At 48.4% G+C, this 230,686-nt stretch carries 181 protein-coding genes (2 of these 181 cut by a window edge); 92 read left to right on the top strand and 89 right to left on the bottom strand.

From position 1 onward, the window contains the following. Window positions 1–207: the 3' end of an alpha/beta fold hydrolase gene (locus G459_RS0100535; protein WP_026965874.1), read on the top strand. The gene continues 624 nt to the left of window position 1, outside the view; 207 of the gene's 831 nt are visible here — the last part of the coding sequence; the start codon falls outside the window, past its left edge; its stop codon occupies window positions 205–207. Window positions 208–319: 112 nt separating this feature from the next. Here G459_RS0100535 and G459_RS0100540 read toward each other — a convergent pair whose 3' ends face one another. Further along, window positions 320–1,555, bottom strand: coding sequence for a multidrug effflux MFS transporter (locus G459_RS0100540; protein WP_026965875.1), 1,236 nt, complete (start codon window positions 1,553–1,555; stop codon window positions 320–322). 407 nt (window positions 1,556–1,962) lie between these two features. On the opposite strand from G459_RS0100540, the gene G459_RS0100550 reads away from it, so the two are divergent. Together G459_RS0100550 and G459_RS0100555 are read left to right on the top strand one after the other, a co-directional pair. Further along, complete coding sequence (locus G459_RS0100550; protein WP_026965877.1) at window positions 1,963–4,467, top strand: phosphocholine-specific phospholipase C; 2,505 nt, start codon at window positions 1,963–1,965, stop codon at window positions 4,465–4,467. A 120-nt stretch (window positions 4,468–4,587) separates the two neighbouring features. After that, window positions 4,588–5,166: a hypothetical protein gene (locus G459_RS0100555; protein ID WP_026965878.1), complete on the top strand. Its 579-nt coding sequence runs from the start codon at window positions 4,588–4,590 to the stop codon at window positions 5,164–5,166. Window positions 5,167–5,250: 84 nt separating this feature from the next. Here G459_RS0100555 and G459_RS0100560 read toward each other — a convergent pair whose 3' ends face one another. Further along, window positions 5,251–6,840 carry a PKD domain-containing protein gene (locus G459_RS0100560; protein ID WP_157373243.1) on the bottom strand — a complete coding sequence of 530 codons (1,590 nt, stop codon included), beginning with the start codon at window positions 6,838–6,840 and terminating at the stop codon, window positions 5,251–5,253. 223 nt (window positions 6,841–7,063) lie between these two features. Beyond that, window positions 7,064–8,944 carry a CocE/NonD family hydrolase gene (locus G459_RS0100565; protein WP_026965880.1) on the bottom strand — a complete coding sequence of 627 codons (1,881 nt, stop codon included), beginning with the start codon at window positions 8,942–8,944 and terminating at the stop codon, window positions 7,064–7,066. 178 nt (window positions 8,945–9,122) lie between these two features. Here G459_RS0100565 and fahA point away from each other — a divergent pair, with 178 nt between their 5' ends. From fahA to G459_RS0100590, 4 genes are all read left to right on the top strand, one after another. Next, on the top strand, window positions 9,123–10,397 hold the full coding sequence (gene fahA / locus G459_RS0100570) for a fumarylacetoacetase (RefSeq protein WP_026965881.1): 1,275 nt from the start codon (window positions 9,123–9,125) through the stop codon (window positions 10,395–10,397). Between the two features lie 213 nt (window positions 10,398–10,610). Continuing rightward, entirely contained in the window at window positions 10,611–11,333 is a 723-nt protein-coding gene (locus G459_RS0100575; protein ID WP_026965882.1) for a Dph6-related ATP pyrophosphatase, read from the top strand. Between the two features lie 270 nt (window positions 11,334–11,603). Continuing rightward, on the top strand, window positions 11,604–13,112 hold the full coding sequence (locus G459_RS0100585; RefSeq protein WP_026965883.1) for a hypothetical protein: 1,509 nt from the start codon (window positions 11,604–11,606) through the stop codon (window positions 13,110–13,112). 16 nt (window positions 13,113–13,128) lie between these two features. Next, on the top strand, window positions 13,129–13,404 hold the full coding sequence (locus G459_RS0100590) for a ferredoxin reductase domain-containing protein (RefSeq protein ID WP_026965884.1): 276 nt from the start codon (window positions 13,129–13,131) through the stop codon (window positions 13,402–13,404). 71 nt (window positions 13,405–13,475) lie between these two features. Here G459_RS0100590 and G459_RS0100595 read toward each other — a convergent pair whose 3' ends face one another. From G459_RS0100595 to G459_RS0100610, 4 genes are all read right to left on the bottom strand, one after another. Continuing rightward, window positions 13,476–14,996 (bottom strand): arylsulfatase, encoded by a 1,521-nt coding sequence (locus G459_RS0100595; protein ID WP_026965885.1) that lies wholly within the window; start codon window positions 14,994–14,996, stop codon window positions 13,476–13,478. 206 nt (window positions 14,997–15,202) lie between these two features. Beyond that, complete coding sequence (locus G459_RS0100600; protein ID WP_026965886.1) at window positions 15,203–16,108, bottom strand: sugar phosphate isomerase/epimerase family protein; 906 nt, start codon at window positions 16,106–16,108, stop codon at window positions 15,203–15,205. Between the two features lie 268 nt (window positions 16,109–16,376). Further along, window positions 16,377–17,156, bottom strand: coding sequence for a glycerophosphodiester phosphodiesterase family protein (locus tag G459_RS0100605; RefSeq protein ID WP_026965887.1), 780 nt, complete (start codon window positions 17,154–17,156; stop codon window positions 16,377–16,379). A 113-nt stretch (window positions 17,157–17,269) separates the two neighbouring features. Beyond that, a complete protein-coding gene (locus G459_RS0100610) occupies window positions 17,270–19,891 on the bottom strand; it encodes a DUF4838 domain-containing protein (protein ID WP_026965888.1) in 2,622 nt (873 codons plus the stop codon). A gap of 126 nt (window positions 19,892–20,017) precedes the next feature. Between G459_RS0100610 and G459_RS0100615 the strand changes: the two genes are divergently transcribed. The 4 genes from G459_RS0100615 to G459_RS0100630 all read left to right on the top strand — a co-directional run bounded on the left by G459_RS0100615 (window position 20,018) and on the right by G459_RS0100630 (window position 26,138). After that, window positions 20,018–22,345 carry a hypothetical protein gene (locus G459_RS0100615; protein ID WP_026965889.1) on the top strand — a complete coding sequence of 776 codons (2,328 nt, stop codon included), beginning with the start codon at window positions 20,018–20,020 and terminating at the stop codon, window positions 22,343–22,345. Between the two features lie 70 nt (window positions 22,346–22,415). Then, window positions 22,416–24,686: a ligand-binding sensor domain-containing protein gene (locus G459_RS0100620; RefSeq protein WP_026965890.1), complete on the top strand. Its 2,271-nt coding sequence runs from the start codon at window positions 22,416–22,418 to the stop codon at window positions 24,684–24,686. 142 nt (window positions 24,687–24,828) lie between these two features. After that, on the top strand, window positions 24,829–25,566 hold the full coding sequence (locus tag G459_RS0100625) for a hypothetical protein (RefSeq protein ID WP_157373244.1): 738 nt from the start codon (window positions 24,829–24,831) through the stop codon (window positions 25,564–25,566). A 137-nt stretch (window positions 25,567–25,703) separates the two neighbouring features. Continuing rightward, a complete protein-coding gene (locus G459_RS0100630) occupies window positions 25,704–26,138 on the top strand; it encodes a hypothetical protein (RefSeq protein WP_157373245.1) in 435 nt (144 codons plus the stop codon). A 206-nt stretch (window positions 26,139–26,344) separates the two neighbouring features. On the opposite strand, the gene G459_RS28735 is transcribed toward G459_RS0100630, so the two are convergent. The 7 genes from G459_RS28735 to G459_RS0100665 form a co-directional block, all read right to left on the bottom strand. Then, window positions 26,345–27,112, bottom strand: a complete 768-nt coding sequence (locus G459_RS28735) for a TIR domain-containing protein (protein WP_051315003.1) — start codon at window positions 27,110–27,112, stop codon at window positions 26,345–26,347. A gap of 324 nt (window positions 27,113–27,436) precedes the next feature. Continuing rightward, entirely contained in the window at window positions 27,437–28,678 is a 1,242-nt protein-coding gene (locus tag G459_RS0100640) for a DUF4153 domain-containing protein (protein ID WP_026965893.1), read from the bottom strand. Window positions 28,679–28,740: 62 nt separating this feature from the next. Continuing rightward, window positions 28,741–29,466 carry a hypothetical protein gene (locus tag G459_RS0100645; RefSeq protein ID WP_035454806.1) on the bottom strand — a complete coding sequence of 242 codons (726 nt, stop codon included), beginning with the start codon at window positions 29,464–29,466 and terminating at the stop codon, window positions 28,741–28,743. A 58-nt stretch (window positions 29,467–29,524) separates the two neighbouring features. Further along, window positions 29,525–29,851, bottom strand: a complete 327-nt coding sequence (locus G459_RS28740) for a hypothetical protein (RefSeq protein WP_051315004.1) — start codon at window positions 29,849–29,851, stop codon at window positions 29,525–29,527. Between the two features lie 51 nt (window positions 29,852–29,902). Further along, entirely contained in the window at window positions 29,903–31,234 is a 1,332-nt protein-coding gene (gene creD / locus G459_RS0100655) for a cell envelope integrity protein CreD (RefSeq protein ID WP_035454809.1), read from the bottom strand. Between the two features lie 49 nt (window positions 31,235–31,283). Continuing rightward, window positions 31,284–31,577, bottom strand: a complete 294-nt coding sequence (locus G459_RS0100660) for a winged helix-turn-helix domain-containing protein (protein ID WP_026965896.1) — start codon at window positions 31,575–31,577, stop codon at window positions 31,284–31,286. 1 nt (window position 31,578) lies between these two features. Next, entirely contained in the window at window positions 31,579–32,193 is a 615-nt protein-coding gene (locus tag G459_RS0100665) for an LPXTG cell wall anchor domain-containing protein (RefSeq protein ID WP_026965897.1), read from the bottom strand. Between the two features lie 237 nt (window positions 32,194–32,430). Here G459_RS0100665 and G459_RS0100670 point away from each other — a divergent pair, with 237 nt between their 5' ends. Further along, window positions 32,431–33,786: an ATP-binding protein gene (locus G459_RS0100670; RefSeq protein WP_035454812.1), complete on the top strand. Its 1,356-nt coding sequence runs from the start codon at window positions 32,431–32,433 to the stop codon at window positions 33,784–33,786. A 13-nt stretch (window positions 33,787–33,799) separates the two neighbouring features. Here the strand turns inward: G459_RS0100670 and G459_RS0100675 are convergent, their stop codons facing one another. Then, entirely contained in the window at window positions 33,800–34,141 is a 342-nt protein-coding gene (locus G459_RS0100675; protein ID WP_157373246.1) for a hypothetical protein, read from the bottom strand. 161 nt (window positions 34,142–34,302) lie between these two features. Between G459_RS0100675 and G459_RS0100680 the strand changes: the two genes are divergently transcribed. From G459_RS0100680 to G459_RS0100760, 17 genes are all read left to right on the top strand, one after another. Then, on the top strand, window positions 34,303–34,878 hold the full coding sequence (locus tag G459_RS0100680; protein WP_026965900.1) for a Pvc16 family protein: 576 nt from the start codon (window positions 34,303–34,305) through the stop codon (window positions 34,876–34,878). A gap of 1 nt (window position 34,879) precedes the next feature. Beyond that, window positions 34,880–35,872, top strand: coding sequence for a hypothetical protein (locus G459_RS0100685; protein WP_026965901.1), 993 nt, complete (start codon window positions 34,880–34,882; stop codon window positions 35,870–35,872). Between the two features lie 30 nt (window positions 35,873–35,902). Next, complete coding sequence (locus G459_RS0100690) at window positions 35,903–37,492, top strand: phage tail sheath family protein (protein WP_026965902.1); 1,590 nt, start codon at window positions 35,903–35,905, stop codon at window positions 37,490–37,492. Window positions 37,493–37,543: 51 nt separating this feature from the next. Then, a complete protein-coding gene (locus G459_RS0100695) occupies window positions 37,544–37,996 on the top strand; it encodes a phage tail protein (RefSeq protein ID WP_026965903.1) in 453 nt (150 codons plus the stop codon). A 5-nt stretch (window positions 37,997–38,001) separates the two neighbouring features. Next, window positions 38,002–38,460, top strand: a complete 459-nt coding sequence (locus G459_RS0100700) for a phage tail protein (protein WP_026965904.1) — start codon at window positions 38,002–38,004, stop codon at window positions 38,458–38,460. Window position 38,461: 1 nt separating this feature from the next. Further along, window positions 38,462–38,647: a DUF5908 family protein gene (locus G459_RS0100705; protein WP_026965905.1), complete on the top strand. Its 186-nt coding sequence runs from the start codon at window positions 38,462–38,464 to the stop codon at window positions 38,645–38,647. Between the two features lie 3 nt (window positions 38,648–38,650). Next, complete coding sequence (locus G459_RS0100710) at window positions 38,651–39,313, top strand: CIS tube protein (RefSeq protein WP_026965906.1); 663 nt, start codon at window positions 38,651–38,653, stop codon at window positions 39,311–39,313. A gap of 7 nt (window positions 39,314–39,320) precedes the next feature. After that, complete coding sequence (locus tag G459_RS0100715) at window positions 39,321–41,120, top strand: phage baseplate assembly protein V (protein WP_026965907.1); 1,800 nt, start codon at window positions 39,321–39,323, stop codon at window positions 41,118–41,120. A gap of 7 nt (window positions 41,121–41,127) precedes the next feature. Further along, on the top strand, window positions 41,128–41,427 hold the full coding sequence (locus G459_RS0100720) for a PAAR domain-containing protein (protein WP_026965908.1): 300 nt from the start codon (window positions 41,128–41,130) through the stop codon (window positions 41,425–41,427). Window position 41,428: 1 nt separating this feature from the next. Further along, window positions 41,429–41,842, top strand: coding sequence for a GPW/gp25 family protein (locus G459_RS0100725; protein ID WP_026965909.1), 414 nt, complete (start codon window positions 41,429–41,431; stop codon window positions 41,840–41,842). Window positions 41,843–41,938: 96 nt separating this feature from the next. Next, complete coding sequence (locus G459_RS0100730; protein ID WP_026965910.1) at window positions 41,939–45,556, top strand: hypothetical protein; 3,618 nt, start codon at window positions 41,939–41,941, stop codon at window positions 45,554–45,556. 18 nt (window positions 45,557–45,574) lie between these two features. Further along, window positions 45,575–46,333, top strand: coding sequence for a hypothetical protein (locus G459_RS0100735; RefSeq protein WP_051315005.1), 759 nt, complete (start codon window positions 45,575–45,577; stop codon window positions 46,331–46,333). A 5-nt stretch (window positions 46,334–46,338) separates the two neighbouring features. Beyond that, window positions 46,339–49,197, top strand: a complete 2,859-nt coding sequence (locus G459_RS0100740; RefSeq protein WP_026965912.1) for a hypothetical protein — start codon at window positions 46,339–46,341, stop codon at window positions 49,195–49,197. Then, window positions 49,190–53,716, top strand: coding sequence for a contractile injection system tape measure protein (locus G459_RS28745; RefSeq protein WP_051315006.1), 4,527 nt, complete (start codon window positions 49,190–49,192; stop codon window positions 53,714–53,716). Before G459_RS0100740 ends, G459_RS28745 begins: the two co-directional genes overlap by 8 nt. Before the next feature lie 2 nt (window positions 53,717–53,718). After that, on the top strand, window positions 53,719–56,055 hold the full coding sequence (locus G459_RS0100750; protein ID WP_035454815.1) for a glycoside hydrolase family 18 protein: 2,337 nt from the start codon (window positions 53,719–53,721) through the stop codon (window positions 56,053–56,055). A gap of 108 nt (window positions 56,056–56,163) precedes the next feature. Next, window positions 56,164–58,308: an eCIS core domain-containing protein gene (locus G459_RS29335; protein ID WP_084454311.1), complete on the top strand. Its 2,145-nt coding sequence runs from the start codon at window positions 56,164–56,166 to the stop codon at window positions 58,306–58,308. A 151-nt stretch (window positions 58,309–58,459) separates the two neighbouring features. Further along, a complete protein-coding gene (locus tag G459_RS0100760) occupies window positions 58,460–60,994 on the top strand; it encodes a phosphoenolpyruvate carboxylase (RefSeq protein WP_026965914.1) in 2,535 nt (844 codons plus the stop codon). Between the two features lie 168 nt (window positions 60,995–61,162). Here the strand turns inward: G459_RS0100760 and G459_RS0100765 are convergent, their stop codons facing one another. The 14 genes from G459_RS0100765 to G459_RS0100840 form a co-directional block, all read right to left on the bottom strand. Beyond that, window positions 61,163–61,822, bottom strand: a complete 660-nt coding sequence (locus G459_RS0100765) for a hypothetical protein (protein WP_026965915.1) — start codon at window positions 61,820–61,822, stop codon at window positions 61,163–61,165. 8 nt (window positions 61,823–61,830) lie between these two features. After that, window positions 61,831–62,382 (bottom strand): DUF4136 domain-containing protein, encoded by a 552-nt coding sequence (locus tag G459_RS26555; protein ID WP_051315007.1) that lies wholly within the window; start codon window positions 62,380–62,382, stop codon window positions 61,831–61,833. A 77-nt stretch (window positions 62,383–62,459) separates the two neighbouring features. Further along, the gene (locus G459_RS28750) at window positions 62,460–63,053 is read right to left on the bottom strand and encodes an outer membrane beta-barrel protein (protein WP_026965916.1); all 594 of its coding nucleotides are present in this window, start codon (window positions 63,051–63,053) and stop codon (window positions 62,460–62,462) included. After that, a complete protein-coding gene (locus tag G459_RS0100780) occupies window positions 63,053–63,691 on the bottom strand; it encodes a DUF4136 domain-containing protein (protein WP_051315008.1) in 639 nt (212 codons plus the stop codon). Before G459_RS0100780 ends, G459_RS28750 begins: the two co-directional genes overlap by 1 nt. 19 nt (window positions 63,692–63,710) lie before the next feature. Further along, on the bottom strand, window positions 63,711–64,181 hold the full coding sequence (locus tag G459_RS0100785; RefSeq protein WP_026965918.1) for a hypothetical protein: 471 nt from the start codon (window positions 64,179–64,181) through the stop codon (window positions 63,711–63,713). Between the two features lie 121 nt (window positions 64,182–64,302). Further along, window positions 64,303–65,502, bottom strand: a complete 1,200-nt coding sequence (locus tag G459_RS0100790) for a BamA/TamA family outer membrane protein (RefSeq protein WP_026965919.1) — start codon at window positions 65,500–65,502, stop codon at window positions 64,303–64,305. Window positions 65,503–65,652: 150 nt separating this feature from the next. Then, complete coding sequence (locus tag G459_RS0100795; RefSeq protein ID WP_026965920.1) at window positions 65,653–66,309, bottom strand: hypothetical protein; 657 nt, start codon at window positions 66,307–66,309, stop codon at window positions 65,653–65,655. 314 nt (window positions 66,310–66,623) lie between these two features. Continuing rightward, window positions 66,624–68,963, bottom strand: a complete 2,340-nt coding sequence (locus G459_RS0100800) for a TonB-dependent receptor (protein WP_026965921.1) — start codon at window positions 68,961–68,963, stop codon at window positions 66,624–66,626. Window positions 68,964–69,025: 62 nt separating this feature from the next. Then, the gene (locus tag G459_RS0100805) at window positions 69,026–70,294 is read right to left on the bottom strand and encodes a sensor histidine kinase (protein WP_026965922.1); all 1,269 of its coding nucleotides are present in this window, start codon (window positions 70,292–70,294) and stop codon (window positions 69,026–69,028) included. After that, window positions 70,291–70,974 (bottom strand): response regulator transcription factor, encoded by a 684-nt coding sequence (locus tag G459_RS0100810; RefSeq protein ID WP_026965923.1) that lies wholly within the window; start codon window positions 70,972–70,974, stop codon window positions 70,291–70,293. The genes G459_RS0100805 and G459_RS0100810 overlap by 4 nt, the downstream gene beginning before the upstream one ends. A gap of 591 nt (window positions 70,975–71,565) precedes the next feature. Beyond that, complete coding sequence (locus G459_RS0100820; protein WP_026965925.1) at window positions 71,566–73,095, bottom strand: arylsulfatase; 1,530 nt, start codon at window positions 73,093–73,095, stop codon at window positions 71,566–71,568. A 564-nt stretch (window positions 73,096–73,659) separates the two neighbouring features. Beyond that, window positions 73,660–73,983: a DUF2834 domain-containing protein gene (locus G459_RS30120; RefSeq protein WP_035454818.1), complete on the bottom strand. Its 324-nt coding sequence runs from the start codon at window positions 73,981–73,983 to the stop codon at window positions 73,660–73,662. Between the two features lie 507 nt (window positions 73,984–74,490). After that, entirely contained in the window at window positions 74,491–75,057 is a 567-nt protein-coding gene (locus G459_RS0100830) for a hypothetical protein (RefSeq protein ID WP_026965927.1), read from the bottom strand. 362 nt (window positions 75,058–75,419) lie between these two features. After that, window positions 75,420–76,013, bottom strand: a complete 594-nt coding sequence (locus G459_RS0100840) for an AbiU2 domain-containing protein (protein ID WP_026965928.1) — start codon at window positions 76,011–76,013, stop codon at window positions 75,420–75,422. Window positions 76,014–76,380: 367 nt separating this feature from the next. Here G459_RS0100840 and G459_RS0100855 point away from each other — a divergent pair, with 367 nt between their 5' ends. Continuing rightward, the gene (locus G459_RS0100855) at window positions 76,381–77,874 is read left to right on the top strand and encodes a sugar porter family MFS transporter (RefSeq protein ID WP_245588103.1); all 1,494 of its coding nucleotides are present in this window, start codon (window positions 76,381–76,383) and stop codon (window positions 77,872–77,874) included. 160 nt (window positions 77,875–78,034) lie between these two features. Next, entirely contained in the window at window positions 78,035–80,497 is a 2,463-nt protein-coding gene (locus G459_RS0100860) for a TonB-dependent receptor (RefSeq protein WP_026965931.1), read from the top strand. A gap of 197 nt (window positions 80,498–80,694) precedes the next feature. Here the strand turns inward: G459_RS0100860 and G459_RS0100865 are convergent, their stop codons facing one another. The 6 genes from G459_RS0100865 to tamL (G459_RS0100890) are packed head-to-tail and all read right to left on the bottom strand — an operon-like array spanning window position 80,695 to window position 86,729. Next, window positions 80,695–80,901 carry a hypothetical protein gene (locus G459_RS0100865; RefSeq protein WP_035454820.1) on the bottom strand — a complete coding sequence of 69 codons (207 nt, stop codon included), beginning with the start codon at window positions 80,899–80,901 and terminating at the stop codon, window positions 80,695–80,697. 12 nt (window positions 80,902–80,913) lie between these two features. Next, complete coding sequence (locus tag G459_RS0100870) at window positions 80,914–82,173, bottom strand: MFS transporter (RefSeq protein ID WP_026965933.1); 1,260 nt, start codon at window positions 82,171–82,173, stop codon at window positions 80,914–80,916. A 52-nt stretch (window positions 82,174–82,225) separates the two neighbouring features. Further along, complete coding sequence (locus tag G459_RS0100875; protein WP_035454822.1) at window positions 82,226–82,810, bottom strand: Crp/Fnr family transcriptional regulator; 585 nt, start codon at window positions 82,808–82,810, stop codon at window positions 82,226–82,228. Between the two features lie 10 nt (window positions 82,811–82,820). Continuing rightward, entirely contained in the window at window positions 82,821–83,396 is a 576-nt protein-coding gene (locus tag G459_RS0100880) for a phosphatase PAP2 family protein (RefSeq protein WP_026965935.1), read from the bottom strand. After that, entirely contained in the window at window positions 83,396–84,304 is a 909-nt protein-coding gene (gene hemF / locus G459_RS0100885) for an oxygen-dependent coproporphyrinogen oxidase (RefSeq protein ID WP_026965936.1), read from the bottom strand. Before hemF ends, G459_RS0100880 begins: the two co-directional genes overlap by 1 nt. Before the next feature lie 7 nt (window positions 84,305–84,311). After that, window positions 84,312–86,729: a translocation and assembly module lipoprotein TamL gene (gene tamL, locus G459_RS0100890; protein WP_026965937.1), complete on the bottom strand. Its 2,418-nt coding sequence runs from the start codon at window positions 86,727–86,729 to the stop codon at window positions 84,312–84,314. 19 nt (window positions 86,730–86,748) lie between these two features. Here tamL (G459_RS0100890) and G459_RS0100895 point away from each other — a divergent pair, with 19 nt between their 5' ends. From G459_RS0100895 to G459_RS28755, 3 genes are all read left to right on the top strand, one after another. After that, on the top strand, window positions 86,749–87,498 hold the full coding sequence (locus G459_RS0100895; protein ID WP_026965938.1) for a TrmH family RNA methyltransferase: 750 nt from the start codon (window positions 86,749–86,751) through the stop codon (window positions 87,496–87,498). Next, window positions 87,495–88,484, top strand: coding sequence for a bile acid:sodium symporter family protein (locus G459_RS0100900; RefSeq protein WP_026965939.1), 990 nt, complete (start codon window positions 87,495–87,497; stop codon window positions 88,482–88,484). The genes G459_RS0100895 and G459_RS0100900 overlap by 4 nt, the downstream gene beginning before the upstream one ends. A gap of 69 nt (window positions 88,485–88,553) precedes the next feature. Further along, window positions 88,554–89,192, top strand: coding sequence for a hypothetical protein (locus G459_RS28755; RefSeq protein ID WP_051315009.1), 639 nt, complete (start codon window positions 88,554–88,556; stop codon window positions 89,190–89,192). On the opposite strand, the gene G459_RS0100910 is transcribed toward G459_RS28755, so the two are convergent. Further along, entirely contained in the window at window positions 89,171–91,747 is a 2,577-nt protein-coding gene (locus G459_RS0100910; protein WP_026965940.1) for a mechanosensitive ion channel family protein, read from the bottom strand. The genes G459_RS28755 and G459_RS0100910 overlap by 22 nt on opposite strands. A gap of 348 nt (window positions 91,748–92,095) precedes the next feature. On the opposite strand from G459_RS0100910, the gene G459_RS0100915 reads away from it, so the two are divergent. Further along, the gene (locus G459_RS0100915) at window positions 92,096–92,956 is read left to right on the top strand and encodes a hypothetical protein (protein WP_026965941.1); all 861 of its coding nucleotides are present in this window, start codon (window positions 92,096–92,098) and stop codon (window positions 92,954–92,956) included. Between the two features lie 38 nt (window positions 92,957–92,994). Here G459_RS0100915 and G459_RS0100920 read toward each other — a convergent pair whose 3' ends face one another. From G459_RS0100920 to G459_RS0100970, 10 genes are all read right to left on the bottom strand, one after another. Continuing rightward, window positions 92,995–93,255, bottom strand: coding sequence for an acyl-CoA-binding protein (locus tag G459_RS0100920; RefSeq protein WP_026965942.1), 261 nt, complete (start codon window positions 93,253–93,255; stop codon window positions 92,995–92,997). A 123-nt stretch (window positions 93,256–93,378) separates the two neighbouring features. Further along, on the bottom strand, window positions 93,379–94,665 hold the full coding sequence (locus G459_RS0100925; RefSeq protein WP_026965943.1) for a citrate synthase: 1,287 nt from the start codon (window positions 94,663–94,665) through the stop codon (window positions 93,379–93,381). 244 nt (window positions 94,666–94,909) lie between these two features. Next, window positions 94,910–95,332 (bottom strand): BrxA/BrxB family bacilliredoxin, encoded by a 423-nt coding sequence (locus G459_RS0100935; RefSeq protein WP_026965945.1) that lies wholly within the window; start codon window positions 95,330–95,332, stop codon window positions 94,910–94,912. A gap of 27 nt (window positions 95,333–95,359) precedes the next feature. Next, entirely contained in the window at window positions 95,360–95,698 is a 339-nt protein-coding gene (locus G459_RS0100940; protein ID WP_051315010.1) for a DUF59 domain-containing protein, read from the bottom strand. Window positions 95,699–95,700: 2 nt separating this feature from the next. Continuing rightward, a complete protein-coding gene (locus G459_RS0100945) occupies window positions 95,701–96,132 on the bottom strand; it encodes a SufE family protein (RefSeq protein WP_026965947.1) in 432 nt (143 codons plus the stop codon). Beyond that, entirely contained in the window at window positions 96,129–97,352 is a 1,224-nt protein-coding gene (locus G459_RS0100950) for a cysteine desulfurase (RefSeq protein WP_026965948.1), read from the bottom strand. Before G459_RS0100950 ends, G459_RS0100945 begins: the two co-directional genes overlap by 4 nt. 8 nt (window positions 97,353–97,360) lie before the next feature. Continuing rightward, complete coding sequence (gene sufD / locus G459_RS0100955; protein WP_026965949.1) at window positions 97,361–98,629, bottom strand: Fe-S cluster assembly protein SufD; 1,269 nt, start codon at window positions 98,627–98,629, stop codon at window positions 97,361–97,363. Between the two features lie 17 nt (window positions 98,630–98,646). Further along, complete coding sequence (sufC, locus tag G459_RS0100960) at window positions 98,647–99,411, bottom strand: Fe-S cluster assembly ATPase SufC (RefSeq protein WP_026965950.1); 765 nt, start codon at window positions 99,409–99,411, stop codon at window positions 98,647–98,649. Window positions 99,412–99,459: 48 nt separating this feature from the next. Then, the gene (gene sufB, locus G459_RS0100965) at window positions 99,460–100,905 is read right to left on the bottom strand and encodes a Fe-S cluster assembly protein SufB (RefSeq protein WP_026965951.1); all 1,446 of its coding nucleotides are present in this window, start codon (window positions 100,903–100,905) and stop codon (window positions 99,460–99,462) included. Window positions 100,906–101,147: 242 nt separating this feature from the next. Next, window positions 101,148–101,621, bottom strand: a complete 474-nt coding sequence (locus tag G459_RS0100970) for an Lrp/AsnC ligand binding domain-containing protein (protein WP_026965952.1) — start codon at window positions 101,619–101,621, stop codon at window positions 101,148–101,150. A gap of 380 nt (window positions 101,622–102,001) precedes the next feature. Here G459_RS0100970 and G459_RS28760 point away from each other — a divergent pair, with 380 nt between their 5' ends. From G459_RS28760 to G459_RS0100990, 3 genes are all read left to right on the top strand, one after another. Further along, complete coding sequence (locus G459_RS28760; protein WP_051315011.1) at window positions 102,002–102,538, top strand: hypothetical protein; 537 nt, start codon at window positions 102,002–102,004, stop codon at window positions 102,536–102,538. An 88-nt stretch (window positions 102,539–102,626) separates the two neighbouring features. Further along, entirely contained in the window at window positions 102,627–104,546 is a 1,920-nt protein-coding gene (locus G459_RS0100985) for a M14 family metallopeptidase (RefSeq protein ID WP_026965953.1), read from the top strand. 10 nt (window positions 104,547–104,556) lie between these two features. Next, window positions 104,557–107,364, top strand: coding sequence for an alpha/beta hydrolase family protein (locus G459_RS0100990; RefSeq protein ID WP_026965954.1), 2,808 nt, complete (start codon window positions 104,557–104,559; stop codon window positions 107,362–107,364). A gap of 135 nt (window positions 107,365–107,499) precedes the next feature. Here G459_RS0100990 and G459_RS0100995 read toward each other — a convergent pair whose 3' ends face one another. The 9 genes from G459_RS0100995 to mtaB all read right to left on the bottom strand — a co-directional run bounded on the left by G459_RS0100995 (window position 107,500) and on the right by mtaB (window position 115,512). Continuing rightward, window positions 107,500–107,874 (bottom strand): nuclear transport factor 2 family protein, encoded by a 375-nt coding sequence (locus G459_RS0100995; protein ID WP_035454826.1) that lies wholly within the window; start codon window positions 107,872–107,874, stop codon window positions 107,500–107,502. 105 nt (window positions 107,875–107,979) lie between these two features. Continuing rightward, entirely contained in the window at window positions 107,980–108,525 is a 546-nt protein-coding gene (locus tag G459_RS0101000; RefSeq protein WP_026965956.1) for a VanZ family protein, read from the bottom strand. A 120-nt stretch (window positions 108,526–108,645) separates the two neighbouring features. Continuing rightward, a complete protein-coding gene (locus tag G459_RS0101005) occupies window positions 108,646–109,275 on the bottom strand; it encodes a hypothetical protein (RefSeq protein ID WP_026965957.1) in 630 nt (209 codons plus the stop codon). Window positions 109,276–110,089: 814 nt separating this feature from the next. Continuing rightward, window positions 110,090–110,461, bottom strand: coding sequence for a hypothetical protein (locus G459_RS0101010; protein ID WP_026965958.1), 372 nt, complete (start codon window positions 110,459–110,461; stop codon window positions 110,090–110,092). Window positions 110,462–110,489: 28 nt separating this feature from the next. Then, a complete protein-coding gene (locus tag G459_RS28765) occupies window positions 110,490–111,371 on the bottom strand; it encodes a hypothetical protein (RefSeq protein WP_051315013.1) in 882 nt (293 codons plus the stop codon). A 65-nt stretch (window positions 111,372–111,436) separates the two neighbouring features. Then, window positions 111,437–113,437, bottom strand: coding sequence for an alpha amylase C-terminal domain-containing protein (locus tag G459_RS0101020; RefSeq protein WP_026965959.1), 2,001 nt, complete (start codon window positions 113,435–113,437; stop codon window positions 111,437–111,439). A gap of 71 nt (window positions 113,438–113,508) precedes the next feature. Further along, complete coding sequence (locus G459_RS0101025; protein ID WP_026965960.1) at window positions 113,509–113,916, bottom strand: putative toxin-antitoxin system toxin component, PIN family; 408 nt, start codon at window positions 113,914–113,916, stop codon at window positions 113,509–113,511. Beyond that, on the bottom strand, window positions 113,913–114,140 hold the full coding sequence (locus tag G459_RS0101030) for a hypothetical protein (RefSeq protein ID WP_026965961.1): 228 nt from the start codon (window positions 114,138–114,140) through the stop codon (window positions 113,913–113,915). The genes G459_RS0101025 and G459_RS0101030 overlap by 4 nt, the downstream gene beginning before the upstream one ends. Before the next feature lie 52 nt (window positions 114,141–114,192). Further along, entirely contained in the window at window positions 114,193–115,512 is a 1,320-nt protein-coding gene (gene mtaB, locus G459_RS0101035) for a tRNA (N(6)-L-threonylcarbamoyladenosine(37)-C(2))-methylthiotransferase MtaB (RefSeq protein ID WP_026965962.1), read from the bottom strand. Between the two features lie 233 nt (window positions 115,513–115,745). Between mtaB and G459_RS0101045 the strand changes: the two genes are divergently transcribed. From G459_RS0101045 to G459_RS0101070, 5 genes are all read left to right on the top strand, one after another. Next, window positions 115,746–117,908 (top strand): glutamine synthetase III family protein, encoded by a 2,163-nt coding sequence (locus tag G459_RS0101045; RefSeq protein WP_026965963.1) that lies wholly within the window; start codon window positions 115,746–115,748, stop codon window positions 117,906–117,908. Window positions 117,909–118,190: 282 nt separating this feature from the next. Further along, window positions 118,191–118,553, top strand: a complete 363-nt coding sequence (locus tag G459_RS30125; protein ID WP_026965964.1) for a helix-turn-helix domain-containing protein — start codon at window positions 118,191–118,193, stop codon at window positions 118,551–118,553. A 212-nt stretch (window positions 118,554–118,765) separates the two neighbouring features. Next, window positions 118,766–120,406, top strand: a complete 1,641-nt coding sequence (locus G459_RS0101060; protein ID WP_026965965.1) for a tetratricopeptide repeat protein — start codon at window positions 118,766–118,768, stop codon at window positions 120,404–120,406. Between the two features lie 3 nt (window positions 120,407–120,409). After that, entirely contained in the window at window positions 120,410–121,702 is a 1,293-nt protein-coding gene (gene hemL, locus G459_RS0101065; RefSeq protein ID WP_026965966.1) for a glutamate-1-semialdehyde 2,1-aminomutase, read from the top strand. A gap of 85 nt (window positions 121,703–121,787) precedes the next feature. Beyond that, a complete protein-coding gene (locus G459_RS0101070; protein WP_035454829.1) occupies window positions 121,788–122,138 on the top strand; it encodes a Spx/MgsR family RNA polymerase-binding regulatory protein in 351 nt (116 codons plus the stop codon). Here G459_RS0101070 and G459_RS0101075 read toward each other — a convergent pair. From G459_RS0101075 to G459_RS0101095, 5 genes are all read right to left on the bottom strand, one after another. Next, entirely contained in the window at window positions 122,135–123,511 is a 1,377-nt protein-coding gene (locus G459_RS0101075; RefSeq protein WP_026965968.1) for a c-type cytochrome domain-containing protein, read from the bottom strand. The two genes, G459_RS0101070 and G459_RS0101075, sit on opposite strands and share 4 nt — an antisense overlap. Then, the gene (locus G459_RS0101080; protein WP_026965969.1) at window positions 123,511–124,377 is read right to left on the bottom strand and encodes a sugar phosphate isomerase/epimerase family protein; all 867 of its coding nucleotides are present in this window, start codon (window positions 124,375–124,377) and stop codon (window positions 123,511–123,513) included. Before G459_RS0101080 ends, G459_RS0101075 begins: the two co-directional genes overlap by 1 nt. Before the next feature lies 1 nt (window position 124,378). Beyond that, window positions 124,379–125,887: a DUF1501 domain-containing protein gene (locus G459_RS0101085; protein WP_026965970.1), complete on the bottom strand. Its 1,509-nt coding sequence runs from the start codon at window positions 125,885–125,887 to the stop codon at window positions 124,379–124,381. Then, window positions 125,887–128,613: a DUF1553 domain-containing protein gene (locus G459_RS0101090; RefSeq protein WP_026965971.1), complete on the bottom strand. Its 2,727-nt coding sequence runs from the start codon at window positions 128,611–128,613 to the stop codon at window positions 125,887–125,889. Before G459_RS0101090 ends, G459_RS0101085 begins: the two co-directional genes overlap by 1 nt. A 114-nt stretch (window positions 128,614–128,727) precedes the next feature. Continuing rightward, on the bottom strand, window positions 128,728–129,684 hold the full coding sequence (locus tag G459_RS0101095; RefSeq protein ID WP_026965972.1) for an NAD-dependent epimerase/dehydratase family protein: 957 nt from the start codon (window positions 129,682–129,684) through the stop codon (window positions 128,728–128,730). Between the two features lie 152 nt (window positions 129,685–129,836). Here G459_RS0101095 and kbl point away from each other — a divergent pair, with 152 nt between their 5' ends. Continuing rightward, entirely contained in the window at window positions 129,837–131,033 is a 1,197-nt protein-coding gene (gene kbl, locus G459_RS0101100; RefSeq protein ID WP_026965973.1) for a glycine C-acetyltransferase, read from the top strand. 89 nt (window positions 131,034–131,122) lie between these two features. Here the strand turns inward: kbl and cdaA are convergent, their stop codons facing one another. Continuing rightward, complete coding sequence (cdaA, locus tag G459_RS0101105) at window positions 131,123–131,998, bottom strand: diadenylate cyclase CdaA (protein WP_026965974.1); 876 nt, start codon at window positions 131,996–131,998, stop codon at window positions 131,123–131,125. Then, complete coding sequence (folP, locus tag G459_RS0101110) at window positions 131,995–132,771, bottom strand: dihydropteroate synthase (protein ID WP_342664313.1); 777 nt, start codon at window positions 132,769–132,771, stop codon at window positions 131,995–131,997. Before folP ends, cdaA begins: the two co-directional genes overlap by 4 nt. Before the next feature lie 122 nt (window positions 132,772–132,893). Here folP and G459_RS0101115 point away from each other — a divergent pair, with 122 nt between their 5' ends. Genes G459_RS0101115 through G459_RS0101125 form a run of 3 tightly spaced genes read left to right on the top strand, consistent with a single transcriptional unit; the run spans window position 132,894 to window position 135,148 of the window. Beyond that, window positions 132,894–133,472, top strand: a complete 579-nt coding sequence (locus tag G459_RS0101115; RefSeq protein ID WP_026965976.1) for a DUF1599 domain-containing protein — start codon at window positions 132,894–132,896, stop codon at window positions 133,470–133,472. 51 nt (window positions 133,473–133,523) lie between these two features. Then, window positions 133,524–134,621, top strand: a complete 1,098-nt coding sequence (locus tag G459_RS0101120) for a BT_3928 family protein (protein ID WP_026965977.1) — start codon at window positions 133,524–133,526, stop codon at window positions 134,619–134,621. Beyond that, window positions 134,618–135,148, top strand: coding sequence for a shikimate kinase (locus G459_RS0101125; RefSeq protein ID WP_026965978.1), 531 nt, complete (start codon window positions 134,618–134,620; stop codon window positions 135,146–135,148). Before G459_RS0101120 ends, G459_RS0101125 begins: the two co-directional genes overlap by 4 nt. On the opposite strand, the gene G459_RS0101130 is transcribed toward G459_RS0101125, so the two are convergent. Further along, on the bottom strand, window positions 135,138–136,652 hold the full coding sequence (locus G459_RS0101130) for an OmpP1/FadL family transporter (RefSeq protein WP_026965979.1): 1,515 nt from the start codon (window positions 136,650–136,652) through the stop codon (window positions 135,138–135,140). The genes G459_RS0101125 and G459_RS0101130 overlap by 11 nt on opposite strands. Before the next feature lie 78 nt (window positions 136,653–136,730). Further along, complete coding sequence (locus G459_RS0101135) at window positions 136,731–138,089, bottom strand: hypothetical protein (protein ID WP_026965980.1); 1,359 nt, start codon at window positions 138,087–138,089, stop codon at window positions 136,731–136,733. Window positions 138,090–138,210: 121 nt separating this feature from the next. On the opposite strand from G459_RS0101135, the gene proS reads away from it, so the two are divergent. From proS to floA, 3 genes are all read left to right on the top strand, one after another. After that, complete coding sequence (gene proS / locus G459_RS0101140; protein ID WP_026965981.1) at window positions 138,211–139,692, top strand: proline--tRNA ligase; 1,482 nt, start codon at window positions 138,211–138,213, stop codon at window positions 139,690–139,692. Window positions 139,693–139,793: 101 nt separating this feature from the next. Then, window positions 139,794–140,252 (top strand): NfeD family protein, encoded by a 459-nt coding sequence (locus G459_RS0101145; RefSeq protein ID WP_026965982.1) that lies wholly within the window; start codon window positions 139,794–139,796, stop codon window positions 140,250–140,252. A gap of 6 nt (window positions 140,253–140,258) precedes the next feature. Then, a complete protein-coding gene (floA, locus tag G459_RS0101150) occupies window positions 140,259–141,269 on the top strand; it encodes a flotillin-like protein FloA (protein ID WP_026965983.1) in 1,011 nt (336 codons plus the stop codon). Between the two features lie 11 nt (window positions 141,270–141,280). Here floA and G459_RS0101155 read toward each other — a convergent pair whose 3' ends face one another. Both G459_RS0101155 and hemA read right to left on the bottom strand, forming a co-directional pair. Next, entirely contained in the window at window positions 141,281–142,849 is a 1,569-nt protein-coding gene (locus G459_RS0101155) for a WG repeat-containing protein (protein WP_051315017.1), read from the bottom strand. Between the two features lie 85 nt (window positions 142,850–142,934). Next, a complete protein-coding gene (gene hemA, locus G459_RS0101160) occupies window positions 142,935–144,203 on the bottom strand; it encodes a glutamyl-tRNA reductase (RefSeq protein WP_026965985.1) in 1,269 nt (422 codons plus the stop codon). Between the two features lie 180 nt (window positions 144,204–144,383). On the opposite strand from hemA, the gene G459_RS0101165 reads away from it, so the two are divergent. The 18 genes from G459_RS0101165 (at window position 144,384) to G459_RS0101250 (ending at window position 160,804) form a co-directional block, all read left to right on the top strand. Then, a complete protein-coding gene (locus G459_RS0101165) occupies window positions 144,384–145,067 on the top strand; it encodes a ComEA family DNA-binding protein (protein WP_026965986.1) in 684 nt (227 codons plus the stop codon). A 146-nt stretch (window positions 145,068–145,213) separates the two neighbouring features. Then, window positions 145,214–145,690 carry a type I restriction enzyme HsdR N-terminal domain-containing protein gene (locus G459_RS26580; RefSeq protein WP_035454833.1) on the top strand — a complete coding sequence of 159 codons (477 nt, stop codon included), beginning with the start codon at window positions 145,214–145,216 and terminating at the stop codon, window positions 145,688–145,690. 67 nt (window positions 145,691–145,757) lie between these two features. Then, window positions 145,758–146,471, top strand: a complete 714-nt coding sequence (locus tag G459_RS0101175) for a Crp/Fnr family transcriptional regulator (protein ID WP_026965987.1) — start codon at window positions 145,758–145,760, stop codon at window positions 146,469–146,471. 36 nt (window positions 146,472–146,507) lie between these two features. Beyond that, window positions 146,508–147,026 carry a rhodanese-like domain-containing protein gene (locus G459_RS0101180; RefSeq protein ID WP_084454297.1) on the top strand — a complete coding sequence of 173 codons (519 nt, stop codon included), beginning with the start codon at window positions 146,508–146,510 and terminating at the stop codon, window positions 147,024–147,026. An 88-nt stretch (window positions 147,027–147,114) separates the two neighbouring features. After that, complete coding sequence (locus G459_RS0101185) at window positions 147,115–147,879, top strand: DUF547 domain-containing protein (RefSeq protein WP_035454961.1); 765 nt, start codon at window positions 147,115–147,117, stop codon at window positions 147,877–147,879. A 37-nt stretch (window positions 147,880–147,916) separates the two neighbouring features. Next, window positions 147,917–148,558 (top strand): hypothetical protein, encoded by a 642-nt coding sequence (locus G459_RS0101190; RefSeq protein ID WP_026965990.1) that lies wholly within the window; start codon window positions 147,917–147,919, stop codon window positions 148,556–148,558. Between the two features lie 19 nt (window positions 148,559–148,577). Then, window positions 148,578–149,933 carry an NAD(P)/FAD-dependent oxidoreductase gene (locus G459_RS0101195; RefSeq protein ID WP_026965991.1) on the top strand — a complete coding sequence of 452 codons (1,356 nt, stop codon included), beginning with the start codon at window positions 148,578–148,580 and terminating at the stop codon, window positions 149,931–149,933. Further along, window positions 149,930–151,474, top strand: coding sequence for a 4Fe-4S binding protein (locus G459_RS0101200; RefSeq protein WP_026965992.1), 1,545 nt, complete (start codon window positions 149,930–149,932; stop codon window positions 151,472–151,474). The genes G459_RS0101195 and G459_RS0101200 overlap by 4 nt, the downstream gene beginning before the upstream one ends. Next, the gene (locus G459_RS0101205) at window positions 151,475–152,944 is read left to right on the top strand and encodes a cellulose synthase family protein (protein ID WP_026965993.1); all 1,470 of its coding nucleotides are present in this window, start codon (window positions 151,475–151,477) and stop codon (window positions 152,942–152,944) included. A gap of 9 nt (window positions 152,945–152,953) precedes the next feature. Continuing rightward, window positions 152,954–153,646: a glycosyltransferase family 2 protein gene (locus G459_RS0101210; protein ID WP_026965994.1), complete on the top strand. Its 693-nt coding sequence runs from the start codon at window positions 152,954–152,956 to the stop codon at window positions 153,644–153,646. A gap of 27 nt (window positions 153,647–153,673) precedes the next feature. Then, window positions 153,674–153,976: a nucleotidyltransferase family protein gene (locus tag G459_RS0101215; protein ID WP_026965995.1), complete on the top strand. Its 303-nt coding sequence runs from the start codon at window positions 153,674–153,676 to the stop codon at window positions 153,974–153,976. Beyond that, window positions 153,966–154,322: a HepT-like ribonuclease domain-containing protein gene (locus G459_RS0101220; protein ID WP_026965996.1), complete on the top strand. Its 357-nt coding sequence runs from the start codon at window positions 153,966–153,968 to the stop codon at window positions 154,320–154,322. The genes G459_RS0101215 and G459_RS0101220 overlap by 11 nt, the downstream gene beginning before the upstream one ends. Continuing rightward, window positions 154,273–155,199, top strand: a complete 927-nt coding sequence (locus tag G459_RS0101225; RefSeq protein WP_157373247.1) for a hypothetical protein — start codon at window positions 154,273–154,275, stop codon at window positions 155,197–155,199. Before G459_RS0101220 ends, G459_RS0101225 begins: the two co-directional genes overlap by 50 nt. Window positions 155,200–155,207: 8 nt before the next feature. Next, window positions 155,208–156,533: an MptA/MptB family glycosyltransferase gene (locus G459_RS26585; protein ID WP_051315019.1), complete on the top strand. Its 1,326-nt coding sequence runs from the start codon at window positions 155,208–155,210 to the stop codon at window positions 156,531–156,533. An 83-nt stretch (window positions 156,534–156,616) separates the two neighbouring features. Next, a complete protein-coding gene (locus G459_RS0101235) occupies window positions 156,617–157,345 on the top strand; it encodes a hypothetical protein (protein ID WP_026965998.1) in 729 nt (242 codons plus the stop codon). 112 nt (window positions 157,346–157,457) lie between these two features. Then, the gene (locus tag G459_RS26590) at window positions 157,458–158,207 is read left to right on the top strand and encodes a DUF6503 family protein (RefSeq protein ID WP_035454836.1); all 750 of its coding nucleotides are present in this window, start codon (window positions 157,458–157,460) and stop codon (window positions 158,205–158,207) included. Window positions 158,208–158,228: 21 nt separating this feature from the next. Further along, the gene (locus G459_RS0101245; RefSeq protein ID WP_245588104.1) at window positions 158,229–159,266 is read left to right on the top strand and encodes a glycoside hydrolase family 113; all 1,038 of its coding nucleotides are present in this window, start codon (window positions 158,229–158,231) and stop codon (window positions 159,264–159,266) included. Window positions 159,267–159,400: 134 nt separating this feature from the next. After that, the gene (locus G459_RS0101250; protein WP_026966000.1) at window positions 159,401–160,804 is read left to right on the top strand and encodes a Gfo/Idh/MocA family protein; all 1,404 of its coding nucleotides are present in this window, start codon (window positions 159,401–159,403) and stop codon (window positions 160,802–160,804) included. 125 nt (window positions 160,805–160,929) lie between these two features. Here the strand turns inward: G459_RS0101250 and G459_RS0101255 are convergent, their stop codons facing one another. The 6 genes from G459_RS0101255 to G459_RS0101280 all read right to left on the bottom strand — a co-directional run bounded on the left by G459_RS0101255 (window position 160,930) and on the right by G459_RS0101280 (window position 173,376). Then, window positions 160,930–161,385 carry an SRPBCC family protein gene (locus G459_RS0101255; RefSeq protein WP_026966001.1) on the bottom strand — a complete coding sequence of 152 codons (456 nt, stop codon included), beginning with the start codon at window positions 161,383–161,385 and terminating at the stop codon, window positions 160,930–160,932. Window positions 161,386–161,404: 19 nt separating this feature from the next. Continuing rightward, complete coding sequence (locus G459_RS0101260) at window positions 161,405–162,184, bottom strand: hypothetical protein (RefSeq protein WP_026966002.1); 780 nt, start codon at window positions 162,182–162,184, stop codon at window positions 161,405–161,407. Between the two features lie 133 nt (window positions 162,185–162,317). Next, on the bottom strand, window positions 162,318–163,505 hold the full coding sequence (locus G459_RS0101265) for a hypothetical protein (protein WP_026966003.1): 1,188 nt from the start codon (window positions 163,503–163,505) through the stop codon (window positions 162,318–162,320). Window positions 163,506–163,689: 184 nt separating this feature from the next. After that, window positions 163,690–165,981, bottom strand: coding sequence for a translocation and assembly module lipoprotein TamL (gene tamL / locus G459_RS0101270; protein WP_026966004.1), 2,292 nt, complete (start codon window positions 165,979–165,981; stop codon window positions 163,690–163,692). Continuing rightward, window positions 165,962–170,953, bottom strand: coding sequence for a translocation/assembly module TamB domain-containing protein (locus G459_RS0101275; protein ID WP_245588105.1), 4,992 nt, complete (start codon window positions 170,951–170,953; stop codon window positions 165,962–165,964). Before G459_RS0101275 ends, tamL (G459_RS0101270) begins: the two co-directional genes overlap by 20 nt. 263 nt (window positions 170,954–171,216) lie before the next feature. Then, a complete protein-coding gene (locus tag G459_RS0101280; protein ID WP_026966006.1) occupies window positions 171,217–173,376 on the bottom strand; it encodes an alpha-glucuronidase family glycosyl hydrolase in 2,160 nt (719 codons plus the stop codon). Window positions 173,377–173,551: 175 nt separating this feature from the next. Between G459_RS0101280 and G459_RS0101285 the strand changes: the two genes are divergently transcribed. After that, the gene (locus G459_RS0101285; protein ID WP_026966007.1) at window positions 173,552–176,797 is read left to right on the top strand and encodes a UvrD-helicase domain-containing protein; all 3,246 of its coding nucleotides are present in this window, start codon (window positions 173,552–173,554) and stop codon (window positions 176,795–176,797) included. Further along, window positions 176,794–179,634, top strand: coding sequence for a PD-(D/E)XK nuclease family protein (locus tag G459_RS0101290; RefSeq protein ID WP_026966008.1), 2,841 nt, complete (start codon window positions 176,794–176,796; stop codon window positions 179,632–179,634). The genes G459_RS0101285 and G459_RS0101290 overlap by 4 nt, the downstream gene beginning before the upstream one ends. Before the next feature lie 62 nt (window positions 179,635–179,696). On the opposite strand, the gene G459_RS0101295 is transcribed toward G459_RS0101290, so the two are convergent. Together G459_RS0101295 and G459_RS0101300 are read right to left on the bottom strand one after the other, a co-directional pair. Then, complete coding sequence (locus tag G459_RS0101295) at window positions 179,697–180,149, bottom strand: YciI family protein (RefSeq protein ID WP_026966009.1); 453 nt, start codon at window positions 180,147–180,149, stop codon at window positions 179,697–179,699. 102 nt (window positions 180,150–180,251) lie between these two features. Further along, a complete protein-coding gene (locus G459_RS0101300) occupies window positions 180,252–181,625 on the bottom strand; it encodes a TIGR00341 family protein (protein ID WP_084454299.1) in 1,374 nt (457 codons plus the stop codon). 383 nt (window positions 181,626–182,008) lie between these two features. Between G459_RS0101300 and G459_RS0101305 the strand changes: the two genes are divergently transcribed. The 4 genes from G459_RS0101305 (at window position 182,009) to G459_RS0101320 (ending at window position 185,196) form a co-directional block, all read left to right on the top strand. Continuing rightward, complete coding sequence (locus G459_RS0101305; protein ID WP_026966011.1) at window positions 182,009–182,365, top strand: response regulator; 357 nt, start codon at window positions 182,009–182,011, stop codon at window positions 182,363–182,365. A 291-nt stretch (window positions 182,366–182,656) separates the two neighbouring features. Further along, window positions 182,657–183,454, top strand: a complete 798-nt coding sequence (locus G459_RS0101310; RefSeq protein WP_026966012.1) for an MlaE family ABC transporter permease — start codon at window positions 182,657–182,659, stop codon at window positions 183,452–183,454. Window positions 183,455–183,457: 3 nt separating this feature from the next. Further along, a complete protein-coding gene (locus G459_RS0101315; RefSeq protein ID WP_026966013.1) occupies window positions 183,458–184,216 on the top strand; it encodes an ABC transporter ATP-binding protein in 759 nt (252 codons plus the stop codon). Next, the gene (locus tag G459_RS0101320; protein ID WP_026966014.1) at window positions 184,213–185,196 is read left to right on the top strand and encodes an MlaD family protein; all 984 of its coding nucleotides are present in this window, start codon (window positions 184,213–184,215) and stop codon (window positions 185,194–185,196) included. Before G459_RS0101315 ends, G459_RS0101320 begins: the two co-directional genes overlap by 4 nt. Window positions 185,197–185,224: 28 nt before the next feature. Here the strand turns inward: G459_RS0101320 and G459_RS0101325 are convergent, their stop codons facing one another. Next, window positions 185,225–186,283, bottom strand: a complete 1,059-nt coding sequence (locus G459_RS0101325; RefSeq protein ID WP_035454843.1) for an endonuclease/exonuclease/phosphatase family protein — start codon at window positions 186,281–186,283, stop codon at window positions 185,225–185,227. Between the two features lie 191 nt (window positions 186,284–186,474). Beyond that, the gene (locus G459_RS0101330) at window positions 186,475–186,942 is read right to left on the bottom strand and encodes a hypothetical protein (RefSeq protein WP_157373248.1); all 468 of its coding nucleotides are present in this window, start codon (window positions 186,940–186,942) and stop codon (window positions 186,475–186,477) included. A gap of 187 nt (window positions 186,943–187,129) precedes the next feature. Here G459_RS0101330 and pgi point away from each other — a divergent pair, with 187 nt between their 5' ends. Then, window positions 187,130–188,779: a glucose-6-phosphate isomerase gene (gene pgi / locus G459_RS0101335; protein ID WP_026966017.1), complete on the top strand. Its 1,650-nt coding sequence runs from the start codon at window positions 187,130–187,132 to the stop codon at window positions 188,777–188,779. Here the strand turns inward: pgi and G459_RS0101340 are convergent. Next, window positions 188,776–190,323, bottom strand: coding sequence for a hypothetical protein (locus G459_RS0101340; protein WP_026966018.1), 1,548 nt, complete (start codon window positions 190,321–190,323; stop codon window positions 188,776–188,778). The two genes, pgi and G459_RS0101340, sit on opposite strands and share 4 nt — an antisense overlap. 31 nt (window positions 190,324–190,354) lie before the next feature. Then, entirely contained in the window at window positions 190,355–191,596 is a 1,242-nt protein-coding gene (locus G459_RS0101345; RefSeq protein ID WP_035454847.1) for an S-adenosylmethionine:tRNA ribosyltransferase-isomerase, read from the bottom strand. Between the two features lie 30 nt (window positions 191,597–191,626). Between G459_RS0101345 and G459_RS26595 the strand changes: the two genes are divergently transcribed. Next, the gene (locus G459_RS26595; RefSeq protein ID WP_035454850.1) at window positions 191,627–192,709 is read left to right on the top strand and encodes an o-succinylbenzoate synthase; all 1,083 of its coding nucleotides are present in this window, start codon (window positions 191,627–191,629) and stop codon (window positions 192,707–192,709) included. Here the strand turns inward: G459_RS26595 and G459_RS0101355 are convergent. After that, the gene (locus tag G459_RS0101355) at window positions 192,706–193,854 is read right to left on the bottom strand and encodes a lactonase family protein (RefSeq protein WP_026966020.1); all 1,149 of its coding nucleotides are present in this window, start codon (window positions 193,852–193,854) and stop codon (window positions 192,706–192,708) included. The genes G459_RS26595 and G459_RS0101355 overlap by 4 nt on opposite strands. A gap of 353 nt (window positions 193,855–194,207) precedes the next feature. Here G459_RS0101355 and G459_RS0101365 point away from each other — a divergent pair, with 353 nt between their 5' ends. From G459_RS0101365 to G459_RS0101400, 8 genes are all read left to right on the top strand, one after another. After that, window positions 194,208–194,813 carry an RNA polymerase sigma factor gene (locus tag G459_RS0101365; protein WP_035454853.1) on the top strand — a complete coding sequence of 202 codons (606 nt, stop codon included), beginning with the start codon at window positions 194,208–194,210 and terminating at the stop codon, window positions 194,811–194,813. A 400-nt stretch (window positions 194,814–195,213) separates the two neighbouring features. After that, the gene (locus G459_RS0101370) at window positions 195,214–196,203 is read left to right on the top strand and encodes a FecR family protein (protein WP_157373249.1); all 990 of its coding nucleotides are present in this window, start codon (window positions 195,214–195,216) and stop codon (window positions 196,201–196,203) included. Window positions 196,204–196,405: 202 nt separating this feature from the next. Further along, complete coding sequence (locus G459_RS0101375; protein WP_245588106.1) at window positions 196,406–199,831, top strand: SusC/RagA family TonB-linked outer membrane protein; 3,426 nt, start codon at window positions 196,406–196,408, stop codon at window positions 199,829–199,831. Between the two features lie 82 nt (window positions 199,832–199,913). Further along, window positions 199,914–201,416, top strand: coding sequence for a RagB/SusD family nutrient uptake outer membrane protein (locus G459_RS0101380; protein WP_245588113.1), 1,503 nt, complete (start codon window positions 199,914–199,916; stop codon window positions 201,414–201,416). A gap of 112 nt (window positions 201,417–201,528) precedes the next feature. Further along, window positions 201,529–202,890, top strand: a complete 1,362-nt coding sequence (locus G459_RS0101385) for a Gfo/Idh/MocA family protein (protein ID WP_026966025.1) — start codon at window positions 201,529–201,531, stop codon at window positions 202,888–202,890. An 81-nt stretch (window positions 202,891–202,971) separates the two neighbouring features. Continuing rightward, on the top strand, window positions 202,972–204,714 hold the full coding sequence (locus G459_RS0101390) for a GMC family oxidoreductase (protein ID WP_026966026.1): 1,743 nt from the start codon (window positions 202,972–202,974) through the stop codon (window positions 204,712–204,714). Window positions 204,715–204,725: 11 nt separating this feature from the next. Then, the gene (locus G459_RS0101395; RefSeq protein ID WP_026966027.1) at window positions 204,726–205,430 is read left to right on the top strand and encodes a gluconate 2-dehydrogenase subunit 3 family protein; all 705 of its coding nucleotides are present in this window, start codon (window positions 204,726–204,728) and stop codon (window positions 205,428–205,430) included. Window positions 205,431–205,634: 204 nt separating this feature from the next. Then, window positions 205,635–207,995 (top strand): GAF domain-containing protein, encoded by a 2,361-nt coding sequence (locus G459_RS0101400; RefSeq protein ID WP_026966028.1) that lies wholly within the window; start codon window positions 205,635–205,637, stop codon window positions 207,993–207,995. On the opposite strand, the gene G459_RS0101405 is transcribed toward G459_RS0101400, so the two are convergent. Both G459_RS0101405 and G459_RS0101410 read right to left on the bottom strand, forming a co-directional pair. After that, complete coding sequence (locus tag G459_RS0101405; protein ID WP_026966029.1) at window positions 207,963–211,604, bottom strand: BamA/TamA family outer membrane protein; 3,642 nt, start codon at window positions 211,602–211,604, stop codon at window positions 207,963–207,965. The genes G459_RS0101400 and G459_RS0101405 overlap by 33 nt on opposite strands. Further along, the gene (locus G459_RS0101410) at window positions 211,601–212,449 is read right to left on the bottom strand and encodes a hypothetical protein (protein WP_157373250.1); all 849 of its coding nucleotides are present in this window, start codon (window positions 212,447–212,449) and stop codon (window positions 211,601–211,603) included. The genes G459_RS0101405 and G459_RS0101410 overlap by 4 nt, the downstream gene beginning before the upstream one ends. A gap of 58 nt (window positions 212,450–212,507) precedes the next feature. Between G459_RS0101410 and G459_RS0101415 the strand changes: the two genes are divergently transcribed. From G459_RS0101415 to G459_RS0101440, 6 genes are all read left to right on the top strand, one after another. Then, complete coding sequence (locus G459_RS0101415; protein ID WP_026966031.1) at window positions 212,508–213,704, top strand: Pycsar system effector family protein; 1,197 nt, start codon at window positions 212,508–212,510, stop codon at window positions 213,702–213,704. 241 nt (window positions 213,705–213,945) lie between these two features. Further along, on the top strand, window positions 213,946–214,449 hold the full coding sequence (locus tag G459_RS0101420) for a hypothetical protein (protein ID WP_026966032.1): 504 nt from the start codon (window positions 213,946–213,948) through the stop codon (window positions 214,447–214,449). Window positions 214,450–214,567: 118 nt separating this feature from the next. Next, on the top strand, window positions 214,568–215,095 hold the full coding sequence (locus tag G459_RS0101425; RefSeq protein WP_281171881.1) for an RNA polymerase sigma factor: 528 nt from the start codon (window positions 214,568–214,570) through the stop codon (window positions 215,093–215,095). Then, window positions 215,082–216,482, top strand: coding sequence for a hypothetical protein (locus tag G459_RS0101430; RefSeq protein WP_026966034.1), 1,401 nt, complete (start codon window positions 215,082–215,084; stop codon window positions 216,480–216,482). The genes G459_RS0101425 and G459_RS0101430 overlap by 14 nt, the downstream gene beginning before the upstream one ends. 265 nt (window positions 216,483–216,747) lie before the next feature. After that, window positions 216,748–218,382: a mechanosensitive ion channel family protein gene (locus tag G459_RS26600; RefSeq protein WP_051315021.1), complete on the top strand. Its 1,635-nt coding sequence runs from the start codon at window positions 216,748–216,750 to the stop codon at window positions 218,380–218,382. A gap of 210 nt (window positions 218,383–218,592) precedes the next feature. Then, complete coding sequence (locus G459_RS0101440) at window positions 218,593–220,173, top strand: NAD(P)/FAD-dependent oxidoreductase (protein WP_026966035.1); 1,581 nt, start codon at window positions 218,593–218,595, stop codon at window positions 220,171–220,173. Between the two features lie 101 nt (window positions 220,174–220,274). Here the strand turns inward: G459_RS0101440 and G459_RS0101445 are convergent, their stop codons facing one another. After that, on the bottom strand, window positions 220,275–221,480 hold the full coding sequence (locus G459_RS0101445) for a Gfo/Idh/MocA family protein (RefSeq protein WP_026966036.1): 1,206 nt from the start codon (window positions 221,478–221,480) through the stop codon (window positions 220,275–220,277). Window positions 221,481–221,701: 221 nt separating this feature from the next. Here G459_RS0101445 and G459_RS0101450 point away from each other — a divergent pair, with 221 nt between their 5' ends. Then, on the top strand, window positions 221,702–223,060 hold the full coding sequence (locus G459_RS0101450) for an exonuclease domain-containing protein (protein WP_026966037.1): 1,359 nt from the start codon (window positions 221,702–221,704) through the stop codon (window positions 223,058–223,060). A 22-nt stretch (window positions 223,061–223,082) separates the two neighbouring features. On the opposite strand, the gene G459_RS0101455 is transcribed toward G459_RS0101450, so the two are convergent. Continuing rightward, complete coding sequence (locus G459_RS0101455; RefSeq protein ID WP_026966038.1) at window positions 223,083–223,643, bottom strand: GNAT family N-acetyltransferase; 561 nt, start codon at window positions 223,641–223,643, stop codon at window positions 223,083–223,085. Beyond that, complete coding sequence (locus G459_RS0101460; protein ID WP_026966039.1) at window positions 223,643–224,767, bottom strand: pyridoxal phosphate-dependent aminotransferase; 1,125 nt, start codon at window positions 224,765–224,767, stop codon at window positions 223,643–223,645. Before G459_RS0101460 ends, G459_RS0101455 begins: the two co-directional genes overlap by 1 nt. Before the next feature lie 290 nt (window positions 224,768–225,057). Between G459_RS0101460 and G459_RS0101465 the strand changes: the two genes are divergently transcribed. Continuing rightward, entirely contained in the window at window positions 225,058–225,849 is a 792-nt protein-coding gene (locus G459_RS0101465) for a hypothetical protein (protein ID WP_026966040.1), read from the top strand. A gap of 125 nt (window positions 225,850–225,974) precedes the next feature. Here G459_RS0101465 and mgrA read toward each other — a convergent pair whose 3' ends face one another. The 5 genes from mgrA to pfkA all read right to left on the bottom strand — a co-directional run. Beyond that, the gene (gene mgrA, locus G459_RS0101470) at window positions 225,975–226,994 is read right to left on the bottom strand and encodes an L-glyceraldehyde 3-phosphate reductase (RefSeq protein ID WP_026966041.1); all 1,020 of its coding nucleotides are present in this window, start codon (window positions 226,992–226,994) and stop codon (window positions 225,975–225,977) included. Between the two features lie 16 nt (window positions 226,995–227,010). Beyond that, window positions 227,011–228,345 carry a YfcC family protein gene (locus G459_RS0101475; protein WP_026966042.1) on the bottom strand — a complete coding sequence of 445 codons (1,335 nt, stop codon included), beginning with the start codon at window positions 228,343–228,345 and terminating at the stop codon, window positions 227,011–227,013. A 7-nt stretch (window positions 228,346–228,352) separates the two neighbouring features. After that, window positions 228,353–229,456, bottom strand: a complete 1,104-nt coding sequence (locus G459_RS0101480) for a serine hydrolase domain-containing protein (protein ID WP_026966043.1) — start codon at window positions 229,454–229,456, stop codon at window positions 228,353–228,355. A gap of 244 nt (window positions 229,457–229,700) precedes the next feature. Then, window positions 229,701–230,396 (bottom strand): SIR2 family NAD-dependent protein deacylase, encoded by a 696-nt coding sequence (locus G459_RS0101485; RefSeq protein ID WP_026966044.1) that lies wholly within the window; start codon window positions 230,394–230,396, stop codon window positions 229,701–229,703. A gap of 190 nt (window positions 230,397–230,586) precedes the next feature. Next, a protein-coding gene (gene pfkA, locus G459_RS0101490) for a 6-phosphofructokinase (protein WP_026966045.1) crosses the window boundary here: on the bottom strand, window positions 230,587–230,686 show its end. It continues 887 nt past the right edge of the window; only the last 100 of its 987 coding nucleotides appear in the window; the start codon falls outside the window, past its right edge; the stop codon is at window positions 230,587–230,589.

The following is a 230,686-nucleotide window of genomic DNA, read 5'->3' on the forward strand; positions in this document are numbered from 1 at the left end:
AGAAAAGAGCTGAAAAATGTAACCGTGCCAACCCTGATCGTGCATGGAGATTCAGACAATATCGTCCCATTTCAAACCTCGGCGAAACAGGCTGCCGAGGGCATCGCCGATAACGAATATCACTTGATCAAAGACGCTCCACACGGATTGAACTTGACCCACGGAGATAAGCTGAATAGGTTGTTGCTGGATTTTCTGAAAGAATAAAGGGCAGTTCGTACTAGACTAAAAAGCTGGATATCCCTATAGGTTTCCAGCTTTTTAGTTTCGTGATAATCTTAAGCAAGGTGATTTCCAGCACCACACCGGGTGCATCGCATCAGCCTCCCAAAGCAGAACTTTTCCAGCTTTTACTGATCGTGCCCGGAATTTGCTGATCTGCTTTCAGGATGATAAATCCTGCCATGGCACAGGCAGCCATTCCCATGACCATCGGAAGAGCTGTTCCATCGTGGAAAAAGCTGATGATAGCTGACACCACGCCGCCCATTGCCATTCGCATGCTGCCCAACAGCGCGGCGGCGCTACCTGCATTTCTCGAAAAAGGAGCCAGTGAAAGCGCAGCCGTATTTGGGCTGTTTAGCCCGTGAGCCGTCAGAAAGAGAAACATCAGGCCGACCAACGTATACACATTCAGCAATTGGGCATATATCCCGATAATCAGCAGAATGCCCGTAAACACCTGATAGTGCATCGAGAAATGGATAATCTGCTGGCTCTTGTATTTTTTCAACAAAATATGGTTCAGCTGCGTGGAGCCGATCATGGCGAAGGCCAGGATTCCGAAGATCCAACCGTACGTTTGTTCGCTGACCTGATAGATATTCATGAACACATCTGCCGAGCTGGCGATGTAAGCAAAGGGGGCGGCGCCAGCCAAACCGCCAACAAGCATATAGACGAGGAACTGACGGTTCTGAAGTACAACTCCATAATTTTTCCAGACTTTACTTGGCTTCAGGGAGATCTCTGGGTCGGGTTCGGCACCATTTGGCAGCACGATCGCAGCTCCAAACCAGATCAGAAGGGTGAGACCAGCCAGGATGATAAATACCCAGTGCCAGTTGTAGAATGTTGTCACAAATCCGCCCACGGTCGGTGCGATCATCGGCGATACGGCGATCACGAGTGTCAAAAGCGATAGAACTTGGGCGGTTTTTCCCACAGGAAAAATATCCCGCACAATCGCCTGCGCTGAGACCATTCCCGCGCAGCCGCCGACAGCCTGAAGGAATCGCATCAGGATCAGGTTTTCGACCGACTGCGAAAGTGCACATCCGATAGAGGCCAAGACATAGATGCCCAAGCCGATGTAGAGTGGTTTTTTTCTGCCGTATTTATCCAAGAGCGGGCCGTAAAACAGCTGCCCGATCGCAATTCCGACAAGATATCCGGTCAGGGAAAGCTGAATATTGGAGATGGAGGTGTTGAGGTCGCGGGACATCTCGGGAAAACCCGGTAGGTACATGTCGATGGAAAAGGGGCTGATGGTACACAGCGCTCCCAAGACCAAGACAATCTTAAAATATTCCCACTTGTTATATTGACTTTCCAAAACAAAAAAAGGTTTTCTACTGAATGATATAGCTAGTGAACAGGGTCAATTGTTGTAAAGTTCGCAATTCAAGATCAATATCTTTGCCATATTGAAAATGCTGGTTTTCAGGGTTTGGCAAGTTTGAAAAGAGAGATTGAGATTGTTTTGAAACTGCCGGATTTGGGAGTGGGAATGCGGGAGCGGATCGGGCTGGGGCAAAGAAGATTTTGTTTTCTCGGGAAAAAAGATTGCCGACAGATTTCCGGGGAAAAAAAACGCAGATGGATACAGACTTTCGTTTTTGTGCTGATCTATGGGGAAGAGAAGAGAGAATCAATTTTTAAATAGCCCTTTCCGGTTTGTTCACGGTAATTTAACCTGAGGAGGTAGGGAGATTTATCCTTCTCCTTCTATTTTTGAACACTATGACGGATTCCAGAAGAGAGTTTTTAAAGAAGGCTGCTTTACTTGGCGGTGCTGCCGGTATGTGGCAGATTTTACCAGGATCTATTGAGCGGGCAATGGCCATCAGTCCTGATCCGGGCACCACTTTTCATGATGCAGAGCACGTGGTGATGCTCATGCAGGAAAACCGCTCCTTTGACCACTGCTTTGGCACACTTCGCGGAGTCCGTGGATTTGGCGATCCGAGGGCGATCTCTATCCCGGAAAAGTTTCCCGTATGGATGCAGCCAGACAAGGAAGGGACGCGATTTCCTCCCTTTCGCCTGGATATGAACAAGACCAAAGCCACCTGGATGGGCGGAGTTCCACACTCCTGGACTGATCAGGTGGATGCGCGCAACGAGGGGAAATATGACGGCTGGATCGAAGCGAAACGACCGGGGAATAAGGCCTATCGCGAGACACCGTTCACAATGGGATATTACACCCGGGAGGATATCCCGTTTTATTACGCGATGGCGGATGCCTTCACGGTATTTGACCAGCACTTTTGCGCTGCGCTGACTGGCACTACGACCAACCGGAGCTATTTCTGGACGGGGAAAACCCACGGTCCAAAAGACGAAAAGGCCAGAGTCCGCAACGGAGAACTGACCTATAGCAAAGAAGGAAGTTGGACGACTTTCCCAGAGCGACTGGAGGAACTCGGGATCGCTTGGAAGGTCTATCAAAACGAGATCAGCCTGGATACACTGGTCGAGGACGATTCGCTTTTGTCTAATTTCACAGACAATAACCTGGAGTGGTTTACCCAATTCCACGTCCGGTTTAGCCCCGCGTTTTACGAGTTTTTGACCCATCGAAAGAAGCAACTTGAGGAAGAGTTTGCAGGGATCGAAAAGAATGGTTTGCCGGCAGACGCGGACGACAAATTCAAAGAGGAACTTGAGGAACGAAGGGCCGAACTGCCTCAGGTGCTGGAGTACTTGGAAAAATACGATCCCAAAAACTTTGACAAACTGCCTGAAGTCGAAAAGAAACTTCACCAAAAGGCTTTCACCACCAATACGGGAGATCCCGATTACCATCGCATCGAGACATTTCGGTACACCCAAGATGGCCAAGAGCGAGAAGTTTCGGTGCCAAAGGGGGATATCTTTCACCAATTCAGATCCGATGTAAATTCTGGAAAGCTGCCAACGGTATCGTGGATGGTCGCTCCTCAGAAGTTCTCCGATCACCCAAGTGCCCCTTGGTATGGGGCTTGGTATGTGTCAGAGATTTTGGATATTCTGACGCAAAATCCGGAGGTTTGGAAGAAGACCATCTTCATCCTCAACTACGATGAAAATGACGGCTATTTTGACCATTTTCCACCCTTTGTCGTCCCCAATCCAGCAAGCAAGGAGGAAGGAATAGTGTCCAAAGGGATGGATGCAACCGGAGAATATGTGACGAAAGCCGAGGAGCTGAAGGGCGGGTTTGAAGAGAAAAATGCGCGCCAGAGTCCCGTCGGCTTGGGCTATCGGGTGCCTTTGATCGTGGCTTCCCCTTGGACTCGCGGCGGTTGGGTCAATTCTCAGGTGACCGACATCACGTCGACGATTCAGTTTTTGGAGACTTTTCTAAGCAAAAAGGCAGGAAAAAAGGTCTCCGAACCAAACATCAGTGCTTGGAGAAGGAACATCTCCGGCGACTTGAGCTCGGCGTTTAGACCGTACTTGGGAGAGTCGTTGGAGCGCTTGGAGCCCATCAAGCGAAACGCGTTTATGGAGCAAATCCACAAGGCGCAGTTTAAGGGGTTGCCGGAGAATTTTGTCGCGATTCCAGCGAATCAAGCCGGGGAATGGACGGAAAGTAGATTGAGAAAAGAAGGCGTTCTGCCGCTTCAGGAAGCCGGAACCCGGCCTTCGAATGCGCTCAATTACGATCTTCGAGTCTCTGGGAAACTGGAGAAACGCGTCTTTACCATCCGTATGGAGGCTTCGGACGAGCTCTTGGGCAAAGACGCCTGGGCTGCGCCGTTTCAGGTGTATGCTCCGGGGAAGTATCGAAATGCTGAGACAGGAGTCTGGGAATCCGCCAGATCCTGGAACTTTGCCGTGAAGCCCGGCGACGCGCTGGAATATGCTTGGCCGTTGGAGAGTTTTGAAGATGAGGAATATCAACTTCGCGTGTACGGCCCTAACGGGTTCTATCGGGAGTACTCTGGGAATGTACAAAGCAGCGGATTGGAGCTGACGCTTACTCCAGGCTTTAAACTCAGGGAAAAACGAGTCGGACTTTTGGAAGCTGGATCTAAGCAAGCTGGCCCGGTTAACCTGAAAGAAAATGCCTATCGCAATCAGGAGAAATCACTTCAGCTTGGCGCTGTGAAGAAAGTTTCTGAGCCGCTGGATTTCGAGTCTTCGCAGGGCTGGTATGACTTTACGGTGTCGGGGACAGACTTTTCTTGGTCTTTTGCGGGAAGGCTGGAAAATGGATTGGAAAGTATCTCGGATCCGTTGTTGGACGGCCGGGGTTGATCACCAAGCGGAATAATCGAGAAAAAGGGAACTGCGGCTCCCTTTTTTTATGAATCAGTTTTTCAATCACCCACCTTTCCTTTTCTTTAAGCCTCATTCCAACCGGAGCAAAATCCTTCCATGAATTCAACCCCCCAAGAAGCTGCGATTACGCATTTTTCGCACTATTCCAAACTGAAGTCCATTTGCTATCATGAATCCGATCCGGGCTATCATCAGCATTTTGAGAAATACCAGTACGACCAGTCTTTGGATGAGGTTTGGGAAACCTATGTGACAATTGATCCGGGCAAAGCCTGGGCTGGCAAGATGATCCATTTCAATCAGCTGTATTCCAGAGCTTCGGGTGAGGAAGTCTTTCCCGGTCAGGAATATCTCGGTGGGATGGGTGTGGGGCAGGTGATCATCCTCAACCTGCACGTCTTTGGCGGCGCTGTAAAACTCACAGTAGGTCATGAGGTGATGGAAGTGGACAAGGCGAAAGGGTTGATCAGGATCTGTTATCTGGAAAATTCCAAGTCTCAAGGCAGCCAGTTTCTCCGTTTCAAGACCTTGAAAAACGGGCAGACTGAAGTTTCTCACCATACTTTTTACCGCAGCGGCTCCTGGTTTCGGGACAAAGTCATCTATCCCTATTTCCATACCAAAGCCATCAACGAGTTTCACGGAAACGTAAGGAGGGCGATTTTGGAAAAGTAAATTCAGTCTACTTCGAGGATAAATACAGCTTCAGGATCACTGCGCTCGAGCGATGATCAGGACATTTCTTAGATGGCTAAATGATCAGTTTCGATTGATTAGTTGGATCGTTTCTATTCCGGTTTCGGATTGAATTCTTATCAAGATCAGACCCTTTGGAAGGTTTGGTAGAAGGCTTTTTAGATCAATTCTTTCTGAACTGAAACTAGGGATTCTAAAACTGCCCAAGAATGTCCCGGTATTGTAAATGTCGATTTGCAGTGGGCCAGAGTTGTGCTCTCCCAAATACTTTAAATACACATTATCTCCATGGGCGGGATTTGGATAAAGGATCCAGGAGTTTTTTCGCTCTGAATTTCCCTTTGACTGGATCATTTTCACAGGGCTTATTGAAGATTGCTCTCCTGATCGTCTGACAATTCGGTAGTAGAAAGAATCTTCAAATCGTGGAAAGGAGGAGTCTGAATACTCATAGACTGTTGAAGTACCCTGTCCAACTTCACCGGGGACTAAGCCAACGGGTACAAAATTACTCGCGTCGCCGTGGCTTCTTTCAATTTCATAATAGCAGTCTTCTGTCTCTGAAGGGACTGTCCATCGGATTGTTGTCTGGTCAAAGTCGTTGAACAATTCGATTGACTCCCATGTAAAACTAAGGACAGATGCAATGTCCAATTCGTAGGACACCGTCTGGTTACAACCGTTTGTATCCGTGACTGTGAGCGTATAAACCCCGTCGCTAAGATTGAAAATATCCCGGGAAGAGCTCGTGAATCCATTTGGACCGACCCATGAAAAGGTATAAGGGGGCGTGCCTCCGGTTACACTTTGAACATAAATAATACCGGAATCCTCATTGATTTTCGTCGGGAAGATGTCGACTTGGATTCCAAAGTTTGGGTCAATAAAGATGTCTTTGTAGATCGTGGTAATGGTAGTCCCGTCGTTGGCGGTCAGACCGATTGTGTAGGTGCCTGAGCTTGGGAAATTGAACAGCGGATTGGTACCAATTGCAGTGCCCAAGCCCGCAAAATCCCACGCAAAGGTATAATTGAAGGGAGGAGTTCCGCCGATGGTCTGACTGGAAAACTGAATTGTCGTATTACAAATCCCATTGCTCAGGAAATTAAACTTTGGGAACAAGGGCACGGCGGCTGTATAGCCGTTTAGATTGCCATAGCATTGGGAGTTAATGTTGTTTTTGTCAGAGACGATACATGAGGTCCCTGGTTGCGCCGATCCGGTGTCCCAGTGGATGAAGATGTCTTTGATATCCACCACGTCACCCCATTTCCAGCTGAAATCCCGCACTGGCCACCACACGTTTTGCTGAGCCTGCCGGCCGGGGAAAAGACAATTGTATTGGTCCTCTTGAGTTTTAGTTCCGTTGATATAGACGTCAAAAAAGAACCGCATGTTGTACCCGTTGGTAGAGGATCCTCCAAGCATTACCCACAATTCTCCGTTTACTTGGTCACCAAGTTTGTAATCATCTGTGACCGAAAAGGGGTTTCCATTTTGATCTCTGAGTTGAAAACCCGTTACTGTGAAGTTATTCTGTGGACAATCCGCGAAAAGTATATAAGGATCTGTAATTGCAATAGCTGTTATTGCAATTAATATAAATCTCCTAATATGTTTTATCAGAGACATGTCCAGATTTGAATTGTCCATCTTTATCTTAGATGGGTTTCAAATCTATAACATATTTAATGAGTTATATCACTATAGTTATTTTTTGTAAATGAATTGTACTATTTTTTAATATAACCCATTTTATATAAGCTGAAATACATAAATAGTACTGTCTATTTATTTCAATCGCTAACTGAAAGTAAGTAATGAAGAAGTGGGTTCCAAGTCACCAATTATGCATCTCTTTTGACCTTCAACTTCTTCATTTTGCGACAATCGGCAGTACAATCCTGCTTAGGCTCTTTCCGCCGTGGTGGATGGAATTCGTCGCTACTACACCTTCGGTTTCGTCATAGGTATTTCCGCCGGTATTCATATTTCGGTCGAAGCGGGGGAAGTTGGAGCTGCTGACTTCGATGCGGATCTTGTGGCCCTTGGCGAAGTAGTTGGACGTGCTCATGGGCGTCATCTTGACCTCGTAGACTTTTCCGTCTTCCATCCAGACTTCCTTGTCATAGCCCTCTCTGTACCGCACACGCTGGATTGTTTCGTCCAGATTGTAGGCCTTTCCGTCGGGATAGACATCGATAAGTTTGATGGTCACGTCGGTGTCCTTCGCATCAGACGAGAGATAGAGATACGCATCGATAAAGCCCGAAACCTCTATTCCTTCTTCCAGCACTTCGGAGGTATAGACCAGGATGTCGTCCCGGAGTTCCATCTCGCTTTGATCAAAAGAACCGCCGGTCACGGCATTTCCGGTACAGCAGACGTTGCCGCCGTGGGAGATCACCGGGTCCATCGGATCGTATTGAAATGTGTCAGACAGGTCCTTCTTAGGCTTTTTGGCGGTAAGCTTGCCGTCGCCGTTCAGCGTGTTTGCATTACCCTCTGAGCTTAGATACATGTCTGTCATGACGGCGTTGGCTGGGGGCCAGACATCGGAAGTCTGCCATTTGTTTGATCCCATGGTGTAGTACTGAACCCTCGGCATTTTTTCCATCACTTCGGACTTTTCGCCTTTCAGCCACAGGTCAAACCAAGCTGTGATGATCTCATCGTAGTTCAATCGCGCATCGCCAACACTCAGGTCGCCGATCATCGTGTTTTCCGTAGCGCGCGTATAGGAGCAGTGCATCACCGGAGCGATGACCAGATACTGGTTGTCTTTTGCCAGTTGCGAAGTTGCATTTTGACGGGCATGGTTGAAGAGCGCGATGTTTGGTCCGGCAGACACGTCAAACCAGCTGACGAACCAAAAGCTTGGCTTGTCAAATGGCATCTCGTCGTGATAAAGACCTCCGTTAAACCATTTTGGATCGTTGGGTTTGCGGGTGATCATCTCTTCGTAGATCCCAATCGGGCCGTTTTGGTTTTTGATGATGTCTTGAATCGGCAAGTGGCTGAGTGCGGCTTTGGAGTCGATCTTTGGATATTCCGGCGACATGTCGTAGAAACGCTGCAATCTCAGCAGGTCTTTCTGTTCAATTCCTTTCGGCAGTCTGGGCGCCATCGGATCGTGTTGCACGCCATAGAGCCAGTTGGTAAAGAGCATCTGTCCCGCACCGCCGCGATACCAGTTGCCCTGCTCCCAAAAGTCGCCGACCTTGCCCACCCCAGCGCCATAGCCCTGAGGCACCAAGGCTCCCAAAGCCGGATGATCCAGCGATGCGACAGCCATCTGCCACTCTGCAGTGGAGGAGCAGCCGAGCAATCCGACCTTTCCATTGCTCCAAGGTTGCTTGGCCATCCAGTCAAAGGCATCATTGCCGTCGGTCAGCGGCACACCGAGGATGTCCCAGTCTCCTTCAGAGAAGTACCTGCCCCGCTCGTTTTGAACGACAAAAGCATATCCCTTTTTCACCCAATCAAGCGCTGACTGCATCGTGCGGGTGTTTATCTCGCCATTTCCCCAGGTGTTGAAGTTATAGGGAGTCCGGGAAAAGACGATCGGATATTTCCCCTCGCCCTTGGGCCGGTAGATGTCCGTGGCCAGGCGTACGCCGTCACGCATTGGCATCATAACCTTCTGATCGACGATGGCAATTTCTTCCAGCTGAACCAGGATGGGTTTTTCTTCCTGAGCATAGGCCAGATTTGCACAGGCCAAAAAGAGGAAAAAAGTGAGGATTTTGAATTTCATCTGCATAGAGGATCGTGGTTTGGAAAGGGAAGTTAAGTTACAGAATTTAATTTGGGAGCTTATTTCTTTCGACGGTTTAACTTCTGCCGTAAAGGGCCAGAACGCGGGGATGGCTAGACGGCCCCGGTTTTCTAATCCGAGGGAATCGACTAACTTTGGGCAGTAACAATTTTTGATCATGCCTGACCACCCCCTGCCTGCCCTGAATACTTGGGTGGAAGTACCAAAGAATTCCGATTTCTCGATTTATAACCTTCCTTTTGGTGTTTTTAAAAACAAAAAACTAAGTCCTCGCATCGGAATAGCGATCGGTGACAAGATCGTCGATTTGAGCATTCTGGATCAGGAGGGATTTTTTGCGACACTGTTTCTCCCTGAGGGAATTTTCCTCAGAGATTCTCTTAACGACATGATTGCCTTGGGTAAAACCCAAACCAAAAAGATCCGTGAGCGGGTGCAAACCCTGCTTTTGGAAGGAAACGCAGAACTTCGGGACCACTCGGCGAGGGGTAAAGTCATGGTGACCCGCAAGGAGGCCGAGATGCTTTTGCCGGTGAAGATCGGCGACTACACGGACTTTTACAGTAGCAGCGAGCACGCAACCAATTTAGGCAAGATGTTTCGCGATCCTGAAAATGCACTTTTGCCTAACTGGAAGCACTTGCCTGTTGGATATCACGGAAGGGCATCATCCATCGTAGTGTCTGGCACACCAATCCACCGCCCGAAAGGGCAATTCAAGAGCCCTGACAGTGCGGCGCCGATGTTTGGGCCAAGCCAAAAACTCGACTTCGAGTTGGAAGTGGCTTTCATCACAGGCAAGCAGACACGACTCGGAGATTCTGTCTCTACCGTGGATGCCGAGGATTTTATCTTTGGATTTGTACTCTTCAACGACTGGTCGGCTCGCGATATCCAGGCTTGGGAGTATGTGCCTTTGGGGCCATTTTTGGGAAAAAACTTCGGTTCATCGATCTCGCCTTGGGTGGTGACCTTGGAGGCTTTGGAGCCGTTTCGGGTAGCCGGACCGACGCAGGAGCCGGAAGTCCTCCCTTACCTGAAATGCGAGAATACTCACAGTTTTGATATCAATCTGGAGGTATTCATCCAGCCCGAAGAGAAGAAGCCCGCAAAGATCAGTACGGCCAATTTCAGCGCCATGTATTGGAACGTAGCCCAACAGCTGGCGCATCACACCGTCAACGGATGCAACATCAATGTCGGTGATATGATGGCGTCCGGCACTATCTCCGGCTCTGCGGAGGACTCCTTCGGATCCATGATCGAATTGAGCTGGAACGGAAGCCGCATGGTGAAACTGGGAGAAGGGGACGAGCGGACTTTTATCGAAGACGGTGATACGGTCATCATGAAAGGCTTTGCTGAGAAAGACGGTGTCCGCGTAGGTTTTGGCGAGGTGAGCGGACAGGTATTGCCAGCCAAGCCGCTTTAATAGTTTTAAGAATCGGTCGTATACCGACAAACTCCTGACGGCTTTCCTTCGCGATAGCGGCCACTTTGGTTTAGAATTTCCCGCAGATTTCCACAGAAAAGGGCACAGATCTTTACGGATTTCTGTTTTGACTATGTGATTCAATTCAGGAGACTGAGATCATTCCGGGACTTTTTTCCGGGATAGTTTTCCTCTATTATCTATTTTCGCCACATGAATCCTGAGCAAAGAATCCCGATTTCCCTGAGCTGGTCAGGAGGCAAAGACAGCGCTTTTGCACTCTATCACCTCCAGCGGGATCCATGCTTCGAAGTGAAAAGGCTGCACACGACGTTCGGAGAATCCACCCGGCGGGTTGGTATGCACGGGATCTCTGAAGAGTTGATCGAGATGCAGGCGACTGCGCTTGGACTTCCGCTCGACAAGATCTACTATCCCGCCAGTGGCGACAACCGGGCCTATGAAAAGGCCATCAATTCCTACCTGGATGAACTGACTGAGATGGGGATTAAGCACTTGGGATATGGGGATATTTTTCTGGAAGACCTGCGGAAATACCGGGAAGACAACCTTGCGTCAAGGGCTTTTACCGCTGTCTTTCCGCTTTGGAAGAAGCCGACGGACGAGCTGGCAAAAGCTTTTATTAAAACCGGATTTAAAACCGTCATCTGCGCAGCCGATGCCGATCTTATTGACAGGGATCGAGTAGGTAGGGATTTTGATCAGGAGTTTCTGGACAGCTTGCCTGCTTCCGTCGATCCCTGCGGGGAAAACGGCGAGTTTCACAGCTTCTGCTACGATGGGCCGATCTTCAAGCTGTCCGTTGCAATTCAAACTGAGCAGGTGATTAGCCAGTCTTATGATATCGTGCTCGCAGGTGGAGAAGCCGGTAAAAAACATTTTTGGTTTGCGGAAATCACTTCCGCTACCCCCTAAAAACCGTTGTCAAAATAGTTAAAATAAACCTTTAATAAGTAACAACTAGAAGAAATTGTTATCCCATTATTGTGTTTTTTGTTTTTTAAACCTTAATTTAATTGACTGGTTAATAGACGGTTTGTATTGAAACTGTTTTGATTTACCACTTAAGGTTCCCGATAAGTCTTCCTCAGACTTCCTATTGGGATTGTTGTTCCAAGTGTCAGCTCCGGATTTTTATAGCCGAGCAATTTTTCTTCTTTTCTAACTTTTCTAAATCCAAAAACCATGGCCAAAGTTGTCAAAAGCTTATCCATTACCACGCCCATTCTGTTCGCGCTCCCATTTAAGAGCGAATGGGCCCAAACACCGATTGATCTTCATGCGCCGCTGAATTCAGGCGGATGGGATGATGCAGGAACGCTGAAGTTTACCCGAGGGGTAGTACTGGCGAAAAACGATGCAAAGTTTCTGTACCTCGCGCTCGATCTTACGTCAGATCTGGGCAATGATACGGGGACGAATGACTATTTCTGGCTCAGTTTTGACAAAAATAGAGACCGGGCAATCACTGCTAATCAGGATGTGAACTACGGCCTCTATCCGGGGCAGCCAAACAAGCTCGGCCGACAGCTTTACCTTGGGCCGGGAACCTGGACGACGCTGCTGCCAGACCCCTCACTCAGCGAAGTGAGGCAGGAGTTTGGATCCAGCGACAATTCTTCCTCTCCGCATCGAATCTGGAAATTTAAGATTGACCTGAAGGAGATCAACGTCTCACTTGCCTGGCCCTTGAGCACGCCGTTTACCTATTTTGGGTTTCGGGTGAAGTCTTCCAGTCCGGCATTCACGACGGATTTCCCGGGTGGTTTTTACACCGATTTTACCAAGCTTCGCCAGCTGGTTTTCTCCAGAAAGCCGGTCGTTCCTTCTGCGGATCTGGGACCCTTGGTGGGTAGCGTGGGGTTGATTCCCACGACAAAGATCAATGCCTCCGGCCGGGCAACTACGGACGCCGGCTATTTCGTCTTCGTGCAAAATGCCGCTTTTGGAGGTACGCTCAACCTGATCGGAAACCGGACTAAGATCCAACAGCTTTGGGACTCCGATGTGAAGAAATACAAAGTGGAAATCACACCGCCGGGAGGCTCAGCCCAGAAGCTGATCAGCAACTGGTCGAACTACCGCTGGAACGGAAGTACCTATGTGTTGGAGTCTTTTGCGCCCTCTGCGCTCGGCTTCTATGAGTTGGCAAATCCGGGAAATGATTATTCCATTGACGACCTGCTGATTCAGTTTCCAACCTCTGCCCTGCTTCCGGGGCTCTATCAGATCAAGGTTACTTTCTACAAAAGAGTACTGAATATCGACGTCCCCAATGCCACTCAGACGCTTGGCCTGTACATCGACAACCATCTGCCGTCGATCAACATCGACAGTCTGAAACACGGAGCGAACGAGGTCTCAGCCTGCGCCATCGAGACAATCGGTGCTGCACCAGATGGGATAAAGTTCAAAATCACCGGTCATGATCCAGAGGGAAATCTTCTCCAGGTCAGCTTCTCGGCAACCTATGGAGCAGGGCTTTCAACGGGAATCTACTCAGAAGCCTATGATCCATCGAAGGGCAACTGGGCTGGATTCACCGCAAAATCGATCCCCGAGGCAGGGAACTGGAGGCCGCCCCAGTCCTGCGCGTATAGCTTTATCATCACAGCCTGGGCACGGACGACCAACGGCTACGGCTACATCGGGCACAATTCGACACATCGCAACTTAACGCTTTTGCTGAGTTGATATCACCTGATTTTTAGTGTTAAAGGCCATTCCGGATGATCGGGATGGCTTTTTTGCTGCCAGTGGTCGTGCTACAGAGGAAAGTGGACATCCGGCCCAAAATTTCAAGTTCACTGACAAGCCAGAGAAGGTGCATGTATTTTGGATGATCAACAAAGACTTTCTTAAAAAGCGCATCCGGGATTTTTCCGGACAATTCTACATCTGCGGGCCGGACAAGATGGTAAAAGCGATCAACGAAACGCAGGAGCAGCTAGGAGCAAAGCCTGAGGAAATTAGGTTTGAGAAATAAAACGTGTTTTTTGCTTCAAGATGGACTTTTACGAAAAATGAAAGCTCAGCGGAAGTATACAAAACCCACCGCTAAGAGCTCACTTTTTTCTTCCATTCATAGAAAAGGCCCTCCAAATTCTTGGCTATATCCGGATGTAGGGAGATGATGTTTTGAATTTCGGATGGGTCGTCTTCCAAGTTGTACAATTCCCAAGGGGCGTCTTTTCCATGTGCGACAAGCTTCCAGTTTCCTTTCCGGACGGCTCTTCCCACAGACCATTCCCAGAAGAGCGGTTTTTCCCTAAACGAGATTTCCTCCCGGATGGCAGGTAAAAGACTTTCCCCTTCAGCGGGGAGAACCGGGCTTCCCTTGAATTCAAGCGGGTAGTCCGCTCCCGCGAGTTCCGCAAGCGTCGGGAGAATGTCGATTAAATGGGCAGGGAAAGAGTTGATTTCGTTTTGATGGCCAAGTCCCTTCGGCCAGGAGATGATCAGCGGTGTTTTGATCCCCCCTTCGAAGGAGTAGTTTTTGTAAAACCGAAGCGGCGTGTTGCCTACATTCGCCCAATCCTGGCCCAAAGAAGTCCATTGGCCGACGGTTCCGATCTTGCCGTCGCCTGGGATATTAACTACTTCGGCGGAGGCTCCATTATCCGATAGGAAGATGAATACGGTGTTATCCAGCCTGCCCTGGGTCCGCAATTTCTGGATGATTTCACCGATTTTTTGATCCATGCGGTCAATCATGGCTGCATAGACTCCCATCTTCTGCTCTTCTACATTTCGCAGTGAATCAGAAAGTGACGACCAGGGAATATGCGTGGCTTCGCTGAGAACATAGTTTTCATCGACGATCCCCAGCTGCTTTTGCTTTTCAAAGCGGCGCTGCCGGATCACCTCATAGCCCTCTGAATATTTGCCTTTGTATTTCTTGATGTCCTCGGGCCAAGCCATCAGGGGATCGTGGGGAGCGGTGTAGGAGAGGTACAGGAAAAAGGGTTTGTCTGGATTCGGATACTCATCCAACCATTGCAGGGCATGTTTGGTGAAGTAGTCCGTGGAGTAATAATCTGCGGGAGGCGTGTAGGGTTGGAAGAGTTTTCGATCCTCATAGAAAGGCCGATCTGGCCTTTTTTGGGCTGGTTGAGGTTCATTTTCTCTTCGTGGCCCTGGATTGAAATGGTTGGAAGCGCCTTCTTTCAATCCATAATATCGGTCGAAACCCCGATCCATCGGGTGGTCAAACCCATGATGCTTGCCTGCCCAAAGAGTTCGGTATCCCGCAGATTGCAGTAGCTCACCCAAGGTAATCCCGTTTTTCAGAGGCTGAAGGTACGAGGCTTCATAGCCTACCTGCTGGGCATACAGGCCGGTGAGCAAAGCTGCTCTGGAGGGGTTGCACTTGGAGGTATTGTACATCTGGGTAAATCGGACGCCATTGGCTGCCAACCAGTCCAAATTTGGTGTTTCGACTTCACTTCCGTAAGCCCCGATATCCGACCAACCCAGGTCATCCGCCAAGATGAGGACGATGTTGGGCTTTTCTGATTTCTCTTCTGACTGAATCGACGGAAAAAGCCAAAGCAGCATAATAAAAACCGGGTAGTGCATGACCTGAGGGAATTGGTGAGTTCGGTCAAGATAATTAAAAGGCCCGATTAGTCTTGGGCAGTGTTTTTAAACCAGAAGGAGAAGATTTTTAACCATCGACGACGCAACAGCAAGGAGGAAATTGGCTCAGTCCTTCACGCAAAAAAGCCAGAAACCAAAAAAGCCAACCCGAAGGCTGGCTTTTGATGGTAAGACGGAGAGTTCGCTTACTTAAATCCGATTTTTTCCAGACCTGCGTGGCTTATCTTGATCGCTTCCAGCGGATCCAATCCGAAGGTGTTGTCTTGCTCCACGAGATAGAACTCCATTCCTGATTTCTTTTTGGCATCCAGAATTCGTTTGAAATCAATTGTGCCGGTGCCAACAGGAGCAAAAACTCCTTCAGTACTCATGTCTTTGACATGCCAAGCCTTAAATCTGCCTGGATATTTTTCGAAGTAAGTCAATGGATCTACCTCAGCTTTGGTCACCCAGAACAGATCCATCTGGAAGTTGACGTATTCAGGATTGCACTTTTCCAAAAGGACGTCCTCGATCACAGTGCCATCAGCCAAAGGCTTAAACTCAAAGTCATGATTGTGGTACAGCAGCTTGATTCCGGCTTTGTGACATTTTTCTCCCAAGGTATCCATGATCTTGACGAGGTCATCTGCGGTGCCTTTCATCGCCATCGACTTGGTGGCTTGATCAAAGGTAAACATGCCCATCGGAGGCACAGGAATCACGAAATATTCAATACCGGCAGCTTTCACGTCGGCGATCAACTGGTCCGCATTTTCCATGTTGACCATGCCCATGTGGGCGCTTTTGGCGGTTAGGCCGAGGCTGTTCAGATAGGATTTGAATTCGGCTGGGGTCATTCCGTAGAATTTGCCATCCGCGTAGTTGGCGGATTCGACATAGGCGTAGCCGGCGTCAGCCACCGCTTTGAGCGTTCCTTTGGGATCTTTGCCCATGGCGTCACGCACGGTGTAGAGTGCCAATCCGCCAAATTGCTTTGGTTTTGCGGCTGTGATTTCGGTTGATTTGGGTTGCTCTGCGGTGTTGGTTTTCGGGCCGAAAGCCATGAATCCAATTGCAATAGCAAACAATAAGCTAATGGGTCGTTTCATTGTTTTTTTAGGTTTTAAGGGCTGTAAGATACCCAAAACGCTTAAGACTCAACCTCGGCCCTTCGGTTATTTTGTAGGGAAAAGTGTTGAAATAAGTATCAAGGGCTACGAGCCAAGAAACTAGAAATAAGAGCCGAGAAACAAGAGGCAAGAAGCAATAGTCAAGAAACAAGAGCCGAGAAGCAAGAGTCAAGAATTCCTGTCATGCTGAGCGGAGTCGAAGCAAAATTAAGATGAGAAACCCGGGAGTGACTCTGGAACCCAAAGTCTATCTCTTACCGATCGTCTCAAAAAGCAGTTCTGGTTCGTCAGTGGTGATGAAGTCCACTTTTTGGTCGAGGAGCCACTGCATGTCTTCTACCTTGTTGACCGTCCAGACGTTGACCGTAAGGCCGAGATCTTGCGCTTCTTTGATCCACTGAGGTTTTTCCTTCACGACGCGGATATTGTAATCAAAGCCGAAGAAACCGGCTTCCTTTAGCTCGGCTGGGGATTTTTCACCGTTTAGATAGGCGACATTGGCCTTTGGGTCAAGTTCGATGACCTTGATCCCTGCATCGTAGCTGAACGTGATGTAGTCCACCCACTTTTCGGCTTTCAATTCCTTGACCTGATCGACACATTTTGCAGCGAGTTCCTTGCTTCTCTCGACACTGATCTTGGAAGGCTTAATCTCCAGTATCAGCTTGGTGCCGGTCTGCTTCATTCCCTTTTTTAGGTACTCTTTCACCGTCGGGATTTTCTCTCCATTGGGAAGTTTTTTGCTTCGCAATTCCTTGAAGGTGGAGGTCTCAATGGGCATTTCCAGATATTCGGCGTCATGATTTACGACCAGGATGCCATCTGCAGTCATCCACACGTCAAACTCCGAACCCTCACACTTCAACCTCACGGCCTCATCCAGTGAGGCGAGGGAATTTTGGGGAAGTCCCTGAGCCTTCCACGCTCCACGGTGGGCAATCACGGAATTTTTATGAAACATTTCCTGAGAAAAAGATGAGGTGAAAGACACAGTCAGAGCCAGTAAGCAGAGTAGAAATCGTGACATTTTGGTTGTTTTTGAAAAAGAGAAGAAAGTCCTAAAGTATAAATTCCGACCGATTTGGCTGCCCTCGTCACGTAATTTTACATAAACTTCATACGGAAGGGGAGGCCAAACTCCTAGTTTCGGATCAGCCAGGCCTCGGACACCAAGGTTCCCCAACCTCCTGAATTCCGCCATTGCTCGACGCTCACACGGTCTCCATTGGCTACATCCGCAGCTTTGCGAAAGCGGATCACCAGTTCGCCATCCTGCGTCAACTTGACGGGAATGTCGAACGTAAAGTGGTCGCTCATCTGAAGAGGAAGTTCCACATTGTCAGCCAAAATTTGATCGTCGGCCAGGATTGTTTCGGATTTTTGATTCATCCGACTGGCATACCGGTCCTGATACCAAGGACGGACCAGCGTAAAGCGGATCTTGTACTTAGCATTGGGATCGAGATCACGGTAATGGAGCGTCACTCCCTGAGCTTCATCCTGGGTGAAATGCATGGAGCGCTGGCTTGGACGATTTCCCTCGGAAAGCATCTGCTGGATGTAGGGTTGGCCATGATCGTAAGGATAGCCGAATACAACGTTCGGTGCAGGATTGGCTGTTCCCAGGTTGTCATACTGACCTCCTTCACCCGGGTTTTCGTAGTCGGTGATCATCTCCAGGAGTTCTTTTCGATGTTCTCCTTTAGCTGTCAGAGCACGGTTAAGTTGACGCTCCAGCCATCCCAAGCCGATAAAATCATGCTCAAGATTAAAGAATCCTTCATTTCTTGAACCAAACAGCGCGTTGCTTTCCTCTCCAAGCTTCTCGGTTTCCGCTTTGAGTGTGGCCATTTCAGGAGTTTCTGAGTTCGCCGATTTCAGTTTTTCCAGCGCGGATTCGAGAGTTTGATTGGAAACATCTTTGCTTGATTCGGTTTTGACTAGCACTTCAATTTCATTTTGAACTTGCAATTGACCGCTGACAGCCAGTTGTGTGTAGCGATCCAAAGCCCCTTTTTGCAAATACATTCTCCAGAGCCAGTTGTTTTTCTTCCAGTTTTCGGGCATTGCATTTCCAGCCTCTTTCACTAGCTCATAATAAGTAAGGATTCCTTCCTTTTGAGGAAGCGGCTTTCCGGGGATTTCTTCCAGATTTTCTTCCAACTGGAAAATCGCTTTTGCCATCAGCGGCGCAGCTTCCGGTCCAAACCATGTTTTGGCATATTCGTCCACCACGTCCTCCACCGAAGTTCGGGGAGCCCAAAGCAGCCGCTGCCACATCCATTGATTGAAGTGGTCGTGATTGCCTGAGGAGTGGGTGATATCTCCGATACCATACGGCATTAGATCGTTGAAGACGCGGTGATATTGCTTTGGCCAGGCGAAGAAGGTAAGTCGATTATAGACCTGCGTCAAGTATTGATCCGGTCGGCGCTCGTAGATGTCCTGTCCCCAATGTGGAGGCAGATCGCCGTTCTTGTCCGCTCTTGGATACATCTGGACATAGGCATGCTGGGCGTATTTCCAGTGGGTGATTTCGTTGTAATACAAGAGCTTGTGTCTGGCGGGCATCTGTCTGGTTATTTCCAGAGGATACAATCCATAAGGCCCAAAACCCGGATATCTGAACAGGTCCATTCGGTGAGTCTGGCGGTGTCCGGGCTGCCAGCTGGTCGCGTCCGAACCCGGACCATAACCCCATGCCCAAAGCCAATCCCTCGGTTTTTCCTGCAGGTATTCAAAAATCGCCTCATCATCCGCATTGTCAAACTTCTGATTGGTGAAGTAAATCCTTGCGTGAGGATGATACTTGTGCATGATGTTAGCCATGTCCTCCACCAGCTGGATAAAGGTTAGTCCATAAGGATCGCAACGATCGCATTCACAGCCGCCTCCGTCTCCTCCCTGGAACTTGAGCAGATCATAGGAAGGGCTGGTTTTGGCAAAGTCTTCAAACTTCTCCAGCATATAGGCTCTAGCTGCTGGGACAGAAGGACAGACATAACCTCCCCGACCGATGGATTCAGAGGCCATCCAAAGCGGGTCTTTAACTTCAGCAGCCGTATTTGCCCCAAATCCTCCCTGGGTCATCAGGCCAAAAGATTTGATGAAATCATACATCGGCCCTTCGTCAACAGTGAACGTGTTGGCTCCGGCAAGTGCATAATCAAGAATCACCCGCTGGGTTTCTTCGTCGGTCCAATCCCGAACTTTTGCGAGGTTCTTTGCCACGCCACTTTGCCCAAATTGCGTTCCTCGGATCTCAAAAGCCGGGGCAGTTCGGATGTTTAGATTTGGAGGTAGGGAAATTTCATTCTCCTCAAAAGTCATTTGTCGGAGCAGCTCGCCTACTACGTAGAGGCTTCCCCGGTCATCGATTCCGGCTGCCAAAATCAAGTTTTGATCCACCTGACGGAGTAGAAAACCCTCAGGTCCCGGAGCAAGGGTAGATAACGGAGCAATCCGGTTTTTGGTGAATTGCTCCTGAATCCCGGAATGGTGCTCCGGTCTGCCCAACAAAATCAACAGCCCTTCTGATTCGCTTCCATCACTGACGGTGGATATCTTGATCTGAATCGCCGACTTTTCGAGAATCCGTTCTTTTAGCAATTCAGCCACTTTCATTTCGACACTTCCGGCCTCTTTTCCCAAGATAATAGTGACCTGAGCATACTCTTCGAAAGTTGGTTTTTCTGCCCTCGCCTGGCTTAGGAAGAGGAACAAAAAGACGGGGACGAGTAGAGTTTTGAGCCTATTTTCCATGGTTGAAATACCTACTTACCATAAAAACAGGCTATCCAATAGCCCAAAATCAAAAATGGAAAGTATTGTCTGTGAGATTTCCGACATCACCTCTCGGCGGTATACCATTCAATTTCTGTTTTGCCCATGCGATTACAAATTACCTTTCTTCTCTGTTGCTTGATTCTGGTATTGAATGTCACGTACGCTACGCCAGTAAATCTGGACAAACTCAGCGTGCTCATCTCGGCGGACATCAAGCCTCAGGTCAGGCAATCTGCCTTGGAGATCCTGCAGGAAGAGATCGGCAAGCGCAGCAAGATCAGCGTCAGCCCAATACAGCAATGGAAGGAAGCAGGGAAATTTACCGTTGCTTTGGCACTTTCCTCAACGGCCGTTTTGGATGGGAAAAACCCTCCCAAAAATGCAGATGCCAATTCCCCGGAATTTCAACCGGAAGGTTTTCGAATCGTCTTTCATGACAATATTCTGTGGATCATCGGAGCAGACTCCCGGGCATTGATCTTTGGAATCGGCGAATTGTTGAGAACAAGCTCTTTTGCCAAAGGACAGTTTCTCATCGACGATCAGCTTGACTTTGCTTCTTCTCCAAAATATTCCCTTCGCGGTCACCAGATCGGCTATAGAAATACCGCCAATTCTTACGATGCCTGGTCGGTGGAGCAATACGACCAGTACATCCGGGAACTTGCCCTCTTTGGTACCAATGCCATCGAAAACATTCCACCCGACGGAGGAAATGACAACAGTCCGCATTTTAAGATTTCCCGCGAGGAGATGAATGTGAAGATGAGTGAGATTTGCGAAAAGTATGACATCGAATACTGGATTTGGACTCCAGCCACGGTGGATCTGACCGATCCGGCCATCCGTGCAAAGGAACTGGATATCCACGAGGCCAATTACCCAAAAGTCCCCCGTCTGGACAATATCTTTTTTCCGGGCGGAGACCCAGGGCACAACCATCCCAAAGATGTTTTACCGTTCCTGAAAGACCTCCATGCCCGATTGATCAAGTACCATCCGAATGCAGGGATCTGGATTTCCCTCCAGGGATTCAGCCAGGAGCAGGTCGATTATTTCTACCAGTATCTGGAAGAAAACAAGCCGACTTGGTTGCGCGGAGTGGTGTCTGGACCCAGCAGTCCACCGATCTCCGAGACCCGTTTTCGCCTTCCCAGCCAATACAAACACCGAAGCTATCCCGATGTGACGCACAATGTGCGATGCGACTATCCGGTTCCGAATTTTGACCAGGCTTTTGCACTGACGATCGGCCGTGAGGGGATCAATCCCATGCCGGTATTCTATGCCGATGTGCACAACAAATACGCGCCTTTCACCGACGGATTTGTTTCGTATTCTGACGGCTGCCATGACGATGTGAACAAGGTCGTCTGGAGCCAAAGAGGTTGGAATCCTGACAAGAATGTTCGGGATATCCTGATGGAGTATTCCAACTTTTTCTTCGACAGCAAGGTGGGGGAGAAAGCAGCGGAAGGCATTCTTGCCCTCGAGAGCAACTGGGACGGATCGATCATAGACAACGGAGGCATTGAGCCAACCCTCGCCTATTGGAAAAATCTGGAAGCAACCAATCCACAGCTTTCCGGCAACTGGAGATGGCAGATGATGGTCATCCGGGCCTATTACGACTCCTATGTCCGTCATCGAAAAATCTATGAGACCGGATTGGAAAAGCAGGCCGATCAAGTGCTATTGCAATACCCGACACTCGGCATGGATGCAACAATGAATCAGGCCTTGGACTTAGTCAATCTGGCAGATTCTCAGCCTATCGAAAGAGAATCCAGAAAGAAGATTGAAGACTATGCCCAAGCACTGTTTACCTCTATCGGGCTCCAGACCTCAGTGGAAAAATTCAAGGCGAGCAACTCCCAGCGCGGATGTATCCTCGATTTTGTGGACTATCCACTCAACAACCGCTGGTGGTTGGCAGATCAGTTTGATTCCATCCGTGGAATGGGTTCGGAAGAACAAAAGCAAGAGTACCTCAATCTGATCGCCAACTGGGAAAATCCGGGTGAAGGCGGCTATTACGACGACGTGTCCAATATCGCCAAAAGCCCGCACGTGACTACGACGGTGTACGATGCGGTGGATTTTGGTTGGTGGGCCAGTGGATACAGCCGTTGGAGACTTTCCTCGCAGGTCTATCAGGTGAATCCGGAATTGGAGTATGAAGATTTGGATCCCAATGCCCGCTACCTGATCCGGGTGACCGGGTATGGAGAAGCCCTGATCCGCATTGACGGAAAGCGACTGGAACCCTTGGTGTATGAAAAGGAACTGGGCGGATTCAAAGAATTCATTGTGCCAAGAGATGTGGTTGGAGACGGAAAGATGACGGTCAGTTTTGACCGGCCTGAGGAATCCCACCTGGCATGGAGACATTATTCCAGGATCTCGGATGTGTGGTTGATAAAAAGATAATTCCAAGCTTCAATTCAAAACCATAGTTGCTTGAAAGGCCAAAAGTCAGAAGTCCCCGAAGAAAATTGTAATGAAGAAATTAGCATACGTACTCCCGATAATCGCACTTCAGCTTTACTCCTGTCAAAAGCCTGACAAGATCTCCAAAGGGGAGCAGCCAGTCTATCAGGATGTGGCCTATATGCAGGATTATGCGGTGAAGTATTATTCGGAGGAAGAAAATATAGAGTTCAAAAAGGTCTATAGCGACCGAAACGAAGTCATCCAGATCTTGACTTCTCAGGGCCTGATGAATCCGGACAACGGTCATTTTCAATATCCCGGCACTTTGCGGAGGGACGTCAGGTACATGCCGATGGCGGACAAAAAAGTATCAGATTTGATCCTGTATCAAAACCAGTTTGTTTATCTGGACGATGAGGCGGTCTTCAGCAATGCCTTTGCCGGAAAGTTGTTTTCCAGACATCAGAGCCCACAAGCCGATGTTGTGGCTGGAGGGAAGGAGTTTTCCTTTATGATTGCCTCCGGCAATGCTTATTCCCTGATTCAGGACTCCAAAACGGTTTTCAGCGGTACTTTGGATGCCCCGGTTTTGGACAGTAAGTACGATGCTAAAAACGGCGTTTTCTATGCGCTGACCGGTTCTGCTGTTTTTCAGATTATAGAAAATGGAGGGGAGAAAAAGCAGATTTACTCAGGTTCGGGATTGACTTCATTTGATTTACTCGCTTCCGGTGAAATTGCGGTGGGTACAAAAGAAGGATTTTTCGTCATTGATTCCTCCGGAAAAGTTACCAAGCCAGTCAACGCCAAATTGCCCTCGACCGAAGTAACTGCCGTCAAAGAGATTGATGGTAAGCTTTGGTTCGGTTCGACCAAAGGAGCTTTTATGCTTAAGGACGATGGAAAGTTTAACTACTACCATGGAGAGAAATGGCTTCCGGGAAATCAGGTCGTCCATATCGCTGAAGGCCCCGAACAGTCCGTTTTGATCCTCACCGACAAAGGCTTGGGCCAGATTGTTTTCGAAAAAATGACGCTGGAGGACAAGGCGATGGTCTTCGAAAAGCAGATGAGACAGCGCCATATCCGCTACGGCATCAACAGCAATGTGACCCGTCTGGCAGATCATGACCTGGCTACCGCGCAAAACGGCATCGCCGACAGCGACAATCTCTGGACTGGGATGTACATGGGCAGTCAGCTTTTCCGCTACCTGGTCACCAAGTCCGAGGACGCCAAGCAAAATTGCATCGAGTCCTTTGAAGCGATGGAAAGACTTCATCAGATCACTCCGATAAAGGGGCTTTTTGGCAGAACTTACGAACGCAGTGGCTACTACGAATTCAAAAAAGAGTACCGCGATTACGTCGAAAACTACTGGTACGAAGGATATAACAACAACGTCAGCTGGAACCATTCGGCAGATCCCGAGTGGGACTGGAGAGCCTCAGCCAGCAGCGATCAGACCGTGGGACAGTTTTTCGCCTTGGTTCTCATGGCCGAATACATGGATGACCCGGGCTTGAAGCAGCGGGCGGTCAAGTTGATCGACGACATGGTTGGCTACATGGTGGCCAACAACTACACCCTGGTGGACGTGGACGGCAAACCCTCGCTGTGGGGCCGATGGAATCCCGAATTTATCAACCGGTTTCCGACTATGGTGGGGGACAGAAAAGTCTATTCCTCCAATCTGATTGCCTTTTTGCAGGCGGCATACAAGTTTACGGGAAAGGAAATCTATCGGGAAAAAGCGCTGGATCTGATGAAAAACCACGGCTATCTGGAAAACCTCGCCCGACCGTTCAGTGAGATCGGGAACGCTCCGGCAGATGCAGACGAGTGGACGAAGATGCTTTCCCAAGAGTGGAATCACAGCGATGATGAGATGTACTTTTTGGCGTATTGGGGTTTGTATCCGTATGCGCTCAACGATTCACTCAAGGGAGTTTACAAAGAGGCAATCAAAGATCACTGGGAATTTGAGCGGCCGGAGAAGAATTCACTGTGGAACTTCACCTATGCGATGACCGGTGCGCAAGACTTTGACTTGGAGGAATCGGTCTGGCATCTGAAAGAATTCCCGCTGGATATGATCGAATTCAAGACCGAAAACAGCCACCGCAAGGATATTGAGCTAATCGAGCCGGGATTTTGGGGACAGACGACGGCGGAAGTTCTTCCTCCCGACGAGCGCCCTGAGTTGAAGCACAACCGCAGTCTCTTCAATCTGGATGCGGGAGATCGAAATGCAGAACTAAGCGCGGGAGATACCTATCTGCTTCCCTATTGGATGGGGAGGTATCTGGGAGTGATCAGCGCACCGATACACGAGTAAAAGTAAACATAGTTAATGGGTAGTTTATTTGGTTAAATCCTTCCTCCTTGGGGAAGGATTTTTTTTAAGCTACAATACCTGTTATTTTTATATGTGCCTGACTTTAAGGGAATTTCTCCCGAAAGTCAGAGATCCTGGGAAAGTGGCAAAATTTAAACTTTTAGAGATGTTGACCTATTCGATCTTTTTAGCTTCCTCCAATGAATTATTGTTTGAGCGGGAAAAGTTTGAAATTTTCATCGCTAGGAGAAATGAAATTTACAAGACGAGAAATGTTCGCCTGGAGCTGAAAATATGGGAGACTGTTTCAGAAGAATTAGGTGCCGGAAGAAAGCAAAATGAGTATAATTCCATCTTGAAAACGGCCGATGTGGTGATTGTCCTATTCTGGACCAAAGTCGGGATGTACACGGAAGAGGAATACCGAAATGCAATAGTGCTTCGCGAGAAAAAAGATCGGCCAAAAGTTTATGTCTACGAGAAAACAGAAAAACCTGCCCATCCAATTTCAATTGAAGATGAAACAACCAAATTGAGATTTATTGAAGCTTTAAAAGCAGACGGTAAGTTCCATGCGCGTTTCAAAGATTCTATTGAATTGGAGAGAAAATTTTTGGAGGAGCTTGATCAGCTCTTTAATGAGGGATATTTTAAAAGTGGGGAAAGCGAAAGTCTTCTTGGATCGGTATTCAAATTTGCGAAAAGAATATTGGGAATCTCTTTTGTATTAGCTTCTATAGTTATGTTTTATTTTAGAAGAGATGTAATATCTAGATGGACATCCGGAGACCCTAATTCGCCGATTCACGAATTGATTGCTCCGTTATTTCTATTAATAATCGGTATCCTAATTTTCATCTTTAGATTTAAGAAGAAATGAAAACCTCCATAAAATCACACTATTCCTTCAAAATTTTGATTGTATTGTTACTCTGCATCTTTCAATCCAATACTTTCAAAATGGGAGGGTTTCAACTGCTTATGACTTCGGAGCAACAGAAGAAGATCCAACGAATCATGGCCTACCTGGAAACCGATCATAGCTTGTTGCATGAAGAGGTTAACGGTATACTTTACCTTAATGGAGAGAGGAGGAGAAATGTCGTCTTAACTGATGCTCAAAAAAGTAATGTTGCTTCACTCTCTAAAAAACTCGCAGTAGACTTCGATGAATTAAACACTTCATTTCGATCTGTTTATTTTGTTTATGGTAAGGATGATAGTTACAAAAAATATTTTGATCCTTTGATTGAGTTTAGGAGAAGCTTGAATAACTCGGCAAATGACATCGATAAAAACTATTTAAACAATCTCTATGCACAGAGTGAAAAAGCTGAAGAGAGGATGGACTTAATAAAGGGTTATGTTGCTAAGGCCGCTCTTGAGAATCAGGAGAAGATCGATGCCAGAATCAAGGAAATGTCTATTTGGCAGTGGTTGTTTGGGTATTGAGAATCCAAAAATGCGGGCGGTCAAGTTATTTGAATTAGGGAAAGCGAATTGCAAATTCGTTGGGATAGAAGAGCGTAGTTGCAAACTACGCTCAGGCCAGCGTCCAGATGACCACTAATCGAGAAAAAGAAGACTACACCTAGCTGGGGAATTAGCATAAAATTGCGTTATCCACTTTGGCTTTCTTTTATACAGGATAAGAAAGATCATTTTATCATTCCTGATTTTTTGAGTTTTCTTTGCAGCTCATAAAAACATTGTTCCACATTGTCGCCTGTGAAAGGAATATATTGAAGTCCGGCAATATTCGAGAAATCTTCTGTTTCTGACTGTTTTAAGATGACCACTTTATCAAAGCCTAAACGACCTTGGAAGAGACAAGCTTCATGAATTACATTTTGTCTTGCTCTGCTTTTTCCTTCAGCTGTTTCATCCTCAGCTGTCATCATCAATATGGCAAATGATGATTTCTCTAGAAATCCTTCGAGTATATTGACAATGCTTTCACTTGTATGAGATTCACTTTCAAAAGTTAGCGTCTCAAGTTTAAAATCATCTTGTAGAAATAACTGCACCCTAGCCCACAATCTACTTCGTCCATGACCGATAAAAATATCTCCTCCACCTTTTGATGGTTTTTTAGTTTTTGGTTTTAGTTTGGAGATTTCACTTTGGATTTCCTCTGATGAGAGATTTTTAATTTGCTGAGATATTTGAAATATTCGTTTTACAATAGTTTGATTTTTGGAAGTTTCAGGTGGCGGAATATAGAATATTCCAGGAGTGGACCTGTATCTTTGAAAGAATTCTTCAATTTTTTCTGCAAAGACAACGGCATCTTTAATCTCGTTTTCATCAGTGAAATCAAGTTCTGCGAGTTTTTTTGCAAACGCTTGAATGGGTGCAAAGAACTTTAAGTCACTTTTTACACTTTCCCATAAAGCCTCAGCTAAAAGTTGTAATTCTTTTATCATAGTTTTATTCTCTCCAATCTTTTGTTTTTAACAAACTTCCCAAGTCCCCAATTTCTTTTCATGTCATTTGCCCGAAGAGTTCTCTCCCGGTACCGACTCCAAATTAACAATTTCGTCCAAGCTCCCCATGGTCCTCTGACTTATTTTGTTATAGATGCCCATAAAAAAGTGTGGCGGCCGAAATCAGCCGCCAATCTTGATGAATAATCAACCAAATTAACCTTACGATTTTTTAGCTTTCCGGGACTTTCCAAAGAGTCAAAAGCTTCAAGTCTATACCGAACGGCTGTCGACTGTCGACCGTCGTCCGTTGACTACTCCTTCCTATTCAAACCCGAACATCAGTGGAAATAAAAACAACACCACGGCTGTCCAGAACATGTAGATCGGCAGGTACACCACAATAGTTTTTCCCACTTCTTCCAGTGCCGCTTTCTTCGTGGCAGTTTGGTAGAGCTTCCATGTGATCATCAAGAGATGGATCAAAATCAGGATATTTCCTCCCAGCACTGCCATTCGGTTTGGGGTGATTCCCCACTCAGAAATCCGGAAAATGATCGCTGAAAGAGCGACTCCGTTGACCACCACAGTCACGACGGAAAGGAGCATTAAAATCCAGATACCGGAGTAGTCCTCTTTTTTGGTGGAACTCTCGGCGACGGAAAAGAAGATCAAAGCAATCACTCCGATCAAGACCACATTGAAAAGCATCAGGAATTCCCGGTCGTTGTATGGATCTTTGCCGGTCGCAGCAATAGCAACCAGATAGACTACCAATATCACCAACACCAGCGGACTGAAGATCTTGGCAATCACCGGAGATACCTTGTTGACCAACTGGGGATTGGTGTAGGTGAGGTAAACGCCCAGGATCGGAATCGCCGGCAGACCAAAAGCCGCTACATAATCACCCCAAAACTCTTCGATGTGGACGTCGATCAAAAGAAACAAGTTGATGGTGATGGCGCTGAGCAGCCCCGCTCCAATGCCGATCAGGACGGACATGACCGCAGCTTCTCCATTAAATCTCAGGTAGCTCAGGCGGTTTTTCCAGTTCAGGAGATCCGGTCCGGAGTATGCCGCACCCAGCAGTCCCCAAAGAATCAGCGGCAGGTGGATGCAGGCCAGGATCAGCGTGTCGGTATCTTTCCCCGGCAGGGAATTGATGTAAACCAATGAGATGCCCGTAATTCCTGTAAGAATGGAAATAGCATTTAATGACAGCTTGTTTTTCCAGGCAAAGAAGGCTGTGATCACGGGAAGGACGATGAAACTGATATTTCTGGAATAGAAAAACTCTTCATCAACGGAGAAGATCTCTGGGATTTTGGCCAAGATTCCGGCAACCAAGATTCCAAGAACTATCCAGAGCAGTTCTTTTTTGGAGCCCCAAGAGATGGCTTCTGATTCTTCTTTCAGGCGTTCGTGCCAAAATTGCGCAACTTTATTTCCTTTGAGATCTGGATATACTTGGCCAAACGATTCTTTGAAGCCGGATTTATTTCTTCTGTAAAGATTTTCCAGATATGCTGGATCATCGATGTGAATTATGATTTCTTCATGCATGATTTTATGAGTTAAAGATTGTGTCAACGATTTTTTATAGAGAGTTAGTTTGATCATGTACGTTACATTCTACTTGATTCGAGATTTTCCAAGCATTTGTCCAGGGGATTTCCAACGGTATGGATGCACTCGCAAAATTCAAATCCGGCTTCCTCGTTTTCTGTGTCTATAAATTGGGATTTGCAGTCTGAAAGGGAATTTTGTGGCATCACCTCATGTCCAAAAAGAGAGAACCAAATGAAGAAAGCCATGGTGGAAATCACTCCGGCAAAGAACAGGAATGGGAATTTTTTCTCGTATTTCACAGGCTTTGCCAGGCTTACTTCTTTCGAATAGCGGTGGAATGGCAAGATGTATTTGAGTTTATCGTAATGCCAGGCTAGGAGATACAGGTTTGCCAAAACCATCAAAGGCGAAGTCATGTAAGAGCCTACAAAGCGAACCGCATAAGAAAGCACCCAGATGTTAACAATGATGGGAAGGTATAGCAATGCGCCTACTAAAACTGTGCGGGGAATTAGGAGTAAGAGGGCGGCTAATATTTGGGCATAGCCGATGAAGGTGTAGTAATACCCCGTGTGATGTAATGCTTCCAGGTAAGAACCCATGGGGTGTATCACGGATAGGCCGCTGGCAAACCGTTCTCCCAGGATTTTCACCATACCGGCTACGATAAATGCATAGGCGAGCAGGATTCTGCATACGAGTTGGAATATCCAGTGCCATCTGTTTTTCTTGATCTGGAAATAGTAGGATTCCAGCGCATTGGGTTGTTCTGAATCGGCCATCGTGTTTTTCCGCTTCTTTAAGTTCAGTTGAATAAATTCACAAAGTTTTTTGGGCGCCTCAATCAAAGCGTCCTGACAGGCTGAAGGCGAGCACGGCGGCCATCCAGAGCGCGACGAAATAGAATATCGTGCTGAAGATGATGGCGATCAGTTTTTGCTTTCCGTAGGGAAACCAGACAAAGCCCATCAGGTAGAAGATCACACCGCCGAAAGCCCCACCCAAAGGGATGAGCGTGAGCGGAGCCAGCATCCAGGATTCGAAAACATCCTCTTTGGTAAGGATGATAAATAGGAGCAGAGCCAAGGGAGCAAATGCTCCGAGTAGCGCGGGAAGAGCCAATGCCTTTAGCTCGATTCCGAATGGAGTTTGATTTCGGGGATTCATAAGTTTGTTTTTTGATGGTTTGAATGCGTGGGATTTATATACTATCTCTGATTAGTTTTTATACCAGTCGATCTTTCTGGAGATAAACATGGTTGTGGCCAGTGCAATGAAGAGACCTATACTGCCGATCAAGAGGGCATATTCTTGCTGCCTCACGATCACGAAGATGAAGGTGTAGAAGACGATAAGAATCCCTGAAAACAGTGCTGTGGTCTTGAGTTTGTCAAATAGGCTTTTGGCGTAGAGAGCCAAGAGTCCCACCGTTGCGGTGCTTGCCAGGAGGTATGCTAATTTGAACCCCAACTGTTCTGAGAGGGCAATCAAAAGCGTGTAATACAAGACCAGCGAAAAACCGACTAAGGTGTACTGAAGCGGATGGATTCGTTTTTTTGTGAAAATCTCCATGAGAAAAAGCGACAGAAAACTCAGGATGATGATCAAAACAGCATACTTGGAAGTCCGGACACTTTGCTGGTATTGATCCGCTGGGAGCTTCAGCGAAAGACCAAAAGAACTGTTTTCTACAGCGGGAATCTTTCCCCGGAACTCCTGTCCAAAAGGACGGTTGAAGTGCAGGATTTTCCACTGGCTGGTAAAACTTGAGTCTGTCAATTCTCTGGATTCCGGTAGGAACTCGCCCTGAAAACTTGGGCTCGGCCAGTTTCCCTTGAGTTCTAATTGGGTGGTTTTGCCGACAGGCGACACCTGAAACTCGCGGCTGCCTTTCACTTTCAATTTGCCTGAGAACCGAAGGTCGACATTTGTCGAATCCAAGTCCAGTGGGATTTGGAGGCCTTTTAGCTGTGTTTTTTCATCAGAAAATGGTTCAGCGGTGTAGTCGATCCCATTAAGTTGAAGCTTGGGATTTTCTCCGATTCCTCTGAGGTCCGAAAGTCCGATGAAGAGCGAGGCCTGATCCCATAGAATTTGGTCGGATTGAAGATCGAGCTTTTCCAGTTTCAGAGGTAGAAAATGGGCTTTCAAATCCAAATCTCCGGAATAGACCGCCACGTCGAATATCCCGCGGTGTAACAACTGAACATCCAAATCCCCCAGAATGTCGAGGGTTTCAGGAAAGAAGTAAGCCGTGTTGAGCTCCCGGATAGTTTTCTTCTCACCCGAGGATTCCACCTCCTTTATTTGATAATAGGGGACGCCAAGGAACGGGCCGATCAGTGTCTGGGACCTGGACCATTTGGCACTGATTTCTTCTTCGGCTTCTTGCAATCGGGTTTGACGTTCATCTATCAAGTCAAGTGTCATGGATTGAGGGATGAGGAGAATAAGCACGATGAAGCCAATGACCAACAGCTTGAGACTGATCGATCTATTGATCCAGAGCTGGGTTTTTTCTAAAATTGATGGGCCAGTTTGATTTTCCATAGGAGTTTTTAAAAGTACTTTGATTTTCAAAGTGAGTGAATAAATTTTTTTAGGTTTTGTTGGCTTTAATCAAATTTTCAAGGAATTCGAGGTGGGACTGAAAGGCCGCTTTGCCTTCTTCAGTCGCCGAATAATTGGTCAATGGCTTCCGTCCTGCAAAGGATTTTTCCACCCGGATGTACGCGGCATTTTCAAGGTTCCGAAGATGCGAGGCGAGATTGCCGTCAGTCACCTCCAGGAGTTCCTTGAAGGAATTGAAATCAAACTGCTCGTTGACCATCAGGATGGACATCACACGCAGTCGGATCACATTTTCAAAAGCCTTGTCGTAAGTCCCCTTCACGTTATCGGTCGTATTTGTAATACATCATGGAACCGTAGATCACATGCAGGATCCCAAATCCCAGAGCCCAGCAGATCAGTCCGTATTCGTGGTGGAAAGCGGCAATCAAGCCCAGAATCAATTGGCCCAGTCCAAGATTTTTGATTTCGCTCAGGGTAAAATGCGATGCGTTGATCAATCCAAGTCCGTAGAATACCAAGGTCGTAGCCGCTATGAGATGAAAGTAACCTTCGTGGATCAGGGCAAATGAAAAAAGTCCGCCGCTAATCACCGGGATAAATAAGGCAAGCATGAATCGCTTACTCGCTGACGACCAGAACTTGTGGGAGTTTTTTTGACTTTTCTTTCGGCTGAGCAGAAAAGCCGAGCCCAACGCCAGTAGCAAGATCACCCCTGCAAGAAGCAGCATATTGTTCATCAGTTCGCTTCCGTGCATCTCGGTGGCGCCCTGACTATAGGAGGTCTCGAGGAAATAAATCCAGTACCACACGATCCCCGCGCCGACTAGGGCGTAGATCCCTGCCAGTACTCCCGCCAGTCCATTGAGCGAAAGGAAACGGGTACTCCGCTCCATCATAGACTTGATGTCTGCTAATTCTTGTTCCGGTTTTCTCATATCGAAAAGTACTTTGTAATGCAAAGTAAATGAAGTTTTCTGAATTTGATTCCAGGCGTGAAAAAAAATCTGAAAGTGGGAGGAGCCGAAGTTTTTCACTTCTGATTACCTCTCATCCAAAAAGGCAGTTGAACGGCGAATCATTCCCTTGCTTAAATTGGATTTGCTGAGAAGAATTGCGTTCTTTTTAGCCTCTTTTAGAAGTCTTATTTTCAAAGCAACAAACTCTCTTTTTTGATGGAAAAAAATAAGCTGTCCAATGCCGATTGCCTGGATTTGGAACTGGTCTGGTTTCAGGAGCTGCTATTGCTTCGGGGAAAGATCACCTTTGAGCAAAGCGCCGAAGAGTCCCAAATCGAAGAGCTCAGCCTGCCGGATTTTGGCGATTCGGATTCGAACTATGCCCACCTGGTCAATGAACACGGGATGGGAATGGAGGAAAGGCTGGTGTTGCTGCTTTCCCTTTTGCCCCATATCAAGCCGCATCTGCTCGATATTCTCCACATCAAAAACCAGACGTATGATACCCCATTCACGGAGTTTGGGGGCATAAAGGGCGAGAAGCATCGGGGGTTTCTTCCGACTGGTGAGACAGCGGTCTTCCTGTTAGCGGGTTCCGATCTCAAAAAGAGATTTCAGCTTTTGAGACTATTTGAGCGGTCTCATTTTTTCGCAAAGCATAAGATCCTCTCACTGGAAGGCACCTCTCGGGACGAACCTTATCTCAGCGGCGTTTTGAAAATCTCCAAAGAATATCTGAGCCTTTTGACCACGGGAGAGGCATTTAAACCGGACTTTGACGTTGATTTTCCTGCCAAAAGGATTTCTACGGATCAGGAGTGGTCAGACTTGGTCATCGGCGAAGAGGTACTTCAGGGCGTGAAGGAAATCCAAAACTGGCTGGTTCATGGGCATCGGCTGAAAAACGACTTCAAGTTTGGTCGGAGAATCAAGCCCGGGTTTCGTGCACTTTTCACCGGCCCTCCGGGTACGGGGAAGACGCTGACCGCGACGCTGCTTGGGAAGGCCTGTCAGCTGGACGTGTACCGGATTGACCTGTCTATGGTCGTGTCCAAGTACATCGGAGAGACGGAGAAAAATCTCTCTAGAGTCTTTGACCTTGCCGAAAACAAAAACTGGATTTTGTTTTTTGACGAGGCCGACGCGCTCTTTGGAAAAAGGAGCCAAACCTCCGACTCACACGACCGCTACGCCAATCAGGAAGTGTCTTATTTGTTACAGCGGATTGAGGATTTTGACGGGCTTGTCATCCTGTGTTCCAACTACAAAAATAACATCGACGAGGCCTTTTTCAGAAGGTTTCAACTGGTGGTCGACTTTGACCTTCCGGACTATTATCAACGGCTGAAAATCTGGGAGTCCGCACTCTTGGGTGAGTTTGAATACGAAGCCGAAGTCAGTCTACATCTACTCGCAGAAAAGTATGAATTGACCGCCGCGGCGATCGTCAATATATTACATTTCTGCCTGCTGAAAACATTAAAAAGAGGCGAGGTGAAAATAAGGCAACGGGATATATTACAGGCGATCCGACTGGAGCGGGTGAAGGAGGGAAAGAGTATTGTCCACTAACGCTCGGTATTCGCTATTGTTTGAATACATATTCTACGACGATGTCTTCGTTTTTGGAGCTTTGTTTTTTCTGAAGTCCTTCGAGGAGATTTCTAAGAGCGAGATTTTCCCGGTCCTCCCGGTCGACCTTCTCACTCAATTCAAGATTGATCTTTCGGATTTCGAGTAGCTCTTTCTCAAGCTGATAAACGATCTCATCCCTGCTCGCCAATTCCCTTTGGAGAGCGATTTTCTCGAGATTTAACTGGTCAACGGAATTCTGTAAAAAAATTTCTTTTCCACGGTAATTTTTTTTCAAAAAGATAAATCCGGCCAAGAGGAAAATTGATAGGATAAATGGCAAAAATGAATACATAACCTGTTATTTGTTTGCTTTTGTTAATTAATTGAATGTTATTGAAGCCACGAACTAATTTGCTTTTATAGGCTTATTTTTCTAATATAAACACTCTTTAGATATTATTATCAGGGTTACTCCTGCTTTCTTTTTTCTGTTAGACTTTTATTTAAATTAGAATGGTCGATGTACTTTTGATCCATATCAGGGATCTGCTGAACCAATATTTTAAGAATCAGTATGGCTTCGCTGAGAACAAGGTAGTAGTTTCCAATTTATTGGACAATTCCGGTTCGTCACCCGTAGAGCTGGAAGACCGGATCGTTTGCTTTTTGTTGTCACTGAATGAAGAACCCGCCCTAAAAAATAAAACCTCGAGATCGTCGGGAAATGGGTCCGTTTTTCTGGACAAATCTACCCCGTTGTACCTCCATCTTCAGCTTGCTTTTTGTGCCAATTTCAAGAGCAAAAATTACCTGGAAGGTCTCAATTACCTCTCGCAGACGATTAATTTTTTCCATCAAAACCGATCGCTTAATCCAGCTAACATCCAGGGCTTGTCCAGACGAGTGGAGAAGATCTCGTTCGAACTCTGTACGCTATCCTATGACAGCCTGAGCCATGTCTGGTCGGCCATTGGGTCGAAGATCATGCCTGCTGCTTTCTACAAAGTCGGCCTTGTCATATTTGACGATACTCCTATTAAAGGAGTTATCCCGGCGATTTCTGCCACCGGCACCAAAAATGTCAACTAGCATGAATCAGAATTTTTTCCATATAGCCAGCATTAACTTTCACCATGACTACAGCGGGAAAGACCTATTCGAGGGGTTTTCGGTGTCGTGGGCTCCAGAGAATAGCAGGAGGCTAGCCAATCTACAGCTACTGATCAAGCCTTTTGCAGGCGGCATCCACCTCCTAGGTTCTGATCCAGAGCTTTTGCGAGGAGAAACCGAGCCGTTACTGCTTCGCCTGCATCCGACCGATCCGCTCTTTTTCAATTTCACGGACTTCGGCCAGGAGGTCAAACCCAATTCGAAAGTTTTTCTCTTTTCAAATTCAGCCAAAAGTAAATCAGCTGATTATCTCCATTCCGGTGATTTTGTAACGATTGAGGATAGCCTGGATTCTGCCAACCAGAGAACCATCGATGAACTACTGACGCAGCTTTCCAGCGGGAAGGCTTCGCTTCGGGATGCGCGGGGTGAGGAGCTGGTGCCGGGGGATTACGCCAGATATTTTTTGGAAAAAGGAGAATCCGTCTTTTATGTAAGCAACGGCTCCGGCACGACTAGATTCTACCGGCGGAGCTCCGGGATGGAAAGAACGCCTTTTGGGATTATTTCCCTTGATCTCGATCAGCTGTCCCTGGCGTATCGCGAAGTAGGTGAGACGCTAAATCTTCAGATCCGGTTCAGAAGCCGTCGGACTTTTTGGAAATACATCCTGTCTGATCGGGTCTTTGACAAGTTTTCCAGGCTGTCGGTGATCGATGCCCAAAACAATGAGATTGTCTTCAAAGAGGAAGAATTTGAGATCCAGCCAGCCTGGAAAGTCAGAAGCTTTCTGTCCGACGTGGAAATACCTTTTAACGCCGACTTTAATCCCCGTTTTCAATTGATCGAACGATCCAAAGAAGAAAATCAAGCGGGGAAAGTAGTCTACAAACAACTGCCAAAAGCGAGTCCAGAGCAGCTTTTTCAGCGCTCATCCAACACCGAAATTTCTTACTCCCATATTTTTATTTAACCAATTTCTCACTTTAACAAACGTACAATTATGGCACAAAACCTCATGACACCGGGTGTTTACATTGAAGAAAAAAATGCATTCCCCGGCTCCGTAGTTGAAGTCGCTACCGCTATTCCCGCATTCATCGGGTATACGGAGCGGGCTTCGAGGAATGGGAAGTCCCTGGTCAACACTCCTACCAGGATTACCTCTTTTGCAGATTACATGGAGCTTTTTGGTGGAGCTTTCAGTCCCAAGTTCACACTGGCAGATGCCCAAAACGGGGATAAAAACCTCGTAACCATCGGCGGTGTTGAAAAATCCATCCAGTACAAGGACAACAACCTGGTGTATCTTTTCAACAGTATCCGGCTGTTTTTCACCAACGGAGGCGGGACTTGCTACATCGTATCGGTAGGTACTTATGCCGGTAAAGATGCCATCGAAATCAAGAAGGATGACCTCCTGGGCACTGGCAAGGACGCGAACGACAAGCCAATAGAGGGCGGACTGGCTAAGCTTGTGAAGGAGCTCGAACCGACTATGGTCGTGATCCCCGATGCAGTGGGTCTGGGTGCCGACGCCTATGAAGTCTACAAGCAGATGCTGGCTCACTGTGCCAAGATGCAGAACAGAGTTGCCATTCTCGACGTGTTTGACGGATTCAACAGCCGCGAAGACGGAGACGCGGATAACATCACCGTGTTCCGGGAAAAAATCGGTACCGAATACCTGAGCTACGCTGCTGCCTACTATCCTTGGCTGGAGACTAACGTGGTTCAAAAAGGTGAAATCACCTTCAAGAATTTCGACGACTCAGTCTCTCTGGAAGCGATCCTTCCCGAGGCGCGGGCGGTTGGCTTGGCTCAGGCTTTCCCGAAGACCTCGGATGATTTTAAGACGATGTTGAAGACTGATAGACCGGAACTTTCGGATGAAGACGTGGAGTCTCTTCTACCGGGCTACATCAAAAACAAAGAAAGCAACTTCCACTTAGGACTTTTGGCGACGAGCCCTACCTATTCCGCCTTGCTCGATGAAATCCGTGCGGTCATGAACCTGCTTCCTGCAGCTCCCGCCATGGCTGGCATCTACACCATGGTGGATAACAGCCGCGGCGTCTGGAAAGCTCCGGCAAACGTGGGATTGAATTCGGTGGTCAAGCCAGCGGTCAACATCACACACGACCAGCAGGAAGACCTCAACGTGAATGCGCTTTCCGGCAAATCAATCAACGCGATCCGAACTTTTCCGGGTGTGGGAACCCTGGTCTGGGGTGGCCGAACGCTCGACGGCAACAGTCTGGATTGGAGATACATCAACGTGCGCCGTACGATGATCATGCTGGAGCAATCCATCAAGCTGGCGTTGAGAGCGTATGTCTTTGAACCAAACGATGCGAATACCTGGGTGACAGTGAAGAGCATGGTTTCAAACTTCCTGGTGGAAAAGTGGAAGCAGGGCGCACTGGCGGGATCATCTCCTGAGGACGCGTTTGACGTGCAGATCGGCCTGGGCGCTACGATGACTGCCCTGGACATCCTTGAAGGCAAGATGCTGATCACCGTAAAACTGGCAATCGTGAGACCCGCCGAATTCATCGTGGTCACTTTCGAGCAGCAAATGCAAAAATCTTAATCGAGTCTATTCTTAACAATATATATCTAGCAACTAAAAATTTTAGAAATTATGGCAGGCGAAGCACAAGACAGCAATTGGCCATTACCCAAGTTTTATTTTTCAGTAGACTGGGGTAGTACTACAAACATTCCTTTTCAAGAAGTAAGCGGTCTGGAGATCGAGGCACAGCCGATCGAATACAGACACGGTAACAGTCCAGTTTTTTCCACCATCAACATGCCGGGAATCATCAAAAACAGTCACGTGACGATGAAGAAGGGCGTTTTTGTCAATGACAATGCATTCTGGGATTGGTATAACAAAATCAAGATGAACACCATCGAGCGACAAAATGTCGTCATCAAACTTCTTGATGAGTCTGGCTCACCAACCATGACTTGGACGCTCAACAACGCTTGGCCGTCCAAGATCAGCTCTACCGATCTGAAGTCAGATGCTAATGAAGTCGCCGTAGAGACGATCGAAATCTCCCACGAAGGGTTGACGATCGCTAACGGCTAAGGTAAATGGGGAACACGAGTTTCTTTCAGGAAGGATACACCCCGCCTAGTGCATTCTATTTCCAAGTGAAGTTTCCAAATTTCCCGGAGATGGATTGCAGTTTTCAGGACGTGTCCGGCCTAAAGGTCACAGTGAAGGTCACCGAAAAAGTGGAGGGGGGAGATAACAATTACATGCATTATCTCCCTTCACCTCCCAAATACGCTGACCTGGTACTGAAGCGATGCCTGCTCCAAAGCTCGAGCTTGGACACCTGGTGCCGCAACGCGCTGGAAAATTTCAAATTCGAGCCTTTGGACCTACAGATCATTCTTTTGGGAACCAATGCGGAGCCGATGGCTTCGTGGACGGTCTTCCGCGTCATTCCCCTTTCCTGGGAATTGTCTGCGCTGGGAAGTACCAAAAATGAACTGGCCATCGAAACCCTTACCCTCAAGTACAAGCACTTTAAGAAGGATAGCTGACATGACGTTGATTATTAAGCAACTGGTGATCAGGGGCGAGGTGGTGGAGGATTCTGCCAAATCGGACCGTGAGGAAAGCCTGAATTATGAGCTGGTCAAGCAGCTCATTGAAACGGCGAAAAAAGAAATCGAAAAGGGGTGCCAGGAGATGATCTCCGAGATGGTTGAAAACAACGCAGCGCGTTAAGGAATGGATTCCGGACAGTTGACCAAGATGAAATTGGTCGCCTATAAGAAGCCAGACTTCTCTGACAAGATCGGTGAATACGATGTCTTGGTCAACCCAAGCAAGTACAACGACAAGTCGGAACTGAAGTATTCGACCAATTCGTCTCCATTGGGAGTCTCTGCCGAAACGGTGAAGTTTCGCGGAGCGGGATCCAAGGTATTCAATATGGAATTCTTTTTTGACAGCACGGGAGTCATCACTTCTCAGCCTGTGGATCAGCAGATCGATTATCTGAGGAGCTTGGTCTATACCTACAACGGGGATATCCATGAGCCCAACTATGTGAAAATCATCTGGGGGACGCAATCCCTGTTTGAAGGAAGGCTGAAGGAGTGGGACATCCTCTATTCGATGATGGATCTCGACGGTACACCGCTGCGGGCGGAGATCAAGGCGGTATTTATCGGGACCGTCTCTGTCCAGAAGAAAGCAGCCGAGGAACGGCGAAACTCCTCCGATCTCACCCATATCCGGGTAGTGAAAGCAGGAGATACGCTGCCCGGCATGTGTTTTAAAATCTATGGCGAAAGCAAATACCACATCCAGGTGGCCGAATACAATTCTCTGGACAACATCCGGTCGGTGTCGCCCGGAGATCAGCTTATTTTCCCACCCTTAGTTTGAATCTAGAATGCCTGAATTGCTGACAGAAAATGATCTGCCGATTTCCTATGAAATCACCATCAACGGAACCGTTCTCTCCGGAGAAGTAGAGGTGATTTCTATTGGGATGACACTGGAGGTCAATCGGATCGCATCGGCAACTCTCAAGATCTCGGACGGTGGTGTCTTTGGACTGGAGAATGACCCATTTTCCAACAGCGCTTCGGGCGATTTTATTCCGGGAAATGACATCGAGATCAGTTTGGGGTATGGGGGAGAGAACGCGCTCGCATTCGTAGGAGTGGTGACCGGTCAGCGGATGGTCGTCCGCAGCAACACCTCGTACCTGCTGGTAACCTGCAAAGACAAGGCCTTCAAACTCACCAAATCACGATCCAATACGGTACTAGCCGATTCCAAAGATGACGACCTGTTCAGCACGTTGGTTTCCGGTGCGGGATTGACCGCAAGCGTAGAGTCTGCTTCGCAATTCACCTATCCGTTGTTTCAGTTCAATTCATCGGACTGGGACTACTTGGTGATCCGAGCAGAAGCCAATAACTTCTTTGTAACCACGCTGCAAAACAAGGTCACTGTGAAAAGTTTTGACTTTTCTGCTTCTCCAAGTTGTGCCATAGATGCCGCGCAGTCTGCCATTGAGGTAGACTTGGAGCTGAACGGGGAAAACACCTTTTCGGAGTTTAACTTCACCTCCTGGGATCCAAAAAATCAAGCCATCACCTCCGTCAGCGGAAGTATGGCCGATCCTGCGAGTTTTGGGAATCTGACCGCACAGACGATCGCCGAAGGTCTGTCTGTCCCCAAGTTGAATAAGTTCACCTCCGCATCGGTATCGACTGAGGAATTGACAGCCTACTCCAAGAGCTGGATTAATAAGTCCGCTTTGTCAAAAATCCAGGGGAAGATCACCATTCCGGGTACAACCCAGCTTTTGCCGGGGGATCTGGTGGAGCTGAAAAACTTTGGAGACCGATTTGACGGTGATGCCTTTGTCTCGAAGATCGAGCAGAGCTGTCTGGAAGGCAGCTGGACTACCGTCGTATTTGTAGGGATGCAATCCCGCTGGCACTCTTCCTTGCCTGACGTACAGGAAGAGGATGGACTGGGACTGTTGCCGGGCATACGGGGAACCCAGCTCGCGGTGGTCAAACAAATCGACCAGGACCCGGACGGAGAATACCGTGTTTTGATAGAATTGGTGACTTTTCAGGGCTCCTCAGGGATGAATGAAATCTGGGCGAGAATGTCGTTTAACTACGCTTCCAACCAAGCCGGATTTTTCTTTTTTCCTGAGATAGGTGACGAGGTTTTGGTAAATTTCATGAACGGAGATCCCAGATTCCCGGTGATTACCGGCAGTCTCTATAGCTCCAAGCTGAAACCGAAACTTGAACCGGATGCGGAGAATTCGACCAAAGCAATTCACTCCAAATCCGGCATAGCGATCATTTTTAACGAGAAAGACAAGATCCTGACCGTAGAGACTCCCGGAGGCAATACGCTGATCTTGGATGACAAAGAAGGGCAGATTACGATGACGGACAGCAACTCCAACAAAGCTGTCCTGAGCAAAGACGGAATCAGTCTGTCCAGCCCCAAGGACATCGTCCTCGATGCCAAGGGAAGTATTAACCTCAAAGCAGTCTCGGGCGTCAGCCTGGAAGCTTCGGGGGGAGATCTCACAGGAAAGGGCCTGAATGTGTCACTCGAAGCCCAAGTTTCCATGAAAGCTGCAGGAAATGCCTCAGCCGAATTTTCAGCCTCTGGCCAGACCGCTCTCAAGGGCGCCTTGGTCATGATAAATTGATTGAAATATGCCATTAGCTGCAAGATTAACAGACATGCATACTTGTCCCATGCAGACTCCGGGGGTCCCTCCAATTCCCCACGTCGGAGGGCCGGTCATCGGTCCTGGTGCGCCGACTGTCCTGATCGGGGGCATGCCCGCCGCCGTCTTGGGAGATTCCTGCGTCTGCGTAGGTCCTCCCGATTCGATCGTGATGGGCTCCGCTACCGTGATGATCGGAGGAAAACCCGCCGCAAGAATGGGGGATACCACTGCCCACGGGGGCTCGATTGTCTTGGGTTGTCCCACTGTCATGATCGGCGGCTGAGATGGGAGATTCGTCCAACGCATTTTTGGGGATGGGATGGGCGTTTCCGCCTGCATTTGAGATAGACTCCAAATGGGTGGAAATGGTATCCGCCGAAAAAGACATTCAGCAGAGTATACGCATCATCTTGGGGACCATTCCGACCGAGAGAGTCATGGACCCAAAGTTTGGCTGTGATATCCTGTCGTATGTGTTCGAAGCCAACGACCCGACCTACCTGACGCTGCTCAGAGATACCATCAAAAACTCCCTGCTGTACTATGAGCCAAGGATCAAAGTCCTCGACATCAGATTTGGCAAAGAGAAACTCCTCGAGGGCATTCTCCACATTCACATCGAGTACTCAGTGATCATCACCAACACAAGAACCAACATGGTTTATCCCTTCTATTTCAAAGAAGGAACAAACCTCTAACCCGGCTCGACGACTGATCTATTATGAAATCGGGCATGCCTCCCAGAGTCACACATTGGACAAGTGATGTGACTATTAAAAAACAAGTATAAACACATGAAAAACGGAATCAATCAATCCGAAAGACTACTCCCTTCGCTGGACCCCTCGTATGTGGTTCCGGATGAGCGTACTGTCTTGGATTTGGTTCAATTCACGCTGGATTACTCGGACGCCGTTTCCTATTTCAGTTTTCAAAATAAGCGATTAGACACGTGGAGGCCGTTTTTGTTGAACGATCCGGTGTTTATCGTCGGGATGATAGCCGCCACCTCGCTGGATGGTTACAAGCTCCGGCAGGACGATCTGCTGGCTAAGGCCGAAAACAGGAGGAACACCAAAAAAGAGATCCAGGAAGCCATGGCGACCAATCTCCTGGCGATGAGCAAGAATCTCCTGGTATGGGAGGAGCTTTTCAAAGATTGCAACTATTCGGGATTGATGGCCAAGGAGATCATCAACAGCAAAAGGTTTCTGGAGACCATGATCGGCCATGCTTTTCCCTTTCAAAGCCGCTATCGCGCGTCTGATTTTGCAGGCATTCCGATGTCGGCCAAGATGGACAGCCGCGAGGTGAACTTCACGGAATATTTTAAGGCAGCATATAAGAATCTGGCCTTTATCGTAGAATTGGCCGGGAGGCGATTTGAGGATCTTATCAACGAAAACACGGGCAATCACCAGCCGCATATTGGGTTGCTGCTAGCCGCGCTGAAACTCTTCAAGGAGGTGCAGGCAGATATGAATGCGATGACCCGCCGGCATCTCGACTTCTATTACCAGCGGGTGCTTCAGCAGGTATCGCCTCCTGCGAGTCCACTACAGCTTTTGATCGGTGTGGTCCCCAAGCCGGGTGCGCTGCTGCTGCCGGAAAACTCCAGCTTCAGTCTGCTTTTTCCCACAAAGAAGACCATCGCATTTCAAAACCAATTCCAGACCGAGCTGAGCCAGGCTAGGATTGTTGAGTTGAGAACCTTATACAAAAGCAACTATTTCCCTTTTTCTTCAGGCTTCAAAAGCGAAAAGATTGCTCTGAATGGCGTGTACGACGCGATTTTGTATCAGGGCGAGGGGAAAAATGAGGTTTCGTTCAGAGGAGACTCCCAGCACGATTTTCCGATAGTCATGGGGGAAGACCAAAGCCAAAAAGGGCTTAACCAACGGACAATGAGCGCTAGCTTACTGGGGCTTTTGGTAAGTTCACCGGTTTTTTTGGTAGAGAACGGCAGGAGCTTTTTTCAACTGACTTTTACACTCAGTCCTGCTTCCTGTGAGGAATTTAGGACCGTTCTCTCGGAGTTGCTGCACGAGAAGGAGGCAGCCATGGGTGTGGTTCATGACCATTCCGACCACGAGTTAAAGAGCTTTATCCAGGCATTTTTGAATGAGGCATTTACCGTGGCGCTCACCACCGCCAAGGGTTGGAAAACCCTGGATTTTCTGCACGTCAGATACCTTGATGGCGAGTGTAAGCTGGTGATCAAGTTGGAGCCGGAGGGCTTGGAGGAGTTTCCAACGTCGTATGATGCGGCACTCCACGGTGGCGTCTCGGGCACGACATGGCCTTGTGTCCGGTTTCTGTTGAATAACTCTGCACATTATCCGCCCTACCGGCCACTCGAGGCGTTGGAGATTTTGGAGGTGGAAATATCCACACTGACCAAGGGCGTAACTTCGGGATTTGACTGCAGCAATCAGCTCGGCAAGCTTGATCCCAGCAGCCCGTTTCTTCCTTTCGGATCATTGCCGACCAGAGACTCTTGCCTCAGAGTCTACGATCCGCTGATTTTCAACAAATACCTCTCGCGGCTTTCCGTGAAGTTGACCTGGATGGGACTGCCAGAGGAGCGGACAGGGTTCATCGGATACTATCAAGCCTATCCCGAGGCCGTGGACAATCAGAGTTTTCGGGGAATTGTATCGCTCAAATCATCGATCAGTGACGATGAAGAAGGTTTTCAGGCGCCGAAGCAGAAGGTTTTTCTTTTTGAGACTGTCGAAAAGTCTGACGGCGAACATCTCCTGAAAAATAAACAAATCGATCTCAATCTGGATCTAATTGACCGGACGATCCTGAAAGAACCGGTGGTCAAAACCCCGGGGCAGGACAATCCGGTTTCCTTTGGGATTCAACTGACTGATCCCAGTTTATTTGCTTTTGGGCACGAGTCTTACCCCCGGGTCTTTTCTGACATTTCATTCCAAAACAGCAGGCATCCCAGACGACAAAAAGAACTGCCACGGCCACCGTACACTCCCCAGCTGGAGAAATTGGAGTTTACCTATAGCAACCACACCAAAGAGAATCTGTCGAGGAGAGGAGAGGAAAACAGGGGAAGTGTCAAGATCTTCCATTTGTATCCGTTTGGACACAGTCAGGTATTTCCTGCGGCAGGAGCTGGGTCTTCTTACCTGATTCCGCAGCTGAGTGGGAAGGGGAATTTGCTGATTGGCCTGACAGGCCTTGCCGAAAATCAGCTGCTGAACTTGGGCTTTAAGCTGCATCCCGCTTTTTTCATCCACACGATCACGCAGCCACCCAAGGTGACCTGGGAATACCTGGAGAAAAACAGTTGGGTTCCGTTGGGCAATTTGCTGATGGAGGATTCCACTCACGGGATGCTGCAGTCGGGGATAGTGAAACTCAAGCTTCCGAGCCGCTTGGACTTTAACAATACCCGCCTGGCTCCTGGCAAATTCTGGCTCAGAGTCTCCAATTCGGGAAATTCCGACATCAACAGCCGACTGATCGACATGTTTACCAATTCCGCCTGGATCACGCAGGTGGAGGAAAAAGACCCGCCCGAGTTTCGCCCCGTGGAGTTGCGGGAAAATCTGACGGTCATATCGAACGGCAACATGCATTTAAGCCCGGCGGTCGGCCTCTATCATATCAAAATCGAGACATTCAAGCGATCTCCTGAGCAAGACCGGGCCAGAGTGAGCGAACTCGTGCGGCATCGAAACAGGGGCATTACCACTTGGGACCTGGAGCGCCTGGTACTGCAGCGTTTTCCCCAGATCGGCCGGGCGATGGTCTATGGGAGGACTGATTTTCCGCTTCACTTGGTCAAAAACAGCAACATTCAGGTGGTCGTTATTCCCCTTTCCCCGCTCAATTCCCAGATGAAACTGGAGGGTTTTCGAGCGCCTTTTGAGTTGCTGCAGGAAATCCGCAGTTACCTCCAAGGGTTTATTTCTCCCTTTTCGAGGCTGGAGGTGTGCAATCCGGTATTCGAGAAACTGAAGATCCGTGGGGCGGTCAAATTTCGCCAAATCCAGCAGTCCGGATACTATCGCGATATGCTGGAGCGGGAGCTGATCGAGTTTCTTTCTCCAAATCCCAAGGATTTTCATGAAGAAAAGGGATTCATCAACTCGATCTACAAGGCTGAGATTCAGAATTTCATCGAATCCAGACCCTACGTCGAATTCGTCACCGGGCTGTCGGTCCTACAGATCGTGGATGTGCAGGGCAGCTACAAGATCATCGATACCGCTGAGACGACCTACAGGGTGGAACTGCTGCGGACGATCAGTCCCTATGCGGTCCTGACTTCCTCCGAATCCCATCAGCTGGAGATCATCCAGGACCATACACTCTTGGATCCGGAGATCGCCAGTATCGGAGACCTGTCGATTGACTCGGACTTTATTATCAAACCCAAACAATAACCTGGCTTCATACCATTCATGGCAGATATCACAGAAAATAGTATTGTAATCAACGACCGCGAACAGCTCAAGAAGTATTTCAGAAGTGGAATGCTTCCCTCTGAAGTTCATTTTGCAATCCTCATCGATTCCATGTTCAACAAAGTGGATGACGGGATCAATAAAAATGACGAAGACGGGCTGATGATTTTTCCCGCCGGCGATGAGGAGGTTTTACTCAGTTTCTATGATTCGTTGAAAGACAAAAAGGCCAGCTGGGTCTTAGTCAACGGCCAGGGCGAGACCCAGGGCATGATTTTAAGGCAAAAAGGCGAGAAACATCCGACGATTTTTTTTCAGAAGAAGAGCGGAAACGTCGGAATCGGTACGGACCGACCCTCCCAAAAACTGGAGGTGGCTGGACTGATCGCCTCGACGGGCAGAGTGGGAGTTTTTAAGAAGGGACAAGTCCCTGCAGACGGTGATTGGCATGACGTTCTCACCAACCTCACGGGATGTCAGGGCTTTGAAATCATGGCACATGCGGGGCGCAAACAGAAAGGAAAATACGCGCTTTTGCACGCCACGGCTTTGAGTACGTTTGGGAATTCCAAACCTACAGTCAACAAGACCAGCGCGCATTTCGGGTTCTGGTGGAATAGGATTAATTGCCGCTGGGTAGGGGATACGTTCAACTATCGCCTTCAGATCCGGACAGGAAGCAACTACGGGGGCGACGCCAAGATTACTTTCCAGATCGGGAAGTTGTGGGACGATGATTTTTTGGCTGAATTCTGATCGATATGGCAAAAACCGGCTCCATTCGAAAGGATAAGAAACTTCAGGCCTCGCAGGACTTCAAGATTCTGATGGATAAAGGATTGGAATATGTCCAGGGCCTCAGCGGTGACATCTGGACGGATTACAATTCCCATGACCCCGGGGTGACGATTCTCGAGCAGTTTTGCTACGGACTGACCGAGCTCGGCTATAGGGCTTCCTTCCCCATAGAGGATCTCCTGGTCGAGCAATCCGACGGAAGGATTAATTGGGAAAAGAATTCCTTTTACTCACCCGCGCTGGTGTTTAGTTCACATCCCTTTGCAGTGGCTGACTTCAGAAAACTGCTCATCGATTCCTTTCCGGAGATCCAAAACTGCTGGCTGGAAACCGTGTATCCAGCCGCGACAGAGGACGGGATCAACGGAGTCTATCAGTTGGAAGTCTTACCGACTTTGGCTTTTCAGAAGCAATTGAGGAAAAAGCAAGACTTGGCCAAGTCCTTTTTGACGAAACTTCATCACTTTCTAACGACAAACCGAAACCTCGGGGAAGATTTTGACAGGCCTCGGCTGCTCACTCCCCATTTCATTTTTTTGCAGGCAAGTGTCGAGATTTCCGAGGAGGCAGACCCCGATCTGGTGATGGCCGAGATCCTGTTTGCGCTGGAAGTGTACCTCTATCATCCGGTGGCCTATACCAATCTGGAAGAGCTTCAAAATGAAGGCTTGAGACCGGAGACGATCTTCTCAGGACCGAGGTTGACCCGCGGATTTATCCCAGACTCAGAGCTTAAGGAGCGAAGCAAGACCCTGTATACAGAGAAGTTTTTGCTGCTGATCTCCAACGTGCCCGGTGTCAAAAAATGCTGGAACCTCGCCATTGACAAGGATGGAAGATCCAAATCATTCGGTCTGCCCAACCACAGCTATGCATCCATCAATACCGACCCGAAAGATCCCGATAGTATCTATTCGACGCTCGGGATATTTGTAAAAGGGAACCCCCAGCGCCTAAACAAGCCGCGGGTAGAGGACATGCTCTTGGATCTCTGGTCCAAAAACTACCGGGTCTATCAGGAGGATTTGTTCCGCGAAAATTTTGAAAAAGAGAGTCTAAAAGGCCGCTTTAGGAATCCCGGTAAGTACGTGTCGATACAGCATCATTTTCCGGGCATCTATGGGCTGAGACCTGAGGGGATTTCTTCCCACGAACCTATCGAAAGGCAGGCTAAAGTCCGACAGTTGAAAGGCTATCTTCTGCTGATGGAAAAGCACCTGGCGAACTTTTTGGCGCAGCTGGCCCATCTTCCTGACTTCTTTGATCAGGACGTGTCGCGGGAGACGGGCACTTACTTTTCACAGGATCTGGAATCCAGGATCGGTGCCGACGACCTGGAAATCCGGGCGAAATTGCCTTCGGGATTTGGTCAGTCTGGAGTCAATTCCCAAACGGGAGAGTCCAGGATGTCCTGGCTGAGGCGAAAAAACAGGATCTTGGACCACCTGTTGGCCCGATTCGGTGAGAGTGTGCAGGAGTTGCCGTTTCAGCTGGCATTGAAGATGAACCTGCTTGGAAATGAGGAGGAGATGCTGGCCTCGCTTCTCCTCTATAAATCGCGCTTTCTAAGGCTCGTTCCAGAGTTGAATTATGGAAAGCACCGGGCACATTTTTCCATGGAAGAGGAGGGAGAATCCATCTCCACACTGGAAAAGACGCTTTGTCTCCTGATTGGAATAGAGAGAAATCCAGCGTCCGTGATTCCCAAATTTTTACCCAAAAATGTATCGGGGCAACAGGTCGAATCGAGCGCTAGTTTCCTAAAATCACAAACGACTTATGCGGAATTAACCGAAAAATTCAGACCGCTGACCAAGCGAGAACGGAGCTTTCCCCAGATCGCCAATGTCTCGAGACCGGAGTCTTCTTTTGGGAAAATAGGCATTCGGGATCTCTATGCCCGAGCCGTAGATCCGGATTCCTATTGGATCTCGCTTGAGCCGTCCCGTGTAGGGACGCTCGAAGTGCTTTTTCAAAAATCCGAATCCAACTGGGTGAGCATTTGGGATGGGACACATGAAGAGGATGCGCTGAGCGCGATCGCAAAAAACATCCAATATTTCAGAGCGATGAATACCTCGTCGGAAGGGATGATTTTGGTAGATCATATCCTGATGAGACCGATGTTGGAAGGGTCGGAATATGGATTTGTCCTGCTGGATGAGTGGGGAAATCCCACCTTTAAGTCTCCCTGGAAAGCGGCTGAATCCGAGCGAAAGGCACTTTTGACGAAGTTCTACAGGGCCGCGTCAGATGGCCGGGCGTACCGGAAGGGCGGAAAAGCCCTGAGCTTGCACGGCCCGGAGGGAGAGGTGCTCGGGACTTTTGCAGACTGTGATCATCTGGATCTTGACGTTGTCATCGAGTCCACCGCCAGCCTTGCCCGGCTAATGGCGGGAGACCGTGAGCTTTCCGGTCTTCTTGCGCTGTATGAGTTGGAGGGGCTCCGGTTGATGGGCTCGCTTCATGAGCGTGGAGTTTTTCGCCAGCGTTCGGTCGTTTTTCTTCGAAGACTGGAAGACAGGCGGGAGGTCAGAGAAGATTTCTTCGATCTTAAGGCATCCCTGATTTTGCCGGATTGGCCTGCACGGTTTCAGGAGAGCCATTTTCGGTATTTCCTGACCAACGAAGTACGGGATCGGGTGCCTGCCCACATGCAAGTGGGAGTGCATTGGCTGGATCTGCGCAAGTGCGAATCGTTTGAGTCTCTCCATCGGGATTGGCTGGACCATCGTGGCCACGCATCCCAAAAACAGCTGTCGGACAGCACCTACCGCCTCTACGAGTTTTTGAATAACCTGACCGGCGAAGAAAATGGATAATCGGCACTCACATCAAGTGGATGATCTGGTATTTTCATTTGCCTACTCCACACGCCCGCAGGCCTCTCGCTGCAACACCAAGCTTCAGCAACTGATGGCGCATGACGTCCTGCCCGAGCTGGAGAAATCGTTTGCTGAAGTAGCATTCGGCGGGCTAAGCTTGGAATTTGACAGGCTGGAGATAGACTTGGGGAGTTTGTCTGAGGAAGATATTTCGGAGGATTTGGGGGAGAAAATCAGACCGCTGTTGGTGGAGGCTTTGAAGCGGGAGATCCGCGAGCGAATCCTCGGCGAGCCGGGATATGTTCTCAGCACCGGCGTTTCTCAGCGGCAAGACTTCAGTCTGTTAGCTTTGAAAGCATTTTTTCTGCAAGGGTACTTTCCGGCATGGGCCGACTCAACGCTGAATTTGTATTCCCTTCTGGATTTTCTGATTGCCTCCCGCTCCACTGGAATCGGAGAGCTGGTCAGAGAAGTGTCATTGAAAAGTGAATCTGCCCGAAAGCGTATTGCGTTTCTGAAGGCCCCTTACTTTGATCAGTTGATCGAAGTATTGGTGCCGGGGGATGCGGAGTGGATCATGGGATATCGGGAGTCCTACCTTGATCTTCACCGGCGGGAAAGACAACTGACGGATTCAGCAGAAAACATGCAGCATGCCCTCAACCTGTTTATCCTGACTTTTGTAATCCATAATGTCGGCCCGAAATTCAACCGGCTAAGTTTTTCTGACAGTCTGCTCAAGTCAATCGCGGCGCATTACAACCTGGACTTTTTGGAATTTCTGAGACAAATCACAGAGATTCTTCATCAAAACACGATTGAAAATCAACTGTTTCGGGATTTTAAGGAAGCTATTATTTGGGTTGGGGAGAAAAACAACATCGAGGTTCAGGACGAGTATTCGGACTTCGCAACCTCTGCCCGGGATGTCATTGGATGGCTGAATCATCCGACCGAAGATGATGCCATCACCCGCTATATCCAAGAGTGGGCGAACACCGGAATGTTGTTTTGTGAGTTGTCCAGCCGCTTTCCTGGATTTTGGAAATCGCTGTCCAAGCAGGGGCTGACTCAACTGATCAGTCTAATGGGCGGTGATGCAAAGAGAGAATGGCTGGAGCTTACTTACACCTATCTGGCGTGGCACTCGCGACGCGCCAAATCCGGCGTGACGGATCAGGAGGCGACGGTGAAGGATTTGTTTGATTTGGCACAGCAGGGATCATCTAAGGGCGAATACCTTCTTTTTGACTTGGAGAGTTGGTTTTCCACCGTCGCCCGCCACGGATTTGCCCACTTTGGATCTACGACTGAGATCACCAGGGAGCTTCTCGCGATGGGACTGGGTGCCGGAGTCTTCCAGGCTTCGTTGACTCTGATCCGTGCCAAGAAATACCTGAATGTGAAGGTAAAGGGCGAGTCGGCTGGATTCTCTGACCAAAAGTACAGGGATGTCATTTCTGTAACTGCTAACCCTTCAAGTCCCATAAACGACGATTCCATCGCTGGCGAGGACTGGCCAAAAGGTTTCTCGAATGAAATGGCGAGTTTATCCGAGTGGGCTCTGGCGGCCTATCTCAGTTCAGGATCTCTGCCGAGTTCATTTAGAGAGCTCAGTAAGTCCGACCTACAGGGCACAATTGCCCGATTGATCAAATCCCAAAATCCCGTGTTGCTGAATTTGATCCGAAATAGCTCGCGGCTGGGTGATTTTGACCTTCAGAAGCGCTGGGAAGGCTTGTTTGATCAGGTGAGTGAAGGGGAAATGCGGGATTACGTCCAGAAGTTTGCCGGGCCGATGACGCTTCGACTACTTGCTTGGAATGAGTATTTGAAGAAAGTCTTGGGCTCAGATCTTGCAACTAGCGGGTATTTGGATCGAGAGATCTGGAAGCGGTTTTTGGAGGAAGTTTCTCACGAAAACCGCTCAGGAAAGGCGGAAAAGTCATTGATTCTTATTCACGCTGTGGAAAGGTATCTGGCTGCCGTCATGCGCATGTCCAGTGTGTCGCCCAAAGCCAGCAACCGCATCCGTGAACTTCAAAAACTCCTCAATTCGGAGAAATCTGTCTTGATCGAGCTGGTCGCAACGAATGCTGCAGGTCGTTTCAGCGCTTCAGTTATTGCTCGGATCGCCGGGGCAAAGACGGCTTTTCTTCAGCAGATTGGTCTGCTGAGACTTCCCAGTAGAAAATTAACCGCTGTTCTCAAAAGCCTTAATCCGCAGTATATGTCACGACTACGTCCGGCAGCGTTTGGAGTAGCATTCGATCAGATGGTGCGGTTGCTTGGGCAGGATTCTTTGCTCAAAAAGCTGCAAACAGGGTTAGTGAAACTGACCGAAAAAGAGGTCTCGCAGGGCATGAATCTGGATAATTTGGCTGAGCTGCAAAAGATGTTGCAGACAAGCACTTCTGAGCTTGAGTCTAAAGCTGAGGAGGTCATCCGTCAGGATCTCGCAAGACTGGCGAAAGCCGTGTTTTCAGACACTTCCCGGACGTCCCGCAAAACGGAATTGCAGGAAAGTATCCGTCGGATTCTTGTCTTTTCACGGTCCAAGCCCGAGCTGCTTCTTCAGTTTTTGAGAAGAAATAGGCATCAACTGCCGACGATCTTGGTTCAAGTTTACCAACATACAACGCCGGGCAACTGGAGGATTTTTACGACTTGGTTGCGGCATAAAAAGCCCACTGAATTCAAAATGCCGGAATGCGTGGTCTATCCAACCACAGAGGGGACGAAGGATATCTTTGACTTTGTTGAGGAGATTTCGCGAGGGAAAAGCATTCCATCGAGGCGATGGATTGACGTTCGTCTGCTGAGCGACTCTTCGAAGTTGGACAAGGGTCATGCGAAGGAGACTTTGCAGAAAATCGTGCCGGTAACAGATGCCCTTTCAGGCGAAATCACCGTCTTGCTGACGCTTCCTTCAGGTTTTTTTGCAAAAAAATCTGTGCTTCAACTGTGGAGAAAAACAGTCCTGATCAGCGCATACCAGTACCAACTGGCGGGGAATTTTGGACAGAGCGGATCGGCAGGTTCTTTTTGGGCGATCTTCCTAAAAGCGCTAAAAAGTAACCGGTCTGCATTTCGCCCAGAAATGATGGATTGGCAAACGCTCATCCAGTCCAGCCGCCTTGAGAGCAGCACGAGACAGATGCTTCGCCGATTCGTTCAAACCAGTTACCTCCGTGAGCCACGCCGATATTCGTATTCGGTCAACACCGAGCGACTTTCGTCCGTGGTTGGGTATTGGAAAGAAGAGGGTTTTCTGCCATGGTGGACGCCCATCAAGTCCAAGATCAAACTACTCTCCGTCCTGCTTTTCTCCATCGAGCATGTAGAAAAGAGTGAGGCATTCTTGTTGGTTTCAGCCCTGACTGACGGAAATGCGGCGAAACTGATCCAGGATTTTGATGCGAAGCAATTGAAAAAACTGCTCCGGCGCTTGTCGTCCAGTAAGTATAAGAGGCATTTTGCCTCCCTGATCCTGGAAGGTCGACGTAATCTAGCCGAACTGGAAAACCGGGGTCAAATCGAAACAAGGCTCGCGGACGACCAGGAGTTTTTTGATTCGATATATTCCCTCGATCCACAGACGCTGTCAGGCTCTAAATTGGAGCGTTGGATTAAAAAGCAGATCAACTCCTCCGTCGAAGGTGAGGTGGTTAGGAGCTGGTTTGGATACGATCCACGCATTCAGGGGCAATTGGAAGCGCTGCTGTCCTGGAGCCGATTCCTGCATTTTGGGAATCTCAGTCCGGGCAAGTGGAAGCTTTGGGTGTTGAGATTTGCCTTAGACTTTTATGTCAGCAAACGAAACAGCTTTTCTGAAGCTTTTCTGGGACATTTTCTCAGGCATCTTTCCCGATCCCAAGCCGGTGTGAACTGGAAAGTTGTTTTTCATCGGTTGCTTGGCAACAAAGAGTTTGCGAAGCAATGTGAGCCACAGGTCAGGGATGAAATCAAACAGCTCTTTCCCGAGCGGTCTAAAAAGGAAATCTTGGAACCCACCACGGGTGATCTGGTCAAGATCGGAAATGCGGGACTGGTTCTATGCTGGCCTTTTCTGTCGGTGCTGTTTTCGAGACTCAAGCTTAGCCAGGGGGGCGTGATTCCGGTCGAGTCACAGTCCAAGGCTGTAATGCTATTACAATACTTGGTCTTTGGTCACACCGATTTTCCCGAGTATGAGCTGGTCTTAAACAAGGTGCTGATCGGGATGAAGACCAGCCAGCATCTGGAGGCGGGGGAATTGAGCCAGGAGGAAAAAGACATGGTGGTGAGTCTTCTGCATGGGATGAAGGGCAATTGGGAAAAGATGAAAAATGCTTCCGTGGATGCGATCAGGGAGACCTTTCTCCAGCGACAGGGCACCCTTGAGTTTGGCGCAGCGAGTAACATCCTGAGAGTGCCAAAGACAGGTGTGGACGTCTTGTTGGACTCCATATCCTGGAACATCTCAGTGGTCAAGCTGCCCTGGATGGAAAAATCACTAGAAGTCAAATGGCGATAGATATGAATCGAACTTTAAATTTTTCGGCGAGAAAAGCCAAAATAATCCTGCGCCAAACGGCCCGGGTGATCTTGGTTTTCGGGCTCGCCCTTTTGACTTCGCTTGCGTCCTACGCTCAAGTGGGCAAGGTGCCGCCATCTCAGATCGTAGTGAAGGATACGATCAACTTCGGTGACAGCGCCAGAAATGGCCTGATCAATAAGATCATCCAGCCGATACGCTTTCACGAGAACAAGATCAAACGCGAGCGAGAGCGGATGGTCACACTGATAAGAAAGCTGGCGAAGGAAGGGGACATGAGCATCGATTCTGCAACCGTCGACGCCATCGTCAATGACTTGATCAGCCTGACAGCAAGTCTGGCCGCGACTCAGGATACGACCGTCCGCCTCCAGGATGAGATCGATCAGGCGATCTTGGATCTGAACACCAAAGCACCCAGGCTGCTGGTGGACTCCATTCAGGTCCAGCTTGGGAATGTTCTTCAGGGATTGCTGGACGACTCCAAGGCAGAGAATGTCGCCGCCCGAAAGGAGCTGGTCGCGAAGCTGACAGCCTTGCGGCAAATCCAGTTTTCCTGTGGATCGGAGGAAGTTCCTGTCTTTCAGGCGACTCTTGGCGACACCCTGCAAGTAGACTACCAGAAATGTCTGAGTGCCCAAACGCGGATTTTCGGATGGCATCTGGCGTCTGCCAAAGACCGATATCAAAACTACAACCTCAACTACCTCACTGATCTGGTGCTGTACGGGTTTGAGCTGGCCGCCAGCGGGAAAGAAAACAATCCAAAGACTCTGGCGGGATTGCTTGACGGCGGGATTTTGGAGAAAAACCAGGGCTATGGCAAGACAGTTTCCCTTTCGGTCTACAGTAACTCGACCGCGGTGGTCAGTACTTTTTTGAATCAAGATGCTGCACAGGAGCAATTTCTCTCACGGATCAAGGAGCTGATCTCATCCTATAAATTGCAGGGAATCAACATTTACTTTGGAGATATTCAAGCCAAAGACTCCAAGAAATTCTCCGCATTTGTCAAACGGCTAAAAACCGAGTTGACAGATGATGGGCAGAGCCTTGTGCTGACGATCAGCATTCCATCGATTGCCAACAGAAGATCTTTGGCGCAAGCCAATGTCTATGAGTTTGCGGTTTTGAATTCGTTGGTTGACTTCTATCTGGTTCAAACCCAAAATCTGAACATCACCGAGACCCGGATTCCCTTTGTCCAGAGTCCCCTGTACCCGGATCAGCTCAATTCCCGCGGATCGATAGAGGGGACGATGGCCTTTTACTCCAACGGCAAGGTACCTGTCGGAAAACTCGTCATGACGGTCGGTTATCAGGGGATTTCCTGGCCGATGCCGGACTTCGTGCCGGGCAGCAGAGCGACGGGTTTTGGGACGGTACTGGATTATAAGACGATTCAGCAGACGCTGGTGTCGACCATCGGACTACCCGATGGGGCGGTGCTGGGCTACGACCCCGAGCAGGTGGCGGCGTATCTCAATTACGGGACTTTGGCCAATCTTAGACAGGTGTGGTATGACGACGCCAAAAGTCTGGTGGAAAAATATAAATGGGGGCTGGATAACTCGACCGGAGGGGTTGCTATTTGGGGCTTGGGTGATGACGATGGCTATACTGAGCTTTGGGATGCGCTGGGCGCCACATTGATCAGGGAAGATTCGGTTGTAGTCAGCTCCAAAAAACTGGTGGCTGACAGTTCCCAGAGGCTGACACTGAAGGAATACCTCTGGACCTATATGCAGGATATCCAGTGGGCCGGGCTGAACGACATCTACATCGGAGATCCCAACAAGAAGCCGGAAGCTGACTATTGCTACTTCGACACCTATCCTGACCGTGACAGCCTGTATCGCCTGGCAAAAGCCTATGATGTCGCCAGTTTTTGGCAGAATCGCAGTGACTTTGTCAGATACGACACCACAGAATATTATTCGATCGATTCTTATCAGGATTGTGTGTGTATGGTCGGCCGCTGGAATCGGTACGCGGAAGTCAACGGGATAGCGACACTCGTCCTGCTCGGCTTGACCGTTTTGGGTTTTGTGATCCTGCTTCTGGGGATCAGGAAGCATGGGGATGATTGGTCCTTGCGCGGGGTATTCACAGGAATTTGCATTGGATTGGGCCTTTTGGCTCTGGTTGCGCTGTTTTTCTCCCTGTTTTTTAATACGCAGGTCGGATTCATCGGCGCGGGTAGCAGTGAAGTGACGATCTGGGTGCTGATCCTGATTTTCGCATTGGGTATCGCAGCTGGACTGGCGATCAATAGACTAAGAATGGCGAAGAAATTCGCCCATCGGGATTTGCCTTAAAACACTTAAATACTTTTCACTATGGGAAATTTTTCAAAATCAAACTTGCCCGAAACTTCCAAAAAGCAAGAAACGGGCTCAGGAAAGGGGCAAAATTCATCGGTTCAAATGAAGGATACCAGGACGGAGAATGTTGCTCAGCGTCAGTTTGCTGCCTTGGCTAATTCCAAACAGGGAAACGAAGCGGTCCAACGCACGGTGTCCGAAGAGGAACTTCAGATGAAAGGGATGGAGGAGGAGGAAGTCCAGATGAAAGCTGTGGACAAGGAGGAATTGCAGCTAAAATCCGTAGAGTCTCCAGTGACGACGTCATTCGTCCAGAATCCGTTTGCCGCCCCCTTCCAGCGAGTCGAAAACAACACCGGCCTGCCTGACCAGCTCAAATCCGGCGTCGAAAACCTGTCAGGGTACAGTCTGGATGATGTCAATGTCCACTACAATTCAAGCAAACCGTCCCAACTTCAAGCCCATGCCTATGCCCAAGGGACAGACATACACGTCGCGCCGGGCCAGGAACAACACCTTCCCCATGAAGCATGGCACGTAGTCCAGCAGAAGCAGGGGCGGGTCAAGGCTACCCGGCAGCTGAAGGGAACACTCAATATCAACGACGATGCGGGATTGGAAAATGAAGCGGATGTGATGGGGGCTAAGGCGTTGCAAATGAAGGGAACCGGAGGGAGCGTCCAGAAAATGAACGTGAGATCAAGAATAGTGCAGCGGGAGCCTGAAGAAGAAGCCGAGAACAACCGGATGACCGACAGCAGGATGGACGCGCTGGTAAAACGCGTCTTGGCGATATTGGGCGTTTTGACCGCGCAGGGGGAAGATTACGAAAAGACCTATGGTGAGAAAGGCAAGGATCTGGGAAAGCAAGGGGTGGAGAAAGCAAAAGGCGCACTGTTGGGCAGCGGAGAGAAGGAGGGACCATCACTCAAAGAGAAAGTCGTCAAGGAAGGATTGAAGAGATGGTGGGCGACACTGGAGCCTGAAGAAAAAGTGGATATGCTTAAAGAGAGTGGAAGCTTCTTTTCTGGCCTTTTCGGCGGAGGCTCAGGCGAGCAGGAAAAGGAAAAAGTAAAGCATGAAGAACCAGAAAAACCAAAGGGCAAAGGAGCGAAATTTGAATCCGATATTACCTCCCAAGATCTGGAGACACTCTATGAAACCTACAAAGGGTACGGTAAAATCAAGAAAAAAATCGAAGAGTTTGGATCGGGCGTAAGAGATTTAGCGGAGGAGCTGGGGGCAGACGTGGGTGTTAAAGTCGGCGAATTCAAAAACGAACGGGAGTTTTTATCCAAGTTTGAAGAACAGCAGGTTCCCTACAAAGTTGCCAGGTTGGAGTTTGCTTTTTTGAAGGAGACCATCGGGAAAACCAAGAACGAAAGTAGATATCAGGAAGAATTGGAAGCCCTTTCCGACGCGTTGGACGTGAGACTACAGGGGCCAAGCGGCATGATCAACAATCCGGGCCGGTTTACCGGAGACAAAGAACAGATGGCTAAGGCCGTTGACACCTGTTCGATTGCCTATCAAAATCTAAAAGTAGCCAATGTGGTCCGTAACGGCACGACATCCTTGTTGTCCAATCTCGGGATAGGAATCGATAAATTGGTGAAGGGAGGCGTAGAGTTCGTTGAGGGTCTTTTGGGGATTTCCAAGCAGGTCGATCCTAAAATCGGACAAAAACAAGCCGAGCTGGTCACGGCGCTCTTGGCTGTTTGTAACCGGTCTTGGTACACGCATACCAGCGGCATATTTGCATTCAAGCCGGATGGTGTCACAGAAGTGGGGAAAAAGCTTGTTGGAAGTAAAACTGCCAGCCAGAAACTGACTGCGATCAAATCGCAATTGACTAAACCGGAAGAAGATCTGGTCAAGACCGAGAGCGAGATCACTTCAAACGACAGCAAGATAGGCAGACTGACCGGATCCTTGCAACAAGACGTAACTGTCGACAAGGCGCTGTCCAAAACCCGAACCCAGAAAGGAACCGAAGAATACGGCGGAAAGCAGATAGACAATTCCTCCAAACTTGCAGAACTGGGCGTCGAAAAGGCGAGGCTTGCGCTCGAAAAGCGGAACCTGAAGAAGAAGATCAAAGGGGACGGCAGGAGGCCGCTCACCCAGGTCTTCTACAATGCCATCAAAGATCTCCAGCCGGACGATTTGACCAGCTTGGGCAAAACCATTACCATTATGGAACAGATTGGAGAAGAGCTGGAAACCACGAAGCATACTGCAAGTTAATTAACAAGAGTGGTTTTCCTTTTTCACCAAAAAGTGGAATAAAATCTGTCAAATTGTAAAAAAGTCAGACAATTGCTTGTAGTATTTTGAATTTTCGGTTGATAAAATGGAAAATTTACTAATTTGCCTGACCTATTAAATTTGACCCGGAATGCACCCTATCTACGACACGCAAGTCGCCAAGCGATTCACCATCTACAACAGCCTTTTTTTAGACCTGCCGTTTGACGACATCTACGTCACAGGGACGCTGTTGCCCTTTTTGGGCAAGGCCTGCGAGCGCGGCTATGCCTCAGGCAAATCTCCGCGTGAGATCATTGATGGGTTTTTTGAGGAAATGATGCCCGGGGAAAGTGAAAAGAAACGCTTCGATTTTCTTTTCGAAATGATCCAATACGTGGAGCGTCAGGTCGTGCTGTTTGACTCGATCGAAGACGCCGCATTTGAGAAGATCAACGACATATCAGGGAAGGGATCCATCAAAGCATTGATCAACAGAGTTGAAAATGACCGGAAAAAAGAAGCGCTGATTGAGAAGTTAAAAACCTTTTCGGTTCGTCTGACTCTCACGGCACACCCGACTCAGTTCTATCCAGGCAGTGTCCTGGGTATCATCACCGACTTAGAAAATGCCATCCGGACGGATGATCTGGAAAGTATCAATCTTTTGCTTCAGCAGCTTGGCAAGACCGGCTTTATCAACCGGGAAAAACCAACTCCTTTTGACGAGGCCATCAGCCTAATCTGGTACCTGGAAAATGTGTTCTACCATAGCATCCCCGATATAATTATTAGGCTCCTCAACGGGCTGGGTCAGCCCCTGCATACTTGGGAAAATCCTTCGATCCTGAGAGTTGGCTTCTGGCCGGGAGGTGACCGTGACGGCAATCCCTTTGTCACTCACGAGACGACCATCCAGGTGGCAGATCGACTGAAGAAGTGGCTAATGCGCTGCTATTACAGAGATTTAAAAAAGCTCAGAAAGCGACTAACCTTCAAGCATGTGGAGGAGCACATCGCCAAGGCTGAGCGGGGAATTTATTACACGCTGTTTGAAAATAAACAAATCTATGCGTCCAAGGATGACTTGCTTGCCATCCTTCTCGATGCCCGCGAGGCGCTGGTCACCTATCACGATGGCCTGTTTCTCGACTTGCTCGACCGATTTATACTGAAAGTCCGGATTTTCGGATTCCACTTTGCACACATGGACCTGCGTCAGGACAGCCGCAAGCACGATGGGTTGTGGGAGGAGGTATTCAGCATTCAAGGCAAGGAGTATACTGGGACTGAATCGGAGTTGATTGACAAGGTCATGAAAACCAAGGCGCTTCCGTCATTGGAGCATTTTGAGGAGCCTTTTCACAAAGAAATCCTCCAGTCTATGGCGACCGTCAAGTCGGTGCAGCGAACTAATGGCGAAGAGGGACTGCATCGCTACATCATCTCCAACTGCCAGTCGGTATTGCATCTCCTCGAAGTGTACCAGATGGCCAAACTGACGATGGGGGTGAAGGCAGGTGAGCTGCCGCTGGACATCGTTCCGTTGTTTGAGACCATCGATGACTTGCAGATGGCTCCACAGATCATGACCCAACTTTATCAGATGCCCGAGTACAAAACGCATCTAAATAGCCGAGGCAAAAAGCAAAGCATCATGCTGGGCTTTTCTGACGGCACCAAAGACGGCGGATACTTAAAGGCTAACTGGTCGATTTTGGTTGCAAAAGAAGAACTGACCCGTGTTTCAAGAGAAAATGACATTCAGGTAGTATTCTTCGACGGAAGAGGTGGCCCCGTCGCTCGCGGCGGAGGGAATCTGCATAATTTCTATGCATCCTTGGGCCAAAAAGTCGAAAATTCGGAAATCCAGGTAACGATCCAAGGTCAGACAATCTCTTCCAACTACGGAAAGCAGGCATCCTGTACCTACAATTTTGAACAGTTGCTGAGCGCTGGGGTCGAAAATCATCTCTATCCGGACTCGGAGAAAAATCTTAACGAGGTACAAAGAGCCTTGATTCAGGAGCTCGCCGACAGTGGCTATGAGACCTACAAGGACTTGAAAAGCCACCCAAAGTTTGTCCCTTACCTGGAGCACGTCGCACCGCTTAAGTTTTTTGGAATGACGAATATCGGTTCGAGACCTTTGAAAAGAGGAGGCGATTCAGGCTTGAAATTCGAAGACTTGAGAGCAATCCCTTTCGTGGGATCATGGGCGCAGATGAAGCAAAACATTCCGGGATTTTACGGAGTGGGATCGGCTATTGCGGCGCTGGAAAAAGAAGGAAAGTTGGACGATCTAAAGCAATTGTACCAGGACAGCCTATTCTTCCGGACCTTGCTGGGCAATTCGATGCAATCGTTGAATAAGTGTTTTTACCCGGCAACGGCCTATTTGAAAGACAATCCCGAATACAGTGAGTTTTGGAAGCTGCTCTTCAGGGAGTATGAGTGCTCGGTGAAGATGCTGAAAAAAATCTCCGGCATGGAGGAATTGCTGGAAGATAATCCGGTTTCCAAATCGTCCATCGAAATCCGTGAGCGGATCGTCTTGCCGCTGATCACGATCCAACAGTACGCTATACAGATTGGGCTGGACAAAGGAGCCTCTACAGAGCTCTTGGACAGACTGATCCTTCGAACCATGTTTGGCATCATCAACGCTACCAGAAATGCAGCTTGACGTCTTATTGAATTGAGGAGCTGATAAGGCTTCAGAAAAACAAAAACTCTCCAGGGAAACTTGGAGAGTTTTTGTTTGTGTGTTGCGGAAAGAAAACGGGGGTTTGTCGGCGTAAAAAAGGCCAGCCGGTTTTTCCGGCTGGCCTTTGATTCATTGGGCTGAAGCTTATTACTTCTTCGCAGGCTTTGGAGCAACAGCGATGATGCCGTCTTTGACCATACGGTCTACGACCACCCCAGCAAAGGTGTGTGAGAACGCCTCCAGATTGCTTGGGTTGGTAGTCTCTGACTGAGAAGACCATACCAGCGCTTCAGTCTTGGCATCGTACAAGTTTACTTCGATGTAGTAAAGCTTGTCCGTGGTATAGTATCCCGGATCATACGTCATGGCGCCATAGTAGCCATAGTATCCGCCAAATCTTCCGTAGTATCCACCATAGCCCATTGGAGCGTAGGCGGTACTGCCCTGCACGTAGCGGGTTTCAGAAGTTTGATCCAGCAGAGCGACGGTCAAGATGCCGTCATAGCCCGAATCCTGAACAGTCTTGATGGCTTTGGCCATTCCTTCTTTGTCAGCTGCAGATCCAAGTGGGATGAGGGTCAAACTGCTGGAAGCTTCGACGCCGTCTTCTTGGAGAGTAGCGACAAGCTCTTCTTCAAAAGCCTGTCGGTTTACCAGATTGCTGGTCAATCCGGCTGTGAGGATTTTTTTATAAGGACTTGCCGGCTTGTCCGGGCTTGACCAAGAGCCGCTTATCTTGGTGCTTGGAGCGCAGGATGCCAAGGCTAAAACGAGCGCTAAGCCCGCGAGAAAAGATGTTTTTTTCATAAAGAGTTTTATTTGTTGTTGATATCAAGGTATTTAAAAATCTGTTCAACTGCAGTTCTGACTGCTTCGTTTTTGTTTTCCTGTTTTTTGGGTACTACCTCCGAAATCGTCCCGGCCCAAGCCAGCACATTTCCGGATTTCTCGACAAAATGGACCGTTAGACTTCCCTCGCGGTAGGTGTTTACGGGAATGTCTCTGACTTCCCAGTTGTAGCTCCGCTGTCCGGAATAGGTGAATGGGTCGGTAGTGACGCTGGTTTCCCGCGTCTGTACTTTGTCTTCGACGACCAAGCCCAAGTTGATCCGCAGGTCTGGGTTCAGCGTATCCTGTGTCAGTCCCCGAGATTCCAGTGCATTTGCCATTTCTTCCTTCAGCATCGTCACGATTTCTGAATAGGAGACAAGGCTGTCATTTGGGATGTCAATCTGAGCAAAATCAAAGGTAGAATGAGCACTCAATTTGAAGTCTGCAAACTTGCCTTCTTCGACTACAACCCGGGTAGGCGCACAGGAGCAAAGTAAAATCATTGCGAGAACGGGAGAAAACAGATTCTTTTTCATGAGAATTTGAGTTGTTCTAGGTTTGATTTCTTTTCCTTGACCGAGAGCAAGACCGGGTTTTCTAATCGACCACCGTGTTAATTGTTTAAGATAACCAAACCGATGTTAAAACTCAAGTTTGACTGGCCTTCCAATCCACCGCCCTCCAGGGTTCCGAAATATTTTGCCCCGACACGGAACGCGACATTATCGGCCGGCTGGATCAGGACACCCAGTTCGGGTCGGAAGCCAAACTGCCAATGCGTGTCCTCTGACTTGTACATGCCCATTTCGATCGTCCGCTTGTTGGCGATGGTACCGATGCCGAAAGACGCGTAGGGACGTATCAAGTCGGTGAACGAATGATAATAGGCCGCTGTGGCCATGATTGGATAGGCATACTGGTACCGATACTGGATACCGGAGAGCGATGCCGTCTCCCGGGTATATACTTCGTTTTCAGTCCGCTCAAAGATCGTAGAATGTCCAAATTCTCCACCGATGGCCACATGGTCATTGATGAATTTTTGGAATTCCAGGGCAAAACCTCTACCCGAAACCACGTCAATAAAATCCGCGGTATTTCCGGTAGGAAGTGTCACTGTATAGTTAACGCTATATAAAGAACGCTGTGCTTTCGCAGATATTCCCAAGCCTACCAGCAGGGAAAATAAGATCAGATACTTTTTCATTATTTCTGTAGGTAGGGTGATTGGGAAAATGCCTGATCGAGGGTTCTGTCAATTCGATTGGCGGCGTCACCTGGTTCTCCTTCAAGAAGTCCATTGACAATGGCTATCCAGTTAACCGCGATATTGTTGTTACTATCGACATCCTTTGGACTGGTCATCTGAACGAAAATGCTACCCGATCTCACCGACGTCACCGTAGGAGGGTAATAGCCCGGATAGTACCAGCCTGCTCCGCCGCCTGGATAATACCAGCTCCAATACCACCAATCGTAGTAATAATACACTTCAGTCGTCTGCAGGGCAGCAGGCAGTAGCACCAAGTCAGGGTTTGCAGATTCGGCCACTTCCCGATATCCCAGAGCATTCATGTTGCTCCTCAGGGTGGCCAGGATAGGGTTTGCAAGCTGTGGAGGCAGGAAGTCGGGTTGGTCAGTATCTCCGGCTAAGCCGCCGTTGGAGATGCTGATGACTTCGTCTGGCAGCGCGTAGGTGCTTTTGGAAGAGAAGTTGAAATCCTTGTTGTAGTTAGTATAGACTACGTCTTGTTCTTCAACGAAAGTGGCTCCTTCCGGAGAGCAGGCTATCAAACCTGAAACCAGAAGGAGCCCGAAGCTGGATCGCTTAATAAAATCAACCATAAAAGGTAATTGGGGTAATTTAGATGTCTCCGACGAATGGCAATTCCTGCTGGATTACGTTTCGGATGGTGTTGGTAATGTAAAATTCAATCTGGATGAACTTCGCTGCGTCGATCGCCGAAGTTGCTTTTTTGACTTTGGAATAGTAAGAAGAATAGAGTTTGTTCAGAGCAGCATCGTTCTTCAATGAGCGCATTGCCAACGCATCAGCTTCTTCGTCGCCGATGTGGGTGAATTTCTCAATGTAGTCGTTGATGATCATGATTCGCTCTTTGCCGATTTCTTTTCGGGCGATCTCAAACTCATCATAGACTGGCCAAAACGCAGCTGCTTTCTCCGGCGAAAGTCCCATGTAAGACTCGATCAGTGTTTTTTTGTCTTTGCCAAAAGCTTCCTGAACTAGCTTGATTTCTTCATCGACAGTTTGGGCAAATGAGCCAGCGATACCAGCTGAAAACAGCATAACGGCAACGAGTAGTAGTTTTTTCATGATTTTAGATAATTGTATTTGGAAAAAGATGAGTAAAGATTCGTTAGTAAAGCTGGCGTATTGTTAAAAATTAATTCATGATTAAAATCAGCTTTGAACTTTATTTTATCGCTAAATACTGTTAAAAGCTTTCGTTTACATTCAGGTAAAAGCCGGAATTTCCCTTTTGTCCAAAGCCATAATCTGCCGAAATAGTCGTCCGGTTTTGCTTGTTGATCATCACCCGCAGTCCCAGTCCGTACCCTGGGTTGAATTGGTTGAAGAGTTTTTCCTGGGTGGTCTTGCTGCTGAAGCTTGCCGCGTTGACGAAGACCGTTCCTCCGAAGGTTTCCTTGTTTTGTTGAAGCGGAAACCTCCATTCTGCTTCGGTATAAACCATGCTTTCCCCACGGAATCTCCCCTGGGCGTACGCACGGCCGGAGCGGCCAAACATATCCCAGCCGATCCCTGGCAGGTTCATGTAGGGCACCTTTCCCGATACCACAAAGTTGCCAAATCCCCACAGCGCGATCAGGTTTCTTTTCCGTTTTTCACTCAGGTTGATGTAGTGCCGGTAGTCCAGTAGTAGCAGGCTGGAACTTTGGTCAGAGCCTAAAAAACCGGGATTGATCTTGTACTGGATCCATCCGAAGTTCTTTTCATATGGCGACACCGAGTTGTCCCGGTTTTCCATTACCATGTTGAGACTGACGCCGGATACCGTGTACTTATCCGTGTCAAAGCCCATTTCAGTGTTATACCTATCGTGGGAAAACTCCAATTCCCCGACGATTTCTTCCTCTTGGAATGTTTCGATCTTTGAATGAATGTCCAGATGATAGCCCGCTCCCAAGTAGAACTTGGAATCACCTATGCGCTTGAGGATCGCTTCGTAAAATCGGATCAGGCGAAAGTCCATCTGCTGCTCACCCCACCAGACTCCGGGCTGGCTGGGGTTTTCGGCTGGTTCATTTGGCGTACTGCTACCGAGCCCGTAGGTGGGCTGGGAGGTGATAAAATACCGCCAGTCACCGATGAGGATGGTCTTATTTTCATTGAGAAAAATATTGCTGCGTGAGCTGAAGATCCACTGTTTCTTGGTTGTATAGAGGAAGTTGCCCACGAAGTTGGACATCTTGGTCGTCTGCGGATCACCCATGTACCAGGTCGCTGAGGGCGCCAAACCAAAGAGCCAACCATTGGCTGGGTTCGAGCCGATTGCCGGTAGGGGAACCAGTTTGAAGTGGTGGATTTTATTGGGTTGATAGCTGATCGAGTCTGACTGCGCCGAAAGCTGCAGGGTGACAAGAAGAAAGAGTCCGAGGAGGAGACCTGATTTCATTGAGCTGGATTGGGTTGGCTAGTGGCTATTTTCAATCCAATCTAAGGGTTAGAGCGCGATTCAAAGAAGTAATTGCTGCCAATCCGAAAAAAATAATTGGGGAATAAGGAGAAGGACGGGGGAAAGACCGGCTTTCCCCCGGAATGTTATTTATTGAGGGAATCGGAAGACGAGGCCGCCGTCAAATCCAAACTGATACATAGTAGAGTAGGTAGAAACCCCCGCGCCAGCACCGCCAGTACCGAAATAAAGTCCTCCGCCAGCACCCTGTACGGCTGACATGAGCGAAGCCTGAACTTTTAAGCCGACTTTCTCAGAGAACCAAAAGTTAGAACCGCCACGAAGTGCCCATGCAAATTTTGTGGCGCCGTTTTCATTTTTGTTGTCCGGATTGTAGGTGTCAAAGATGGCCATTCCGATGCCGAAGCCAAAGTAGGGCTCTGCCACTTCACTTACCGGGAAATAGTTGGTGCCGTTCAGCATGATCCAGTTGGTAGACAGGTCGAAAGTGGTATTCTTAACGTCATTACCAAATCCATCATAATCGAGATAGGTCACGGGAGCGGTCGTGTCTTGTCTCAAGTACTGAAGTTCAAAGGCTTTGGTGGTGTTGGGTAGCTGGTATTCGATACCTGCACCCCATCTGAAGCCTCCCAGGATTTTACCGTCGTAATACGAAGTAGCGGAGTAGTAGCTTTCCACCTTGTCGTCAAACACGTAGCCAGCATAGGTATTGACACGAAGTTCTTGGGAAAAAGCTGTTCCGGCTGCCAGGGCCAAAACAAATAGCATGGTAATTTTTTTCATAATAGGGGTCTTTGCTTGTTAGTCTTCAAAATATAAAGGAGTCGATTTTTAAAATCAAGGGGCATCCCTAAACAAATATGAGACAGTCTTTTCCTTCAATTCATGATAAAAATCATCTACAGGTATGCGGTTTGGTGATTTTCAACAAGATTCCAGAAGATAGCCCTGAAAAGTTTCGGCTTGGCAGTCTATCCGTTTTGTGCGATCTAGAAAAAATTCGGTTCTACTGGTTTCATCGACGACGATTCACTGTCGCTTTTTTGATAAGCACCTTCGCAGCAGCCTCAGCTTGCTTCGGATCAAGCCCGGCTTTTTCAAAAGTTGAACCTTGCCGACATCAACAAGATGCGGGTCTCGCGTTTCGCGTAAAATTCCTGAGAAAACGAATTGGTGACTGCATTTCCAGCAAATCGGCGGGTGTCAAACACGTCTCTGAGACTGAGTGATAGATTTGCTTTGTCCTCAAAAAATGACTTCTGCAAGCTCGCGTCCAAGTAATATTGGGCAAGGTCTCTTCCCTGTGCCTCAACCTCGGGTGAATCATAATTGGCCGCCAGTTGAAGATTGATGCCATACGGCAGCTTAAAATCCTGGGTCAATTTGGCATTCCATGAGAACCCCGAATTGGTAAATTCCTCGCTGATATTGGACCCATCCACCTCGATCCGGAACACCGTCACCCCACCGTTGAGCGAGTACCAGTCGTTGACCTCGCCGACGCCGATGAACTCGACTCCGTAGGAGCTGGAGGAAAGCAGGTTTTCCGGCTGAGAATAGGAGATTCCGTCTTCCACGATCGTGATGAAATCCAGTTGCCCGTTGACCTTTCGGTAAAAGAGGTTCGTGGTGAAGCTTGACTTGTCAAAATTCGCCAAGTGACCAAACTCGAAGGAGTTGATCATCTCGGGCTGCAGGTCTGGGTTTCCCCGACGGATGTTTAGAGAATCCGTGATGTCCGGGAACGGGTTCAGTCTCCAAGCTGTCGGACGGTCGATTCTTCGGCTGTAGGTGAATTTCAGGGAATGGTGATCATTGAGATTGTACATCGTCTGCAGACTGGGAAACAGATTGAAATAGTTCTGCTGATTGTCTTCGTCGGTGTTTTCCAGATAGGTGTCCACGCGGGTCAATTCACCCCGGAGACCCAATGCATACTCAAACTTGGGTCGGGTAGAGGAGAAGACTGCATACCCGGCGTGAATCTGGTCTTGATACAAAAACCGGTTGCTGACAGCCGGATCTTCGACAAACTCCTGGCTGGTCTCATCAAATCTCAGGTATTGGTAGTCGTTGTCAAACTTCCGGATGTTCGACTTCAAGCCCGTTTCAAACTTTCCATTTTCCAGGGGCTTGATGTAGTCAAACTGGAAGACGGAGATGTTTCTGACCTCATCGGTATAGGCTCTTTCCTGGCCAGTTAGGTTGTCAGGAGCTGGGTCCAAGGTGTTTCCAAAGATCTCGATCCGCTGGGTTTTGAATTGGTTACGATAGGAATGGCTGGCAGTGAATCGCAGCAAATGCCCTTTGTCTTTGAAGTTATGCTCAAAGATCAGGGCGTTGTCCAGTCCTTCGTCAATTTCGTCTTCCGTATTTCTCCTGACATAGTCAAAGGATTCATCTTCTCCTGTTTCGCCCATCCGATCCAGCTCCGCATAGAGCGTATTCGTCTGAAAATTCTGCCCGTACTGATAGACCCCTTCGTAGCTCAGTACATTGTTTCCAAAGTAGTAGTCCGCTCCATAGTTCATATTGTGACCTTTTTCGCGGCTCGTGTTGTCGGTGTTTTGCGTCAGAGTTTCCTGATCTTCCGCGATGATTCGGGTGGATTCTCTGGTGCCGACATCTTTCCAATCCCGATAGTTGTATCCTCCAAAGACATTAAAATTGGATGTCCGGTGATTGATTCTGCCTCCGACATTTGTCCGGTTTCTGGTGCCGTAGGTCGCTTCCAAGCCCCCGTGAGTTCCAAGATCCTGGCCTTTCTTTAGAATGATATCGATCACCCCGCCTTCGGCTTCGGCGTCAAATCTTGCGTTCGGGTTATTGATCACCCGGACCTCTTCGACAGCACTTGCGGGAAGCTGATCCAGATTTTGGGTGAGGGAGGAGTTTCTCCCGTTGATGAGGATATTGGTGCCGGTACTTCCTCTCAGTGCGATGGTGCCGTCTTCTGCCACAGAGATGGAAGGCGTATTTCGGAGGATGTCCAGCAGCGTGCCGCCGGCGTTGGCAATGTTGTTTTCCGGGGTGATCGTGATGCCCTCCAGACTGGTTCGGACCGGCATCTTGGAGGTTTGGACGACGACTTCTTCCAGGTTTTCTGCCTCATTTTGCATCATCACATCCCCCAAGTCCACATTCCCGGAGACTTTTACATCGGGGATGATTTGATCCTTGAATCCCAGGAAAAAAGCCTTGAAGGTGTAGGTGCCCCGCGCCACTTCCAGCGTGAAGTCTCCGTTTTCATCCGAATCCGAAAAGGCAACCGGCTCAGTTGCCTCACCATCCTGGAATACCGCAACCTGCACAAAACCCAATGGCTCCTTCCGATCCCCATCCTTCAGGGTCCCAGAGATCTGGAAAGTCTGCGCCCAAACCAGCGTGGGCAGTGCAAAGTAAACAAATGCAAAAAGGAAAAATCTGGAGGTTCTCATCGGGCAGCTTGTTGGTTTTGATACAAGTCTAAGGCTAGAATTTGTATCAATCTTGAAGTTGACTACCTGAACAGAATCCGAATCACGTGCATATTGTTTTCATAATAATAAAATATCCGGAATCCGTAATTGACGCAGATCTGCTTGACTATAGCCAGGCCCAGGCCGATGGAATCAGGAAGTTCGCTTCCTTTTTTAAACCTTTCCAGGAATTCCTCCGGGTCGTTTTTAGGTGCTTTGCCGGAGTTCTCAATCCGGAGGTGGTCTGGATTGAGCTCGATGTGGATTGAGCCATGATCGATATTATGCTTGATGGAATTTCCGATCAGGTTGGTGAGCAGGACTTCTGCCACGAAGGGATGGATCTCCAGCCAGACCATTGGATCAATCTCGGTGCTGAGTTGGATCGATCTCATCTCGATCAGCTCATCCAGGCCGTCCAGTGTTTTCTGGATGTAGGAACTCAGATTCAGTGTCTGCGGAGCTTCAAATTCCTCATTCTCCAGCTTGGCGAGCATTCCGAGAGATCTCACGATCCGGTTGATCCGCTCGTTGTTTTGGTAGGCAGAGTGGATCAGATCCGCTTGTTCGCCGGTGATTTCACCGTTCATGAGGTGCTCCAGCTTGCCCCGTATCACAGCTGAGGGTGTCTGGATTTCATGGGAAAGGTTTTCTGAAAATTCCTTGATCTGGCGGTAGTCCGTCAGGAGTTTTTTGGACATCCGCTCGAGGAACTCGTTGAGTTTTTCAAACTCAGAGATTCCGTTTTTGGTGAATTGCAGAGGCTCGTTTTTCTGAAAGCTAAATCCCTGAACCGCATCCAGACTCTTGTGAAACGGGCTGAGGATTTTCTTTGAGATAAATCGGAAGAAGATGCCGATAAAGACCAGCTGGATCGCAAAGACAGACAGCATGGTCACCACGACAGTTTCGGTGATGTCGTCGGCCTCGACGACCAGGTTGTAGTAGGAGATCCGATAGTGCTTTCCGTCGATCTTGTACGATTTGCTGGCCTTCAGCTGGATCTCATTTCGATTCATGGGATCGTGGTAGGCAAGGGTGTCACGCAGATGCAGCTCCTCGATCGGGAGGTCAAAAGGAATTTCGGTTATCTCCAGCTTGTCGTATAGAAGCCTGTTGGGAGGGGCACCTTTTTCGATGCGTTCTGCATAGGCGTCGATCTCCCGGGTGAGCTCCATGCCGAGCTCAAAGTCGATCTCTGACCCCAGCTTGTTGTAGATGAAAAAGCCCCCCACCAGCAGCGCCGCCAAGGTAATTCCCAAGTACCAAAGGGTGATGATATTGATCAGTTGCATGCGGTTATTTTTCATGACACAAGCGGGTCAAATTTGTATCCGATGCCATACACGGTGCTGATGTAGTCCTTGCCACCGGCTCCGGTGATCTTCTTTCGCAGGTTTTTGACATGCTGGTAGACAAAGTCAAAGTTGGCCAAGTCGTCCGTGTAGTCGCCCCAAAGGTGCTGGGCGATGGCCTGCTTGCCAAGGACGCGGTTTTTGTTGGTGATAAAAAAGAGCAAAAGGTCAAATTCCTTCTTGGTCAGGTCCAGCGGCTGATTGTTTACTTTTGCCAAAAGCTGATGGATTTCGATCGTGATTTCATTGAACACAATCTCATCAAATCCGCCCGTCTTTGACCTCCGAAAGATCGCCTTCAACCTCGCCAGCAGCTCCGAAAGGTGAAAAGGCTTTGGCAGGTAATCGTCGGCTCCCTCGTCCAAACCCCTGAGTCGGTCATCCAGGGCATCCTTGGCGGAGATGATCAGGACGCTGGTTTCGATCTTTTGGGACTTGATGATCTCGAGCAGCTCGAGCCCGTTGCCATCGGGCAGCATGAGATCCAGCAGGACACAGTCGTAGTCGAAGGATAGAATTTTATCCTGAGCCTCATACAGGTTTTGGGCAGTCTCACAGATAATCCCCTCCCCGGACAGGTAATTGACCACATTTTGGGTGAGTTCGGGATTGTCTTCTACGAGCAGTATTTTCATTGACAGGTGATTTTTAGGCCGGTCTTGCTGGATTAAGATAAGGGTGAAAGACCAAACTGCCGAAAATCTACTGCATTGCTTTGAAGGAATTCTGAAGTTGGAAAGATTGATTGCGGTACCGCTCGACCTAAGTTCCCCTCCCAATTTGGAAATAGCCTTGGAAGGAAAAAGTTCGACACCCTTCGGGGTCGGGGAAATCGTCGTCTTGTCGTTTTCCACGGGTTTCACCCGCGGCTATTGAGAAGTTTGACCCCTGTCGGGGTCGGGATTTTGGCAATCTGGAAGTGATCGAATTGGGTGATTTTAACGATCCTCACAGGATCGAACTTCTGAATAGCCCTAGGTGAAACCTAGGGAATGACGATTAACAAGGTTGACGACAACCCCGAATGGGGTTGAACTTGCGAGGTAGGAATTACAAATTCCGAAGGATATTAGGGTTGAGGTAGATTGCAGGGAGAGCAAATTACACCCAGCGCTCAGTGAACCTCGAAGCTGAAAGGCAATAGACTACGCCGAGGTGAGGGTCTAAAAAAAAACCGGAACAATCATATTGATTGCCCCGGCTTCTGCCTGTAGTAGTCAGATTATTTATTTGTTGACTCCAGACCCTTGAGTCACTGATTCCATGACTCTGTCCAAGTTAAAACTTCCAGGCTTTTGTCTTGGAGGAAACTCTCTGAAGCTTTGCAGCCATTGACCTACATACCCCGCTGCAGGAGCGAACGTAAACATATGCTCAACAAACCATTTTCCGTAATCCATTCCTATTTCATGCGCCAGTTCGAAAGGATCCATTCTAAGATTAGTCAGCATTGGAGCTCTAAGTTCGGTGAAAGGTTCCTGCCAAACTTTCAATCCATGAGCGTCCTGGCGTAAGAATGTAACCTTCCAGTTGTTGAATCTAAGTGCTGCAACACTTCCGTCATCGGTCCAATAGATAAACTCCTGGCGAGGCCACGCGGATTCTCCTTTCAACGCGGGAATCAAATTATATCCATCCAAATGAACCTTATAAGTTGTTCCACCGATATTTTTTCCGGAAAGCAATTCTTGTTTTACATCAGGAGCACCGGCAGCAGCAGCGAAGGAAGTCAGCATGTCTTCGTGCGCCCCGATTTCATTCACGATTGTACCTGGCTTTATTACACCTGGCCATTTGATTAGAGTAGGTACCCGATATCCGCCTTCCCATTGGGTGTTTTTCTCACCTCTAAACATGGTTGTTCCGCCGTCAGGCCATGAGAATGATTCGGAACCATTGTCAGAAGAATACATGATGATGGTATTTTCTTCCAAACCAAGTTCTTTAAGTTTATCTAAAATAACTCCTACTTGCCTGTCATGCTCGACCATGCCGTCCGCATAGATTCCCAATCCGGTTTTGTTGTTCAAGCTGTCAACCAGGTGCGTGAAGATGTGCATCTTGGTACTGTTCCACCAGATGAAAAATGGCTTATCAGCTTCTGCAGCCCTCTCCATGAAATCCATTGCTCTTGTATTGACTTCTTCGTCAATGGTTTCCATTCTTTTCTTGGTCAATGGTCCTGTATCTTTTATCCTTCCATCAGAGTAACTTTCAATCACGCCTCTGGGTCCGAATTTCTTTTTGAATTCAGGGTTTTTTGGATAGTCCGGATTTTCAGGTTCCTCTTCGGCATTGAGGTGGTAGAGGTTACCATAGAATTCATCAAAACCGTGATTGGTAGGAAGCATTTCATCCAGATCTCCCAAGTGATTCTTACCAAATTGACCAGTCATATAGCCTTGAGCTTTTAGCACAGTGGCAATCGTCGGATCCAATTTCGTCATCCCCTCCGGCGCCCCAGGCAGACCCACTTTGGTAAGACCTGTTCGGATTGGTGATTGACCGGTGATGAAAGCTGCCCGACCGGCTGTGCAGCTTTGCTGACCATACCAATCAGTAAAAATTGCTCCTTCTCTTCCGATTCGGTCAATGTTTGGAGTCTTGTATCCCATCATCCCCATATTGTAGGCACTGATGTTAAACTGTCCGATGTCATCTCCCCAGATGACCAGAATGTTGGGTTTCTTTTCCTGGGAAAAACTTAGGGTCGCAAAGACCAAAGCAATCCCAAGGGTAAGTAGGATTTTTTTCATAGAATGAATTGAATAGTTGATGAAGAGGGATGACACTTGTGAGAAAAAAGGTCACAATTCTTTTAGGGAAAGGTAGTTTAATCGGTTTCAATATTTTGGGTCTGAGAAACTGATATTAATCATGAAGATGTCAATAATGAGCCAACCTTTAGAAAAATCAGAAGCATTTGAATTTCAGCATTGAATACGATAGCCCAATCTTAGCCAAAAGCCCCGGAAGAAAGTCGAAATACCATTTTGGAATGGGGGGAATGCCTCATTCCAATTCAATAAGCTGAATTATAAACTCAGGCTTGTAGGTAAATACTCAGGCTGAAAGCCTGATTTATAGCAGCCCGGACACATGCAAAGGGGAAGAGGTCTGAGGACCGATTTGGTTGAGGATTTTTGAGTTAGGAAGTCGGCCCTGGTGGAGATTGGTTGGATTGAAAAACCCAGCCCAATCGGACTGGGTTGGGATAAATCGGCCTTTCAGGCCTGACTGATTTCAGTCGAATCTGAGGTGCGGAGCAAGAGGGAAAATGGACGGTAGAATGAATTTTCTCTCAATGACTTGGAATATTATTATCCATTTACTGTTTTGTTCTCTCTTAGATATAAGTAAAGCGGCAAGGACGAGCTTAAACCAACGGCAAAAGTCAGCACGATCAGGAAAATGTTTCTATTTGATTTTTTTCCTTTTGAATCAGCGAACATAAATACAAAAAACACCAAGCAACTTATAAAAACCTGCGAACTGAAATCAGCCGCTGGGTTTGATGCAAAAATAGCCTTCCCGAATGCATTTGGGTCTAAACTGTTTTCATTCAGAAATTGAACAAAAAAATAGGTCGGGATGATTGAGCCTATTACGAAAAGCACGAGATAAACCAGTTTTAATTTTTTCATTTCGTTGAAGGATATTTTTTGTAGAAAGGATATGCAAATGAAATTAATTAAGTGATGGTCTTTATAAAAATCAGATTTCGCGGAAAAATGGATGACTGAATTTCGGGAATTTGGATGGGTTTGGCAATTGAAATTGAGATAAGTTCGACACCCTTCCGGGAAATACCCAGGCTGAAAGCCTGACTTATAGCAGCCCGGAGCGGTTGAGCTCCGGGAAAAGGCAGGACACATGCAAAGCGGAAGAGGTCTGAAGGACCGATTTGGTTGAGGATTTTGAGTTAGGAAGTCGGCCCTTCAGGCCTAGTGGAGATCGGTTGGATTGAAAAACCCAGCCCTAGCGGACTGGGTTGGGATAAATCGGCCTTTCAGGCCTGACTCCCGATAGGAATCATGGCAAACACCCAGCGCCAAACGGATCTCGAAAGCGAAAGGCAATAGACTAAGCTGATGTGGGCGACATCTTATTAAAGACTTTCAGTCAATTTTTGAAAAACTAATTCGTCCAAATTATTTTACCTTCAGCGAAATTTCATCAAAATAAATCCTGCCATAAGTCAAGGATGGATAAGATAAATCGACGATTATAAAATCTGCATCGGCAGGAAAATTATCTAAGGTGGTCCTAATAAGCGTCCAATCGAAATCACCTTGTAAATCTAAAATCACTGCGGAAGAGCCATTACGATCACTTGCAGGATATACCCGAAACTTGACTCCTACTCTGCCCTCGGTCAAATTCTTGACATCGACCCCCTTAATGAATGCTGTCAGCTCCACACTACTTCCTGGGGCAGGCATAGGGCCAGAATAAGTTTGAGTCCAAGTTGCGGAGCCAGAGTTCAAACTATCAAGATTTTCGATGAACAAGGATCGATTTCCAGTCATAAATACCTCTTTGCTCACGCCTACTTCAGTATTTCCAGATTGGTAGGATGTCCAAGGAATGACCGAATCAGGATAATAAGATAGATTGGCATTCGTCAATAGTTCTGTCCCTACCGGAAGGATATCTTCACCCGTACAAGCCAACAACAGAAGGAATAAGATGGATTTTAAAGCAACTTTTTTAAGCATAATGCCTGAGCAGTTTCACCGACTGTAATTACTAAAATGATAAATATTATTTAAAAATCAATGAATTAAGGGGAAGTACCCGGTTGGAAAGAAATATCACCCAGGCTGAAAGCTTGATTTATAGCAGCCCGGAGCGGTTGAGCTCCGGGAAAGGTGGGGCACACGCAAAGGACAAAGGTCTGAAGGCCCGATTTGGTGGATGGTTTTTGAGTTTGGAAATCGGCCTTTCAGGCCTGGCTGATTTCAGTCGAATCTGAGGTGCGGAGCAAGAGGGAAAATGGAATTACTCCCGACAACTGTAGGGGATCCAAAAAATAGAAAGATGTAGATGCTCCCGATAATATCGCGGACTACACCCAGCGTCAATGGAACCTCAAAGTAGAAAGGCAGTAGGCTACGCCGAGGTGGGGGTAATTACAAATTCCACCCCGCGTCCACGGAACCTCGAAGCTGAAAGGCAATAGACTACGCTGAGGTAGGTGTAAATCACCTACAATTTCTAGTTTTAGCAAGTCTCTCAATATCCATTTTGGACTCCAAGGCTCCAACATTTCAAGATATAGAGTTGTGAATGTCAATTTCTCATTTAAAGTATTATAAACATCGACTGCTAAAATGCTTAAATCATAAACTTCTTGCCATGAAATATATTTATCTTTTGAAGAAGGATCAGTATGGGCATAAATTTTATCCCTTACATCTTTTAATTTTTGTATCAATTCCAGTTTGCTATCAATTTTTTCCCTAGTTAATATAACCAAAGAAGGAATGTTATCTTTAATATCCTTCATATTTTCATAAAAATATTTTTCCTTAAGTGATTTAAAATTTCCAGATTTATTTTCTTTTATTCTGAAATCTGCCTCAAGTCTTCTTAAAAATCTTGGAAAATTTAATTTTTGGCTATCATTATCGATTAATAACTTACATAATTGAATTGAACAAACAAATTTCATTTGTGAAATATAGTTTGTAAAAAAAACCATGCTTACTAGCCCATTTTTCATCCTCCTTCTCAAGTGTTCCTAAATATTTGGAAACAATTTTTAAATCTATTAAAATTGGCTCAACATCATTAAGATACTTTTCTATCTCCTTATAACTTCTCATGGTGCATTAAAAGTAAATTGTATTTTCCCTCTCCACTATCCTAATTTCCTCCTCCGTCAACCCATACCCCAATGTATCGACTTCACGGTCGAGACGGTTGATGCTGAAAAATATTCCCAGAGGCTTTTCCATTTTGGGTTCTTTTATCTAAAGATATTAGTTTCCCTGAAAACGAAAAGCGATTTGCTGGCGAGGAGACGGGAAATGTCAGCCTTGAAAGACCACACAATCCTCCCCAGCAGGATTGTATCTCTCAGATTTTCCGGTATTTTTTGGGGCGGATTTACCCTTTCTCCCAAATCATCGATGGCCCAAACCTATCCCTACAACCAAACCTATATCTGGCTGATCAGCCTGACCGCCGCCTTGGGCGGATTCTTGTTCGGGTACGACTGGGTGGTGATCGGTGGGGCCAAGCCCTTTTACGAACCGTATTTCAACATCACCTCAGCCGCCGATCAGGGTTGGGCGACCAGCTCCGCATTGATCGGCTGCATGGTGGGGGCGATCCTCTGCATCTTTCTGAGTGACCGGTTCGGGCGGAAGCGCCTGCTGATCTTTGCCGGGATGCTGTTTACGGTTTCGGCCATCGGGACGGCCTTGGCAGAGACCTTTTGGGGTTTCAACTTTTACCGAATCGTCGGCGGAGTAGGGATGGGCATTGCGCTGAATCTGTCCCCGCTGTACATCTCCGAACTGGCGCCTCCGGAGAAGCGTGGCCGCCTGGTGACGATCAACCAGTTTCTGGTCATGCTGGGGGTGCTCTTGGCCCAGGTCGCCAACTGGCAGATTTCGCTGTTGGATACGGACTTGGCGGAAAATGCGGATTTTGCGGCAATTGCCACCAGCTGGAGCGGGCAGGAGGGATGGCGATGGATGTTTGGTGCGGAGACCGTTCCGGCGGTATTGTTCTTTGTGCTGATGTTTTTCGTGCCGGAGAGCACCCGCTGGCTGATCAAAAACAACCAGCAAGAGAAGGCCTATCGGGTTCTGACCAAGATCGGGGGAGCCGACTATGCCAGAGATTCCGTGGCGGAGACGCTTTCTACCCTGAGCGAAGGGGATCTTGGCGAAGTCCACTTGGGAGAGCTCCTCAAAAAAAATGTGCTCAAACTCCTGGCTCTGGGGATATTCCTGGCCTTCCTCCAGCAGTGGAGCGGGATCAATGTGGTGATCTACTACGCAGCCGATATTTTTACTGCTGCAGGCTTCACGCTCAAGCAGATGATGCTCAATATCGTGGTGATCGGCGGGGTGATGGTGGCCTCGATCTTTGTGACCTTTGCCACGGTCGATAAATACGGGCGAAAGTCCATTCTGATGGTTTGTCTGGCGGCGATGACGCTGCTGTACGCAGGCTTGGGCTATTCGTTTTATGCGGATCTGGGCGGCAATTCGGTCGTGATCTTGGTGCTCTTGAATGTGATGTTTTACTCGATCTCACTGGCGCCTTTGCTGTGGGTGGTGCTTTCGGAGATCTTCCCGACGCGGGTGCGGGGAGCGGCTATTTCCATCGGTGCTTTGGCCCATTGGATTGGGAATTTTACGCTGACGTATTCCTTTCCGGCGATCAAAGAGAACCTTGGCTGGGCCAATAATTTTTGGCTGTATGGCGTGATCTGCGCGGTGGGTTTTCTGGTGATCTGGTGGATCTTGCCGGAGACGAAGGGGAAGACGCTGGAGCAGCTGGAGAAGGAGTTGCAGTGATCGGTGGTCTCAGCCCCGATTTTGCCCTTTCAAATCGGAACAGAACTGGGCGGGTTTTGGAAGTCGCACTACATAAAAATAACTTGGCCAACCTATTTATTCATGGAAATCCGATTCGTGAAAAGCGTTCAAGGGATTACCTTACCGGAAATTTGAACACATGCGATTTGTTCTGATCTTCTGCCTCGGATTTGCCAGCGTCTTTTGCTCCTATGGCCAAAGCCAGATACGGGGGAAAGTGCTCGACGAACTGACCCGAAGCCCGATTGAGTTTGCCAGCGCGGCCCTCTATCAGAGTGGGGACAGCACCCTCGTCGAGGGCGGCATCACGGATGTGAACGGTGATTTCTTAATTGAAAACGTCGGACCCGGCAGCTACTATTTGAAGGTGAGCTTCATCGGTTTTCGCACGCTCGGAAGTCCGGTTTTCGATTTGGGTAAGAATGAAAAACGTGATTTGGGAGTCTTGGGACTAAGCCCGGATCTGCAGCAGCTGGAAGGGGTCGACGTGCAGGGACAAAAGATTACTTCGGATTTTCAGCTCGACAAGCAGAGCTATTCAGCTGAAAATTTTGAAGCGGCCCAAGGCGGAAGCGCGACGGATATCCTCAAAAATCTGCCCGGGATCAGCATCAACGGAGAAGGTCAGCTTTCCATCCGGGGAGCGACAGGATTTGTGGTGATGCTCAACGGTAAGCCGGTCCAAGGAGATCCGATGATGATACTTAGCCAGCTACCTGCAAATGGGATCGAAAAGGTCGAATGGATTTCGTCGCCGTCTGCCCGGTATGATTCCGAAGGGAAAGCAGGAATGATCAACATCACGACCAAAAAAGGAACTACCGACGGGCTGTACCTGCAATTCAACTCCAGGCTGGGATTCCCACCCGTCGAAAATTATGACAATGCGTCAAATCCACAGCGGTACGGGGGTGATTTCAATCTCAATTACCTGAAGGGGAAATGGGATTTCTCTTTAGGAGCCAGTTACCAACGAAATGATCTGGCGGGTCGTAGGATTGGCGAAGTCTACACGATCAGCGGAGATACGACTACCTATTTCCCTTCCGCAGGTGAGCGGAGTACCGATGAGGTAAATTATTCCGGCAGATTTACCGTCGGGTTTAATCCAAATCAGAACGATGCCTTCAGCCTGGGATTCTTTGCCGGAGTGCGGGACAAGGTCCGGACAGCTGACATCCTGTATTACGACAACCATGCAGAAGTCAATGGCCAGGATCTCTACACCATGCAGTATTTCAATGCCAACGAGCAAAACCGGCGCGGTGATTTTGTCCTTGGTAGCTTGGATTATGCGCATACGTTTGAGAATTCTTCAAAGCTGAGCACCTCCTTCCTTTACGAATACACCATGCTCGGAGGCCCCACGATCAACCGAAATCTCGGATATCCCGACATGACACAAGTCTATCAGGACGAATACAACACCAATGACAATCCGCTGAATGGTTGGCGAGTCAATCTCGACTATACGTTCAAACCTCTCACTATCGGTCAGCTGCAGGTCGGATACCAATACCGCAATCTGGACCACAAGGGCGACTTCGTCTACGAGCGGAAAAACAATGAAAGCGGCGAGTTTGAACTCGTGCCTGAGTTTTCCAGCAATGTTGACCTCCAGCATTTGATCCATTCCGCCTATTTCCAACTGGATAAGAAATTGAACAAGTTCAGCTATGGAGCCGGCCTTCGGGTGGAAATGATGGACCGTGACTTCTGGCTGAAGGACAAAGCGGGCACCTTGGACACGCTGTATGTCTATGACTATCTGCGTCCCTTTGCGAGCGCAAATCTGGGATATCAAGTCAATGAGGAGTTGCAGCTGAAAGCCAATTTCAGCCAACGTGTGGAGCGGACTACAACCTTCAAGATGAATCCATTTCCTGAGCGCGAACACAGCGAGACGCTGGAGCAAGGTGATCCCGAGCTCCTTCCGGAGTTTATCAACCTCCTGGAGGTCGGCATGGTGAAAAACTGGAAGGACAATAGCTTCTATGCTACAGCCTATCATTCTCGGGTCAAGAACCTGGTCAACCGTGTAAACACGGTGTACAATGACACGATCTTAAACCGAATCTACTCCAATGTCGGCACCGGAAAATCCACCGGAATCGACCTTGGAGCAGAGCTTTATCCAGCCGATTGGTGGAAATTCTTTGCAGGATTCAACGGCTATTACTACTCGATCAAAGGCGAATTTGATGACCGACCAGTTGATACTTCGTCATGGGTTTACTCGTTCAATCTGACTTCGAGTTTTGAGATCTTCCCGACCGTATCCCTTCAGGCTTCTTTCAGCTACCTGTCCAAGCGGGTCACTGCCCAGGGGGAAGACGGTCGCTTCTACAATCCCAATTTGTCCATCAAAAAATCCTGGCTGGACAACCGACTCACCGCCAATCTGCTGTGGCAAAACATCGACTTAGGCGCGCTGAAGAGCAATGAACAAAGAATCACGACGTACCGAGAAGGGGAGTTTTTCACCACGACCAACTACATCTATGAGGTGGACGTGATTGTGCTCAACTTGTCCTATACGCTCAATTCTTCCAAGAACAGGGCGAAATTTGTGAAGAGTGAGTTTGGGGAGAAGGAGTTTTGAGAGGAGACTTGGGACTGATGGGATGCTCTTGACTTCGGGGGATTTTCCGGACTTTTAGGAACGGAGCAAGGCCTGTCCTTGCTGAAACTGTAAAATGATTTTAAGTGAAAATCAGATTCCTGGCAAAAAAACAAGGGCTGCAATTACGCAGCCCTGTACAGATTGTGTTAAGTAATCAATCCGCTTGTAGTCACATCCTAGTTGGTAGGATTTGCAGTAGTGTCAGTGGGGTAGGTGGTCGTATCGACTTCAGCCGGTTGCTCCAGCTCTGCCGGTTCTTCCATTTCCATTTGCTCCATGCTGTCCTCGTCTTCCGCCTTTTTCTCCCCGCAGGAGGTAAAGGCTACCGAAGCAAAGAAGCCGAACGCCAGAGTCAGTGTCAGAATTGATCTTAATTTTCTCATCTTGATAATGGTTTAGGGGTCTGTGGTAGAAAGATTTTTTCGATAGTTTCTTGAGTTGTGCCTGTCTGGGATCCTGAGTTTTATAACCAAAGAGGATCCGACAGTGAGCAGGCCTATGAGAATTATCGCATATTTGATACCAAACAGGTCTGCCGTAAAGCCAGAAAGTATCGCTCCGAACGCATATCCCATGTCCCGCCACAGCCTAAAAGTCCCGATACTTTCGGCCCGCTGTATAGGGTGTGTTTCTTCAGCAATTGCCGCCAAAAACGTCGGGTAAACGATTGCGGTGCCCAATCCTAAAGCCACTGAGATGACCACGAAAAGGATATATCCCTGCGCAAAAGGCAAGCAGAGGATCGCTAATCCCTGCAGCAACATTCCCCAGAATAACAGCTTTTTCTTAGGAAGAATGTCGGCCATCTTCCCGGTGAAAAGTTGACTTATTCCCCAGACTGTGGGATAAATTGCCACAATAAGCCCCACTTGATCCAGCGGGAAATTCAGTGAAATCAGCAGAACCGGCAGCAATCCCCAGATCATGCCATCGTTCAGATTATTGACCAGCCCGGCTTGGGTGATGGCGCTCAGAGTCTTGTTCCGGAAAGTCGTCTCCCAAAAGATGCCCCTCAAATTTGCTTTCGAATACCTCGCAGACTCCGCCAGGACATGTCTTCCGGTGTCTTTTACAAACAATATTGTCAGGAGCAGACCCGTCAGCGCGACCAACTCGCCCAAGAGAAAGGGATAAGGCCGAATCCCATACCGCTGGGCCATGTAAGCACTGACAAAAGCGAAGACTCCGACGGCGAGATACCCGGCAAATTCATTCAGCCCCATCGCTAATCCCCGGTCTTTTTCACCCACGAGGTCAATCTTCATGACGACCGTGCTGCTCCAGGTCAGCCCCTGACTGATGCCGAGCAGGATGTTGGAGACGATCACCCAGTGCCAATGGCTGGTGAAGGCGAGCATCAGCGGGACGGGCAACGCGATCACCCAGCCGATGAGCAAGAGGTTTTTTCGCCCGACACTGTTGGCAAGCCTTCCCGAAAAGTAGTTGGCGGCAGCCTTGCTCAAGCCGAATGCGGTGATGAAGGACAGGATGGCAAGATTGGATTCGAGTCCAAAGACCTCCGCAGCGAATTGCGGAAAGATCGAGCGCTCCAGACCGATCATGGCTCCGACAAAAGCATTGATCAGGACCAGCAGCGAAAACTGCCGCCAGTTTTGACGCAAACCCAGGGCAACCGCTGAACCTTCTTGTTTCATGGGACAAAAGTCCCAACAGGCGATTCCCCGTCCTTTTACAAATGTTAAATAATCAGCGGACTGCAGCCCGGATACGGCTGAGACTGACCTGAGTGATCCCCAGGTAGGAGGCGATGTGCTTCAGCGAAATGCGCTTGATGAAATCAGGTTTTTCATCCAAAAGTTGCGCGTACCGTTCCTCTGCCGAATGAAACTGGATGGTTTCCATGCGGTGAACCGTGGCGACATAAGCCTGCTCGATGACCTTCCGAAACAAGCGCTCAATCTCCGGGGACTGATCAAAAAGTGAAAAGAGTGGCTCCGCAGGAATCCCGATAAAGACGGTATTTTCCAAAGCCTGGATAGCTTTCTTGCTCGGTTTGCCGGTGAAAAGACTTTCCGCGCGGATGATCAGGTCATTTTCAAAGGCAAAATATTCCGTGACCTCAACGCCGTCTTTCAGGTAAAAAATCCTCGCCAATCCTTCCTTCACGAAGTAAATCGTCTTGCATCGCCGACCGATTTCCTGGAGGTTTTGATTTTTGCGGATCGGAATAAGTGAGCAAAGTGAAAGCACCGCATCCACCGCCTCGGTGGAAAGGGGCTGGATTTGGTAAAGGACATCCAAGAAACCCGCCAGTTGGCCTTTGTCGGTCATAAGTTCGGCGCTATTTCAGGGCTCGTTTGATCAGCTCCCGCTTGATAAAGACGATCAAAAACCACACGAGCCAGGCGAAAGCAGCACCTATCAATGCGCCTACCAGGATGTCGAATGGATAATGGACTCCCAGATAAACCCTGGAAAAACTGACCACCACCGCATAGAGATACAGCCAGCCGAGGTTTTTGACTTTTCCCTTCAGCTTCAGATTGAGAAAGACCGCAACTCCAAAGGTGTTGGCGGCGTGGGAAGAAGCGAAACCATACAGCCCGCCACACCGCTCGTAATTGTACATGAGGTCCTCCCATCGCGGGTCGTGACATGGTCTAAGTCGCTCGACAAAGGGCTTCAGAAAGCCCGAAGTCAGCTGATCGGCAGCCAGGATAGTCAGAGCGACGCCGCCCAAAACCCACCAGGCATTTACCCGGTCCTGCCTGAAGATCCGCCAGATCAGATAAACATACAGCGGAACCCAAGTGATCGTCTCGGAGATCTGAAACATGATCGGATCCAGCCAGTCCACGTGGTGTGAATTGAGCCAGAGGAAAAACTCCTCATCCCATTTTTTCAGCGTTTCGATCATTACTCAAAAGATAACCAATCGATGCCCTTTTTCAGGTGGTTCAGGGTGAATTCTTCCGGGCTGCCCGGCTTGGGTTGATGCATATAGGTCCATTCCGCCTGTGGCGGCATACTCATCAGGATGCTCTCGGTCCGGCCATTGGTGTCGAGTCCAAACTTGGTTCCAGCATCCCAGACTAGGTTAAACTCCACATAGCGGCCTCTGCGGAGATTTTGCCAGGCTTTCTCTTCCTGTCCGTAGGGGATCTTGGAGTTTTTCTGCATGAAATGAGAGTAGACTCTCGGGAAAAGCCGGCCGAGTTCCAGGCTGAAGTCGAGGATTTGCTGGAAGTGATCATCCGAGGTCGCACTGAGCCGATCGTAGAATATTCCCCCGATCCCGCGGGTTTCGTTTCGATGCTTTACGAAAAAGTAATCGTCCGCCCAGGCTTTGAATTTGGGATAATATTCAGCGTCAAACTGATCGCAGGCCGCTTTCACTTCTTGATGAAAATACCTGGCGTCTGCGGCGTCGACGTAATGTGGAGTCAGGTCAATCCCGCCTCCAAACCAATGCACGCCATTGTCCATCTCAAAATACCGGATATTCATGTGGATGATCGGCACCATGGGGCTATAGGGGTGCAACACGATCGATACGCCGGTCGCAAAGAATTCAGCTTCTTTCAAGCCGAGTTTCCTGAGGATTTTTTCCGGAGTTGGTCCATGAACTTCCGAAAATGCCACGCCGCCCTTTTCGATGATCGCCCCGCCTTGGAATGTCCGTGTGCGCCCGCCGCCGCCATCTTCCCTCGTCCATCGGTCTTCCACAAACTTGCCCTGCCCATCTCCCTGCTCCAGTCCGGCGCAGATGTGATCCTGTATTTGACGGTAGATCTCGGCGATTTCGGTTTTTGTTTTTCTACTCATGTTGCGTTTAGAAAGGATAGCCAATCCCAAAATTAAGCACTGTTTGGCCTTTGACCCCAAAGGGTCGCTGGAAAGAAATGTTGTCCAGCACCCATCGCTCACCGATGGGCCTTGCTGGATCGACCATCTTGGTGGCTAAGTCGAGTCGGACGACCAGAAAATCAAAGTCCATCCGTAAGCCGATGCCGGTGCCGACAGCAAGTTCTCTGTAGAAACGGTCCCATCGGAAGTCTGCTCCAGGCCGGGCGGCATCGTATCCGACCACCCAGCTGTTGCCCAAGTCCAGAAACACGGCCATGTCAAAGTAGCCGACGAGCTTTCTCCGGTATTCCAGCATGCTCTCCAGGATCATCTCCGCCGGCTGCTCGTTGGTGTAGTCGTATTCTCCTTCTTCCCCTGTGATCGGCACATAGCTGCCGGGGCCCAACCTTCTGGCTTGCCAAGCCCGGATACTCGTACCACCTCCCGCAAAGAAGTATTTTTCGTAAGGGAGGATTCCTGCACTGACGCCATAAGGCATTGCCCAGCCGAAGTTGAGCCGATACGCAAGTTTTTGTTTTTCATCCAGCGGATAATAGCGCCTGAAATCGATCTGGGTTTTGACCCACTGAAAGTTGGCGTATTCGATATCCGGTTCACTGTTGCTTCTGACGTCAAAAAAGTTGAGCGTGGTACCGCCGCTTTCTGCAAAGAGCCGAAGCAAAGAGGCTTTTTTTGAGTTGAAATCCCCGTATTTGTTGAAATTGATAATCGATTGTCCCGAGATGCTGCTGATGAAAGAGGGTAGAAAAGACCAGATCAGGTTGTTGCCCTCATTCTGAAGGTCTTCCAGGATTTGGAGGAATTCATCTTGGATTTTTGGGGTGCGGATGTAGCTCAGATCGGCAGCATTCAGCGTGTACAGTACCCGGTTGTTGGCGGTAGCCCAGGTATAGGAAAACTGTCCGTTCACGGAGTTTCTGGTGTATTCAGGGCGCTTGGTGTAGATGTAGCTTAGCCTCGTCCGAGTATTGGGATTGTAGCGCCCGTACTTTTCCAGCGTGCCTGGGGCAAAAGGGATCAAGAATCGGGGGAAGATCACTGTCACGCCCGTGCTGATCTCGGAACTTTGGTAGACACCCTGATCGGTCGCCGAGGCAACTCCCTCCAGGCCCGCGCGAAAGTTGAATTCCAGGATTTCACCGGCTCGAAAGAAGTTTCTGTTCCGCAGAGAAGTACTGAAAAAAGGCCCCGGCAACTGCTCAGTGATGGTCATCCCGAGTTGGTTGGTCAGCTGGTATTTTTGGTTGGGCTGGGTGAAGATATTGGCAGTCAGCGAAGTGCCGAGCGTATCAAAGGTGATGTTGACAAAGCGAAACAAGTCCAGATTGCTCAGTTGGCGCTGGGTCTCTATCGCGGAGGTTCTGCTGTAAGGCTGGCCGGTCTGGAGGAAGATTCTCGAGGCGAGGACCTTGGCAGAGTAGTGGTTGTGGTAGAAAGAAAAGTTGATGTCCCGGTATTTCTCCAGGACCCGTCGATCTACAAATTCGTTGCTGGGAGGATTGATTCGGAAAGCGATCGAGTCGATCGTGTACACTTCGTGTTTGTCTGTAAACGTCGGTTTTTGGATCAGTTGCTCCAGTTTGATCGTCTTGGTAGCCGTGTCCTGATAGGCGATGTAGTTGATGTACGACTTCGAAAACATGTAGAAACCGTTGTTTTTCAACAGTTCTTCGATCCGATTGCGCTCACCGGCGATATTGTCCTGATTGTAGTATTCTCCCTCCTTCAGCAGAGAAGACTTGGATGTCTGATTGAGTAATTTGATGATCTCGGGATTGTCTGTCCGGGTGTACGCCGAGTCGAGGACATAGGGCTGTCCCTCGGTGACTTGATAGGTGACAAAAGCTTTTTTCTTCTTTGTTTCTACCTCATACGCCACGTCTGAATCAAAATAGCCATGATTGACCAGGTAGCCTTTGAGGTTGTCGACGGTCGTTTCGGTCTCTGCGCTATCCAGTACTACGAGTGGATTACCCGTACGCATGACGGCATTGCCAAACTCCAGTTTTTTCTCCAGGCCATCTATCTGTGAGCTGAGCTTTTCAGATTTCTTCCGGAGTTTTTTGTCGTCAGGCAGGGTGTCTCTGGCGAGCTCGATCGCGGACAATTTTTCATTTGCGAGTGACAGCTTCGCGGCTACTTTGGTACTGTCATAGAAATTTTCGCCGATCCGATAGATCGTGACCCCGAGAGATCCGCCGAGAAACCGTGTGTTGGGTTCCTGTTCGATCAAGCCGTAGAGGTCTTCCTTTTCGGATTTTTCGATACCGGTGATCTCGTTTTCATAGACGGCATATCGGCCTTCCGGTAGGTCTTTGGTAAGTGAACAGCCGATGCAAAGCCCCAGAAGAGTGATAAAAAGTATATATTTGGAGGATTTCAAATCGGAATAAGCTGAAGGGATGCTGAGCAAAAATACAGTTAAGTTTATTAAATCCTTACATCAAAAAAAATACCGAAGCGAGAGCGGAAAGTTCTTTGTAGAGGGCGAGAAAAGTGTTTTGGAGGTGTTGCAGTCTGATTTTTTGGTGGAAATGCTGGTGGTGACGGAGGCGTTTGAAAGCCGGCATCCTGAGATTCTAAGGGCCTTTCGCGGCCAACTTCTTACCGCCACTCAAGGTCAACTCGAAGATTTGGGCCAATTTCAGTCAAATGATGCTGCGCTTGCAGTGGTGGAGATGAAAAACAATGCGCCGTTCGATCCTGAGGGAGAATCCCTGATCTTGGCTTTGGACGATGTGCGGGATCCCGGTAATCTTGGCACAATCGTACGCATCGCGGACTGGTACGGGATCACCAAGTTGGTGTTTTCTCCACAGACTGCTGAGTTTTACAATCCCAAGGTGATCCAGTCTACCATGGGCTCGTTTACCAGAGTACAGTTTTTCTACGAAGACTTGACCACGGTATTTGACCGATGGAAGCTTCCGGTGTATGGGGCTTTTTTGGGAGGTGAAAATATCCACCAGCTGCAAAACCCGACTTCCGGAGTTCTGCTGATGGGAAATGAGTCCAAGGGTATTTCACCTGTGTTGGAAGAGAAGGTGACCCAAAAAGTCACGATCCCCGGATTTGGAAAAGCAGAATCCTTGAACGTAGCGATCGCTACGGCCATACTTTGCGATAATTTTAAAAGGCTGATGGGCTCATGATCAACAGACTGGCTCAGACACTTCAGCGGGTTGGAATCAATGGGTTTTTGCTGGGTCTGTTTGCGGCGATTGGTCTGGCGGCGATCTTTCCGGAGGTAGGCTCGGCTGAATCGGGGATTCCCTGGAAGCCGATGATCAACCTGGGAATCGCTTTTGTATTCTTCTTCTATGGAGTAAAACTGAACCCCGTACAACTCCGCGCCGGACTCTCCAACTGGAGACTCCATCTGTTGATCCAGCTTTCTACATTTTTGATTTTTCCTGTGATCGTATTGTTGCTGATGCAGGTCATGCCTTGGATTGATCCTGATTTCCGTTTGGGGATCAGCTATCTGTCGGCGCTGCCTTCTACGGTCAGCGCGTCTGTCGTGATGGTGTCGATCGCCGGAGGGAATCTGCCCGGGGCAATCTTCAATGCCAGTATTTCGAGTCTTTTGGGTGTCATCCTGACTCCGGCATGGATGGGATTTTTAGACGGCGGAGCAGCGGGTGAGATTGATTTTTGGTCTACGCTCGGCGAGCTCACGCTGAAGGTGATCCTGCCTGTGACTCTTGGGATACTAGCCCATGGATGGCTTTTCCCCAAGCTAAAAACCATCCTGCCTAAACTTAAATACGTGGATCAGACGGTGATCATGATGATCGTCTTCACCTCATTTGCAGAGTCATTTTCTCAAAGAATCTTTTCGGCTTACAGTATTTCAACGCTGCTGACGGTCAGTGTCACGGTGCTCGGCATCTTTATCTTAATCTGGCTTATCCTGGAGCTGATCAGTCGGTCTCTCGGGTTTAGTATTGAAGACAGGATCACGACGCTTTTTTGCGGATCCAAAAAATCCCTGGTTCACGCAGTAGTCATCGGAAAAGTGATTTTCCCGGATGCAGCCGTACTTGGTCTCGTTCTTCTGCCAGTGATGCTTTACCACATCCAGCAGCTGATCTTGGGAAGTATAATCGCCGGATATTTTGGAAGGCGAAACGTCTGATTTTGAGGAGTCTTGCTTGTTGTCGTCTATTTTGGTTTCTTTAATACTGCTTTTTAAAAGATTCTTCACATGGGAAAAATTGGATTGATTTCATTGAGCGTGCTTTTACTATTGGTGTCCTGCGGAAAAGGCCCGGATGCCAAAAATCCTGAAGGTGAAACTTCGGATCAAGCCCCCGTCGTCGCAGTTGCCCCTGGAATTCCCGATCCGGATACTACCGACCAAATCCCCGGAGATCAATACCTGATTGATGCCATATCTCAAGAAACTGCTGCTAAGGTTCGGGCAAGATTGGAATCACTTTTGGCTGAAGATCTGAAGGTTGGGATTGTGGATTCACTCAGCAGGAGATTCATTTTCCTGGAATATGATCTCGACGGAGACGCTGCCAAGGAGATTTTCGTCGGGCTGACCGGACCCTATTTTTGTGGCAGTGGCGGTTGTACCCAGTATATTTTAAAAGACAACGGAGAAGTTCTGACAAAATTTACCGTGTCAGATTACCCTGTCGTAATAGCTCCGGACAAGACAAACGGGTGGAACGATCTGTATATCCAAAGTGGAGGCGACTACCGGGTGGTAAAATTTGATGGGAAAACTTACCCCGCAAACCCATCCATCCTTCCCAAATTGGGAATGATTCCCGGTGACGGACTACCCAGAGCTTTGGATTTCATGAATGATAATTACCCCTGGTTTTCATTCTGAGCGTCGTTTTCTGGAGTAGTTGGATTCAAATTCTCTGGAACGGTTTTGAGGTAAAGGTCCCGCTGAGGGAATGGAATTCGAACGCCGTTGGCCTTAAAGGTCAGATCTATCTTGGAGATCACTTCCCCTTTGACAAACGGATAATCCATGTAGTTTGCAAGCCAAAAGGTGATTTCAATCTCAATGCTGCTTTCTGAAAACTCCAGAGGAACAACCCGCGGGACGGGAACTTGTCTGATCCGGAGATCATTGGCGATGACGTCTTTCAGCAGGCGGACAGCCAATTCCAGATCTGTGCCATAAGCGACTCCAACCACCAAAGAGAGTTTTCTTCCCTTTCCGGTGGTCCAGTTGATCATCTGCTTGCTGATTAGATCGCCATTTGGGATCACGGCTGTGGAGCCCTCAAACATGTTGACGACACTGCTGCGGAAGCCGATGGACTTCATGATGCCTGGCTTTCCTTCGACCTCGATCAGATCGCCGACTTTTACTGTGTTTTCGAAAGCAATGATCAATCCGCTGACGAGGTTGTTGACCAGCCCCTGGAGACCGAGTCCAATGCCCACTGACAATGCACCCAGAATGATTGTGATCTTATCCAGCGGGATTCCTGACGCGGCAAATGCCAAAAATAAACCCAAAGAAATGACGAAGATCTGAACCAACAGCAGCCAGCTCCCGAAGCTGACCCGTTTCCGCTGCTCTGGAGAATTGATGGCTTCCGGCTCTGCAGAAAAGATTGACAACAGTCTGGAAATCAATACTGCGACAAATAGGATAATGAGAAAGACAAAGAGCCCGTTGATCGTGAACTGATAGGATCCGATCATCCGATCGGCTGTCAGGAACGCGGTGATAGACTCAGAGATTTGCGTAAACCGGTAGAAATTTTTGCCTACCAATGCTCCCCAACCTACGATCAGGAAGGTGTAAAAGATGCCTGGAGCTCTGTTTCCCAATTTGTTGAAATTTATAAAAAACAGCTCCCGCTCCTGGTTATGGTAGATCTTGGTGGCTATAGACAGGCCTTGGTTGACCAGTCGGACGGTCCACAGAAGCAAGATTCCGACGACGATGCCGATGTATCCGGCCAGTAGGAATGACTTGGCTAAATTGAACCTTCCCGTGATGTTCATCATCAGGGAGATAAACTCAAAAAGTCCCATCAAGTAGATAAAGTAGATGATCCTTTTCTCCTTCAGTTGCCTGTTTTGTTTTTTCAGAACAGTAAATACCAAAAATAAAATACCGAAAAGCGACAAGCCCATGATCAGGTAGCGCTCTGTAACGGTGGGCAGCAGAAGCATGTTGGTGATGCCGGCGATGAGGAAAACCAACACGGTGCAGATCCAGAAGAACATCCAGAACCGGTTGAGATATCCGATGAAAATGATGGTCAGCGAAATGGAAGCAAGCAACCAGATCAGCCAATAAAAGATAAAGGGAGGATTGATGAAAAAGAACTGATAGAATCCCAATACAATGACCATTGCAGATAGAAACGGTAATTTCAAAACCACTTTTCCATCATCGTGCTCGTCAATTTCATGCAGGTTCACCGTCCTCTTCTTGAGATTTGCCAGAAAAATCCAGGACGCCAGCACTAAAAAGACTAAAACAACCAACCTGCTTTCCCGAAGTTTTAAGTAAAAGGCCAGGGCGTATTTTTCCTTGGTATAAGAAAAGCTAAAAGCATCCGAAAGACTTTTGGTAAAGAATGGGTGGGTGAGGTCTTTTGGGATTTCATCTTCAAAGCTGGCTTCATTGAGATTTTTCCTGAGTAGTTCTAAGTTTTCGAGATGGTTGTTCAGTTCAAAAACCAAGGCATTGATGGACGTTTGGAGGCTATCCAGTTTGCTGCTGAAGGTCTTGACCGAATCTTCGACGGGCTTGATTTCATTGTTAAGCTCACTCAATAAGAAGGCGTATTGCCTGGTCTGAAGCGAATCGGGGGGGAAGAGGTAGAGGTCCTTTTCAGCGTAGATGGAGTCGATCCGATACAGGGAATGCCTAAATGTGCTTGCAAACAGATCAACGCGTGTTTTTTCTTCGACTAGTTCGTCCAGCATTTCTCTGAAAATCGAAGCCGATACGGTCACATTTCTGTCTGTTTGGAAGTCAGAGGCATCAGGGAAGATTCGTTCGAGGACCACAGGTACGAGCTGCTGAAATTCGATCAGCTTCCTCCGGATTCTTTGCTGATCCACCCCTTTGTTCAATAAGCCTTTTAATTTGAAATTCTCACTTTTCAACTCTCCGATGAGTTGGTGTTGCTTGAGATAGACTTTTCTACCCTCAAATTTGTCCTGACTTCTCAGATATTCATCATGACCGATCTGCTGGACCTGTCGGATGAATTCAGACTTGGTGCTATCCGGTTTTGGAGCGCCCTCCTCCGCCTGTGCGCCTGATGAAACCTGCAAGGTGTCGGACTGCTGACAGAACACTGGCACAGCAGTAAGGAGGAGAAAGAATAGCGAGAAAAAGACCGTCAAAAATCCTGACCGGTGGGCTTTGTAGATCCCCTGAAATGAGCGTGCGCTTTCGTTCATTCTAAAATTATGTGGCATTGATTCCAAGCTAGGTAAAACAGGATAAACAAACAATAATGGCTGGTTTCGCTCACGGTTAGGATGAGTTAGACTCCGTCGGGATATCTCCTTTTTTCAGCACCGAATTTTCTGTAAACAATTCAGTGACAAAAAAGTTGAGTCGTCATTTCCGGTTTTGAGCGGCAGAGGTGATCGTATTTGAATCATATTTCTTTCGATTCAACTGCGGAGATTGGTAACATGGCCGAAAAAATGCGATCAAAAAAGTAATTCAAATTGGGACAATATTTATAAATTTGGATGTATTCTTTAGTATTCAATAAATTTTTACTTAAAATTTTACAAAATATGAAATCAATTGGATTGATCTTAATGGCGCTTTTTTTGGCCACTTCACTTGTTTTTGCGCAGGCCAAACCGGATGTGTTGACGCTTAATTCCGGAGAGCGTAAGGAAGGAAAGGTCACAGGTGTAACCGAAACCACCGTCAAATTCAGATACAACGGTGAAGATTTTGACTATGAGATCGCCAAGAAAGATCTCAGTCAGATCGAATTTTCGAGTGGGAGAGTAGAGAAGTTTTCAACTGGGCAGTCTATGACCGGCACCTCAGCCACTTCGAATCCCGGCAGCTCACCGGATAGACACAACAAAGTGGCAGTTTTGCCATTTGATTTCATCTCAAATGACCCGGGAATGCAGTCTGCGTCTATGAAAACGTTAACTCAGAACAGTACCGCTAATTTTGTGAAAGGCGAATACGGGACCCTTACCCTGCAGGATCCGATGACCACCAACGCCCTGCTGGCAAAAAACAATGTTACCGGTGACAATCTTGCTGCCTTTACCCCTGTCGAGCTTGCCCAGCTTTTGGGTGTTGAATATATCATCTACGGGACTGTCAATATTACCAACAAAGGCACTTCCACTTATGGATCGGCGGGTACGACCTATAATCAAAAGGAGACTTCCACCTACGACCAGAACAAAAGCACTGATAAGACTAAGGGAGGGGCATATACAGCCAGCAGCTCCACAACTACTGTAAACTATGACACCTCTGTAGATCTGAGGATGTTCAATGACCGGGGGGATAATCTTTACAGTCAATCCAGACACGTCTTCGGGACCGAGGCGGATGCATACAAGTCAGGGGTGGAATATATGCTCAAGCGAACTCCTTTTGGTTCAAAATACGGCAAAAAATAAGAAAGCCCGGGTTTACCGGGCTCCTTTTATTGGAAGTTCTACAGGTATTTTTCGGATAATTTCTCGACCAATTCGATGTAGAGCTCAGCCGCTTCGGCTTTACTTTTGCCCTTGAAGGCAAGCCAGCTGCTATACTTGGCTGCCGCTTTAAAATCAAATCCTCCAGGCCGTTCGGTTTCGTTGTCTCCTTCGGTAGCTTGTTTGTATAGACCATACAGTCTCAGCAACTCGTCATTGCCTGGTCTGGTGGTGAATTTTTGGGTGAGAGCGGCGGCTTCCTCCAAGGTTGATGGTTTCATAGATAATTTGGTTAGTGCCCTCAAATTGCCAAAAATGGCACTAATATCAAATACATCAACGCTAGGGAAATGAAAAAGCCATCCCTTTTCAGGAATGGCTTTGGTCTTTATCAAGTATGGCGATTATCTTTTGTTGATGAAAACGTATTCGCGCTCGGTAGCGCCAACATAAACCTGACGTGGTCTGCCGATTGGCTCCTTGTTTTCACGCATCTCTTTCCACTGAGCAATCCAGCCGGGAAGTCTGCCCAATGCAAACATCACGGTGAACATGTCGGTTGGAATACCCAAGGCGCGGTAGATGATGCCTGAGTAGAAATCCACGTTAGGATAGAGTTTTCTGTCGATGAAATATTGATCATTCAGCGCAGCATACTCCAGTTCTTTGGCGATTTCAAGTACAGGATCTGTCACTCCCAATCTGCTCAAAACCTCATCCGCAGCTTGCTTGATGATCTTAGCCCGAGGATCAAAGTTTTTGTAAACACGGTGGCCAAAGCCCATCAGACGAAACGGATCGTTTTTGTCTTTTGCTTTGTCCAGGTATTTTTTGGCATCGCCGCCATCCGCTTTGATTGCTTCCAGCATTTCGATCACGGACTGGTTGGCTCCACCGTGCAGTGGGCCCCAAAGCGCGTTGATGCCTGCGGAAATAGCTGCGTAGATGGATGCTTGGGAAGAACCGACCATTCTTACGGTAGATGTAGAGCAGTTTTGCTCGTGATCAGCGTGAAGGATCAGTAGCTTGTCCAAAGCCGTAGCGACGACGGGATCGGATTCATATTGCTCTGCCGGCAAGGCAAACATCATCTTAAGGAAGTTGGCGCAATAGTCCAGATTATTGTCTGGATAGTTTACCGGATGTCCGATTTTGTTCTTGAAAGCCCAAGCTGCAAAAGTTGGCATCTTGGCCAGCAAGCGAATGATGCTCAGATTGATTTCTTCGTCTGTTTGGTTTGGATTCAGTGAATCAGGATAGAATGCAGAAAGAGAACAAATCAGCGAAGAGAGAACCCCCATCGGGTGTGCATTGGAAGGAAATCCTGCCAAAATCTTCTTGATGTCTTCATGAACAAGTGTGTGCTGGGTGATTTCTTTGCTGAAAGCATCATACTCAGCTTGGGTAGGCAGCTCACCGTAGATCAGCAGGTAGGCTACTTCAAGGAAGGTTGATTTTTTAGAAAGCTCGTCAATCTTATAGCCACGATACCTTAATATTCCTTCCTCGCCGTCAAGAAATGTGATTGCACTTTTGGTCGCTCCGGTATTTTTATAGCCAGGATCCAGGGTAATCAATCCTGAGACATCTCGTAGCTTACCGATTTCAATTGCACTTTCATTTTCAGTACCTGTGATTACAGGAAATTCATATTCTTGCCCCTTATAGGACAGCTTGGCGGAATCAGACATATATCGTTTTTTGGATTACTTGTATTTCGTGAAAAACATCAAAAGACGCCCTTAAGTTAATAAACTCGAATGTTTTTTGGAATTTTATTATAAGGAGGGGCAGTTTATTATTTCGGAAGCGATTTCGTAAACGTTTTTTTGAAAATCTCAATTCTTGGATATCCCTCTTTTTCATGGCGTTGTTCTCCAAGAGCTTCCGGGTGGACCGGGATTAAAAAAAGCCCAGGAGGGCTTTTCATTTTATTTAATCACAGAAATGCTCAAAGACTTCCACCAAGTGATCGCCGATCATCTTGGCATTTCTACCTTCGATGTGGTGACGCTCAATGAAGTGAACGAGTTCTCCGTCCTTGAACAAGGCCATCGCTGGGGAGGATGGAGGATAAGGCAATACTAGTTCTCTCAGCTTTTCCACCGCGTCGCGGTCATTTCCTGCAAATACGGTCGCCAGCGTAGTCGGTTTCTTGGGAGAATTCTCCACCGCATAGCGGATGCCCGGTCTGGCGGCGCCTGCGGCACAGCCACAAACCGAGTTGACAACCACTAGTGTGGTGCCTTTATGATTTGGGCCAAGGTGTTCCGCAACCTGCGCTGCAGTGCGGAATTCTTCGAATCCAACGTTGGAAAGTTCGGCTCTCATAGGAGCGATCAGCTCTTCAGGATACATAGTATTGTGTTTTTAATTGTTCGTTTTTTAGAGAAAGCCAAGCTCAAGTTTGGCAGCTTCGGACATCATGTCCTGAGAATACGGAGGGTCAAAGGTGACTTCGACTTCCACGTTGTTGACTCCCTGGATCTGCTGGATTTTGTCTTTTACTTCCGAGGGGATAAATTCCGCAGAGGGACAATTGGGCGAGGTCAGGGTCATCTGCACGTAAACATTGTTGACAGGATAGACGGTGATCTCATAGATCAAACCCAGATCATACACATCCACGGGGATCTCGGGATCATAGACCTGCTTGATAGCCATCACTACCTTATCTCTCAGGTTTGTTACCTGTCCGTTTTCCAAATTGCTCTCAGCTTCCATTTTCAGGCGTTTTGCTTGGCTTGAAATGCCAGCGCGTACAGCTTCATCTGCTTAATCATCGATGCCAGGCCATTTGACCGTTGGCTCCCGATGATACTACCCATTCCGATCCGTTCGATGAAATTCAGATCAGCCTTCAGGATCTCTTCAGGGCTTCGGTCATTCAAGACCCGGATCAAAAGAGAAATCAAACCTTTGGTGATGTCCGTGTTGGAATCTGCCTGATAGTGGACTTTGCCATCTACTGTATCGGCGATCAGCCAAACCTTGGACTGACATCCCTTGATAATATTCTCCTCTTTTCGTTCCTCTTCAGGAAAAGTCTCCAGATTACCGCCGAGCTCCATGATATAGAAAATCGTCGATTCTTTGTCGTCGCCGAGGATTTCAAACTCGGAAACAATCTCTTCCTGTATTTCTTTGATACTGCTCATTTATTCTTAAATCTAGCGATTTGGGCGATACCCTCCGCCAGTTTTTCGATCTCTGATCTGGTATTGTAAACCGAGAAAGAGGCCCTCACAGTTCCTTCGATCCCAAATCTTTTCATCAGTGGTTGCGTGCAATGGTGGCCGGTGCGGACGGCAATTCCTTTGGCATCCAACATCTGTCCCACATCGAATGGATGCATTCCGTTGATATTGAAAGACAAAACGGAAACTTTCTCTTTGGCAGTCCCTATTGGAACAAATCCTTTGATATCACTCAACAATTCGTTAGCATGGATCAAAAGCCCATCTTCATGCGCTTTGATCGCCGGCTTCCCCAAAGAATTGACAAAATCCAACGCAGCTTTGAATGCAATCACGTCCGCAATGTTGGGAGTACCCGCCTCAAATTTGAAAGGAATGTCGTTATAAGTTGTCTTTTCAAACGTGACTTCTTTGATCATTTCACCGCCGCCGAGGAATGGTGGCATGGCTTCGAGCACGTCCCTTTTTCCATATAAAACCCCAAGGCCGGTGGGACCATAGATCTTGTGAGCGGAAAAAGCCAGAAAGTCGCAATCCAAGTCCTGGACGTCGATCTCTAAGTGTGAGGTGGACTGCGCTCCGTCCAAGAGGACTTTTGCCCCGACAGCATGTGCCGCGGCGATCACCTTTTTAACAGGATTGATCGTGCCCAGCGCATTGGATGCGTGGACGACGCTGACCAGTTTTGTCGTGGGGGAAAGGAGCTTTTCAAATTCCCCGAAGAGGATTTCTCCTGCGTCGTTAATCGGGATGATTTTTAGAATGGCTCCGGTTTCTTCGCAGAGCATCTGCCAAGGCACGATATTGGAGTGGTGCTCAAGCGTAGAGATGATGATTTCGTCACCTTTTCCGATGAACTTTCTTCCAAAAGTCTTCGCTACCAAGTTGATACTTTCGGTCGTCCCTTTGGTGAAAATGATCTCCGCAAACTCTTTAGCTCCGATAAATTCCCGAACGGCCTCACGCGTTTCTTCATAGTATCTGGTAGCTCTATCCGCCAAAACATGTGCGCCGCGGTGAATATTGGAGTTGTCCAGCTCATAGTAGTTGGACAGAGCATCGATCACAGACTTTGGCTTCTGCGTCGTGGCCGCATTATCAAAATAGATCAGGGGCTTGCCGTGCACTTCTTGGTGAAGCACAGGAAACAAGCCCCTGATCTGTTCGATGTTTAAACTCATGATGAGATTTAGAATTTACTTCCCAATCGCTCCTGAATGAGCGAATCGCAATACTCGCGGAAGCTTTCCGTCTTGATTTTTTCCAATACCTCCCCAGCGAAAGCATGAAGCAACAAGCCCTTGGCTTGGAGCTTGTCGATTCCTCTGGCTTGAAGGTAGAAAAGCGCTTCCTCGTCCAGCTGACCTACGGTACAGCCGTGAGAGCACTTCACGTCGTCCGCCCAAATTTCCAATTGAGGCTTGGTGTTGACAGTCGCATCTTCGGAAAGAAGGATGTTGTTATTTTGCTGAAAGGCATTGGTCTTTTGCGCGTCCTGACGGACAAAGATCTTCCCGTTGAAAACGCCTCTGCTTTGGTCAGCAAGGATGCCTTTGTACAGTTCGTTGGATTCGGCGTGAGGAATGGTGTGGTCCACGTTGGTGTGGTTATCCACGTGGGTTTTGCCATTCAAAAGGTAAATCCCGTACATGTTTCCTTCGGAATTGCTTCCGACTAGATTCAGGTTCAGGTTGTTTCTCACCATATCCCCGGAAAGCGAAATGTTCACGGAGTTGAAGGTCGAATCTTTTTGAATGTCAGCTTCTATCGTGCTGACTTCGATGACGTTTTTGCCCTCGTTTTGAATCCGGTAGTAGTGGACGTGAGAACTCACTCCGCCTTTCACTTCCACGACCTCGTTGACGAAATAGCTCGATTCCCCGAGGCTGATGCTTTGATCAATGAACGTGACTTCTGAGAGATCTCCCACTTCGATCCAAACCCGTGGCTGGATCAACTGACCGCCGTTTGCCTGATCAAAGGATAACAAGAGGATCGGCTTTTCAACTTGCGCTTTCTTCGGAACTGAGATGAAAATCCCGTCCTGGAAAGTGGCTTGATTCAAAGCTGCAAAAGCATCTTTTCCCGGCTTGGCGATGGAGCCAAGGGCCAATTCAGACTTTTCGGAGAGCAAGGATACTTCGATTCCTTCGATTTTGGCAGAAAGTTCTGGAAGGAAATTTCCGTTGGCAAACACCAATATATCTCCGTCAAAACCTTCGTAAACGGCAGATTTCACATGCTCTGCGGTCACTGCAAAAGGCAGGGCAGGAGAGAAGTCGGTGATCTTTTGCTCCAGTTTCTTGCTGATGTTGGTAAACTTATATTCCTCAGCTTTTACAGCGGGAAGCCCCTGGGCCAGATAGGAAACTTTTGCAAGCGTCCGGACTGACTCAAAGTTTTTTGGAGCGGCTTCGATCAGGCTGCTGAATGAATCTTGTTTGGTCAAGGTACTCATGATTGTGGTGTTAGAAATCAGACAGTGGCTTGGGAATCAACTTCTTCTTTGATCCAGTCGTAGCCTTTCTCCTCCAGTTCCATTGCCAGTTCTTTGGTGCCTGACTTTACGATTCGGCCTTTGTAGAGTACGTGGACGAAGTCCGGAACGATGTAGTCCAGCAACCGCTGGTAGTGGGTCACCACGATGGTTGCCGTTTTTTCTGATTTCAATTGGTTGACGCCGTTAGACACGATTCTCAGTGCGTCGATGTCCAGTCCAGAGTCGGTTTCATCCAAGATGGACAAGGTCGGCTCCAGCATAGCCATCTGGAAGATCTCGTTTCTTTTCTTTTCTCCTCCGGAAAAACCTTCGTTTAGAGATCTGCTGAGCAACTTTTGGTCGATCTCGACGAGTTTCATCTTCTCCTTCATCAGGGTCAAAAACTTCACTGCGTCCAAAGGCTCCAAGCCTCTGTACTCACGTACTTGATTGACCGCAGTTCTGAGAAAATTCGTAGAGGAAACTCCAGGAATCTCCACAGGATATTGGAAAGCCAAGAAAACGCCTTCTCTTGCACGGTCCTCAGGAGCGAGGTCTAGCAGATCTTTTCCTTTAAAGGTTACTTCCCCTTCGGTTACTTCATATTCTTCACGGCCTGCCAATACTGAAGCCAAGGTGGATTTTCCGGAACCGTTTGGTCCCATGATGGCGTGTATCTCGCCGGCCTTTACTTCAAGATTGATTCCTCTTAGGATTTCATTTCCTTCGATTGATGCGTGAAGGTTTTTTATTGATAGCATGATTCTATTTTTTCAATTTTTAAATGTTCCAATTTTTCAATTGGAGAATTAACCAACGGACCCCTCTAAAGTCAGCGCCAGCAACTTCTGCGCTTCCACTGCAAACTCCATCGGAAGCTGGTTCAGCACTTCTTTGGCGTAGCCGTTCACGATCAAGGCAACTGCATCTTCAGTGGCGATTCCACGTTGGTTGCAATAGAAGATCTGATCTTCGCCGATCTTGGAAGTGGTCGCTTCGTGCTCGACTTTCGCACTCGGATTATTGATGTCGATGTAGGGGAAGGTATGTGCTCCGCACCGGTCACCCATCAGCAGCGAGTCACATTGAGAGAAGTTTCGTGCATTGTCTGCGCGCTTCATCACCTGCACCTGACCTCTGTAGGAGTTTTGGGATTTGCCTGCGGAGATACCCTTAGACACGATTCGAGACTTGGTGTTTTTCCCGATGTGGATCATCTTGGTGCCCGTATCTGCCTGCTGATAATTGTTGGTCACAGCGACAGAATAGAATTCACCGATGGAGTAATCGCCTTTCAAGATGCAGGAAGGATATTTCCAAGTCACCGCAGATCCTGTTTCCACCTGAGTCCAAGAAATCTTGGAATGGTCGCCAGCGCAGATTCCACGCTTGGTTACAAAATTGTAAATACCGCCTTTGCCTTCTTTATCACCTGGATACCAGTTTTGAACGGTGGAGTATTTCACCTGAGCGTGCGTACCGGCATAGATTTCCACGACGGCGGCATGCAATTGGTTTTCGTCACGGGATGGAGCAGTGCAGCCTTCCAAATAGCTAACATAGGATTCATCATCGGCCACGATCAGCGTTCTTTCGAATTGACCTGTGTTTGCGGCATTGATTCGGAAGTAGGTAGAAAGCTCCATCGGGCAGCGGACGCCCTTTGGAATGTAGCAGAATGATCCGTCGGAGAATACCGCGGAATTCAGGGCTGCATAATAATTGTCAGTCATCGGTACGACCGACCCGAGATATTTTTGGATCAATTCAGGATATTCTTTGACAGCTTCGCTGAAAGAGCAAAATACGATTCCCAGCTTGGAAAGTGTGCCTCTGAATGTCGTAGCAACGGAAACGGAGTCCAACACTGCATCGACAGCAATGCCTTGCAATCTCTTTTGCTCATTCAAAGAAATTCCCAATCGCTCGTAGATAGCAATCAGTTCCGGATCGACTTCGTCCAGGTTTTTTGATTTTTTGATCTGCTTGGGAGCGGAATAGTAGCGAAGCGCCTGAAGGTCTATTTTTGGATAGTGTACATTAGCCCATTCGGGTTCGGTCATGGTCAACCAAGTCCGGAAAGCCTTCAATCTCCACTCGAGAAGCCATTGAGGCTCTTCTTTTTTAGCAGAAATCCATCGAATGATGTCTTCATTCAGCCCAATCGGAGCCTCATCGGCTTCGTAATTGACTGACCAGCCATGTTCGTATTCTTTGGAGGTTAGTTCTTCTAAAATCGAGTTGTCTTTGCTCATGTGCTGAGTTATTTAGACTAATTATATTTTAACTGCAAAGGTACAACATATAATTAAAATAATATGTTCGCCGTCATTCGAATTATCTATGAATGATGCCAAAAACAGATCGAAAAAGGCCCGAAGCTTCCAGATTTTCAACAAAGTGGGCTAAAAAAAATGAATTCCGACGTGGGTCGGAATTCATCGCCATCGCATGAAAGCGATCTGAAATTATTTATTTGATTTTAATCTAAATAGAGTTACTTCTCTTTGTCAAAAAACTGAATCGGTCGATTGATGCTTTCCTCCAAGACAATCAATGTTTCTGTTCTGTCGATTCCATCCACTTTTTGGATCTTGTCCAAAACCAATCGCAGGTGGTTTGTGTCGCGACAGATGATCTTTGCGAAAATGGAATAATTCCCAGTCGTGTAATAGGCGCTCACTACTTCAGCGATTTCCTTCAGCCGCTCGATGACCGTGTCGTAGAGTGAACTCTTCTCAAGATAAATTCCGAGGAAGGCCGAGATGTCATAGCCCAGCTTTGAGAAGTCAATATTGAGGGTCGCACTCTTCACTATTCCCATATCCTCCAATTTTTTCATCCTCACGTGGACAGTTCCGGAGGACACAAAAACCTTTTTGGCAATCTCAGTATAAGGGGTCTTTGCATCTTCGTTGAGCAACGAGATGATCTTGAGGTCTATGTTGTCGATATCTAAAATTTTGTCCATTTTCCTATAGAGGATTTAGATGATTGTTAATGAAGGATGCGGTAAATTAGAGATTGTTCAAAATATTGCAAAATTTTTTTTTCAATTTGTAATTAATGACAAAATCCATTTACTTTGGGCTTATCAAATAATGGCAATTGAAAATTTGGTTTTAGGGAGGTTGGGTGCCAGATAAATTTGACGACATCCGAAAAACCAAACAATTGGTATTCAACGCGAAAACTTTTAATCTCTAAAGTTATATTTGGGTTTATATTCTGAAAAGGGTCTTGCTACTGGCAAGACTTTTTTGTTTCCCGGGTAAGCAGATTTATTTTTTAAAATACAAAAAATTGCATTTGAAGTTTTTAAAAGTGTATTTTTAACTATACTTTTGAACTATGCAAAATTTATCTCTGCTCCGAAGGTTTTTTGTCTTGTCCTGCTTGGGACTTTTTCTCACACTTCCGCTCGAAAACGGTGGTGCTGTAGCTCAGCAAAGCTCAGAATTAGTTGAATTCAACGCCATGGAGGTGGATTATCACAAGTTGAGTCTTCTCAAGATTCGCGCAATCTCGGATGCTGGGGATTTCACAAAAGCGGAGGAATTGAAGGTTTCTCCCCTGACTACCGTGGAGGAAAACATGGCCAGGAACCTGAATTCGCATTGGGCATGGCGGGAGAATACCCTAGAAATGATCGACAGCTATTCGACCTTTCTATTCAGGACCAAAAAGAGCCAAGAGTTGGATGAAGTTAAAGTCGTCTTGCTGGTCAACTCCAAGGGGCGAGTAGCGGGCTTCGAGTTGTTGGGTTCTACCGACAAAGGCCTCAAAGAGCGTCTGGATCATTTGATTAGAAAATTGCCGGATTGCAAACCGGTACCCGGCTATATGAGCTATAGTCCTGAGAAATTCGAGATGACAATCAGAAAATAACAAGGCCGGATTATCCGGTCTTTTTTTTGAGCGGTGGGGTACGCGTTGGGGGGCTTTCCTATTTTTAGTCAACCAACCTTAAGCCCCCATGAGAAAAATTACCCTTTTGACAGTTGCATGCCTGGCCTCGGGCATTGCTGCTGCTCAGGTCCGATCTTTTGAGCCTGATAAACTTTTCCCTGAGAAAAATGAGAAATTGAAGTTTCACACGGTCTCCGGGGAAAGGCATGGCCCGTCCTTCTTTAAGAAATATCAGTTTCCAGAAGTGGAGTATGCGCCGGGAGAAAAACTGGCTTTTGATAAATACCACACCGTAGATGTCATGTACGCCTGGTATGAGAAATGGGCGGCTACGTATCCGGAAATTGTAGACTTATACGTAATCGGTCATTCTTTTGAGGGGCGACCAATCTATCAGATGACGCTGACGAACAAAAAGACCGGCAAAGACACCGACAAGCCGGCAGCTTATTTTGAAGGAGGTCGCCATTCTGGAGAGATTACTTCCAGCGAATCCATTCTTTGGTTGACACAGCATTTGCTCGAAAACTACGGCAAAGACCCTGAAATCACCGCTCTGATAGATAGCAAGGCGATTTACCTTCGTCCACAAAACAACCCCGACGGATCTAATCTTTACCTCCATACTGAGCAAAGAAACCGGAGCACGGTCAGATCAACTGACAACGATCGGGATGGATTGCTGGACGAAGATCCTGAGGAAGATCTGGACGGTGATGGCATCATCTATCAATTAAGAAAAAAGGTCGTAACTCCAGAAGAAAAGGAAAAAGCCAATTTCATCATCGATCCCAAGGATCCCAAAGGGAGATTGATGAAGCGGACTTTCCCAGGCAAAGGGGACTACCTCGTTTATACAGAAGGCATCGACAATGACGGCGATAGTTCCTTCAATGAAGATGGAGTAGGGGGATTGGACCTTCACCGTAATTATCCGGAAAACTGGCGGCCCAACTCAGGCGGTGATCTGACTGGGCGTGGCTACACCCAAGGTGGAGCAGGCGAGTATCCACTCAGCGAAGCAGAAACCCGCACCACCGTACTTTGGATCTTGAGCCATCCGAATATTTCGGTTGTGAATTCCATGGATACCAGTGTTCCGATGCACTTGAGGCCACCGTCCACTTCCAAATCCACAGATCGGATGTATCCTCAGGATTTGGAGATCTATAAAGAAATGGATCAGCTGGGCCTTTCGTTTACTGCGTACCCGTGGGCAGGAGATGTCTATGAAACCTATTCCACCCGCTACAAAGTCAATACTATGACAGGCGATCCGCTGAAACCCGAACCGCTTTTCGGCCACGGACCTGATTTTGGCTATTTCTACTTTGGCAGTATCTGGTACGGAGATGAGCTTTGGAACAACGGCGCGATGAAGGATTATGACGGAGATGGGATTTATGACCAATACGACGGCCTGATGTGGGACGACGAAGCCAATGGCAGCAAAGGTTTCAGGCCATGGGCGCCGATGACTCACCCACAACTCGGCGAAGTCGAGATTGGCGGTTTTCATCCAAAATTCTTCGGACAAAACGGTCCCCCTTGGCAGTTGGAGAGCTGGGCTAAAAAGCAGGCACTCTTCAACCTGGCCATGGCCAAGAAACTACCCCAGCTCACGATCTCTGATATGAAAGTGACGAAACTTCCCGACGGCGAATTTGAAATCACGCTCGAGTGGAGCAACACCGGAGAACTTCCCGTGGCTTTGGAACAAGCCAAACTCGTGAAGATCGTGCAGGAAGATCGGGTCACGCTGGACTTTGACAAGGAGCTGACCAAAGGATACGAGGAAGCGAAAGTCAAGATCACCGCGCCGACTTTGTATGACAAGACGGTCTATTCGGGGTACACCGGAGTTGGGGAGAAAAAGACAGCGACGTTCAAAGTCAAAGTGGAAGGAAGCGAAGCCGTCAAAGGAAAAATCAAGCTTTCCTCTACGAGAGGTGGATATTTTGAAAGAGAATTTACATTAAACCAATAAAAGAGTAACGATGAATTTGAAGAGAATAAGCCTGGGTTTGTGGATGATTTTTGCAATGCAACTCACCTTTGCGCAGCAGAAAAGATCCCTGACTCATGCCGACTACGATGGATGGGAAAGTTTGAGCTCCCCGCTGATCACAAAGAATGGACAGTATGTCGGATACCAGATTGCGCCGCAGGATGGAGACGGAAGGTTTGAGGTTTTCCCATATAAAAGCCCTACGCAAAAAACCGTGATACCCAGAGCATCTGCGGTGAGCTTCTCAGCGGATGATGCCTATCTGGTGGGGAAGATCGCTCCGCAGAAGGACTCCGTGAAGGTGCTGAAGCTCAAAAAGAAGAAGGCGGACGACTTGCCAAAGGACAGCCTTTTCATCTTAAACCTTGCTTCAGGAAACTTGGAGAAGATGCCGAGAGTGAAGTCTTTTGCCATTCCATCAGAGAAAGGCAGCTGGCTGGCGGTCCATTTTGAGAAGGATCTACCGAAGAAGAAAGACCCCGCCGACTCTACCAAAAAGGAAGAAAAGCCGAAAAAGGCAGACGGAACCAAGCTGCTGGTTCGCTCGCTGGATGGAGTGAAGTCTTGGGAATTAGAGCGGGTGAAAAGCTTTGGGTTTGCCCAAAATGGCGACTATCTCCACTACACCCTCGCCGAGGAAGATACCCTCGACAACAGTGCGGTCTATCTGCTCAATCTCTCGACGGGCGAAAGCAAACTCGTCCTGGAGAAGATGACCACTTACTCGGATCTGACTTTTTCTCCCCAGTCTGCACAGTTAGCCTTTGTGGCAACGGATGATTCTCTGAAAGCTAAAAAGCCAATCCATACCTTATATGTATACGATGTGGCCAAAGGAGAAATGGGTCGGAAGATCGAGAAATCAGCGGTCAAGCTCCCAGGCGGACGAATCAGTGGCGACGGCAACATCCGTTTTTCGGAAGATGAGAGTCGGATGTTTTTCGGCGTGGCGGAGGACTACGAGGATTTTGCCTACGAAGATGACACCACCATCCTCGATGACGAACGGGTGAGTTTGGATATCTGGGGATGGCAAGACGCCGAGATCCAGCCCATGCAGCTGAAGAATCGATCGGAGGAAGAAAAGAAAACGTATTGGTCGATCTTGGAGCTGGGGTCTGGAAATATCGTGCAGCTCGCCACACCAGAAGTGGAGAACTTAACGCTTGAAAACAAGATCACACATGACAAGGCTTTGGCCTATTCGGACGATGCTTATCGAAGAAACTATAGCTGGGACATCCAGACAGGAAGGGATCTTTATTGGGTCGATTTCAAATCAGGAGAAAAAACGCTGATCGAGAAAGATGCTTCAGGTTTTGCCAGGCTTTCTCCCGATGCCAACTACGCATACTGGTATGATGGCAGGGATAGCGCTTGGGTAGCGTATGATTTGAAAGCCAAATCCAAAATCAATCTGACCAAATCACTTCCGGTGCCATTCTACGAGGAATTGCACGATTCCCCATCACTTCCAGGAAGCTACGGTTCGGTTGGTTGGTTGGCTGGTGACGCTGCGATCCTAGTCAATGATCGCTATGACATCTGGAAGATCGATCCAAAAAACCCGTCTGCCGCGGTCAATTTGACTTTGGGAGAAGGGAGAAAAAACAGCATTTCTTTGCGTCGGGAGCGGCTGGACTTTGAGGAGACTTCCATCGATCCAAAAGCGCCTTTGATCCTTTCGGCATTCAACGAAGTGACGAAAGACAACGGCTTCTACGTCGGATCTTTGGATGGAAAAACAGCGCCCAAGTCGCTCCTGATGTCCGCTCACAACTATCAAGGCCTGATGAAGGCCAAGGAATCTTCGCAGGCATTGGTCAGACGAAGTACGTATCAGGACAACGCTGATCTGTACCTCACTGATCTGAATTTCAAAACACTCACCAAAGCCTCAAACCTCAACCCGCAGCAAGCAGGTATCAAGTGGGGAAGCGTGGAGATGGTGTCGTACTTGACTTTGAATGGTGATTCACTTCAGGGATTGCTGTTCAAGCCTGAGGGGTTTGATCCCGCCAAGAAGTATCCGATGATGGTCTATTTCTACGAAAGAAACAGCGACACGTATCACAGCTACCGGGCTCCCGCGCCAAGCCGTTCGACGATTAACATTCCCTATTTTGTCAGCAATGACTACCTGGTTTTTGTGCCGGATATCAAGTACGAACTGGGGCTGCCTGGTCAAAGTGCCCTGAATTGCATCATTCCCGGCGTCCAAGCGGTGATCGCCAAAGGTGGCGTCGATACCGAGAATATGGCTATCCAAGGTCAAAGCTGGGGAGGCTATCAGGTCGCTTACCTGATCACCCAGACGAATATGTTCAAGGCTGCCGGAGCTGGAGCACCGGTCGTCAATATGACTTCGGCCTACGGCGGGATCCGCTGGGGCACCGGCATGAGCCGCATGTTCCAATACGAGCAGACGCAAAGCCGAATCGGCGGAACACTCTGGGAAAAGCCCATGTATTACCTGGAAAACTCCCCGCTCTTCATGATGGATCGCGTGGAGACTCCGGTGCTGATCATGCACAACGACGCCGATGGATCAGTGCCTTGGTATCAGGGCATCGAGATGTTTATGGCGCTGAAGCGATTGGACAAGCCGGCATGGCTGCTGCAATACAACGGCGAGGATCACAACCTCACGCAGCGTAAAAACTCAAAAGATCTATCCGTCCGCCTGAGCCAGTTCTTTGACCATTATCTAAAAGGAGCCCCCGCGCCACTTTGGATGACCGAAGGTCTCCCGGCTGTCGAGAAAGGAAGGACACTGAAGTATGAGCTGAGTAAGTAAACTAGAGTTTTGCTAAAGACAGAACCCCATTTGGAAAGATCCAGATGGGGTTTTACTTTTTATCCGCCATCGTGCCGCTCAGGTGTAAGTGATAAAGATTATTTGATTCCTCAACAGGAATCGCAGACAGATCACTCAAACCGAGATCACATAGGAAACAATCGCTTTGACTTTGTTTGAACCGGCACTTTTGAATTCATAGAAATCAGCAAAACTGTAGACTTTTCCGTCCTCCATCCCCATCTCGCCATGGACGGCAGCCTCTTTGCCGTGGGTCAGGATTTGGCGGATGGTGAGTTTGGAGGTTTTGGTACCACTCATCTCTCGGAGCACTGCGGCAAAGTGTTCTTTTCCCTCGATCGGCTGATCTCCGACCAGCGTCCACTTGACATCTTCGGCGAGGTATTCGGTTACTTTTTCGATCTGATAGGAAGCGAAAAGGATCGTGAGCTCTTGGATCAGCTTCATCTTGGGCGAGTTGCCGCAGTCGGGGTGGGTCAGGATTTCCATAGTGTATGGGATTGATCTGAAGAATTGAAAGACTACTCCAAGCTACAAAAAACAGAGCATCGGCGAATCAAAAAGGAGCTTTTGGCGCGACGTCAGATCCCAGAATTATCCCTTCATCAGCTGCATCCGGAAGATCCAGAGGTTGTTTAGCTTCAGAAAAATGAGGAAGGAAAAGATCAGGACCGTACCCACCACGCAGACGATGTTGATTAGTTTTTGGGCTTTGGTTCTGCTTTGAAATGCCCTTTCGAGCGCCGCAAAGATTAAAAGGCCGAGAACCCCGCCTGCCGTATTATTGATCAAATCGGTGATGTCAAATGCCCCGACTTTCAGGATATACTGGGATATTTCCATCAAGAAACTGGCAGAGAAAAACAAAGCCACCTTCCGCCCAAAACTCCATTGCTCCCACAAAATCCCCGCATAGAATCCAAAAGGGACGAAGATGAAAATGTTCAGCAGGGTTTCGTTCCAGTCCACCGGAGATTGAAAAAGCACCGCCTCCCGAAACGGAATCAGGTTGATGACCCGCTCCACGCGGTCATGGTAAGCCGTGATGTTAAACTTCAGCACGATGATCCAATAGAGCGCAATCAGGTAAACCGAAAACAAAACAAAGGTAATCTGAGTGGATCTGGAGTGAAGTTTCATGCTGGGAGTGGCTTTTTGGGGGATAAGTTCCTTCACAAGAGGAGTGCCGAAAGAGCGCGGGAGTTTGGAACCAGGGTTGAAACCTTCTTTGAACTGAAGTTTGCCTTACAATTATCCAGTCTAATAAATCCAGGTAAACAGCCAAATCAAGAAAAACCAAATAAATCCCATCCAACTGATAGGATGCAGTTTTTTGAGCGCATTCCAGTCGTAAATCAGGAGAGAAATAAACAGGCCATGCCAAATGATCGTCTCGAAAAGAAAAAAGCTAAGATCACTACTTCCGCCCAGCTTATCCGCCACACGGTCTATGACAGGTCCCAGGATATACAGCGTTCCTACAAAAAGGTAGCGCTTGTGGGCAGCGGGAGTTTTCCTATTCACATAAGCCAATAGAATATAAATGGCGAAAGTCAGGGTGAGAATCCGGTTGGCTTTCACAAATCCTTCCATCTCAGACCAACCTTCATATACCTCATAGAAGACGTAAAAGGTGCTTAAAATCACGCCCAAGGCAATCCCCATCCCCCACATGCCCCATTTTCGATGCGCGAGAAGGTCGCCTTTTCGGATAAAATTGGACTGAATCACCAGTATGACAAACCAAGCTAGGAAGAAGAGCCCATGAATGATAAACTTGGGATCGCTGTTGCTTTCCTGTCCGATATCGTAAAACAAATTGTCTGAAAATGCTACCAGCGAAAGAACCAGCAGGAAGATACTGGCCCAGGAAAAATAGTTTTTTGGCATTGGAAAAGGAATTGGGGTCTAGAATCAAAGGTCGGTTTGGACTACAATTGCTTGGTCAATCAAATAAAAATACACCTTTTAGCCATCTGTGCTACACTTCCCGAGCTGGACAGGGGACTTCTGACCTTCCTGCGTTTACCTATTTACCCTACACTTGGAGCTCGGAGGTGAAACGTCGGACCTTTTGCTCAACCATTGGACTTCCGAACTCGGCGTTTGGAGTTCTGAGCTCGAAGTTTAGACTTTAGAACTCGAAGATTGGACTTCAGGACTCGACGCTTGGACTTCAGAGCTCGGCACTTGGACTTCAGAACTCGAAAGTTGGACTTTTGAAGTGGGAGGGGGTACTTCTGAAGTACCCCCCTCCACTTCGGAACTCAACTAACTGAGTTCCGAACCGAACTGGTTTGATTAAAAGGCGAACTCGCTGACCTCTGAAGGCAACTCGTTCAGTGAAAAGCTGAACTGGTTAACCTCGGAGGATAACTTTTTCGGCAAAAAGGTGAACTGGATAACCTCTGAAGCTAACTAGTTTAGCAAAAAGATGAATTAATTAACCTCGGAGGATAACTTTTTGAGTAAAAAGGTAAACTCACTGACATCAAAGCCGAACTGGTTCATTAAAAAGGTAAACTGATTCACTGCCGAACTTACCCGGATAGGTTATGAAGTGAGGAGGTGGGCATTTGGATTGGGAGATGGGTCGAATTGCAAATTCGGAAGAATAGGAGGGTGGAGTTACAAATCCCACCAAGCGGCAAACTGAACTTCCGGGCTTAAAAGACTATGTCAGTTGGGACATAATATTATAAAGCTATTTTTTATTTAGAAGTTTTGGGATGAGAGCAATGACGAAGGCTATGATGATTAAAATAAGTAAAGCAATGGCACCATTGTTTTTCTCAAATACCGCAAAATAAATAATTGATATCACGATTAGGAATAAGGTTCCAAAAGGTATGATTTTTCCGCCCACAAATCGCATAACTTTATTTTCCGAAAATCTTCCGAAATATATGAGGTGTGCTATTCCTCCCAATGAAAAAGAAGTAACAATTAGGAATAAGTAAATTTGGTAATCTTTTTCTTTTAAAATAAAAGATCCATAAAATAAATTTAAAAAGTATAATATTATCAATATGATAAAAAAGTACTTGATTGTTTTTGTAAGTAAATCGACTTTCATTTTTAAAAATAAGATAGGTTACAGCGAATTAAATTTCTTTGTCCTTTAGCCACTTTTCCAAAACTAGCGGAAGTGTTTTTTCCGGATACTGAAAATCATATTCGTGATATAGTTTTCCTACTAAGTCAGTTTGTAGTGAATTTAATGTAGTGTCTTTTAGTAGTAGTACGTTCTTTTCCATGGCCATCATATATCCTATTTCTAATGATACATTAGGGTTGAAATATTCTGTTTTTACCCTATCAAAGATTGCTACTCCAAAATCACATCCATGCATATAGGTTCTAATATTAGAAAGTAAGTCATCCGCATACCATTTGTCATCAGCACGTAATAAGTTTATTCCACTTGACTTGAAGAAATCTCTTATCGTGCTTATTAATTTTAATTGAATCGGGGTATCTTCAAATTTCATCATCAAGAATGCGCATTTTGAATTTATTGGAAAATCTTTTCTGAACAATCTTAGTGATTTATTTAGTTCTTCTGGTATTACGTTGGAATTATGTGAGGTGAACAATTGTATGTCTTCTTGATATATTGAGAACTTGATTATGGTTTCTTCGGAAACTGGTTGGTCGTTATATTCATCAAATTTATTATTCTGTATATATTCTGGTTCTATTGTTAATTTCCCTTTTAATTGAATAGAATCCTTAAAACAAATAAATTGATGCTTTAACTCTTGGAGATCGACTACCCATTCTGAAGTTAAGTCTTTTAATGGCCTTAAATATGTTATGTTATAACTCGATAAGACTCTTTTAAATCTTCTAAGGATTTCATGCTTGCTTAATTCCTCTTCCTCTCGGTAGAAAATATAAATGGGAGATTCAGGTGGAATTCCTCTATGATTGGGCTCCTGTATGTCTAGGGTTCCTAAGAAGTTTTTAAAATGAAATGTGAACATTTTGTCTATTTATTTCAATGATTTTCCTTTTGAGTATTTATTAGCGTTAATTTTTAAAGGCACAATCATCTCTCCATCACCATCACCACCCGATTTGGAATATACAGATTAACGACTTGGTCCGAGTCGGTGGCATAGACGATGGCCTTGTCCAGTCGATCGAAGCCGCTGTATTCTTTTTCATCCGAATGCAGGGTAATGCGATAGTTGCCCTGCGCGGGCATGCGGATCGGAAATCCGAAGAAGGACTCGGTCGGGTGAAAGGAAAAGACGAAAACCAGATTTCCCCGCTCATACGCGATGATTTTCTTATCCGGATCCAGGTAAAGCTGGACTGCGGGAGGGGTGGACAGGAGTTGGTGATCCTTGGCTAGCTGGATCATGGCTTTGTCCCAAAGATCGAGCTGCTTATACCGGAGGAGTGGATCGTCTACCAGCGACCATTGGCGACGAGCGTGTTGGTAGCTCCAGTCGTTGCCCAGTCGCGGGAAGTCCACCCACTCGGGATGCCCAAACTCGTTGCCGATAAAGTTGAGATAGCCTTCGCCGCCTAAACTCAGTGTGATCATGCGGATCAATTTGTGCAGGGCGATGCCGCGGTCGACGACTAGGTTTTGCTCCAGCACGGTCATGGAGAAGTACATCTCCTTGTCCATCAGCCAGAAGGCGATGCTTTTGTCCCCGACCAGTGCCTGATCGTGACTCTCTGCGTAGGCGATGGACTTTTCCTTCTTGGGCCGGTTGGTCAGCTCATGCCAAAGCTCGAACAGGTCCCACTGCTCGTCCTGCTTGTGTTTGAGCGTCTTGATCCAAAAGTCCGGCACGCCCATCGCAAGGCGATAGTCGAAGCCGATTCCTCCGTCTTTGACTGTCCGACAAAGGCCCGGCATCCCGCTGACCTCCTCTGCGATAGAGATCGCCTGGCCGTTAAATTGGTGGATGAGCGTATTTGCAAGCTGAAAATACAGCAGGGCATCGTCATCTACACCGGCATCAAAGTATTTCTCCGCGGAGTCAAAGCCCGCGTGCCCGTGATGGTGATAAAGCATCGACGTCGCCCCATCAAAGCGGAATCCATCGAAGTGAAACTCCTCCATCCAATAGCGGATATTGGAGAGGAGAAACTGTTTTACTTCCCATTTCCCGTAGTCGAAAAGCTTCGAATCCCAGCCCTCATGATAGCCCCGGTCTCCGGGATGGAAGTATTGATGGTCGCTGCCGTCAAACTCATTGAGGCCCTCGTTGACATTCTTGACCGCATGCGAATGGACAATGTCCATGATCACCGCGATGCCCAGGTTGTGGGCCGTGTTGATCAGGGACTTGAGCTCCTCCGGTGTCCCAAAGCGGGAAGTTGGCGCAAAGTAGTTAGAGACGTGATAGCCGAAGGAGCCGTAGTACGGATGCTCCATCACCGCCATGAGCTGGATGGCGTTGTAGCCTCCGGCTTTGATACGGGGTAGGATCAGTTCCTCAAATTCGCGGTAGGTACCGACCTTTTGCTCCTCCAAAGCCATCCCGACATGCGCTTCATAGATCAGTGGCATGGCGGCAGCTTCGTTCAAAGAAAAGGCGTGGTCAGTCCAGGAGAAGGATTCAAACCAGAGTTGTCCTGCAAAGTCGTGCGTCGATTCATCCTGGACGACTCTTCGGATATAGGCCGGGATGCGGTCGAGTGAGACGTCATTGGCGCCGACAACCCGAACCTTAATCTTGCTCCCGTGGACAAAGGTTTGCTTGTATTCTTCGAACGGCAGGAAAATCTCCCAGTCGCCCCGGTGGTTTCGGCGCAGCGGGTGGGATTCCCGGTCCCACCAGTTGAAGTCTCCCGTGAGAAACAGCTGCTTGGCGGCAGGTGCCCACTCCCGATAAACCCATCCATTTCGCATCTTTTCGAAATGAACGCCATAGTACTCATGGATTCTGGAGAATTCTAAGATGCTGCCCGAAAAATCGATGATAGCGCGGAGTTCGGATTGGAACCGCTCATTCCGCTGAGTGATCACGGAAGCAAAAGGCTCCAACCAAGGTTCGTCGGTGACAAGGGCTAAGGGTTTTTGGCTCACAAAAAGTCAGGTTAGGTAGCGATGAAATTAGGAAAAAATGGGAGGAATGGAAGGGGAAATCTAAAATTGGATTAAACCCCCATCAAGGATTTAAATTCCTCTATATTTTTTGTGGAGACTTTGGGGAATTTTATGCGCTTCAGTTCCAACATGTGTCTGTCTTCGGTCAGAATGAAGTCTGCATTTGAGGCAATGGCACAATCGACAAATTTGTTGTCGTCAGGGTCAGTTGAAATGAGGTTAAACCTAAATACAGGAGACACCTGTGTGAGGTTTTCCAGATTTTCAATCACTGCCATTACGCTGTCCGCGGCGGCATTCCCTATGTGTCTCTGAATAATTTCAGCGTACTCTGCTAAAATTTCAGTGGAAACAACTAAATCAAAGTGCTTTCTTATGATCCCCTGAAAAATCCAATGGTGTGGGGATCTACTTGAGATACTTACTAAAAGTATATTGGTGTCGATTACAACCTTCATTTGCCATAGGGAGTCCTTTCGGAATCACTGAGAATGGAAGCGATCTTTTCTTCATTCCATTTTTTTTCATCCCATACCTTATCGGCCTCCAAAATTGCTTTTTTAGAAAAGTATTCTAACAACATGGCCTTAATCTCCTTAAGCTCAGTTTCGGAAAGATCATGGGAAAAAACCTTAAGAAGTTCTAATTGAAGGTTTGTAAATGGTGTTTTGAGGATTTCCATGTCACTCATTTTAATTTAAAACTCAATTTAAGAAAGAACGGTGCCATTCCTTTTAATGCCTCTCATACACCATCTCCGGCTCCCGAACTTCCACATTTCCTGCAGGGTTGATGGAGTCAAGCGTGACTTCCTTAAGTTCGTGGATAAGCATCGGATCGTATTTGGCGGCGACGCGGATGTAGTTTTCGGTGAAGCCGTGCATCTTGCCATCTTCCACATCGTCCTCAAACAACACGGTGAAGGTCTCTCCCAGATTTTCGTCGTAGAATTTCCTTCTCTTTTTCTCTGAAAGAATTCGCAGCATCTTGGAGCGCTCGTTTCGCTTCTTCAAAGGAACCACGCCGTCCATTTCCACTGCACGTGTATTGGCCCGCTCAGAGTAGGTGAAGACGTGGAGGTAGGAGATGTCCAGTTCATTGAGGAAGTTGTAGGTTTCCAAAAAAAGCTCATCGGTCTCGCCCGGGAAGCCGACGATCACGTCAACTCCGATACATGCCTTTGGCATCAGGGTTTTGATCTTAGTGACCCGGTCTTCGTAGAGTTCACGCAGATATCTTCGGCCCATCTTCCTTAATATCGTGTTGGAACCGGACTGAAGAGGAATATGAAAGTGCGGAACAAACCGCTTGGATCTCGATACGAACTCGATGATCTCATTGGTCAGGAGATTGGGCTCGATAGAGGAAATCCGAAAGCGGTTGATACCCTCTACTTCGTCCAGCGCATAGACCAAGTCCGCGAACCGCTCTCCACGTTTGCCGTCTACAATGCCGAAGTCACCGATATTCACACCAGTCAGTACGATCTCTTTGACGTCAGTGGCGGCGATTTCTCTGGCTGAAGCCAAGACTGATTCGATCGTATTGCTCCGGCTTTTGCCTCTGGCCAATGGAATGGTACAAAAAGCACAGCCGTAATTACATCCGTCTTGTACTTTCAGAAAAGTCCGGGTGCGGTCATTGATTGAGTAGGCGTTGTTGAAGGATTTGGCTTCGGTGATCTCGGAGGCGAGCACTTTGGTGTCTTGGACTTTTGCAAAGTCATCGAGAAGTTCGATCAGACGGAACTTCTCCGCCGCACCCAATACTGCGTCCACGCCTTCGATCTCGGAGATTTCGCGGGGTTTCAACTGCGCGTAGCAGCCGATGATAGCCACATAGGAATCGGGGGAGATCTTTTTAGCCTCTTTGACGATCTTCTTACACTTCTTGTCGGCATTTTCGGTGACCGAGCAGGTGTTGATGATGAAAATGTCCGGATTTTCCTGAAAATCGACTTTCAGGTACCCTTTTTCTTCAAATTGTCTACCGATTGTGGAAGTTTCTGAGAAGTTTAGCTTACAACCCAGGGTATAAAAGGCTACTTTTTTCACAATTGCGCTCCAAATATTGAGATTGCAAAGGTAATTAATCCCCGGCTTTTTTCAATTTTCCAATTTTTGGGCATAAAACACACTTTTTTTGACCAAATGGCTCTTGGAAGAGCATGTTTTATTGAAAAAAGTGGAAATTTTTTCAAAAATGACTCCGAAAATGGGGTGAAGTCTTTTTCGCGTGCATATTTTTCTATTTTTGTGGGTGTAATATTAAACCTCTTATTGTAGAAATGGCAACACTTAGACAGCAAGCCCTGGGAATGGTTCAGGCAAGACCGAGGGTGACAGTAACCCCTCCGTCTCCAAAAATTTCGGAATACTTTGGTACCAACGTCTTTGGCATCGACCAAATGAAGACCTCTCTGGCGCCATCTGCATATAAGAAGGTGATGGAGGCGATCGACAAAGGAACCAAGATCGATCCTTACACTGCCGAGGAGGTAGCAACCGCGATCAAAACGTGGGCACTTTCCAAAGGCGTTACTCACTTTACGCACTGGTTTCAGCCGTTGACAGGATCTACAGCAGAGAAGCACGACTCGTTCTTTGATATGTATGCCGGTGTTGAGAAGTTCAAAGCTTCGGCGCTGGTTCAGCAAGAGCCAGATGCATCGTCATTTCCAAATGGCGGTATCCGATCTACTTTCGAAGCCCGTGGTTACACGGCTTGGGATCCTTCTTCTCCGATTTTTATCTTCGAAAAAACTCTTTGCATCCCGACGATCTTCGTATCGTATACCGGTGAAGCACTTGACTATAAGACTCCATTGCTGAAGTCCATGGAAGCCGTCAATGACGCGGCGGTTGAGATTTGCCAGCTTTTTGACCGTAATGTGAGAAAAGTAATTCCTTCTCTGGGGATTGAGCAGGAGTATTTTGTCGTGGACAAAGCACTTTTCGCAGCTCGACCTGACTTGGTAATGGCTGGAAGATCTGTATTCGGTCACAGCCCTGCCAGAGGTCAGCAATTGGAAGATCACTATTTCGGTTCTATCCCTACCCGTGTGAAGGATTTCATGGTGGATTTCGAAATCGAAGCACATAAATTGGGCATTCCTTTGTCTACCCGTCACAACGAAGTGGCTCCGGGTCAATTCGAAGTTGCGCCGATTTTCGAAGAAATAAACAAGGCGATTGACCACAACCAGCTTTTGATGGATCTGATGGACAAAGTAGCCGAGAAGCACTCTTTGAAAGTCCTCTTCCACGAGAAGCCGTTTGCAGGCGTCAATGGTTCTGGAAAGCACAACAACTGGTCGCTGATCACTGACACGGGTGTAAATTTGTTCCAACCTAGCAACTCTGCCCGTGAAAACCTTCAGTTCCTGACCTTCTTGGTGGCGACTGTGAAGGCGGTTTACGATCACTCAGACCTGCTTAGAGCGAGCATTGCCTCGGCGAGCAACGATTTCAGATTGGGAGCTAACGAAGCACCTCCTGCGATCATGTCTGTATTCTTGGGCGGTACACTTTCGGATGTGTTGGATGAGCTGGAGAAAAACGGCAACATCAAGATCGAAAAAGGTGACAACATGTACATGAAGTTGGGTATCTCCAAGATTCCTGAGATCATCCTGGACAACACTGACAGAAATAGAACGTCTCCTTTCGCTTTCACCGGAAACAAATTTGAATTTCGCGCTGTGGGTTCTTCTGCTAACTGTGGCTTGCCAATGACCACACTCAACGTGATCGTGGCCGAAGTCCTGAAGGGAATGATCAAGGACATCGAAAAGGAAATGAATGCTGGCAAAGAGAAAAAGATCGCTATTGTCAACGTACTCAGAAAATACATCAAGGATTCCAAGAAAGTGAGATTCGAAGGCGATGGCTACTCCGAAGAGTGGGCCAAAGAAGCTGAGAAGAGAGGCCTTTCTAACCTGAAGTCAACTCCGGAAGCGCTCGATGTGTACGCGACGAAAGCTACCAAAGAGCTTTATGAGCGTCACAATGTCCTCAATCACATCGAGGTACATGCCCGTCATGAGATCCAGCTGGAAGAATACATCAAAAAAGTGCAGATCGAAAGCCGTGTGATGGGTGACTTGGCGCTGAACCACATCATCCCGACTGCTATCCTGTATCAGAACAAAGTCATCCAAAATGCAAATGGTCTGAAAGGCCTTGGCTTGGATCACTCAGCTGCAGTGGAGACGATCAAAGAAGTGTCTAAGCACATGGAGTCCTTGAAGTCGAATGTCACAGCGATGGTAGAGACTAGAAAGAAACTCAACAAAGAAGAGGATATCGTGAAGCGCGCTAAACTGTATCAGTCTGATGTGAAAGCTGCTTATTTCGACAAGATCCGTTATGCAGTGGACAAGCTGGAGCTGTTAGTAGACGACGAAAGCTGGCCTCTGGTAAAGTACCGTGAATTGCTGTTTATCCGCTAATTCATTATTCTTTCCATTTTCAAGAAACCATCCCTGGGGATGGTTTTTTTTTGTCCCTGTCGCTTCATCGTCCCCTGGGGCTCTGAGCTATTTTCTCTTCCAAACATGGGGCGAAACAGGCAAAGAAAACGCCCTAAAACCGAGCTCCAAAAGGCTCGGTTTTTTTTTGTGGAATCAACGGTACGTTTCATTTACAAATCGAAACAACGTGCACAGGGACTGGGGATTGTCCGATTACTTTTACCCACGTCACTTGAAAGATGTGCTAATCAATTTCGCCAAATGGAATTTGTCAAGACAATAAATGAGGTTTTTGTTCAGGAATCAATCTACCTCCGCAGTGATTTGAGTGTAGCCGGATTTGCAAAGATGCTGGGGATCGAGACTCGGGCAGCTACCCGGCTCATCCGTCAGCACTACGGTCACACCTTTATGGAACTGACGAACATGTATCGGGTCGAATATGCAAAAAAGCGGATTAAAGAAGGCTTTTTGGATAAGTCGACTCTTGATGCACTGAGCACCAGTGCCGGTTTTAGATCCCGAACGGCCTTTTTCACCGTCTTCAAAAAGGAACTTGGAATAGACCCCAGCGAGTATTGGAAGACTATGAGCCACAGGCTTAATGGAGAAACAGTGAATTGAATTGATTGTCGATTTTTTTAGCCTGCGTTGGAAACTACCGGACTGTGGCAAAGAAATAAACTTGTATTACCTGCAGTATGTAGACCGAAGCAAAGCCCGGAGACCAAATCTTCGGGTTTTTCGATTTCAAACCCTTTCTGGCTCAAACTTTGGGTTTGAAAATAATGGGTTAAATTTGCCCACCTTCATTCATCCCAGTCATTTCCGGTGCTATGCGATATCTGTTTGTATTCATTTTCTCACTTTTTGTAGGTCAGTTTTCACTGGCTCAGGGTCTTCCTGAGGAGTATCTAAAAGCAAAAAACACTTTGCTGGCGAAAGATTATTGGTCTGCGATCAATGCTTTCAAGCCGCTAACCGACGCGGGCAAATATGGAAATTTGTCGAATTACGCAGCTTTCCATCTGGCTGAGGCTGCACTTGGTGCCAACCAGCCTGCTCAGGCGATCAGTGCCTTGCAGCCGATCTACGGCAAAAATTGGAATAAGTCAGACGACGCGAAATATCTGCTGGCAGTGGCCTATTTTCAAAACAACCAAAAAACGGAAGCACTCCGGGTCGTCAAGAGTATAAAAATTGACGCAGTTCTGACACAAGCCTACAATGCGACTTTCGAGTTTCTGAAGGACGCCACGGCGAGTTATTTGGTTGCAAACCTGGAGGAGTTCAAAGCAAATGACGGTTATACAGCGGCGTTGGCTGGAGTGCTTCAAAAGCAATCCATCATGTCGCCCAGCGAAGTTGCGGCGTTGAAGCAGATCAAGGTCACAGCGCCCGGCAAGAATATGGCCAAAGACGAGGTCTTGGATTTGGTAGTGATCTTGCCCTTTACCGGATCCGCCTCGTCGAGTGTGTCCGATATCAATCCCGCCGACTTTATGTTTGAGCTGTATCAGGGTATCGAATTTGGCGTAGACCAGTTGAAGGCACAGGGTCAAAAAATCAATCTTCGGACATTTGATTCCAAAAGAAATTTGGAACATCTCACGAGTCTACTGAATGATCCGGCTGTGAAAGCGGCCGATGTGATTATCGGGCCTATCTACCCAGAGGAGAGTGACTTGGTCAGCGCTTTTGCAGAAAAGCAGGGGATTCCCTTTGTTCACCCACTTTCCAATTTGGGAGAGCGATTCGAAGAGACTGAGTATAGCTATCTGTTTAGACCTTCAGTCAATTCACTTTCTGCGGGAGTTATTTCGGGTCTAAAGTCCCAAAACTGGGGAACCCGTGTGGCAATAGGCTACAGTGGCAGTTCCAGAGATGAAAAACTGGGACTTTTGCTCCAGGAAGACCTACAAAGGGCAGGATTTCAGGTTGCCAAGATTCAAAAGATTGACCCGAGAAATGCCTCTACATTCCTACAGGATCTCGGAGTGAGTAGAGGGAAAACCGCTTCGGTAGATCAGATCATTTTGCTCGCTGACGACCCGGCCATTGGACAGGCTGTATTTTCCCTTATGGAAAGCATCACTACCTCCGTCCCCGTTTTGGTGATGGACTCTTGGCTGGGTTTTAATTTTGCAAACTATGAGATGCTGGATGTTCCCAACTTCTATTTTATCGCAAATAATACCCCAAAGTTCGATACCGAAGCTATGAAACAGTTTCGGGACAAGTACTACGAGCAATTCCTGGCCTATCCGATGATGAATACGGTTTTGGGCGTAGAATTGGTCAATTGGCTGGGCGCAAACTCGACGGCCACCTTTGACTATGACTTAAGGAGAAGCCTCGACCGGCAGCCATTTCAACCGGGTCAATTGACTTGGGGCTTTAATTTTCAAAATTCAAATAACAACAGCTATACGCCCGTATTCAAATTTGAGGCTGGCGAGCTGATTCCTTTACAATAGCTCATGCAGATTTCTGAAAGCAAGCGGCTTTTTGCCCATGCGAAAAACTTCATCCCCGGTGGCGTAAATTCGCCGGTCCGCGCCTTTCGTGCCGTAGGCGGAGAACCGATTTTCATCAAAAAAGCAGATGGAGCTTTTCTCCACGATGAAGACGGCAACTCGTTCATCGAGCTGATCAACAGCTGGGGGCCGATGATCTTGGGACACAATCATCCAATGATCCGAGAGGCGGTACTCGAAGCAATGGAAAACGGAACTTCTTTTGGAGCACCAACTGGCCGGGAAGTTGAAATCGCTGAGCTGATCGTCAGTATGGTGCCTTCCGTGGAGAAAGTCCGTATGGTCAACTCCGGCACCGAAGCTACGATGTCTGCGATTCGTGTCGCCCGTGGCTACACCGGTCGTGACAAATTCATCAAGATGGAAGGTCATTACCATGGACATGGGGATTCCTTCCTGATTGCTGCGGGATCGGGAGCGATCACCATGGGACATCCTGATTCGCCGGGAGTGACGGAAGGCACCGCAAAAGACACGCTTTTGGCGCCCTACAACGACCTAGATGCCATCGAAAATCTTGTAGCAGCAAATGATGGGAAAATTGCCGCATTGATCCTGGAGCCTGTGCCGGGAAACATGGGGCTCTGCCTACCCAATCCTGGCTACCTACAGGGACTGAGAGATATCTGTACCCGCGAGGGAATTGTTCTGATATTTGACGAAGTCATGACCGGATTCCGTTTGGCAAGAGGCGGCGCTCAGGAGCTTTTTGGAGTGATTCCCGATATGACAACTCTGGGTAAAATCATCGGCGGAGGTATGCCGGTGGGAGCTTACGGAGGCAAAAAGGAGATCATGGAGTTTGTGTCTCCAGCAGGCCCGGTGTATCAGGCAGGGACGCTGTCCGGAAATCCAATTGCGATGGCAGCAGGTCTGACCATGCTGAAGTACCTGAATACTCATCCTGACGTCTATAGCAGACTGTCAGAGATAGGAATCCAAATCGCAAGCGGCATCGCTTCGATCAATGAAAAGCTAGGGCTTGACTTCACTATCAATCAGATTGGAAGTATGTATTCGCTATTTTTCACCAGCGAAGACGTGGTAGACTTTGAGTCGGCAAAGACGTCGGACACGAACTTGTTTGGCAAGTATTTCCAAGCAATGCTGCATCGGGGAGTGTACTTGGCACCTTCTCAGTATGAGACCTTATTCCTGTCTACTGCTCTGACCGATGAGCTGATCGGGAAGATTCTTCTTGCGCACGAGGAGAGTATGAAGGAGATCTTGAATTGAGGAAAAAGGGTTGCCCGAGATGTTCGTTTTTTTAGAACGAGCTTTCACCATCCAGTTAGTTGATTTTATTAAAAACAACAGTAAAATGTCCATCAAAGTATACGGAATCAAGAGTTGTGACACCATGAAAAAGACCTTCGGTTTTTTGGAGGAAAAAGGAGTCAGATTTGATTTCGAAGATTATAAAAAGAAAGAGTTGACTCCTGAGCTTTTGGAGGGTTTTCTCGCAAAAACAACCTTGGAGTTTTTGGTCAACAAGAAAGGCACGACCTACCGCAAGATGGACGATTCTCAGAAACTGGCTCTGGAAAAGAACGAGACCGCTATTCCCGTTTTGATCGAAAACCCGAGCATGATCAAGCGCCCGCTGATCACTTACCCTGACGGGAGTTTGACGTTGGGATTTGTGCCAGATAAGATCAGCGAGAAGCTCTAATAGACAATAGTGTCACTCGGAATCGGCGGAAGGGAATATCCTCCGGTTTCGAGTGAAAACCTGAATTTTTTCACAGCTGGATTGCCCGAAAGTGGCGTGTCGTAAGCATAGACTTTTTCCAATGCAGGCAGTGATTCCAATGCCGCCAAATCCTCTGGATTGATCTGGGTTCCGTTCAGGTAGAGATGCTTCAGGTTCGGGCTTTGCTGGAGAGTGGCAAGGTCTTTTCCTTCGATCAAAGTGCTGTTTAGCTTGAGAACGGTCAGGTTGGGGAAGGCCGTGATTTGTGAAAGGATTTCTCCTGAAATCTGTGTGTCATTGAGATCAAGGTAGGCAAGGTTGCCACCAAGCGAGGAAAGTTTGCTGAGGTCGGCATCTTCAAAATCCGGAAAATTGAGACAAGAAACCTTCAGCAACGCAGATCCCAGATGAACCGGTTCTACGAAAAAGCCCATCTTCTTCAGAGCAGCGATTGAGTCAGCTGACACTTCCGCAAGTTCGGTTTGAGGATAGAAGGGAACTTCCAACCTTTCAAAAAACGGATCCAGAAGTTTTACAGCTGGTCTCGCTTCGCCCAATGTCCCTTCAAAGGATGCCCCTGTTTCCAACCAAAGTTTAATCAGCTCGATTTCCTCTTTTTGGGGCTGCCGTTTTTCTTTGGGAGGCATGTGATCATCATCATCCGATGGCAATACCAGACGGGAAAACAATTCACTTTTTTCCGCATCATTTGCGTGGAAAACGACACCGTTTTCTCCCCCTTTTTTCAGGCCTTCTAGGGTGCTCAGATCGAGCTCTCCTTTTTTGTTTCTCGGATTATGGCAGCTTTTGCAGTTAGAGTTTAGGATCGGCTGAACGACGTTTTCGTAGTATTTCAGATCTTCCCATCCAGATTCAGGCAGCGTGAGACCTTGCTCTGCGTCTGTCGAGTCCCCTAATAATCTTCGAAGTCCGTCGGGCAGGAGTTCCGTCAAGTACTCCTCACCATGTGTAATATTTCCTCCCAGGTGACCGGTGAAAAGAAGCAATACCAGCAGCGAAAATGACTTCCATCTGAAGCTCGTCCAATTGACGGTCTTTCTAAAATCCCAGGTCAAATAGAACCCGGTGACGGTAGTCAGAGCCCCCAGCGCGAGATGAAATTGTACCGTTTCCCAGGAGAAACCCTCATAGTGGTACTGCAAAAATCCGGAAATGGAGGCCAGAACAGCCGAGACACTTCCCACGAAAAATGCGAGCTGAATGGACTGCGAATGGCCGCTGTCTTTTTCCTTGGACAGGAAGACCATCAAGACTCCAAATAACAAGAAACCAATCGGCAGGTGAACAAGAATCGGGTGAAATCTCCCAAAGAGAGGTACTATAAAATCCATCAGTTTAGTCGCTCTTTTAAGGCATTCATAATCCAGACATTGGCCGCCCATTGATCAGCGATCGGCTCGTTGGTGAATGGGACGGTGGGTAGATAGGGTGGAGGGCCAAATTCCGTGGTGACAGTGAAGACGTCGTCGGGCGAATTGCGGATGATTTCTTCCCAGATATCCAAGTGGATATTTACCGCCTGAGTCCATTCGGGTGCGGCTGGATTGTTGACTTGTGGGCCTTCGGCAAAGCCCACACGGGCATGGATATGTTCTACCGTTGGGAGGATTTTTTGGAGAAAAGGATCAGTCTTCGAAATCAGACGCTCATGCACGACCATCCAATGACTCACGTCCAGCGTGTATTTCAATTCTTTAAATCGATCCAGCATAGCCAGGGCCGCGGGAAGCGAATAGGAAAACCTGGCTCGGTGTGTTTCGTGAAGAAGGGGGATTCCGACTTTTTTGGCGATTTTTTCACCGGTTTTCAGGAAGGCTAGATTCTGCTCAATGGTCCAAAAATCACTGCCTGTATGGCTGTTGACCTTGACCGGATTCCAGACAAGAATTTCCTCCAAACCGGATTCGTAGGCTTTTAAAGATTCAGAAAACGGTAGTCCTTTGTTGGTACCGTGAAGGAAGATCACCTTCAAGTCATACTTTTCGAGACCGGCCTTGAGTCTATCCTTGGCCTCCTGATCTCCCGGCATCCAGACCTCGATACCGTCGTATCCGTCTGCCTTGGCTTTGGCCAAAAATTCCTCGATCGGAAGTTGATTTCCCCAATCCGTCTGGAAAAACAGAACTTTCTTTTGGGCAAAAAGCTCCCCAGAAAACCAAATGAGGAGTGCGAAAAGGAATAGGTTTTTTGACTGCATACTAGGCTAAAATTTTCCGGATCAGTTCACCTTCTACATCCGTCAGCCGGAACGGCCGTCCTTGAAAGTCGTACGTGAATTTTTCGTGATCAAAACCCATCAAGTGCAGAAGAGTCGCGTGGAGGTCGTGCACGGAAGTCCGCTCATCCACGCCGGAAAAGCCAAAATCATCAGTGATGCCGTAGCTCGCTCCCTTCTTGATACCGCCACCGGCTACCCACATCGTGAAGGCATCCACATGGTGGTCGCGGCCTTTGAAGCCCTGCACTTTGCCCTCGCGGTTTTCCTGCATCGGCGTCCTTCCAAACTCTCCACCCCAGACGACCAGTGTCTCTTCCAGAAGTCCCCGCTGCTTCAAATCGAGCAAAAGTGCGGACATGGGTCGGTCGATTTCCCTGCATTTGTTTCTCAGCCCCATGTCAATGGATCCGTCGTGATCGGTGCCATGGGTATCCCAACCCCAATCGTAGAGTTGTACCACCCGTACGCCCTTTTCAACGAGTTTTCTCGCCAAAAGACAGTTGTTCGCAAAGGACTCCTCGCCGGGCTTGGTGCCGTAGAGCTCGTGGATGTGCTCGGGTTCATCGTTGATGTTCATGACTTCCGGCACTTCGATCTGCATGCGGTATGCCATCTCGTATTGATTGATCCGGGCGAGGATTTCAGGATCTCCAAAAGCTTCGAAATCTTCCTTGTTTACTTGATTGATGGCGGAGATGACGTTTTTCTTCATGTCGCGGGACATCCCGCTCGGGTCTTCGAGATACAAGACAGGATCGCCTTTGGATCGGCATTGGACGCCCTGATAGACTGAGGGTAAAAAGCCAGATCCCCAGACGCTTTTACCCGCATCGGGAGTTTTTCCGCCGGAAGTCAAGACTACAAATCCGGGAAGATTCTGGTTTTCAGTTCCCAATCCGTAAGTCACCCAACTGCCCAAGCTTGGTCTGCCCAATCGGGGCGAACCAGTCTGCATGAAAAGCTGAGCGGGTCCGTGATTGAACTGGTCAGTGTGCATGGCTTTGAGGAAGGCGACTTCATCGGCGACTTTTGAGAAGTGAGGCAAATAGTCAGATACCCAGGCGCCGGACTCTCCATGTTGGCTAAACTTGGCCTGAGGGCCGAGCATCTTGGGGACGCCTCGGATAAAGGCAAACTTCCTTCCCTCCAGTAAACTTTCGGGGCAATCCTGATCGTGAAGTTTGGCCAACTCAGGCTTGAAATCAAAAAGTTCCAGCTGCGAAGGTGCTCCGGCCATGTGGAGGTAGATGATCGATTTGGCTTTGCCCATAAAGGGCGGGGCCAAAGGAGCCAATGGATTCAGGTCCCGTTCGCTGAGGTTGAGTCCTGTTGGAGCTTTTGCAGAGGTTCCGGGTTCACAGCCGAAAAGCAGCGGTGCCAACGCCAAGCCCCCGACTTTGCTTACGCAATCCATCAGGAAATGTCTGCGGGTTTGATTTTGCAGCTTTTGTACCGACAGTTCGGCAAATAGTTTTTCCAGATTTTTCATTACGGCTTGGTTAGGAACTCATCCAGATTCATCATTGCATTAGCGACCACGCCCATGGCTGCGACATCGGGTTTTGCTCCGGGATAGAACTCGTGCAAGGCAGCAGAGTCACGCGAAAATTCAGTTTTCGCAGAAGCATAGAGCTCCAACAGCGTTTTCTTTTTGCTTTCGGAAATCGGATAGAAAACCAAACGCTCGTAGGTCAGCGAAATGGCTTTATCCGGATTTCCCGCACTTTTATCCCAGGAACTTTCGCCAAGTTTTTTGGCAGCCTCCAGGTAGACTGGATCATTGAGCGTCGCCAAGGCCTGAAGTGGCGTATTAGTGACGAGCCGCTTCCCAAGGCAAACTTCCCGGCTTGCTGCATCGAAGGTGATGAAAGAAGGGTAGGGGCTGGTGCGCTTTAGGAACGTGTAGATACCTCGACGATACTTGTCCTCGCCTTTGCTTTCGGTCCAAGATTCCCCGTTGTACACGGTTTGCCAGATCCCTTCCGGCTGCGCAGGTTTCACGCTTGGTCCGTACATCTTGTGACTGAGCAGTCCGCTCGCAGTCAAGGCCTGATCACGGATCTGCTCGGCAGAAAGGCGGAATTTCGGTCCTCTGGCGTACCAGCGATTGTCCGGGTCTTGCTGAAAAGCTGCCGCCGACACGATCGAAGACTGCTTGTAAGTCGCAGATGTGACGATCTCCCGGATGAGAGATTTCATGCTCCAGTCATGACCGTTCATCGTCTCCCATGCGAGGTAGTCCAACAGCTCAGGATGGGTTGGCGGCTCGGACTGGCTGCCCATGTCCTCCAGCGTTGCGACGATCCCTCTGCCAAACAACTGATCCCAAATGCGATTAACGAGGGTTCTTGAGGTAAGTGGATTTTCCGGCGAGGTCAGCCAATACGAAAAACCGAGACGGTTGGCCGGCCATTCGGCTCGCCAACCTCCAAATTCAGCCGGTGTCTTAGGACTGACTTCTGCACCCAATACCATCCAATTGCCCCGCTCAAATACATTTGTCTTTCGGGCCATGTAGGGAGGATTTTCGATCAGAATAGGAAGTTTCGTCCCACGGAATTTTAGAAGTTTATCCCAGTTGCTTTGAGCTTGCGCAAAGCCTGGCTTTTCTTTTCCTTTCAGGCTTGGGACGAAGGCCAGCCAGACAATCGTTGAGGTGTTTTGCTGCGGACCGGCGGAAGGATTTCTAGCCTCAATGTAAAGATTGACTTTTCCGGAAATGGGCTTAAAGGGAATCTCTTTAACCACTTCCCCTTGAGTTTTATTCATCACAAATGAAGCGAGAATCTCACCTGCAGGACCATCTTTGCGAATAGTCATTTGTGTACCATCCAATCCTGTCCAATAGTCCAAAAGTAGCTGATCTGAGCCTTGAGTGTCAATGTTTTTGTACAGAGCAGAGCCACCGGACCAGAGTCCAAGCCACTTCGTATCGATCAGTTCTGACTTGTTGAAGTCAGTCGCCAGATGCGCGGCATACTTGGGTTCGTAGAATTTGAGGAAATCGGCCCGGGTTTTTGCAGCCTTTTCGCCTTCGTTATCCTTTACCCAACTGAGCAAGGCGTCTACCTGACCCTGCTGTTCTTCTTCGTAAAAACGAAGTCTTGGCTCTTCATCATGCGTGTCTTCATCGCGGGTATTGTTGAAAAAAGCTGCCGATTGGTAAAATTCCTCATGACGGATCGGATCATAGGTATGGCTGTGACACTGCACGCAGGCCATCGTAGTACTTTGAAAGACCTCGTAAGTGGTGCTGACCCGATCCAGTAGCGCTGCGATTCGAAATTCCTCGTCCTCGGTTCCACCTTCGTCATTGTTCATGGTATTTCGGTGGAAAGCCGTGGCGGTCAATTGATCCTGAGTGGGATTCGGCAGCAGGTCACCGGCGAGCTGCTCGATTGTAAATTCATCAAAAGGTTTATCATCATTGAATGCCCGAATCACCCAATCCCGATAGGGCCACATGGTGCGGGACACGTCCCTTTCGTAGCCTTTGGTGTCTGCATATCTGGCAAGATCTAGCCACCAAGTGGCCCATTTTTCACCATAAGTATCAGATTCCAAGAGCTGATCGACGGCTTGCTCGTAGGTAATTTTTCCTTCGGAATAGTCCGCCACCAAGCTGCCTGAGGGAGGCAATCCTGTTAAGTCCAATGCGACTCTCCGAAGTAGTCGAAGCGGCTGCTCCTCCGGCGAAAACGACATTCCGTTTTCTTCCAGCTTTTCGCCGACGAACTGGTCAATCGGTGAAAGGCCCGAAGGACTTCCGCCGGTTCCAATTCCTGCTGTTTGTACCAGCTCCGGAGTTTTTGGTTTTTTCACGGGCTCATAGGCCCAGTGCTTTCCCCATTTTGCACCTTGTTTGATCCATGTTTTCAAGAGGTCAATTTCCTCTTCGGAAAGTGGCGCACGCTCGTATGGCATCCGCAATTCCGGATCGGAATGGGTGAGTCGCTTTATCAGTTCGCTGGAATTGGGACTGCCGGGAACGATGGCTGGAAGACCGGATTCATTCACCGCAAAGGCTTCTTCTTCGAATAGGATGCTAAATCCGCCACTTTGCTTCACTCCGCCATGACAGGTAATGCAGTGCTTGTTGAGGATAGGCTTGATCTCCGTGCTGAAGTCGACTTTCTCCTCCTGATTCCAAAAAAAGTACAGAACAGTGGCCCCGAAAAGCAGGGTAATCAATATGCTCAGCTTAGACTTACTCATTGGTTTTTTTGGGACAAAGGCCCTAAAATAGTCAAATCCCCAGGAATAGAAAATTTCCACCTGACGAATAAGCTAAAATAAAAAAGCCCGGTGTGAATCGGGCTTTTTGTGGGATTACTTTTTCGGAGGATAAAAGTTCGGTAGGTTTTTCAGAATATCCGCAGTCATTGCATCCAAGTCATAGTCGGGTTTCCATCCCCAATCAGTTCTTGCGCAGCTGTCGTCGATGCTGTCTGGCCAAGAGTCGGCGATGGGCTGCCGGAAGTCCGGTTTGTATTCGATCTCAAAACCCGGAACATGCTTTTTGATGCTTTCGAAGATCTCTTTTGGAGAAAAACTCATTCCCGAAAGGTTGTAGCTGGAGCGGATCTTGACCGATTCTCTTGGCGCGTTCATCAGATCCAGCGTAGCTTTGATCGCGTCCGGCATATACATCATCGGGAGGTAGCTGTCTTCACGGAGGAAGCAGGTGAATTTTTCCTCCGCCAGGGCCTTGTGATAGATATCTACCGCATAGTCCGTGGTACCGCCTCCTGGAAGGGACTTGTAGCCGATCAAGCCTGGGTACCGGAGACTTCGCACATCGACTCCGTGTTTTTCGAAATAGTACTCGCACCATCTTTCACCAGCCTGCTTGCTGATGCCATAGACGGTACTTGGCTCTTTCACACAGAACTGAGGCGTGTTGATTTTTGGGGTATTGGGTCCAAAGACGGCGATGGAGGAAGGCCAGTAGATTTTGTCCAACTTCAGGTCTTTGGCGAGTTCGAGTACCAAAAGCAAACTTTCCATGTTCAGGTGCCAGGCAAAAAGTGGGTTTTTTTCCCCAGTCGCGGACAGCACAGCCGCCAAATGATAAATCTGGGTCACGTTTTCTTCTTTCACCAGATCGCGGAGCGCTTCTTTGTTCATCGCATCCAAGACTTCAAATCTGCAGTAGTCGAACTCTAGCCTTGCAGAATCTCTGAGGTCCGTGGCGATAACTTGCTCTCCGCCATGCTGATCGGCAAGTGCTCTGGTGAGTTCCGAGCCCAACTGTCCGGCGGCTCCAATGATGAGGATTTTTTCCATGTCGTGATCTTTCAAAAAAGCCCCCAAGTCGCCTAAGGGGTTTTTGTTTATATTTGGGTTTGCTTGCGCAAAAGTACTAAAATTCACCTCTCCGCATAGGTTTTTGAGCAGCGGAAATCCTGAAAAACTATTTCAATTTTAATCTTTCGACCATGTACGACCAGTTTAGACCCAAATTGCAAGAAGAGCTAAAATCCATCGAGGAAGCGGGACTTTTCAAACGGGAACGAATCATCACCTCTCCCCAATCCGCTGAAATCACCATTGCAGGCGGGCAAAAAGTATTGAATTTTTGCGCAAATAATTACTTGGGACTTTCTTCTCATCCGAAAGTGATTGAGGCGGCAAAGGCTGCAATCGACACCCATGGATTCGGAATGTCCTCTGTGCGCTTCATTTGCGGGACGCAGGACATCCATAAGGAATTGGAGCGTAAGATCTCTGAGTTTTTGGGAACAGAGGACACGATCTTATATGCAGCCGCTTTTGATGCCAATGGCGGCGTGTTTGAGCCTTTGCTTGGAGCAGAAGATGCCATCATTTCAGATGCCCTGAACCATGCGTCGATCATCGACGGAGTTCGGCTTTGCAAAGCGATGCGATATCGCTACGAGCACAACAACATGGCCGATCTGGAAAAGCAGCTTCAGGACGCAGCGGCTGCCGGTGCCAAGCAAAAAATCATCGTCACCGACGGTGTTTTCTCCATGGACGGAACGATCGCCCAGCTGGACAAAATCGTGGAGCTGGCTGAGAAGTATGAAGCTTTGGTCATGACGGACGAGTGTCACTCGACTGGCTTCATGGGCAAAACGGGCAGAGGCGTTCACGAGCATTGTGGCGTGATGGGCAAGATCGACGTCATCACAGGTACGCTGGGCAAAGCTTTGGGCGGAGCCTCTGGCGGATTCACCTCTGGTAGAAAGGAAATCGTCGAGATGCTTCGTCAGCGGTCCAGACCTTATTTGTTTTCCAACACCCTGGCACCTTCGATCACCGGAGCGTCGATTGCGGTATTCGATCTGCTTTCTGAGACGACCGAGCTGAGAGATAAACTTGAGGAAAACACCAAATACTTCCGTGCAAAGATGACGGAAGCAGGTTTCGACATCAAGCCGGGCGAGCACGCCATCGTACCGCTGATGCTGTACGATGCGGTTCTTTCGCAGAAGATGGCTGAGAAAGTCCTCGAAAAAGGAATCTATGTGATCGGTTTTTACTATCCGGTAGTTCCAAAAGGTCAAGCCAGAATTCGAATCCAAATCTCAGCAGGACATGAAAGGCATCAGCTCGATCAGGCCATTGCCGCGTTTGTGGAGGTGGGGAAAGAGTTGGGAGTGATTCAGTAAGGAAAAGACTTTGTGTTAAAATGAGAAAAACCGGCAGGAATCATTTTCCTGCCGGTTTTTCTTTACTTGTCAGTGGAGAACTTCTTTTTTTATGTCCTGCCAGATGTAGCCAGATTTCGCTTGGTCGTCATGTCATACTCAGACAGATTCTCAAATCGATCATCCAAGTCTTCGTTGTTGAGGTAGTCGTTGATGATTTCTCTGATCTCTTGGAAGGAAAGGTTGTGAAGCACCTTGCCGTTTTTCATCATTGAGATCTGGCCTGTCTCTTCCGATACGACCAGGATCAGCGCGTCTGTTGCTTCTGACATTCCGATCCCAGCCCGGTGACGTAGCCCGAATTGCGCAGGAACTTCCCGCTCGGTGACTGGTAAGATACAGCGCGCGGCCTTGATACGGCCATTGAAGATGATCACCGCGCCGTCATGGAGTGGGCTGTATTTGTTGAAAATTGAGATCAACAGACGCTTCGAAAGTTCGGCATCCAAGATGTCTCCGCTTTCTGCATAGAACTTCAGTTCGGTATTGTTGGAGATGACCATCAGTGCGCCGGTGTTGCTTCCGGCGAGGTTTTTCGATGCATCGATGATCGGGCTGATGTTGAAGCTGGAGTTTTCTTTCTTTCTCCAAAAGAAAAGAATCTCTTTGATGACGTTGCCGTCAGAGAAGATAGAGGAACGGCCGACGATGAGTAAGAATTTTCTGATTTCCGGCGCAAAGATGATGATCGCGGCGATCACACCGACTCCCATAAACTGCCCCAAGATAGCTGAAAGCAACTCCATCCGAAGTGCTCTCACCAGCAGGTAGATGAGGTACAGCGACAGGAAACCCAAGAAGATCTTGATCGCGACACTTCCCTTGAGCAGTTTGTAGACTTGGTACAACAGCGCAGCAACAAGCGCTATGTCTATCATGTTGACGATAGAGATGTCCAAAAATCCTATTTTAAAAAGGAGGCTCAAGGGTATAGTTGTTCAAATAGTTTAATTGTCTCTTTAGCTTCCTTAACGTCGTGGACTCTGAGGATGTTCGCCCCTTGCATGAGCGAAAACATATTTAATGCAGTTGTTCCGTTGAGTGCCTCAGAGGCATCGATTTTCAGGGTTTTGTGAATCATGGACTTCCGTGAAATCCCCACCAAGATGGGCAATCCCAAGGACTCAAAATGCCTCAGATTTTTCAGCAGGAAAAAATTCTGCTCAATCGTCTTTGCAAATCCAAACCCCGGATCGATAATTACATCTTTGATGCCAAGTTTTTTAAAAAGATCCACTTTTTCCGAGAAATAATACAGTATTTCCGCTAAAATGTCAGAATAATTGGCATGTGACTGCATATTTTTCGGATTTCCCCTCATATGCATCGCGATATAGGGAATACCCAGCGAGGCAATTGTAGGAAGCATTGCTTCATCCAGATTTCCGGAGGAGATGTCATTGATCAGATCTGCACCGGCAGCCACGGATTCCCTAGCTATGTCGGATCTGAATGTGTCAATAGAAATGAGGATGTCGGGAAACTCACGCCGTATTGCTTCGACTGCTGGCACCACCCTGTCCATCTCTTCCTGAATGGAAATATCCAACGCGCCGGGCCTGGTACTGTATCCGCCCAAGTCTAGGAAGTCTGCTCCATCCTGAATCATTTTTTGCGCAGCGGAAATAATCATGTCGACATCTCCACTCATCCGACTTCCTGCAAAAAATGAGTCCGGTGTCAGATTTATTATCCCCATAATCTTGGGTTTGTCTAGGCTGACAAGCCTTCCCTTGATTTGAATTGAATGTTTTTGGGAAAATAATTTATCTTCGGTCGAAGAAGACGGACTTGATCCGGGAAGCATTAAACTAACTTATTTTGAAGACTGGAACCAGCAACGAATATAATCAAGTAATTGCCCGATGTAAAGAATTGTTCCGAAAGAAGACCTTGGATTATGGGACAGCCTGGAGAATTTTGAGGCTTTCGTCGATTACTGACCAGATTTTTATCAAAGCCCAGCGCATCCGGTCGATTCAAGAGAAAGGCAGCCAAAAAGTCGATGACCCCATCGTAGATGAATTTGTCGGTATCGTCAACTACTGCCTCATTGCGCTGATTCAGTTGAGTTTGAAAGACGACGACCGGATGGAGATTCCCTATCAGGAACTGGAGCCTGTCTATGACAGATGGTCAAATGCCACGAGGGGTCTGCTGGAAAACAAAAACCACGACTACGGTGAGGCATGGCGGGATATGCGGGTGAGCTCGATGACTGACATTATCTTGATGAAGCTGTTCCGGGTAAAGCAAATTGAAGACAATCAAGGCAAAACGATCGTCTCCGAAGGAATTGAAGCTAACTATCAGGATATGATCAACTATTCTGTTTTCTGCCTGATCAAACTGGGATATCATGAGATTGAGCATGACAATGAACGCCATTCGGCTGGATGATTTTTCACCACGTCGGATTCTATCAGTCTCTAAAAAACAAGCAATAAACTCATGAACAAGCAAACCTTACTTTGGATCCTTAGACTGTTGGTCGGAGGCCTTTTCATTTTCTCGGGACTTATCAAGGTCAACGATCCGGTGGGTACAGCGATCAAGTTGGAGGAATATTTCGATGTGTTTTCCAATGATATTGCAGGATTCTTTATCTATCTCAAACCTCTTGCGCTCTACATCGGCGTAGTGTTGGTGGTGGCGGAAGTAGTCTTGGGCGTGATGTTGATCTTGGGAGTCAAGTTGAGACAGACCGTCTGGGCCCTGGGACTGATGATCTTGTTTTTCACCTTCCTGACGTTTTTTTCAGCCTATTTCAACAAGGTAACGGATTGTGGATGCTTTGGCGACGCGATCAAGCTGACTCCTTGGGAGTCTTTCTATAAGGATATTATCCTTCTGATCATGATTACTGTTTTGTTCATTTTCAGAAAAGACCTTCCGGAGGAAACTCCCAGATGGGCTGGAATTTCGGCTGTCTTGACTTTGGTAATCTCCCTGGGAATTGCCGTTGTGGCAATTAGAAACCTGCCTTTCATTGATTTTCGAGCCTATAAAAACGGCGTAAACATTCCAATAAATATGCAGCCCTCGGCCCAGCTTCAGTACACTTATGTCATGAAAAAAGGGGATGAGACCTTTGAGTTTGATCAGTATCCGACTGACGAAAGCTATGAATTTGTTGAGATGGTATTACAGAACCCGGATGCCCTTCCGAAGATCTCTGACTTTGCCGCCTGGAACGCAGAAGGAGACCAGTCTGAGTTTCTTTTCGCAGGCAACAAGGTTATCATTCTCAGTAGCAATATGTCCAAAATGGCTGATTCAAACTTGGATAAACTGACCACTTTGATCAAGGATCTACAAGGCGCTCCGGTGGATGTGATCTTCATGGCTGCGGCTACGCAGGAGGAGATTGATGCGTTTTTATCTCAGCAGAACTGGAGCGTGATCGGTCTGCAAGCTGATGCAACGGTCGTTAAGACGATCATGCGGGCGAATCCCGGAGTCATGATCTTGAAAGATGGCGTGGTAATGGAAAAGTATCACCACAACAATACTCCCGAGGCAACAGATGTCTTGGACTTTTTTCTATGAGCAAAGACCTGAAAGTAGTTTTGGTAGGTCTACCGGGGTCTGGAAAAAGCACCTTTGGACGCCAACTGTCGCTGGAGTTGAAGTTTCCATACTTGGATCTGGATCATCAGATCGAGGAAAAATACCAAATGAAGATTCCCGAGATTTTTTCCCAGCATGGAGAAGGTAAGTTTCGGGAGTGGGAGACGGAAACGCTCGCCGAACTTCTCCAGCGGGAAGCCTCTTTTATTCTGGCCACTGGGGGAGGAGCGCCCTGCTTCAATGATAACATGGATCTGATCAACGAGTCGTCGATATCCGTGTACCTCGATGTGCCCTTGGACTCTATCTCCGATAGATTGCGAGCTTCCAAGGTTCAGAATCGGCCGATGTTCCAGGGTTTGGACCAGGGAGAGATCACATTAAAACTCAAAAGCCTGCTTGCTCAGCGGGATTTTTTTTACAGTCAGGCAAAAATAAAGCTCAGCGGTGAAGATTTCTCCGCTGAGCTATTGATGTATGAGCTGATCAATCAGCTTAAAAGCTGAATCCGACTGTCAAAACTCCTGAGGTGATGCTGTTTTTCATCTCGGTGACGGGTCCATAGTTAAAGCCATTTTCATCCAGCACCTGATAGCTTCGGTATAGGCCGCTATACTGTTGATTAACTACAGCCAAGTCGATGGAGAAGGCGTTTATCTTGGCGCCGATACCCCCGCTGAACTGCTGGCTGCTTTGGTCGAATCCGGGGGAATCCGCATAAGGGTCGCCAAAATAGCCATATCCAGCTCTTAGTCTCAGGACATTGAATCTGGCTTCAACCCCGATTCGGTAATTGATGGTGCTTGAATAGATGGACTTGATTACCTCATTGTCAGGTCCCTCATTGAAATCGTTAGAATTGATCCTTCCTGCGCTGTAGTCCACCCAATCCACATCTGCAGAGATGAAGCCGTTTTTGCCGACAAAGAACGTGGCGCCACCACCGATCTTAAGTGGGGTATTGAGACCGTAGTTGCTGATGACGAGATCGGAAATAGCATCCTGCTGTCCAAGCGTGATGTCCTCTTGTTCAAACCGATAGTCGTCATATATAGCAGTCATCGCAGCTTCATATTCCTCATTCAGTGAATACCAAGTGGGCGATTGGAACACGAAGCCGAGGTTCAGATAATCGACGGGCTTGTAGATCAATCCAAGATTGAGGTTAACGCCGATCCCGTTGATATAGAGGTTTTCTCTTAAAGTTGAGCTTTCCAACGGTTCGTCGATAAATTCCTCATTGTAGGTTTTGAAGGATGAGAAATTAAGACTTCTGATCCCCAGCCCACCACCTACAAAGATCTTGTGATTGAAGTTGGCCCCGTAGGAAAAAGTCATCTGATTGGCGCTTCCCTCCTGGGTGATGTTTTCATCCTGAAATGGTAGCCCCAAAACAAATGAGTCATAGGTATCGGGGTTCTCTATTGGATTTCCATTCTCGTCGAATGCAACAGGGTTGATCTGGTAGGTCTGATAGGCCAAGCCAGTCAAGCCGTAGTTTTCAATTTGGCTTTCCGGAATTCCGAAGGCGTCCTGCAGGTAGAAGTCAATAATGGAGCTTTCGCCCAATTCGTCTGAATAGTAGCCATACTCTGTGTTGAAGTTGGCTAGTCTTTGAAAACTAAGTCCGAAAGCTCCCCCTTTGAAAGCGCTGGATTCCATATCTCCCTTGGGACTTGCCATCACGTAGCTAGCGTTTGGTACGCTGAAGTTGGTGGTGTTGTAAGTCCTGGACTGGTCTAGATATTTGGTGTCGACTTTCCAATCCGAATAACCGAGACTCAGGCTTATTTCAGACTTTCTGAAGAAGCCCAAACCGGCCGGGTTTCCGGCGATATTGGACACATCTCCGCCTAGTGAATACTGCGTACCTCCAATTCCAATTATTCTTGCTGAACCTGAGGGGTTGGTGCGGCTGAATCGATAGGCATCTTCGTAGTAGCCGCTTTGGGCAAAAGCTCCTAGGATAGTAAACGAGCTGAGGGTGAGAAAGACTGTCAGAAACCTCATTAAATGATTGTTTGATGGTAAGGAATTAACGGCGCAAACAGATTTTTGTGCAGAATTATTTCAAAAAAAAAGGGGAAATTAATTCCCCCTTCCTCCTCTGGATCCACCGACGCTTCCGCCGGAAGATCCTCCTGAGCTTCTGCTCGGAGCACTAAAACTGCTACCTCCTCCAGTACTTGTTCTGCTTGGTGCGCTGAATGTGGATGAGTTATTATTTGACCTGCTCGGTGTCACCGATCTATCGTAAGAAGGCGATGTTGATCGGGTGTTGTAAGAAGGTGAAGAGCTTCTGTTATAAGAAGGAACCGTGCTCCTGTTGTAAGAAGGGCTGGAGGTTCTTGTGTTGTAATTTGGATTTGCGCTTCTGGATGGGCCAGTATAATTTCTGGAGCTACTACCCGGGCTGCTGGTCATAGAAGGTCTGGCAGATGGAATAGAACTCCTCGATCTTGTACTCACGGATCTATCTGCCGCTGCAGAGTTAGTGTTTCTCGTAGTGGCCACTCTGCTTCGGCTTGAATTATAGTAGTCGTTTTGGGAGCTGCCGAAGTCTCGGCTTGCCGTTCTTGCGTTATTAGAAGATACCAAGCTTCTTGATGAGGAATTTACAGCGTTGGCACTATTTCTTGCTTGTGCTCTTGCCGTGTTTGGCATTACACCTGCTTCGGCGCCTCTGACACCAGTATTGGTGAGGGAAGAACCCCTAGTTGGTCTGGCTCCATACACGACTCTGCGGTCCCCATACTCTCCACCTGGCAATACATAAGAAGGGTAGCCAGGGTAAATCGGGTTAGAAGCGTAGATTGGGTACCCATATCCAGGATACATTGGATAGCCGTACATAGGATATCCATAACCATACATTGGATAACCGTACATCGGGTAGCCATAGCTTGGATACATCGGATATCCAAAGCCGAATCCGATGCCAATGGACAAGCCGGGCATGAAGCCCATGCCGTAGTTGAAACCCATGTAAGGAGACATTCCCATTCCATAGGCACCATATCCAAATCCTAACCCCAAGTTAAAGTTCACATTTGGAGAGTTACTTCCGCTTTCGTTACCTGAGCTGGTGTAGTTGTCGTAGGCATTTACATTGCCGGTTGCAGTTTGGTCTCCAGCAGACTCGTCAAAGTAAACTACGCCATCTTCTGATGTGGTCGCATCTTCTGTAGCCTGATATCTGGAGATGTATTCTGGATTGACATTTCTCGAGCTGAAATTCTCCTCGGCCAAAGCCGGTTCTTGAGAGATGTTTTTGAAAGACTCCGGATTGTTGTTTGCCACGGCAAACTCAGTGGCCATCTTTACGTCCGATGCCATGAAATACAGATTGTCGTCAGCACCGCTTGAAGCTATTTTATTGGAACTGCAAGAAGATATTGCGACTGATCCGACGAGCAATGAAGCGATAATGAGGGGTGATTTCTTCATAGAAGGAGTTGATTGTTGCTTTGTTATACGGGCTGACAATCCAGAGGTTATTCTTTTTGGATTATATTTGCCAGCCCTAAGTAAGCAAATTTAAGGACATTTTAATATTCTATCCAACCAAATGAGTAAAGGACTTCCAAAGCGCAGTGAAGATTATTCCCTGTGGTACAATGAATTGGTAAAAAGAGCTGACCTGGCGGAAAATTCTGCAGTGCGGGGATGTATGGTGATCAAGCCATATGGATATTCCATCTGGGAAAAAATGCAGGCACAGCTTGACATCATGTTTAAAGAAACAGGTCACAGCAACGCTTATTTCCCGCTTTTTATCCCCAAATCTTTTTTGAGCAAAGAGGCTAGCCACGTCGAGGGGTTTGCGAAAGAATGTGCTGTAGTGACCCACTATCGTCTGAAAAATGCCGAGGACGGTTCAGGCGTGATCGTGGATCCGGAGGCGAAGCTTGAGGAGGAACTTATCGTTCGTCCAACTTCTGAAACGGTGATTTGGAGTACCTATAAAAATTGGGTTCAGTCCTACCGTGATCTTCCTTTGCTGGTCAACCAGTGGGCAAACGTGGTCAGGTGGGAGATGAGAACGAGGCTTTTTCTCCGAACGACAGAGTTTCTTTGGCAGGAAGGTCACACGGCCCATGCCACGGCAAAAGAGGCGATGGACGAAACCGTCCAGATGATGAACGTCTATGCCCAGTTTGCTGAGGAATTTATGGCTGTGCCAGTGGTTAAAGGTCGGAAAACCGAAAACGAACGATTTGCCGGAGCAGACGAAACTTTTTGCATAGAAGCAATGATGCAGGATGGAAAGGCGCTTCAGGCAGGTACTTCCCACTTTCTAGGGCAGAACTTTGCGAAAGCTTTTGATGTGAAATTTGCCACCAAAGAAGGTGGATTGGAATACGTTTGGGGGACTTCTTGGGGCGTCAGTACCCGACTGATGGGGGCGCTGATCATGGCGCACTCGGATGACAATGGCTTGGTTCTCCCTCCAAAGCTGGCGCCTATCCAAGTGGTGATCGTGCCAATTTATAGAGGTGAAGCGGAGTTGGAAGCGATCTCTGTGAAAGCAAAAGAAATCATGGCGGCACTGAAAAAAGTTGGTGTCTCTGTGAAGTTTGATGACCGTGATACCCAAAAACCAGGATGGAAATTTGCTGAATATGAGCTGAAAGGAGTGCCGCTTCGAATCGCTTTAGGTCCTAGAGACCTTGAAAACGGTACGATTGAACTTGCCAGAAGAGATACGCTGACCAAAGAAACCTTTGACTTGGCTTCCCAGCCTATTGCTGACAAAATCACCGGACTGCTCGAAGAGATTCAGGACAGTATCTACAGAAAGGCCTTTGATTTCAGAGCTTCTGTGACCACCGAAGTGAATAGCTGGGATGAGTTCAAGCAATTATTGGAAGATAAGGGTGGTTTCGTCTCCGCGCACTGGGATGGCACGTCAGCTACCGAAGAGAAAATCAAGGAGCTCACCAAGGCAACGATCCGCTGCATTCCGCTGGATAGAAAAGAGGAATCCGGTGTCTGTGTCTATACGGGAAGCCCGTCTGCAGGTCGAGTTTATTTTGCAAAAGCATACTAATATGAAACCCGGATTTTTCCGGGTTTTGTTTTTTTACAGCGTTAGTTTCTCTTGCATTGTTGTATTTTAGGCCTGATTCTACGCTATCATCTCCCGGACGCATGACAATTCTGATTTTGAGCACTCTTTTGATTTTGGGTTTGATTTTGATCCTAATAGAGGTCTTTTTGATCCCTGGAACCACTGTAGTAGGAATCGTTGGGTTTCTGGTCAGCCTTGCGGGTGTTTACTATGCATTTTTGTCGTTTGAGACCGGTACTGCGCTTTGGGTTACTGGAATCGCGGCTGTCGCAAATCTTGCGGCCATTTGGTATGCATTTACTTCGGACGTTTGGAAGCATTTTTCCCTGAAGAGTACTTTGAAAGGAGGAGCTTTTGACGGGAGAACTCTTGGATTAGCCGTGGGAATGATCGGCAAGGCGATTTCTGACATTAAGCCGTTTGGCAAAGTAGTCTTTGGAGACCAGATCTATGAGGTGAAATCCGAAGAAGGCTTCATAGAAGTAGGCAAAGAGGTCAACATTGTAAAAATTGACAACAATAAAATTCTAGTTAAATAATACATTATGGATCAATCTAGTTCTATGTTTTTGCTGGTCATTGCTTTTGCAGGGATCATCGTCTTATTCATCTTTTTGTATTTCGTGCCGGTCGGGCTCTGGATCACTGCGCTGTTTTCCAACGTTCGGGTCGGTCTACTGGAACTTGTCGGGATGAGGTTCAGAAAAGTTCCGCCCGGTGTGATTGTGAATTCCCTCATCACTGCGACTAAAGCCGGTCTTGAACTGACCACCAGTGATCTGGAGACGCACTATCTGGCAGGAGGAAATGTGCCGACTGTGATTAGGGCGCTCATCTCGGCCGATAAGGCAAATATTAATTTGTCGTTTAAGCAGGCCACTGCGATTGATCTTGCGGGACGTGATGTGTTTGAAGCGGTGCAGATCTCGGTAAATCCAAAAGTAATCAATACACCAAATGTTGCCGCTGTGGCAGCAGACGGGATTCAGTTGGTCGCCAAAGCAAGAGTAACTGTCCGCGCAAATATTGCTCAATTGGTGGGCGGTGCAGGTGAGGAGACTATCCTTGCCAGAGTAGGAGAGGGCATTGTAACTTCCATCGGTTCGGCCGCCACACATAAGTCTGTACTTGAAAACCCAGACAAAATCTCCAAACTCGTACTTAGCCGTGGCTTGGATGCAGGTACCGCTTTTGAAATCCTTTCGATAGATATTGCAGACATTGACGTCGGAGCCAACATCGGAGCAAAACTCCAAATCGACCAAGCCTCTGCCGACTTGAAAGTGGCTGAGGCCAAAGCTGAAGAGCGAAGAGCGATGGCTGTGGCCCTGGAGCAAGAGATGAAAGCGAAAAATGTAGAGATGCGCGCCAAGGTGATCGAAGCTGAAGCTGAAGTTCCCAGAGCATTGGCGGAAGCTTTCCGCAACGGAACACTTGGGGTGATGGATTACTACCGAATGGAAAACATCAAATCGGATACGTCGATGAGAGAGTCGATAGCCAGTTCAGATAAAGACTCGAAAGATTCGGGATCTGGGAAATCGGAAAAGAAATAGAAAAGGGAGCGTCAAGCTCCCTTTTTTCGTTTTGTACTGACTGGTTCCTCGATCAGGATGACCACCGGCGTATAGAGTTCCTTGGCCAGGATTTGATTGCCAGACCAATCCGCTACGATTTCCTGATAGTTGATCGGGATGATCACGTCCCCGTTTAGGTTTATTCCACCGACCAGCCCGTCTTTCTTTACGATCAGGAAGTCGGGCTTTTCTACCTGAATGTTTTCAAATTCAACAGGTAGAATCTCCTTGCCTGACTTGTCCAGCAGGCCTCTTTTACCGGATTTTTCAACCAAAAAGTAGCCTTCCTTTAGTCTGCAAACTTTTTCGTAACCGGAATCATTCAGGGCTTGGCCGAATTGATTGAGTAGGAAAAATTCTCCGCTGACTTTGGCGATAGCGATGTCTGCTGAGAAGTCGTTGATCTCATCCCACTTGGCTTCGCTGATGATCTGGCCATTTTTGCCGATAAGTCCCCAGCTGCTGGTGTTCCTGTACTTGGCGATCTGTTGGGAGAACGTACCCGTTTCTGCGAATCTAGGCTCGATTGCCCAGTCGCCGGAGGCATTGACAAATCCGGCCATGTCATCTTTCCCTGCGGGAAAAAGGCCCTCGCTTCCCGGTTTGACCCATTCCAGCCCGGAGGTTGGTGGTACTAGCCAGCCTTTTTTGCCCAAAAGTCCAAGTTTGTTTTCTCTGAATTTCACATTGTAGAGGTCCTTGCCGACCAACTGCACGGACTCCATACCCACTGCGTCGAGCAAGATTCCGTCTTCTTCCATCACCCTGCGGAGTTTGCCGTGGATGTATTCCAACATTACGTCGCCTTCTTTGCTGATGCGATGATACGAGTTGTAGGCGACGTCAGATTTTACCATGTCACCTTTGATAAGGAGGTATTGACTTTCGTCAAAGCCATAGAAGTAGTCACCCCGGCTGTGCTCCAATTGACTGACGATCGGCTCCATGACGTAGTCACCTTCGATGTTGATAATTCCGAAGCCTGTGGATTCTTTGGCTAATAGGTAGTCTCCCTCATTTTCCTCGAGTAGCAGGTAGGCACGTTCGGGGTCTTTGGAAAGAGGGAGAAAGTAGCTGCCATCTTTTTGGGTGATCAGCATCCCGTTTTTGGTCAGCTTGGCACCGTCGAGGTTGCCCAACGCAGTGATCTTGTCTTTTCCCTTTTCATAGAGCCAATACGCACCGCCTTTTTCCCCCAACAGCATGCTGTAATAAGTCTGAATCTCGTCGTATTCTAAGGGAAGGGCCTTCTGCCCGTATTCGTGAAATGCGCCGATTCCTTTCGGTCCTTTGACTAAAATCCAGGGAGCTAGATATTGGTAGATTTCCTGTCCCTCCAGGTCCACCACGGGTTTCAAATCGCGGGAAAGCATAGACAGACCATCTTCCCCTTTGCCGATAATGACCGTCTCGCTGAGCACTTCGATGCGGTCGTAGATGGCCCTGGATTTGAGCTTTCCCTGAAGGTCGTACACTTCCCAAGTCTGCGAAAAAAGAAGATTGGTGCTGGAGAGGAAAGCGAAAGCCAGAAACAGAGATCGGAGGAAGAGGGAAATCATGGAGGGAAATTCAATTTGGCCTAAATATAAAATGACCAAAGGATACCGTGTAACCTTTGGTCATTTCTCAGGGGGAAATATCCTGTTATTTTTCAGTTTTGATTTTTTCGAGATCGAAAAGGTCGGTGATGATTTCGATGAGTTCTTCTGCTTCGTCCCGCTGGCAAGCTGCCCTGAGCTGTACGACAGGTACCTTCAGGATCTTCTGCATCATGCTTTTGGTGATTTTGTCGATCAGCTCAAATTCTTTCTCATTGACATTTTTGAGGTGTCTGCTGAGCTCGTCCTGGCGGATTTGCTCCAGAGATTGCTTGAGTTTATTGATCGTAGGAGACACCATCATCTCCTTTTTCCAACCGTAGAATTCACCAATGCTCTCTTCGATAATGGCCTCCACTTTTGGTACCGCCGAAAGCCGCTTTTCCAACGCTTCAGACGCCTTGCTGCGGATATTGTCCACGTTGTAGAGGACTACACCGGACACGTCTTCCACGGAAGTTTCTATACTTCTGGGGACAGACAGATCTACCAGCAGCTTATAGCTTTGAATGTCAAATTGCTTGACGAGTTCCTTAGTAATGAAAGGCTCATTTTTCATGATTGAGCAGACGATCACGTCCGCCTCATTCATTGCCTCGATGCAGTTCTCAAAAGGCACCACTTCAAATCCCAATTCTGCCGCAATTTCTTCGGCTTTGGATCGCGTGCGATTTGTGATCTTTACCTTTGCATCTGGCAGGTGAACCATGTTTTTGGCCACGTCCTCTCCGATTTCTCCCACACCGATCAAGAGGATCCTTGGCTGGTAGATCGTAGAAGTAAGGCTGTCAATCAGCTCGATCGCGGCATAAGAGAGCGATGCTGCCCCGTCGCGAAACGTAGTTTCCTGAACGATTCGTTTGTTAGTAAAGAAAATCGTGTGCATCAGCCGATGTAGAAATGGCCCGGCCATGTTCAGATCAGCGGCAGTTTGATAGGCGCGCTTGACTTGGTTTGAAATCTGGATGTCTCCGACCACCTGGGCTTCCAATCCCATGCAGACACGATACAAATGGGTAATGGCTAGCCGGTCATCATTGAATACCTCGAAGTAGTCGAGATAGTTGACGACATCCGCCATGCCTTTTTCCAATCCGACCAACTTGATGATCTCAGTACTGAGGTCCTGTTCGTGGTTGTAGTATACTTCAGTGCGATTGCAGGTTGATAGTATCAACACGTCTCCCAGTCTGAAGAACTCTCTGAGTTTCAGTAGGATGCTTTGAATTGTTCCTTCGTCTAAGGAAATCAACTCTCTGATCTGAACAGGGGCGGTTTTGTGTGATAAACTTATCGCTCGAAACTTGTCGTGCATTTTTTCAAGTTTTGCAATGCGAATTTAACAGACTATCAGCCCTCAAAGGTTTCATTCCTGTAAATGCTTATTAATTTAGAATTCATCTAAATTAAATCCGTCCGATTCCAACGTGAAAAATGCCAAAGTTGGAATTAGAAACTAATCTGATTAACTTATCAGTTGCCAGATTTTTTAGCTATGACAGATCGCTTTTTTTACTGGATGAAGTTCTATCTCGGGTTTTCCGGAAAGGAATCCCGAGGGTTTCTGCTCTTGATTCCCTTTTTGATTATTCTCGGTATCCTGCCGACCATTCTCCGATCGATCAAAAATAGAAGTGCAGAAACCACCAATCTCAATTATCGGCACCTCCTAGACAGTCTCGAGCAAACCGAAGTAAAATTAGTCGCTTCGCCGTTTCCCACCTTTAACCCTCAAGATACAGTCAAGCTCAGCCGCAACCAGAAGCAGCTAGCTAACATTAACCGCATCCCTTTTTCTGAGGCAGATTCGGTCACTTTACAGATCGTTCCCGGCATCGGTCCGGGCACGGCTGGCAGGATCATCAAATACGGACATCAGCTTGGGGGATTTCATACTCAAAGCCAGCTGCTGGAAGTATACGGCGTCAAGGAGGAATTGCTGCCTACACTCTGGGAGTTTTTTGAATTCGATGCTCAGATCTTCAAGAGAATTGCCATCAACACCGCGAGCTTGGATGAGCTATCGTCCCATCCCTACATCAGCTATGGAGAGGCTAAAGTGCTGATCGCCTATCGCGGCCAGCATGGCAAATTTGAGTCCTCGGACGATTTGCTTCAGGTGAAAATTTTTAAATCAGAGTGGGTTGATAAGATCAAGCCGTATCTGGACTTTCAATAGGTTGGAGCAACTTCCGATTACGGGATTTTTGGCGTTTTAGAGATAAAAAAATAGAATCAGCAGCTTGTTTAAAAGAATTAGTTCGATTTTCCGAAATGATGGAAGTTCGATGTTGACCCCATATTTTTTTTAGTCATCTTTGACCCATGAGTGTTGCTCAAGATCAAAAAGTTAATCTTCCGGGATTGAATTTGCCTCGTTTCGAACCTGACTTGAAGCGGGTGGAGGACAAGCTTTGGATCTTTGACTCCCTTAGGAGGAAGCATTTGGTTTTGACACCCGAAGAATGGGTGAGACAGCATTGGATTAATTTTCTTATCACACATCAAGGATATCCGGGAGGGCTTTTTTCGTTGGAAAAAGGTTTGACTTACAATCAGTTAAGAAAAAGAACCGACCTCATTGTCTTTGACCGGGAGGCGGTTCCGTATTTGTTGGTGGAGTGCAAAGCGCCAGGTGTCAAGATTGATGAAAAGACGCTTGGGCAGGCGATGACTTACAATCAGAAGATAAATTGTCCGAATCTCATCCTTTCCAACGGCTTGACGCACATTTATATGTCCTATTCGGAAACAGACCAAAGGTTTGTCCAGCTCAATAATCCTCCTAAAAGCCCGAAATAAGCTTTATTAATTATATGATATTAGTCAGATATTTAATAAATTGTTTGATAGTTTTACCCGTAGACAAATGTCCAGTCACTCTCCCAACATCCCCTGTGCGCTTTGTTCCAGCCGAAAATTTTCACTTTTTTCCGATCTTCCAGAGGCTCAAATATGCGCGATTTCTGACCACAAAAATCTGATTTCCCATCGTAGGGGCCAGATTCTCTATTACGAAGGGACGAAACCCTTAGGGATTTTCTGTATTAATTCGGGCGTAGTGAAAATTTACAAGACTGCATCCAACGGAAAAGAGCAGATCATTCATCTGGCTCAAAAGGGAGATTTTCTCGGCTATGCGGCACTTCTTGGTGAGGAAAACTATTCCAACTCTTCGATGATTATTGAAGATGCCAAGATCTGTTTTGTTCCAAAGGAGGTTTTTATCAATTCGCTCCTTCAGAATTCAGAGTTCTTTCGTCGGGTAGCTAAATCTCTCAGCCACGAGATCGGCGTAATGGAAGAGAAGCTGACCAATGCCACTCAAAAAAGCATCCGTGAGCGCCTCGCTTATGTATTGCTTCAGCTCGGCAACTCCTATGGAGTGGAGGGCGGAGGAAATCAGAGGATCGACCTTACGCTGAGCAGAGAGGAAATCGCCGGGATAGTCGGTACCGCGACCGAATCGGTGATCCGCCTGCTTTCTGAATTCAAAAAAGACAACCTGATTGAGCTGGAGGGGAAGAAAATCATCATCAAAGATCGAAGGGGACTTGCGCGCCTGTCGGATTTTTACGCTTGATAGAAACTATTGCGCCGTATTAGGGTTTGTTTCATCATGAGCGGATTATTAGTTGCCACCCGGCTTTTCAGCAAAGCCCGAATTTTCTTTTTTGGATTACTACTGATCTATACGCCCGCCGCTGCGCAATCTGCGGCGTACAAAGTGCTGTTGGAGGGCTTGTATGACAAGGATTTTCCCACGGTCACAGCAGATCAGATCGCAGATTTAGCCAACTATCAAATTCTCGATACGAGAGAAAAAAAGGAATTTGAGGTAAGTCACCTTCCAAACGCGATACGGGTGGGTTACGATTCATTTGACCTTAGCGCTACCGATGGGCTGGACAAAGGAAAACCGGTCTTAGTCTATTGCACGGTCGGAGCGAGATCCCAGGATATTGGCAGAAGACTCCAGGCTGCGGGTTTCACGCGGGTTTACAATCTCTACGGCGGCATCATCCAGTGGTCAAACTCCGGCAAAACCCTCGAAGCCGGGGGAATGCCGACTGATAAAGTCCATACCTACTCTAAGACCTGGGGGATCTGGCTCGAGCAGGGAGAAAAGGTCTATTAAATGTCGAAATGTCTTTTTGCAGACAGAACGCCAAATTCATTTACCCTACTTTGGCATTACTTCGTACATGCATATCAACTATGATCCCATGAAATCACTTCGATCCCGTCTATTCGCACTTATTTCGCTGGTGCTTTTTTCCTGCCAAAACCCAAGCCTGGGACTCGCTGGAACCACGCCGCCCAGTCATCAGCTTTGGGATCAACTGGTCAAAGCGCATGTAAAACCGAATGGATTGGTCAATTACAAAGGCTTCATCCACGACAAAGCGAAGCTTGACCAGTACCTAAAACTCATCTCGGAAAATGCGCCAGACCGTAAGACTTGGTCAAAAAATCAGCAACTCGCCTATTGGATCAATGCCTACAACGCCTTTACCGTCAAGCTGATCGTGGACAATTACCCAGTGAAAAGCATTCGAGACTTGGGCCCAGCCTTAAAAATCCCCCTGATCAAAGATGTTTGGCACTATAAGTTTTTCAAAATAGGTGGTGTGGAATCAAGTCTAGACGAGATCGAGCATTCTATATTGAGAAAGGAATTTGACGAGCCCAGGATTCACTTTGCGATCAACTGCGCCTCGGTATCCTGTCCGCCTCTGCTGAATGAGGCTTTTGTCGCGGACAAGTTAGATGCCCAATTGAACGGGGTCGCAACCACCTTTATCAACGATCCGACCCGAAATAAAGTCTCAGCCGATCAAGCCCAGATTTCATCGATCTTTTCTTGGTTCAAAGAGGACTTTACCAAAAAAGGAACGCTCGTCGACTTCCTGAATCTGTATTCCAAAGTCAAGATCAAGTCATCGGCTAAGATCTCCCATTTGGAATACAACTGGAATCTGAACGAATAGCACACCGTCAGAAATGTTTACTTATGATTTATAGTATATGAAAAGACTAAAATTCATTTTACTTTTTCTAGTCCTCTTATCGGAATATTCTGTAGGTCAGTCAATGGAGGAAGTTTTCAAGTCTATCCCGATAAATTATACGCCTGAACTATCGTCAGGTGGGAAAGATTCTTTGATTCATTTTGGAGTGTACACAATTCCGGGTGGAGATACACTTTCGACAATGGAGATAGCTGTCACTGAAAGCAAGCCGGATTTTATTCAATTCAACCTTTATTTTTCCACGGGACAAAAGATGTTTTCTATCACCGAAATAAGGACTTTTAAAAAGAAAGACGGTAGTACAATTGTTGTATTTGCGAAGTCTGGAGGATTGCAAAGAGCCTTTGATCAGTATTCGCTTTTGACATTTGAGTATTCTGACGGCGACGTTGTTCTAAGTAGGGAGCTTGGACTCCCGGAAACAATTGCATGGAATGAATTCCTAAAATCCAATTTGCCGGACAGTTTAAAGTTGCAAGAAATGACACTGAGTACCAGTTATGATCTGTACCCACAAACATCAAACGCTATCGCTTATTTGCTAAATCCACAAACTCAACAATTTAATGATTGGATTGGAGAAGTAGAATTTCTGTATGTCTGGAACGGAAACAAATTCGAAAGGAAAGTGCGATAAATCCAACCATCTTTAGTCCATGAACCAATCCCGACACATCGTCATCATCGGCAATGGAATCTCAGGTATCACCTGCGCCAGAACGCTGCGAAAGCTGGATTCCGACGTCAGGATTACCGTGATCTCCGGAGAGTCGAAGTATTTCTTTTCGCGAACTGCGCTGATGTACGTCTATATGGGACACATGAAGTTTGAGCATACTCAGCCCTACGAGGATCATTTTTGGGATAAAAACCGGATTGAGCTGAAGCAGGCCTGGGTCGAAAAGGTGGACTTTGATGGAAAATGCCTGATCTTCTCAGAAGGAGAAAAACTCGCCTACGATACGCTGGTGATTGCGACTGGCTCCAAGCCCAATCAATTCGGCTGGCCGGGCGAGGATCTCAAAGGTGTCCAAGGCTTGTATTCCAAGCAGGATTTGGAAGCAATGGAAGCAAACACCCGAGAGGGAGTCAGTCGGGCTGTGATAGTTGGCGGTGGCTTGATCGGGATCGAAATGGCGGAGATGCTAGCATATAAGCAGATTCCCGTCACTTTTCTCGTTCGGGAAAAAAGATTTTGGGGCAACATCCTGCCAAGAGAGGAAGCGGAATTGGTGGGAAGACATATCCGAGAGCACCACATTGATCTGCGATTGGACACGGAGTTGAAGGAGATTCTACCTGATTCAGCCGGTCGGGTCCGGGCAGTGATTACTTCCAAAGGAGAGGAGATTCCCTGTCAATTTGTAGGCCTGACGGCGGGTGTAAGCGCGAGTGTTGATTTCCTGAGAAATACCGAACTGGAAGTCAATCGCGGTGTGAAAGTGGATTCCTTTTTCCAGACAAATATTCCTGATGTATTTAGCATCGGCGACTGCGCAGAATTTGAAACGGCCCCGGCTCCAGACCGAAAAAACATCGAGCAAGTCTGGTACACCGGCCGCATGCATGGTGAGACCCTGGCCTACAATCTTTGTAAAAAGCCAGTGCCTTACCGTCCCGGAGTCTGGTTCAACTCGGCCAAATTCCTCGACATCGAATACCAGACCTATGGAGTTGTACCTGCTGGTTTTGATCCAGAAAAGGTTAGGAGTTTCTACTGGGAGCATAGTTCAGGCAAGATCTGCTTTCGGATGCTGATGGACTCGGATGGAGCAATTCTCGGGGTGAACAACTTCGGCTTTCGACTCCGGCATGAGTTTTTTGACAAAGCAATCAGGGAAAGATGGTCTGGTGAAAAAGTCATCGCGCAGCTTCAACGAGCCAACTTCGACCCTGAGTTTTTTGCTCCGAACTACATCGAGATTCAAAAGGCCTTTTTGGCACAATTTGGAGGGAGTTTCCAGCCTGCAAGGAGATCATTTGTTCAAAAACTATTTGGCGCGAAAGTATGAAATTAATTGAGAAAATAGGGTTGGGGTTGTTTTTGATCGGATTGATCGCCTTTCTGACGATTCCTTTTTTGGGTACTTACACTCTTTCGGAGGAGTTGGTTTTGGAAAATACCAAAGACATTCACCGCGACAAGATGGGCGAACTGCTCGCTCCGATGTATGGTCAGGAATACGGCTCAAGCTTCTCATTCATGGCCGCGTACCGCGAGAATTTCGATCCCTATAACGACGAACAGAAATCTCAGCAAGCCTGGGATCAGGTCATCTGGGATGATTATACTTTTCCTTTGGCAAAGGCATCTCTCGAAAGTCCTGTCAGAAACAGCCCTTGGCTTTTCTTCGGATTATCCATTGGATTGGCGGCCTTGGGTGGGTTTTTGTACAATTTCAGACAGCACGCTGAGGAACCTGCCGGGATCAAAAACAACGGGATTTTTCATTCCTCAATGAAGAATCGCGGCATCCTCGGCATGCTGACGGGCTCGCTGCTGATCCTCTTTTACATCGTTTTGTACTGGTTTCCGGCGTATTTGGTAAACTTAGTTTGGATGGTGGATCCCATTTCCCGGTTACTATCCGGTGGCCCAGCCAGCCAGTGGTTTCTCTACGGTCTGATTTATACGTTGGCGATCCTGGTGATGGGTATCCGGATGTTTCGCAAGTATCGCGGCAACAAATACCAACAGCTTCGCACCGCATCGGTGATGTTTTTTCAGACAGCATTCGCCTTTTTAATTCCGGAGATCCTCGTTTTGCTTAATCAGCCATATTTTGATTTCAAAAACATCTGGCCGCTCGACTACGATTTTTTCTATGATTACCAGATTGACACGTTCCTTTCCGCAGGTGGAGTGGGCATGTTTATGCTGATTTGGGGGATCTTGCTGATCATCGTTGGCGTGCCTTTGTTTACTTATTTCTTCGGAAAGCGATGGTATTGCTCGTGGGTTTGCGGCTGTGGAGGCTTGGCAGAGACGGTTGGAGATCCGTATCGACAGCTTTCTGATAAGTCTGTGAAAGCCTGGAAATACGAGCGATGGATCATCCATTCTGTCTTGGTCTTGGCGGTCGTGATGACCGTGTTGACAATCGTCAACTACTTTTCGGGCTTTGGTCTGTTGGGAAATGTGACCAACCAGCTACATTCGATTTACGGTTTTGCGATTGGATCGGTGTTTGCAGGCGTCGTAGGGACGGGCTTTTATCCCTTCATGGGAAATCGGGTTTGGTGCCGTTTTGGATGCCCCTTGGCAGCTTACCTCGGCCTCGTCCAGCGATTCAAATCACGCTTCCGTATCACGACCAACGGCGGGCAGTGCATCTCCTGCGGCAACTGCTCGACCTACTGCGAGATGGGAATAGACGTCCGCTGGTATGCGCAACGCGGCCAAGAGATCGTCCGCTCTTCCTGCGTGGGATGTGGGGTGTGCTCGGCGGTTTGTCCAAGAGGTGTGCTAAAACTGGAAAATGGCCCGGAAGAAAACCGAATCAACGAACTGCCGATTATCATTGGCAATAACTCCATCAAGATCAAGCTGTAAATGATTTTCCTCTATGTCCTGTGTGCGTTGTATGGCTTGGGGATGCTGTTTATCTTCATTTATAGCCTCGCGCAGGGACATTTGCTGTTTCATTTTCTGAAAGCAGAGAAAAGCAAAAGCAACACCCCGCCAAAATCCCCCGAGACCTGGCCAAAAGTGACGGTTCAGCTCCCTGTATTCAATGAGCTCTACGTCGTCGAGCGTCTGATTGAAGCTGTCGCAAAGCTGAATTATCCGAAAGGGCTCTTACAGATTCAAATTCTGGACGACAGCACCGATCAGACGGCTGAATTGATCCGGGAAAAGATCGCTGACTTTCCTGAGATTGATTTTCAATATATCCATCGAACCGTCCGAACGGGATTCAAAGCTGGTGCCTTGCGTGAAGGTTTGGAGAAGGCTAAAGGAGACTTTGTAGCGATTTTCGATGCGGACTTTGTGCCGGATCCTGACTTTTTGCTCAAGACGATTCCCTGGTTTTCGTCGGAAAAGATCGGCATGGTTCAGACTCGCTGGACTCACCTCAATCGCAACTATTCTGTCTTGACGCGCTTGCAGGCGCTTGCGCTGGACACACATTTCCTGATCGAGCAGACGGGACGAAATCATCAAGGCGCTTTTATCAACTTCAACGGCACGGGTGGAATCTGGCGAAAAAGCTGCATCTACGATGCGGGTAACTGGCACGACGATACGTTGACCGAAGACTTGGACTTGAGCTATCGCGCGCAGCGCAAGGGTTGGCAGTTTGTCTATCGTCCGGAGATCGAATCTCCGGCGGAACTTCCCCCGATCATGTCTGCGGTGAAGTCGCAGCAGTTTCGGTGGACCAAGGGCGGCGCGGAGTGCGCGATGAAGCATTTTGGAAAAGTGCGGCGGGAAAATCTGCCTTTCCGCATCAAGTTCCACTCCTTCGCCCATCTCTTCAATTCAGTGATCTTCATCGCCGTGCTGGTAACGAGCCTGAGCAGCATCGGTGTTTGGTGGGCGGGAGAGAAGGGGTCGATTCCTTCGGCTTGGGTTCAGATTTCAGGATTTTTCTTGCTTGGCTTTGCGCTCATCGCCTGCACCTACCTTGTTTCGTTCTTCTTCGGGGGACGCTCGCTTCTGAGATCTGCCGGGAGCGTGATTTGGCAATTGCCGCTGTTTCTTTCCGTGTCGATGGGTTTGTCGCTGCACAATGCGCAGGCAGTTTGGGAAGGCTTAACGGGAAAAAGATCGCCCTTTATCCGTACTCCTAAATTCAATCTGGAATCGGGGAAAGAGCGCCTTTCCGGCAATCGCTATCTCATCCACCGCATGCCTGTCACGACTTGGTTTGAGGGGATTTTGGCGCTGGTTTTCTGGGGGATGGTGGGATTGGCGTTTACAGCAGAGAACTTCCTTTTTCTCCCTTTTCATGCCATGCTCGCTGTTGGCTACAGCCTAGTCTTTCTCAAATCGTTCAATTCCTACGGTCTCGGCCGATAAGTTTACCCAATGCACAATCCCCCAATTATTGACGTCATCATCCCCGCCTACAACGAGGAGAAGTCGATTCCAAAAGTCATCGCAGAGATTCCTGCTCTTGTCAGACATATCGTCGTGGCAAACAACAATTCGACGGATCGCACTGGGGAGGTCGCCAGAGCTGCGGGAGCCGAGGTGGTCTTTGAGCCTCAAAAAGGGTACGGAAAAGCCTGCCTCACAGCCATGGCCTGGATCAAACAGCAGGCGATTCAGCCCGATATTGTTGTGTTTTTGGATGGAGACTACAGCGATTATCCCGAAGAAATGAAGGATTTGATCCAGCCGATCTTGAAGGGAAAAGCCGACATGGTCATCGGCTCACGGGCGTTGGGCGAGCGAGAAAGCGGCTCCATGACTTTTCCGCAGGTCTTTGGTAACTGGCTTGCGACGACGATGATGCGATACATGCAGGGAGCCAGGTTTACGGATTTAGGGCCTTTCCGGGCTATTGTATGGGAAAAGCTTTTGACCTTGAACATGATCGACCAAAACTTCGGTTGGACCATCGAGATGCAGATCAAAGCCCACAAAGCAGGTCTGCGTTACACCGAAGTTCCTGTCAACTATCGCAAAAGAATCGGTATCTCCAAGGTCAGCGGAACGGTCAAAGGAGTCTTTGGAGCGGGGTATAAGATTATTTTGACGATATTTAGGTATTGGTGAATTGAATCCACCTGTTGAAATTTCGCTATGGAAAACCTCAGCCCCTTTCTCACTTCCATCCAAGAGCTTTGTACGCTGAATGGAGTAAAAACATTGTATGCTTTTGGATCTGTCCTTACCAATCGATTTGACGAGGGAAGCGACATTGACCTGATCGTGGATTTGGAAGAAAAGGATCCGATCGAATACACCGAGAAGTATTTCAATCTCAAATTCGGGCTTGAAAGAATTCTAGGCAGGACTGTGGATTTATTGGAAGAAAGAGCTGATTTGAATCCCATCATTCGGAAGGAAATTGAACAATCCAAGGTCGTGGTTTATGAAGTCTAAGATTTTAAGTAGGCTAATGGATATTCAGATTGCTATTGACCAAATATTTGAATTTTTGCCTGAGCCAAGAGATTATTTCGAGTTCAAAAAAGATTTGAAGACTAGGAAAGCTGTCGAGCGTAATATTGAGATCATTGGGGAAGCCGTCAATCAGGTGCTCAAAGCTGATCCTGAAATTCAGATCTCTAATTCCCGAAAAATCGTTGATGCCAGAAACAGAATTATTCACGGGTATGATACGGTGTCGTCGGAGACGATCTGGGGAATAGCGATGAAGCACTTGCCTAAACTCAAAAATGAAATCAGTCAACTTCTTCAACAATATGGGGCGGATGATCAGCTATAGAAAAAATGCTTGGTGGCAAATCGGAGTTTTTTTCGCTTTGTTTTCCTGCGGCACATCAAGCCGTGATGTGATAGAAGAGGAGCAATTTGCCAAGTACTGGTATCAGGGTAAAGCTGAAATCAACGTCTTTGACCTTCAGCAAAACCGATACGGCGAGGTACGTCCAGGTAAGGCCGTGATGATCTTTGTGACGGAGGATTTTTCGAAGAAAAAGCAGGTCAAACTCGACGATCCCGAGAACAATTCCTCAGACGCACAGAAAGTCCTGAAACTCAACATGACCCGTGAATTCGTCACTGGCGTCTATCCGTATCACACCATGCTGTCGGTTTTTACACCGGTGTATGATGAAGAACTTTCTCCAAAAGTCGTCGCCTCGGTGACCGAATGGTGCGGACAGTCTTTTACCCAGCTTAATTTCAAAAGCGGAACCTATCAGGCAAAGCTGTTTTCCTACTTTGAGTCGGACATGGATTCGGAATCCAAGATCAGAGCCATGCCGGAGGATGAACTGTTCAACCGAATCCGCCTCAATCCCGATCTGGTGCCTACAGGCAATGAATTGCTCGTTCCCGGTTTGATTTTTCAACGGTTTTCCCATATCCCCCTGAAAGCTCAAAATGCAGAAATCATCAAGCGGGATGTCGGTTCCAATCAAGCCGAGATTGAGGTAGCCTACTCGGAAATTGGCCGAAAACTCACCATCCGATACCAGCAGTTTTTTCCCTTTGAAATTATTTCTTTCGAAGAAGTCTGGACAAAGGAAGACGGCAAACAGGAAGTCACCACCGCGACACGCACCACGATGAAAATGCTTGATTATTGGAATCAGAATGAGAAAGTCTTCGAACCATTGAGAAAAGACCTGGGACTTTGAGGCCGACGATGAAGCTTGCCGTTCAGGTTTTGGGGCTCATTTTGATGCTCGCAGGCGTATATTTTCTGGGAAACCTGATTCCCCGCACTGATTTCCGATCGACCATGGGACTTTTTGTGATGTTATTTGGGTTGATGTTTTTGATCTTCGGGCTTTCTGAAGAAAGAACCCCCTGGTTCTTCATCTTCATCGCTGGACTTTTGCTTCGGTTTTCACTTTTTCTGGCGATTCCGCAGTGGTCGGATGACTATGCGCGCTTCCTGTGGGATGGGGAACTGACCCGGATCGGTGAAAATCCCTACGCCGAGACACCGGCCGAATTTCTGCAAGATCATCCCCTGGAATCGACTCAGGTATTGCATCAGCTGTTTCCCTTGCTCAATTCCAAAGGATATTATTCTGTTTACCCTCCGATTAATCAGGGAATCTTTTGGCTGTCCGCCAAAGCTGCCAATGGCCTGCTCGCCAATGGTATTATTAGTCTTCGACTGCTCTTACTTTTGGGCGAGATCGGGGTTTTTATGCTTTTCCTGAAGCTGTTGAAAGCTTTTCAGCTTCCGCAAAAACTTCTCTGGCTCTACTGGCTGAATCCGCTCGTGATCTTGGAAATCACCGCGAATCTACACTTCGAAGGACTGGTTTTGCTACTGCTTTTGGCGACGGTTCTGGCCTTGAAAAATAACCAACCGTCGACGGCGGGTAGCTTCTGGGGACTGGCAATTGGCGTCAAACTGCTGCCGCTGCTCTTGCTTCCGGGCTTTGTTTTTTTTCCAGATACCAAAAAGAACACCTTGTTTTGGTTTGGGGGATTGGTAGCGGTATTGGTCAGTTTCTTCTGGCTGCTGCTGGATTCTTCCTGGGTGAATTTCTCCCAAAGTGTGATGCTCTACCAAGGCAAGTTTGAGTTCAATGCCTCCATTTACTACCTGCTTCGGCAACTTGGCTTTTGGGTTTTTGGATACAACACGATTGGAGTTTTGTCCAAGCTGCTGAGCGTGGTGACCTTGGGGTTGGTAGTTTATTTTTCTTGGAAAAAGAAACCAACCACACTTCTCGAGCTGATGGATTTGTGGGTGTTGATCTACCTGATCTACCTGATTTTGCAGCCGGTGGTTCATCCTTGGTACCTGATTCCGGCCTTTGGGCTGAGTGTGCTGACGGGCCGAAATACCTTTTTGGTTTGGTCCCTTGCGGCGATATTTTCGTATAGCGCTTATGGCACGGCGACCGTGACCGAAAGTCCGCTGTACCTTGCGATCGAGTACCTGCTGGTGCTTGGGGGCATTTATCTGGATTATTTTCTCCCGAAATCAAAACTTAATTTAAAGTCATGAAAATGCCGGGAGAAAAGGTTTCACAGAGGAGAATGATTTTCTGGGATAGGCTATCTGACAATAAAAAAAACAACTTTAAACACATGAAGTCACTGATTCGTCTTTTGGTATTGGTCGCGTTGCTGGCACAATTTTCCTGTGGAGAGAATCCTGAGAAACAAGCCCGTGAACTCCTTAGCAAGTCGATGGAAGCGCATGGAGGAGCTGAGAAATGGGAGTCGGTCACGAGCCTAAAATTCCGCAAATGGACGAAGTTGATCAACGAAGACAGCTCGGTCGAAAGCGAATTGAATCAGCAGATTGAGTTTCGGTTCAAGCCTTATTTTGAAGGCAAGATGACTTGGATAGCTGACAGCATTCAACATGTTGTGACTTGGGACGGATCGCAGATGCACTATCTCATGGGAGCAAACGAGGTGAAGAATCCAGGATTCTTAGCCGCGAAAAGGAGAGATCTGGACGCCGCGTTTTATGCAGTAGCGCAACCTTGGAAATTGCTGGACGAGTCGGCTCAGCTGGCCTACGAAGGTCAAAAAACCTTGGAAAACGGCAAGCTAGTCGAGTCGATCCGGGTGGATTACGGCCCTGACACGGACGTGTGGTACTTCTACCTTGATCCCAAGTCTGCGATGCTCGTGGCCAACGAAGTGCAGACGAAGGATCATCGAAGCCTGATCTACAATCTGAGCTTTGTGGAAGCGGGCGGCATGCTGCTTCAGGGAACGCGGGAAAGTTGGAGAGTCAATGAAAAGGGCGAGAAACAGTTCCTCAGGGCCGAGTATAGCTATACGGATTATGAAGTGACGAATTGAAATGAATTTGTACTCTTTTAATTTATCTTCCAAAATCCGCAACTTGATCAATCTATTCCGTAGGGGATGATTTCTTCCCTCTCCGGCCTACCGTCTTTTGTCTCCCGTTCCTATGAAACTTCTGCACCACCTCTTTTTCTTCCTTTTGGCTCTTCAGTTCTCTGCCTGCGATCAGCGGTCGGACGCGCAGAAGACCGTGGATTCGGCCATCGAGGCGCATGGAGGTGAAGCTTTTGAAGACTCGCAGATTGAGTTTGATTTCAGAGAAAGACACTATACAATCTACAAGACGGCGACGGCGTTTGAGTACATCCGCGAGTTCAGTGATTCCACCGGATCAGTCAAGGATGTGCTGAACAATGCTGGCTTTACCCGCACTGTCAACGGCGTGAAGATCGACACCATGACCGAAGAGCGAATTGGAGCCTTTTCCAGATCGGTCAATTCTGTGGCTTATTTTGCCTTTCTCCCTTATGGGTTGAATGACGAGGCGGCAATCAAGACATTTTTGGGCGAAACCGAGATCAAGGGCAAAAAGTACAACTTGGTCAAAGTAACTTTTGCGCAGCAGGGTGGAGGAGAGCATTTCGAAGATGAATTTTTGTACTGGTTTGGCAAGGAAGATTCGCTCATGGAATTCATGGCGTACAGCTACCATACAGACGGTGGTGGGCTGCGAATGCGGGAAGTCAGCGAAAAATCGGAAGTTGGTGGGATTGTTTTCCAAAACTACCTGAATCTCAAGCCTGAGGATGAAAAAATTCCTGTGGAAATGATGCAGGAACTTTACCTTGCAGGGAAACTGGAGGTGCTTTCCGAGATCAATCTGGAAAACATCACCGTCCGCCCAATACCCAATTAAGCCAGAAAACGATCCAACCCCATGAAGCCTTGGTCCAGCAGATATCTTTTCAGCACCGTTGGCGTGATTGTCTTGGGTTTGTTGGTTTGGTTGTTTGTTCCCGCCGAGCCTCTGATCACCAGCACCGAAAAATGGAAGGGTGTCTGCTGGGAAGGCAGCCGCCGACCGCTGCAGGGAGGGGAATTTGCCAAGCTCAAAGCAACCGGTGCCAATGCACTTTCGCAGACTCCATTCGGTTGGCAGAGCGGCAAAAACGACCCGCAGATCGGTTGGGACCTGAGCAACGACAAGCATTGGTGGGGCGAGACACCGCTGGGTATTCAGGTGACATTGGACTCTTCCGCGACCTATGAAATGGCTAATATGCTGAAGCCCCATCTCTGGGTGCGAGGTGGCTGGGTTGGAGAGATTGAGATGACGTCCGAGGCAGATTGGAAGACCTGGTTTGCCAACTATCAGAATTTTATCCTGGACTATGCCCGCCTCGCGGAAAAGCTGAAGATGCCGATGCTTTGCGTCGGAACGGAGCTGGAAAAGACTTCAACGCGGGAGAGCGAATGGAGAGCAGTCATCGCGGAGATCAGAAAAGTTTACTCCGGAAAGATCACCTATGCGGCGAACTTCACAGAATTTGAAAAGGTGAAATTCTGGGACGCTCTGGATTACATAGGCGTGCAGGCTTATTTTCCCCTAGCGAAAGGGCATAATCCCAATTTGGCGGAATTGAAATCGTCCTGGGAAGCTCATCTGCCGAAAGTCGAGAAACTCGTCAGAAAGTATAAGAAGCCGGTTTTGTTTACCGAGATCGGCTATTGCAATTCGGTCGATGCGGCCATGGAACCTTGGGTGTGGCCAAACGAGCGCAAAGAAATTCAGATCTCTGAGGAGGTTCAGGCGCTGTGTTATGAAGCATTTTTTGAGACAGCCTGGAAAAAGGAATGGCTGGCTGGTGTGTTTTTTTGGAAATGGCATCCGACGGATCACGAGCGACAACCGGATTTTACTCCCCAGGGAAAAGCGGCAGAAAAAGTGATGACTGCTTACTTTTTGGCTGATTGAAATCCTGAGCTACCTTCACACGAAAACCCGACCCTTGTTCCCGGCTTTTTTATGTGCTTTCTGACGATAGGTAGGGACTTCACTCATTTTTTTGTTAAATAGCCTTCGCAAACCCAAAAAAAGAATAAAATACTATGAATCGCAGAAGAGAATTTTTGAAGTCCACAGGTTTGGCTGGTTTAGGCCTTTTTGGAGCTGGCGGTGCGCTTGCCGGTAATTTTCAAACCTTGCCAATGGAGGCAAAATATGGTGCATCTAGGGTGCAATCCTTCAATATGTGCGGATTTGCTGCGCCAAAGATCGAAACCGTTCGCGTTGGAGTCGTGGGTTTGGGTCAGCGAGGACCGGGAGCTGTGGATCGACTGAGCAAGATCGAAGGCGTAGAGATCAAAGCATTGTGCGATTTGAGACCTGAGAAAGCCGAGGAAGCCAAGAAATCTCTGGAAGGAACGCCCCACAATCCAGAGCTTTATTCAGGAAGCGTCTACGCTTGGAAAAAGATGTTTGATCGTCCGGACTTGGATCTGATCTACATTGCGACTCCTTGGGATTGGCACGTTCCGATGGCCGTTTATGCCATGGAGGCCGGGAAACACACCGCTGTGGAAGTGCCTGCCGCCCGGACGCTGGAGGAATGCTGGCAGCTGGTGGAGACTTCTGAGCGCACCAAGAAGCATTGCATGCAGCTGGAAAACTGCTGCTATGATTTCTTCGAAATGATGACCTTGAAGATGGCCCGAGAGGGATATTTTGGCGAAATATTGCATGTCGAAGGAGCCTACATCCACGATTTGCTGGCGCTGAATTTTGCCAAAGATGGCTATCAGGATATGTGGAGACTCAAGGAAAACTTCAGAAACGGAAACCTCTATCCAACCCACGGCTTGGGTCCAATCTGCCAGATATTGAATATCAACAGAGGGGACAAGATGGACTACTTGACATCCTTGTCTACCAATGACTTTCAGATGAAAGCCAAGGCGGAGGAGCTGGCGGCTACGGATCCGTTCTTCGGATCTTTTGCATCCAAGTCTTTCCGCGGAAATATGAATACCACCGTCGTACGGACGAATCACGGCAAGTCGATCATGATCCAACATGACGTCACTTCGCCGCGGCCTTATTCCCGTCTACACGTGGTCAGCGGGACGGAAGGCTATGCCCAGAAGTATCCAGAACAGAAAGTCGCCAAAGGCCACGGCTGGCTGAAGGAAGACGAGATGAAGGAGCTTCAAGCGAAATATACTCCTGAGATTGTTCAAAAAGTAGGTGAGCTGGCCAAGCAAATCGGTGGCCACGGAGGCATGGACTTCATGATGGATTGGAGACTGATCGACTGTCTGAGAAATGGCTTGCCGTTAGATCAAGATGTATATGATGCTGCCACATGGAGCTGCATCACGCCGATGAGTGAGTGGTCAGTGGCCAATCGATCCAATTCGATTGATATCCCGGACTTCACAGGCGGCAGCTGGAAGACCAACAAACCTGTGCCGATCACGCTCGAGGGCGGCGGAACAACCAAGGTGAGAGTGTAAACCGTCCTGGGCCCAGAGGGTTTATCCCAATTGAATAGGATAGGGCTGAAAAAAAGCAGATATACCGCGTAAACTAAAAAAGGGAGGCAGACGCTTCCCTTTTTTGTTGATCCTTGGTGAAAAATTCACATCTTTTTCAGCTCTGCTTCCAGCCGATCCATGTTCTCCTCGTTTTTGTCCAAGACGTATTTCTTGAGTTTTGCGCATTCTTCAGCCGTTTCAAAAAGCTGCTTAAACACTACTTTGGTTTGGCCGGGAGACAGCTCTTCAAACGTCGCCAGGACTTGGAAAAGCGGTTTGGAATAGCGCTTCCAGGCGATTAGATCAGGTTTTTCGATCTTGATGAACTCGCATTTGTTTTCAAAATTTCCCTGCTCGGGAGCATGCATGGTGAAGTTCCATTTGCCTCCAACCTGGAAGTCAAACTCGTGGAAAGTGTTGGTAAATCCCGCCGGTCCCCACCAGTTTTTGAGATGCTCGGGCTCCGACCACGCCCGAAAAACCAGCTCTTGGGATGCGTCTACGATCCTTGTGCAGACGATCTCAGAGTCGGGTGTGGTATGTAGCATGGCTGTAGTCATGATGGTGATTTGTTGGTTTTTAGGATATCTCTTTGGGGACGCCAGAGAGGTAGATCAAATATGCTGGTCCTGATTTTATCCGCTCTGTTTTCCAGATAAATTTTTCATGGCCCTCGGTTTTTGAGATTAACTCATCCAGCTCCTGGACTGAGTAGGTCCGGAGTACCGAGACGATCCCGTCCCACCAGGTGAAAATCGGAACCAAGGGAATCAGGTAGGTGAAGATAATTCTCGCAACTGAAAAAGGTCGGATAAAGGGCGTCGCCAGAAGCACAGTCAAAGGCGAGAAAAACATCGCCAAAAAGCTGGGAACACTTCGTTCTTGTCCCTCAGCGATCAAGATTGCCTGATTGGATTTTACCGCATTTTGAAGAATTTGGATCGCGTCGTCGGGCTGGAAATGGTGGAAAGCCAGAAACATCGTCCGTACCCCATTTAGATTATCCGGGACATTTCGGGCATCTACCGGCGTAGGGACCGCTTCGAAATTTCGGGCCTTGCTCTGAGTAAACTGAAATGCCCGGTGATTGGGATAGAGGTCGGTGAGCAGGAATTTTACGTCCGGATTTACTTTCTGAAGATCTTCATTGAGTGAAAGCAATCCGCCGCCGCCACCTGATCCCATGTCGATCAATTGATTGGTTTGGGAGGTCTGCAGCAGCCTGTTGATCTCCGGTACCAAGGGCGAAAACATGCGGGTCTTGTTGGTCAGAAATTGGAGGAAATCCGTCATGTAGTTCCGGACAGTGGGCGGAAACCAGCTCTGGTCTTCCCATTCGAAGAGGTGTATTCTGCCCATTTTGGATTGGTTTTGGGTTTATCTCCAACTTCACCACTCGCTCCATTCCAAGTTATGAAATTTTGATTGTCCGTGATGATTTTCGTGGGTCAAAAGCCTGTGCCTGAACTTTTCCGGGAATTAAACAGTCCTCTTATTTTTTCTCCACTAGCCTGATCTTATAAAACAGGTTGTAATCCCGCTCGACTTCTCCATCTGTCGCTTTGACCAAGATTGATCCATCCTCAAGTCCCAGATTTACATCGCCATCGACAGGGAGAGTGTTCACAATCCCGATCTGCGCCCCATCTCTCACGACGATATATCTCGGCGTCCGATACTTGGCGATGACTTTGGGCCATTCCGGATCCCGATAGTAATCCTCTCCTTTGGCCCTGAACTCCTGATAGATTTCCTCCGGAATTGCAGTGCTGAACATCGCGAGTTGGTATTCACCAAAAGTCTTCAAGTCACTGAACGAAGGGTAGAGCTGATTTTCACGGGAAGGATCAGGGATCGGCTGGTTTCGATCCGGATGAGTAAGTGTTAGGGCCTTTTCATTTTGTAATGAATTGCCTTTCAGATCATACAAATAGAGCGCGTCGCCCAAGGGAGGAAGGACGGCGACCTTGCTGTTTTTCGGATCAAAAGTCAAAAAAGGAAAGCTCTGACCAATCCATCTGTTGGACTTGCGGGGCTCCCAGTTTTCAGGGAAAAGGTTGAGGTAGGTAATTGAATCTTGGCCGAGATCGTAGAAATAGCCCGTTTTTGCCTGATTGTAAAAATCCCCGCCCAGTTTCAGCGGGTCGATGCTGCCGCCGTCGAAGGCGTTTACCTCCTCGCCGAGGATGTACTTCTTGCCGCCTGTTTCGAAGACATGGAAAGTCTGCCGATAAAAGGAGATAAAGATCGCATTAAGTCCCACGGCTGGACCTTTGATCTTTTCTGTCTTTTGAAAATCAAGATCGTATACATGAAAATCCATCGTCGCGGACATTTCTTTGAAGATGTAGCCATCGTCGCCGAAGAACCTCCCTTCCCATATTATCGGGACTTGGTTTGGGCCTTCGCCGGCAAGCTCTTGATTGGAAAGAACGCTGCCCTTGCCGTCGGTGAGGATGATTTTTCCGCCCCGCCGTTCTTTCATCAGATATTGATCAGCCGACTCGAGGTAGTCCAAAATCGTCAGATCTTCCAAGACATCCACCCGGATGGAGTCCACCACTTCAAATTCCAACTCGGTGCTTGGGTCGGCTGTTTCCGGAGCTGGTTCTTTTTGGGAACAGGAGAAAAACAAGATGTAAACCGCGGGTGCAAAAAGCGCGGGAAAAGTAAGTTTCATAGCTAAAATTTTGAGAGTGAATGTGAGTCATCCATTAATCTCAAAAACTTGGTATTATATGACCAGCCGTTGAAAAAAAAGCTGCTTTTTGGACTAGCTCCCGAAAGGTGCGGCGGTCTCAAAACTTGCGACGTTTACGCCTTACTACTTTCCAATTCCTCAATCTCCCAGTTTTGTAATCCTCCTAGAAAGGATATCCAATCGCAAAGTTGAAGATCAGATTCTCCCTTCTCCAGGTCTTGCTGCCGATGTCAAAGTCATTGCTCCAGTGTTCGCCCTCCAATTCATAGGGGAAGCGGAGGGGAGTGGCTAAGTCCAGTCGAATCACAAAGAACTGGATGTCGACACGCGCGCCAATGCCCGCGCCGACAGCGATCTCTTCCCACCAAGTCGAGCTGAATTTACCGCCGGGCAATGCCTCATTGTCGTTTTTCAGCCAGACGTTTCCGGCGTCCATGAACAGCGCGCCTTTTAAGAATGAGATAATCGGAAAGCGATACTCGATATTTCCCTCCAGACGGATGTCACCGGTTTGGTCAAAGTAGGAGTTTGTGTTGTCTACAGGCGGTCGGTAGCTTCCCGGGCCGATGGACCGGATCCGGAATGCCCGGATACTGTGGGGTCCGCCGGAGAAAAATTGCTTGGAATAGGGGAGGGACAGGCTTCGGTTGAAGGGAAGTCCCAATCCCGCAAACAGCCTGGTGGCGATCGTCTGCTCCTTTGCAAAATTAAAATGATACCTGAGGTCCAAGTCAAATTTCCCATACTGGGCGTATTCGAGTCCCAAGATCTTTCCGTCGCTCTCGCCAAGGAGATTTTCTAGGCTGTTAGCCAAGTTTCCCGCAAAATCGGCCCCAAAACCCAGGAAGTACCCGTGGGTTCGGAAGCGATCGTTCAGCTTGTTATAGTTGAATACATAATTAATCCCAAGGATAAAGTTCTGTTCAAAGCTTTTACGCAGGAAGGGGTTTGCGTCGAGTATCTCCTCAAATTCCGGCGTAGTATAAGTGAGATTTACTATGTTGATATTGACTGGAGTAAACTCGTGGTAAGCATACTGGTTTGCGTTCCAGAGGTATCCGAAATTGGTGAAAAAGGAGTTGAGCCTATACAGGCCGCCTCGGCTTAGATATTCGGTTCCTATGCTGACCTTGGTCTTGGGTACGGAATAGCTAAACCGCTCCCGTATGGGTACGAAAAAGATGGTTCGGGGAAAGATCAAGTCACCCTGAAGTCCCAGCTCGAGAGAGTGGAGATTGGATTGGTCGCCGGATGCGACCTGAAATTCATAGCCCACCCTACCCACGATGTTGATCATCTCTCCTCCGTGAAAGAGGTTTCTGTTTCGGTAGGCCACTCCAAATGTGGGGCCTGCGAAGGAATTGGATTTGGACACACCGAGAAGTTCTGCCCGGACGGACCGTTTGGTCATTGGAGAGAGGTGGAATTCGGCGTTGAGATGCCCCGTGGAGTCAAAGATTTTTAGATCATCATACCTGAGATTGACAAACTTATAATTGCCAATGTTACTCAGCCTGTTGCTGCTGAGTCGGGATTTTTTGGGATCATAGCGTTCTTCAGTCCCGATGAGAATGTATTGGTCGAGCAGCTCTTCCTTAAACTCCGTCTTCTCCTGAATGAAGTATTTGTCATTGTACAGCACAGTATCGGCCGAGGTTTCTTCATCTTCGATCGAGTAGTTTGGGTACACTCTGATCGTGTCGATTACATAGGGAACCCTACCGGACTGGGGGACCGCATTTTTCATTCGTAAGTACAGTCGGAAGTTTCGCAGCGAGTCCGTGTCGTTGGTGTCGGCTTCGAAGATGAGGTAGTCTGCGTTGAAGTTGTAGTATCCTTTCAGTTTGACCAACGAATCGATCCTCTCACGCTCTTCCTTAAACTTGTCCAGATCAAAGCGATCGCCTTTTTTTAGCTTCGGTTTTTTCTGCGAAAGGATGATTTCCTGGTTGATTTGCGACGAGTCCCTTTCGATGATCAGTGTGTCCATCAGGTAAGGCTCGGAGACGTCGGTGGTGTAGGTGACGCTTGCAAACTTGTTTTTCCGAAACACCTCAGAGGTCGCTCGACTGTAAAAAAAGCCCCGGTTTTCCAGCCTGTTGAGGATCAGTTCCTCGGTCCTCGAGGGCGTGACTTGCTTGAAGTAGACGGGCTCCTCGCCCCACTTCTTGTTCATAAATCTGGGAATGAATCCGGCAGAATCTCCGCGGGTCTTGTAGTGCGCCCACAGACCGACATACATGCCAAGAAATTTTTTGTTGGGTTCGGGGCGGAGCAATCCCTCCAGCTCTTCGTTGAGATTTTTTTTCCCGTCGACTTTTCCGGTGTAGTTTACCTTCAGGTCAGCACCCTTGTAGAGAAATTCATCTTCGGGGATATACTTCTTGACACTGCATCCAACCAGAATCAGAAGCAGTGCGATCGATGCCCATATGTTATCGGTCTTGATCTTCATTTTCTGTCTTTTTATCTTTTCTGGCCGCTTTTTTCTTTTCTTTTTTCTCTTTTTTGGATTCTTCAGTCTCCTTCACGGGAGGTCTCCAGAGCTCTTTGAACTCGTTGAATTCCCTGTTAAAGGTCAGACCGACGCCAGTGACGAAGAGCTGGCCGTCGATGATGGATTCGAACTGGTTCTTACGAAACGCGCGGATTCTCCATCGGCCATCCTCTGTCAGCATGTACTCGAAGTTGATATTGGCCAGGAGCGAATTGCCTTCCTGTTCCTGCCCTTGGGAGGTTCCTTCCAGTCCCACCTGACTGCCCACCTCCACGATGAGCCGATCGTCGAAAAGCCTCTGTTGCGCATTGATGTTCAGGTCGGTGCGGTTTTGGGCGGAGCCGCTTTGGTAATCCTGGTAGCTGTCCACGTCGAAGCCGAGGGAAAAGCCGCTTTCCTCTCCAAAGAGCTTGCTTGACAGCGCGTTCATCTGATCGGAAAGAAGCTGGCTGGCGCTGTTTCTGGCAACAGCTTCAGCTCCGCCAGACGAACCGTCGCTTCCCTGTGATGGGAAAAACCGATCCAACACCAACAGCGAAAAAACCTGCTTATTGAGCTCATCTTCCTGGCCGTTGATCTGCAGGACTCGGGAGTAGACATTCCCGCCAAATTCGCCTCGTTCGCTCTCGGGCATGTCTAGCGCAAAGGTTATCTCAGGTTTGAGCAACTCACCTTTCACATTCAGATAGACGAGAAAAGTAAGTTTTTGCTGGTATTGCGTTTTTACTTCGCTGTCAGAGCCGGAAAGCTGGGCAGACATCAGGTCGGAGGCGCTGGTCTCCACCTCGTAGATGGCTCTGATATCCAGGGTGGCGTCCATCGGGTCGCCGTTCCAGGTGATCCGACTGCCCGGATTGATGTCAAATTTTTTGCTGATCAGATTGTAGAGGGACATTTCGTAGAAGCCGTCATTCACTTCATATGCTCCCGTGAGCGTCACCCTTCCGTTGGGATTGACATCCATCCGGAGCTCGGTGTCCCCAGCGATGGTGAGATTGTCTCCAGTGTAGGGGTCGATGACGACCTTGAAATTTGCTTTGGGATCTACCGCGAGGTTGGCGTGGATTTCATATCCCGAAAATGCGCTGGTGGTCTCGTCCAGCGTTCGGGTGAGGATATCGTCCGGATCGGATTTGTTTACAAAATTGACAACGCCCTCGCGCTCCACTACGTCCAGTTGCGATTCAGGAATGATCACCGTCAGGTCGGTATTGTCGCGGACACGGAGATTTGCCCGAACGATCGGCAGCGTCAAGTCTCCCTGAATGCTGATATCTGCGTCGAGAGAGGCTTTTCCGAATACGAGCTCGTTTTCTTCGTTGCTGGAGTTGATCGCCATGAAGTTTTCTGCATCCAGCTGCAGGTCGAAAGAAGGATTGGTAAAACTCTCCGTCAATACAGAGCCATCGATACTGAAGGTATTGCCGTCTCCGTCCCGGATCGTAAACGTATCGAAGTACACACCTTCGTTGTCCAACTTAAGGATTTCGTCGGACAGGATATATTTTGTACTCAATTGAGTCGGAATAAAAGACGCCTCGTTGAACCTGAATTCGCCCTCATATACGGGCTCTGTCGTGGTGCCTGACGCGGTAACTTTTCCGCTAAGAAATCCCTCTCCGTTGCTAATCTGACCCTGCGATAGGGAGGCGATCTTTTCCATGTCGATCCGCTTGAGATCCAGATCCACGTCAAATGTCCCGCCCGATTCATCTGCCACAAAGCTGCCGTCAAGATCCAGATCTACCCCTTCATCTTTCAGCCCAAGGGCGAGGACGTAATTGCCGAGGCTTTTTGCGGTGGCTTCAAGGGAAAGATCGCCCAGGTGCGTGTCCATGACCATCAGACCGTCCACATTCAGTTTTCCCATGATGCCCATCGCGTCAAACGGATTCTCTACGACGAGTTGACCCTGCAGGGCTCCTCCCGCGAGCGTATCGCTCGGATTGAGAATTCCGGTAAAAGTCTCCAGTCTGAAATTTTCGAACTCGACCGCGAGATTTTTTTCCGTAAAGCCTGGGATGTCGTTTTGGACAGTGAGACTTTGCTCCCCATTTCGTAACTCAAATTCCCGAAATTGGAGATTTCCTGTCGAGAAGGTAATGCTGTTGTCACCGTTGATTTCCCACGGAGCACCGTTCAGGGTCAGGTTCTCCGGGATGATAAGAACCCGGGTAGAGTCTCCCGAGATACCGATGTCAAATGGAATTCGGGCCAGGATTTCCTCTTCATGGTAGGTCAGGAATTCTACGTTCAGCAACGAATTCTGCATCACGCCCGTGAGACTGGTTTTTTGCATGGCAACCGGACCCGTGCTCAGTCCGAGGAAGCCGAGCTCCATATCCAAGTCCGTTCGATCCGCGTTGATCCTGACTTGGAGGTCGTCGATCTCGGTGCCGCCATAGTTGATGTAGGGGAAATCTATCGCCGCGACCAGCGAATCGGTCGCTTGGATGAAGTCGACCTTTACCCTCGCCGTGTCGAAATTTTCCAAGCCCGATAGCAAAACATCTGTCAAAAGCGGGTCGGGAGCAAGGGTCAAATCCACTTGCATCACCAACGAATCACCTTGCGGATTTCCCACCGAGGTCGAATCTAAGTAGTGGGCAAACAGCCCCGAAAGGGCATCTTGGAGCTCGTTTGTAGAAGAGTTGCTGCGGAGATAGCCGTTGAGGATCTTGCTGTTGATGTCCAAACTCGTGCTATCCGGCGTCAGATGCGCTTCTACATCGAGTTCACCGGTTTGGTAGTTCCTATCTTTGAACAGGATGTTGCCGTCATTGAGATGGGCGGTCAAGTCAAAAGCCTCCGGATTTCCTTCGAAATTGGCTTGCAACTGCAGCTTTGCCCGGCTGTTTTCTCCCGTCAGCCCAAGCTCCCGGAAGTCAGCTCCTTTGAGATCGAGGTTGAGATCAACCTTGGAGTTGACCGAATCCAGATCCAGTTTGGTCAATAAGTCAAAGTCCAAAAACTCCGCCTCGATCCACATCCGCACGTCGCCGACGCCCTCGACTAACTTACCCTCGAGGTTGAGTCCGCTGTAGTCGGTTCCGTACAGTCTAAATCTGTCAAACGCTGAGCTCAGCTCCGCGTTCATGGAGTAAATGTCCGTTCCTGATCCTGTGGCCTTGATTTGAAAGCTCACAGTGTCCAGTTCGGGGATCTTCAGCAATGTCCCAAGTTGGAGATCCTGTACACCCAAATCAGCGTCAAAAGCGATGGTTTGGCGGTTTTGGAAACCTCCGTCGAGCGTGACATTGCCAAGACTGGTTTTCAGATCTACGTTCGCCATGAGGTCATCCAGGGAACCACGGACGCTCGACCTGAGATTTAAAGCGTCAGGAAGCTGCACTCCCAGCGCCTGCTCATCCACAAATCGGATCAGGTCAGATCGGGTCGATATCATCCGGATGGAGGGCAGGTCTATCCTCAGCCGATCCATGTCCATGGGCTGTTCGATCGCGCCATTTGCGATAAGGCGGGTTTTAGACCAAGAGGCAATGAGGTTGTCGAGATTGATGTGTTCCAGATCCCCATCTAATTCAGCTTTCAAGAAAACAGGTGCTTTGGCAATCTCCCGGATCAGGGTGTCTTGTGCGAGCGCGGGAGAAAAGAAATACGCATCTCTGACATCCAATTTGGTGTCTTCCACCTCCAGCTCCACCTTGGTTTTCTCGGGAAAACTGATCAGATCATCGATTGAGGCATAGTTCAGCGTTGTACTCGCCGTCAAGTTGCTTCGGTTGGTTTGCAGAACCAGATCCGTGATTTGGGCGGATTCCTCATCCAGTTCCAGCTCAAACTGAAACTTGTCCAACTCAAATCCGCTGCCCTCTGAGAAATGGAATTCCTTCAAATTGGCGGCTACTTGCTGGTCTTGGAGTGACACCTCTTCCAGATCCAGTTTAAGTCCTGAGATGTTAATTGCCTCGGCGTTGAAAGCTCCTTTCGTCACTGGGACGTCTGCGGTTTTGTATTCGAGCTCAGTAGAGTCAATGTAGATTTTATCGGCCGAAACGACCCATTCAGGCCAGATAAAGGCGGAATCGCCTGATGGGATAGCGTCGTCTTCTGTCTCTGTTGCGGTAGAGGATTGAGAGAAATCGTGGTAGCTTAATGTGCTGTTTTTCAGCTCGACTTTGTCCAGACGGATGATTTGCTCGACTAGATTGGCTTCCGGCAATTTGACCAAAAACCAGCCGATATCGACCTTGGCGTCCAGCCGATCCGGTTTGCTGACGTAGTCGGCTTGGACGTCTGACAGGATCAATTCTTCCAGTATTAGACTCGGCATCGGAGTCTCGGTTTCTTCCTCTTCGGCTGGAGGAAAGGGTTTGGTTTGGAGATAAGTTACCTGTGTATTTTTGAGTGCGACTTGATTGATTTCGAAGAAGAACTCTTCCAGATCAATCTCGGAAATATCCACATCCAGCTCCCCAAGAAGGATTTTGGCGTCGATCCCCATCACTTCGTCTTGATAGACCACATCAAAATCCCTAAGACTGGCCGGCGCAATCGAGATGGAAATAGGGTCTGCGGCGGTCGTGTCCACCGGCGTGGCTGCCTGGGTGGTGTCTGAGGCAAATGCCTCGATCAGAAAATCAAAATTGAATTTGCCGGTCACCTCAGGCCTGCTGACTCTGGCGGTGAGGCCTTCCCAGTCGAGTTTAGTCACGTTGATATTTCCTGTAGAAAGGAGCGGGGCTATGGCTACTCCAGCTTCGAGCTTTCTGGAATAAAGGAGCGTGTCTTGGCTCAGGTCTTCGAGGTAAAGTTCTTCGAGGAAGATGTTACCGGAAAAGGTGATGAAGAGTTTTCCAATGCGGAGTTCGGTGCCTGTTTTCTCCTTGACGTAGCTGGTCGCCTTGTCCACGATGATGCCCTGCCCCCAAGGGCTTCGGATAAAGAGTATCAGGGCGATCAGAATCACCAGCAAGACTCCAATGACAATTCCCAGAATCTTAAAAATCTTTAGAAGGATCTTTTTAGTAGTAATAGCTTAAATAATTTTGTGGCTTAAAAGGCAGAATGTAGCGGTTTAAATCAATAAACAGGCCAAGGTAGGCTTAAGAAGGGAGACTTAAGGCCCAAGACCGCAGACCTCTCACAATTCTTACCGCTTACCAATCATTGGCGTCCCCCTTTGCGTCATGGCTGTCATCCATGGGCCGTCGACTATTGACCAAATTGAAACTACCACTTCGGCCTGATGCCCGGCGCCGTCGGGAACTTTCTGCTTTTGTATTCCTCCAGATCGCCGGTTGGTTTCTCTATCTCTGCAGGGAAAGGCCGCTTCGCAAAAGTCTCGAAGTACAACAGGCAGGAATTTCTCCACCATTCGGCTTCCTGCACTTGGATCGCCAGCAACTGGCGTACATGATCAAAACGTTCTGGGTCGATTTCGCTTTCCAGCGAATTCCAATTGGCCTGTATTTGTCGTGCGGATTTTACGCCTGCATCGTAATGCAAGCCGATCTCATCCCAAAGCGTTCTCCCCGAGGGAAGCTTGAAATCCCAGGGGAGGTGATGAAACCACAACAGGTATTTCTCAGGAATCTGAGTGGGATCTGACCATGCCTCCACGATCTCCGGCGCATATTGACCCAGGGCGTCGCTGCCACTTGCAGTCCGGTCAAACCCGATTCCCAGACTGTCCGCTTGATGATAATAAAGCGACGTCCAATCGGGTCGGCCACCGGTCACCCAAGGCCCCGGGCCATAGTGATGATCCCAGCCCATGATATGGTGCAGACCGAGTGGCATCATGTAGTTGACCGCGGCTTCGCGGGACTCGAGGAGGATTTCTTTAATCTTGGCCAGGGGCTCTGGCTTTTGGCCAAAGGTCATCTTCACCCATTCGTCGGCGATCTCTTCTGAGCTCAGTTCGGGATTCCACGCCATCCGCCCAAAGGCATACCAGTTGGACTGCGCCATGAGATGCCCGGTCCAGTTGCGGTCGGTGCCGATATTGGACACGCCCGCGACTAGGGTGAGTTTTTGGCCGGAGTCTGTACCGTCAACGATGCCGGCCACCGTTGCCGCTGGAGTGGGGCGATAGGTTTTGCTGCGAAAGACTTCCTCCCACATCGGAGCGAGGTAGACCAGCTGCGTTGCCTGACCGAGGTATTCCTGGGTAATCTGAAACTCCATCCCGAGGTTGGTGCTGTCCATTGCGCCAAAAAGCGGATGAAAAGGCTCTCTTGGCATGAAGTCAATCGCGCCGTTTTTCACCTGGATGATCACGTTTTCTCTGAACTTCCCGTCCAGCGGTTCAAATTCCAGATTGGCATGCTTGTGCCGGTCTTCATCCAATTCGTGAGAATAAACAAACGCCCGCCAGATTAACACGCCGCCATGCGGAGCCAGTGCATCGGCGAGTAGATTGGCGCCCTCGGCATGGTTTCGCTGGTATTCATGCGGTCCGGGCTGGCCCTCCGAGTTGGCTTTGACCAAGTAGCCGCCGAAGTCGGGGATGAAGGAATACATCTCGTCCGTCTTCTTTTTCCAGAAAGCAATGACCTCGGGATCGAGCGGATCAGCAGTCTTGAGACCGCCGATTTCGATGGGAGCGGAGAAGCGGGCCGTAAGGAAAACCTTGATGCCATAGGGTCTAAAAAGATCCGCTAGCACCTTCGCTTTTTTCATAAAGTCCGTCGTCAGAATCCGTGCATTGGCATTGACATTAGTCAGAGAGACGGCGTTGATTCCGATGCTGGCGTTCGCACGGGCGTAGTCGATGTAGCGGGGATCGATGTAGCCAGGGAGCTTGTGCCAGTCCCAGATCGAGAAACCCGCATAGCCCCGCTCGACCGTCCGATCCAGATTGTCCCAATGGTTGAGCATTCGGAGTTTAACTTTCGGACTGTCAGATTTTTCAAGCTTTGGATCGAAAGTTTCAGTTTGGATACTTTTCAGCCAGTCAAAGACTCCGTAAAGTACGCCGATGGGACGGTTTCCGATGATCGCGTAATAGGTTTTTCCCTGAAAATCGATCGTCCCCCTCCAGTAACCTTCCTCGCCAAGCTGCCGTAGTTCGGTCTGCTGCTGGAGTCCGAGCACCTGCGAAAGCTCCTCCCTCTTACCGAGCCAAACCTGAGTTTCAGCGAGTCGTTCGGTCTTGAATTGAGGAGCGCTTCCGACGAGTTTGGGAGCGGCGATTTGCAGCTCCTTTCGGATGACGTCATAGGTGGGACTTTCTCCAAAAAAATAGATGCCGGAGAAAAGTTGGCTGGCTTGGATTTTCAGGTTGGCATCTTCAATAGGCTGATAATCCAGCCAAAGTTTGTAGCCGTCATTAGCCGAGACTGAAAAAGTCATGGAAATCCAAAGCAATACAAACAACAGAGTTTTCATGGGTTTAGGTTTTTTGAGGATTTCAAATTGGCCAAAAATGAGGCGAAATCCAACCTATCGATATCATCGCGAATGAATAGATCAGGCACCGTTTTACGACAATTTTCGTCAACCTTTACTTTTCCCGAAAGGAAAAACAGCCCACTTTCCTATCTTGGAGGCTCGCCTTTTTTCCATGCAACGACGACCCTTTATCCTCTACAAATCCTCCGCCGGCTCGGGGAAGACCTACACGCTGACGCTGGAGTACCTTAAGCTGGCGCTGCAAAGCCCCCGGTCTGCGTTCAAACAAATCTTGGCGGTGACCTTCACCAATAAGGCGACACAGGAGATGAAGGAGCGGATCCTGACGGTGCTGGAGCGACTCACTAAAGAAGTCAGGCCGAAGGAGTTTTTGGATGCGGAACTCATGCAGTCGCTTGACCTGAGTCCTGCGCAACTTCAAAGTCGGGCCCGGGAGACCCTGCTCCATATCCTGCACGGTTATGGGTATTTTGCCGTGAGCACGATCGATTCCTTCTTTCAGCGGGTAATCCGGTCGTTTGCACGGGAGATGGATTTGCAGGCAAAGTTTGACCTGGAGATGGACACCGACGCGGTTCTGGATCGCTTGGTGGACCGAGTGGTAGAGAAGGTGTCTATCGACCGAAACCTCCGAACCTGGCTGATCGACTACGCCGAAGAGCAGATCGAGAATGAGAAGTCCTGGGACATCCGCGGAGGAATCAAAAGTCTGGGAAGAGAGATCTTTCAGGAGCGGTTTAAGGCGTTTCGAGGTCTTTTCCAAGAGAGCGTCGCCAACGAAGGCTTCTTGGGTGAGTTTCGAAAGTACGTGCAGGACGAAAAGCGAAAACTGATCGCCGAGGCGGAAGAGCTGCGGGAAAAGTCGGAACAGATTCGGGCGAATTCCGGACTGGAGTGGACGGATTTCAAAGGTGGGAGCAAGAGTTTTGCGATGCGATTTGCCCGGCAGGGCGATCCTCAATGTCCCTTTCCGAGTCTCACGGAGATCATGCTCAGAGACCTTCCCGAGTATTCGAACTGGTATAAAAAAGGAGACCGGAACGGTCCAGCCATCGAGTCAGCGGCGCAGGCAGGTCTGGCGACGATTCTTTTTTCCTGGCCGGAAAAAGTAACCCAATGGAACACGCTAGATGCGCTTCAGAAGAACCTCAATGCCTTTGGCGTCTTTCGGGACCTGATCCTGGAGTTGCGATTGCTCAAGGATGAGGAGGGAATCCTTCTGATTTCAGACGTCAACGACTTCCTCAAGGAGATCACCAAGGACAATGACGCGCCTTTTGTCTATGAGAAGATCGGCAACCAATACCGCAATTTCCTGATTGACGAGTTTCAGGATACCTCCGATTTTCAATGGTCGAGCTTCAAGCCATTGCTCGAAAACTCCCTGGCTTCCGGCAATACCAACCTGCTCGTGGGTGATGTGAAGCAGTCGATCTATCGCTGGCGCGGCGGTCGGCTGGAACTCTTGCTGGCGGAAGTGCAGCAGCAGATTCATCCAGACTTCATCGAGGAGAAAGCTCTCGCGACCAACTTTCGCAGCCTGCCCGGCATCATCCAGTTTAACAACGCGATCTTCGAAACCCTGCCCGAACTCATGCAGGCCGGAATGAAGGACTCCTTTCAAATCGATGCGGAAAACCTCCTCGTGGAGGCTTTTGGCGGCGTGAAGCAGTCGATTCCTTCGGGAAAGATGAGCTTGGAGTTTCAAGGAAAGATCCGGTTGGAATTCAACCAAAAGACCAGCTCCCGATCCACCGAGGAAACTGATGAGGAGCAAGAGGATTCGCATACGAAGGTTCTGAATAGACTTCCGCAACTCGTGATGGATCTTCAGGATCGGGGCTATCAGTTGCGGGACATTGCTTTTTTGGTGCGAAAAAATGCCCACGGAGCCGAGATTGCGGATGCCTTGATGGCCTATGGGCGAGATAATCCGGACTCGAATTACCGCTTCGATGTGCTGTCGGAGGAGTCGCTTTTCCTCGACAAATCCGCCGCCGTGAAATGTCTGGTGGCGATGCTGACCTTTCTCAGCAACCCATCTGACAGAGTTTCGCTCAAGACGATGTGGTTTTACTATGCGCTGCTGCACGACATTCCATTGAGTCATGATCTCTTTCACAAGGACAAACTTCCCGATGAACTCCGGTCAAAAGAATTGAAACTGCGTCAGCAGCTCGACGTCTTGACCCAGCTTCCGCTGATGGAGTTGTTGGAGGAGTGTGTGTCCTTTTTGGGAATGGTCGACAAGCAAAGTGACCTGGCCTACGTCTCGGGATTTAAGGAGGCGGTCTTTGATTTTGTGAAAAAGAACCGGGCCGATTTAATCGGATTTTTGGATTGGTGGGAGCTGAACAAGGGCAAACGCACGGTCAAGATCCCTGAGGATCATGACGCGATGCGGATCTTGACCATTCACAAGGCCAAAGGACTCCAATACAAGGTGGTGCTCATGCCGTTCCTGGACTGGCGGATCGTCGCTTCCGGCCTTCAGGCGCCTGTGATCTGGTCGCCGTTTTCGACCGAAACCGGCATTCATACCGTTATGCCGCTGACCCACGGCTCCGTACTGCGGGATTCTGCTTTTGCGCCAGCCTATCAGGATGAGATCCGGTTGGCTTATTTGGATTCGCTGAACATGTTGTATGTGGCTTTTACCCGTGCCGAGGAAGTGATTTGGGGTTCTACGGAATTTTCACAAAACCAGAAAGGTGAAATCAATCTGAACACGACTGGCAACCTGCTTTACTCGCTTTTTGCCTCCGGTTTTCAGGTGGCTGAGCTGGGAGAAAATCAAAGCTGGGACGGTGAAAATCTGATTTACGAGGCGGGTAACTGGGGAACCATTCCGCTGCTGAAAGATCGAAAACCAACGCATGAATCACTCCTTCGCTGGGAATCGCAAAATTGGAGATCGAAGCTGAAGACCAAGAAGAAGGCCTGGGATTTTTCGGAGTCGGGACTTCAAGCCCGCTCGCAGCGCAAGCTTGGCGTGATCATCCATGAGTTGTTAGCCGCTTCGCAAGACAAGAAGGACGCCGAGCTTTTGCTTCAGCAATACACCTTTGAGGGTAGGCTTGATGCCGAAACGGCGGCGGCAGTGGGAGAGCAGCTGAACGCGCTGTTTGTGTTGCCAGAGTTTGTCCGATGGTTTGATCCGAGCCTACAGTCGCTTGCTGAGCAGGGCATCTTGCTTCCCGGAGGAAGTCAAAAACGTCCCGACCGAATTCTGATCGGAGCTCATGAGGCTATTGTGGTGGATTTCAAGACGGGAGAAAAATACGCTTCGCACCTCGCCCAAGTGAAAGAATACATGGAATTAGTCGCCAGACTCAGCCAAAAGCCAGTCAAAGGCTATCTCTGCTATCTCGAACCCACCCAAATTTTGGAAGTATGATCCCCTTTTTGAAAGATACAGCAAAGCAGCTTTTGGAATCGGGACGCGATCTCAAAGACTTGGTCATTGTATTGCCCAATCGGCGGGCGGGCCTGTTTTTTACCCGCTACCTTGGCGAGCTGATCGCTGAGCCGGTCTGGATGCCGGAGGTGAGAACGATCGAGCAGGTCTTCTACGGCCTGGCCGGAAATACGCCTGCGGATGAACTGACGCTGATCTTTGAGCTGTATGAGCTCTACCGACAGGTGCAGGAAGAGCCGGAGGATTTTGACCGTTTTTATGTCTGGGGTGAGTTGATCCTGAAGGACTTCAATGACCTCGATCAGTTTCTCGCTCCCGCAAAGACGGTCTATCAAAACCTTGCGGAGATCAAGGAATTTGAGTCCGATCTAAGTTTTTTGACCGAGGATCAAAAAGCGCTGATTTCCCAGTTTTGGCTGGCTTTTGCCCGACAAAATGAGCAGGAAAAGGAGAAGTTTTTGCGTTTCTGGCAGATTCTGGGTCGCTTGTACGGAGACTTTCAGCACCGGCTCAAAACCGTCGGACTGGCCTATTCGGGACAGCTTTACCGGCAGGTGGCCGAGAACTTAAAGCAGATTCCAAGTCCTGAGAAGCATTATATTTTCGTCGGCTTCAATGCCTTTACGTTGGCAGAAGAGAAGCTTATCAAGCACTTTGTGAAGGAGTTTGGCGCGGAGGTTTTTTGGGACGTGGACGCATTTTACTTGGAGGACACCTTGCAGGAGGCGGGGTTGTTTTTCAGGGATTATAAGAGGGACGCCGTGCTTGGGAAGACTTTTACGGAGGAAATACCAAATCAGATCCGCCAAAAATCCGACAGAATTCAGACGCATTCTATTCCGCTAAAGACCAACCAATCCAATCTGGTCGGGAAGTTATTGGAGGCGCTCGGCCCGGACGAACGGCTGGAGGAGACGGTGATCATCCTGCCCGATGAGCAGCTGCTCTTTCCCGTTTTGCACACGTTGCCGCCGCAGATCGAGAAGCTCAACGTGACGATGGGTTACCCGATCCGAAATGCGCCTATCTATGCTTTTCTCGATGCTGTGCTTGACTTACAGCGATTTGTTAAAGTGAAAAATGGCGTCACCAGCTTTTACCACAAGCCGGTGACGGACCTGCTTTCTTTCCCCTATCTGAAAGCCGCCGCTTCCGACCATGTACAGGATGTGCTGGAGAAAATCCGGACAAACAACCTTCTCGAAGTGCCTCAAGCGATGTTGATCCAGCCTGAGACGATATTCGAATTGGTGTTCCGAAAAGTCAACCCGGAAGATATTTTTGATTATTTGGGCACCTTGATCCAGCATCTTGCGCAGGAGTTTAAAGACGACGAGATCCAGCGCAGCTACCTGTTTCAGGCCTTCAAGCAGCTCAACAGGATTCAAGAGATCTTCAAATCCAACAGCTCCAAAGGGCTGAAGATGGACTTTGTGCTGAAGCTTTTCAGGCAGATTTTCAGGGAACTCAAGTTGCCATTCGAGGGGGAACCGCTTCAGGGATTGCAGCTCATGGGCGTGCTGGAGTCCAGGAATTTGGATTTTCGCCGTGTGATCATCTGCGATGTAAACGAGGGGAGTTTTCCTCCCGGCGGCGGAATCAACTCAATGATCCCGTTTAACCTGCGCCGGGCGTTCAGGCTGCCGGTGCAAGAGCAAAATGACGCGATCTACGCCTACACATTTTACCGTCTGCTACATCGGGCGGAGGAAGTTCACCTGATCTATACGACTTCCTCTGATCAGGGCAAGGCGGGCGAGATGAGCCGTTTTATCCAACAGATGCAGGCAGAACTCGGCATCGCAGCGCCACAAGTGGCAATGGTGCCCGTGGACTTGACGCCAGCTGAGGAGATCACGATCCAGAAGACTCCCGAGGTGATGGATGCTTTGCGGCAATATGTGAAGACTTCTGATCCGACAGCTTTTTTGAAGTCGTTTTCCGCCTCTGCGATCAATATGTACCTGGATTGTAGATTGCGGTTTTATTTCCGGTATCTGGCTGGACTGAAGGAAAAGGAAGAAGTCGTCACGGGGATTGATCCGTCGACCTTTGGTACGATCCTGCACAATGCGGTGGAAAACTTGTATAAAGTGGCCGAGGGAGAGACAGCCCGGGCGATCGATAACCACGGGATTGAGCGCTTGAAGCCACAGATCCCAGCGGCGGTGGATGCGGCGATTCGGGCTTTTTACAATCGAAACGAAGAAGATGAAGCGCTGGAGCTGTCCGGGCAACTGGAGATTGCGCGGGCCATCTTCATCAAATATCTCGGAGCTATCTTGGACTACGACCAGAAGAATGGCGATTTTGAAGTCATTGGCACGGAGGAGGATTATCCCTCGGGGATCTGGGTAGATACTGCGGACGGCAGGGTAGAGGTGGCGCTTGGTGGGGTCATTGACCGATTGGACAGGAAAGACGGCGTGGTGCGGCTGATCGATTATAAGACCGGTAAGGACACCAAAAAGGTCAAATCGGTCGCTTCTTTATTTGATCGCGATGATACCGGACGAAACAAAGCGGCGATGCAAACGATGCTCTATGCCTATTTCTATCAAACGAAGCATCCTGGAAACCAACTTCCCCTCAAGCCGGGGATCTTCAACATCAAGGAGATCTACAATCCCAAATTCAATCCTTTTCTTCAGTTGGACGGTGTGGAGATCAACGATTACAGAGAGTTGGCTGAGGAATTTGAAGGAGGTTTGAGTGGCTTGCTGGGTGAGATCTTTGACCCGGAGCAGCCGTTTGACCAGACGACGAAGGTGGAAAAGTGCGTCTATTGCGCGTATAAAGAGATCTGTGGAAGGTGAGTCAGTGGGAAGTAGGCAGTCTGCAGTTTGCAGCCATACTGCACACTGTAAGCTGCCAACTGCTAAAAGCTCTTCTTCGTCACTTTAGGATAAAGCTCATTCAGCATCACCAACGCCGCTGAGCCGTACCATTCTTTCAAGTCCATCTTAAGGACTCCGGCTTGGATGGCGGGATCAGTTTCTGTCAAAGCTTTGGCTTCATCGATCGACTGCACGTCGAAGATGTAGAGCCCTCTCAGGTCTTCATTTCCGAAAAACGGTCCAGCAACCACCAGTTTGCCCATTTCGGCCATCTTACCGATGTTGGCCATGTGAGCTCCCTGGATTTCCTGTCTCTTTTCCGGGGTGTATTCACTCACGCGGTCGCCTCGGAGAAGGAACGCGATCACGTATTTTTTCATCCCATATTCATCGGCACCGACTTTTTGGGCAAGGACTTCGTCATATTGACTTTGGGCAAGACTGAGGGTGCAAACTCCAATCAAGAAAAGGACGAGCGTAAATAGCTTTTTCATCTGTCTATAATTTAATTTTCAATGGTCAGTTTGAATCTCCTGAATTGATAATTGTCTATATGTGGAGCTGCGACGTGCTCAATTTCAACCGGTTGGATGAGCTTAATGTAAAATGAGCGCAATCGTGTCAGCCTTTGTACGGATTTTTATCCAGTCGGAGAGTCTTTTGGATTCAGCCTTGGAAGGTTCTGGGGAAAATTGCGCATAGGCTACCAGCAAGGTATCGACTTTTTTCTTATCCAAATCCGTCATCAAAGATCTCCCGATGGTAAATTTCTTGAGGTTGGGGTGGTTGATCTTCGCTTCTTCGGCGATCTCAACGCTTAGTTTTCGGGTGTTGGCGTCGGCCAGTATCTCATTTTCGAGAAGAGCGATCTTTTCGTCTTTGTCCCGGATCAAGGTTTCATTTCGTTCGTAGAGATCTTTGAGAATGTCATTTCGAAGTAGGTTCAGGTCTGTCCCGTTACCACTTTGGAGAAATGTCAGGCTTGTCTCTTCCAACCCAAATCCCGGCAGTTTTGCATTTAATTGGGCTATTTCTTCCTCCGAAAGTTGCTCACCGATCAAGCTGACCTCGATAGTCTTGGGAGGGATATTGTAATGATAGCTGGCGGTCAGTACCTGCGTATTGGGAGATTGGATCTCCAGATTGACAAACCTTCTGGCCTGTTCGTTCCAGATTGACTTCTTGACGATCCCGTATGCCAGGTAGACACTGGGGATTATTGTCATCAGAGTGATGACCGTGATGTAAGTTTGTACACGCTTTTCGCGCTTGGTATCCAAAAATTGCTTCTTCGGATACTTCATAAATCGAACAATGAGGTAAGTCGAGAGACTGATAAAAACCGAATTGATAAAGAAAAGGTAGAACGCTCCGACAAAATAGAGGAGGTTGCCGGTCGCCAAACCGTACCCTGCGGTACAGAGCGGCGGCATCAGTGCCGTAGCAATGGCGACCCCGGGAATGGCATTGCTTTTCTCTTTTCTTGACCCGGCGACAATCCCGGCAAGTCCGCCAAAGAGGGCAATCAAGACATCCCAAACGGTCGGCTCGGTCCGGGCTAAAAGTTCAGATTGTGCAACGCTGATCGGGGTCAGGGAGAAGTATAAAGTAGAGGTCAAAATCGCGATAAAAACTGCCACGCCGAGGTTGCGGAAAGACCGCTTCAGGAGGTCGAAATCATTGATGCCGGCGGCCATCCCGATGCCCATGATCGGACCCATCAGCGGGGAGATCAGCATGGCTCCGATGATGACTGCTGTGGAGTTGACGTTGAGCCCGATGGAAGCCACGAAAATCGCAAAGATCAGGATCCATAGATTGGCGCCCCTAAACTCTACGTTTTTTGAAATATACTCAATGGTTTCCAGCTCATCTTCCTTCCCTTCCTCCAGGTCAAACCGGTTGGCGATGTAAACGAAAAAACGAAGAATACTGCTCCTCTTTCGAGGCGGGGGAGTGGTGGTAGCCATGTAGGGGTTGAGACAAGAATATGGGTGAAAGTAAGGATTATAGGAAAAATCTATGATGATTTTTTCAAAAACAGAGGGAGGTCGGGGTAAGAGCCACCAAATAATTTGGCGGAAGGGTACGATGTGAAAAGCAATTATTTTCCTCTCCATCAAGTTATCTTTGGGTTTATAAGAACTGATATAACTTACTGATATTTAAATTTATAAATCTGATTTAGATCTTTCGAAAAATGGGCTAGCTAAAAAGATTAGTCTAGACTAAAAATAACTTGAGATAATTTCATATTCCGATATCTAAGAATAAGCTATAGTTTTAAAAACCAATCGTGGATCTCGTGACTTAAGGAGGTCTAAAAAGTCTTTAAAAAAACCAAAGTGTCGAAATGCTCAGATTAGTTTACTTGGATGATGACAGGATTCAACACTTGCTGATGAAGAAATTGGTCAAGATTTATCTTCCAAACTGCAGTATGGAATTTTTCAACGAGCCGGAAAAACTGGACTTGTGGCTGGATGAAAATCACGTTGATTTGATCTTGTCAGACCTCAACTTTGACAGCTCCTCCGGTTGGGATTGGGTGGCTAGTTTTAGCTCGAAATCCTCCGCGCCGATTGTCTTCCTTACTGCCAGTTCTTCTCCCGAAGACAGACGTCGGGTCGGTGATTTTCCGAGTGTGAAATGTGTGATGGAAAAGCCGATTTCCGAGGACAACTGGAATACTCTGAAGGCGCTGATATAAGACTTCAAATGCGTTGAATTTTCCCTGAAAATGGCCCTGGATTTTGGGCGGATTTTGCAGGGATTTTTGTCAACCGAACTAGCCTCCGACGCGTCTCAATTTATTGCGAATTGACTGTTGGTTCGGCTTCGACGTTTCCTTTTCAACCCAAAAAAAGGCATCGATTAATTTTTGCACTTGCTCTTTCCACTTCTAAAAAATAAGCCGGTGGAGGAAAGGGTTGGTTTGAATTTTGTTTTCTTTGTGGTGTTTGCCAAATGTCTCATGGCTGTGAACTAAGTTGAAAGAATTATGGCCGAAGAGTCGGAAGATAGAAAGCCCTTGCTTTCAAAAAAGATAGATAAGTTTTTTACGGGATTGGCGGATGCTTGGAATTTTGTCCGACGTTTCTTTCAGGAGGTGTTTATGCCGCCGTATGAATTCAAGGAAATCATCCAGCAGTGCTACCGGATAGGTGTGGAGTCGCTTCCGCTGATTTCGTTGACGGGATTCATCGTCGGGATCGTATTTACCAATCAGTCCCGGCCCTCGCTTTCAGAGTTTGGAGCGGCATCCTGGTTACCCTCGCTGATATCCATCGCCGTCGTCCGCGCGATGGGGCCCTTGGTGACGGCGTTGATTGCAGCCGGCAAGGTGGGATCGAGCATCGGTGCCGAGATCGGTTCGATGAAGGTGACTGAGCAGATCGACGCGATGGAGGTCTCAGCCACCAACCCCTTCAAGTTTTTGGTCGTGTCGCGGGTGTTGGCGACGACCTTGATGATCCCGCTGTTGGTGATGTACACTGACTTTGTTGCTTTGATGGGCTCGTTCCTGAGTGTCAATGCAAACGAAATGGTTAGTATGACCACCTTCTTTGTACAGGTGTTTGAAGCGATCACCTTCCTGGATATCATTTCATCAGTATTCAAATCGGTGCTGTTTGGTTTTACGATCGGGATCGTCGGCTGCTACAAGGGATATAATTCCTCCAAAGGGACGGAAGGTGTCGGGCGCGCTGCCAACGCTGCGGTCGTCATGGCGATGTTCCTGATCTTCATCGAGGAATTACTCGTGCTTCAATTGGTCAATGCAATCAGAGGGATGTAAGCTATGGAAGAACGGGAAAAAGTAGTTGAGATTAAGAATCTGAAAAAGTCCTTTGGAGACCTGCATGTACTCAAAGGGGTGGATCTGGATCTATTCCGTCAGGAAAATCTCGTGGTGCTGGGGAAATCCGGCTCTGGAAAATCCGTACTGATCAAGATCATGGTAGGTCTGCTGAGACAGGATTCAGGCAGTTTGAAGGTCTTTGGAAAGGAAGTCGCGTCGCTGAAAAAAAAGGAACTCAACGAACTTCGCCTGAAAATCGGCTTTTCATTTCAAAATTCAGCTTTGTACGACAGTATGACTGTACGCGAAAACATGGAGTTTCCGTTGGTCCGAAACGAAAAGAATCTGACACGAAAGGATATCAACACGCGGATCGAAGAACTGCTCGACAGTGTGGGCCTGCCCCAGACAATCAATCAGATGCCTTCGGAGCTTTCCGGTGGTCAAAAGAAGCGGATTGGTATTGCCAGGACCCTGATCCTCAATCCCGAGATCATGCTCTATGACGAGCCTACGGCCGGCCTTGATCCGATTACCTGCGGGGAGATCAATAACCTGATTTTGGAAGTGAGGGAGCGGTACAAGACTTCCTCCATTGTGATTACCCACGATCTGGCCTGCGCTAAGCAGATCGGAGACCGGATGGCCGTGTTGCTCGACGGCCAGTTTGATGCGGTAGGGACCTTCGAAGAAGTGTTTCCGAATGCAGAAGACGAGCGAATCAAATCATTCTACGATTATAATTTTATAAACTCATGAGAGGGGAAAATAGGAGATCCGTCATTGTTGGCATATTCGTCTTTGTTGGGATTGCCATCCTGGTGGTCGGCGTGCTGACGCTGGGCGGCCAGCAGAAGAAATTTGTCAAGGCGATTCAGCTCAAGACGGTGTTTGACGACATCGGAGGACTTCAGACTGGCAACAACATCTGGTTTTCCGGTGTCAAGATCGGAACCGTGAAGAAAATCAACTTCTATGGCGACGCGCAGGTTGAGGTCGAGATGAATGTTGAGGAAGCAGTAGTTGAATTCATCCGCAAGGATTCCAAAGCTACCATCAGTTCCGATGGACTCATCGGCAACAAGATCATCGTGATCTACGGCGGGAGCACCGAAGTGGCCCAGGTGGAAGACGGCGACCGACTTGAGTCGGTGATGCCATTGGATACCGATCAAATGATGGAAACGCTTCAGATCAACAATGAAAACCTGGTGGAAATCACCGGTAATCTGAAGGAACTCACTGGCAAGATTGCTGCAGGCAAGGGCATGGTCGGCGCAGCGATGACCGACTCCCTGCTTGCGGACAATTTCAAGGCAATCATGGCCAATCTTGACCGTGCGGCAGCCAATTCCAACCGGGTTGTCAATGATCTGAACACATTTACTGCGAAGCTCAATCAGAAAGGTTACCTGTTCAACGATCTGGTCACGGATACCACAATCGTGAAAGAGCTCAAAGCCAGCATGGCAAGCCTCAACGCCACTGCTGCCAATGCGCAGCAGCTTACACTCGAGCTTCAAAAGGTAAGTGAGAAGCTCAGTTCCACCGACAATTCGATGGGGATGCTTCTGAATGATGCCGAGTTTGCTGAGTCGTTGAGAAGCACCTTGGAAAACACCGACTCTGCCACTTATAACCTAAATAAAGGCATGGAAGCGCTGGAATATACCTGGCCGTTTAATAAAGGCTTTAAGCGGAAAGCCAAGGCCGAGGCAAAAGAAGCCGATGGAAATTAAAAATCATCCAAATGAAATCAAAAGCCGGTCAGTCCTGATCGGCTTTTTGGTTTTCTTGGGCGCTAGCGATTTTTTCCTCCGCTTCTTCCGCCTCTTCACTAGTCGCCGTTTCTGTGTCGGTTGTATCGTGAGAGGTGAGCGTTGCCTTCATCTCGATCGGAAAGTGATCTGATCCGATTCCCCTTAGGACTTTAATAGAGGATAGTCCAAAATGCTTACTCAAAAAGACATGGTCGAGTGGCCAGCGAAAGAGCGGAACCTTAGCATGGAACGTACTGAAGAATCCCCGCCCTCTTCTCGGATCAGCCAGTTCGGAGGTCTTCAGGAAAAGTGAGGTCGTGTAGCTCCAAGCGACGTCATTGAGGTCTCCGATGACCAGAGAGGGTTTGGGATTAGCTTTTGATTTTTTGCCGACGATCAGGATTTCCGCATCGCGGTCTGTGCTAGTCGGATTTTCATTCGGGACAGGAGGCGTCGGGTGAATGGCATAAACCGTGATGATTTTCCCGCTTCGCAATCTTAAATCCACCTCCAGCGAAGGGATTTCTTCATCGATGAGATGCAGGACCTTTTTACTGACCATAGGGAATTTGGAGTAAAACGCCAGCCCATACGTGTTTTCGAGCGGGCAGAGAATCCGGTGTGGATAGCGCTCCTCCAGCGGCTTCAACTGATCAACCCATTCCTGATTCGTCTCCACCAAAAAGACCAGATCAGGATCCCGCTGCCGGATCAAATCCAGCAGTTTCCGAGTATGTTGATTGTACTGGTAGACATTTGCGACAATGACGTGGAGTCCATTTTCCCTCTCAAAAGCCACTTTTTGGATCATTTTTTTTCCAAAAACGGTATAAGGATACACTTGGGTAAAGATGTAAATCGCTCCAATTCCAAGCAGTCCTGTCCATATAAGATTTTCAGTGATGCGTTCTCCAAAGATCCACCAGGCCAGGATCAGCAGAAGATGGATGATCAGCTTTTGGAACCTCGGATAGTCAAAAATCCGGATCGACCAATGATCCCACTTGATGAGGGGGAGGTAGGCGCTGGCAATGAAAAATACAGTAACGATTTTAAGGAAAAGCATAAGTTGGTGTGGAAATCAAGGCCCAAAATAGCTGATAAGAATGATTTCCAAGAGGAGTTTATTTTTCCCTTCCATGGTTTATCAATTGGGATCAAACTATTCGACTGCGTATCCAGAGGTTCGCTCTGGCTTGGCTTGTAGGTTAAGGTCCGAATTTCTCAAAAGCCCCATGAGATAAACTACTTTTTCTTTCAATATTCGAAAAGCAGCACTTCATAGATGTTGTCGTAAACCTCCGATCCGTTGCGGGTGATTTGCTGGACTGATTCTATTGTACCCCAGCACTCGGTCTCGCGCCGGTCAAAAAATGCCTGAAGCGTGTCGATATTCCCGTCGGGATATTCCAGATACAAATCCCCCTGGACGCCGCGGATGTCGGCGGAGATTGCACTATATCCAAGGGTGAGTTCAAGCTCATAGGGAATGAGCGGATGGGAGACGCGGTCCGTTCCTCGGAAGCTGTAAAGCTGGAATCCGTCCGGATCGAGGGTGGCGTTTTCGCCAAAGATCAAGTCCTCTCCCGTCTCACGGTCCACCACGGTAAATTCGAATTCATACGTTGAGATGGGAGCATCGGCATTTCCACACGGACTACAGGAAAAGAGCGTCCAAACCAAACCCATCACGATAGGATATCGAACAGCGGCACGTAATGTCATAGAGATAAATTTAATCATCAAACTAAAGCCCAGATTAATGAAATCCAAAGCCTTTCTTCACAACCCACACAGACAGTTTGGGGAAAAGATTAGATGGAAACTTTGAGAAGCAAAAGATCCTTTTCCTTCATTCCCTTCAGAATCCTCTTATTTTTGTCTTTTCCCTAATTTCTACCTATTCCCTATCATGAACGCAATCAACCCCACCACCACACCAGCCTGGACCCGACTTTTGGAACTGGTCGAAAAGCACAAAAACGACACCATCGCCTCTCACTTTCAATTCCCCGGAAGATTCGACGAGTTCAGCGTAAGATTCGAGGATTTGTTGGTGGACTTTTCCAAAAACAGAATCTCTGACGGCATCTTGGCCGCGTTGATGGACTTGGCTCGGGAGACCGGTGTCCATGAGGCCATCGAGGAGATGTTTACCGGTGTGGCGATCAATGAAACCGAAAACCGGGCGGTACTCCACACGGCCTTGAGAAATAGAAAAGGTCATCCCGTCTACGTGGATGGCAAAGACGTGATGCCGGATGTGAATGCGGTTTTGGCTCAGATGAAGGGCTTTGCCGATCAAATCCACGGCGGCAAGTGGCTCGGATATACCGGAAAATCGATTAAGTCTCTGGTGAACGTCGGTATCGGTGGCTCGGATCTTGGTCCAGTGATGGTCACCGAAGCATTGAAACCTTTTCAAAACCCAGAGCTGGAGATCTTTTTCGTGTCCAACGTGGACGGTACCCATATCGCGGAGACACTAAAGAAAGTCGATCCTGAGACCACGCTTTTCTTCATCGCTTCCAAGACATTCACGACCCAGGAGACGATGACCAATGCCCACACGGCTAGATCTTGGTTTTTGGAGAAAGCAAAAGACGAAGCGGCAGTTGCCAAGCACTTCGTAGCGCTCTCAACAAACGCTAAATCTGTCGAAGCCTTTGGCATCGATACGGCCAACATGTTTGCGTTTTGGGATTGGGTGGGCGGAAGATACTCGCTTTGGTCTGCCATCGGGTTGCCGATTGCCTGTGTGATTGGATTTGATAATTTTGAAAAGCTGCTTTCCGGCGCCCATTCCATGGATGAGCATTTCCGTCATACCGCTTTTGAGCGAAACATACCCATGGTTTTGGCCATGATCGGAATCTGGAATACCAATTTCCAGGGAGCAACTTCCGAAGCCATCCTGCCTTACGATCAGTACATGCACCGATTTGCGGCCTATTTCCAGCAGGGAAATATGGAAAGCAACGGCAAGTACGTCACCCGCTCCGGCGAATCCGTCAACTATTCGACCGGGCCGATCATCTGGGGTGAACCGGGCACGAATGGACAGCACGCCTTTTACCAACTGATTCACCAAGGCACACACCTGATCCCTTGCGACTTCATCGCTCCGGCTATCTCCCACAATCCGATCGGCGACCATCATCCAAAATTGCTTTCGAACTTCCTTGCCCAGACTGAAGCGCTGATGAAAGGAAAGTCACTGGAAGAGGTGAGTGCAGAGATGAAAAAAGCCGGGAAGTCAGACGAGGAAATCGCAAAAATCGCTCCACATCGGGTTTTTGAAGGCAACCGTCCCACTAATTCGATCCTGGTCAAAGAGATCACGCCGTACACGCTGGGTCAGTTGATCGCCATGTACGAGCACAAGATCTTTGTGCAGGGGGTGGTGTGGAACATCTTCAGCTTTGATCAGTGGGGCGTGGAGCTGGGCAAAGTCCTGGCTAACGGAATTCTGCCGGAACTGGCTGGCGACGGGGAAGTGACTTCCCACGACTGCTCCACCAATGGGTTGATTAATGCCTACAAGGTGATGCGTAAAGGCTAATCCTGCAATATTCCTGTCAGGTCCAACTCTGACAACCGCTGGGGAACACGGAGACCGCCAAAGTTGATTTGTTCTCCAGCGATCTTTACCCTGAAATCGCTGTTGATGGTGATTCCTTCAGTCTGGCTGGTTTGGGTCAGGCTGCCCAAATGCATCGTTTTTAATGTATTGCCGGACAGAGAGGGAAGCTGGGGGTTTTTGATAAAACTCAGGATTGACCGCGAAGCAGCTCCGGCATTTTCATAGCCGATAAACACGATATTTTTCCCATTAGAAGTCAGATCGGCTCCGGTGATCCAGCCTTTGGTGTCAAATGTGCCTGCGAATCTGGCGGTCTGGGTTCCGGGATTTGGATCCAAGGTATAGCTATCACTTCCCTGTGCTTTGCTGGGCTTGGTAAAAAGGAGCAGCTTTCCCTGGTAGAATACCATTGCCTCACAGTCAAACCGGTGATCTGTCGTTGGCTCAGCTCCCGTTTGCCTGTCATAGCTAAAGGAAATGATCTCAGCCTGCACTTCAGTTTTGGTCAATGCGTCGTTAACCGGAATTCTAAGCACTCGTAGATTGGATCTTTTTCCCAGGTTGTTTCCAAAGTCTCCGATATAGAGATAATTGTCGCTCACCGCCAGCTCTTCCCAGTCGATGTTTTGGACGTTAGTCACTTTTACAGTGCGGATTGCATCACCGTTATCAGGATTCAATTCATAGATTTCAGCTAGGTTTTCCTCGTCGTTGATGGCGAAAAGTCTTCCCTGAATCCACTGCAAACCGGAAGCTTCATTGACTAGATTGGAGTGTTCCACTTGGTTGAAGAGAGCCATGAAGTCCGGTACCGATTCATCGTCTAGGGTTACAGTTTTTTGGGTTAGGTTCAGCACCGGATCCACAACTGTAGGATTTGATGTTTCTCCCGACGAAGTATTGAAGTTGAATAAATTGTGTTCAAAGGGCTGGGCGTTGACTCCCCACCGGAATTTCTTTCCGTTTTCCAGTGTCAGCCCGGATTTAAGGAGTTCATCAGCTTTGATATAGGCATAGTAAAAGTTGTCGTAAGAAAACATGGAGGCTTCCGCCGGTAGTAAGAGCTGAGGGGCATTTTTTAGATTGTTTTTTGAAAAGCTCACCAGCTGGAAACTGGTCTTTCCACTGAGCATCAGTGAGGTAGTGGGGCCAGTTACCTGCATGTTTCCCTCCAGTTGGACAGGTAAAAAAGAAGAAACAGTAGCCTCTTCGGTGCTACCGGAATAGGAATAAGTATCAGGAGGAAGGAGGATTTGCGGAAGGTCGCCGGAAAAATCCGGCTTAAAGCTCACCGGGAAGGTTTCTTGGTTGGTTTGGGATACAAAGGTCAGACTTACCTCTTCGCCAAAGTTGTGTTCCCAATTAAGTGTGGAGTTGATTCGGCCAGCTGGATTGGCAGCGGAGATGATAGTGAATCCTTCTATAGTCACCGGAACCCTTCCATTAGGATTCTCATCTTCTTTGCATGAAAAAAGTAGCAGTACAAAGCTGAAATAAAACGTAGGCCTCCTTAATCGGTTCATGTCGGTTTTTCTGAAAGTTAAAGACTTGTGGCTACAACCAAAGCAAGCTGCTGTCTCCGTAACTTAAAAAACGGTAATCCTTCTCTAGAGCCTCTCCGTAGACTTTTTTCCAATCCTCGCCGAGGATCGTCGCAATCAGCAGAACCAGAGTCGAACCCGGTTGGTGGAAATTGGTGATCAGCCCCTCGATCATCCGGAAAGTGTAGCCTGGGAAGATGAAGATCTCCGTTTGACCCAGGATCGATTCCTTTTGACAGCTATCTATCCAGTCCAGGATCGCCTGAAGAGACTCTGTTCTGGAAGGAGTGGTTTCCCGCTTTTCATAGGCGAAAAGCTTTGAGATGAAGAAATCCTCGCCTTTTCCCTCGATCAGTTTGACCCCAAACCAATACAGACTTTCGAGAGTTCGGACTGACGTCGTGCCGACCGCAACCATGGTTCCGGAGTTTTCCAGGAGCTGTATGATCGTTTTCCGATTGATCTGGATTTGCTCGCTGTGCATCGGATGTTCGAGCACATTGTCTACTTTGATGGGCTGGAAAGTGCCCGCGCTGACGTGAAGCGTGACTTGTGCTTCGCGGATTCCTTTTTTGCGAAGCTGATCAAAGACCTCGGCAGTGAAATGCAGCCCGGCTGTCGGAGCTGCCACGGCTCCTTCCTTTTTGGAATAAACTGTCTGATAGCGATCTCTGTCCTCGGCTTCGGGCTTGCGATTAAGGTACGGTGGAAGAGGGATCTCTCCACTTGCCTCGACCAGATCCACAAAGGCGACGTCCGCGTCGTTCCAGGAGAACTCCACTTGCTTCAGTTCCCGGTCCATAAGCTTCGCGCTCAGGACGACTTCTCCGTCAGCCACGCTTACTTTTCCCTGCAGGACTTCTCCGTCTTTCCATTTTTTGGCGTTGCCGATCATCGTCTCCCAAGTGACCGGATGCTTGGCCAGCATGATCTCGGGAATGACCGTGGTTGGCGCAGTCGGAGCCAGCAGGAAGATCTCGATCTTGGCTCCCGTCTCGCGCTGGAAGATCAGCCTGGCCGGGATGACCTTGGTATCGTTGTAGACCAACAGCGTGTCGGAGGGCAGCAAGTCTGGGATGTCATAGAAATGAAAATGCCGTATTTCTCCTTTCTGATAGTGCAACACCTGCGAGCTGTCCCGTTTTTCCAAGGGAAACTTGGCGATGCGCTCGTCGGGGAGTGTATATTCGTAGTCGCGTAGGTCGATCTGAGGGATATCCATCGGATGGGCTGATTTGGGTGCAAATATAGGCATCTAGTTTTACCTGAAATCCACCAATTCCCGATGAGAGCTTCCGCAAGACTTCAGTTTTCTTACATCAAGCGGACGCTGGATTTCCGCTTTGAGGCCGGGACGTCCCGGGGGGTGCTGACGACTCGGAATGTTTTTTGGATCAAAGTGATTGATACCCAGCAGCCTCAGCGTGTCGGCTGGGGAGAGGCGGCACCGCTGGTGAAGCTCAGTCCGGATCATCGACCTGACTTTGAAGAGATCCTTCGGAAAACGTTGGACTCTCTGAGCGGAGTCAAGTTTGACTTGGAGGAAAGGGCGATTTTGGAGCAATTGAAAAGGCTGATTCCTTTTGATCTGCCGTCCATCCGATTTGGGCTGGAGACCGCATTGCTGGACTTGGCTATGGGTGGGCAGAAGCGGCTCTTTCCCAACCGTTTTTTTGACTCGCAAGAAGGTATCTCGATCAATGGACTGATCTGGATGGGTGACAGGGACTTTATGCTGGAGCAGATCGACCAGAAGCTGAAGGATGGCTTTGACTGCATCAAGATGAAGATCGGAGCGATCGACTTTGAGCAGGAAGTAGCGCTTCTGCGCTACATTCGGAGTAGATTTTCAAAAGATCAAATCACCCTCCGCGTGGATGCAAATGGGGCCTTTTCACCAGATACCGCGCTCGAAAAACTAAGTCGGTTGGCAGAGCTGGACATTCACAGCATCGAGCAGCCGACCCGTGCCGGTGACTGGGAGGCAATGAGAAACCTTTGCCAAACCACTCCGTTGCCGATTGCTTTGGACGAGGAACTGATTGGAGTGAGCGAAAAGCAGGCCCTTTTGGACGCCATTCGGCCGCAGCATATCATCCTGAAGCCGACCTTGCTTGGCGGAATCATGGAGACGAGAGAATGGATAGAACTGGCAGAAGAGCGAAACATCGGCTGGTGGATGACTTCGGCGCTGGAAAGCAACGTTGGGCTAAACGCTATTTCGCAGCTTGCTTCCGCGCTGAATACGACGATCCCCCAAGGCTTGGGGACGGGAAAACTCTACCACAACAACTTGGATTCTCCGCTTGAGATCAGGGCCGGGAAGATTTTATACAATCCGGCCAATGGCTGGGAAAATCCTGCTTAGTCAGTGAGTCGGTGAAGGTAAACCGGCTTGTGAACGCTCGCTTTCCAAAGCGTTTGGGTAAGCTTTCCGGTGAATTCATCCCGCTCAAAGATCACGATGTCATTGCTGGCCTGATGGGCTGCGAGCAGATATTTGCCATCGGCAGTCAGGTTGAAGTTTCTCGGCATCAGCCCTCCGGAGGAGATGTTTTGAACGCGTAGATATTCGCCCGAGGCATTTTTGCCAAAAACCGAAATCGTGTTTGCATCACCCCGGTTGGAGACATAGACCTGCTTTCCGTCGGGAGAAACTCTGATTTCGGCGGCTCCGACAGCTCCCTCAAAGCCCTCATCCAACAGTGAAAGACGCTGCTTTGGGGCCAAGACTCCATTGTCATAGGAATAAACAGCCAGTACCGCGGTCATCTCTTCCACGACCAAGACTTCTCTTCCATCCGCTGAAAAGGCCAGGTGCCGGGGCCCATCTCCGGGGCTCATCGGGAATTCGCCGGAGAGGCTCAGGGGTTCAGCTTTACCAGGATCAAAGTCGTACACATAGATCTTATCGGTGCCCAAATCGGCGACCAGGACTCTCTTTCCTTCGGGATCAAAGGTCGTGGAGTGTACGTGCGCTTTTTCTTGACGATCCGGATTGACGCTTTTACCGGTGTGCTGGATGAGTTGCACAAAGTCCAACTGGCCTTCCGGCGTGACTTTGAATACGGACAGATTTCCTCCTGAGTAATTCCCCAAGATGACAAAATCTTCATTGGGCGAAAGTGAGATATGGCAGGGATGATCGCCCATCGAGTCGTCCTGATCCATGAGCGTGAGTGAATTGTCTGCGGGATTTCGGGAGAAAGTCAACACTTTGCCTCCCTTGGCTCCGGCCTCCTCTTCCAACGAATAGACGACTTTCCCCTCCTTGTTGGCCAACACAAAGGATGGATTGGCGATTCCCGCAGCCACGGTCTCGAGAGTCATGAGATTTTCCGAAGGTGAAAAAGAAAGAAAATTGATGCCGTGATTCATAGAATCGGTATAGGTGCCGACCAGGAAATTGTAGCTAACAGGAGTATCTGGAGTTGGGGTCACTTGGGTTTCTTGTTTTGGAGAGGAGCAGGCGGCAAGGGCCAAAACTGCGGCTAGGGTCGGAAAGAATTTCATCCCATTAAATTAAGAGACTATTCGGGAAATCATGCAAAAGATTTTTCAGAAACCGAAGCGGATTAATGGCGAATTGGATAGTCTTATTTGACTGGCAAGCGGTTGTATTCAGGGGCTCGGCCATCTTCCAAAATGATCTTTTGATTCCGAGTTTTACCAAAATATTATATCTGCCGGAAAGCAGTGTTTTTCTGAAAAATTACGGATAAGTTAGAGGATAGAATAGATTGTTTGCTTAGTCTGTTGGTATTTGTCAATAATTTACAGCTAGAAGCCTTCTTTACCTTAAATTTTCTAGCTTGATCACGAAGTCGATTTAGTGAATTTTAATTTTTAGTCAACTCAGTAACCCAATGCAAGCCCAAGAAACCCACATTCTCAACGAATGCCTTCAAGACGAGGCCTTGCTCTGGAGTCAGTTGATCGAAGGAGATAAAGCAGGGTTGGAGATGATTTACCGCCGATATTCCCATCAACTTTTTAGATACGGCATGGCGATCAAGTCCAATCGGAGTTTTATCAAAGATTGTGTTCACGAACTGTTTGTAGATCTCTGGAAATACCGAAAAAGTTTGAAACGGACAGATAACGTTAAGATCTACTTGTTCAAGTCACTTTCCAACAAGATTGTGAAAGAGGTTTCCCGGGACCGAAGGATTTTTTTGGATCAAGAAATCTCTGAATGCCAAACAGTCGGGCTGGAGGAGTCCGTGGAGGAAAAGCTGATCGTCCACCAATTCAACGAGAGATTGCAGCAAAGACTGAAGGTTGCACTTGAGGAGCTTCCGGTCCGTCAGCGGGAGGTAATCCAGTTGTTGTTCTTTGAGAAGCTCTCCTACGAGGCAACGTCCAAAGTGCTGGGGATTACGGTCGATTCCAGCTATACGTTGGCTTGGAAGGCGATCAGCAGAATGAAGAAAGCCATCCTGGTTTTTGTGTTTCTGATTGCGCTTAGTTGAGTGGAAAGGCCAGCTTGCCGAAAAGTTTTTAAGTAAAAAAGTTTTAAACGGAGCTTCTCAAAATAGGGATAGTTTCGATTTTTTTTCCCAAAAAATGATCCAAAGTAAGTGTGGTAGTATCTGATTTTTGTGGAATGATCTTTTAAGTATAATGCCGATTTAGAAATTAAAGCTTGTAGTTGTTATTGGATTCACAATGATGTATTGATTTTTTAAGAATACTGTAAAAGTGAAAAAAAATCTAAAAAACAGAGGATAGAAAAGGAGTCCGGCTGCCTTTCATTAGAAAGAGAATAGTGTGGATATATCAGAGTTTTCAGTAGAAGATTTTGTCTTGAATCGAGAATTTAGAATCTGGGTATTGTATCCGGATAGAAATTCAAATATCCTATGGAGGAGTTTGCTTGAAGAAAATCCGAGCCAAGTCACCAAGGCTAAGATGGCAAGGGCGCTGATCTTAAACCTGAGCTACGACAAGCAAAGCCTCTCGGAAATGGAAGTATCGCAACTCTGGGATTTGATCGATGCTGAGACAGATGACTTGGAGTCGAAATCGGATGAATGCGAGGTAATCCCTATCAGTGCAGTATCAATATTGGACGAATACGACAAACGACAACGGCCGTTTTTCAAGTACTCCCAATGGCTGGGTGTTTCGGCGATTTTGGTTTTGGCTTTTGCTCTTGGTATCAGTCTCAGCATAATCTTCCCGGAGAGCACGCCGATAGAAATCCCCAAGATAGTGACCTATGAGGAGTACACGACGCCTCCTGGTGTGAAATCCACGATGACGCTACAGGATGGCTCCAAGGTGATGTTAAACTCAGGAAGTTCGATCCGGTTTATCAAAAATTTCGAAGCGGATCAGCGGGTATTATATCTAACAGGCGAGGGCTATTTCGAGGTCGCGAAAGACTCGCTGCGGCCTTTTTCGGTGATCACCGAGGGCGTGAAGACGACCGCGCTGGGGACGGCATTTAACGTCTCGGCTTATGCGGATGAAGAGGTCAATGTCTCCCTGGTGGAAGGAAAGGTGGCTCTGGAGGTAAATGGAGCAGACTTGCCGCAGATTTCCCTGGAGAAGGGAGAGGACCTGAGATTTGATGCCGAGACGGGACTACTGAAGAAAGGACAGTTTGACACTGAGTTGGTTTTGGCGTGGACCAAGAAGCGGATCATTTTTCAACAGGTGAAGATGATGGAGGCGATCCGGATACTTGAAAACTGGTACGGGGTAACTTTTACACTGAAGAATAAGCCGAAGTCAGACCTGTTGGTGTATGGGATGTACGAGGATGAAATCCTGGAAAATGTACTGGAAGGACTGAGCTACACGGCAAGATTTGACTATAAAATAGTCCAAGATGAAGTAGAAATAACTTTTAAATAACCCTAAAATATAGATGCCTATGATAAGATGACCAGACTAAAAACACGAATCGGAGGTGGGTCAACATCACCGGTTCAGGAAGTAAAGGATACAGGAAGTTAGCGCTAGACTGTACCGTGTTAGTTATAATGAACCATTATGCAATAGCCAAAGTAAACCATGCAAGAATATGAAAAACCGTTTATTGTTATTTGTAGTTAAAATGACTAAGCTTTTCACTTATGCCTTTTTGATCCAGTTTCTTTCGATCACTGTACTGTACTCCAGAGACGGAGTATCCCAGATCAAAAGCATAGAAGAAGTGAATGTCAAGATGAACACTAAGGAGACTTCATTGCTGAATGTCTTCTCAGAAATTGAAAAAGCGACAAACTTCAAGTTTGTATACACCAATAAAGAAGTCCGCGATTTGGGGAACGTAACCCTAAGCGGAGAAGAACAAACTTTATATGATGTACTGGTCTCGATCTCAAAGCAAACTCAATTGGAGTTTAAGCAGGTCAATGAGACGATCAATGTCAAGAAGTCTGACAAGTCCGGTGCTGATCTCGTGACCGTCGCTACCGTGATGGACAGAAGTATCTCCGGCAAAATACTGGATGAGAACAACCTGCCGCTACCGGGAGCAACAGTGCTGGTAGAAGGTACCACATTGGGCACCGTCACAGATGTAGAAGGTAACTTTTCACTGACTGTACCGGATGACGCTACGCTCTTGATTTCTTACATCGGCTACACTTCCAAAAGAGTAGTAGTTGGCCAGCAGTCAGTAGTCAACATCTCACTTGAAGTGGATTCTACTTCTTTGGAAGAAATCCTTGTGATCGGATATGGTACTGTTAAGAAGTCTGATTTGACGGGTTCCGTGGGACAAGTGGGGGCAGAATCCCTGCAGGAGAGACCTTCTCCATCCCTGAACCAAGCCCTGTCAGGAAGAGTCTCCGGAGTGCAGGTAAATACCAACTCAGGCCGTCCGGGAGGAAGAACAACGGTCAGAATCCGTGGATTTAGCTCGATCAACTCGTCAAACAATCCACTCTATGTAGTAGACGGCGTGATGCTTCCTATGGGCAACCAGCAGCAGGCGAGTAACGCGATCGACTACATCAATCCGAACGACATCGTCTCTGTAGAGGTGTTGAAAGACGCATCTTCCACCGCAATCTACGGCTCCAGAGGTGCTAACGGGGTAATCTTGGTCACTACCAAAAAAGGTAAATCAGGCGAAGGTACCGTCACCTACAACGTCGACGTCAGTGTACCGATCATCGGTCCTAACAGACCTGAGGTACTCAATGCAAAAGAGTATCTGGCAACAGAAGATCTGGCTTGGGCAAACATGGAGAAATATGATCCAGTAGGATGGGCTGCGGGCAAGTGGGCCTATTTGAACCCAGCGCTGAGAAGAACTGATCGAAGAATCTTTGACGAAAACCAACAGCCTCTTTACGATACAGATTGGTTGGAGGAAACCACACAGAGCACGGTCTCTCAAAACCATCAACTGGGCTTCCAGGGAGGAAACGAGCGCACTACTTACTCTTTGTCATTGGGATACAGAGATGATCAGGGCTTGGTTAAGACCTCTTACATGAAGCGTTACTCGGGCCGATTTACCGTCGATGATCAGGTGAAAAAATGGTTGAAAGTAGGTGGTACCTTGAGCTACAACAATCAATCCGAGAACTTGGTAGATACCGGTGATGCGGTAGCAAGACAGATTGTGGAAGATTTCCCTTTCCTTCCTGTGAAGTATGAGGATGGTACATTTGCCAACAACAGGGATTATCCTTACGCAGAAGGCACGATGAGCTCCATGCACAGATTGTATGGCACCAAGTACATCCTGAATACCCAGACTACGATAGGCAGTGTTTACACCAATATCAAATTTGCCGAAGGACTGGAAATGAAAACCGTCTTGGGAGCTAATGTGATGACTCAGGAAAGAGACCAGTCTCAAACCAGAACTCTGGCAATTTCTCAAAATGGTACTGCTTCCAAAGCGATGCAAAAAGAGACTTTTTGGTCTCTTGAAAACTACCTGACCTACAACAAGGTCTTTGCAGAGCGTCATGGACTGACTGCGATGTTGGGGATTTCTTGGCAAGAAACAGCCTTCACCTCGATGAGTGCCAGCGTGCAGAATTTCTCAACAGATTATTTCACATTCAATAACCTGGGTGCAGGTAGCCAGTTGCCTGGAGTCGGATCCAATGCGCAAAGCTTTGCCATGAATTCTTACTTCGGCAGGGTCAATTACAGTTTGGACAACAAGTACTTGGTGACTTTCACCGGCAGAGCTGATGGATCGTCTAAGTTTGGAGAGAATAACAAGTACGCCTTCTTCCCATCCGCTGCATTAGCGTGGAAGGTATCTGAGGAAAGCTTCATGAGCTCCAGCTCTACGGTTTCCAACTTGAAACTGAGAACCAGCTACGGTCTGACAGGTAACTCTGAGATTCCTCCCTATTCGTCTCTGTCATTGCTGAGCTCTAACTACGCGGCGATCTACAACGAAACCCGCGTAGGCGGTACAGGTCTCAACAGATTGTCTAACCCAGATTTGAAGTGGGAGAAAACTGCTCAGTTTGACGTGGGAGTTGAATTGGGTCTATTCCAAAACAGAATCGCAATGGAGCTGGATTTCTATTACAGAAAGACCACCGACATGCTATTGGATGCTCCTGTGCCACGCACAAGCGGCTATTCTGTGATTCGAAGCAACGTAGGATCTATGGAAAACAAGGGGATTGAGTTCAATCTGAACACAGTCAACATTGAGAAGGAACACTTCCTCTGGAACACGACTTTGATGGTCTCTGCCAACAGAAACAAAGTGCTTTCCCTGGCTACTCCTGCCGATATCTTCGGTGTGGGTGGACCTAACTTCACCAACCAAACCAACATCATCCGAGTGGGTGAGCCGGTAGGTTCATTCTGGGGTCTGGTCAGAGAAGGTACTTGGAGCGAAGCAGAACGTGCTGAAGCTGCTGAATTTGTGAGCTACAGAAATGGCTTGACCATGCTGCCAGGTGATATCAAGTACCGAGATGTGAATGGTGACAACGCGATCAATGACTCCGACCGGATGATCATTGGTAACGGTTCGCCTGATTTCTGGGGTTCATTTATCAACAACTTCCGTTTCAAAAACTGGGACATGTCGGTTGACTTGGCATTCTCTGTCGGCAATGATATCCTGGACATGACCCTTCACCCAAGTGAAGACCGTCAGGCATTGGCAAACAGCTACAAGTCTGTCTTGACAGCTTGGACTCCGACTAATCAAAACTCGCCGATTGCAGAGATCCGTGATACCAGAGCAGGATATGTGACCAACGTGGATTCACACTGGGTGAAGGACGGTTCTTTCCTCAGAGGCAGAAATCTCCTGCTAGGCTACACGTTCCCGACAGCAGTGACTGAAAAGATCAAGTTGTCGAGATTAAGAGCCTACACTACCGTTCAAAATTTCTTCCTCGTTGTAGGGGATGATGTAGTGGGAGATCCTGAGCAGACACCGATCCGTGGTGGCAATGGAGACAACGTCTTCTCTCAAGGGATGATCTGGCATGGATATCCAAAGCCAACCACGTTCCTGTTTGGTCTTCAAGTGACCCTTTAAATCCTGTTATACTTAAAGAGATTTTAAAATGAAATATACCAGATTTTATAAAGCATTGAGTCTGCTCTTCGCAGGAGCTTTTATGACCGGAATCTCAGGCTGTTCAGATTTTCTTGAAGAACAGGATCCGTCTAACCTCACGCCTGAAAGCTACTATACGATTCCAGATCACGCCGAAGCTGCCCTTGCGGCAGTGTATGCAGATACCCGTTTTATCGGTAACGATGGAGGGATTTTCTCCTCCACTTGGCAATTGTTGGAGGCTCCGACAGGAACTTCAACTACTGAAACAGCGCAAAACTCGGATCTGAACAACCTGTATGGACTGATCTATGATGGCAGAACCCAACACCTGATCAACTATTGGAACGGACTGTACCGAGTCGTTGCGAACGCGAACTTGGTGTTGGACAAGGTACCGGGAATCACTCCGATGGATGATGCTCAGAAGACAAAAGTGTTGGGCGAAGCAAGATTTCTACGGGCTTGGGCATACTTCTATTTGGTCAGACTTTGGGGTGATGTTCCGATGATTACCTTGCCTCAGACAGCCGCTTCGGAAGATTTCAGGCCAGCGCCTGCGTCAAAAGAGGCCATATACGATATGATCGTGGAAGACCTGAAGATTGCCGAGGCAGCTGGACTGCCTTGGACAGACGTCAGTGGCCGTGCTTCTCTTGCAGCTACCAAATCGCTCATGTCGCAGGTTTACCTGACGATGGCAGGTTTTCCGCTGAGCAAGGGGGCTTCTCACTACCAGCTGGCAGCTGAGAAAGCTGAAGAAGTGATCAACTACTCGATCGGAAATCCATTGGCAATCAACTTGTTTCCTGACTATGCCAATCTTCATGACGAGAAGCTTGACAACAGGCTGGAGCACATCTTCATGTTGCAGTACAATGTGGTTGTAGCCGGAAATCCGATGAACAATATGTACCCTAACTTCAAACCGGTGACTTTTGCAGGTCCCTCCGGAACAGGAAGCACGGTGCCTACCACGGAGTTTTATGAGTCCTACGAGGACGGTGATCTGAGAACTGTGGATCAGAAAGGGTTTTTCTACACGTCCTACTACACCAATGGCAGCGGGGCACCGTTTGACTTGGGGGCGCCCTATATCTTTAAGCACTTCAATCAGACCGCAAACGGTACCAAGGATGTTCCCGGTAGCAGAAACAACAACCTGAACGTGCCTTTGATTCGGTTTGCGGAAGTGTTGTTGATCTATGCAGAGGCTCAAAACGAACTGAGCGGTCCGAATGCGCTTGCTTATGAGAGTATGAAGAGAATCCGCGACCGAGCTCAACTGACTACTCCGGCGATGGGAACCTATACCAAGGACTCATTCAGAGACGCGGTACTGAGAGAGAGATGGCATGAGCTCTGCTATGAGCAGATCACATGGTTCGATATGCTTCGCTTGCGCAAAGCTTATAACGAAGCCACCAACGGATTTGATGAGTTTGTGGGCCATGTAAACCAAAGCTCCAATCAGGCGCTTCAGGCCAAGCACTTGCTGATGCCTTACCCGCTTCCTGAGATGCAGAACAATCCAAACCTACAGCCGCAGAACCCAGGCTATTAATTGGATAAGCTTTCAAGCAACTTTGATTTCTAAACAAACCCAGACCCCGGTTGATCTTTTCGACCGGGAGTTTGGGTTTGCTTTCTGTAAACCCACATAATAACCTTTTGATTTGGAAAACAACTCACACAGTGATTCCAGGAGGAAGTTTCTGGCAACCACTGCAACCCTGATAGCTTCTCCCATCTTGTTGAATATTCCGGCATTTGCCGGGACACCTGATAAGAAACTGAGACACGTGTGTGTCGGAGTGGGAGGAATGGGCAGACATGATCTGCAACGTTTTATTGCTCATCCCGAAGTGGAAATAGTCGCCATCTGTGACGTGGATGAAGAAAGGCTCAAAGCAGCCGCCGAACTCGTTCCCGGCGCCCGTCAATACACCGATTGGCGGAAATTGCTGAAGGAAGAATCCAAAAATTTCGACTCCATCAATGTCAGTGTGCCTGACCACAACCATTTTGCGGTCGCTTACAGCGCGATCAAGATGGGCAAGCACGTCTATTGTCAAAAGCCCATGTGCCATGACGTTTCCGAAATCAGAAAGCTGACCGAGGCCGCCACCAAAGCCGGAATCGTCAGTCAACTGGGAACACAACACGCCTCCGGCAAGGGAGATCGCATTGGAGTTCAATGGATCAAAGAAGGCCATATTGGCAAGATCAAGAAGGTCTACCTCTGCTCCAACAGGCCCGGCGCAACAGAAGCCTATCGGTTTCCAGGCCCGCGACCGGCTGGGGGAGAGACGCCGCCTGCGACACTGGATTGGGAAATCTGGACAGGTACGGCTCCGCTTCGACCTTATCAACCTGCCATATACCATCCTTCAAAATGGAGGGCATGGCAGGACTTCGGGACCGGATGGTCAGGCGACATCGGCTGCCATATCTTTGATGCGGTATGGAAAGGAATGGGGTTAAAAGCTCCGCTTTCGGTTCATGCCAGAGTCCAGGAATCCTGGGAAAACTCTCCCGAAAGACGCGGGGATACCTGGCCGCAAAGCAATCACATCACCTGGGTTTTTCCCGGCAACGAAATGACCGAGGCAGACGAATTTACCGTCGAGTGGTTTGATGGTGAATTCTATCCCCCTGAGGAAGTCAGGGCCTTATTTTCCCTGACAGATTATCCCGCCGAATCGGCAATGCTGGTCGGCACTGAGGGTGCTTTGCTGATTCCGCATACCAAAATGCCTGTTTTGTTGCCTGCCGAAAAGTTTCAGCAAGTGGCCAATCCGGAGCTGGAGGAGCGTGATCACTACCATCATTTCGTCGATGCCTGTCTGGGCAAAACAAAGACTGAGAGCCACTTTGCTCAATCCGGACCAATGACTGAGGCGATTATTCTCGGTACGGTCGCGATCAGAGTTCCACAGAAAACACTGGAATGGAATTCGAAAAAAATGAAGATTCCCAACTCTTCGGAAGCAGAGGAATATTTGAGCCGAAAATACCGAGCAGGTTGGGACGTTTAACTAGCCTTTTTCCACTATTTGCAAGTATTCCTTTGGAATTCCTCCCGGGGAAATGATTAAAACCACTTAACAATAAACTATATGAGTTTTCAGATAAAACCAAGTAAAGACTCTTATGATGTCATCATCGTCGGTTCAGGCGCGGGAGGAGGGATGGCTACCAAAATCCTCGCGGAAGCGGGACTGTCAGTGGCGGTAGTGGAGGCCGGAGGAGATTGGGATCCTGCAAAGGAGGAAGACCGGACGCAGCTGAGATTCCCTTGGGAGTCTCCCCGTCGCGGTGCAAGCACCCAGATCAGGCCATTTGGCGATTTTGATGCTGCCATCGGCGGCTGGGATATGCCGGACGAACCCTATACCCGAAAAGACGGGACAGAGTTTGACTGGTTCAGATCCCGGATGCTTGGCGGCCGAACTAACCACTGGGGGAGGATTTCCCTTCGTTTTGGCCCGGATGATTTCAAGCGAAAAAGCATAGACGGACTGGGCGACAACTGGCCGATCGGCTATGATGACGTCAAGCCCTATTATGACAAGGTTGATAAACTCATCGGCGTGTTCGGTTCCAAAGAAGGTATGAGAAATGAGCCGGATGGCCTTTTTCTTCCTCCTCCTAAGCCAAGACTTCATGAGATGTTTATGATGAAAGGAGGCAAAAAGCTCAATATTCCGGTCATCCCAGCTCGATTGTCTATCCTCACCAAGCCGATCAATAAGGACCGTGGAGTCTGCTTTTTCTGTAGACAATGTAATCGGGGCTGCCAGGCCTACGCCGATTTCTCGGCGAGTACGGTGCTGGTGAAGCCCGCTATGAAGTCCGGACAGGTGGATTTATTCACCCATTGCATGGTCAGAAAAGTGACTACAGACGCATCCGGTTTGGCTACTGGAGTTTCCTATGTAGACAAGCGCGACATGCAGGAGTACAAACTGAAAGGCAGGATCGTCGTGTTGGGAGCTTCCGCCTGCGAATCTGCACGTATCATGTTCAACTCCAAGTCTACCATTCACCCGGACGGCATTGGCAATTCCAGTGGAGTGCTTGGCCGGTACCTGCATGACTCGACCGGAGCCGGCAGATCGGGAATCATTCCTGAAATGATGGATCGCAAGCGATACAACGAAGACGGGGTAGGCAGCAACCACATCTACTCTCCTTGGTGGCTGGACAATAAAAAACTTGATTTTGCCCGTGGCTATCACATCGAGTATGGCGGAGGATTAGGCATGCCGTCCTATGGTTTTGGATCCAATATGGACGTGATCAGAAAGCACGTGGAGGATGAATTTGGCAAGCCGAGTCCAAACGGAGGCTACGGAGCAGGACTGAAAAAGGACATCAGATCTCTGTACGGAAGTACCGTGAGTATGTCCGGCAGAGGCGAAAGCGTGCCTCAGTACGACAACTATTGTGAGATCGATCCCACAGTCGTAGACAAATTTGGTATCCCTGTCCTGAGATTTCACTACAAATGGACGGACAACGAGATCAAACAGGCCAAGCATATGCAGGACACTTTTGAGGAATTGTTGCTCAATGCTGGCGCAAAATTGCTGGGCACCAAGCCGGGCGCTGATACACAATACGGACTTTTGGCTCCTGGACGGATCATCCACGAAGTGGGTACGACCCGAATGGGAGATGACAAGGCAACTTCGGTGGTTAATTCAAACTGCCAGACACATGATTGCAAAAACCTCTTTGTAGTCGATGCAGGCCCGTTTGTGTCTCAGGCGGACAAAAACCCAACCTGGACCATCCTGGCGCTTTCCTGGAGAACCTCTGATTTTATCATCAATGAAATGAAAAGCAAAAACCTCTAAGCACTACGATCATGAACAGAAGAGAAAATCTCAAGCTTTTATTCGCGGGTTCGTTGGGTACCGGCTTGGTACTGACGGCTTGTAGTCCAGAGGAGAAATTAGCCGATCTTTCGCCCAAGATCGCAGGTACTCCCGGCGGGAGAATTCCGGAGGAAATAAAACGGGACAATGACCTGCTTTCGGACAAGTTTTTCACCGACCATGAAATGGCCATGTTGACCGTATTGGTGGACATCGTCATTCCAAAAGATGAAGTATCGGGCAGCGCGTCGGAAGCCAAAGTTCCGGATTACATCGAATTCATGATGAAGGATCAGCCAGCCAATCAGACTGCCTTTAGAGGTGGATTGATGTGGGTTGGCTTGCAGGCCACGGAGCGTTTTTCTAAACCCTTCACCGAGATCTCTGCCAGTCAGCAAATGGAAATCATCGATGAAATCGCCTGGCCTGACAAAGCTGCCAAAGAAGTGGAGGCTGGCGTGAAGTTCTTCAACCTGCTGAGAAACATGACGGTTTCCGGATTCTACACCACAGAGATCGGCTTCAAGGATATCGGCTATGTCGGAAATACGCCAAACGTCTGGGATGGACCTTCCAAAGAAGTAATGGATCAGTACGGCCTGGCGCTGGACGAAAAGTATCTCAACGTCTATCTGACTCCGGAAGGCAGAGGAAGCATCGCGACTTGGGATGAAGAGGGGAATTTGATTTCCTGAGCTAAGAACTGACTGTCTTATTGATACTTGACTCGAACCCGAGGCCTTGTTGAATTTAGTTTCAGCAAGGCCTTTTTTGCTTTTACAGCTTGGCGAAAAATGCCCCACTCCAGCCGGAAATCGATTTTTTAGCATACTGGAACTATTTGATTTATATTCAGGTATTTATATTTCAAATCTGATTTCATTTTGTCGGCTTAGTATATGAATGATGCTCCGTTTTCTGCACACCTGGATTTCCAACTTCTTTTTAAACAATGGGAACAAAGGTCTGATATCTCCAGAGCAGACACCTGTCTGTACAGAGATCTCCTCAACAGGGTCAAGCAATACCCGGATCTGAACCAAAGTCCAGTCGATCCGGAGTCGTTGAAGAAACCTGAAAACTTCCTGGGCTTCGGACTGATTCTGAGCTCACTGTTTCCCATGTCAGGCCAGCAGGAAAAGCGGATCATCGCGCTGACTGCCCCTTTTGATCTAAAACCGATTTATTCCACGCCTGCCTTCAGCGAGCTCTTTCTCAATGAAGACGGAACGGTCAGAATCCCCAAAGACATGGATGTTGATCGGATTAATTTTAGCAAGATGCTGAATATGTACAGCAGGATTGTGGATCAGGTCTATGGAATCAAGATGAATCAGGGACACCCATTGGTTTTCAAATATCGTGGCCCTAACGGGATCGCGCGGCATTTTCAGATTCGGATGAATTTCCAGTTTGTGCAGGTGACAGCAAAGGGCCCGCTGCCCAATATCCATGACAAGTCGGAGATCTGTACCAGTACAAGCCCTGATCACTATGATCTGGATAACTGGCTCAAAGTTTTGCCTTTAAGCCTGTTTGATTTCAGCGGTTTCCTGTTGCTCGAGGCGGACGACATCACCGTGTCTCAAAGTGTGGCCACGCTCAATGAGGCCGTGCTGAAACAGGAGGAGATTTCCAACGAGGAATTCTTGGAAGTGGTCGAGGATTCAGTAAAATCACTGCTGGGAATCTCCGAGATCAAGGTCGGATTGGCTGCTTTGCGGCAGATCAAAGGCAAGCTAGTTTTCTCCAAAAACCGTCTGGCCAACAGCTACATTCTCAAGATGCTCTGCACGACTGGCAGCGAGCTTCCCTATCAGGGGATTCTCAATTTCCTATCGACGATTCAAAAACCTGTGCTTCTCACCGAGCTTTCGATGGACTTCCCAGAAAGCGAGTTTATGTCCAAGGTAGTCGAATTGGGGGTGAAAGAAGTGATTCTTTATCCCCTGAAGCACCAGGGAGAACTGGTCGGTGTACTGGAGATCTGCTCGCTCGAGCACGATGCCTTTGAGCCGATCATGCTCCATCACCTCGATATGCTGGCACCGTCGCTCTCGATCGCTTTCAACAAGCAGGCGGACCAACTGGATTCCAAGATCAAGTCGATCATTCGCAAGAAATTCACTGCGATTCACCCGGTGGTAGAGTGGAAGTTTGACGAGATCGCGCTGGACTATGTACTGGAAGAGGAGGAGGGCAAAACTCCTGAGATCGCGCCGATCAATTTTCAAAATGTGTTTCCTCTATATGCCGCTGTTGATGTGAAAAACTCTTCGCAGGAGAGAAACAGTGCGATTCAGCGTGACTTGCTGATTCAGCTTGGGCTGGCGAAGAACGTACTGGAAAACTCACGGGCAGCGCATTATTTGCCGCTTTTGGATCGGATGGTGGAAAAGATCGAGGAGTTTGAGGAGCGGATTCAGCTGATACTTGACACCGAGGAGGAGGTGAGAATCACAGAGTTTTTCACCCAGGAATTTGAGCCGACTTTCGATCATCTGAGCAAAACTTTCCCGGATTTGCTGGCGTCAGTTCAGGAATATTTCCATGCCGTCGATCCGCAGATGGGGGTCGTGTACATCCATCGAAAAGCCTTTGAGCAAAGTCTGAAGGAGATCAACGTGCTGGTCGGACAGTATCTGGACCGAGAGGAAACCAAGATACAAAAGATGTTTCCCCACTATTTTGAGAAGTTCAAGACGGACGGGATCGAATACAACATCTATATCGGACAGTCGCTGGTCAAGGACAAGATTTTTGACCCTATCTATCTCAAAAATCTAAGGCTGTGGCAGCTTCAGACGCTGATCGACATCGTGAATTTGGTTAAGGAGAAATCCCCTTCCCTGGATGTGCGTCTCGAGACGACCCAATTGATCTTGGCTCACAGCGCACCCCTGACGATCAGCTTCCGGCTGGACGAACGGAAGTTTGACGTCGAGGGAGCCTACAACATCCGGTACGAGATCATCAAGAAGCGGATTGACAAAGCGCTGATACGGGGAACCAACGAGCGGCTGGTCCAGCCGGGCAAGATCGCCGTGGTCTATTCTCAGCCCAAGGATGCGAAAGAATACCTGGACTTCATCCATTTTTTCCAAAACAGGCAGCTGCTGGAAGAAAATATCGAACAGCTGGAACTGGAGGACATGCAGGGAGTGCACGGAATGAAGGCAATTCGAGTCACCGTGATTCCCAAAAAACTGCTCAATCAGAGCGGAAAATCAGAACTGATATCCGAAACTGAAGAACGGTAAGGTTTCCTCTTTGTTGACCCCGACGGAGAAAGTCGCTACAAACTGATTGATTGGAGCGATCCAGATGCCTCCTCCGAGGGAATTGTGCCAAGTGCCTGAGTCTTCCGTTTTCAGCCATACCCGGCCGACATCCCAAAAACCGAGCATCCCGACGGTAGCGGGAAGGACGGGAGTCTGGAGATTGAAGAGTTGAAGACGGAATTCCAGATTGTTGTAGAACATCGCGTCGCCGTTGTAGCGATACCTTCTGTGACCGCGGAGATTGTTCATCCCGCCAAGAATCTGACCCTGGAAATATTCGTAGCTGCCAAAGTTTTTCCCGCCGCCGACCCGGTTGGCCCAGACCATCTTAGATGGATATCTAAAGGCCCAGTACAGCCTCAACTCAGCGCTGGCTGAAGTATAATCTTGCGCGTATTTGCTGATACCCTGGAAGTGCTGGATTTCCTGTCTGTAATAGAATCCCCGCGTGGGCATACGCAGATTATCCCGCTTGTCAAACTCCAATAGGGCGGTCAATCCTCCGTAAAACTTCGCGTGGTCGATCACTTCGGGATCCACATCGCTTTCGGGAGAGGTGATGAACTTGTTTTCGTTGTCGTCAGGGTCAAACCGATACACCTGATAGCTCGGCCCGACAGAGAATCGACCCACATCACCCAGCTGGGTTTGCAGACCTGTGCTGAGCTCGTACCAGCTAAATCGCGAGCGATAATAGTTGATGCTGTGTTCCTCTCGATCGTACTGGCTCTCGTTTCCCGCTCCGAAATAGTTGAAGACATAATCTGGAGCCTTCACGTCGGCCAGCCACACCAAATCCCAACTTCCAACCAGATCGACTGCCCGTCCTTTGTATTCCAGATTGAAGGCGCCGGTTTTCATGGCATAATTTCCCGTCAGGGTATGCATCGCGGCGTAGGGTTTCTTTTTGAAGCCGTGCTTTTCCCAGAGGAATCCCGCACCCAGAAATATCCCGTCATCGTGGTTGAATTCGACTGACGCGAGCGGCATGAGCTTGTCGTATTTGAATGCCAGCCGATCATAGGAGAGATAGTCCGGATTTGGCGCTTGTTTGATCTTCAGGTTTGGGCCCGAGATGGTCGATTCGCTTTTTTTCGGAACATACACGAAGTGCTTTTTTCCGCTCAGGGTAGCAGAATCGAGGAGTTCCTTTTTTCCTTCCCCAGGGATCACTCGGATTAGAATTTTGTTTTTGCCGTCACCTTCCCAGATAAACCTGTCGTCACCCTTCAATCCGTAAAGCCGGATTTCATCCGTTTCTTCAGGAGAGAAGGTTCGGTTGTAGATCCGCTGCTCGAGCTCGCCGTCCTTGGCGATCTTTCGAACCTCGACCTCGACTTTGCCATCGGGCAGATGTTTGATTTCAAATTCTTCGTTCTTGTTGGTGCCTACCACGTCGACGCTATTGGACAGGAAGTCATAATATTCCAACGCCTTTTCCTTTAGCCAGGATTTTCTGGCCAAAAGCTTCGCCTGGATCACCGGAGCGTCCTTTTCGCTTACTTCCTTAGGCCAGTCCTGAAAGGCTCCAGCGATGGCGTCGTCGCTTAGCTTGGGCAGGAGTTGGTCGATCTCTTCCTCCCAGTCTTTTCGGTCCAGATCTGCCATGAAGCTCCTGTCAAAATAGCGCCCGTTAAACATGAATCCATTAACGTTTTTCAGTTCATAGTCAAAACCCTGAAACTTCGGGTTGGCCCATTTTCGGCTGGCTATTTTTGGAAAAAAGCCCTCGTTCAGGAAGAAAGCCTGGTCTCGGTCTCGAGGCATGGGACTGAATTCCAGCCCATTTTTACCCTTCTCAGCCACCCATCTCCACTGATCGTCATGCCGGTCCCAATCCGCAATCCAGAGGTCAAAAAGCCGCGCTTTCAACACGTGCTTTTGCTTCACCTGATGGTCGTTGTCTTTGTGCAGTTCCTTCAGCATCTTGTCTGTGCTGTAGAATTCGACTTCGTCAGAGGCTTGCGCACTGGCAATTTCCCGCTCCTCGAAGAGATAAAGAGCATCGGCAAAATCCTGCCTAAAAACTCCCAAAAGCGGGTCATCCGGCAGATAGACGATCTTTGGATTGGTGTGAATGATCCCCACACTCTCTGCCAAACGTGCCACGGCTAGGGAAGCGTACGGGTGGGAAGCGGAGATCTGGTCCTGTACGATATCCTTGGCGATAGTCTGGCGGAGGGGAGCCGGGATGGCATTTTCCGGGTATTTGTTGACCGACCTGAGGACAAATTCCTTTCCGTTGGGATTTTCCACCCGCAGAGACTTGGTCTGCATGCCCCCGCCGCGCTGGAGGATGGTCAGGCCGCCTTTTTCTTTCGTGAGATCCAGGGTTGGGAAAGTTGCAGGAATGGCCCAAGTTTCCCGATAGTTTGTCCCTAGAAACGCCCGATGAAATTTCCCTTTTTGGTATTGGAGCGAAATGGGCTCGGTGACGCTCGCAGGGATTTTTCGTTCAAAAAGTTTAAGCTCTTCCGGAACCAGCGCAAAGGGCTGGATAAGATCTGTCTGATGAAGGGGAGCCTCTTTGCTAGGGTCGAGAAAAGTCAGACTTACCCGATGGTTCTGATAGAAATCCAAGTAGGCATAGCCTTGGTTGTTGTAGGTGAATTCTGCCGGATTATGCTTCTTGATATAGGTGTTTTTTGCGCCCGATCCGGATACGACGTAGTGATTACTACCTTCCCGTGTATAGAAAAGCCCGTGCTCGTGGCCAGAAAGCTGGATCACGTGCGGGTGGAGTGCAAAAACTCCCTCCAAAGCCCCGATAAAAGCCTGATATTTTGGATGGGGAATATCCTGAATGTCACCAAAGAGTGTCCGATAGATCGGGTAGATGGAGCCGATGACTGGGAGCGGGATATAGAGGTTTTCCTGGGCGGCAGTCAGCGGAAAAAGGTGGTCTTTCAAGCTATATGCGCCATTGTGAGGGCCATAGGCTCTCATGGGGTGATGCATCGCAAAGAGGACAACCTTGTCCTGGTTTTCTTCCAGAAGATAGGAAATGGCTGCGATGATCTCCTCTTCGGTTTTGAACTCGCAGTCAGAGTCCGCGCCTGGCCTATCATTCGTGTGAAACCACCACTGGCTGTCCAGCGTGATCAGAAGTGTGTTTTCGTCGAGCGGGATCGCGGTCGGTCCGGGACAGGCGCTTTCCGGAACCCAATGAACCCGGTCTTTTGGGAAGTTTTCCCCGATGAATTCTTCCGCCCGGAGCACCGCATTCCAGCCGTCGGATTTCCCTTTTTCCCAATCGTGGTTGCCGGGAACCATCCAAATCTGGCCGGGCAGTTCAGACCAAATGTCCAGTTGAGCCCGCAGAATTGACTCTGCTTCCGCCCGGTTTTCGGCATCCTCAGCCGGCAGTCCGAGTGGATAAATGTTATCACCCAAGTAGATCAAATGGGTCGGGACAGTCGGTTTCAAAAGTAATCTGGATCTGAGATTTTCGACTACGGGATGCTCTCCGTCCTCCATCTCTCCTGCATCTCCGATGAGGTAAATCCGCATCTTCAAAAGTGAATCCTGCGCCTCTGCCTGCCATGAGACGAGCAGTAACAGCAAGGTCAGTAAGACAATCGGCCTCATGGCTGGTAGCTGAAAACCAAAATATTTGCTCTGCCATCTCCAGCCTCGTTGGAGATATAGAGCGTTCCGTCCGGAGCAAAAGTCATCCCCTCAGGTTGCTTGAAAAGAGAGGGGTTTAGAGGAAAAACCGCTGTTGGCTTCATGGTTTTGTCCAGAGTCATCAGCCATTTTCCCGTGGAGGAGAGCAGAAAATACTCCTTGGTCAGCGGATGGGCGGCTACTGCCGAAGGCTGGAGCTTAAGTCCGTCCAGCACTTTGTCGGAAAGTAAACCAGTCAGTTGGCTTCTTTCGATTGTTCCCGCAGGCAAAGAATCAAAGCTCATAGTTTCCAGGTCAAATTTGAAAAAAGAGGAGTTGTGGGAGTTTTTGTCCCATTCACAGACTTTACAAAAAACCCAAATAAATGGTTCGCCAATAGCCGAGGTGAAAGCCTCCAAATCGCGCTTTTTATGCACTGGAAACTCGAAAATCACGGTTTGGCTATCTTTTTCCCTGAAATCTACAACTTGGTATAGGTTGCCGTTACTCCTCAACACCCACGCTGTATCGCCTCTTACTAGGACGTCTTCGATGTCCTGGTTTTTTTCAAACTTCTTTTTCTTCAGGATCTTGCCCGTCTCTGGATCGAGCCGATAGATGATGGAGGATTCGTCCTCGATGGCCAGCAGCTCGTTTTCCTGCCAAGCAATGCCCGAGATCTCTTCCATCTCGTCAGGTAAAAGAATCCGCTCCATCCGATCCAGCGAATAGCCGGGCGGAAGACTGAAGGCGGGAGGAGCCTTACCGGCGGTCTGATCGCAGGATTCAAAAAGGACCAATAGGAAAATGAGAAGGGGGTATCGCATCGTTTTTAGATCAGAACCAATTATCTTCCAGCTGCGTGCAAAAGTTAAATCAACCGAAGTGAATATCCTATCAGAAAAGTTTGAAGCCTGGATTCGGGACATGTTTGCCAGTCGGCAAAAAAAGGAGGTTTGTTACCATAACATCGGCCATACGTCCTTTATGGTACAGAAAGTTCGGGAAATGGGAGAGTTTTACCAGTTTTCTGATCAGGATCAGGAAGATTTGTTTTACACCGCCTGGCTTCATGATGTGGGATATTGGGATGGGGGCGCAGAGGGACATGAAGCACGTGGGGCTGAGATGGCGCAGGATATTTTGACTGACTTTGGCCTACCGCAGAGTCGGATCGACCGCATCAAAAATGCGATCATGGCAACCCGGATGCCCCAGTCTCCCGCGGACCTCTTTGAGTCCATCGTCTGTGACGCAGACCTGTATCACCTCGGCACGGAATCCTACTACGATCAAACGCTTTTGCTTAAATGCGAAAACGAAAATGCAGGAACACATCCCACGGATCTAAGAGACTGGCTGGTCGAATCCAGCAAATTTACCCGCAAGCACCGCTACCATACCAGCTTTGGGCAGCGCTACCTCGAGCCGGTGAAAAGGGTCAATTTGAAGTATCTGGAGCTGAAGATCGAGCAACTGGAGTCAGAGGCCCACGGCGGGAAGGAAAAGAAAAAGGACAAGAAGGAGAAAAAGGACAAGTCCAAACCCGAGCGTGGTGTGGAGACGCTCTTTCGGGTGACTTCGGCCAACCACATGGAGCTGTCGGCGATGGCGGATACCAAGGCCAACATCATGATCTCGGTCAATTCGATCATCATCTCTATCGTCGTGACGATCCTGATCCGGAAGCTGGAGGAGTTTCCCAACTATACCATCCCGGCGATTTTGCTGATCAGTACCTGTCTGATCGCCATGGTGTTTTCCATCTTGGCGACCCGGCCAAAAGTAACCAAGGGAGTCGTCACCAAAGAAGATATTGCCAATAAGGAAGGGAATCTGCTCTATTTTGGCAACTTCTATCAGATGTCTCTCGCGGACTACTCAGACGGCATGAGCAAGATGCTGGGAGATTCAGACTATCTCTATGGCACAATGACGCGCGACATCTACTACCTGGGCAAAGTGCTGGGTAAGAAATATCTGATGCTCCGCAAAAGTTATAATGTGTTTATGTTTGGCTTTATCATCTCGGTGCTGGCCTTCCTGATCGCCAGTTTGTTTTTTGAGGCGCAACAATACTAAGCAGATTTGGGGGCTGAGGAGGTCTGATTTTGTATTTCATTTGTCTGACTACCCTGTATTTTCCGGTATCTCAAGGACTTTCCCCTGACCAAAGTTCAAGTCGGGTGCTGTCTGTTGACGGATTATCTACGCAAAACCCCGCTCCATCTTCTTGGACACTATAATGATGGACTACCATGAGTTATTTTTACGCCCATGTAGCGGCGGAGTATTTTGCTGCGTCATGGATGAAAATTGATTAATGAAAGCTGTTTTCCGCTATCTCCTTTTGCTATTCCTTGTGAGCTGTTCCTTGGAGGACCCGGACGACCAGTCGGGACCGGCCGGATTTTACTATGTGCAGGGCCCGGGATATCGGTTTGTAGTGGATATGGGCAAATACCAGCGACTGGATTTCAACCGTAAAGATCCGTCTCTTTGTCAGGTCAGTTTCGAGATTAAGGGTGTCAAAAGAGATGGAAATGAACTATCTCTTGAGATACAACGTCCTAAAGGTTGTACAGGGGTTTATGAATTAGTTTGGGATGGAATCTGGCAGGAATCTTCGCCCCGCAGGATGCAGCTCTACCTCACCGGGCAGTTTACCTCCTGTACCGGAGGTGTTGAGAATGAGATTGATGTGATCAAAGTTGACTTGGCCAAGGCATTGCTTAATGCGCCCGACGATCTGTTTACCATTTACCTCAGAGAGCATTGCGGTTTTCGGGATTTCAACTGCGTCGGAAACTGTGATCTTACCCTTTAAGATGTCAACCGGCAAAGCACGATCTACCGGACATGGATGGGTTGGAGGACGACTGACAGGAAAATTGATTAGAAATAGAATATAGCGGAAAGTTGATTTGAACTGGTCTGACCAAGAGTTGATTGACGGTTGCAAACGTCGGTCAAAAAAACACGAGGAATTTTTTTTCAAAAAGTACTATGGCTATGTCATGGGGATCAGTCTGTCCTATTCCAAAACCCGGGATTTGGCGCAGGAGATCACCAATGACTCTTTTATGAAATGCTTTGACTCATTTCAGAAAATGGACGAAGCACCCTCTCTCAAACCTTGGCTGAGACGGATCGCCGTCAACACCGCGATAGATTACTACCGGAAGGACAAACGCTTCCAAAATCACCAGGAAGCAGATGGCGAGACTCCGGTATTCGATGAAGTATACGCTCCGGATCAATTGGCTTTTGAGGATATTATCAAACTTCTCAAGCTGTTGCCCCAGGATCAACAACTGGTATTCAATCTCTATGAGGTCGAAGGATATAGTCATCGGGAAGTCGCTGATCGGCTCGAAATCACCGAAAGCTCCTCCCGGGTTTACCTGACGCGCGCGAAAACCAAACTGCGTCAGTTGATACAACAACACATGAAAGAATATGCAGGAAGATAAATCATCCAAATGGTTGGCTGACCAGCTGCGAAAGCAGCAGGAAGAAAACCAGCTTCCTTACGAACTGGGGGCTTGGGAGGCTTTTGAAGCCAAACGTTCCGCTTTGGCCAAGAAGAAGACAAACTACTACTGGATCTCGGGAATCGCTGCAGCATTGACACTGCTTGTGGTGGCGGGAGGATTGTGGATTTCGCAGGAGACCACCGAGTCAGGAAGTCCAAAACTAGCTGACCAGATTGCTTTGCAGGAAAAGGCCGTGGAAAATTCCCAAAAAGAAGTCACTCCGATCACATCCGAAACTGAAGTCACCGAGGCGCGAGAACTCCCTCCCCAAAATCCAGAAAAGAGCGAACAAAAGAAGGGAACCCGTTCACCTTTGGCTCAGAGTTCACTTGACCAGCCTACACGGAAGGCAGTGGAGCAACCAACACCAAACCCGGTGACAACCTCGACAGCAAAAGTGGATTCTGGTCTACAGGACTCAAAGTCAACTGAAAGCCGGATGGTCGCGGAGCAGCCGATTAAAGCTGAGGTGCCGGTTAAAGAGGAAGCTGTTCCCACAATCGTGGGAGTAGAGACATTCGTCGCGACTAACGATAAGACAGGAGAGGAGAAAGCCTCACGGCCAGAAGACGTGAAGCCACAAGACGAGAAGAAAGATGTTGCGCTGGCTGTCGTTCCCAAAGATCCTCAACTGAGTGACGAAGAGATCAAGGAAATCCTGGAAACGAAGTCCTTTGCAAGTATCGCGATGGGGGTTTCACCGGGCTTTGGCTCTTCCAGCGGTTCCGAGCAGGCGACCAGCGGATCCAGCGTGGGACTTGGTGTCATGGTTGATATGGAAGTCACAGGCAAACTGATCATGGGATCCGGCCTGGCGGTCAACTACCTCAATCAGGCCAGCGAAAGCCAGAATTACAACTATGGCGGCGCGAATGCCTTAGCATTGACCGTGACTGAGACGGATGAAATCAAGCAAGTGCAAGTGGATATCCCGCTTTACGTGAAGTATCCCATCACCCGTAATCGAGCCATCTCAGTTCAGGCTGGATTCTCCAACCTGATCACGTTCAACCAAGGTGCTGAGCAAGAGTCCTCCTACACCCGACAGGTGGCGGTCTATGACGCCATGGCGTCCAGCTCATTCAGGCTTCAATCTGAATCTGTGACGCAATCCCAGGATCTGAATGTGCCCAATCAGAAATTCTATCCTTTCGCCACAGCCAATCTGGGTGTCAACATCCGCTTGTTTCAAGCCAAAAAGACCAGTTATGAGGTGATGCCTTTTTACAACTACCCACTTCAGGAGTTTTCAGGATATGGAGAAAAGCTCGGCATGTTTGGAGCGTCGTTTAAGGTGAACTTCGGAGCGATGCAAGGGAAATAGTGACAAGATCAATCTGTCAGGAAGCTAGCCAGCTATTGCACGAGCGAATGGGTCGTGAATTCAAAATGAAACAAACCAAAGAAAAATAAACTGAATACTTAACCAACTAGAGCCATCCGGGAGAAATTTCGGATGGTTTTTTATTGTTCGGACGAAGGGTTTCTTCAGCTTCCCAGCCTGGTATTTCAGTCCGTTTGATTGCCAGAAATACCCCCTTCCTTTTCGTTTTTTTTAATTTAACTTCATACGCTAGCCGATCCTGAATATGAAGAGAATTCTACCCTTTTTTTTGATTTGTATTACTGTCTTGTCACTCGGAAATGAGGTACATGCAAAGAATATTTTTCAGGACAGTCCCGCCGTTCAAGCCGATGTGGAGACCGCAAAAAGTGCCGATCCCATCGGCTATCCGGTCTTGGGAGCCATGCAGGATACGCTTTTCCAGATCTTCTCCAGATCAGGTTCACTCACTCCGAAGGATCGGGCCAGTCGAATTTCCAGCAGAATCCAAGTCTTGGCCGAAAATGATCTCTATCGTTCTGATTCCCTGAAGGTAGAGGAGTTGGAGGGGACTTATGATATTCTGTACGAAGACCAGATTATCCTTTCGATTACTGCTCAAGATGCAAAAATCCATGAGATCGGCTTGGATTCGCTTGCCACAGAGTGGCGAGAAGTGATCAACTCGGACCTGCTCCACTATCAGGATGAAAACAGGCTGGAGGCCTGGGCGATGCGGGTCGGGCTGACACTGGCGGCAATCCTGACGGCTATCGGGATCTTCTTTTTTGTGCAGAGAGCTTCCCAAAAGCTGATTGAATGGGTGACCCTCAGAAGGGAGCGCTTATTCAAAAACCTGGCCTACCGGAGCTATACCTACCTGACTCAGGATCAGGAGCTGGCGGTAGTGTTACAGTTGATTCGGTTTTTCAAATGGTTTGTGATTTTGGTCATCTTGTACCTCCTGCTTCCGGTCCTTTTTAGCATTTTCCCCATGTCCAGAGACTGGTCAGAAGCCATCCTTGGGCTGGTGATGAGACCGATCCGTAACGTGCTACATTCGACCTGGAACTACCTGCCCAATCTCTTCAGCATCCTGGTGATCGTCATCTTCATGCGATATTTGATCCGATTTATCCGGTTTATTTTCAAGGAGATTGAAGCGGAGAAACTGGAGATCAACGGCTTTCACGCCGACTGGGCTATGCCGACCTATAACATTGTCCGCTTCCTGCTCTTTGCTTTTACCCTAGTCTTGATCTTCCCTTATTTACCGGGTTCGGACTCTCCGATATTCAAGGGAGTCACGGTGTTTGTCGGTATCCTGTTTTCCCTGGGTTCTTCCTCCGCCGTCACCAATATGATTGCCGGGCTGGTGATCACTTACATGCGGCCTTTCAAACCCGGCGATCGAATCAAGATCGCAGATGTGTCCGGAGATGTCATCGAAAAAACCCTGCTGGTCACACGGATCAAGACCATCAAAAATGAAATCATCACCATTCCCAATGCCTCTGTGCTGAACGGAAATACGGTGAATTACTCGGTGCAAGCTGAGCAGCAGGGGCTAATATTGCACACCACGATCACGCTGGGGTATGACCTTCCCTGGCGCAAAGTTCACCAAACGCTGATCGACGCTGCTCTGGCGACCGATCTTGTGGAGAAGGAGCCCAAACCGTATGTGCTTCAGACTAGCTTGGATGATTTTTACGTTTCCTATCAGCTCAATGCCTACACCAAACAGGCGAGCAAACAGGCCTTAGCCTATTCAGAGCTCCACAAGAATATCCAGGATTTTTGCCGGGATCGGGATATCGAGATCATGTCGCCGCACTATCGCGCCAACCGCGACGGATCGGATATCACCATTCCAAAGCAAGAATTGGATCATGGGTAATTGGATTGATTTCCGTTGGAAAGCTTTGCGCAGGGAAGTTAAAAAAGTCTTTTTGGTCTCTGTTCAAATGAAGTTTTGTTCCTAAAAGTGCTCTGGCACTTTGCAATCCCCGGCTTGCGTACGAAGGAGTCGGAGTGATTTTACGTTTCGGGTCGATTAGATTCAGCTCCGTTTGTACCTTTGTCTCGATTTAAGGATAAACACCTTACCATGAAAAAGACATTTACCCTTCAGTTGAGTCCCGAAGAGGCTTACGATCCGAACGTTTTTGAACGGACTGTTCTCAGCAAAGCCGGACTTGCGGCTGACACTCCCAATGCTTTTGCCCGGCAAATCCGCAGATCCATCGATGCCAGAGGTCGAAGAGTTTTGGTCAACGTCGAGGCGGAGCTTTTCATCAATGAATCGCCTGGATCCTTGTTAGACCATCTTCCAAGCTATCCAGATGTAAGAAATTCCGATCCTATCATTATCATTGGGGCTGGCCCCGCGGGGCTATTTGCTGCGCTGAGAGCGGTCGAACTTGGCGTGAAGCCTATTGTGATCGAGCGGGGGAAGGATGTGAGGACGCGACGGCGTGATTTGGCTGCCATCAACAAAGAGGGTGTTGTCAACCCGGATTCAAATTATTGTTTTGGCGAAGGTGGAGCAGGAACCTATTCTGATGGGAAGCTCTATACCCGATCCAAAAAGCGCGGCGATATCCGTAGGATCATGGAAATCTTCGTGGCACACGGAGCTACCGAGGAGATCCTAGTGGACGCGCACCCACACATCGGCACGAATAAACTTCCTTTGCTGGTTTCAAAACTCCGCGAAACGGTCCTCGAATCCGGTGGCGAAATTCTTTTTGAAACCCGGGTGGACGATCTGATCTTGGAAGGCGACGAGATCAAAGGCGTCGTGACCAATCATGGAGATCAAATCAAGGGGCTGGGTGTGATCCTTGCTACGGGACATTCTGCAAGGGATATTTTCCATCTTTTGGATCGAAAGAAAATTCTGATCGAAGCCAAACCCTTTGCGCTTGGCGTTCGCATAGAGCACAGCCAAAATCTGATCGACAAGATCCAATACCACTGCGAGGTGGATCGTGGAGCGTTTTTGCCGGCTTCGGCTTACTCGCTCGTCCAGCAGACCGAATACCGGGGCAAGCAAAGGGGCGTTTTCAGTTTCTGTATGTGTCCAGGCGGATTTATCGTGCCGGCTGCGACTGCTCCCGGAGAACTGGTGGTGAATGGCATGAGTCCGAGCCGTAGAGATAGCAAATTTGCCAATTCCGGGATGGTCGTTTCGGTGGAACTGGAGGACTTGCCGGAGTATCAGAAGTTTGGCGCACTGGCTTCCATGCACTTTCAGGCTGATGTGGAAAAGAGAGCTTGGGAACTGGGCGGCAAGACCCAAGTGGCACCTGCTCAACGGATGATGGATTTCGTCAACAGGAAGTCCAGTTCCACTTTACTGGATACCTCCTATCAGCCGGGCTTGGAATCGGTCGAGATGAGAGAGGTCCTGCCAGACTTTATCTCTGCAAGATTGGCCATGGCTTTTAAGGCTTTTGGACAGAAAATGAAGGGCTATCTCACCAATGACGCCCAGCTGATCGGTGTAGAAAGCCGCACCTCCTCGCCGGTCAGGATTCCCCGTGACCGCGAATCCTTCGAGCATCCTCAGATCAAGCGGCTTTATCCCTGCGGAGAGGGTGCAGGCTATGCAGGGGGAATCGTCTCAGCAGCGATGGATGGAGAGCGCTGCGCTGAAAAGCTGATTGCGGCCTATGTGAAGGCGTAATTAAGTGCCGAGATTTAAGAAGCAAGAGCCAAGAAACAAGAGTCAAAGATCCAAGTGAAGAACTTCGGTCTTCCGTCATCCAACACCGGACATCTGTCTCTTCATTCCCCTATGTTATACTCCGGTTTCCAGTCTTTGATCTCGCCCGAGTAGAGCGATTCATTGGCCAAGGCCACTGAGATGGCTGTTTTGCCGCCGGTATTGACATTGGATTCCGGCATTTGAGCCGTTGCCACAGATTTATAAAATGCCTCCAGGGCATAGATCGTCCCGTCCTGAGTGGGCTCCTTGGTGAGCTGGATGCCTTTTTTATCAGCCGCCCAGATCAAGGGAGTGGCGCCGCTGACACCGTCGACTTCCTCCAGCGCCGCACGGCTTTCGGGTTCGGGATAAAACATCCCCTCGTTGGTCAACAAATTGATCATGCCCTTGGAACCCTTAATCATGAAGGAATACCCTTCATGCTGGTTGGCGCAGGTGGCGCCGAAGTTGCCGACCATCCCTGCATCGTCGTATCTCACGGTCAGTTGGACATTGTCAAAGGTCTCGCGTCCGTCTTTGTAAAAATCGATGCCGCCGGTGCTGTAGAGGCTGCTTGGGCTGGTTTCAAAAGCCCAGTGGATGAAGTCCATCTGATGGGAAAGCAATTCGGCCACGAGTCCTCCGGAGTAGTCTTTGTACATTCTCCAGTTAATCTTCCGTTCCAGAGAGGGATCGTGAACAGGTCTCTTCCAGTTCCAGTTTCGATCCCAGCGCGCATCGATGGACGTAACCTTACCCAGGTAGCCTTTTTGGATGTAATCTTTCACTTTGAAGTAAAGCGGCGAATAGCGGTACTGGTGCCCGACCTGCACGATTTGTTTCGGATACTTTTGGGTGATCTTCTCAAGTTCCAAGGCCTGATCCAGCTGAAAAGTCATGGTCTTTTCGAGATAGAGATGCTTACCCGCTTCCAAGACTGCTTTGCCATGCTCATAGTGAAGGTACAGTGGCGTAGAGACGACGACCACATCCAGGCTTTTGTCTTCGAGCAGTTTTCGGTAGTCTTTGTGAAAGGCGACTGCCTTGCCTGAGCTGGCTTTTTTGGCGTTTTCTAAGCGGAAATCCAGTTCATCGCAGATACTGATGACCTCGTATTTGTCCGAAAGCTTCAAGAGCGTATTGTAGATTCCGGAACCCCGATCACCGAAGCCGATGATTCCCACATTGAACTTTTGATCGACTCCCTTGGCGATGCTCCAAAGGCCTGAACTTCCCAAAACTGCCGTCGCCAATCCGGCTGACTTGATAAACTGTCTTCTTTCCAAAACTTAAGCGGTTTACTTCTCCGGCTAAAATAGCGAAATCGGAGCGGGCAGTGTCCTGATTTTGATAGGAAAGGAAATCAGATTCGGGATAAACTACGCAATCGATTTCATACCTCTGGCCTCACGAAACATCCGGCAGTCGCGTGAATACAGTTTTAACCGCTGTCCGTCATTTTGCGTCAATGCTTCCTGGATACTAGTCAATTGCCTTACCTTTGTGTGTGGAGTTTGCCATAGTAGATATAGAAACAACCGGAGGATCGCCGGCAGGTGGGGGGATCACAGAGATCGCTGTGGTCGTCCACGATGGAGAGGAAATCGTTCGGGAGTTTCAGACGCTGATCAATCCGGGGCAGTCTATCCCATCCTACATAACGGGTCTCACAGGTATCGATAACAGCATGGTGCGCGACGCCCCGACCTTTGACGAGATCGCTGAGGAGCTCTGGGATCTGCTGGAGGGCAGAGTCTTTGTGGCTCATTCGGTTAATTTTGACTACGGATTTATCCGAGAAGCTTTCCTGAAGCTGGGGCGGGAGTTCAAGCCGCCAAAACTTTGCACGGTGAGACTTTCCCGCAAGGCCTACCCTGGACTGACTTCATATAGTTTGGGAAGAATCTGCGAAAATCAAAAAATCCCTATTCTGGCGAGGCACAGAGCAATGGGGGATGCCAAGGCAACAGCGATACTTTTTGACCGAATCATCAAAGATTCTTCAGAAATCGTCTTTTCCTCCCTGAAGAAAAACTCAGGCGAGTCCTTTCTTCCGCCAAACTTTTCGCTGGCTAAGTTTCGCCAGATCCCCGAGTCCTGTGGTGTGTACTACATGATCAATGCCAAGGGGAAAGTCATCTATGTCGGCAAAGCCCTCAATATTCGGGAGCGGTTTAAAGGGCACTTTTCCGGAAGTGTGCTGCCACATCTCAAGCAGCAGCTCAAGGCGGAGGTCACGGATCTGCAATGGAAATTGACAGGCTCTGAGGTTATGGCTTTGCTGGTCGAGACGCTAGAGATCAAGCGTCTGTGGCCAGCATTCAACTCAGCATTGAAGTTGCCAAAGACGCTCTGGGGACTGTTTCATTACCAGGATGGCTCGGGCTATAATCGGTTTCAAGTCGCGAAAGTGACCAAAAATCTCCGGCCGCTGGAGACCTTTTTCTCCTCCGAGGAAGCGCTGCAATTTTTGAAATCGGGGATCGAAACCTACCAGCTCTGTCAAAAACTCTGTGGATTGAGAAAGGTTACCTGCGAAGTGGTACAGGATGAGTCCTGCCTGGGTGCATGCAAAACCTCGGAGCATGCCGCTTCCTACAACGCGCGGGTGGAGGACTTTCTAAAACTGATACTCGAATCAAAAAAGGATCTGATGATCTCGCTGCCTGGAAGGGAAGGGGAAGAGCGAGCCTATTGTTTTTTTGAGGGAGGGATGCTGAGCCGCTATTCTTACCTCACTTGCGACGATTTCCCGGATCCAGATGAGCTGGAGGTCGTCCCAAAAGTCCCCGAGACCTTCTACATCCTGAGGCAGTACATTCATCAGCTGGAAATGGATCAGATTCGGGTGTTTTCGACGCATTAAGGCGGTATGCCTTCCAGATTTACTACTTCCAGACCCACTGAGTTCCGACTTCCCATTCCCCCTCGATCACGCTGTAATAGATCGTGTCCCTCCGCCGTCCGTGCGTGAGCAAGGTGTGGCTTCGGAGCACGCCTTCCTCTACCGCGCCCAGCTTCAAGAGCGCCATTCGGGCGGGCATGTTAAGGACGTCGGTTTTGATTTCAACCCGCTTTAACTTCAGCTCTCCGAAGCAATAGTCGAGCATCAGTTTTTTCATGTTTTGGTTGACGCCAGTTCCCCGAAAAGCCTTGCCTAGCCAGGTCCAGCCGATCTCCATTCGTTGATCTCTAGGCGAAAAAGTCCCAAACGCGGTAGCGCCAGCTATCTTTCCGGTCGTCTTGTCAAGGACCGTAAACTGCAATCGCTCCTGCCGAAAGTGCGGCTCGGCCCACTTCTCAAACTCTGCTCCGATGCTGAGATCAAAGGTGAAATAGATCCACATCGCAGGATCATCTGCAATGGCCTGCAGCGCAGGGAAGTCCTCTCGCGTCATCGGACGGAGCAGGATTTGTTCATTTTCCAAGATCAGGCTGTGATCTACCATCAGCCGAGTACTTCTTTGATAGCCTGATTGTAGAGCGTGATTTCCTCGATCGTGCCGGTGGAGATGCGGCACCAGTCGTTCAGTGGAGGAAACGGGCGGCCGATGATAAAGCCTTTTTCGGCCATCGTTTTGCCGAGCGCTGCGATGTCTCTGCCGGCCTGGAAAAAGACAAAGTTGGCATGGGATTCCAGATAGGGCAGCTTTAGTTCATCTAACGTGCCGGTGATCAGTGCCTTAGCCTCTTCATTTTTTTGCAGGGAAAATTTGTAAAAGTCTTTGTCGGCGAGTGCCGCCTTTCCTGCTGCTATCGCCATAATATTCGTGTTGGCTACGATTCGGTCGCTCAATTTCTTGGCTAATTCAGGCTTCGCTATCAGATAGCCGATCCGAATCCCCGCCAGTCCGTAGACTTTGGAAAGTGTGCGGGATACGACCACGTCGTGGCCTTTTTTGACCAACTCGACCATACTTGGATAGTTGGGTTCGGTGATGTAGTCGTAGTATGCTTCGTCGCTGAAGACCACCGTCTTTTTGCTCACCGTTTCGCAGAAATCCACCACGCGATCAGCAGGCAGAAGCTTACCCGTGGGGTTGTTGGGATTACAGAGGAACACTAGCCCAGTTTCAAAATTGACCCGCTTTTCTATCTCGTCCAGGTCAAAATCCAGGTCCTTGTTGAGCGGAACCCAGTTGATTTCCGTTCCCCAGAGTTCGGCATAATCCATCATTGATAGGAAGGTCGGGGCACAGGTGATGATATCACCACTCTTTCCAAAGGTGAGCCCGGCGACCTTGAGTCCTTCCGTCGAGCCCGCAGTCAGGACTACGTGGTCTATTGGTACACCTTCTTTTTCCGCAATCATCTTGACCAAAGGGGCGTTTTGGCTCCAGGGATATCGACAACCTTCGTCAAATGCAGTCGTCATCGCCTTGCGCATCGATTCAGAAGGACCGTAGGGGTTTTCGTTAGAGCCCAGACGTATCGGTCCGGCCAGCGGGCGGGGGTTGTACTTTCTGATTTCCTCTGCACTGAGAGAGGGGACGATTGCTGCGCCTCCAAGCAGTGCCAACCCGCCTCCCAGCGAAGTAGTTTTTATCCAATCTCTTCTTGATAGACCTTTCATATGATTATAATTTTTTTTCAGAGGCTATATGGAATCTCGCATGGTTGACAATCGTCCCGGTGAGTGACTTTTTTCGTCCTGCTCGATTTCATTGGATATCCGTTTTGATTGTTAAAATACTAAGGTTTTGCCAAGTGTGTTAGAAATATTTCATTTTTGCCGATACTTTATTTAAAGGAAGTTTATGTCGGGAAATGTGCTTGAAAAATGTTTTTATTCTGAAAATTGATTTTTTGCAGAATAATTAATTAAATTATTGGAAGCACAATAAACCCTAAACCCCCAAAAAAATGAAAAAGCTATCAATGCTCTTGCTTTGTGGGTTGCTATGGACGGGAGTTCTCAACGCCCAGCAAACACAGTATATGGTATTCGAATTCATCAAGGTGGAGAAAGACCAGCTTTTTGACTACATCGAGTTCAAAGATCTCATGGAAAAGGTCTATCGACAGGCGCTGACTGACAAGCGGATAAAGGGCTGGGATTTTTGGTCACTTCAGAATGGCGGTGACGAAGCCGATTTTCAATACATCATGGTGACGACCTATGACGATCCTGTCAAGATGATGAACGGCCTCGACGAGGAGTCCCTGATGGAATACACCAAGATTGCCTATCCCCATCTGAGTGCAGGACAGGTACTCACCTTATTTGAGCAGTCGCTGGCGATGCGGGATATGCCGATGCGGCTCTATATGCGTGAGGTTGTGTCGACTGAGGACAATTTTCAATTCAAGCCTGGAGCTTTGGCGTCGTTTGATCTGATGAAAGCAGGCGAAGGCAAGTTCGATGAGTATGAGCAGGCAGAGTCTGACGTGTTTCGTCCGATCCATCAAAAGAGGATAGAGCAAGGTTTGATGGGCCACTGGAGCTTTCTTCGTACAGCACTTCCCCAGGGCTCCGAAGCCAAATCGACCCATTTGACCATGAATATGTATAAGGACTATGTGCAGTTTTTCAATGCGCAGGCTTATGAGGATCTATCCCAAACTGCGGCGCAACGAGAAGCAGTCAATGAAGGCTTGAACTCAAGAGATCAAAAGTGGGTTTATCTCGCAACCCTGGAAAATGTAGTTAGATAGTAGTCCGGTTTGACTATTGATCGGAGAGGCACTCGAAAGAGGCCTCTTTTTTTTGCAATGAAAAAAGCGTTGATATCGAATACACCCTTCAATATCAACGCCTTCGGTGTTGGATGTTCTGTGACTTAGGCGCCTAAGATCGACTTGATTCGTGAGACTTCTTCGATACTGAATTCGGTATTCTGAATCGCTGCAACGTTGTCATCCAGTTGCTCAGGCTTCGATACACCGACCAGTACGGAAGTGATTCTTGGGTCCTTCAGCAGCCAGGCGATGGCCATCTGAGCCAGCGTCTGACCTCTTTCGAGCGCGATATCATTGAGTTTGCTGATCATTTCCAGCTTTCCTGCTTCCAGCTTATCCGCATTCAAATAGCGTCCGTCTTTCGCAGCTCTGGAGTCTGAGGGGATTCCTTTGAGGTATTTGTCGGTGAGCATTCCCTGCTCCAGTGGCGAGAAGGCGATGCTTCCGACGCGCTTTTCGCCCAGGACGTCCATCAGGCCATTTTCTACCCAGCGATCCAGCATGCTGTAGCGCGGCTGATGGATCAGCAGCGGCGTACCCAGCGATTTGAGGATGTCATACGCTTTTGCGGTGTCTTCGGCGCTGTATTGGGATATGCCGACATAGAGTGCTTTTCCCTGCCGAACCAAGTGATCCAGTGCGGCCATCGTTTCTTCCAGAGGGGTATTTGGGTCAGGCCTGTGGTGGTAGAAAACATCCACATAGTCCAGTCCCATACGCTTCAGACTTTGGTCACAGCTTGCGACCAGATATTTTCTAGAACCGTAATTCCCATAGGGACCCGGCCACATATCCCATCCGGCTTTGGACGAAATCAACAGTTCGTCGCGATGGGGCAGAAAGTCTTTTTGCAAGATTCTGCCGAAGTTCTCTTCAGCGGAGCCAAAGGGCGGTCCGTAATTATTGGCAAGGTCGAAGTGGCAAATACCCAGATCAAAAGCTCTTCGCAGGATTTTTCTGCCCAAAGTCAAATCCGCATTGTGTCCGAAGTTGTGCCAGAGACCAAGGCTGATCTCGGGCAGCATCAATCCACTGTTGCCACAATAGCGGTACTTCATTTGATCGTAGCGATCAGCGGCAGGTTGGTAGGGAAGCAGCGGGTTGTGTTCGTTGATATGCATAGGTTATAGGAATGGGTTAAGCAAACCAAAATAAGGCAAGAATCGATGAGATCAAACCAATTCCCAAGACGAGTAAGAAGCTTTTCCATACATAGTTGATCCACTGGTTGTAAGCCACCCCGGCGGCGGCGATGACAGCCATCAGTGCGCCGTTGTTTGGGATGATCAAGTCCATCAGGCAGCCAGCATACTGATAGGTCAAAACAGCGACTTGGCGTGAGACGCCCAGCAAATCAGTCAACGGAGCGGCAAGGGGGATCGTCAGTACGGCCTGCCCGGAAGTGCTCGGGACGATACCGTGAATAAGGGCTTGGCTGAAGAAAATCCCGACAGTCGCGAAGGCCGTTGGGAGCGTTTCCAATGGAGAAAACATCCCCTGAATCAGCGTGTCGATGACTTGGGCTTTCTCCAAAATCAAATAAACACTGCGCGCAAGTCCGACGATAATTCCCGCAAAAATCAACTCCGAAAACCCCTGTGAATAAGCCCGAGCTGTCCCGTTTAGTCCCAGTTTCCCGATCAGACCACAGGAGATGCCGATGACAAAAAACAAGGCAGACATCTCGTTGTATCCCCAGTCTTTTTGAAGGATTCCCCAGGGCATGATGACCATACCTGCTGCGACCAGAGCCAAGATCAACCCGTTTGATCCAGAGATTTTGACCGGTCTGAGTTCCGCTTTTTCAGCATTGAGAGCTTTGGATCTGCCCCACCGGAGGTGAAATCCGGTCCATATCACAAATGCAACGACGGCAAATACGATCCGGTAAGCGAACCCCTGCTCAAAATCTACTTCGGCGATTTTCTGAGCGAGCAAGCCACCAAAAGGATTGATCGGAGAAAAGGATCCGCCAACTAATGCAGAGCCCAGGGAAAGGGAAATCATAGCCCGAATGTCAAAGTCGACCTTTTTGGACAACAAGATCAGAATAGGAACCATCGCGATGACTTCCTCCTGCATACCAAAAGTGACTCCCCCCAAAAAGAAAAAGCCACTGAAGATCACCAACAAAACGGACTGGCTGTTTCGGAAGCGATACACCAGCGCTTCAATCCCCAGCGTGAGCGCGCCGGTTTTTTCCACTACATAGAAAGCTCCACCGATCAGCAGGATCAAGACGATAATGTCGACTCCGGCGATGATTCCCTCGGGTATTGCGAGAAGGGTGTCGTAGAGATTGACGTTTTTGTCTTCGGTGGGATGAAAGCTGCCGGGCACGACGATCTCCCTGCCGGAGTTCTCATCCAATATCCGGTCGAACGTTCCGGACGGAATGACGAACGTCGAGAGAGCCGCTAATAGGACGATACTCAATAAAATGACCAGGGGATGGGGAAAGGAGAATTTCATGGCGGGATTACTGGGCGATTATCTTGAGGATTTCAGACGGGATCTTCTGGCGGAAATCATAGTTGTCTTTGGCGTTGGTGAGCAGGAAAAAGCCGACTTCCAGCTCGGAAGAATAAAACAGGATAGCGCTAAATCCACCTTGCTCACCGAAATGACCGACGAATTGCTGGTCATTGAGGGTGATCTTCTGAAAGCCCGCCGGAGTCTCAGACTCACCCTCAAGCCACCGGAGTTCTTCTGCAAAATTGCCCATGTCGCTCCGACATAGGTGAAGTAGCGCCTTGGACAGGTCTTCCGCTGTCACGATCAATCCAGAGGAGGGAGAGGGGTAGCGCTCAGTTTTCAGCTTCGTAGACTGGAGTCGCTTCCACAGGAAAGTATTCTTGTATCCGACGGTCGGGAAGGAGTCGCTTGGCTCTCTGGATAAAAAATAACTCCGTTCCATTCCGCCAGGGATCAGCGTATTTTGGTGGATCATGCTGTCAAAGGGAACCTTCGCGCAATTCTCCAAGACGTATCCGATGAGATCAAAATTGATGTCGGCGTACTGAGTTTCTTTGTTCTCGTGCGGCGATTTCAACATCTCAGGAAGGTTGCGGAGTTGTCTCTTTTCCTCTCCGACGAGGATATTTTTCAGTTTTCCGCGGTCAGAGAGTCCGGAGGTGTGCTCTAGCAGGTCTCGGAGGGAAATGTCATCAAATTCGGGAGCGAGTTTCCTGTTTTTGGGCAAGAGCAAATTGAAAGCAGTGTCCAGAGAGAGCCCTTTTTCCAAGGCGAAATTTGCCAGACTCAGCGCGGTGAAAATTTTGGAAATGGACGCTACAGGAAGCTCACTCTGAAGTGTCAGCGTGTCCTTGGTCTCGAGATTTCCGTAGCCAAAGGCTTTGAGATAGGTCACTTTGTTGTCCTCAATGAGTCCTAAAGCCACGCCGGGGATCAAATATTGCGTAAGACTTTGGATCAGCAGGGAGTCGATCTTTGCCTCTTTAGATTCAGGAAAAGAAATAGGAGTAAGACGAACCCGCGGAAAGCTTTGCCACCATTCCCAAGCCAAAAAGAGCGCAAGCCAAAAAACGACGGCCAGAATAGAATAGTTGATCTTTCGGTTCATAGACGATGGAGCATTTTTTTGGGAAAAATGCGTCTGGTGAGAAATTGACCTATTTCTGCTATGGCTTGCTTCATCGTACTTGGCGCGGCATCTGCGGAGAACTTTTGTCGCTGTTGAGTGTTTCGGAGGCGAAGGTCACGGTTGGAAAATCAACTCGATGACTCGTTCGGTTTCTTAAGGTAAAGTAAAAAATCCAAAAGCTGGGGGGAAATAGAGGTCGAAGGATGGCTGCTAGAACGGCAGACTATTCAGTTGGGGAGGAGAGAAGGATCTTCTCCAATACTTTCATGCCAGTGCTGGCCTTTTCCTGGATGCAATAGACATCAGTCCCCAGTTGAAAGTCCGGGATTTGAGGGTCGATCAGGAATTTTTTTGCAGCCCGAGGGACATAATCGATCAGACTGGCTGCCGGATAAACCTGCAACGAAGTGCCTAAAACGAGGAAAATGTCAGCCTGCTGTGCGATCCTCATCGCGGGCACCATCATCGGTACAGCCTCGCCAAACCAAACAATGAAAGGGCGGAGTTGACTGCCTTTTTCACATTTGTCGCCGACCTTAATCTCCCAATGATCCAGCTCATAGACCAAGCCCGGGTCGACCGAACTCTGAGCCTTCGTGAGCTCGCCATGAAGGTGGAGCACGTGACTTGATCCAGCCCGCTCGTGAAGGTCATCGACATTTTGGGTGATTATCTGCACGTCGAAGTGATCTTCCAGCCTCGCCAACGCCAAATGCGCTTCGTTGGGTTGGCAATCTCTGGCCTGTCGCCTGCGCTGATTGTAGAAATCCTGTACGAGTTCCCGATTTTTCCGCCAGCCTTCGGGCGATGCCACTTCCATGATGTCATGGTTTTCCCAAAGACCATTGCTGTCTCTGAACGTCCGGATCCCGCTTTCTGCGGAAACTCCGGCACCGGTTAACACGACGAGTTTTTGCATTTTTTTTTCTTCTAAAAGTGCCCTGGAGATCAGGAGGCCTGTATGCTTTCGGCCCTCCGTATCGCCGGTAGTTTCCGACTCGGAATTTTACCCCAGCCCTAAAAATACAAAAACTCTCCCTGGGATTTTAAACCCTGGGAGAGTGAGGTCTTGAGCAACCAGCCGAAGAAAGGCCGTTTGGTCTTTCGAATTAGGTCGAGAGTATATTGGCAACACGCAGATCTTCTTCATCCACTGCTTTGTCGTCGACGATTGCTTTGACGATAGGGGTAAAGACGACTTTGTTGTTG

It is taken from the genome of Algoriphagus terrigena DSM 22685, from assembly GCF_000429445.1.
GTDB classification, from domain to species: domain Bacteria; phylum Bacteroidota; class Bacteroidia; order Cytophagales; family Cyclobacteriaceae; genus Algoriphagus; species Algoriphagus terrigena.

Coding starts and splice junctions, on each gene's coding strand:
- G459_RS0100550 (WP_026965877.1), top strand. CDS start 1,963: ATGACGGATTCCAGAAGAGAGTTTTTAAAGAAGGCTGCTTTACTTGGC.
- G459_RS0100555 (WP_026965878.1), top strand. CDS start 4,588: ATGAATTCAACCCCCCAAGAAGCTGCGATTACGCATTTTTCGCACTAT.
- G459_RS0100560 (WP_157373243.1), bottom strand. CDS start 6,840: ATGGACAATTCAAATCTGGACATGTCTCTGATAAAACATATTAGGAGA.
- G459_RS0100565 (WP_026965880.1), bottom strand. CDS start 8,944: ATGAAATTCAAAATCCTCACTTTTTTCCTCTTTTTGGCCTGTGCAAAT.
- fahA (WP_026965881.1), top strand. CDS start 9,123: ATGCCTGACCACCCCCTGCCTGCCCTGAATACTTGGGTGGAAGTACCA.
- G459_RS0100575 (WP_026965882.1), top strand. CDS start 10,611: ATGAATCCTGAGCAAAGAATCCCGATTTCCCTGAGCTGGTCAGGAGGC.
- G459_RS0100585 (WP_026965883.1), top strand. CDS start 11,604: ATGGCCAAAGTTGTCAAAAGCTTATCCATTACCACGCCCATTCTGTTC.
- G459_RS0100595 (WP_026965885.1), bottom strand. CDS start 14,996: ATGCACTACCCGGTTTTTATTATGCTGCTTTGGCTTTTTCCGTCGATT.
- G459_RS0100600 (WP_026965886.1), bottom strand. CDS start 16,108: ATGAAACGACCCATTAGCTTATTGTTTGCTATTGCAATTGGATTCATG.
- G459_RS0100605 (WP_026965887.1), bottom strand. CDS start 17,156: ATGTCACGATTTCTACTCTGCTTACTGGCTCTGACTGTGTCTTTCACC.
- G459_RS0100610 (WP_026965888.1), bottom strand. CDS start 19,891: ATGGAAAATAGGCTCAAAACTCTACTCGTCCCCGTCTTTTTGTTCCTC.
- G459_RS0100615 (WP_026965889.1), top strand. CDS start 20,018: ATGCGATTACAAATTACCTTTCTTCTCTGTTGCTTGATTCTGGTATTG.
- G459_RS0100620 (WP_026965890.1), top strand. CDS start 22,416: ATGAAGAAATTAGCATACGTACTCCCGATAATCGCACTTCAGCTTTAC.
- G459_RS0100630 (WP_157373245.1), top strand. CDS start 25,704: ATGGCCTACCTGGAAACCGATCATAGCTTGTTGCATGAAGAGGTTAAC.
- G459_RS28735 (WP_051315003.1), bottom strand. CDS start 27,112: ATGATAAAAGAATTACAACTTTTAGCTGAGGCTTTATGGGAAAGTGTA.
- G459_RS0100640 (WP_026965893.1), bottom strand. CDS start 28,678: ATGCATGAAGAAATCATAATTCACATCGATGATCCAGCATATCTGGAA.
- G459_RS0100645 (WP_035454806.1), bottom strand. CDS start 29,466: ATGGCCGATTCAGAACAACCCAATGCGCTGGAATCCTACTATTTCCAG.
- G459_RS28740 (WP_051315004.1), bottom strand. CDS start 29,851: ATGAATCCCCGAAATCAAACTCCATTCGGAATCGAGCTAAAGGCATTG.
- creD (WP_035454809.1), bottom strand. CDS start 31,234: ATGGAAAATCAAACTGGCCCATCAATTTTAGAAAAAACCCAGCTCTGG.
- G459_RS0100665 (WP_026965897.1), bottom strand. CDS start 32,193: ATGAGAAAACCGGAACAAGAATTAGCAGACATCAAGTCTATGATGGAG.
- G459_RS0100670 (WP_035454812.1), top strand. CDS start 32,431: ATGGAAAAAAATAAGCTGTCCAATGCCGATTGCCTGGATTTGGAACTG.
- G459_RS0100675 (WP_157373246.1), bottom strand. CDS start 34,141: ATGTATTCATTTTTGCCATTTATCCTATCAATTTTCCTCTTGGCCGGA.
- G459_RS0100680 (WP_026965900.1), top strand. CDS start 34,303: ATGGTCGATGTACTTTTGATCCATATCAGGGATCTGCTGAACCAATAT.
- G459_RS0100685 (WP_026965901.1), top strand. CDS start 34,880: ATGAATCAGAATTTTTTCCATATAGCCAGCATTAACTTTCACCATGAC.
- G459_RS0100690 (WP_026965902.1), top strand. CDS start 35,903: ATGGCACAAAACCTCATGACACCGGGTGTTTACATTGAAGAAAAAAAT.
- G459_RS0100695 (WP_026965903.1), top strand. CDS start 37,544: ATGGCAGGCGAAGCACAAGACAGCAATTGGCCATTACCCAAGTTTTAT.
- G459_RS0100700 (WP_026965904.1), top strand. CDS start 38,002: ATGGGGAACACGAGTTTCTTTCAGGAAGGATACACCCCGCCTAGTGCA.
- G459_RS0100705 (WP_026965905.1), top strand. CDS start 38,462: ATGACGTTGATTATTAAGCAACTGGTGATCAGGGGCGAGGTGGTGGAG.
- G459_RS0100710 (WP_026965906.1), top strand. CDS start 38,651: ATGGATTCCGGACAGTTGACCAAGATGAAATTGGTCGCCTATAAGAAG.
- G459_RS0100715 (WP_026965907.1), top strand. CDS start 39,321: ATGCCTGAATTGCTGACAGAAAATGATCTGCCGATTTCCTATGAAATC.
- G459_RS0100720 (WP_026965908.1), top strand. CDS start 41,128: ATGCCATTAGCTGCAAGATTAACAGACATGCATACTTGTCCCATGCAG.
- G459_RS0100725 (WP_026965909.1), top strand. CDS start 41,429: ATGGGAGATTCGTCCAACGCATTTTTGGGGATGGGATGGGCGTTTCCG.
- G459_RS0100730 (WP_026965910.1), top strand. CDS start 41,939: ATGAAAAACGGAATCAATCAATCCGAAAGACTACTCCCTTCGCTGGAC.
- G459_RS0100735 (WP_051315005.1), top strand. CDS start 45,575: ATGGCAGATATCACAGAAAATAGTATTGTAATCAACGACCGCGAACAG.
- G459_RS0100740 (WP_026965912.1), top strand. CDS start 46,339: ATGGCAAAAACCGGCTCCATTCGAAAGGATAAGAAACTTCAGGCCTCG.
- G459_RS28745 (WP_051315006.1), top strand. CDS start 49,190: ATGGATAATCGGCACTCACATCAAGTGGATGATCTGGTATTTTCATTT.
- G459_RS0100750 (WP_035454815.1), top strand. CDS start 53,719: ATGAATCGAACTTTAAATTTTTCGGCGAGAAAAGCCAAAATAATCCTG.
- G459_RS29335 (WP_084454311.1), top strand. CDS start 56,164: ATGAAGGATACCAGGACGGAGAATGTTGCTCAGCGTCAGTTTGCTGCC.
- G459_RS0100760 (WP_026965914.1), top strand. CDS start 58,460: ATGCACCCTATCTACGACACGCAAGTCGCCAAGCGATTCACCATCTAC.
- G459_RS0100765 (WP_026965915.1), bottom strand. CDS start 61,822: ATGAAAAAAACATCTTTTCTCGCGGGCTTAGCGCTCGTTTTAGCCTTG.
- G459_RS26555 (WP_051315007.1), bottom strand. CDS start 62,382: ATGAAAAAGAATCTGTTTTCTCCCGTTCTCGCAATGATTTTACTTTGC.
- G459_RS28750 (WP_026965916.1), bottom strand. CDS start 63,053: ATGAAAAAGTATCTGATCTTATTTTCCCTGCTGGTAGGCTTGGGAATA.
- G459_RS0100780 (WP_051315008.1), bottom strand. CDS start 63,691: ATGGTTGATTTTATTAAGCGATCCAGCTTCGGGCTCCTTCTGGTTTCA.
- G459_RS0100785 (WP_026965918.1), bottom strand. CDS start 64,181: ATGAAAAAACTACTACTCGTTGCCGTTATGCTGTTTTCAGCTGGTATC.
- G459_RS0100790 (WP_026965919.1), bottom strand. CDS start 65,502: ATGAAATCAGGTCTCCTCCTCGGACTCTTTCTTCTTGTCACCCTGCAG.
- G459_RS0100795 (WP_026965920.1), bottom strand. CDS start 66,309: ATGAAAAAAATTACCATGCTATTTGTTTTGGCCCTGGCAGCCGGAACA.
- G459_RS0100800 (WP_026965921.1), bottom strand. CDS start 68,963: ATGAGAACCTCCAGATTTTTCCTTTTTGCATTTGTTTACTTTGCACTG.
- G459_RS0100805 (WP_026965922.1), bottom strand. CDS start 70,294: ATGAAAAATAACCGCATGCAACTGATCAATATCATCACCCTTTGGTAC.
- G459_RS0100810 (WP_026965923.1), bottom strand. CDS start 70,974: ATGAAAATACTGCTCGTAGAAGACAATCCCGAACTCACCCAAAATGTG.
- G459_RS0100820 (WP_026965925.1), bottom strand. CDS start 73,095: ATGAAAAAAATCCTACTTACCCTTGGGATTGCTTTGGTCTTTGCGACC.
- G459_RS30120 (WP_035454818.1), bottom strand. CDS start 73,983: ATGAAAAAATTAAAACTGGTTTATCTCGTGCTTTTCGTAATAGGCTCA.
- G459_RS0100830 (WP_026965927.1), bottom strand. CDS start 75,057: ATGCTTAAAAAAGTTGCTTTAAAATCCATCTTATTCCTTCTGTTGTTG.
- G459_RS0100840 (WP_026965928.1), bottom strand. CDS start 76,013: ATGAAATTTGTTTGTTCAATTCAATTATGTAAGTTATTAATCGATAAT.
- G459_RS0100860 (WP_026965931.1), top strand. CDS start 78,035: ATGCGATTTGTTCTGATCTTCTGCCTCGGATTTGCCAGCGTCTTTTGC.
- G459_RS0100865 (WP_035454820.1), bottom strand. CDS start 80,901: ATGAGAAAATTAAGATCAATTCTGACACTGACTCTGGCGTTCGGCTTC.
- G459_RS0100870 (WP_026965933.1), bottom strand. CDS start 82,173: ATGAAACAAGAAGGTTCAGCGGTTGCCCTGGGTTTGCGTCAAAACTGG.
- G459_RS0100875 (WP_035454822.1), bottom strand. CDS start 82,810: ATGACCGACAAAGGCCAACTGGCGGGTTTCTTGGATGTCCTTTACCAA.
- G459_RS0100880 (WP_026965935.1), bottom strand. CDS start 83,396: ATGATCGAAACGCTGAAAAAATGGGATGAGGAGTTTTTCCTCTGGCTC.
- hemF (WP_026965936.1), bottom strand. CDS start 84,304: ATGAGTAGAAAAACAAAAACCGAAATCGCCGAGATCTACCGTCAAATA.
- G459_RS0100895 (WP_026965938.1), top strand. CDS start 86,749: ATGCTGAGCAAAAATACAGTTAAGTTTATTAAATCCTTACATCAAAAA.
- G459_RS0100900 (WP_026965939.1), top strand. CDS start 87,495: ATGATCAACAGACTGGCTCAGACACTTCAGCGGGTTGGAATCAATGGG.
- G459_RS28755 (WP_051315009.1), top strand. CDS start 88,554: ATGGGAAAAATTGGATTGATTTCATTGAGCGTGCTTTTACTATTGGTG.
- G459_RS0100910 (WP_026965940.1), bottom strand. CDS start 91,747: ATGAACGAAAGCGCACGCTCATTTCAGGGGATCTACAAAGCCCACCGG.
- G459_RS0100915 (WP_026965941.1), top strand. CDS start 92,096: ATGAAATCAATTGGATTGATCTTAATGGCGCTTTTTTTGGCCACTTCA.
- G459_RS0100920 (WP_026965942.1), bottom strand. CDS start 93,255: ATGAAACCATCAACCTTGGAGGAAGCCGCCGCTCTCACCCAAAAATTC.
- G459_RS0100925 (WP_026965943.1), bottom strand. CDS start 94,665: ATGTCTGATTCCGCCAAGCTGTCCTATAAGGGGCAAGAATATGAATTT.
- G459_RS0100935 (WP_026965945.1), bottom strand. CDS start 95,332: ATGTATCCTGAAGAGCTGATCGCTCCTATGAGAGCCGAACTTTCCAAC.
- G459_RS0100940 (WP_051315010.1), bottom strand. CDS start 95,698: ATGGAAGCTGAGAGCAATTTGGAAAACGGACAGGTAACAAACCTGAGA.
- G459_RS0100945 (WP_026965947.1), bottom strand. CDS start 96,132: ATGAGCAGTATCAAAGAAATACAGGAAGAGATTGTTTCCGAGTTTGAA.
- G459_RS0100950 (WP_026965948.1), bottom strand. CDS start 97,352: ATGAGTTTAAACATCGAACAGATCAGGGGCTTGTTTCCTGTGCTTCAC.
- sufD (WP_026965949.1), bottom strand. CDS start 98,629: ATGAGTACCTTGACCAAACAAGATTCATTCAGCAGCCTGATCGAAGCC.
- sufC (WP_026965950.1), bottom strand. CDS start 99,411: ATGCTATCAATAAAAAACCTTCACGCATCAATCGAAGGAAATGAAATC.
- sufB (WP_026965951.1), bottom strand. CDS start 100,905: ATGAGCAAAGACAACTCGATTTTAGAAGAACTAACCTCCAAAGAATAC.
- G459_RS0100970 (WP_026965952.1), bottom strand. CDS start 101,621: ATGGACAAAATTTTAGATATCGACAACATAGACCTCAAGATCATCTCG.
- G459_RS28760 (WP_051315011.1), top strand. CDS start 102,002: ATGCAAAATTTATCTCTGCTCCGAAGGTTTTTTGTCTTGTCCTGCTTG.
- G459_RS0100985 (WP_026965953.1), top strand. CDS start 102,627: ATGAGAAAAATTACCCTTTTGACAGTTGCATGCCTGGCCTCGGGCATT.
- G459_RS0100990 (WP_026965954.1), top strand. CDS start 104,557: ATGAATTTGAAGAGAATAAGCCTGGGTTTGTGGATGATTTTTGCAATG.
- G459_RS0100995 (WP_035454826.1), bottom strand. CDS start 107,874: ATGGAAATCCTGACCCACCCCGACTGCGGCAACTCGCCCAAGATGAAG.
- G459_RS0101000 (WP_026965956.1), bottom strand. CDS start 108,525: ATGAAACTTCACTCCAGATCCACTCAGATTACCTTTGTTTTGTTTTCG.
- G459_RS0101005 (WP_026965957.1), bottom strand. CDS start 109,275: ATGCCAAAAAACTATTTTTCCTGGGCCAGTATCTTCCTGCTGGTTCTT.
- G459_RS0101010 (WP_026965958.1), bottom strand. CDS start 110,461: ATGAAAGTCGATTTACTTACAAAAACAATCAAGTACTTTTTTATCATA.
- G459_RS28765 (WP_051315013.1), bottom strand. CDS start 111,371: ATGTTCACATTTCATTTTAAAAACTTCTTAGGAACCCTAGACATACAG.
- G459_RS0101025 (WP_026965960.1), bottom strand. CDS start 113,916: ATGAAGGTTGTAATCGACACCAATATACTTTTAGTAAGTATCTCAAGT.
- G459_RS0101030 (WP_026965961.1), bottom strand. CDS start 114,140: ATGGAAATCCTCAAAACACCATTTACAAACCTTCAATTAGAACTTCTT.
- G459_RS0101045 (WP_026965963.1), top strand. CDS start 115,746: ATGGCAACACTTAGACAGCAAGCCCTGGGAATGGTTCAGGCAAGACCG.
- G459_RS30125 (WP_026965964.1), top strand. CDS start 118,191: ATGGAATTTGTCAAGACAATAAATGAGGTTTTTGTTCAGGAATCAATC.
- G459_RS0101060 (WP_026965965.1), top strand. CDS start 118,766: ATGCGATATCTGTTTGTATTCATTTTCTCACTTTTTGTAGGTCAGTTT.
- hemL (WP_026965966.1), top strand. CDS start 120,410: ATGCAGATTTCTGAAAGCAAGCGGCTTTTTGCCCATGCGAAAAACTTC.
- G459_RS0101070 (WP_035454829.1), top strand. CDS start 121,788: ATGTCCATCAAAGTATACGGAATCAAGAGTTGTGACACCATGAAAAAG.
- G459_RS0101075 (WP_026965968.1), bottom strand. CDS start 123,511: ATGGATTTTATAGTACCTCTCTTTGGGAGATTTCACCCGATTCTTGTT.
- G459_RS0101080 (WP_026965969.1), bottom strand. CDS start 124,377: ATGCAGTCAAAAAACCTATTCCTTTTCGCACTCCTCATTTGGTTTTCT.
- G459_RS0101085 (WP_026965970.1), bottom strand. CDS start 125,887: ATGAAAAATCTGGAAAAACTATTTGCCGAACTGTCGGTACAAAAGCTG.
- G459_RS0101090 (WP_026965971.1), bottom strand. CDS start 128,613: ATGAGTAAGTCTAAGCTGAGCATATTGATTACCCTGCTTTTCGGGGCC.
- G459_RS0101095 (WP_026965972.1), bottom strand. CDS start 129,684: ATGGAAAAAATCCTCATCATTGGAGCCGCCGGACAGTTGGGCTCGGAA.
- kbl (WP_026965973.1), top strand. CDS start 129,837: ATGTACGACCAGTTTAGACCCAAATTGCAAGAAGAGCTAAAATCCATC.
- folP (WP_342664313.1), bottom strand. CDS start 132,771: ATGGGGATAATAAATCTGACACCGGACTCATTTTTTGCAGGAAGTCGG.
- G459_RS0101120 (WP_026965977.1), top strand. CDS start 133,524: ATGAACAAGCAAACCTTACTTTGGATCCTTAGACTGTTGGTCGGAGGC.
- G459_RS0101125 (WP_026965978.1), top strand. CDS start 134,618: ATGAGCAAAGACCTGAAAGTAGTTTTGGTAGGTCTACCGGGGTCTGGA.
- G459_RS0101130 (WP_026965979.1), bottom strand. CDS start 136,652: ATGAGGTTTCTGACAGTCTTTCTCACCCTCAGCTCGTTTACTATCCTA.
- G459_RS0101135 (WP_026965980.1), bottom strand. CDS start 138,089: ATGAAGAAATCACCCCTCATTATCGCTTCATTGCTCGTCGGATCAGTC.
- proS (WP_026965981.1), top strand. CDS start 138,211: ATGAGTAAAGGACTTCCAAAGCGCAGTGAAGATTATTCCCTGTGGTAC.
- G459_RS0101145 (WP_026965982.1), top strand. CDS start 139,794: ATGACAATTCTGATTTTGAGCACTCTTTTGATTTTGGGTTTGATTTTG.
- floA (WP_026965983.1), top strand. CDS start 140,259: ATGGATCAATCTAGTTCTATGTTTTTGCTGGTCATTGCTTTTGCAGGG.
- G459_RS0101155 (WP_051315017.1), bottom strand. CDS start 142,849: ATGATTTCCCTCTTCCTCCGATCTCTGTTTCTGGCTTTCGCTTTCCTC.
- hemA (WP_026965985.1), bottom strand. CDS start 144,203: ATGCACGACAAGTTTCGAGCGATAAGTTTATCACACAAAACCGCCCCT.
- G459_RS0101165 (WP_026965986.1), top strand. CDS start 144,384: ATGACAGATCGCTTTTTTTACTGGATGAAGTTCTATCTCGGGTTTTCC.
- G459_RS26580 (WP_035454833.1), top strand. CDS start 145,214: ATGAGTGTTGCTCAAGATCAAAAAGTTAATCTTCCGGGATTGAATTTG.
- G459_RS0101175 (WP_026965987.1), top strand. CDS start 145,758: ATGTCCAGTCACTCTCCCAACATCCCCTGTGCGCTTTGTTCCAGCCGA.
- G459_RS0101180 (WP_084454297.1), top strand. CDS start 146,508: ATGAGCGGATTATTAGTTGCCACCCGGCTTTTCAGCAAAGCCCGAATT.
- G459_RS0101185 (WP_035454961.1), top strand. CDS start 147,115: ATGAAATCACTTCGATCCCGTCTATTCGCACTTATTTCGCTGGTGCTT.
- G459_RS0101190 (WP_026965990.1), top strand. CDS start 147,917: ATGAAAAGACTAAAATTCATTTTACTTTTTCTAGTCCTCTTATCGGAA.
- G459_RS0101195 (WP_026965991.1), top strand. CDS start 148,578: ATGAACCAATCCCGACACATCGTCATCATCGGCAATGGAATCTCAGGT.
- G459_RS0101200 (WP_026965992.1), top strand. CDS start 149,930: ATGAAATTAATTGAGAAAATAGGGTTGGGGTTGTTTTTGATCGGATTG.
- G459_RS0101205 (WP_026965993.1), top strand. CDS start 151,475: ATGATTTTCCTCTATGTCCTGTGTGCGTTGTATGGCTTGGGGATGCTG.
- G459_RS0101210 (WP_026965994.1), top strand. CDS start 152,954: ATGCACAATCCCCCAATTATTGACGTCATCATCCCCGCCTACAACGAG.
- G459_RS0101215 (WP_026965995.1), top strand. CDS start 153,674: ATGGAAAACCTCAGCCCCTTTCTCACTTCCATCCAAGAGCTTTGTACG.
- G459_RS0101220 (WP_026965996.1), top strand. CDS start 153,966: ATGAAGTCTAAGATTTTAAGTAGGCTAATGGATATTCAGATTGCTATT.
- G459_RS0101225 (WP_157373247.1), top strand. CDS start 154,273: ATGAAATCAGTCAACTTCTTCAACAATATGGGGCGGATGATCAGCTAT.
- G459_RS26585 (WP_051315019.1), top strand. CDS start 155,208: ATGAAGCTTGCCGTTCAGGTTTTGGGGCTCATTTTGATGCTCGCAGGC.
- G459_RS0101235 (WP_026965998.1), top strand. CDS start 156,617: ATGAAGTCACTGATTCGTCTTTTGGTATTGGTCGCGTTGCTGGCACAA.
- G459_RS26590 (WP_035454836.1), top strand. CDS start 157,458: ATGAAACTTCTGCACCACCTCTTTTTCTTCCTTTTGGCTCTTCAGTTC.
- G459_RS0101245 (WP_245588104.1), top strand. CDS start 158,229: ATGAAGCCTTGGTCCAGCAGATATCTTTTCAGCACCGTTGGCGTGATT.
- G459_RS0101250 (WP_026966000.1), top strand. CDS start 159,401: ATGAATCGCAGAAGAGAATTTTTGAAGTCCACAGGTTTGGCTGGTTTA.
- G459_RS0101255 (WP_026966001.1), bottom strand. CDS start 161,385: ATGACTACAGCCATGCTACATACCACACCCGACTCTGAGATCGTCTGC.
- G459_RS0101260 (WP_026966002.1), bottom strand. CDS start 162,184: ATGGGCAGAATACACCTCTTCGAATGGGAAGACCAGAGCTGGTTTCCG.
- G459_RS0101265 (WP_026966003.1), bottom strand. CDS start 163,505: ATGAAACTTACTTTTCCCGCGCTTTTTGCACCCGCGGTTTACATCTTG.
- tamL (WP_026966004.1), bottom strand. CDS start 165,981: ATGAAGATCAAGACCGATAACATATGGGCATCGATCGCACTGCTTCTG.
- G459_RS0101280 (WP_026966006.1), bottom strand. CDS start 173,376: ATGAAAACTCTGTTGTTTGTATTGCTTTGGATTTCCATGACTTTTTCA.
- G459_RS0101285 (WP_026966007.1), top strand. CDS start 173,552: ATGCAACGACGACCCTTTATCCTCTACAAATCCTCCGCCGGCTCGGGG.
- G459_RS0101290 (WP_026966008.1), top strand. CDS start 176,794: ATGATCCCCTTTTTGAAAGATACAGCAAAGCAGCTTTTGGAATCGGGA.
- G459_RS0101295 (WP_026966009.1), bottom strand. CDS start 180,149: ATGAAAAAGCTATTTACGCTCGTCCTTTTCTTGATTGGAGTTTGCACC.
- G459_RS0101300 (WP_084454299.1), bottom strand. CDS start 181,625: ATGGCTACCACCACTCCCCCGCCTCGAAAGAGGAGCAGTATTCTTCGT.
- G459_RS0101305 (WP_026966011.1), top strand. CDS start 182,009: ATGCTCAGATTAGTTTACTTGGATGATGACAGGATTCAACACTTGCTG.
- G459_RS0101310 (WP_026966012.1), top strand. CDS start 182,657: ATGGCCGAAGAGTCGGAAGATAGAAAGCCCTTGCTTTCAAAAAAGATA.
- G459_RS0101315 (WP_026966013.1), top strand. CDS start 183,458: ATGGAAGAACGGGAAAAAGTAGTTGAGATTAAGAATCTGAAAAAGTCC.
- G459_RS0101320 (WP_026966014.1), top strand. CDS start 184,213: ATGAGAGGGGAAAATAGGAGATCCGTCATTGTTGGCATATTCGTCTTT.
- G459_RS0101325 (WP_035454843.1), bottom strand. CDS start 186,283: ATGCTTTTCCTTAAAATCGTTACTGTATTTTTCATTGCCAGCGCCTAC.
- G459_RS0101330 (WP_157373248.1), bottom strand. CDS start 186,942: ATGACATTACGTGCCGCTGTTCGATATCCTATCGTGATGGGTTTGGTT.
- pgi (WP_026966017.1), top strand. CDS start 187,130: ATGAACGCAATCAACCCCACCACCACACCAGCCTGGACCCGACTTTTG.
- G459_RS0101340 (WP_026966018.1), bottom strand. CDS start 190,323: ATGAACCGATTAAGGAGGCCTACGTTTTATTTCAGCTTTGTACTGCTA.
- G459_RS0101345 (WP_035454847.1), bottom strand. CDS start 191,596: ATGCCTATATTTGCACCCAAATCAGCCCATCCGATGGATATCCCTCAG.
- G459_RS26595 (WP_035454850.1), top strand. CDS start 191,627: ATGAGAGCTTCCGCAAGACTTCAGTTTTCTTACATCAAGCGGACGCTG.
- G459_RS0101355 (WP_026966020.1), bottom strand. CDS start 193,854: ATGAAATTCTTTCCGACCCTAGCCGCAGTTTTGGCCCTTGCCGCCTGC.
- G459_RS0101365 (WP_035454853.1), top strand. CDS start 194,208: ATGCAAGCCCAAGAAACCCACATTCTCAACGAATGCCTTCAAGACGAG.
- G459_RS0101375 (WP_245588106.1), top strand. CDS start 196,406: ATGACTAAGCTTTTCACTTATGCCTTTTTGATCCAGTTTCTTTCGATC.
- G459_RS0101380 (WP_245588113.1), top strand. CDS start 199,914: ATGACCGGAATCTCAGGCTGTTCAGATTTTCTTGAAGAACAGGATCCG.
- G459_RS0101390 (WP_026966026.1), top strand. CDS start 202,972: ATGAGTTTTCAGATAAAACCAAGTAAAGACTCTTATGATGTCATCATC.
- G459_RS0101395 (WP_026966027.1), top strand. CDS start 204,726: ATGAACAGAAGAGAAAATCTCAAGCTTTTATTCGCGGGTTCGTTGGGT.
- G459_RS0101400 (WP_026966028.1), top strand. CDS start 205,635: ATGAATGATGCTCCGTTTTCTGCACACCTGGATTTCCAACTTCTTTTT.
- G459_RS0101405 (WP_026966029.1), bottom strand. CDS start 211,604: ATGAGGCCGATTGTCTTACTGACCTTGCTGTTACTGCTCGTCTCATGG.
- G459_RS0101410 (WP_157373250.1), bottom strand. CDS start 212,449: ATGCGATACCCCCTTCTCATTTTCCTATTGGTCCTTTTTGAATCCTGC.
- G459_RS0101420 (WP_026966032.1), top strand. CDS start 213,946: ATGAAAGCTGTTTTCCGCTATCTCCTTTTGCTATTCCTTGTGAGCTGT.
- G459_RS0101430 (WP_026966034.1), top strand. CDS start 215,082: ATGCAGGAAGATAAATCATCCAAATGGTTGGCTGACCAGCTGCGAAAG.
- G459_RS26600 (WP_051315021.1), top strand. CDS start 216,748: ATGAAGAGAATTCTACCCTTTTTTTTGATTTGTATTACTGTCTTGTCA.
- G459_RS0101440 (WP_026966035.1), top strand. CDS start 218,593: ATGAAAAAGACATTTACCCTTCAGTTGAGTCCCGAAGAGGCTTACGAT.
- G459_RS0101455 (WP_026966038.1), bottom strand. CDS start 223,643: ATGGTAGATCACAGCCTGATCTTGGAAAATGAACAAATCCTGCTCCGT.
- G459_RS0101460 (WP_026966039.1), bottom strand. CDS start 224,767: ATGAAAGGTCTATCAAGAAGAGATTGGATAAAAACTACTTCGCTGGGA.
- G459_RS0101465 (WP_026966040.1), top strand. CDS start 225,058: ATGAAAAAGCTATCAATGCTCTTGCTTTGTGGGTTGCTATGGACGGGA.
- mgrA (WP_026966041.1), bottom strand. CDS start 226,994: ATGCATATCAACGAACACAACCCGCTGCTTCCCTACCAACCTGCCGCT.
- G459_RS0101475 (WP_026966042.1), bottom strand. CDS start 228,345: ATGAAATTCTCCTTTCCCCATCCCCTGGTCATTTTATTGAGTATCGTC.
- G459_RS0101480 (WP_026966043.1), bottom strand. CDS start 229,456: ATGAACCGAAAGATCAACTATTCTATTCTGGCCGTCGTTTTTTGGCTT.
- G459_RS0101485 (WP_026966044.1), bottom strand. CDS start 230,396: ATGCAAAAACTCGTCGTGTTAACCGGTGCCGGAGTTTCCGCAGAAAGC.